The sequence below is a fragment of the Paenibacillus sp. FSL P4-0338 genome, from assembly GCF_038002365.1.
Taxonomy (GTDB): Bacteria; Bacillota; Bacilli; order Paenibacillales; family Paenibacillaceae; genus Paenibacillus_AQ.
In genome coordinates this window covers 2,883,574-3,114,259 of the sequence record NZ_JBBOCG010000001.1, presented here as the reverse complement: position 1 = coordinate 3,114,259, position 230,686 = coordinate 2,883,574, and the positions used below count along the sequence as shown (strand labels likewise).

Annotated in this window: 171 protein-coding genes, 1 pseudogene and 1 riboswitch (2 of these 173 running past the window's edge); of the genes and pseudogenes, 113 read left to right on the top strand and 59 right to left on the bottom strand. The window is 52.9% G+C overall.

Annotation, left to right across the window (positions count from 1 at the left end; genetic code table 11):
- Positions 1 to 275, top strand: partial view of a leucine-rich repeat domain-containing protein gene (locus tag MKZ07_RS13730; RefSeq protein ID WP_036699649.1) — the 3' end only. Its footprint begins 766 nt before the window's first position; only the last 275 of its 1,041 coding nucleotides appear in the window; the start codon falls outside the window, past its left edge; the stop codon is at positions 273 to 275.
- A gap of 72 nt (positions 276 to 347) precedes the next feature.
- On the opposite strand, the gene MKZ07_RS13725 is transcribed toward MKZ07_RS13730, so the two are convergent.
- Positions 348 to 1,199, bottom strand: coding sequence for an aldo/keto reductase (locus MKZ07_RS13725; RefSeq protein WP_036699646.1), 852 nt, complete (start codon positions 1,197 to 1,199; stop codon positions 348 to 350).
- A 185-nt stretch (positions 1,200 to 1,384) separates the two neighbouring features.
- Between MKZ07_RS13725 and MKZ07_RS13720 the strand changes: the two genes are divergently transcribed.
- From MKZ07_RS13720 to MKZ07_RS13690, 7 genes are all read left to right on the top strand, one after another.
- Complete coding sequence (locus MKZ07_RS13720; protein WP_076154314.1) at positions 1,385 to 1,840, top strand: MerR family transcriptional regulator; 456 nt, start codon at positions 1,385 to 1,387, stop codon at positions 1,838 to 1,840.
- Between the two features lie 101 nt (positions 1,841 to 1,941).
- Positions 1,942 to 2,358 carry an HIT family protein gene (locus MKZ07_RS13715; RefSeq protein ID WP_051493969.1) on the top strand — a complete coding sequence of 139 codons (417 nt, stop codon included), beginning with the start codon at positions 1,942 to 1,944 and terminating at the stop codon, positions 2,356 to 2,358.
- 181 nt (positions 2,359 to 2,539) lie between these two features.
- Positions 2,540 to 3,388: a transporter substrate-binding domain-containing protein gene (locus tag MKZ07_RS13710; RefSeq protein ID WP_341026150.1), complete on the top strand. Its 849-nt coding sequence runs from the start codon at positions 2,540 to 2,542 to the stop codon at positions 3,386 to 3,388.
- A gap of 18 nt (positions 3,389 to 3,406) precedes the next feature.
- Positions 3,407 to 4,738, top strand: coding sequence for a CapA family protein (locus MKZ07_RS13705; RefSeq protein ID WP_076154316.1), 1,332 nt, complete (start codon positions 3,407 to 3,409; stop codon positions 4,736 to 4,738).
- Positions 4,739 to 4,780: 42 nt separating this feature from the next.
- Complete coding sequence (locus MKZ07_RS13700; protein ID WP_036699639.1) at positions 4,781 to 5,536, top strand: amino acid ABC transporter permease; 756 nt, start codon at positions 4,781 to 4,783, stop codon at positions 5,534 to 5,536.
- Complete coding sequence (locus MKZ07_RS13695) at positions 5,536 to 6,285, top strand: amino acid ABC transporter ATP-binding protein (RefSeq protein WP_341026148.1); 750 nt, start codon at positions 5,536 to 5,538, stop codon at positions 6,283 to 6,285. Before MKZ07_RS13700 ends, MKZ07_RS13695 begins: the two co-directional genes overlap by 1 nt.
- Before the next feature lie 186 nt (positions 6,286 to 6,471).
- A complete protein-coding gene (locus MKZ07_RS13690; RefSeq protein ID WP_143804199.1) occupies positions 6,472 to 7,320 on the top strand; it encodes a hypothetical protein in 849 nt (282 codons plus the stop codon).
- Between the two features lie 194 nt (positions 7,321 to 7,514).
- Here the strand turns inward: MKZ07_RS13690 and MKZ07_RS13685 are convergent, their stop codons facing one another.
- Complete coding sequence (locus MKZ07_RS13685) at positions 7,515 to 8,549, bottom strand: transcriptional regulator (protein WP_341026147.1); 1,035 nt, start codon at positions 8,547 to 8,549, stop codon at positions 7,515 to 7,517.
- A 16-nt stretch (positions 8,550 to 8,565) separates the two neighbouring features.
- A complete protein-coding gene (locus tag MKZ07_RS13680) occupies positions 8,566 to 8,871 on the bottom strand; it encodes a helix-turn-helix domain-containing protein (protein ID WP_235218546.1) in 306 nt (101 codons plus the stop codon).
- Between the two features lie 245 nt (positions 8,872 to 9,116).
- On the opposite strand from MKZ07_RS13680, the gene hflK reads away from it, so the two are divergent.
- Positions 9,117 to 10,160, top strand: a complete 1,044-nt coding sequence (hflK, locus tag MKZ07_RS13675) for an FtsH protease activity modulator HflK (RefSeq protein WP_076154368.1) — start codon at positions 9,117 to 9,119, stop codon at positions 10,158 to 10,160.
- The gene (hflC, locus tag MKZ07_RS13670) at positions 10,157 to 11,026 is read left to right on the top strand and encodes a protease modulator HflC (protein WP_036699631.1); all 870 of its coding nucleotides are present in this window, start codon (positions 10,157 to 10,159) and stop codon (positions 11,024 to 11,026) included. The genes hflK and hflC overlap by 4 nt, the downstream gene beginning before the upstream one ends.
- A gap of 72 nt (positions 11,027 to 11,098) precedes the next feature.
- Here the strand turns inward: hflC and MKZ07_RS13665 are convergent, their stop codons facing one another.
- The 6 genes from MKZ07_RS13665 to MKZ07_RS13640 form a co-directional block, all read right to left on the bottom strand.
- Positions 11,099 to 11,911, bottom strand: a complete 813-nt coding sequence (locus MKZ07_RS13665) for an undecaprenyl-diphosphate phosphatase (RefSeq protein WP_036699629.1) — start codon at positions 11,909 to 11,911, stop codon at positions 11,099 to 11,101.
- Between the two features lie 36 nt (positions 11,912 to 11,947).
- A complete protein-coding gene (locus tag MKZ07_RS13660; protein ID WP_036699627.1) occupies positions 11,948 to 12,541 on the bottom strand; it encodes a DedA family protein in 594 nt (197 codons plus the stop codon).
- A gap of 275 nt (positions 12,542 to 12,816) precedes the next feature.
- Positions 12,817 to 14,856 (bottom strand): serine hydrolase domain-containing protein, encoded by a 2,040-nt coding sequence (locus MKZ07_RS13655; protein ID WP_036699625.1) that lies wholly within the window; start codon positions 14,854 to 14,856, stop codon positions 12,817 to 12,819.
- Between the two features lie 117 nt (positions 14,857 to 14,973).
- Positions 14,974 to 16,275, bottom strand: a complete 1,302-nt coding sequence (locus tag MKZ07_RS13650) for an ATP-binding protein (RefSeq protein ID WP_036699621.1) — start codon at positions 16,273 to 16,275, stop codon at positions 14,974 to 14,976.
- Positions 16,262 to 17,017, bottom strand: a complete 756-nt coding sequence (locus MKZ07_RS13645; RefSeq protein ID WP_036699618.1) for a LytR/AlgR family response regulator transcription factor — start codon at positions 17,015 to 17,017, stop codon at positions 16,262 to 16,264. The genes MKZ07_RS13650 and MKZ07_RS13645 overlap by 14 nt, the downstream gene beginning before the upstream one ends.
- A gap of 227 nt (positions 17,018 to 17,244) precedes the next feature.
- Entirely contained in the window at positions 17,245 to 17,772 is a 528-nt protein-coding gene (locus MKZ07_RS13640; RefSeq protein ID WP_341026144.1) for a cupin domain-containing protein, read from the bottom strand.
- 185 nt (positions 17,773 to 17,957) lie between these two features.
- Here MKZ07_RS13640 and MKZ07_RS13635 point away from each other — a divergent pair, with 185 nt between their 5' ends.
- The 3 genes from MKZ07_RS13635 (at position 17,958) to MKZ07_RS13625 (ending at position 21,759) form a co-directional block, all read left to right on the top strand.
- A complete protein-coding gene (locus MKZ07_RS13635; RefSeq protein WP_341026142.1) occupies positions 17,958 to 19,139 on the top strand; it encodes a hypothetical protein in 1,182 nt (393 codons plus the stop codon).
- A 603-nt stretch (positions 19,140 to 19,742) separates the two neighbouring features.
- A complete protein-coding gene (locus MKZ07_RS13630) occupies positions 19,743 to 20,141 on the top strand; it encodes a MerR family transcriptional regulator (protein ID WP_036699613.1) in 399 nt (132 codons plus the stop codon).
- A 292-nt stretch (positions 20,142 to 20,433) separates the two neighbouring features.
- Complete coding sequence (locus tag MKZ07_RS13625; RefSeq protein ID WP_036699611.1) at positions 20,434 to 21,759, top strand: amino acid permease; 1,326 nt, start codon at positions 20,434 to 20,436, stop codon at positions 21,757 to 21,759.
- On the opposite strand, the gene MKZ07_RS13620 is transcribed toward MKZ07_RS13625, so the two are convergent.
- Complete coding sequence (locus MKZ07_RS13620; RefSeq protein WP_235218545.1) at positions 21,756 to 22,367, bottom strand: LysE family transporter; 612 nt, start codon at positions 22,365 to 22,367, stop codon at positions 21,756 to 21,758. The two genes, MKZ07_RS13625 and MKZ07_RS13620, sit on opposite strands and share 4 nt — an antisense overlap.
- Positions 22,368 to 22,505: 138 nt before the next feature.
- Positions 22,506 to 23,027, bottom strand: a complete 522-nt coding sequence (locus MKZ07_RS13615; RefSeq protein WP_036699608.1) for a DUF3231 family protein — start codon at positions 23,025 to 23,027, stop codon at positions 22,506 to 22,508.
- Positions 23,028 to 23,317: 290 nt separating this feature from the next.
- On the opposite strand from MKZ07_RS13615, the gene MKZ07_RS13610 reads away from it, so the two are divergent.
- Complete coding sequence (locus tag MKZ07_RS13610) at positions 23,318 to 24,625, top strand: MFS transporter (protein ID WP_051493966.1); 1,308 nt, start codon at positions 23,318 to 23,320, stop codon at positions 24,623 to 24,625.
- Positions 24,626 to 24,961: 336 nt separating this feature from the next.
- On the opposite strand, the gene MKZ07_RS13605 is transcribed toward MKZ07_RS13610, so the two are convergent.
- Positions 24,962 to 26,623: a ribonuclease J gene (locus tag MKZ07_RS13605; protein ID WP_036699606.1), complete on the bottom strand. Its 1,662-nt coding sequence runs from the start codon at positions 26,621 to 26,623 to the stop codon at positions 24,962 to 24,964.
- A gap of 154 nt (positions 26,624 to 26,777) precedes the next feature.
- Between MKZ07_RS13605 and MKZ07_RS13600 the strand changes: the two genes are divergently transcribed.
- From MKZ07_RS13600 to MKZ07_RS13570, 7 genes are all read left to right on the top strand, one after another.
- Positions 26,778 to 27,926 carry a GntR family transcriptional regulator gene (locus MKZ07_RS13600; protein ID WP_341026139.1) on the top strand — a complete coding sequence of 383 codons (1,149 nt, stop codon included), beginning with the start codon at positions 26,778 to 26,780 and terminating at the stop codon, positions 27,924 to 27,926.
- A 240-nt stretch (positions 27,927 to 28,166) separates the two neighbouring features.
- Positions 28,167 to 29,459, top strand: a complete 1,293-nt coding sequence (locus tag MKZ07_RS13595) for a glycoside hydrolase family 125 protein (protein WP_036699604.1) — start codon at positions 28,167 to 28,169, stop codon at positions 29,457 to 29,459.
- A gap of 192 nt (positions 29,460 to 29,651) precedes the next feature.
- A complete protein-coding gene (locus MKZ07_RS13590) occupies positions 29,652 to 31,034 on the top strand; it encodes an extracellular solute-binding protein (RefSeq protein ID WP_036699602.1) in 1,383 nt (460 codons plus the stop codon).
- Positions 31,035 to 31,102: 68 nt separating this feature from the next.
- Positions 31,103 to 31,969: a carbohydrate ABC transporter permease gene (locus MKZ07_RS13585; RefSeq protein WP_036699600.1), complete on the top strand. Its 867-nt coding sequence runs from the start codon at positions 31,103 to 31,105 to the stop codon at positions 31,967 to 31,969.
- Between the two features lie 21 nt (positions 31,970 to 31,990).
- Positions 31,991 to 32,812, top strand: a complete 822-nt coding sequence (locus MKZ07_RS13580; protein WP_036699598.1) for a carbohydrate ABC transporter permease — start codon at positions 31,991 to 31,993, stop codon at positions 32,810 to 32,812.
- A 15-nt stretch (positions 32,813 to 32,827) separates the two neighbouring features.
- A complete protein-coding gene (locus tag MKZ07_RS13575) occupies positions 32,828 to 35,611 on the top strand; it encodes an alpha-mannosidase (protein ID WP_036699596.1) in 2,784 nt (927 codons plus the stop codon).
- 274 nt (positions 35,612 to 35,885) lie between these two features.
- Entirely contained in the window at positions 35,886 to 36,233 is a 348-nt protein-coding gene (locus MKZ07_RS13570) for a class I SAM-dependent methyltransferase (RefSeq protein ID WP_268748819.1), read from the top strand.
- Positions 36,234 to 36,239: 6 nt separating this feature from the next.
- Here MKZ07_RS13570 and MKZ07_RS13565 read toward each other — a convergent pair whose 3' ends face one another.
- Positions 36,240 to 37,262: an alpha/beta fold hydrolase gene (locus MKZ07_RS13565; protein WP_156949720.1), complete on the bottom strand. Its 1,023-nt coding sequence runs from the start codon at positions 37,260 to 37,262 to the stop codon at positions 36,240 to 36,242.
- A gap of 201 nt (positions 37,263 to 37,463) precedes the next feature.
- On the opposite strand from MKZ07_RS13565, the gene MKZ07_RS13560 reads away from it, so the two are divergent.
- The 10 genes from MKZ07_RS13560 (at position 37,464) to MKZ07_RS13515 (ending at position 50,114) form a co-directional block, all read left to right on the top strand.
- On the top strand, positions 37,464 to 37,610 hold the full coding sequence (locus MKZ07_RS13560; RefSeq protein ID WP_143804202.1) for a lmo0937 family membrane protein: 147 nt from the start codon (positions 37,464 to 37,466) through the stop codon (positions 37,608 to 37,610).
- A gap of 155 nt (positions 37,611 to 37,765) precedes the next feature.
- Complete coding sequence (locus MKZ07_RS13555; protein ID WP_036699594.1) at positions 37,766 to 38,323, top strand: 5' nucleotidase, NT5C type; 558 nt, start codon at positions 37,766 to 37,768, stop codon at positions 38,321 to 38,323.
- A 178-nt stretch (positions 38,324 to 38,501) separates the two neighbouring features.
- Positions 38,502 to 40,094, top strand: coding sequence for a sensor domain-containing diguanylate cyclase (locus MKZ07_RS13550; protein ID WP_256705880.1), 1,593 nt, complete (start codon positions 38,502 to 38,504; stop codon positions 40,092 to 40,094).
- 82 nt (positions 40,095 to 40,176) lie between these two features.
- Entirely contained in the window at positions 40,177 to 41,787 is a 1,611-nt protein-coding gene (gene dcuS / locus MKZ07_RS13545) for a DcuS/MalK family sensor histidine kinase (protein ID WP_076154336.1), read from the top strand.
- A gap of 77 nt (positions 41,788 to 41,864) precedes the next feature.
- Positions 41,865 to 42,572, top strand: coding sequence for a response regulator (locus MKZ07_RS13540; protein WP_341026134.1), 708 nt, complete (start codon positions 41,865 to 41,867; stop codon positions 42,570 to 42,572).
- A gap of 914 nt (positions 42,573 to 43,486) precedes the next feature.
- Entirely contained in the window at positions 43,487 to 44,845 is a 1,359-nt protein-coding gene (locus MKZ07_RS13535) for a 2-hydroxycarboxylate transporter family protein (protein WP_036699586.1), read from the top strand.
- A 267-nt stretch (positions 44,846 to 45,112) separates the two neighbouring features.
- A complete protein-coding gene (locus MKZ07_RS13530) occupies positions 45,113 to 46,297 on the top strand; it encodes an NAD(P)-dependent malic enzyme (RefSeq protein WP_036699585.1) in 1,185 nt (394 codons plus the stop codon).
- Positions 46,298 to 46,582: 285 nt separating this feature from the next.
- Positions 46,583 to 47,647, top strand: a complete 1,065-nt coding sequence (locus MKZ07_RS13525) for a suppressor of fused domain protein (RefSeq protein WP_036699582.1) — start codon at positions 46,583 to 46,585, stop codon at positions 47,645 to 47,647.
- Between the two features lie 204 nt (positions 47,648 to 47,851).
- A complete protein-coding gene (locus MKZ07_RS13520) occupies positions 47,852 to 49,000 on the top strand; it encodes an AI-2E family transporter (protein ID WP_084649060.1) in 1,149 nt (382 codons plus the stop codon).
- Positions 49,001 to 49,307: 307 nt separating this feature from the next.
- A complete protein-coding gene (locus MKZ07_RS13515; protein WP_036699580.1) occupies positions 49,308 to 50,114 on the top strand; it encodes a class I SAM-dependent methyltransferase in 807 nt (268 codons plus the stop codon).
- 145 nt (positions 50,115 to 50,259) lie between these two features.
- Here MKZ07_RS13515 and MKZ07_RS13510 read toward each other — a convergent pair whose 3' ends face one another.
- From MKZ07_RS13510 to MKZ07_RS13495, 4 genes are all read right to left on the bottom strand, one after another.
- Positions 50,260 to 51,003, bottom strand: a complete 744-nt coding sequence (locus MKZ07_RS13510) for an amino acid ABC transporter ATP-binding protein (RefSeq protein ID WP_036699577.1) — start codon at positions 51,001 to 51,003, stop codon at positions 50,260 to 50,262.
- Positions 51,004 to 51,018: 15 nt separating this feature from the next.
- Positions 51,019 to 51,678, bottom strand: coding sequence for an amino acid ABC transporter permease (locus MKZ07_RS13505; RefSeq protein WP_036699575.1), 660 nt, complete (start codon positions 51,676 to 51,678; stop codon positions 51,019 to 51,021).
- 14 nt (positions 51,679 to 51,692) lie between these two features.
- Positions 51,693 to 52,463, bottom strand: a complete 771-nt coding sequence (locus tag MKZ07_RS13500; RefSeq protein WP_036699573.1) for an amino acid ABC transporter substrate-binding protein — start codon at positions 52,461 to 52,463, stop codon at positions 51,693 to 51,695.
- Positions 52,464 to 52,767: 304 nt separating this feature from the next.
- Positions 52,768 to 53,451: a pectate lyase gene (locus tag MKZ07_RS13495; RefSeq protein ID WP_036699681.1), complete on the bottom strand. Its 684-nt coding sequence runs from the start codon at positions 53,449 to 53,451 to the stop codon at positions 52,768 to 52,770.
- A 238-nt stretch (positions 53,452 to 53,689) separates the two neighbouring features.
- On the opposite strand from MKZ07_RS13495, the gene MKZ07_RS13490 reads away from it, so the two are divergent.
- Positions 53,690 to 54,370: a GDSL-type esterase/lipase family protein gene (locus MKZ07_RS13490; protein ID WP_036699570.1), complete on the top strand. Its 681-nt coding sequence runs from the start codon at positions 53,690 to 53,692 to the stop codon at positions 54,368 to 54,370.
- 482 nt (positions 54,371 to 54,852) lie between these two features.
- Here the strand turns inward: MKZ07_RS13490 and MKZ07_RS13485 are convergent, their stop codons facing one another.
- The 3 genes from MKZ07_RS13485 to MKZ07_RS13475 form a co-directional block, all read right to left on the bottom strand.
- Complete coding sequence (locus MKZ07_RS13485; RefSeq protein ID WP_051493971.1) at positions 54,853 to 56,052, bottom strand: MFS transporter; 1,200 nt, start codon at positions 56,050 to 56,052, stop codon at positions 54,853 to 54,855.
- Between the two features lie 101 nt (positions 56,053 to 56,153).
- Positions 56,154 to 57,185 (bottom strand): ROK family protein, encoded by a 1,032-nt coding sequence (locus MKZ07_RS13480; RefSeq protein ID WP_341026130.1) that lies wholly within the window; start codon positions 57,183 to 57,185, stop codon positions 56,154 to 56,156.
- Positions 57,186 to 57,529: 344 nt separating this feature from the next.
- Entirely contained in the window at positions 57,530 to 58,357 is an 828-nt protein-coding gene (locus MKZ07_RS13475; protein ID WP_341026128.1) for a helix-turn-helix transcriptional regulator, read from the bottom strand.
- 224 nt (positions 58,358 to 58,581) lie between these two features.
- Between MKZ07_RS13475 and MKZ07_RS13470 the strand changes: the two genes are divergently transcribed.
- The 23 genes from MKZ07_RS13470 to MKZ07_RS13360 all read left to right on the top strand — a co-directional run bounded on the left by MKZ07_RS13470 (position 58,582) and on the right by MKZ07_RS13360 (position 99,401).
- Positions 58,582 to 59,241, top strand: a complete 660-nt coding sequence (locus MKZ07_RS13470; RefSeq protein ID WP_036699564.1) for a ThuA domain-containing protein — start codon at positions 58,582 to 58,584, stop codon at positions 59,239 to 59,241.
- Positions 59,242 to 59,265: 24 nt separating this feature from the next.
- Positions 59,266 to 60,369 (top strand): Gfo/Idh/MocA family protein, encoded by a 1,104-nt coding sequence (locus MKZ07_RS13465; RefSeq protein WP_076154343.1) that lies wholly within the window; start codon positions 59,266 to 59,268, stop codon positions 60,367 to 60,369.
- Between the two features lie 136 nt (positions 60,370 to 60,505).
- Positions 60,506 to 62,224: an alpha,alpha-phosphotrehalase gene (gene treC / locus MKZ07_RS13460; protein ID WP_341026127.1), complete on the top strand. Its 1,719-nt coding sequence runs from the start codon at positions 60,506 to 60,508 to the stop codon at positions 62,222 to 62,224.
- A 79-nt stretch (positions 62,225 to 62,303) separates the two neighbouring features.
- The gene (gene treP / locus MKZ07_RS13455; RefSeq protein ID WP_036699561.1) at positions 62,304 to 64,289 is read left to right on the top strand and encodes a PTS system trehalose-specific EIIBC component; all 1,986 of its coding nucleotides are present in this window, start codon (positions 62,304 to 62,306) and stop codon (positions 64,287 to 64,289) included.
- Between the two features lie 87 nt (positions 64,290 to 64,376).
- On the top strand, positions 64,377 to 65,096 hold the full coding sequence (gene treR / locus MKZ07_RS13450) for a trehalose operon repressor (protein WP_341026126.1): 720 nt from the start codon (positions 64,377 to 64,379) through the stop codon (positions 65,094 to 65,096).
- 218 nt (positions 65,097 to 65,314) lie between these two features.
- Complete coding sequence (locus tag MKZ07_RS13445; RefSeq protein WP_341026125.1) at positions 65,315 to 71,575, top strand: S-layer homology domain-containing protein; 6,261 nt, start codon at positions 65,315 to 65,317, stop codon at positions 71,573 to 71,575.
- Between the two features lie 300 nt (positions 71,576 to 71,875).
- Positions 71,876 to 73,399 carry a glycoside hydrolase family 43 protein gene (locus MKZ07_RS13440; protein WP_076161622.1) on the top strand — a complete coding sequence of 508 codons (1,524 nt, stop codon included), beginning with the start codon at positions 71,876 to 71,878 and terminating at the stop codon, positions 73,397 to 73,399.
- A complete protein-coding gene (locus MKZ07_RS13435) occupies positions 73,396 to 74,391 on the top strand; it encodes a glycoside hydrolase family 43 protein (protein ID WP_341026123.1) in 996 nt (331 codons plus the stop codon). Before MKZ07_RS13440 ends, MKZ07_RS13435 begins: the two co-directional genes overlap by 4 nt.
- A gap of 543 nt (positions 74,392 to 74,934) precedes the next feature.
- Positions 74,935 to 77,742: an endo-beta-N-acetylglucosaminidase gene (locus MKZ07_RS13430; RefSeq protein WP_341026121.1), complete on the top strand. Its 2,808-nt coding sequence runs from the start codon at positions 74,935 to 74,937 to the stop codon at positions 77,740 to 77,742.
- Between the two features lie 142 nt (positions 77,743 to 77,884).
- Positions 77,885 to 79,711 carry a cache domain-containing sensor histidine kinase gene (locus MKZ07_RS13425; RefSeq protein ID WP_341026120.1) on the top strand — a complete coding sequence of 609 codons (1,827 nt, stop codon included), beginning with the start codon at positions 77,885 to 77,887 and terminating at the stop codon, positions 79,709 to 79,711.
- Positions 79,704 to 81,221 (top strand): response regulator transcription factor, encoded by a 1,518-nt coding sequence (locus tag MKZ07_RS13420; RefSeq protein ID WP_341026119.1) that lies wholly within the window; start codon positions 79,704 to 79,706, stop codon positions 81,219 to 81,221. Before MKZ07_RS13425 ends, MKZ07_RS13420 begins: the two co-directional genes overlap by 8 nt.
- Before the next feature lie 277 nt (positions 81,222 to 81,498).
- Positions 81,499 to 83,004: an ABC transporter substrate-binding protein gene (locus MKZ07_RS13415; protein ID WP_341026118.1), complete on the top strand. Its 1,506-nt coding sequence runs from the start codon at positions 81,499 to 81,501 to the stop codon at positions 83,002 to 83,004.
- 90 nt (positions 83,005 to 83,094) lie between these two features.
- The gene (locus MKZ07_RS13410) at positions 83,095 to 84,021 is read left to right on the top strand and encodes an ABC transporter permease (RefSeq protein ID WP_036699546.1); all 927 of its coding nucleotides are present in this window, start codon (positions 83,095 to 83,097) and stop codon (positions 84,019 to 84,021) included.
- Between the two features lie 29 nt (positions 84,022 to 84,050).
- Positions 84,051 to 84,968 (top strand): carbohydrate ABC transporter permease, encoded by a 918-nt coding sequence (locus MKZ07_RS13405; protein WP_036699544.1) that lies wholly within the window; start codon positions 84,051 to 84,053, stop codon positions 84,966 to 84,968.
- Positions 84,969 to 85,009: 41 nt separating this feature from the next.
- On the top strand, positions 85,010 to 87,304 hold the full coding sequence (locus MKZ07_RS13400) for a glycoside hydrolase family 3 N-terminal domain-containing protein (RefSeq protein ID WP_341026115.1): 2,295 nt from the start codon (positions 85,010 to 85,012) through the stop codon (positions 87,302 to 87,304).
- 17 nt (positions 87,305 to 87,321) lie between these two features.
- Positions 87,322 to 90,468 (top strand): alpha-mannosidase, encoded by a 3,147-nt coding sequence (locus tag MKZ07_RS13395; RefSeq protein WP_341027985.1) that lies wholly within the window; start codon positions 87,322 to 87,324, stop codon positions 90,466 to 90,468.
- Positions 90,469 to 90,488: 20 nt separating this feature from the next.
- The gene (locus tag MKZ07_RS13390; protein WP_341026113.1) at positions 90,489 to 91,808 is read left to right on the top strand and encodes a glycoside hydrolase family 125 protein; all 1,320 of its coding nucleotides are present in this window, start codon (positions 90,489 to 90,491) and stop codon (positions 91,806 to 91,808) included.
- Positions 91,809 to 91,846: 38 nt separating this feature from the next.
- Positions 91,847 to 92,845, top strand: a complete 999-nt coding sequence (locus MKZ07_RS13385) for a glycoside hydrolase family 130 protein (RefSeq protein WP_036699537.1) — start codon at positions 91,847 to 91,849, stop codon at positions 92,843 to 92,845.
- Between the two features lie 6 nt (positions 92,846 to 92,851).
- Complete coding sequence (locus MKZ07_RS13380; protein ID WP_341026111.1) at positions 92,852 to 95,641, top strand: alpha-mannosidase; 2,790 nt, start codon at positions 92,852 to 92,854, stop codon at positions 95,639 to 95,641.
- A 35-nt stretch (positions 95,642 to 95,676) separates the two neighbouring features.
- A complete protein-coding gene (locus MKZ07_RS13375; RefSeq protein ID WP_051493963.1) occupies positions 95,677 to 97,173 on the top strand; it encodes a beta-N-acetylhexosaminidase in 1,497 nt (498 codons plus the stop codon).
- Positions 97,174 to 97,388: 215 nt separating this feature from the next.
- Positions 97,389 to 97,619, top strand: a complete 231-nt coding sequence (locus MKZ07_RS13370; protein ID WP_051493962.1) for a hypothetical protein — start codon at positions 97,389 to 97,391, stop codon at positions 97,617 to 97,619.
- The gene (locus MKZ07_RS13365; protein ID WP_341026107.1) at positions 97,616 to 98,452 is read left to right on the top strand and encodes an alpha/beta fold hydrolase; all 837 of its coding nucleotides are present in this window, start codon (positions 97,616 to 97,618) and stop codon (positions 98,450 to 98,452) included. Before MKZ07_RS13370 ends, MKZ07_RS13365 begins: the two co-directional genes overlap by 4 nt.
- A gap of 67 nt (positions 98,453 to 98,519) precedes the next feature.
- Positions 98,520 to 99,401 (top strand): PhzF family phenazine biosynthesis protein, encoded by an 882-nt coding sequence (locus MKZ07_RS13360; RefSeq protein WP_341026105.1) that lies wholly within the window; start codon positions 98,520 to 98,522, stop codon positions 99,399 to 99,401.
- Between the two features lie 6 nt (positions 99,402 to 99,407).
- Here MKZ07_RS13360 and MKZ07_RS13355 read toward each other — a convergent pair whose 3' ends face one another.
- Entirely contained in the window at positions 99,408 to 100,010 is a 603-nt protein-coding gene (locus MKZ07_RS13355; RefSeq protein ID WP_341026103.1) for an NAD(P)H oxidoreductase, read from the bottom strand.
- A gap of 169 nt (positions 100,011 to 100,179) precedes the next feature.
- On the opposite strand from MKZ07_RS13355, the gene MKZ07_RS13350 reads away from it, so the two are divergent.
- Genes MKZ07_RS13350 through MKZ07_RS13340 form a run of 3 tightly spaced genes read left to right on the top strand, consistent with a single transcriptional unit; the run spans position 100,180 to position 102,524 of the window.
- Positions 100,180 to 100,551 carry a winged helix-turn-helix transcriptional regulator gene (locus MKZ07_RS13350; protein WP_036699530.1) on the top strand — a complete coding sequence of 124 codons (372 nt, stop codon included), beginning with the start codon at positions 100,180 to 100,182 and terminating at the stop codon, positions 100,549 to 100,551.
- 36 nt (positions 100,552 to 100,587) lie between these two features.
- Positions 100,588 to 102,030, top strand: coding sequence for a cardiolipin synthase (gene cls, locus MKZ07_RS13345; RefSeq protein ID WP_036699529.1), 1,443 nt, complete (start codon positions 100,588 to 100,590; stop codon positions 102,028 to 102,030).
- Positions 102,031 to 102,074: 44 nt separating this feature from the next.
- Positions 102,075 to 102,524, top strand: a complete 450-nt coding sequence (locus MKZ07_RS13340) for a DUF1877 family protein (protein ID WP_051493960.1) — start codon at positions 102,075 to 102,077, stop codon at positions 102,522 to 102,524.
- A 205-nt stretch (positions 102,525 to 102,729) separates the two neighbouring features.
- Here the strand turns inward: MKZ07_RS13340 and MKZ07_RS13335 are convergent, their stop codons facing one another.
- The 3 genes from MKZ07_RS13335 to MKZ07_RS13325 form a co-directional block, all read right to left on the bottom strand.
- The gene (locus tag MKZ07_RS13335) at positions 102,730 to 103,026 is read right to left on the bottom strand and encodes a GNAT family N-acetyltransferase (RefSeq protein ID WP_051493959.1); all 297 of its coding nucleotides are present in this window, start codon (positions 103,024 to 103,026) and stop codon (positions 102,730 to 102,732) included.
- A 295-nt stretch (positions 103,027 to 103,321) separates the two neighbouring features.
- Complete coding sequence (locus MKZ07_RS13330) at positions 103,322 to 105,778, bottom strand: MMPL family transporter (RefSeq protein WP_036699528.1); 2,457 nt, start codon at positions 105,776 to 105,778, stop codon at positions 103,322 to 103,324.
- A 29-nt stretch (positions 105,779 to 105,807) separates the two neighbouring features.
- Positions 105,808 to 106,428 (bottom strand): TetR/AcrR family transcriptional regulator, encoded by a 621-nt coding sequence (locus tag MKZ07_RS13325; protein WP_036699527.1) that lies wholly within the window; start codon positions 106,426 to 106,428, stop codon positions 105,808 to 105,810.
- A gap of 532 nt (positions 106,429 to 106,960) precedes the next feature.
- Positions 106,961 to 107,143: riboswitch (cyclic di-AMP (ydaO/yuaA leader) on the top strand.
- 723 nt (positions 107,144 to 107,866) lie between these two features.
- Here MKZ07_RS13325 and MKZ07_RS13320 point away from each other — a divergent pair.
- The gene (locus MKZ07_RS13320; protein WP_036699525.1) at positions 107,867 to 108,364 is read left to right on the top strand and encodes a hypothetical protein; all 498 of its coding nucleotides are present in this window, start codon (positions 107,867 to 107,869) and stop codon (positions 108,362 to 108,364) included.
- Between the two features lie 17 nt (positions 108,365 to 108,381).
- On the top strand, positions 108,382 to 109,812 hold the full coding sequence (locus MKZ07_RS13315) for a flotillin family protein (protein WP_036699523.1): 1,431 nt from the start codon (positions 108,382 to 108,384) through the stop codon (positions 109,810 to 109,812).
- A 174-nt stretch (positions 109,813 to 109,986) separates the two neighbouring features.
- Here MKZ07_RS13315 and MKZ07_RS13310 read toward each other — a convergent pair whose 3' ends face one another.
- From MKZ07_RS13310 to MKZ07_RS13290, 5 genes are all read right to left on the bottom strand, one after another.
- Positions 109,987 to 112,281: an alpha-galactosidase gene (locus MKZ07_RS13310; protein ID WP_341026097.1), complete on the bottom strand. Its 2,295-nt coding sequence runs from the start codon at positions 112,279 to 112,281 to the stop codon at positions 109,987 to 109,989.
- Between the two features lie 115 nt (positions 112,282 to 112,396).
- Positions 112,397 to 113,392: a LacI family DNA-binding transcriptional regulator gene (locus tag MKZ07_RS13305; protein WP_036699521.1), complete on the bottom strand. Its 996-nt coding sequence runs from the start codon at positions 113,390 to 113,392 to the stop codon at positions 112,397 to 112,399.
- A gap of 515 nt (positions 113,393 to 113,907) precedes the next feature.
- Positions 113,908 to 114,435, bottom strand: a complete 528-nt coding sequence (locus MKZ07_RS13300; protein ID WP_036699520.1) for a phosphotransferase-like protein — start codon at positions 114,433 to 114,435, stop codon at positions 113,908 to 113,910.
- 27 nt (positions 114,436 to 114,462) lie between these two features.
- On the bottom strand, positions 114,463 to 116,085 hold the full coding sequence (locus tag MKZ07_RS13295) for a response regulator transcription factor (protein ID WP_341026095.1): 1,623 nt from the start codon (positions 116,083 to 116,085) through the stop codon (positions 114,463 to 114,465).
- A 39-nt stretch (positions 116,086 to 116,124) separates the two neighbouring features.
- The gene (locus MKZ07_RS13290) at positions 116,125 to 117,942 is read right to left on the bottom strand and encodes a sensor histidine kinase (RefSeq protein WP_235218541.1); all 1,818 of its coding nucleotides are present in this window, start codon (positions 117,940 to 117,942) and stop codon (positions 116,125 to 116,127) included.
- Between the two features lie 243 nt (positions 117,943 to 118,185).
- Between MKZ07_RS13290 and MKZ07_RS13285 the strand changes: the two genes are divergently transcribed.
- The 4 genes from MKZ07_RS13285 (at position 118,186) to MKZ07_RS13270 (ending at position 128,213) form a co-directional block, all read left to right on the top strand.
- Positions 118,186 to 119,529: an ABC transporter substrate-binding protein gene (locus MKZ07_RS13285; protein WP_036699515.1), complete on the top strand. Its 1,344-nt coding sequence runs from the start codon at positions 118,186 to 118,188 to the stop codon at positions 119,527 to 119,529.
- A gap of 148 nt (positions 119,530 to 119,677) precedes the next feature.
- The gene (locus MKZ07_RS13280) at positions 119,678 to 120,616 is read left to right on the top strand and encodes a carbohydrate ABC transporter permease (RefSeq protein WP_036699514.1); all 939 of its coding nucleotides are present in this window, start codon (positions 119,678 to 119,680) and stop codon (positions 120,614 to 120,616) included.
- Positions 120,617 to 120,631: 15 nt separating this feature from the next.
- Positions 120,632 to 121,471 carry a carbohydrate ABC transporter permease gene (locus tag MKZ07_RS13275; protein WP_051493958.1) on the top strand — a complete coding sequence of 280 codons (840 nt, stop codon included), beginning with the start codon at positions 120,632 to 120,634 and terminating at the stop codon, positions 121,469 to 121,471.
- A gap of 85 nt (positions 121,472 to 121,556) precedes the next feature.
- Positions 121,557 to 128,213 (top strand): S-layer homology domain-containing protein, encoded by a 6,657-nt coding sequence (locus MKZ07_RS13270; RefSeq protein WP_341026092.1) that lies wholly within the window; start codon positions 121,557 to 121,559, stop codon positions 128,211 to 128,213.
- 81 nt (positions 128,214 to 128,294) lie between these two features.
- On the opposite strand, the pseudogene MKZ07_RS13265 reads toward MKZ07_RS13270, so the two are convergent.
- Positions 128,295 to 128,777, bottom strand: a pseudogene (locus MKZ07_RS13265) (carbohydrate ABC transporter permease); the annotation flags it as partial.
- Between the two features lie 758 nt (positions 128,778 to 129,535).
- Here MKZ07_RS13265 and papB point away from each other — a divergent pair.
- From papB to MKZ07_RS13245, 4 genes are all read left to right on the top strand, one after another.
- Positions 129,536 to 130,948, top strand: a complete 1,413-nt coding sequence (papB, locus tag MKZ07_RS13260) for a PapB family radical SAM/SPASM ranthipeptide maturase (protein ID WP_036698710.1) — start codon at positions 129,536 to 129,538, stop codon at positions 130,946 to 130,948.
- On the top strand, positions 130,938 to 131,819 hold the full coding sequence (locus tag MKZ07_RS13255; RefSeq protein ID WP_036698708.1) for an ATP-binding cassette domain-containing protein: 882 nt from the start codon (positions 130,938 to 130,940) through the stop codon (positions 131,817 to 131,819). The genes papB and MKZ07_RS13255 overlap by 11 nt, the downstream gene beginning before the upstream one ends.
- A gap of 687 nt (positions 131,820 to 132,506) precedes the next feature.
- Positions 132,507 to 133,664 (top strand): hypothetical protein, encoded by a 1,158-nt coding sequence (locus MKZ07_RS13250; protein ID WP_341026089.1) that lies wholly within the window; start codon positions 132,507 to 132,509, stop codon positions 133,662 to 133,664.
- Between the two features lie 44 nt (positions 133,665 to 133,708).
- Positions 133,709 to 135,538, top strand: a complete 1,830-nt coding sequence (locus tag MKZ07_RS13245; RefSeq protein ID WP_083678292.1) for an ABC transporter ATP-binding protein — start codon at positions 133,709 to 133,711, stop codon at positions 135,536 to 135,538.
- Between the two features lie 98 nt (positions 135,539 to 135,636).
- On the opposite strand, the gene MKZ07_RS13240 is transcribed toward MKZ07_RS13245, so the two are convergent.
- The 3 genes from MKZ07_RS13240 to MKZ07_RS13230 all read right to left on the bottom strand — a co-directional run bounded on the left by MKZ07_RS13240 (position 135,637) and on the right by MKZ07_RS13230 (position 138,767).
- The gene (locus MKZ07_RS13240; RefSeq protein ID WP_036698703.1) at positions 135,637 to 136,467 is read right to left on the bottom strand and encodes a carbohydrate ABC transporter permease; all 831 of its coding nucleotides are present in this window, start codon (positions 136,465 to 136,467) and stop codon (positions 135,637 to 135,639) included.
- On the bottom strand, positions 136,467 to 137,339 hold the full coding sequence (locus MKZ07_RS13235; RefSeq protein WP_341026088.1) for a carbohydrate ABC transporter permease: 873 nt from the start codon (positions 137,337 to 137,339) through the stop codon (positions 136,467 to 136,469). The genes MKZ07_RS13240 and MKZ07_RS13235 overlap by 1 nt, the downstream gene beginning before the upstream one ends.
- 84 nt (positions 137,340 to 137,423) lie before the next feature.
- Complete coding sequence (locus tag MKZ07_RS13230; RefSeq protein ID WP_036698699.1) at positions 137,424 to 138,767, bottom strand: ABC transporter substrate-binding protein; 1,344 nt, start codon at positions 138,765 to 138,767, stop codon at positions 137,424 to 137,426.
- 191 nt (positions 138,768 to 138,958) lie between these two features.
- On the opposite strand from MKZ07_RS13230, the gene MKZ07_RS13225 reads away from it, so the two are divergent.
- Together MKZ07_RS13225 and MKZ07_RS13220 are read left to right on the top strand one after the other, a co-directional pair.
- Positions 138,959 to 140,755 carry a sensor histidine kinase gene (locus MKZ07_RS13225; protein ID WP_235218512.1) on the top strand — a complete coding sequence of 599 codons (1,797 nt, stop codon included), beginning with the start codon at positions 138,959 to 138,961 and terminating at the stop codon, positions 140,753 to 140,755.
- Positions 140,756 to 140,773: 18 nt separating this feature from the next.
- Complete coding sequence (locus MKZ07_RS13220; RefSeq protein ID WP_036698695.1) at positions 140,774 to 141,538, top strand: response regulator transcription factor; 765 nt, start codon at positions 140,774 to 140,776, stop codon at positions 141,536 to 141,538.
- Positions 141,539 to 141,562: 24 nt separating this feature from the next.
- Here MKZ07_RS13220 and MKZ07_RS13215 read toward each other — a convergent pair whose 3' ends face one another.
- Positions 141,563 to 142,393: a helix-turn-helix domain-containing protein gene (locus tag MKZ07_RS13215; RefSeq protein ID WP_051493888.1), complete on the bottom strand. Its 831-nt coding sequence runs from the start codon at positions 142,391 to 142,393 to the stop codon at positions 141,563 to 141,565.
- Between the two features lie 121 nt (positions 142,394 to 142,514).
- Here MKZ07_RS13215 and MKZ07_RS13210 point away from each other — a divergent pair, with 121 nt between their 5' ends.
- From MKZ07_RS13210 to MKZ07_RS13190, 5 genes are all read left to right on the top strand, one after another.
- Positions 142,515 to 143,657: a DUF2264 domain-containing protein gene (locus tag MKZ07_RS13210; RefSeq protein WP_076154496.1), complete on the top strand. Its 1,143-nt coding sequence runs from the start codon at positions 142,515 to 142,517 to the stop codon at positions 143,655 to 143,657.
- 38 nt (positions 143,658 to 143,695) lie between these two features.
- A complete protein-coding gene (locus MKZ07_RS13205; protein ID WP_341026083.1) occupies positions 143,696 to 145,507 on the top strand; it encodes a hypothetical protein in 1,812 nt (603 codons plus the stop codon).
- Between the two features lie 44 nt (positions 145,508 to 145,551).
- Positions 145,552 to 146,688, top strand: a complete 1,137-nt coding sequence (locus MKZ07_RS13200; protein WP_341026081.1) for a glycosyl hydrolase — start codon at positions 145,552 to 145,554, stop codon at positions 146,686 to 146,688.
- Between the two features lie 13 nt (positions 146,689 to 146,701).
- Positions 146,702 to 148,627 (top strand): DUF2264 domain-containing protein, encoded by a 1,926-nt coding sequence (locus MKZ07_RS13195; protein ID WP_341026079.1) that lies wholly within the window; start codon positions 146,702 to 146,704, stop codon positions 148,625 to 148,627.
- Positions 148,628 to 149,158: 531 nt separating this feature from the next.
- Positions 149,159 to 152,026 (top strand): glycosyl hydrolase 115 family protein, encoded by a 2,868-nt coding sequence (locus MKZ07_RS13190; protein WP_341026077.1) that lies wholly within the window; start codon positions 149,159 to 149,161, stop codon positions 152,024 to 152,026.
- Here MKZ07_RS13190 and MKZ07_RS13185 read toward each other — a convergent pair.
- Together MKZ07_RS13185 and MKZ07_RS13180 are read right to left on the bottom strand one after the other, a co-directional pair.
- The gene (locus MKZ07_RS13185; RefSeq protein ID WP_341027983.1) at positions 152,002 to 153,591 is read right to left on the bottom strand and encodes a response regulator; all 1,590 of its coding nucleotides are present in this window, start codon (positions 153,589 to 153,591) and stop codon (positions 152,002 to 152,004) included. The two genes, MKZ07_RS13190 and MKZ07_RS13185, sit on opposite strands and share 25 nt — an antisense overlap.
- Before the next feature lie 59 nt (positions 153,592 to 153,650).
- A complete protein-coding gene (locus tag MKZ07_RS13180; RefSeq protein ID WP_341026076.1) occupies positions 153,651 to 155,459 on the bottom strand; it encodes a sensor histidine kinase in 1,809 nt (602 codons plus the stop codon).
- A gap of 191 nt (positions 155,460 to 155,650) precedes the next feature.
- On the opposite strand from MKZ07_RS13180, the gene MKZ07_RS13175 reads away from it, so the two are divergent.
- The 4 genes from MKZ07_RS13175 to MKZ07_RS13160 all read left to right on the top strand — a co-directional run bounded on the left by MKZ07_RS13175 (position 155,651) and on the right by MKZ07_RS13160 (position 160,960).
- A complete protein-coding gene (locus MKZ07_RS13175) occupies positions 155,651 to 157,003 on the top strand; it encodes an ABC transporter substrate-binding protein (RefSeq protein WP_051493887.1) in 1,353 nt (450 codons plus the stop codon).
- 106 nt (positions 157,004 to 157,109) lie between these two features.
- Complete coding sequence (locus tag MKZ07_RS13170) at positions 157,110 to 158,000, top strand: carbohydrate ABC transporter permease (RefSeq protein WP_341026075.1); 891 nt, start codon at positions 157,110 to 157,112, stop codon at positions 157,998 to 158,000.
- Positions 158,001 to 158,012: 12 nt separating this feature from the next.
- Positions 158,013 to 158,837, top strand: a complete 825-nt coding sequence (locus MKZ07_RS13165) for a carbohydrate ABC transporter permease (RefSeq protein ID WP_036698676.1) — start codon at positions 158,013 to 158,015, stop codon at positions 158,835 to 158,837.
- A 119-nt stretch (positions 158,838 to 158,956) separates the two neighbouring features.
- On the top strand, positions 158,957 to 160,960 hold the full coding sequence (locus tag MKZ07_RS13160; RefSeq protein WP_341026074.1) for a beta-galactosidase: 2,004 nt from the start codon (positions 158,957 to 158,959) through the stop codon (positions 160,958 to 160,960).
- A 41-nt stretch (positions 160,961 to 161,001) separates the two neighbouring features.
- Here the strand turns inward: MKZ07_RS13160 and MKZ07_RS13155 are convergent, their stop codons facing one another.
- Positions 161,002 to 161,784: a helix-turn-helix transcriptional regulator gene (locus tag MKZ07_RS13155; RefSeq protein WP_084649030.1), complete on the bottom strand. Its 783-nt coding sequence runs from the start codon at positions 161,782 to 161,784 to the stop codon at positions 161,002 to 161,004.
- A 355-nt stretch (positions 161,785 to 162,139) separates the two neighbouring features.
- Here MKZ07_RS13155 and MKZ07_RS13150 point away from each other — a divergent pair, with 355 nt between their 5' ends.
- Positions 162,140 to 162,787, top strand: a complete 648-nt coding sequence (locus MKZ07_RS13150; RefSeq protein WP_036698669.1) for a FusB/FusC family EF-G-binding protein — start codon at positions 162,140 to 162,142, stop codon at positions 162,785 to 162,787.
- Between the two features lie 85 nt (positions 162,788 to 162,872).
- Here MKZ07_RS13150 and MKZ07_RS13145 read toward each other — a convergent pair whose 3' ends face one another.
- Positions 162,873 to 163,859: a hypothetical protein gene (locus MKZ07_RS13145; protein ID WP_341026072.1), complete on the bottom strand. Its 987-nt coding sequence runs from the start codon at positions 163,857 to 163,859 to the stop codon at positions 162,873 to 162,875.
- A complete protein-coding gene (locus MKZ07_RS13140) occupies positions 163,837 to 164,757 on the bottom strand; it encodes an AraC family transcriptional regulator (RefSeq protein WP_036698664.1) in 921 nt (306 codons plus the stop codon). The genes MKZ07_RS13145 and MKZ07_RS13140 overlap by 23 nt, the downstream gene beginning before the upstream one ends.
- 155 nt (positions 164,758 to 164,912) lie before the next feature.
- On the opposite strand from MKZ07_RS13140, the gene MKZ07_RS13135 reads away from it, so the two are divergent.
- Genes MKZ07_RS13135 through MKZ07_RS13115 form a run of 5 tightly spaced genes read left to right on the top strand, consistent with a single transcriptional unit; the run spans position 164,913 to position 169,827 of the window.
- Positions 164,913 to 165,155 (top strand): acyl carrier protein, encoded by a 243-nt coding sequence (locus MKZ07_RS13135; RefSeq protein ID WP_036698660.1) that lies wholly within the window; start codon positions 164,913 to 164,915, stop codon positions 165,153 to 165,155.
- On the top strand, positions 165,152 to 166,492 hold the full coding sequence (locus tag MKZ07_RS13130) for a hypothetical protein (protein ID WP_036698657.1): 1,341 nt from the start codon (positions 165,152 to 165,154) through the stop codon (positions 166,490 to 166,492). The genes MKZ07_RS13135 and MKZ07_RS13130 overlap by 4 nt, the downstream gene beginning before the upstream one ends.
- A 16-nt stretch (positions 166,493 to 166,508) precedes the next feature.
- The gene (locus MKZ07_RS13125) at positions 166,509 to 167,630 is read left to right on the top strand and encodes a hypothetical protein (RefSeq protein ID WP_036698654.1); all 1,122 of its coding nucleotides are present in this window, start codon (positions 166,509 to 166,511) and stop codon (positions 167,628 to 167,630) included.
- Positions 167,630 to 168,823, top strand: coding sequence for a radical SAM/SPASM domain-containing protein (locus tag MKZ07_RS13120; RefSeq protein ID WP_036698653.1), 1,194 nt, complete (start codon positions 167,630 to 167,632; stop codon positions 168,821 to 168,823). The genes MKZ07_RS13125 and MKZ07_RS13120 overlap by 1 nt, the downstream gene beginning before the upstream one ends.
- Positions 168,820 to 169,827, top strand: a complete 1,008-nt coding sequence (locus MKZ07_RS13115) for a Gfo/Idh/MocA family protein (RefSeq protein ID WP_051493885.1) — start codon at positions 168,820 to 168,822, stop codon at positions 169,825 to 169,827. The genes MKZ07_RS13120 and MKZ07_RS13115 overlap by 4 nt, the downstream gene beginning before the upstream one ends.
- 80 nt (positions 169,828 to 169,907) lie before the next feature.
- Here the strand turns inward: MKZ07_RS13115 and MKZ07_RS13110 are convergent, their stop codons facing one another.
- Both MKZ07_RS13110 and MKZ07_RS13105 read right to left on the bottom strand, forming a co-directional pair.
- Positions 169,908 to 170,621, bottom strand: a complete 714-nt coding sequence (locus MKZ07_RS13110) for a DsbA family oxidoreductase (protein ID WP_083677737.1) — start codon at positions 170,619 to 170,621, stop codon at positions 169,908 to 169,910.
- A gap of 7 nt (positions 170,622 to 170,628) precedes the next feature.
- A complete protein-coding gene (locus MKZ07_RS13105) occupies positions 170,629 to 171,600 on the bottom strand; it encodes an NADP-dependent oxidoreductase (RefSeq protein ID WP_341027980.1) in 972 nt (323 codons plus the stop codon).
- A 167-nt stretch (positions 171,601 to 171,767) separates the two neighbouring features.
- On the opposite strand from MKZ07_RS13105, the gene MKZ07_RS13100 reads away from it, so the two are divergent.
- A complete protein-coding gene (locus MKZ07_RS13100; protein WP_143804214.1) occupies positions 171,768 to 172,055 on the top strand; it encodes a hypothetical protein in 288 nt (95 codons plus the stop codon).
- Positions 172,056 to 172,162: 107 nt separating this feature from the next.
- On the opposite strand, the gene MKZ07_RS13095 is transcribed toward MKZ07_RS13100, so the two are convergent.
- Positions 172,163 to 172,951, bottom strand: coding sequence for a nucleotidyltransferase domain-containing protein (locus tag MKZ07_RS13095; RefSeq protein ID WP_036698647.1), 789 nt, complete (start codon positions 172,949 to 172,951; stop codon positions 172,163 to 172,165).
- Positions 172,952 to 173,034: 83 nt separating this feature from the next.
- Complete coding sequence (locus tag MKZ07_RS13090; protein WP_341026067.1) at positions 173,035 to 174,381, bottom strand: MFS transporter; 1,347 nt, start codon at positions 174,379 to 174,381, stop codon at positions 173,035 to 173,037.
- A gap of 173 nt (positions 174,382 to 174,554) precedes the next feature.
- Between MKZ07_RS13090 and MKZ07_RS13085 the strand changes: the two genes are divergently transcribed.
- Complete coding sequence (locus tag MKZ07_RS13085; protein WP_036698645.1) at positions 174,555 to 175,772, top strand: helix-turn-helix domain-containing protein; 1,218 nt, start codon at positions 174,555 to 174,557, stop codon at positions 175,770 to 175,772.
- 271 nt (positions 175,773 to 176,043) lie between these two features.
- Here the strand turns inward: MKZ07_RS13085 and MKZ07_RS13080 are convergent, their stop codons facing one another.
- The 5 genes from MKZ07_RS13080 to MKZ07_RS13060 all read right to left on the bottom strand — a co-directional run bounded on the left by MKZ07_RS13080 (position 176,044) and on the right by MKZ07_RS13060 (position 183,208).
- A complete protein-coding gene (locus tag MKZ07_RS13080; RefSeq protein WP_036698643.1) occupies positions 176,044 to 177,798 on the bottom strand; it encodes an ABC transporter substrate-binding protein in 1,755 nt (584 codons plus the stop codon).
- A gap of 78 nt (positions 177,799 to 177,876) precedes the next feature.
- A complete protein-coding gene (locus MKZ07_RS13075) occupies positions 177,877 to 178,776 on the bottom strand; it encodes a carbohydrate ABC transporter permease (RefSeq protein ID WP_051478569.1) in 900 nt (299 codons plus the stop codon).
- Between the two features lie 12 nt (positions 178,777 to 178,788).
- Positions 178,789 to 179,745, bottom strand: a complete 957-nt coding sequence (locus MKZ07_RS13070) for an ABC transporter permease (RefSeq protein ID WP_036698640.1) — start codon at positions 179,743 to 179,745, stop codon at positions 178,789 to 178,791.
- A gap of 87 nt (positions 179,746 to 179,832) precedes the next feature.
- Positions 179,833 to 181,425: a response regulator transcription factor gene (locus MKZ07_RS13065; RefSeq protein WP_036698638.1), complete on the bottom strand. Its 1,593-nt coding sequence runs from the start codon at positions 181,423 to 181,425 to the stop codon at positions 179,833 to 179,835.
- Complete coding sequence (locus MKZ07_RS13060; protein ID WP_084649029.1) at positions 181,418 to 183,208, bottom strand: sensor histidine kinase; 1,791 nt, start codon at positions 183,206 to 183,208, stop codon at positions 181,418 to 181,420. Before MKZ07_RS13060 ends, MKZ07_RS13065 begins: the two co-directional genes overlap by 8 nt.
- Positions 183,209 to 183,452: 244 nt before the next feature.
- Here MKZ07_RS13060 and MKZ07_RS13055 point away from each other — a divergent pair, with 244 nt between their 5' ends.
- The 4 genes from MKZ07_RS13055 to MKZ07_RS13040 all read left to right on the top strand — a co-directional run bounded on the left by MKZ07_RS13055 (position 183,453) and on the right by MKZ07_RS13040 (position 188,776).
- On the top strand, positions 183,453 to 185,345 hold the full coding sequence (locus MKZ07_RS13055; RefSeq protein ID WP_036698636.1) for a cache domain-containing sensor histidine kinase: 1,893 nt from the start codon (positions 183,453 to 183,455) through the stop codon (positions 185,343 to 185,345).
- Positions 185,342 to 186,178 (top strand): response regulator transcription factor, encoded by an 837-nt coding sequence (locus tag MKZ07_RS13050; protein WP_036698635.1) that lies wholly within the window; start codon positions 185,342 to 185,344, stop codon positions 186,176 to 186,178. The genes MKZ07_RS13055 and MKZ07_RS13050 overlap by 4 nt, the downstream gene beginning before the upstream one ends.
- A gap of 126 nt (positions 186,179 to 186,304) precedes the next feature.
- Positions 186,305 to 187,606 (top strand): GntP family permease, encoded by a 1,302-nt coding sequence (locus MKZ07_RS13045; RefSeq protein WP_036698633.1) that lies wholly within the window; start codon positions 186,305 to 186,307, stop codon positions 187,604 to 187,606.
- A 27-nt stretch (positions 187,607 to 187,633) separates the two neighbouring features.
- On the top strand, positions 187,634 to 188,776 hold the full coding sequence (locus MKZ07_RS13040) for a glycerate kinase (RefSeq protein ID WP_036698631.1): 1,143 nt from the start codon (positions 187,634 to 187,636) through the stop codon (positions 188,774 to 188,776).
- Positions 188,777 to 188,862: 86 nt separating this feature from the next.
- On the opposite strand, the gene MKZ07_RS13035 is transcribed toward MKZ07_RS13040, so the two are convergent.
- Together MKZ07_RS13035 and MKZ07_RS13030 are read right to left on the bottom strand one after the other, a co-directional pair.
- On the bottom strand, positions 188,863 to 189,891 hold the full coding sequence (locus MKZ07_RS13035) for a CdaR family transcriptional regulator (protein ID WP_036698629.1): 1,029 nt from the start codon (positions 189,889 to 189,891) through the stop codon (positions 188,863 to 188,865).
- Positions 189,892 to 190,170: 279 nt separating this feature from the next.
- Entirely contained in the window at positions 190,171 to 191,085 is a 915-nt protein-coding gene (locus MKZ07_RS13030; protein ID WP_036698626.1) for a dihydrodipicolinate synthase family protein, read from the bottom strand.
- A gap of 96 nt (positions 191,086 to 191,181) precedes the next feature.
- Between MKZ07_RS13030 and MKZ07_RS13025 the strand changes: the two genes are divergently transcribed.
- From MKZ07_RS13025 to MKZ07_RS13010, 4 genes are all read left to right on the top strand, one after another.
- The gene (locus tag MKZ07_RS13025; RefSeq protein ID WP_341026060.1) at positions 191,182 to 191,940 is read left to right on the top strand and encodes an IclR family transcriptional regulator; all 759 of its coding nucleotides are present in this window, start codon (positions 191,182 to 191,184) and stop codon (positions 191,938 to 191,940) included.
- A 41-nt stretch (positions 191,941 to 191,981) separates the two neighbouring features.
- Complete coding sequence (locus tag MKZ07_RS13020) at positions 191,982 to 193,961, top strand: YjhG/YagF family D-xylonate dehydratase (RefSeq protein ID WP_445670280.1); 1,980 nt, start codon at positions 191,982 to 191,984, stop codon at positions 193,959 to 193,961.
- Positions 193,958 to 195,541, top strand: coding sequence for a glycoside hydrolase family 43 protein (locus MKZ07_RS13015; protein ID WP_341026058.1), 1,584 nt, complete (start codon positions 193,958 to 193,960; stop codon positions 195,539 to 195,541). The genes MKZ07_RS13020 and MKZ07_RS13015 overlap by 4 nt, the downstream gene beginning before the upstream one ends.
- Before the next feature lie 79 nt (positions 195,542 to 195,620).
- Entirely contained in the window at positions 195,621 to 195,827 is a 207-nt protein-coding gene (locus MKZ07_RS13010) for a hypothetical protein (RefSeq protein WP_036698618.1), read from the top strand.
- Positions 195,828 to 196,212: 385 nt separating this feature from the next.
- Here MKZ07_RS13010 and MKZ07_RS13005 read toward each other — a convergent pair whose 3' ends face one another.
- Both MKZ07_RS13005 and uxuA read right to left on the bottom strand, forming a co-directional pair.
- Positions 196,213 to 197,829, bottom strand: coding sequence for a mannitol dehydrogenase family protein (locus MKZ07_RS13005; protein ID WP_341026057.1), 1,617 nt, complete (start codon positions 197,827 to 197,829; stop codon positions 196,213 to 196,215).
- The gene (gene uxuA, locus MKZ07_RS13000; RefSeq protein ID WP_036698613.1) at positions 197,830 to 198,906 is read right to left on the bottom strand and encodes a mannonate dehydratase; all 1,077 of its coding nucleotides are present in this window, start codon (positions 198,904 to 198,906) and stop codon (positions 197,830 to 197,832) included.
- A 223-nt stretch (positions 198,907 to 199,129) separates the two neighbouring features.
- On the opposite strand from uxuA, the gene MKZ07_RS12995 reads away from it, so the two are divergent.
- Positions 199,130 to 199,783, top strand: coding sequence for a GntR family transcriptional regulator (locus tag MKZ07_RS12995; RefSeq protein ID WP_036698612.1), 654 nt, complete (start codon positions 199,130 to 199,132; stop codon positions 199,781 to 199,783).
- A 108-nt stretch (positions 199,784 to 199,891) separates the two neighbouring features.
- Here the strand turns inward: MKZ07_RS12995 and MKZ07_RS12990 are convergent, their stop codons facing one another.
- Positions 199,892 to 200,797 (bottom strand): AraC family transcriptional regulator, encoded by a 906-nt coding sequence (locus MKZ07_RS12990; RefSeq protein ID WP_036698610.1) that lies wholly within the window; start codon positions 200,795 to 200,797, stop codon positions 199,892 to 199,894.
- 194 nt (positions 200,798 to 200,991) lie between these two features.
- On the opposite strand from MKZ07_RS12990, the gene MKZ07_RS12985 reads away from it, so the two are divergent.
- The 7 genes from MKZ07_RS12985 (at position 200,992) to MKZ07_RS12955 (ending at position 213,667) form a co-directional block, all read left to right on the top strand.
- Positions 200,992 to 203,076 carry an alpha-glucuronidase family glycosyl hydrolase gene (locus tag MKZ07_RS12985; RefSeq protein WP_036698607.1) on the top strand — a complete coding sequence of 695 codons (2,085 nt, stop codon included), beginning with the start codon at positions 200,992 to 200,994 and terminating at the stop codon, positions 203,074 to 203,076.
- A 91-nt stretch (positions 203,077 to 203,167) separates the two neighbouring features.
- Positions 203,168 to 203,962 carry a Nif3-like dinuclear metal center hexameric protein gene (locus tag MKZ07_RS12980; protein WP_076154476.1) on the top strand — a complete coding sequence of 265 codons (795 nt, stop codon included), beginning with the start codon at positions 203,168 to 203,170 and terminating at the stop codon, positions 203,960 to 203,962.
- A 207-nt stretch (positions 203,963 to 204,169) separates the two neighbouring features.
- Positions 204,170 to 206,452 (top strand): AraC family transcriptional regulator, encoded by a 2,283-nt coding sequence (locus MKZ07_RS12975; protein ID WP_341026053.1) that lies wholly within the window; start codon positions 204,170 to 204,172, stop codon positions 206,450 to 206,452.
- 189 nt (positions 206,453 to 206,641) lie between these two features.
- A complete protein-coding gene (locus MKZ07_RS12970; protein ID WP_036698838.1) occupies positions 206,642 to 208,237 on the top strand; it encodes an extracellular solute-binding protein in 1,596 nt (531 codons plus the stop codon).
- A gap of 87 nt (positions 208,238 to 208,324) precedes the next feature.
- On the top strand, positions 208,325 to 209,233 hold the full coding sequence (locus MKZ07_RS12965; RefSeq protein WP_036698599.1) for an ABC transporter permease: 909 nt from the start codon (positions 208,325 to 208,327) through the stop codon (positions 209,231 to 209,233).
- 13 nt (positions 209,234 to 209,246) lie between these two features.
- Complete coding sequence (locus tag MKZ07_RS12960; protein WP_036698597.1) at positions 209,247 to 210,125, top strand: carbohydrate ABC transporter permease; 879 nt, start codon at positions 209,247 to 209,249, stop codon at positions 210,123 to 210,125.
- A 56-nt stretch (positions 210,126 to 210,181) separates the two neighbouring features.
- Complete coding sequence (locus MKZ07_RS12955; RefSeq protein ID WP_341026050.1) at positions 210,182 to 213,667, top strand: glycoside hydrolase family 2 TIM barrel-domain containing protein; 3,486 nt, start codon at positions 210,182 to 210,184, stop codon at positions 213,665 to 213,667.
- A 3-nt stretch (positions 213,668 to 213,670) separates the two neighbouring features.
- Here the strand turns inward: MKZ07_RS12955 and MKZ07_RS12950 are convergent, their stop codons facing one another.
- Positions 213,671 to 214,717 (bottom strand): sugar phosphate nucleotidyltransferase, encoded by a 1,047-nt coding sequence (locus MKZ07_RS12950; protein ID WP_341026048.1) that lies wholly within the window; start codon positions 214,715 to 214,717, stop codon positions 213,671 to 213,673.
- Between the two features lie 15 nt (positions 214,718 to 214,732).
- Positions 214,733 to 215,548, bottom strand: a complete 816-nt coding sequence (locus tag MKZ07_RS12945; RefSeq protein ID WP_036698594.1) for a DUF6492 family protein — start codon at positions 215,546 to 215,548, stop codon at positions 214,733 to 214,735.
- Positions 215,549 to 215,766: 218 nt separating this feature from the next.
- Between MKZ07_RS12945 and MKZ07_RS12940 the strand changes: the two genes are divergently transcribed.
- The 6 genes from MKZ07_RS12940 to MKZ07_RS12915 all read left to right on the top strand — a co-directional run bounded on the left by MKZ07_RS12940 (position 215,767) and on the right by MKZ07_RS12915 (position 223,028).
- Entirely contained in the window at positions 215,767 to 216,522 is a 756-nt protein-coding gene (locus tag MKZ07_RS12940; RefSeq protein ID WP_036698591.1) for a YheC/YheD family protein, read from the top strand.
- A gap of 392 nt (positions 216,523 to 216,914) precedes the next feature.
- Positions 216,915 to 217,934, top strand: a complete 1,020-nt coding sequence (locus MKZ07_RS12935) for a LacI family DNA-binding transcriptional regulator (RefSeq protein WP_036698589.1) — start codon at positions 216,915 to 216,917, stop codon at positions 217,932 to 217,934.
- A gap of 125 nt (positions 217,935 to 218,059) precedes the next feature.
- Complete coding sequence (locus tag MKZ07_RS12930; protein ID WP_051493881.1) at positions 218,060 to 219,055, top strand: ABC transporter permease; 996 nt, start codon at positions 218,060 to 218,062, stop codon at positions 219,053 to 219,055.
- A gap of 73 nt (positions 219,056 to 219,128) precedes the next feature.
- Entirely contained in the window at positions 219,129 to 219,956 is an 828-nt protein-coding gene (locus tag MKZ07_RS12925; protein WP_143804221.1) for a carbohydrate ABC transporter permease, read from the top strand.
- A gap of 33 nt (positions 219,957 to 219,989) precedes the next feature.
- Positions 219,990 to 221,630, top strand: coding sequence for a sugar ABC transporter substrate-binding protein (locus MKZ07_RS12920; protein ID WP_341026044.1), 1,641 nt, complete (start codon positions 219,990 to 219,992; stop codon positions 221,628 to 221,630).
- Positions 221,631 to 221,681: 51 nt separating this feature from the next.
- Positions 221,682 to 223,028, top strand: a complete 1,347-nt coding sequence (locus MKZ07_RS12915) for a glycoside hydrolase family 30 protein (protein WP_341026042.1) — start codon at positions 221,682 to 221,684, stop codon at positions 223,026 to 223,028.
- Between the two features lie 673 nt (positions 223,029 to 223,701).
- Here the strand turns inward: MKZ07_RS12915 and MKZ07_RS12910 are convergent.
- Both MKZ07_RS12910 and MKZ07_RS12905 read right to left on the bottom strand, forming a co-directional pair.
- Positions 223,702 to 223,908 carry a helix-turn-helix transcriptional regulator gene (locus tag MKZ07_RS12910; RefSeq protein ID WP_036698582.1) on the bottom strand — a complete coding sequence of 69 codons (207 nt, stop codon included), beginning with the start codon at positions 223,906 to 223,908 and terminating at the stop codon, positions 223,702 to 223,704.
- A gap of 206 nt (positions 223,909 to 224,114) precedes the next feature.
- Complete coding sequence (locus MKZ07_RS12905) at positions 224,115 to 225,131, bottom strand: ABC transporter substrate-binding protein (protein ID WP_341026041.1); 1,017 nt, start codon at positions 225,129 to 225,131, stop codon at positions 224,115 to 224,117.
- Positions 225,132 to 225,345: 214 nt separating this feature from the next.
- Here MKZ07_RS12905 and MKZ07_RS12900 point away from each other — a divergent pair, with 214 nt between their 5' ends.
- Positions 225,346 to 225,861 carry a hypothetical protein gene (locus tag MKZ07_RS12900; protein WP_036698579.1) on the top strand — a complete coding sequence of 172 codons (516 nt, stop codon included), beginning with the start codon at positions 225,346 to 225,348 and terminating at the stop codon, positions 225,859 to 225,861.
- Positions 225,862 to 225,931: 70 nt separating this feature from the next.
- On the opposite strand, the gene MKZ07_RS12895 is transcribed toward MKZ07_RS12900, so the two are convergent.
- Both MKZ07_RS12895 and MKZ07_RS12890 read right to left on the bottom strand, forming a co-directional pair.
- Positions 225,932 to 227,206, bottom strand: coding sequence for an MFS transporter (locus MKZ07_RS12895; protein WP_051493880.1), 1,275 nt, complete (start codon positions 227,204 to 227,206; stop codon positions 225,932 to 225,934).
- Between the two features lie 10 nt (positions 227,207 to 227,216).
- Positions 227,217 to 227,852, bottom strand: coding sequence for a TetR family transcriptional regulator (locus MKZ07_RS12890; RefSeq protein ID WP_341026039.1), 636 nt, complete (start codon positions 227,850 to 227,852; stop codon positions 227,217 to 227,219).
- Between the two features lie 163 nt (positions 227,853 to 228,015).
- Between MKZ07_RS12890 and MKZ07_RS12885 the strand changes: the two genes are divergently transcribed.
- The 3 genes from MKZ07_RS12885 to MKZ07_RS12875 all read left to right on the top strand — a co-directional run.
- Positions 228,016 to 229,056 (top strand): LacI family DNA-binding transcriptional regulator, encoded by a 1,041-nt coding sequence (locus MKZ07_RS12885; protein WP_341026038.1) that lies wholly within the window; start codon positions 228,016 to 228,018, stop codon positions 229,054 to 229,056.
- 96 nt (positions 229,057 to 229,152) lie between these two features.
- Positions 229,153 to 229,371 (top strand): hypothetical protein, encoded by a 219-nt coding sequence (locus MKZ07_RS12880; protein WP_143804213.1) that lies wholly within the window; start codon positions 229,153 to 229,155, stop codon positions 229,369 to 229,371.
- 457 nt (positions 229,372 to 229,828) lie between these two features.
- Positions 229,829 to 230,686: the beginning of an alpha-mannosidase gene (locus tag MKZ07_RS12875; protein ID WP_341026036.1), read on the top strand. 2,466 nt of this gene lie beyond the right edge of the window; 858 of the gene's 3,324 nt are visible here — the first part of the coding sequence; it begins with the start codon at positions 229,829 to 229,831; the stop codon falls past the right edge of the window.

The window sequence follows — 230,686 nt, the reverse complement described above, 5'->3', positions numbered from 1 at the left end:
AGACCAAGACTGAAGCGGAGCATTTAACCTCTCGGATTCAAAAGGTATGGGGTGAATTGGACAAGCTGCTTGACCTTGTATTGCAACAGATTGCCGAGGCCCATCCGGATGAAGATGTGAATGAGCTAGAGCTGGCCGAGTTAATATTCACTGAAGATTATTCCTTCCGCATCGGCTATGATGCCGGGGATGCACCTGCTGGCAGGCTCTGCATCTATGCAGCATTTGACCCTGAGGGAGAGCTTGATCCTGAGCTTATCTATGAAATGTATTAGGCAGGTATGCCATAGACAAGAGGCCCATGCGACTATGCATGGGCCTTGTGCTGCTGAGATATGACGGAGCTTTTACAGCTCAACCCTCCAGTTGCCCAGCCGCTTGGCGATTTCCGGGTCCTGGTGGGAGAAGAACAGGCTCTCGCCTGTGTCGAGCGTAGCAATCTGAGCCATATCCTCTGCACTTAGCGCAAAATCAAAAATATCAAAGTTCTCGGCAATCCGCTCTGTACGCACAGACTTCGGAATCGCCACGATATCACGCTGGATAAGCCAGCGCAGAACAACCTGCGCGACGGATTTATTGTGCGCAGCGGCTATCCCGGTCAGCATTTCGTTGCTGAACAGGTTGTTACGCCCTTCAGCGAACGGTCCCCAGGACTGAATCTGCACACCCTGTTCCTTCATAAAAGGAGCGTTATTCGTCTGCTGAAGGAACGGATGTGTCTCCACCTGATTGACGGCAGGCACAATCTCGTTGTGGACGATGAGGTCCATCAGGCGGTCTGGCATGAAGTTGCTGACCCCGATTGCCCGGATTTTGCCTTCACGGTACAGTTCTTCCATCGCACGCCATGCTCCGTAATAATCGCCGAACGGCTGGTGAATGAGGTACAGATCCAAGTAATCCAGCTGCAGCTTCTTCAGGGACTTGGCGAACGCGAGCTTGGCACTCTCATATCCGGCATCTTGAATCCATAGCTTAGTGGTGATGAACAGCTCTTCACGAGGTACACCGCTGCGCTTGATGGCGCGGCCGACCGCCTCTTCATTCAGGTAACCGGCAGCAGTATCGATCAGGCGATAGCGTGCCTTAAGTGCCTCATACACTGCATTCTCACATTCTTCAGCATCTGGAATCTGATAGACACCGAAGCCGAGGATCGGCATAGTCACTCCATTATTTAAGGTTACAGTCTGCATGGTCTTGTCCTCCTAAGGTATATTTAGTGTAATGGCAACCGGCCAGATTTCCCGGATAACAGGTCCGGACAGCAGGCACCTCTGCGGGGATTCCGCTGGCTGCCGATTTGCTATACAATAAGCCTATCGCCTTCGTGTAACACGAAGTCAAGCAGGGCTTATTATTATTTTCAGGGAGGCATATTATGTATACTGTCAAAGAAGCTGCCGCTATGACTGGACTTACTGAGCATGCTGTACGCTTTTATACGGATAAAGGTCTGGTACCAAGCATTCAGCGTGATAAGAATAACATCCGGCTGTTCGATGACGAATCGATCAACTGGTTGTACGGGATTAGGTGCCTCAAGCAGACCGGCCTCCCCATTGAAAGCATCAAAACCTATGTCGATCTCTGCCTCGAAGGGGATTCGACGATTGCACAGCGTTTTGCCATGATGATGGAATACAGGGAAGCGGCACTCCTTCAGCTGGAAGAGGCCAAGCAGCGCGTTGCCCATCTGGAAGAGAAGGCCCTTCAATATCAGGCCATTCTGGAGCAGCGCATTCCCGACCTGACCAATCCCGGCAACTGGGGAAAGCTGCTGGACCAGGACGTTAAGGTTCCGGCGCGCCGGAAGAGAATGGTGCGGTCTTCTTAGGAGCCAGAGAGTTAGGAGTAAATGGGGTAAGCGCATTAGTGCACCGCATTTAATGAACGTGAGCAGTTAACTAGCTATCCTAGCAGAAAGAGGCGATCTGCATGACTATTTGTTTCATTTGTGAGAAGCAGCTGGGGAATACTCCCCAGCCGCCTGGGGGATATATATATGAAGATGAGCACTGGAAGGTATGTCATTTTCCTGCGGAGCAGTCCGTGCCAGGGCAACTGGTGCTGGAGTCGAAACGGCATCTGCTCGATTTCGCTGAGATGACTGAGGATGAAGCGGGTTCTTACGGGATTGTGGTGAAAAAATTAATATCGGCGCTTAAGCAGGTGGCGGGGGCTGAACGAGTCTATACCGTCATCATGGTGGATGGGGTTCCCCATTTCCATGCCCACTTCATTCCGCGATTGAGCCACAGCGCCAAAGGGGTTGCACTGATTTCCCAGCAGAACTCGTGTACCGAGGCAGAGGCGGAGGAGTTGGCCGGAAGAGTACGGCTTTTAATGAATTAGATCCATGCCCACCCCAGCCTCCCAATCGACTTCGTTCGTCAGGATTCGCCAAATCCTTTGCCCGTTCACCTTGACACCGTGTATACCCCATGACATAATAATTCCAGACTAAATGACTATGATAAGTTGGACATCATAGGACAACAAGAGAGAGCTTTTACTAGACGAGGGGGAAGTTATAATGAAGAAGAAATTTGTGCCAGGCGTTCTGATTGTACTACTCGGATTGGTTATTGCAGGCTGCGGTAATGCAACAAAGAATAACGCAGGCTCCGCTGAGACAAACGGCGCGGGAACAGGTACGAAGACTATCGTTGCTGCAACGAGTGGGGTAAGCAACCCTTTTAGCTACGAGAAGGACGGGCAGTTGACAGGTTACGATGTGGAAGTAATGAAGGCGATTTTCAAAGACCTTCCGGAATATAAGCTAGAGGTGCAGGCTATTGAATTCGAAGGGATTCTGACCGGCCTGGATAATGGACGCTTCCAGCTGGGGGCGAACAATTTCAGCTCCAACCCCGAGAGACGCGGCAAGTACAATTTCTCTCTCCCGATTATTGAGAATGCGAATGTATTCGTAGTCCGCAAGGACGATAATACCCTTAAGGCGGTAGAAGACCTGAAGGACTATAAAGCCGTAACAGAAGTAGGCAACTCCGGTGCCACCCTGCTGGAGAATTATAATGAAGCGAACCCGGATGCCAAAGCAGAGATTATCTATACCGACGAGAATTTCGTGAAGCAGTTCGAAGGTATTGAAGCCGGCAAGTACGATGTGCGCATCATTTCCCGTGTCTCTGCCGAGAAGGCTATTAAGGAACATGGTTTCACCAACCTGAAGGTGGTTGCGTTCTCTACAGAGAATAGTGATCCAGGATCTTATATTCTGCTCTCCAAGTCTGCGGACAGCACCCTGCTGGATACCGTGAACAAGAGAATCAAGGAAATGTATGCAGACGGCACCCTGCTGAAGATTAGCCAAGAGCAGCTTGGCGGCGACTATTTGCCTAAAAAAGAGCTAATGGAGTAACCGGAGGAAGGTGATCGCATGAAATTTCTAGTCTCGGGAGATGCATTATTCTCCAGCAGTAATTTATATAAGACGATGGACCCGGAGCTGCTGGCTCTTTTGCAAGGGGCCGATGAAGCTTTTACCAATGCAGAGTTCGTGACTCCGCGTCTGAATACCGCTCCGGCGGCAGGGCGCGGCTACCAGACCAGTGTGCGCCCCAAGGCGCTGGACGAATTCGGGAAGCTTAATATCCGTTATGTGAGCTTTGCGAATAATCATACGGGGGACTACGGGACCCAAGGTCTTGTGGACACGATCGAAGAGGCGGAAGCCCGTGGTCTGACCCCGCTTGGCGTGGGCATGAGCCTGCATGAAGCGCGCAAGCCGGTGTTCGTGGATACGCCAGACGGGCGAATTGCGATCATCACCATCGATGTGACGAGAAGCGAAGTGTTCGCAGCCTCGAACCCGGGAAATGGCGTTCCGGCACGTCCGGGCGTCAACCCGCTCCGCTGGTCGCGCACGTATGTCGTGAATGATCAGGACTTCAGCACCTTGAAGGAGATCAGTGAACGCATCGGCATCGCCTCCAGTATGGAGGAAGGCAAGCGGATTGAGACATATAAAAGCAAGTCGGAGAACCACTATGAATTCGGCTCGCTGTTTGAAGGCTATTTAACCTTCGAGAAGGGGGAACAGTCCCGCGTCAAGACGGCAGCGCATGAGCAGGATCAGCAGGAAATCTACCGCAGCATCCAGGATGCGGCGGAGCGCAGTGATTATGTTTTTGTCAGCCTGCATACGCATGAAGGGGAGAATGAGAACTGGTACTCCGATTATCCGGCAGAGTTCATTGAGACCTTCGCGCGGGGTGCGGTGGATGCCGGGGCGAGCTGTGTCTTCGGACATGGTGCCCACTTCACCAGAGGGGTGGAGCTGTACAAGGGGCAACCCATTTTTTATAACATAGGCAGTCTGTTCATGGAGTTCGAAGCAGGAGAGTCGATTGTATCTCCGGAGATGTTTACCGCCTACGGGTATGCCGAGAATGAAGCTCCATCTACCCTGCACAAGAACAGAACCAAGGACAGCGAAGGGAACTGGCAGGGCTTCTACAGCGACCGCAAGTTCTCGGAGAACTTCCTGGTCATGTTCGATCTGAGTGTAGAGGACAAGCGGTTCAGTTATGAGCTGATTCCGATTGATCTCAGACTGACCCATGAGACAGTGACGAAGCGCGGGCTTCCGGTACTGGCTTCGGATGAAGCGGCGGCTTCCCTGGTGGAGCGGCTGAATGCGGTAAGCAACGAACGGTATCATACTGAAATTATCTATGAGGGCAGACGGTTGACCGTCAGACCGTGTTAGAGCGTCGCCCTGTAAATTGAACGTGGAAGGAAGTCAATCGGTATGGGAGAGATTTTTGATATCAACGCGGTGTTCTCAGCGATTCCTCGCCTGTTAGAGGTCCTTCCTGTGAGTCTGCAGATTACGGTCATCTCGATGATCGTCGGCCTTGTGTTTGCCCTGCTGTTCGCCATTATCCGTATGCGCCGAATTCCCGTGCTAAGCCAGCTAGTCACACTGTTCATCTCGTTCATTCGTGGAACGCCGATCATTGTGCAGCTGTATCTGACTTATAACGGAATTCCGTTGTTACTCAAATTCATTAATCAGCAGTACGGGACGGATTATAATATCAATGCCATTCCGGCGATGATCTTCGTGCTGGTCACCTTCGCATTTAATGAAGCGGCGTACAACTCGGAGACGATCCGTGCGGCGCTGCAGTCGGTGAATAAGGGCCAGATCGAGGCCGCTGAATCCCTGGGGATGACGTATCTTCAGGTGCTGAGAAGAGTCATCGTTCCGCAGGCGCTGGTGGTGGCAATTCCGCCGCTGGGCAATGCCCTGATCGGACTGCTCAAGGGGACCTCCCTGGCCTTCGTTGCGGGAGTGATTGAAATGACGGCCAAGGGGAAAATTATCTCGGGCAGCAATTTCCGCTTCTTCGAGGTGTATCTCGCGCTGGCTATCATCTACTGGGTCATGACGATTCTGATTGAGCAGCTTCTCCGGTTTCTGGAGAAAAGGTTCTCCATTCCAGATTCCGCTGCCGGTGCTATGAACCGCGGCTGGTTCTCTTGGGGAAGGAGAGAGATCTGATGATTAAGGTAAGCCATTTATCCAAGTCTTTTCACGGTAATCTGATTCTGGACGATCTCTCCGTTGAGATTAACAAAGGGGATGTTGTGGCCATCATCGGTTCGTCCGGTGCGGGCAAGTCTACCTTCCTGCGTTCGCTCAATTGTCTGGAGCAGGCGGACCAAGGCACGCTGGATCTAGAAGGCTTCAAGGTCGATTTCAGCACGATTACGAACAAGCAGCGGCTGGAGCTGCGGAAGCAGACAGCGATGGTGTTCCAGCAATTCAATCTGTTCCAGCATCGGACGGCGCTGGATAATGTGAAGGAAGGCCTGAGGATTGTGAAGCGGATGAACGACCGCGAGGCCGCGCAGATTGCACAGGAGCAGTTGGAGCAGGTAGGTCTTGCTGACCGTGCTAATTATTATCCGAAGCATCTGTCCGGCGGTCAGCAGCAGCGGGTGGGCATTGCCCGCGCGCTCGCGATGAATCCGAAGCTGTTGCTGCTGGACGAGCCGACCTCAGCGCTTGACCCCGAGCTGGTGGGCGAGGTGCTGCAGACAATCAAGAAGACCGCCGCCACAGGTCAGACGATGATTCTCGTCTCGCATGAGATGAGCTTTGTATATGAAGTAGCGAATAAGGTGCTTTTCTTGGACAAGGGCAAGATTGTCGAGGAGGGAACGCCGGACGAGGTGTTCAATCATCCGAAATCCGAGCGGGCTAAGGAGTTCCTGCAGAACTACTTCCGCAATAAGTCGAGTATTTAAGAGCATATAGTAAAACCCCCGGAAAGGGCGCAGGTTTGCGCTTTTCCGGGGGTTTTTGGCTATGCTGTTCGATTCGATTTGAAAGAGTCAAGTTAAACACTATTTTTATATATGGTGATATTTTTCATGTGCAACAGTCTCCTTTTTTAGATATAATTTCCTTGAAACAAGGAGGGATTGTTATTTATGAGAAAAATTATCAAGATTGCAGTTGCATGTACATTTTTATTAAACCTAGCTTTTGCATCTACTATATTAGCAGCTCCAATCGACAAAAGTAATTTGAAAGAAGTCCAAACGTTGGATGGAGGTAAGTCATGGGTAGGAGAATGGAATGGGGATGATACAATTATTGTTGACTCTCAGGGTAATGTTATGACCGTTAGAGATGTGAGAGAAACATCAAGCTCTAGACCCACTGTGAACCCGAATATTATTAGAGATAGATTGCTTGCACCAGAATCAATTCAACCCGAATTTGAAGTCCCAAACGAATCTTTTGCCGCCTTGGTATCCGCCTATGGTCATGCATGGTCATACCAAGCCGAAAATAGTAGTGGAGTGAACTGCTATGCCTATGCAACAAAATATCCGTATTGGATTAACCCTGGAGACGGTGACGGCGTATCCAATCAAGGTGATGCGCAATACTATACAAATGTCAATTATACCGCAAATCAAGTTATACAGGATGGAAATACTAATCCTCTTTATTTCAAATCAGGTTGGAGAATACTCTCAAGTAGAACTGCAGCTGTTAATAGTGATGAACATAGAATTGCTTTACGCATTGGCTGGGTTGATACAAATGGTAACGGCAAAGTTGATCTTCCTGATTACCTGGGTATGGGTGGCGACCTTGTTGACTATCATTTTATGTTACAGAATAGTAATGGTTTGTGGTCAGAAAAACATGGTGAACAACCTTCGCAAAACACTGCAATATCAGATCCAAGCAGTATAGTGTGGAATAATGGCCCTTACTATAATTTCTATACGAGTGCAACAGTTTATATTGCAGCAAAAGTTCATTGAAAAGTTTACTAATCAACTTTCGCAGCATGAAATCGGCAAGAAGAACTTGATGTAGTTGGGTAGCGGCCCCGAGAGTTCTTGCAGAATTATTTCCGTAATAAGACGAGGAATTAACCCGGATAGGTAAAACCCCCGAGAAAACGCTAAATGGCGCTTCTCCGGGGGTTTTTGGTGTGCAGAAGAAGTTAATAGCCTTACAAGTATGGTCCTATTTGAAGGTTGTATTGTACTTGTGCTTTCTCATCTGCTTGATCCCGATGTTTTCCAAACAGATCAGCACATTTGATCGCTGTACTTTCGTTATTAATTCTAGCAGATGATTCTAGGCTTTGTATGATAAATTGGATGCCTTCTTTGCGCTTGTTGTGTAGATGATAAGCTGCTAATTCTGCAAGGAATTTGGTATGCTGATCTGACATAATCTGCTGGTTATAACCGCCAAACTCTGTAGCATATGTCTGATATGGGATAAAGTTAGCAAATCGTTCCAGAATATAATCAACATTCCATCCGTAGCGGTTAGCCGATGTTAAGATATTAGATAAAGCAACGAATATCTCATCACTTTGAGGTGAGATATGATCGACATACTCTGAAAGAACTTCCTGTTGACCTGACATGACCTGATAGAGCAAAGTATTTGCTGTACCCCACTCCTGAAACTGAGCTACAGTCCTTCTTGCATCTTCATCATCTTTGGATACCCAGCTTGCATCTGTGTAGAGCGTGACGAACTTTAGTGCTGATGTATAATCATGATGTTCCTCACATATACTTGCGCGCATTAGATGAGAGTAATAAATATAGAAACATAGTGGTTTTTCAGGTTTTTTCTCGTCAGTCATCCTGCGATTTGATTTACGTTGAAGATTATAACGAAGCATAGCCAGATGGAGCATATCCTGAGCTAATTTATCTGCTTTTGCCCATTTATGTAGTGAATAATACACATTTACTAAGTTTTTAATCCCATCCAACTGATCCGCCTCATCCAGCCTGTTCAAATAACATTCAAAGATATGCGCCGCCTGCAGATTCCGGGTCTGATCGTCGCCAAGGGCGATCCGGAAGAGGCGGTACTGGCACACCGCCAGCCGCTCGGAGTTCTGGTATTTCTCACAGTCGCTCACATTCTTGTAGAGCAGAGCCGCAGCTTGCCATTGCCCCTCCTGAAATAGCCCCTCAGCTACTTCAAACAACATGGGAGCGTAGGTCAGCTTCTCCAGCAATTGCTGAACCACCTGTTCAATGCAATCCAGACGCCCAAGCTCGGCTGAACGCAAAAGAAACGGCCTCAAACGCCGCCAGGTGGGGGGGGGAGTGAAGAGAACATTCGTCTACATATAAGCTGTAGAAGTGGTCCTCTGGCAGCTCCATCCCTTGGGTAATCCGTACCAGATGGTCCATAGCAATAGGCTGCTGACCCTTAAGCAACCGGCTAAGTGTTCCTGAATTAATACCCGTGTGAATGGAGAATTGATGAATGGACATCCCCTGCTGAGACAGATACATTGCCAATGCATCTCGAATTGTGGCAATCGTTGCGACCATGAATACACCACCTGACTGGATTCCAAAAAATATTTATAGTTGTAATAATATTCTATAATATTCCAATGGTCAATATTTCAAATGAGTACAAACAGTGAAATAGTGGCAATTGACAGAGAGAAACGCAGCAAAATGAAGAAAGCTTGAACAAAACTGAATTAGTTGCGACTTTTTTGTTTTATTACCGTATATATACCTTTATTACGACTAAAATACGCCAAAAGGAGCGATGCATCTTGAATTTCATGAACCAGAATGGCGATAATATCCCAGGGTTCAAGCTGCCGAAGTTGAAGCCGGGCATGTACAAAAGGATAGGGGTGGGGGTAGCGGCTGCGGCTGTACTTTTGTATATCGGCGCCACCTCATTTTATACGGTGCAGGAGCAGGAACGTGCGGCTATTCTGACCTTCGGCAAGTATACGAGTGAGAGCTCAGCCGGGCTTCATTTCAAGTGGCCCTATCCCATCCAGGATGTAATTACCGTGCCTGCGGAACTGACCCAGCGGATTCATATCGGATACCGCCAGGAGTCGGATGGAGCGGTGCCGGTGGATGATGAAGCCATGATGATTACGGGCGATGAGAATATTGTCTCTGCCGATGCGGTAGTCCAGTGGAAGATCAGTAATATCCGTGATTACCTGTATAACATTGATGACCCGGACAAATTCCTGCGTAACTCGGCCAGCTCCTCGATCCGTGCCGTGATTGGTTCTGAGAAGCTGGACTATGCGATTACCGACGGGAAGACGGTCATTCAGGATAAGGTCCGCGTGCTGCTGGTGGATCTGCAGAAGAAATACAACACCGGCATTCAGATCATCGATATCAAGTTCCAGGATATTGAGCCGCCAAGCGGCCAGGTGGAGGAAGCCTTCCGCGAGGTGACGAATGCCCGTGAAGAGAAGAATACGAAGATCAACAACGCCAAGAAGTATGAGAACGATATCATTCCGAAGGCGCGCGGTGAAGCGCAGGCCCTGCTGGAGCGGGCCGAAGGCGAGAAGAAGTCGCGTATCCTGAATGCGCAGGGGGATGTGGCGCGGTTTAATGCGATTTTTGCAGAATATGCCAATAATCAGAGTGTCACCGAGAGCCGGCTAGTTCTGGAGACCCTGGAGACGATTCTGCCTAACGCCAAGATCTTCATTACGAACTCGAACAGTGACACTGTGAACTATCTGCCGCTAAATGAGCTGATGCGCAGCACCAAGGATAGCACCTCTGCTCCTGCCGCTGTGAATCCGGCGCCTTCAGCCGCACCGCAAGGAGGAGATGCCAAGTGAAAAGAAACCCGATCATCCTATTGATATCATCTATCGTTCTAATTATTCTGCTGGCTGGCTCTATGTACATCGTGAAGGAAGGGGAATATAAGGTTGTTCTCCGTTTCGGTGAAGCGATGCGTGCGGTGGAGGAGCCGGGGCTGAAGTTCAAGCTTCCTTTTGTCGAGAATGTCTCGGAGCTTCCCAAGTATCAGATGACGTACGAGAGCTCGCCGACCAGCATTCTGACCAAGGACCAGAAGCCGATTGTGGTCGATAATTATACCGTCTGGAGAATCACCAACGCCTCGCAGTTCCTGAGAACCGTGCAATCGGTCAGCGGCGGGGTCCAGCGTATCGATGAAGCGGTCTACAACTCGGTGCGCCGTAAGCTGTCGGAGGTCAACTATGAGAATATCATCAGTGAGGATACCGGACGGGGCAATATTAACGATGAGATTACTAAGGACGTAGTAGCCGCTTTGACACGGGATAACTACGGTATAGAAGTCATTGATGTACGGATCAAGCGTACCGACCTGCCGGAAGAGAACAAGCAGAGCGTGTACAACCGGATGATCTCGGACCGTCAATCCATTGCTGCACGTTATCTGTCCGAAGGGGACGAGGAATCCCGGAAGATCACCTCCAAGGCGGACCGTGCCTCCCGGGAGCTGATGGCCCAGGCTGAAGCCGACTCGAAGAAGATTATCGCCGAAGGCGAAGGGGAAGCCGCCAAGATCTATAACCTGGCCTATGGCAAATCTCCTCAATTCTATAGCTTCTACCGTACGTTGCAGAGTTATGTGACCACGCTGAAGAATGAGCCGGTCATCATGATCCCGATCGATTCGCCTTATGCGAAGATACTGATGGGACAACAATAGTGTAATAAATACAAGAGCAGCACTCCTCCTATATGGAAGAAGTGCTGCTCTTTGGTTTGAGAGTATGTGCTTTTACATGAAAATCAGCAGCAACGTACCCGCTACGAAGCAGTAGTATGAAAAGTAAATCAGATTGCCCTTCGCCATAATGCCGATGAACCAGCGCATGGCATAGTAGGTGGCGACGAGGGTGGTGAGGAAGGCGATCAGGTAGGGCATCGCCAGCGCCGCACGGTTCGGATCATTCGCGATATCGGATGCGCCGAGGATCAGGCCCCCGATACTGATCGGAATGTACAGCATGAAGGAGAACTTCAGGGCGGTCTCCTGCTTCATCCCTACGGCAATCGAGGCAATCACGGTTGAACCGGAACGGCTGATCCCTGGAATCAGCGCTACGGCCTGGGCCAGCCCGACGATGATGGCATCCTTCACTTTGAGATTGCCGTCTCTTTTCTGGCCGCGCAGATTGCGGATCAGCCAGAGGGCAACCCCTGTAACAAGTAAGCTGATGGATACGGTATGTACAGAGGTGAAGACGCGTTCGATCGTATCCTTGAAGAATACGGCAGCAACCGCTGCAGGGATTGTGCCGATAACGATGTAGATACAGAACATGAATTCGGACCGGTACTTCGTATCGCGCGTCTTCAGATAACGGAAGAACCCTGTGATTAAGTCCATGATATCTTTGCGGAAAATAAAACAGATGGCGATCAATGAAGCCGTATTCGTTAAGATTTCAAAAGAGAGTCCATTCTGCTTCATCCCAAGCAGCCGCTGGGCAATGATTAAGTGCCCGCTGGAGGAGACGGGAATCGGTTCCGTCACCCCCTGTACGAGGCCTAACAGTAAGTAATTTAGCCAATTGTACCAGTTTTCCATGATTTCCTCCTGAATTTGAACTGCAAATAATGTGGATTAAGCCTGCCGTCTCCGGTACCGCTTGGAAAAGACGTACAGCCCGAAGCCGAGCAGGAACAGGGTTGCCGCTGGAAGAATGTATGGCTTGACGATCTCATCCACATGCTCCCATTGTGAGCCCAGCTTGTAGCCCAGATAGACATAGATCGAAGTGATCGGCAGCATGGCCAGGAAGGTATACAGACTGAATTTGAACACATTCATTTTGGCAATCCCGCAAGGGATGGAGATCAGCGTTCTCACACCTGGAATGAAGCGCCCGTAGAAGGCCACACCGCTGCCGTATTTCTCAAAAAAACGGTCGGAAGCGTCCAGGTGATGCGGGCGGATGAACAGATACTTGCCGTATTTATTCACCATAGGTCTGCCCCCGAACCGGCCAAGGGCATACAATGTCAGCGGACCGAGGGTGCCGCCGACCGTACCGGCCAGAATGGTCAGCAGAAGCTTCATATCCCCCAGATACACCCAATATCCGGCAAGCGGAAGCACGATTTCAGCAGGCACAAATTCAAAGGATAAGGCGATCATGATTCCGGCATACGACAAATCTTTGAAAAAAAGTATAAACTCCGTAATCCATTCTGTCATGCATTTCTCTCCCTTCTCAAACAAAAAGCCCCCTATTTAAAGGGGGCAGTCTCATCAACTGTCAGCACCCTCTCATCTTTGCAAGGCATCCGGGATGCCTCTAGTGCTGTGACTTATATGCTTATAGCATGCCGGTCACAGCGGTATCATCGGGCGAAGCCCTCCACCGAACTCTGGATAAGAGTATTATTCAATTTGATAACATTAAAACACAACTGTAACCCATTAAGCAAGTTTGGGAGAAGGGAGAAATTTTGGATGAAAAGTTGAAAGCGTTATCTCAGCTCGATCTTAAACACATCGCCCGCCTGCCCGCCGAAGACTGCCATTCCGCCTTGCGGCAATTGGACTGAAGGTTTTTTGCTAACTTTGGAGTGGCTTACAATCATCCCGTCCGCATCATAGACAACGTATCCGCCGCTTGGGGGAGCTGTAACGGTCATGGTTTTGCCGGCCGCCTTCTTATCGATCTTGAACCAGACGCTCTGGCCGCCCGCAGGAACGGTGCTGGTAGAGGCCGGCCCTCCGTAGATCGGCTTCACGGCATCCCCGCTGATATAAGCATTGCCGTCGATGGTTAAATATTCGGCACCGTTCTGCTTGGAAAAGGTCAGATCGAAGGCATCCCTACCGTTCATGACCGGGATTTCAGCCGCATTGACGGCGGTGTTCTCGTCCACAATCCGCGTCCCGGTGGCGTAGCCCTGTTCAATCTTCACAGTCTTCGTCAAGATGGAAGGGGAGAGGTAGAAGAAAGAATTGATTTTCTCATCCACAGCGTAGTAATGCTTCCCGTCTCTCTGTGCCCAAGCCTGCTTCGTAGAAGCTTTCAGCGGATTAGCATCCAGCTTCTGATACTCGTACGTGACCATCAGCATTTGACCGATACCGGGGATAGTTAAGTGGGTGTTCAGCTTCAGATAGGTTTTGCCGTTCTTCTGCTTATCGAAGCTCACAGCGGCACTGCCGTCCGGGCTCGTGAACTGTCCCTTGCCGGTATAGATATACTTCTGTGCAGGAATCAGACCGCCCTCCAGCTCAGGCAGGTTGAGTGCTCCATTCTTAATGGCTATGGCAGTGGTTGCGCCGACAGTACCGTATAATCCCGAATAGGCTTCCAGCTCGGCAGGCATAGCCGCTTTGACGGGAGGAGTGAAGGTGGCGTCCGGCAGAATCTGCTTAATCTTCTCGGTATCCTTCAGGTAGGCCAGCAACACATTGGTGGCGAAAATGGTGTTATAGATTGAGCTTCCTCCTGAAGAGAGCACCGCGATGGAGATATCGGATTCCGGCAGGGTAATCAGGTCAGCGTGATACATGATGGTATCTCCGCCTTTGGATAAGGCCTTGATTCCGTAATCACCGAATGGTGCCAGATCTACGGCATCCCAGCCCAGACCGTAATTGAAGCTGTTTCTCTCCTCAGGCACCCAGAGCCCGTTCTTGTATTCAGGCTGCTGCATCGCTGTAGCGGAGGCTTTTGACAGAACATCCGGGTGCTTGCCGTTCAGCATCTCGGCGAATGTAGTCAGATCCTCGGCTGTGGAATAGAGGCCGCCTGCTCCGAGGATATTGGCATTCTCGCTAGGCAATGCCTGCGTTAGACCAGGGAAGTAGGTCTTGGCGAGCTGCTGCCGGTTAAAGGTGTCCAGCGGCGTCTTGGTGGAGCTTAGCTTCAGCGGAGTGCTCATGTGCTGATCCAGGAACTCTGTATAGCTGCTGCCGGTCACCTGCTCAATCATCAGCTCCAGCAGTTGAAAGCCGTCATTGCAATATACGGAATATGCGCCGGGATCAGATTTGAGCCGCTCAGACTGAAGCCTTGTCAGCAGGTCATCATGATTCTGTGTATCGCTATCATCCATCAGAATGCTGTTCCCGTAGTGGCTGCCGTACAGGCCCGAGGAATGGTTCATTAACATGCGGGGTGTAATCTTCTTGTAGCGCTCATCGGCCATCTTGAACTGCGGCAGATACGTAGTCAGCGGCTGGTCGATGTCAATGATCTGATCTTCGGCAAGCATCATCGTGGCTGCGGAGACATGCATTTTGCTGACGGAGCCGATGCCGAACATGGTATCCTTCGTGATGGGAGTTCCGGCTGCCTTATCGGATACACCGAAGCCGCCCGACATTGTAACCTTGCCCTGGTCCCGGACGGCATACTGGAGTCCGCTTACTCCGTAATCGGATAAGATCTTCTTACCCAGCTCCTGCGCTTTGGCCTGCGCTGCCGTCTCCTTCTCCTGCGCCGACACCTGGGCTGCGGGCATCACCAGCATGGCCGCCAATACGACTGAAGTTAACTTGTTCATCATGAATTCCTCCTCTTGTGTCTCTTAGGTAATCTTCCTGAAGTTATCATACAGGCAGAAGAGAGGAGCATGGCCTGAATAACCCTGAAACGCGGATTACGATCCCTTAAGCGCATTTTATATAGAAGCTTCGCGCGAGAAGGGGAGGACCACCATATTGTTGAATTCCCGATGCCCGGCCTCAATCGTCATATTGCCGCCGTACTTCTCGCAGATTCTGGATATATTGGTCAGACCGATGCCATGGTATTCCGGGTCCGGCTTCCGGCTCTGCAAAGAGGTAGTCTCCGGGGCGGTATGATTCAGGATGCGTATGAACAACGCGGATTCACTGGAGTGCATCTGGATCAGAATGTAGCGGTCCTCGGCCAGCCGTACTTTTTTGGAGGCTTCAATGGCATTATCCAGCATATTGCCCAGCACAACGCACAGGTCATAACGGTCGATGTGAAGCTCCCCAGGCAACAGCTTAAGCCGGGTATCGATGCGGATGCCGTTCGCTTGTCCGATATTCAACGTGTTCGTGACCAGCGCATCCACCGCCAGATGGCCGGTGTTGACCCGCTGGTAGGCATCCTCTACTTTATTCAGCGTAAGCTTGATATGCGCAAGAGCCGCCGCCGGATCATCCCGCCGGATACACTCTTCAATGTAGAGGAACTGCTGATGGGTATCGTGGATGATTCTTTTGATCGACTTGAAGCTGTGCACCGTCTTCTCATAGTTGGCGTCCTGATAGTTCATCTGGTGCTGGAGCTGGGCGTTCTCATGCATGAACTGGAATTTGTCCGTTATCGTATCGAAGATATAGACAATCATCACATTCAGGAACAGGAAGCCGAGAATCGCAAAGAAATAATAGAAATCCTTCGTGCTGTTAACCGTAAGAATGTTGATCTGATAGGTGCTGATGAGCGGGACGAGCAGGAACATCACATAATACCGGTAGGGCAGGGATACGCTTCGGCGCTTGGAGATCAGCCGGATGATCTGAATCACCGGGAACATAATAATGCAGCTCAGGATCAGCCCCTTGATGAAGGCCGGCCGGTCAATCCCCGTACCCCCGTCCATGCTGGTGTAGTCTACCGAATCTATCATTGAGAAAATATACAGCGAGATAAAGCTGACCACCGTCATCAGCACAGCGTACAGCATGGAGAAGATCACCTGCGTCTTCATCTCCACCTTATAGGCTTGCGCCATACTGAAGATCATCAGCAGGGCTACGCCGGAGGAGAATAGAGGGGACAGCGGGCTGACCAGGTAGAGGAAGCAGAGCACCCCGTAGATGAGGAAATAAATGATCCGGTTAGGCTTCCTGGCGGACTTATCAAATACAGAGGCAAAGAAGAATTGGGTCTGAAAGCACATCACCAGCACCACACAGACGACAAGGGTCAGATTATAGTGTGTCATAGGAGCTGCCCTTCATGATCATGAATTTGGTGTAGAAGTCCTTAACCTCTTTGATTTTGGACCGGCCGATCGGGAACTCCTGCCCGCCCGACATCAGCACGGAGCCGCCCGCGAACTTGTGGACATGCAGCAGATTGATAATAATCGAACGGTGGATATGCAGGAAATGGCTGTCCCGCAGTGCTGAAGCGTACTCTGCAATAATTCCTCTGGTCTCATAGATTCCCGTGGTGGTAATTACATTCAGCTTGCTCTTGACCGTCAGGCTCTTAGCCGCCTCAATCCCGATAATATCATCATGCCGCAAGACGACCTCCTCATACCCGGACTTAATGACCATGAACTTCTTATCCTGGGCCTGGAAGTAATCACACAGCTTAAGAATTTTCTCCTCCAGGAGCTGCGGGGCGACGGGCTTGATCAGATACTGGAAGGTAATCACGTCGAAGCTCTCCACCATATATTCAGGGTAGCTGGTCAGGAAGATAATCTGTTCGTCAAAATGCTTCCGGCTTCTCAAACGGCGCGCCGCCTGAATCCCGTTCATACCTCCCATCTCCACATCCAGTATCAGGATATGGAAGGGGGCTCCGCCCCGTTCATAGTGGGAGATTAACTTCTCTCCCGAGGGAAACAGCTCGATTTCAAATTCGGTATCCGTCTTGACGGACAAGCCGACCAGAATCTTCTTCACCAGCTCCCGCTGCTGTTCTTCATCCTCACATACCGCTACCCGATACATCCAAGAGTCCCCCTTCACTTCCGGCTCCATGCCTAAGCAGATATTTGTACACAACATTATATAGTATTGTCCAGGGGAATGAGCGGATCAGGGGCCAAACGCATAAGTTAATCCCTGGACTGCAAAAGCGGAGCGGTGAACATCCGGAGATCAAGGCGAACGCTACGCTTGGTACGCGGGTCGTTCCGCCCGCTCCGCTGTTTAAGCGTATGGCTCAGGCACTGCTGCTACTTCCACAGCCGCAGCAGCGGCCCTGTTTCGCCATAGACGGGATCACGCTCCGGCAGCGGGACTTCGCGGATCTCGAGGAGCGCCGCAGCGAAGTCGTCTGCATTGGCCTGGCGGGTGTTATAGTCCATGCCGCCGGGATATGCGCCTGCAATACGGAAGTCCGGCGTGGCCGAGAGCTTCTTGTGTGCCGTCCCGGCAGGCAGCGCCACAACATCACCGGCCTCAACTTCGGCGGTGTATCCGGCATCTCCGCCAAGCTGAAGGCTGGCGCTGCCGGAGATCACGCCCAGCACCTCATGCGCATTGCTGTGATAGTGGTGATAGGGGAAGACGCCATTCACCCAGCTATTCAGCCAACCATTGTTATTGAAGATCTGTTCTGTGTCTTCCGGGTGGTCCCGGAGAACACCTTTGTACAGCACGGCGGCAAGCTGAGGATTGTTCGGGAGCAGGCCATCAGCGTGGAAGCTGAGCTTGATTATAGATTCATCTTGCTCACGGCTTGTTGAATGATGTTCTGGCATAACGGATCATCTCCTTTGTATATAGAATTACCCTGATGCTTGTAATGCACACCATGGCTTTATGGGAGGGATATTTTTTCTTTGAATGGCGCTATTTCCTGCGCTTGACCTGCTTGTAAAAGGGTAATTGATGGCATGCAGTGTAACATAGCTGTTATAGAGGGTTGTAAAAGGGAGGGATTATAGTGAGAATTATCCGTAAAATCAGTACCCTGCTGGCGGCCGCGCTGCTGCTGCCTGCCATTCTGGTGCCGCCGGGGGCAGAGGCTGCTCCGGTACAGGCGAAGGCTGCGCCGGCCGGGACGGTGGCCGCTGCCGCTTCAGCGGCCCAGAGTCCGGTAACGAACGGCCTGGTGCCCCTGACGGGGGCCATCAATGGAAATCTGCCGATCCATATGTCCATTAAGGTGGAGAGCGGGGGCAAGCTGACCGGCAGTTATTATTATGATAAATACAAAAAGACGATCAGACTCACCGGCAATGTCAACGGTAAAATCGCCCATATGTATGAGTATGATGCCAAGGGCAAGGAGACCGGTCATTTCCAGGGCTGGTGGATTCCCGGCACCGGATTCGCCGGGGTATGGAGCAATCCGGACGGTACCCGCCAGCTTCCGGTAGAGGCATTGACGTCTGCCGCCGCAGCGAGCTCCAAGGTGCCATCCGCTGCGGATTGGCAGGGGGAATGGTATATGCAGAGTCAATCGCCTTTCTATGGATCTTATGTTGAATTCAGCAACGTCAAGAGCGATAAGCTGGTCTTCTCTATCGATGCCTACGATGGAGCCCATTCCGGCCAGTTGCATGAAGAATCGGCAGTGGTCCGCAAACGGATGGCCGTCTACAAGGAAGAGGACGGTTCAGTGGTCTTCTTTTATCTGCTGAACGGCAGCCTGCATGTAACCAGCCCTTCGCCGGTGTATTCTGCCGGTGCTAATGTAACCTACACCGGCCAGTATACAAGAGACCCGCAAGAGAACGTCTACACTCTGAGGGACACTGGTGTCTTCAAGACAGCGGCAGATGACAAAGCCTTCCGTAAACTGGTAGGGGAAGATTATGACTTGTTCCTGTACAGTATGCAGCTGCTGGATGAGCCGAAGGATCTGGACGGCAAGGGTGCGCGGGTGGTGCGGGGTGGCGTGAGAGGGCTGTTCACCCTTACGGAAGCCATCATCATGTATGATAAGCAGGGCCATTTCTGGGCGGCTGCGCTTGATTCGGATGAAGCCTCTGATTCAGACGAGGTTCCTGAGACCTTCGTGCGGTTCTATACGAATGTGTCCGGCACCAGCAAGCTGCCGAAGACCATGGTGAAATGGATGGAGGCTTTTCCTGATTACGCAGTAGTCTATATGAATTTCTGAACACGCCAGAGCGTTTTAAGTTCCCTGTAATGGGTACTAGAAAAGAGTGAGGGTCCGTCTGGCATGGGTAGCTACTGCACGAGAACCAGTGTACACCGGTTATGTCAGCGGATTCACATGTCCTGCAGCCTTTCACTGAAAGGAAGGGACAGCGCAGATGCGCAGGTCCTGCCGCTATAATGAAAGCTGCGGGTGCAACAAGAAACGGTATGCCTAACCCCTGACCGGGGGGCGGCATACCGTTTTTGTATAGACTCTGTAATCGCCGGAGGTCCGGCACGAAATCAAGTATATAGACGCTTCCAGTTCGTATACCAGCGTTCGACCTTGGCGGAGGGCTTCAGCTTCAGGTCCCGCCAGAGCAAGCTGCGGAGCTTCTCGTACTGCTCCTTTGGATGTCAGTCAGCGGAAATCCCGGATAGAGACGCCTCCCCGTTCTAACTGGTTGGTATTGAAGCAGCGGAATAGTAGCGAGTAAGGCTTATCCGAGTCTATTTATTTTGGGGGACGATGAGTATAGAAACAGGTGTTTTTACACATTTATTGCGAGGCACATGAATACCATTAAAGTAAATAAGTCCAACTAAAAAGAGGAGCGATGTTATGGTACGCCATTACACCCAGCTGGAAATCATTAATTTATCAAAATTGCCACCGACCACAGTGAAGAGATGGCTGGAATATTTCTCTTACTTCGTACCGAGAACCCGGCAAGGAGATCAGGTGCTCTATCCCTATGAAACTTTGAAACTATTAAAACGGATCAGTGAACTGCGCATGGAACGCTATCATCTAAGCACCATTGTCCGCCTGCTGATAGAGGAGGGATTCCCGATGTACACCAAGAGTGAACAAGAGCTTCCCGTACCAGAGCGAACGCAAAGCCGTATAGCCGAAGTCCCGGAGTCGGACAGACAGCAGCAGCTTGTGGCCTCGCTCTCCTCCCTTGCTAATGAGCTGATCCGGATTGCGGATCATTTGAATCACTTGAAGATGCAGTAGTAACAAGCCGGGAGAATGGGACGGGCGGCACCTGATATGACCAGGGCTTGTCCAATTTATTGTGTGCTAGTGTGTCTGTTGCATCTTACATGCCAGACTGAGGGTTTCAGCTTCCGGAATAAGCAGCGAACAGGAAATTGCCCTATCATAGCATCAAGTTCCTTCCGGCTGCTGTATAACCCTTCCTATAACTCCATTACCGGCTCCAAAAATAACTTATTCATGAATCTCCGCCCGTAGGGAATTATAGAATCAGAGAGATTTCTCTAATTCGACGATAAGGACGGAAATCATGAAGCAGACTTCTGAATCAACAGAGGAAGAGAAGAAACTGAAGTGGTGGCAGCTTAGCCTGCTCGGCATTGCGGGGACGATCGGCACCGGGTATTTCCTCGGCTCGGGTCTGGCGATCTCGATTGGCGGCCCGGCGGTGCTGCTGGTCTACCTGCTGGCGGCGGCGGGGACGTACGCCGTATTCGATGCGCTTGCGCGGATGACAGCGGCGCAGCCGGAGCAAGGCTCCTTCCGCTCCTATGCCAAGCAAGCATTCGGCAATTGGGCCGGGTTCGGCAGCGGCTGGTTATACTGGTTCTCGGAGCTGCTCATTATGGGCAGCCAGCTCACCGCACTGGCCATATTCTCGCGGTTCTGGTTCCCGGCCGTTCCGATGTGGGTCTTCGCTGCCGGGTATGCGGTGGTCAGTCTGGGGATTGTATTCTTCGGCAACAAGGGCTTTGACCGGGTGGAAAACGTGCTGGCCGTCATTAAGGTGGCGGCTATTCTTATGTTCCTGGTAATTGCAGCCGCGCTGCTGGCGGGCTGGATTGGGGGCGGCAAGTTCACCCCAAAGGTGCCGATGAGCTATAAGGAGCTGTTCCCGTCCGGTGGGATCGGGTTGTGGTCCGCATTCATCTTCGCCTTCTATGCTTACGGCGGGATTGAGGTGCTGGGGATTATGTCTTACCGGCTCCAGAAGCCGGAGGAAGCGCCGAAGGCGGGGAAGGTGATGCTACTGGGTCTGGGAACGGTATACATTTTGTCCATTGGACTTGCGGTCATTATGGTACCGCTTAGCGCTTTTAACCCCAAGGAGAGTCCCTTCGTCCTGGCCCTGCGCAGTGACCATCTCGCCTTCGTGCCGTATCTGTTCAACGGGGTGCTGATTATTGCGGGCTTCTCGACGATGACTGCGTCGCTGTATGCCATTACTTCGATGATGCTTACGCTGTCCCAGGAGGGGGATGCGCCCAAGGTATTCGCGAAGAAGTGGAAGGACAAGTATCCGCTGCTTGCACTGTGCCTGATCGCGGTCGGTCTGACGGGTACGGTGGTTATGGCCTTGCTGCTGCCGGGAAAAGTCTATGAATACGTCACCACCGCCGCCGGCCTGATGATTCTGTATAACTGGGCGTTCATCCTGCTCTCCTCGGCCAAGCTGCTCAAGTCAAGTCTGCTCAGCGGTATGAAGCGCTGGAGCGGGCTGGTGCTCATTCTGACTGCGGTCAGCGGAACGCTGTTTCATAAGCTTAGCCGCCCGGGCTTCTATATCAGCCTTTTGATTGTAGCGTTGATTGCGCTGAGTGACTGGATGGTCCAGCATTACCGTCACAAAGTCTAATGAAAGAACAGCAGCCGGACGGCCTGAATCCCGAAATAGAGGCCGAACCCGACCAGCGACAAGCCGGACAAGACAGAAATCGCCTTCAGCACTCGCGAAGTCAGGAAGGAGCGGAACATGCTGGAGGCGGCCGCCATGGTTACATCCCAGAGCAGAATACCGAGAACAATGGCGCCGCTGTAAATCAGAAGCTGCTGCATCGGGTATTCGTTAACTGCTTTGGCTAGAATCGAGCCGTAAATACCCAACCAGAACAGGATGGACAGGGGATTGAACAGCGACATCAGGAATCCTGAAATGAAGGATTTGGACAGGGAAGCTCCGCTGCCTCTCGTCTCTGCTGCCGTAATCTCGCCCGAGTGCATGATGCTCTCGATACCGGTATAGACCAGCACGAAGAAGCCGAACAGCCACAGGAAGGCCTTGACGAACGGGGCATCCAGCAGATGGATCATCCCCAGATAGACAAGCAGCATGTAGATGATATCAGCGCTGATCGCACCTAGACCCACCGCCCAGGCCGGCATGAAGCCTCCGCGCAGCCCCTTGTCCAATTGGGCGGCATTAATGGGGCCGATGGGTGCTGACAGGGATAAACCGAGAACCATATAACCTATGAAAATGTTAATGTTGTCCTCCTCCTTTCTATATAGATAGCTTATTCGGCAGGAGGACATATTAGGACCCGAAGAAGGCCCGCGAAGAATCGCGGGCCTCTTGCTGTACAGATGCCGGAACCTGCCGCGTTACGCGTGGACCGTCTCCGGTCTCTTGACGAGCAGCGGCGGAGGAATCAGCCAGCCTTTTTTCTTCAGCAGATGAAGATTCTTCATGCCGATGGCCGCCTTGGTCAGATGATATTTGGCGAATAATGCGCCGATATCCTCACGGATGGACTGCCCCATCGCCTGGCTGCATGCCACCATCCCGACCGCCAGATTGGCTGCAATCATGGCCGCAATCTCAGGGTCTGTGAACCTTGCGCCCACCGGAATATCCTCCAGTCTCGCTTCAGGACGGTTCGGGAGCGCCGGAGCAGCTGCAATACCCTGCTCGGACAGCAGTTCGTCGCACTCACTGATCTCCAGCTCTGCCTGATCAATCATCCCGGCCAGAATTTTTTTCAGATCGCTGTCCCCGGTGTGATACATGTAAGCTCTGTAGCTTGATAAAGCGCCCTTCGCTGCCATTGAGGTCTGCCAGAGGGTGAAGATCTCACCATAATGTAACGGTTCATCCTTGGGGTTGCCGCCTAGAATTCCTGTCATAGAGGTAAGCTCCTTTACGGGTTGGATTTTGAACATGGAATAGCATGCCCGCAGGTAACGGAGATATTACAGAGCGCCATTCTGAAGTTGTTGACACGGATAAGAGGCTGCCCGTTATGCCATAATAGGCAGATGTGAGGTCAGGGTGGTGTTCCCGGTGATCTCCTGTACTGGCCTGTTCGTTGTGCTACGGCTGGTATCTGATTATAAAAGGCAGGTCCAAGGGGTATAAATACAGCAGTTAGACCGACAATAAGCAGGATGCGAATATAAAAGAAGGTGGTTCGTCCATGAACGGGTCAAAAGAGTCCCAAGGGGAAAATGGTTCAAAAGGGGCATTAATCGCGCTCGCCTCCATCCCGCTGATTATGACACTGGGCAACTCCATGCTATTGCCGATTCTGCCGCAGATTTCCAAGGAGCTGGGAATAGGAGCGTTCAAGGTCAGTATGATCATCACGGTCTATGGCCTTATTGCCATTCTGATGATTCCGATTGCCGGATATCTATCCGACCGCTTCGGACGGAAAAAGGTCATTCTGCCCAGTCTGATCCTTGCCGCCCTGGGCGGAGCAGGATGTGTTGCCGCTGCCTGGTTCTTCAATGGAATCACGGCGTACTGGATCATTCTTGCCGGACGGTTCGTGCAGGGGATTGGAGCAGCAGGCGCCTTTCCGATTGTCATTCCCTTTGTGGGCGATCTGTTCAAGGATGAGAAGGAGGTCAGCAAGGGGCTCGGAATCATCGAGACCTCCAACACCTTCGGTAAAGTGCTGAGCCCGATTCTGGGGGCTTATCTGGGCACCTTGCTGTGGTATGCCCCTTTTATCGCCATTCCCGCCCTTTGCCTGATTTCCTTTGGGCTGATGATCTTTCTGGTCAAGAAGCCCAAGACAGAGGAAGAACCCGAGAAGACCAGCCTCAAGCAATTCCTGACCGGCATCAAAGAGGTGCTGCATGAAAAAGGCCGCTGGCTGTACGCCATCTTTGCCATTGGCGGGATTTGTATGTTTGCCACTTTCGGGGTTCTGTTCTACTTATCTGAGACCCTGGAGTCCAAATATAATCTGCATGGCGCTTACAAAGGCTTCGTGCTGGCTATTCCGCTGGCCGTGCTGTGCCTCGCTTCCTACAGAAGCGGCAAAATCATCGGCAAAAACAAGCTGCTGATGAAATGGCTCGGCTTCGGCGGCATGGCTGTACTGACGGCTGCCATGCTGATTACAGGCTTTAACGCGAATATCTATTTCATGGTAGGCTTCTTAAGCTTAAGCGGGATCGGGATCGGCGTAGTGCTGCCTTGTATGGATGCGCTGATTACGGAGGGGATTGAGAAGGAGAGCCGGGGCACGATCACTTCCTTGTACAGCAGCATGCGCTTTATCGGGGTGGCGCTGGGGCCGCCCGTCGTCTCTCTGCTGATGAACCGGGGGCACTGGACCTTGTTCGGCACCATGGCAGGAGTCGGTGCGGTTGGCGGCTTACTATCGTTCTTCGCGGTAACGCCAAGCAAGGAGGACTCTGAAGGCGGAGAGCGGCCGGAGCGTAGCACGTTCAAGGCGAAGAAGGGGAACCCGCTGCGCCAGCGTGCGCGGTAGGTGGTTAGTAAGTGTAAGTGTGTTTGTACGTTTTTATGGTTGAAGGGGCGCCCCATATGAGGCGCCCCTTATTTGCTCTTCTCCACTATAAGAAACACTAAAGAATAAACGACAAGCGAAAAGGAACGGAGGGGAAATTTGGAACTGTAGGAGCGTTAGCGACCGCCTGAAAGCTTTCCCCAGGAAAGCTCGCATCGTAAGCCTTAGCTGTCTCCGGATTTCTACCGCAAACAGCGGTCTAATCAGGAAATCTGGAGACAACAGCGGCCGGAAGTCCAAATGTTCACCGCAGTGACGATTACGCTTCGTTATAAAAATACAGTGTTTCTTATCCCCCTACACCTCAATGATAATCGGCAGAATCATCGGACGGCGCTTCGTCCGCTCATACAGGAACTTGCTGAGCGTGTCCTTCAGCGTCTGCTTGATCAGGTTCCACTGGCCGAGATCCGCCGGACTCATTTTCTGGAGAGTAGCCTTCACGAGCTGGTTAATCTCATCCATCAGACTGTCTGAATTGCGGACATAGATGAACCCGCGTGAGATGGTATCCGGTTCACTAAGCAGCCGTCCGTCAGCTTGACTTAGGGTAATTACCGTAATTAGCACCCCGTCAGCGGACAACTGTCGGCGGTCCCGCAGCACTACATTGCCGATATCGCCAATTCCCAGACCGTCCACGAAGATCTGCCCCGCTGTGACCCGTCCCGACTGGCGGACCACTCCGGCTGCCGACTCTACAACCTCTCCGTTCTTGAGCAGGAAAATATGGTCTCCCCGCACCCCGACCCCTTCAGCCAGCAGCCGGTGATGATGCAGCATCCGGTATTCGCCGTGGATCGGGATGAAGTACTCCGGCTTCATCAGGGTCAGCATCAGCTTCAATTCCTCCTGGCTGCCGTGGCCGGAGACATGCAGCTCGCTGCGTGAGCCGTAGATGACCTTGGCCCCGAGGATATAGAGATTATCCACGATCCGCGATACATTGCGTTCATTGCCCGGTATCGGATTCGCCGCGAGCAGCACGGTATCTCCGGCCTGAATCTCCATCTGCCGGTTGCTCGCATTCGCCAGGCGGGATAACGCGGCCATCGGCTCACCTTGGCTGCCTGTGCACAGAACAGCCACTTCCTGCGGCGGAAGCTTCGCGGCCTCTACAGGCTCGACCAGCATTCCGTCAGGGATGTTAAGATATCCCAGTTCCCTGGACACACTTACAACATTCACCATGCTCCGCCCCAGTAAGGCCAGCTTGCGTCCGGTAAGACCGGCAGCATCGACAATCTGCTGGAGGCGGTGAACATTGGAGGCGAAGGTAGAGACGAAGATTCGCCGCTCAGCCTGCTTGAAGGCCTCCTCCATATGTGCTCCGACCAACTGCTCGGAGGGAGTGAAGCCGGGACGTTCTGCGTTCGTGCTCTCGGAGAGCAGGAAGCGGACGCCTCTCATGCCGATCGCAGCCATTTTGTGAATATCCGGGTATTGCTTGTTGACCGGAGTCATATCGAATTTGAAATCTCCCGTGTGGACGACTGTCCCTTCGGGGGTATCGAACACCACGCCCAGACAGTCCGGTATACTGTGATTGGTCCGGAAGAAGGTGGTGGTCACCGCACCGAAAGTGAGCTCGGAATCGGCATCAATGCGGTGAAGCTGGGCATCCCGGAGCAGCCCGTGCTCCTTCAGCTTCGTCTCGATCAGGCCGAGGGTCAGGCGGGAGGCATAGAGCGGGAGGTTCATCTGCTTAAGCAGGTAGGGAATGCCGCCGATATGGTCTTCATGCCCGTGGGTAACAATCAGGGCCCGCACCTTGTCGCGGTTGTCGAGCAAATAAGCGATGTCGGGAATGATCAGGTCAATCCCCAGCAGGCTCTCATCGGGGAATTTGGACCCGCAATCGATGGCGATAATATCTTCACCATATTGCAGGATATACATATTTTTTCCGATCTCGTGGACTCCACCTAAAGCGGCAATCCGCAGGCGTTCTTTTGACATTGTTACAACTCCTCCTTTTATCCGTATGCTTATTATGTTAGGAGGGAAGGCTTACTATCCGGTATCCCGGAAATAACATTCTTCACATTACTAATATAACATGGTATATTAGGTTGTGTCTTTCCAAGAGAAAGCGGTAATGGAGGTGCTTGATATGGCCAATGACTCAGGCTCGAAGCCGATGTACGAAATGATCTTTCATACGCTGCGTGAGCGAATTACGAATCATGAATATAAAGCGGGGGAGCGGGTTCCCTCAGAAAAAGAACTGTGCAGTGAATTTGGGGTGAGCCGGATTACCTCCAAGAAAGCACTGAAAATGCTGGCTGATGAACATCTAATCGTCCGTCAGCCAGGCAGAGGCTCCTTCGTAGCCGATGCGAATTCGCTGATCATGAAGCCGTTTGACAGCCAGCAGACGGTCCGGCCGGCAGGCAAGAAACGGATCATCGGACTGGTGATTACACACTTCAGTGATATGTACGGCACAGAGCTGATATACGGGATGGAAGAGGCTTCGCGGGAGAATGACGCATTTCTGATTGTGCGGCGGTCGTTCGGGATTCCCGAGCTGGAGGAGCAGGCGATTCAACAGCTCTTGGGGCTTGGGGTGGACGGGCTGATTATCTTCCCGGCGCAAGGCGAATATTTCAGTGCCGAGATTCTGAAGCTGGTCATCCAGAAATTCCCGTTCGTCATGATTGACCGCTATCTGAAGGGGATTCCCGCCTCGTCTGTGAGTACCGATAATATCCAGGCGGCCAAGGAGGCCACGCACTATCTCTTCGGGCTGGGGCACCGGCATATCGGATTTCTCGCGCCGCCGCCTGCGAATACAACCGCAATAGAGGAACGGATCGACGGTATTCTTGAAGCTCACATGGAGCATAATCTGCTGGCGAACCGTGAATTATGGATGGAGACGATCACGTCTACCATGCCGAATGTATTTGACCCGGAGGCCCGGATCAGCGATGTGGACAAGCTGGCCGAGCATCTGCGGAAATATCCTCAGATCACAGCGCTGTTCGCAGCCGAATATAGTATCGCCTTGCTGGTCGAAGAGGCGGCGGGCAAGCTGGGACTGCGGATTCCCGAAGACTTGTCCCTGATTTGCTTCGACAGCCCGGAGTCCAATGAAGACTGTAGAGTGACGCATATGCGCCAGAATCAGTTCAGCATCGGCAAACAGGCGTATGAGAATGTGTTCACCATGCAAGGGAACGAGCAGCCCATTTCCCGGATTCTTTTACCGGCCGTATTGATTAAGGGCAAGTCAACAGCACCGGTCCGCAAGGACTGACCTGGCTGAGCAGCGTACCTGGAATTCTTGAAAGCCCAACCGTGGGAGTAAGATCAAAGCCTCCGTTGCGGGGGCTTTTTTTGTTATTCAGCTTCCGATCTGAATATACTATATATACCAATAGGTCATACAACTCTATAAATATACCATTATTATATTGACATATTAATATTATTTGTTTACTATGATGAAAGCGTTTGAAATACTGATATATACCATTTGGAGGTGCGACATACACCCGTGAAGCTACAGAATGAAATTCCGAAGTCTGTTTATGATTTGATCGGCAAGGTACAAGGGGAGTTGCCAGACTCTTCCAAGCTGGCCAAGATGTTCGAGGACTGCATTATCAATACTATTGGTACCACTATTTCGCAGAAAGCGGATGGCACCACCTTCGTTATAACAGGTGATATACCAGCTATGTGGCTGCGTGATTCCGCCGCCCAGGTTCGCCCGTATCTGCTGCTTGCCGCAGAAGATCCTAACATGGAAGCGATGATTGCGGGTCTTGTGAAGCGGCAGATGAATTATGTTCTGCTCGATCCGTATGCCAATGCCTTCAATGAAGAGGCGAACGGCCACGGGCATCAATCGGATCTTACCGACATGAGCCCATGGATCTGGGAACGCAAGTATGAGATTGATTCGCTGGCGTATCCGATCCAGCTCAGTTATCTGCTCTGGAAGAATAGCGGCTGCGTCACGCAGTTCGATGAGACCTTCCGCAAGGCAGCGCTCGAAATTATGAAGCTGTGGAGAGTGGAGCAGCATCATGAGACGGAGTCGGGCTACCGGTTCCAGCGGCTGGATGCACCGCTTACAGATACCTTGACCCGGGAGGGCAAAGGCAGCGAAACCGCTTATACCGGGATGACCTGGTCAGGCTTCCGGCCTAGTGATGATTGCTGTGAATATGGTTATCTCGTGCCGTCCAATATGTTCGCTGTGGTGGTCCTGCGCTATCTGGAAGAGATCGCTCAAGAGATCTACGGGGATCAGGAGCTTGCGGCAGCGGCACAGAAGCTGGGCCAGGAGATTAATCAGGGGATTCAGGAGTATGGAATCTATAATCATCCGGTCTATGGGAGAATCTATGCTTATGAGACGGACGGGCTAGGTCATTACAATCTTATGGATGATGCCAATGTTCCAAGCCTGCTGTCCTTGCCTTACCTTGGCTACACCGACGAGAATGACGAGGTGTACCGCAATACCCGGAGATTTATCCTTAGCGAAGATAATCCTTATTACTATAAAGGACAGGTTGCGGAAGGCATCGGCAGTCCGCATACCCCGGAGGGTTACATCTGGCACATCGCCTTGTCCATGCAAGGACTTACGACACCGGAACGCAGCGAGAAAGAACGCTTACTGCAACTGATCCAGGATACGGATGGCGGCACAGGCTTGACCCATGAAGGCTTCTCGGTCAACGATGCCGCAGCATTCACCCGTCCATGGTTCTCCTGGTCGAATATGCTGTTCAGCGAACTGATTATGGATTATTGCGGATTACGGGTAGTGAAGTAGACCGGATAGTGAAGTAGAAAAGACGGCTTGTCCGTTCTTTTTGAAGCTTTAATGAAAGCGTTAAAATATAAGAATTTATATGTTGCACACGATAACTTATCCTTCTATTTCTCGCTGAAACGGGTGCCGTCCTTAAAAAGGACGGCAAAGACGTTTCCACTTGTCAAACTACAACCAAAGGGGCAAAGACAAATGAAAATGAATAAATTTAAAGTTTCGATGACTGCGGCAATGGCTTCTCTTCTTCTGTTGACTACAGCTTGTTCAAGCGGCAATTCGAACTCCGGTTCGGGAGCAGCCGAAGGGAAGAAGGAGGTCACCATTACCTTCCGTTCGTCGGGCTCCGAAGATACATTGACCAAGTATTTTGAATCGGGACTGATAAAGAAATTCGAAACGGACAACCCGGATATCAAGATCAAGATTGCTCCGGTGCTGGCCAGTGAAGGAGATTACACCTCCAAGATCGTTCTGCAGATGAAGTCGCCCGATACAGCGCCGGACATCGTAGCCGAAGATACCTCGATCATCAAGTCGGATGCCGCAGCCGGATATCTGGAGCCGCTGGATACGCAGGTTGCGGGCTGGAGTGACTGGAAGGATAAATTCATTGAGAACCTCAAAGCCGGTGTGACTGGTGAAGACGGCAAAATCTACGGCATTCCTGCCACCTCCGATACACGCGGTATCTGGTATAACAAAGAGCTGCTGGCACAAGCAGGATTACCGGTACCGTTCAAGCCTGCTACCTGGGATGAGGTGCTGGAAGCCGCACGTACCATCAAGGATAAGCTGCCGGGCGTAACTCCGCTGAATATGATCGTGGGCAAGTCGAGCGGAGAAGGCGTAACCATGCAGACGCTGGAGATGCTTCTGTACGGCACGAACGACACACTGTATAACGATGAAACCAAGAAATGGGTTGTAAGCAGCCCCGGACTATTAGACTCCTTCAAATTCATTAATCAATTGTTCAATGTAGATAAGACAGGCCCTTCGATGCAGGTAGCGCTTAACGGACAAGCCGGCAGCATTGCCTTCCAGCAGCTGTTCCCGCAAGGCAAGCTGGCGATGGCCGTGGACGGAAGCTGGGCAGGATCAACCTGGTTCGAGAACGGCGCGGCTCCGATTGAGAATGTAGCTGACAAGATGGGCTTCGCTCCATTCCCGACACAGAAGGGTCAAGAGCCTGGAGCCATCACCATGTCCGGCGGATGGGCCTGGTCGATTCCGGCACAATCGCAGAACAAGGAAGCGGCGTGGAAGTTCCTGGAGTTCCTGATGAATCAGGAGAATGCAACAGGACGCGTAGTGGCAGAGGGCAACCTGAGCCCGCGTAATGATTCGGTGGACGTAGCAGGCTATACAGACCGTACGTATACAGCGGAGGCGCAAGCTTTACTGGAAGTGGCGAAATTCCGCCCGGCCAATGATCAGTATGCGACTGTATCTGCGCAGCTTCAGAGTATTGTAGAGAGCATTGCTTCAGGCAAGCTGTCGCCGGAAGATGCTGTGAAGCAGCTGAAGGATAATGTTACCCGCTCGCTTGGCGAAGATAAAGTAGAAGTCAAATAGAGGATTTGAGAATTCGAGCGCAGAGGAGAAGCCATTCTCCTCTTTCGGATTTGGAGGGGGAGTGACCTATGAAAAGGAAGTCGCGGGGCGCATTTTTATTTCTGACGCCTTCAGTCTTGCTGCTGCTGATATTCTTTATCGTACCGATTATATTGACCATTTGCTTTGCCTTTACCAATATGGCTCTGACGGGAAGTGCTGCCCGTAACCTGCAATTCATCGGCTTCCAGAACTTCACGAACATGTTCCAGGACCCGGATTTCCGGATCAGCGTCTGGAGAACCCTGGTGTTCCTGATTTTCTCAGCGGTCATCGGGCAGGTCGTGCTCGGCTTCATTCTGGCCCTGCTAATGAAAGAGAAGAATGTTACCTTCCGCCGGATCATCGGCATTATCGTCATTGCGGGTTGGGTTACACCGGAGATCGTTGTCGCCTTCTGTATGGTAGCGTTCTTCAGTGATAACGGGTCCCTCAATCAGATCATCGGCTGGTTTGGCATTAGCCCGGTCTCCTGGCTGTTCAGCTTCCCGATGGTGAGTGTCATCATTGCCAACATCTGGCACGGCACAGCGTTCTCGATGATGGTCTATCAATCTGCACTGGATGAGATTCCCAAGGATATTGAGGAGGCCGCCACGATTGATGGAGCGAGCAACTTCAAGATTCTTAGTTACATCACCATTCCTATGGTAAAAGGCTCGATCGTCACCAACATGATGCTTGTCACGCTCCAGACCCTGGGCGTATTCACACTGATCTATACCATGACCGGAGGGGGCCCGGGAACGGCCACTCAGACCTTGCCGGTATTTATGTACAATCAGGCCTTCGTCAATTATCAATTCGGATACGGCACCGCGATCTCACTCGTACTGCTGGTGATCGGGATTGTTGCAAGTTTGTTCTACATGAAATCTATGAAAGTCAAGGTCTAACCCTGAAGGAGGTGCATCACTGTGGTCAAGCATAGGCTTCAACGTAATATCCAATACGGGATACTGGTCGTTCTGGGACTCTGCTTCCTGCTGCCATTATTCTGGATTCTGCTCGCTTCGTTTGATACAAATGCCCAGCAGGGTATTAGATTCCCTAATTTCACGCTCGATAACTTCTCGGCAGTGCTCGGAGACAGCGGCAATCTGCGCTCATTCGGCGTAGGGATCATTCTCTCCGGAGGTCAGGCAACCCTTGTTGTGCTTGCATCCGTACTGGCTGCGTACCCGTTATCCCGTTATGAGATGCGATTCAAAAAAAGCTTCCTGCTCAGCATCCTCTTCATGACGGCTCTGCCGATTACGGCGGTGATGGTTCCGGTATTTCAAATGTTCCTGTTCTTCAAATTGCAGAACTCGATCTTCGCAACCATGCTCTTCCTCACTTCCTCCTCCCTGCCCTACGGGATCTGGATGATGAAGAGCTTCATGGACTCTGTACCGATTGACCTGGAGGAAGCGGCCTGGATTGACGGGGCTTCCGTCTGGGGCGGACTCCGGAGAATCGTTGCCCCGCTCATGCTTCCGGGTATCGCCACGATTGCGATCTTTACCTTCTCGGGCAGCTGGGGGAATTTCTTTGTACCGTATATTCTGCTCCAGACGCCGGAGAAGCTTCCGGCATCCGTTACCATCTATCAATTCTTCGGCAGCCACGGCATGGTCGAATACGGCAGACTGGCTGCTTTCTCACTGCTCTACACGATGCCTTCCGTAGTGCTGTATATGTTCTCCCAGCGGTATATGTCCAAAGGGTTCAGCATGGGCGGAGCAACCAAAGGATAATGGAGGGTTACCTACATGGCTAAGCACAAAACCGCACATATCATCTCGCACACCCACTGGGACCGTGAATGGTATATGCCTTATGAACATCATCATCTGTTATTGATTGAACTGATGGATAAGCTGCTCGACACGCTGGACCAAGATCCGGATTACCGCTATTTCCATCTGGACGGACAGACCATTATCCGCGAGGATTATCTCCAGGTCCGCCCGGAGCAGAGAGAGCGGCTGGACCGCTATATTCGTGAAGGACGTATTCATTTCGGGCCTTGGTACGTGCTCCAGGACGAGTTCCTGACCAGCGGGGAAGCGAATCTGCGCAACCTGTTGATCGGGCATATGGATGCGAGGCCGTTCGGAATCATCTCCAAAACTGGCTATTTCCCCGATTCCTTCGGCAACATGGGCCAGGCGCCGCAGATTCTTCAGCAGGCCGGAATTACGAATGCCATCTTCGGGCGCGGCGTGAAGCCGACAGGCTTCAATAATGAAGTCAGCGAGACGGATACCTATGAGTCTCCTTATTCCGAGATGGTCTGGCGTTCCCCGGACGGTTCGGAGGTGCTGGGTGTGCTGTTCGCCAACTGGTACTGCAACGGGATGGAGGTTCCGGCTGATCCGGTGGCCGCCAAAGCTTATTGGGACAAGAATCTCGCAGACGCCGAGAAGTTCGCTTCTACTCCGCATCTGCTGTTCATGAACGGCTGCGATCACCAGCCGATTCAGACCGATCTGTCAGAGGCGATCCGCACAGCTTCCAGCTTGTATCCCGATGTGGAGTTCGTACACTCCAATTTCGACGAGTACCTGAAGGCACTGGAAGCTGATCTTCCCGGCGATCTGGTGACGGTGGAAGGGGAGCTGCGCAGCCAGCATACGGATGGATGGGGCACATTGGTTAACACGGCATCTTCACGGGTGTATCTGAAGCAATTGAACCAATCCGGCCAGACTTTGCTGGAAAAGGTGGCTGAGCCATTGGCGGCGTTTGCCGCGCTGGCTGGAGTACAAGCCTATCCGCATGCTCTGCTGACCTATGCGTGGAAGACGCTCATGCAGAATCATCCGCATGACAGCATCTGCGGGTGCAGTGTGGATGAGGTGCACCGCGAGATGGTGACCCGGTTCGCCAAGAGCAGCCAGATGGCTGAGGCGATTGCCGCCCAGAGCGCGGCTGCACTAACTGAAGCCATTGATGTGGCCGGAGTAGCGGCCTGGGGACCGGATGCGGTTCCGTTCACCGTATTTAATACAAGCGGCTGGTCCAGAACTGGAACGGTTACGGTGGAGCTGATTACCGTCAAGAAATATTTCCCTGAGGGACTGAGTCCGCAGACTCTGGCCAGAGAGCTTGCGCAGGAGCCGCTCGGTGAATGGCGGGTTATGGACGAAGCGGGCAAGGTGTACCCGGCTGGCCTTGCGGATCTCGGGGTTCACTTCGGCTACGAGCTGCCCAAGGACCGCTTCCGCCAGCCTTATATGGCGCGTAAGGTCCGGGTGAGCTTCCCGGCAGCGGATGTGGCTGCGCTTGGGTACCGCACGTATGCATTGGTTCCGGCTGCTGCCGCTGCTGGAGCGGAAGCAGCGGTGCTGGATAGTGTACGTGTACAAGGCAACACGATGGAGAATGCCAAGCTGATCGTTGCGGTTGCAGACAACGGTACCGTGACTGTTACAGACAAGCAGTCAGGTGCGGTCTATGCCGGACTGAACGCATACGAGAATACCGGGGACATCGGCAATGAGTATGTGTACCGTCAGCCGGAAGGCAGCGAGGTGCTGACCACCGAAGGCTTGACGGCTGAGATCACATGCCTTGAGCAGTCCCCGGCACGTGTGGTGATGCAGACGGTGCTGCGCTGGGAGGTTCCGGCCAGTGCAGACGAGACCTTCCTCACCGAGAAGCAGCAGATGGTACCGTTCACCGAGCGTACCGCGCAGCGTTCGGCCCAGATGGTGCCGCTTATGCTGACCACCCACTATACACTGGAAGCTGGAAGCGGAATGCTGCAACTAAGCACCAGCTTCAACAATCAGGCCAAGGATCAGCGGCTCAGAGCCTTGTTCCCTACAGGTCTTGAATCGGACCACCACTATGCGGACTCCGTGTTCGAGGTGGCCAGACGCAATAACCGGCCTGCGGCAGAGTGGATCAATCCGAGTAATGCCCAGCATCAGCAGGTCTTCGTTAGTGTAGCAGATGGAGTCCATGGACTTGCCGTTGCGAACAAGGGCCTGAATGAATACGAGGTGCTGCTGGACGGCAAAAACACCATTGCAGTAACTCTGCTGCGCTCGTCCTCTGAACTCGGTGACTGGGGTGTGTTCGAGACACCGGAGGCACAGTGCCTGGGCCAGCAAACCGTAGAATATGCGATCATCCCTTATACGGGTGACGGTGCGGTATCCGGTGCTTATGCACAAGCCTACCAATACCAGATTCCGTGGACGGTTCTTCAGACCCAAGGCCCGGCAACACGCGTCCCGGCCGTGAATGGACGTCCGCATTCAGGCGGAGTGACCCTGCCGGTATCCGGGCAATGGTTAAGCTGGAACTCCAGTGCTTCGCCGCTGGCCTTCTCGACCCTCAAGATGGCTGAGGAGACGGGTGATCTCGTGGTCCGCTGGTATAATCTGGGCGGCGAACCGGCAGCGCTCAAGGTTCAGCCTGCCTTCGGGGCAGAGGCTGTCTATGAGAGTGATGTGCTGGAGCGCCGTGTCTCGAAGCTTGCGGCAGCGGAGCAGCCTGTGGATAGCTACAAGATTGTCACGCAGGTATACCAGTTGGAGAAATAGGTTATACAATAGGCTATTCAGCATGTTCTTCAAGTAAATGGTAAGGAATTGTAAACGGTACAAACTGCAGTCTCATTGTAAGGTGAGCTGCGGTTTGTGCCGTTTTTTGGTGTACTTGCTGGCCGGATGGTCCAGAGCATCCGGAGGATTGGATCAGGGGCTGGATACGGAATGTTATGCTGTCGATACCTAAATTGGCGATAAGCATTCCGGGTTCTACAAAGGTTCGATTTATGAATCGGTACTCACACTGGGAGAATAATTCTTTCCCGGCATCGCCAGCTTACTCCGAATGACTTTTGACGAGGCTGTAGGTACGTTTGAAGACAACAGCATTGACCTTCTGCATATTGACGGACTTCACACTTATGAAGCAATTAAGCATGATTATGAATGTTGGCTGCCCAAACTGGCCGATAATAGTGTCGTACTGTTCCATGATATTACGGTGCGAATGGATGACTTCGGCGTATACCAGCTCTGGGAGGAACTGCAGGAAATACACCCGGCGGCACAATTTGAACATTCCCATGGACTCGGCATTCTCATGCCCAAAGGCTGCACGACAATCATCTCGCACATGCTCTCGAAATGGGATGAAATCAAGCCCCTCTATGTTTAAAGCCTGTTAATCTCTAAGCATACCCTGAATCGTCTGCACCACCACCTCCGGCTGGTCATGAATAACCATATGGCCGCTCTTCCCGGCGACGATCAGTTCACTATTGGAAGAAAGCTTAAGCATACTGCGCTGGCCCTCCTGCCAGATCGCTTCCAGCTGCTGGCCTGTACCTTCGGAGACTCCGAAGGATGCATAGTCCTGAGGCAAGCCACGGGCGATCACTTTGACCGGGAGGGAGCCGAAGTTCTGTCCGCGGATCGCATCCTCGGTGGAGCTAGTTAATGTTGCTTCCTGCTCCTTGGCGGCAAAATAACTTGGCGTGGAAATAACGTTAATGAACGCCCCGCGGTCTTGTGGCGCAACGAGCCCCGCGAGTAGCTGATCCTGGAATAGCCGAAGCACACCGGAGCGCTTGAGCAGGCTCAGCAGGGAAGCGCTGGGGTTACCGGCAACATTCTCGGCGGCCAGAATCGGCTTCGTCTCGCGGTCGTCATTCTCGGGTCTGGCATCAATCAGCACCAGTCCGGTTACTTCGTCCAGGTAGGTCTGAGTGAAGAGCCGGGCGTACATGCCGCCAAGAGAGTGGCCGACCATCAAATAGGGGCCGGGAATCTCTGCATTCTTCAGTGCCGTATGCAGCTCACGCACGATATTGGCGCCTGAGCGTTCCGTATCCGCCTGTCCGCTCCAGGCATACCCGGCCCTATCATAAGTGACAACGGTAGCCTGTTCAGCTAACTGTTCAGGAATATCTCTCCACGACAGGCTGGTTTCGCCGCTGCCCGCTTCCAGAATGATAGTCGGGGCTCCCGCACCTAGCTGGCGAATGTGCAGGTTATAGCCTCCGGCATCGACCAGTTGACCCGGTGCAGGATAGCTTTTACGGGCGGAATGGGAGGCAATGGCTTCACATAAGAAACCTGATCCTATGAGAAATAGGATGGCAGATACAAGGATCAGCAGCAGCTTAAGCAGCCTGCTTCGCAGTTTCGGTGCAACAGGTTTCGGGTGACTTGAAGAGTGGGTCATGGTGGTGGGCTCGTCTCCTTTTTTACAATACAATTGTATTATTTAAAAGACAGTATAACAGCATGTCCCGCAATTAAGCAATGTCCTGAGGCCTCGAAATAGCGGTCTCCACAGCCGGATCTGACGGACCATCCGTTTGAATTCTCCTCCACAAGGGTAAAATACAAACAAATCAAACCGGAAGAGAAAGGCGGTAAGCTTATGCTGTGGGGATTAATCGGACTTGTAGTGGTGGTATGGCTGTTAGGCCTCATCTTTAATTTCATGGGCAACATGATTCATCTTCTGCTGTTTGTCGCAGCGGTCCTGTTCGTGATTAACCTGGTCAAGGGACGGTCGCGCAGATAAAGGGAAATGAGTGGATAGGATTAGGCCGATAAGCATGTGCCCCTGTGAAGGAGGCATGTGCTTTTTTATGTGGAGTCTGGCGGATGTCTGGACACTTATTACCTCGTTGCCTATAATTAATGAAAATGAATGAAAATGTACATGGAGGAGATTCAATGCGCAAACCGATCATCGCCGTCGATATGGATGATACCATCTGCCATCTCGTGAAGCGTGCGATATACCACAATAACATTGAGTTTCCTACACATCCGCTTCGCTACGAAGATATGATGGATTGGAACACAGACCATCTGCGCCATCCGGACAGCACCATGGACCTGTTCTTCGGCCGACCCGGCCTCTACGAGGAGCTGGAGCTGTTCGACGAATATGTGGTGGAAGAGATGGAGAAGCTGCACAACGCTTATGACGTTATTATTGTGACGGCCGCTGTCCCGAAGACGGTGCTGGAGAAATGGAACTGGCTGCAAAAGCATATGCCGTACATCCCGGCCGACAATTTCTTCACCTGCAAGCGGAAGCATCTGATCGGCTACGATCTGCTGATTGATGACGGCCCGCATAACCTGCTGCCCGCCGTTCAGGCAGGGAAGAAGGTGCTCTGTATTCCGCATCCGTGGAACCTCAGGGTACGGGAGCAATACTCTTTTCCGCTGATGACCTCCTGGGAGGGTGCCAAGGAACGGGTGGATGAGATTTTGCAGGCGTAGGGTGAACGTGAACTTGAATAACGCTTGAAGATGAGCCTCGCTGCTGCGGGCTTATTCTGCTATGTCCGGGAGACTGAGCCGCCGCCTGTCCTGCCATAAATCCGCTGTCGAACATTATCAGTATTTGCGGTATGATGAATATATCATTGCGTTTTTTGCTCCAAGGAGGATTGCGGGTTTGTATATAAGGTTGAAGCGTAAGTTTCGTCAAATTCACAAGCTGAGTCTCACCACGCTGCTCACAGGTCTGGTGACATTGGTGGTTGTGCTAACCTCGAGCATTCTTCTGCTCGGTTCTTATGAGTCCAAGAAGCGGTCCTTAATGGAGACCACGCTTCATCTGAATTATCTCAATGCTGACCGGATGTCTAAGACGATGGATTCCTTATTTCAGTCTATGCACGGGACTCTGGAATACAACGCCGCCAGGCTGTCTGACATAGACGCTATGCCGCCGCAGGAAGTGAATGATTCCTTGGATCTGATGCGCAGCAGCAGCAATTTCTTCAATTCCATCACCGTGGTTGACGCCAGCGGACTCGTCCGCAATGTCTCACCTGCCAGCATAGGGACCACAGGCAAGCACGTCAGCTCAACGAGTAGCAAGGAAGCCTTAGCACTCCGCAAGCCGTATATTTCTTCCCCTTATTTGACGGCCAATACCAAGCGATTAATCGTATTTTTGAGCCAGCCCATTTTCGATGCTGCGGGTACCTATGCCGGAATTCTTAGCGGCACTATTTATCTTCAGGAGAATAACGTGCTGTCTGAGATTTTTGACAATGGGCAGGAGGATGATTCGGGGGCCTATTATTATATTGTGGATTCTGAAGGGCATCTGGTCTATCATCCGGATAAAGCGCGGATCGGCACGGATGTCAGCAGTAATGAGGTGGTGCAGCAACTGATGAATAAGAAAAGCGGAGAACAGCCTGTTACGAGTACCCGGGGCATCGAGATGCTGGCGGGTTACTCCAGTGTGCCTGCCAATGGCTGGGGCATTGTGGTTGTCTCCCCGATTAGCCAGATTCATCAGGAGCTGATCGGGCATTTTCGTACCCTGATCGGGTATTCCGCCTTGCCATTCATCGTCCTGCTGCTGGGCGTAATTCTGCTGGCTCGCAAGTTTGCGCGTCCCTTCGTCTATCTGGCAGATGTCGTGAGCAGAATGGGCAAGGAACAGATAGAGTTGCAGGAAGCGAAGCGGTATTGGAGCCGGGAGGCGTATTTACTGACAGACGGCGTATCGCTTGCCCTGGCAAATATCCAGCAGCAGACCGAGCAGCTGACCCATGAAGCCGAGACGGATGTGCTGACCGGTCTGATGAACCGCAGGTCCCTGGAGCAGACGATCAGCCAGCGGATGAGTTCTGGTGTTCCCTTTTCACTGGTGCTGCTGGATATAGATAAGTTCAAGCAGGTTAATGACACGTACGGCCATAATCTGGGCGATGAAGTTCTGAAGCATGTCGTCCAGGTCATTGTAACCTCGCTTCGTCCGGATGATGTCTGTTACCGCTACGGCGGGGAGGAATTCGTTATTCTGCTGGCCCGGACTACGCCTGCGGAAGCCTTCAGCGCTGCTGAGCGAATCCGTCTTGCTGTCGAACGGAGCCAGGCGCCGATTGCGGCGCAGCTCACGATTTCACAGGGAATTGCCCACTATCCTTCGCATGCCGCCGACCTTACGGGACTGCTTGTGAAGGCGGATCAGGCCTTGTATCTGGCGAAGAGCAGAGGGCGGAACCAGTCGGTGATTACGGAGACATAGCGGATTTACTTTGAATTGTGATTATCGCGCTTTGAGTGCTTTTGCGTTATAATCGAGAAAAATTTCCTGAAGGTGGAGCATTGTGAGAATTGGTACAAAAAGATTACGCCTTCAGACCACCATCACTCTGATGATCTGCCTGATCGTCGTGCTGGTGCTGCTGATTGTGTATATGATGTTCGGCATGAGATTCTCCGAAGAAGCCCGGGCTTCTCTGGAGAACAAGGCCATCACCATTGCCCGCACGGTCTCCCGTACGCCGGAGGTAGTGAACGAACTGCTTACAGAGGCATATTCCGGCAATATACAGCGTTATGCAACCGATATCAGCGTTATCAATGACGTGCAATTCGTGGTGGTGATGGATATGGGAGGCATTCGCCGTTCCCACCCTGATCCCGCCCTGATCGGCAAGCACTTCATGGGCGGGGACGAGACAGATGCGCTGCACGGCAAGGAGACCATATCCGTGGCTGAAGGCTCGCTCGGCTATTCTGTGAGAGCGTTCTCACCGGTCTTCGCCGCTGACGGCAAGCAGGTTGGAGCAGTTGCTGTAGGCATATCGCTGGGCAGCGTCCGTTCCGCCGTTCAGCAGAACCGCTGGATTATCTACTCGGGCATCCTGGTCGGCGGGCTGATGGGGATATTCGGTGCCATCCTGCTGGCCCGCAAAATCAAGCGGATGATGTTCGGCATGGAGCCGGGAGAAATCGCCAAATTGCTGGAGGAGCGCAGCGCTATGCTGCAATCGACCAAGGAGGGAATTCTGGCTGTCGATAAGGAATCGCGGATTACCCTGGTGAATGCCGAGGCCCGGAGGCTGATGGGCAGCGTCGGCTTGAACCAGGAACCGGTAGGCAGAGAGGCTGGACAGTTCTGGCCGCTGCTGCGGATGGAGAAGGTGCTGGAGACCGGGGAAGCCTTGCAGGATAAGGAAGTGGAGCAGAGCGGCATCACGCTGCTGGTGAATGTGGTTCCGGTCCGGGTGAACGGAATCATCGAAGGGGCGATTGCCACGTTCCGGGACAAGACCGAGATCAGTATTCTGATGGAGCGGCTCTCCGGTATCTCCTTGTACGCCGAGGCGCTGCGTGCCCAGACCCATGAGTTCATGAACAAGCTCCATGTCATCATGGGGCTGAATACGATGCGCAGATACGATCGGCTGGAAGAATATCTCACGGATATTGTGCAGAATATCCAGACAGAGGCGGACTCGGTGGTCCGGCAGGTCAAAGACCCGGTGATGGTCGGCTTCCTGCTCGGCAAGCTCAGCAGAATCAGGGAGGCCGATGTGCGGCTGGTGATCCGGGATGAGGGTATACTGCCTGAAGCAGCGGATCACCAGGTGGCGCGGGAGCTGGTGACGATTGCGGGCAACCTGCTGGACAATGCGCTGGAGGCGCTCCAAGGCGCGGACACTAAGCAGATCGAGATTGGATTCCGGCATAAGGACAACCAGCTTACCCTCAAGGTTAGCGATAACGGAACAGGCATATCTGCGGAGAATGGAGCCCACCTGTTTGAACAGGGCTATTCGACCAAAGGCGGCGACCGGGGCGTGGGACTGTATCTGGTGCGGCGAAGTGTAGATAAGCTGGGCGGGACGATTACGTATGGCAGCCGGAAAGGGGAAGGTACCGACTTCACGGTGCAGATTCCTTATAGCGCAAAGAATGATACCAACGCATGAAGCATATGAGAATGATGAAGAGTAAAGATATTTAATGAAAAGGGTGGAAAGCCCATGAAAAGTGGTGATAAGCCATTATGATCAAAGTACTAATCGTTGAAGATGATCCCATGGTGTCGGAGATGAACAAGTTCTATGTGCAGCAGGTGGAGGGCTTCCGAGCCGATGGCTGGGCCAGCTCGGCGGAAGAAGTGCTGGGTATGCTGGAGAAGCAGGCCTATGACCTGATCCTGCTGGATATCTACATGAAGGAGAGCAACGGGCTGGAGCTGCTGTCCGAGATCCGGCGCAGAGGTGTGAAGATCGATGTCATCGTCATCTCGGCGGCAAGCGACAAGGAGAGCATCCAGGAAGCGCTGCAGAACGGGGCGGTGGACTACTTAATCAAGCCGTTTGAGTTCTCCAGGCTCCGGGCCGCGCTGAACGGATACCGGGAGCAGAACAAGCTGTTCCGCAGCCAGGAGCGGCTGAACCAGTCGGAGCTAGACAGACTGTCCCGGTTCAAGCAGGAACGGACGACCTCGCAGGAGCTGGCGAAGGGCTTCACCCGTCAGACGCTCCAGACCATCTGGCGTGCCGTGGAGGCCTGCGGCAGCGAGCTGTTCTCCGCTGAGGATATCTCAGCGGTATCCGGCATCTCCCGCGTCTCCGCCGGCAAATACCTGATCGGGCTGACCGAGATGGGCGTGCTGGAGATGGACCTCGTCTACGGCAGCATCGGCCGTCCGGTGCAGAAATACCGGCTCGCTCCGAACGGTAAGGGATTGATTACTAAGTATATTTGAGTGTAACTAGCTAATTCTGGAGCTCCTGCCGCGCGACCTGCGGCGGAGCTTTTTGAGTTGCGCTGACAGCTGGATGCAGAAAGGAAAGAGATAAATCCCTTTGGATTGGCCCAAAGTGGGCTGGGAGCCGAAAGGGGAAGGGATAAATCCCTTTGAAACCCGGCGAAAGTCGGCGGTAAACGCAAATGAAGAGCACAAGTGCACCTGAATTAGCCAAAAGTCGGCGATAGGCGAAAATGAGGAGCACAAATGCACCTGAATTACTCAAAAGTCGGCGGTAAGCGTAAATGAGGAGCACAAATGCACCTGAATTACTCAAAAGTCGGCGGTAGGCGCAAATGAGGAGCACAAGTGCTCCTGAATTAGTCAAAAGTCGGCGGTAAGCGTAAATGAGGAGCACAAATGCACCTGAATTACTCAAAAGTCGGCGGTAAACGCAAATGAAGAGCACAAGTGCACCTGAATTACTCAAAAGTCGGCGGTAGGCGCAAATGAGGAGCACAAGTGCTCCTGAATTAGTCAAAAGTCGGCGGTAAGCGTAAATGAGGAGCACAAGTGCACCTGAATTAGCCAAAAGTCGGCAGTCAGCGAAAATGAGGAGCACTAGTGCACCTGAAGTAACCTGACTCCGTCTCAACCTCTCTACTACTAATTAATGTTACCTGCCTCCCCATGAAACTACCTGTATCTATCTGACCCTACCCGACTCCACCATACGCCCTCCCCAATACCTATAATCAAATTCGACCAAGTGGAGCACTCTCCCAATCCCCGCCAATCCCCGCGTCCCCGCTTCTCTCTGATAGCGCTTACTTTAATAATTTACAAAACCCCTTTATTACTTTCATAAAAACAAAAGCGCTTTCAAAGCAGCTATGATGAATTTGTAAAAGAGTTAAGGAGGTAAGGTTAACATGCAAAAAGCAATTCAACCCCCACTTTCGGTACCGGAACAGCAGCCTGTTGTACTGAAGCAAGGAGAACAGGGCTTCGTCCAGAAGGTTCTGCATTTAAAGGTAGGCGTTATTCCGCTCCCGCTCTACGTGGTATTTGCACTCATTATTTTTGCGGCTTCTGTGCTTGGTGAACTGCCAAACGACATGATCGGCGGCTTTGCAGTAATTATTGTCCTGGGGGTGCTGCTCAGTGATCTGGGCTTCAAGCTTCCGATTCTAAAAAATATCGGCGGTCCCGCGATCCTCTCGCTAATGATCCCATCGTTCCTGGTGTTCTGGAATGTGCTCGACCCTTCGGTGCTCGAATCAGTCAACACGCTGATGAAGACATCGAACTTCCTCTACCTGTACATCTCGATTCTAGTAGCCGGAAGTATTACAGGGATGAACCGGACCACGCTGATTAACGGCTTCATCCGTATTTTCATTCCGATGATGGCCGGAACGATCGCTGCAGTCGCTGCGGGGATGGGCGTAGGGATGCTGCTCGGCTATAGCGCACACCGGACGTTGTTCTACATCGTTGTGCCTATTATCGGCGGCGGCGTTGGGGAAGGCATTCTCCCGCTGTCCATCGCGTTCTCGCAGATCCTCGGCGGGGAATCCGGCTCCTATGTGGCCCAGATGATTCCGGCGGCGGTGATCGGCAACGTGTTTGCGATTATCGGAGCGGGACTGCTCAAGCGGATGGCTGACAAAAATCCGTCCATCACCGGTAACGGTGTACTCGTGAAGGCGAAGGACGGCCAGAAGCTGGCCGGCAGCACGTATGACAGCCTGAAGCCTGACTTCCTGCTGATGGGTGCCGGACTGCTGTTCGCCTGCGGATTGTTCATCACCGGACACCTGCTGTCGCCGTTCGTCGGCATTCCGGGTCCGATCCTGATGATCTTCGCAGCTGCACTGCTGAAGATTTCCAAGCTGCTGCCTGCCAAAATTGAGCAGGGTGCTTATCAGCTCTATAAGCTGGTGTCCGGCACGTTAACCTGGCCGCTGATGGTCGGCCTCGGGATGCTGTACATTCCGCTGAAGGATGTCGCCGCTCTGATCTCGCTTCCTTATATTATTGTCTGCGCTACCGTTATCGTGGCGATGACGATCACCGGCTATTTTACCGGCAAATGGGTCAATATGTATCCGGTTGAAGCGGCCATTGTTACCGGCTGCCGCGGCGGCCTTGGCGGAACCGGCGATGTAGCGATTCTGTCAGCCTCCGGACGCATGGAACTGATGCCGTTCGCACAGATCTCCACCCGGATCGGTGGTGCGATTACAGTAGTTGTGGCCACGCTGCTCATCGCGGTATGGGGCGGCTGAGCAGCGTGCTCAATCGGCAAAAGAGACGCCTGAATCACATGAAATCGCATCCAAACGTGTCTAAATCATGGACAATTTGCAGATGTCAGCTTTTGTATTGCCAATCCATTCATTATCGCGGAGAATGACTACAGGAGCATATGAAACGCATAGTTGACGGGGCTGCACCCGGGCCTGGAAAGGTTCGGATGCAGGAAGTTCCGCTATATATAGAAAGATCCGAGAGGGATGTAACAAACGGTTAACCAGTTGAATGGAGGAGTTAATATGGAACTATTAGAAGAAATTATGTTGCTGCATAAAGGCGGTAAGCTTGAAACTACCCTGAAGCATCCGATTCTGTGCAAAGACGACCTGTCCAAAGTCTATACGCCGGGTGTGGCGAAGGTCTGTCAGGCGATTGCCGACGATCAGTCCCAGGCTTATGAGCTAACCACGAAGAAGAATACCGTAGCTGTCGTATCCGATGGGACGGCTGTACTGGGGCTTGGCGATATCGGGCCGAAGGCGGCCATGCCGGTTATGGAAGGTAAGGCAGCGCTGTTCAAGCAGTTCGCAGACGTAGACGCCGTGCCGATATGCCTGGACACCAAGGATACCGAAGAGATTATTGCGATTGTAAAAGCGCTTGCCCCGACGTTCGGCGGCATTAACCTGGAGGACATTTCCTCTCCGCGCTGCTTCGAGATTGAAGCCAGACTAAGAGCCGAGCTGGACATTCCGGTCTTCCATGATGACCAGCATGGTACGGCAATTGTCGTAACTGCCGGATTGCTGAACGCACTCAAGGTATGCGGCAAGGATATTAAGGATGTCAAAATCGTAGTCAACGGCATAGGTGCAGCAGGCATCTCCGTCTCCAAAATGCTGCTGCATGCCGGAGCGGTGAACCTGATCGGCGTGGACCGGGAGGGTGCGATTAACCGGCTGGCGGAATATGAGCGCAGTCATTGGAGCGATTTTGCCCAGATTACGAACCCTTATCTAGAAATCGGAAGTCTGTCCGATGTGATCAAAGGCGCGGATGTCTTCATCGGAGTCTCTGCACCGGATGTGCTGAAGCTGGAAGATGTGCTGAACATGGCCACCGACCCGATTGTCTTCGCTATGGCGAACCCGATGCCGGAGATTGATCCCGCCATTGCTGCGCCGCATGTAAGAGTCATGGCGACCGGCCGTTCTGACTATCCGAACCAGATTAACAATGTACTGTGCTTCCCTGGGATATTTAGAGGGGCGCTGGATTGTGAAGCTACGGATATCAATGAAGACATGAAGCTGGCGGCTGCAGAGGCGATCTCCTCCGTGATTGACCCGTCTGAGCTGCATGAGAAATATATCATCCCAGACGCCTTCGATCCGCGGGTAGTAGAGAGAATCCGCATGGCTGTAGCCGAAGCGGCAGTTAAGAGCGGCGTAGCCCGCAAGAACCTGCTGGTCGGCATTAACTGATACCTATAATAATGAAGATACACCAAACGGCAAGCTCGTCAGATGAGCTTGCTGTTTTTATATGTTTTGGGGTACCTGCAAAGTATCTGAGTCATCATCGAAGCTATAGCCCCACTTGGTGGTTTTTTTTGCAAGCTGGAGGTGTTATTCAGGCAGTGTACGGCTATAGGGGAAAGAGCCGCCTGGCGCTGGTTATGATTGCGGAATTTGGGGTAATGAACGGGAGATTCTGGGCCGGATACGGGAATTCCGGCTGTACATAAATATGATACCGGAGGGAACGAGATGAGTGAGCACGAAGTGGAAGCCATCGGCTGGGATGCCATAGAGGAACAGATGACAGGGCTATACGGACAACAGGAACCGAAGCATTATGCTGCAATGCTGCCGTATAGCCTGGGGGGCAATGACCCGCTGAACGGAATTAGCGCCTATGCAGCCGAGCAGCCATATCCGCATTGGCATTTCGTAACCTTCGGGTTCTCCGAGCTGTATGAGAAGGAGTCTGAAGACCTTGAATACAGCGGCTACGGCTTCGAGCTGACCTTCCGTCTGGCGCGTAGTAGCGGCGAGCAGGAGCCTCCAGCCTGGGCGATTAATCTGCTGCAGAACATGGCCCGATATGTATTCTCCAGCGGCAATATCTTTGCTTCGGGGCATCATCTGGATGCCAATGGCCCGATATGCCTGGGGGCTGCTACCCGGCTGACGGCGCTGGCGTTCACCGATGACCCGGAGCTTCCGGCTGTGGATACGCCGAACGGCCGTGTGGAATTCCTGCAGATGGTAGGGATCACAGCGGACGAGCTGGAAGCGATGATGTCCTGGAATACCAATGCCTTCCTGGAGGCCAGTCAGGAGGTGCTGCCTCTCTATATCACCGATCTAGCCCGGGATTCGCTGCTCCGGCTTCCGGTCATCCAGGAAGCGGTACGTCAGGGCATTGAACGTGACGGATCACAGACGGGCATTCTGTATGTAGATGAACTGAATTATGAGCCGGGCAAAAGCCGCCTGCTCGGCACAGCACTTGCTGTCCTGACCATAGGAGCAAGGCAGGCACCGACTATAGCCAAGCTGCTGCGCGGCCGTCTGCTGAAGGGGAAGCCGCTGACACTGAACAGTAAGCAGCGGCAGGTGATGCTGGAGTTGAAACCCGTTAACGGGACTGTGGTCAACGAGGATTTTGTCAGCATCGGTTTGACGGAAGAGGTGGTCCTGGAGCTGGAGGAGAAGCTCCAGCCTAAGGAAGGGGAGCTCCGGCTGTCTGCCGCCAAGGAATTGAAGGTGCAGATCCGCAAGACCTACATCAAAGACCAGGAAGGTAATGTGGTCGAAACTATCGGCTAACCGCGCGGACGGCAGCTTTTTTTCGGCAAATAGATACCCGTCTATCCCAGAGCCGTTTCATGAGGAAATTAAACATAGCTGTATTCAGCCTGAAGACCAAATCTTTAGCTTATCTTTAGACTTGGTTTAGTTTGAATTAAGAATACCCGGCTATATTTAAGTGAACAAGAAACGCTGCTCAAAATAACGGAACGGGAGTCCACTATGGCCAAATTGAATTTGTTTATCCGCGTGTGTATTGCCGTGCTGCTGGTGCTGGGAATAATCTACGTCAGCTCATTAGTAGACTTTATTTTTACCCCTATCATCTCGTTGTTCAAGGTTGTGATGGTGCCGTTAATGCTGGCAGTCTTCTTCTATTATCTGCTTCGGCCCTTGATTGACTTCCTGTCCTCCCGCAAAATGAAGCGGACGCTGGCAATCCTGCTGGTCTATCTGGTGATTGCTATTCTGCTGCTGGGCTTCATCGTGGGGGTCTGGCCTTCGCTGCAAAATCAGCTGCTGAACCTGGTCAACAATATGCCGGGTGTGCTGAGAGCCGTGGGAGAGCAGCTTAGCAAGCTGGAGAACACGGAGTTGCTATCGAATCTGATTCCCGAGAATATGAACCTGTCCAGCCAATTGATAGGTTATTTGAATACAGGCTTCTCACTGGCAACGGGCTATGTGACCGGGCTGTTCTCATTTGTCTCTAATTTTGCGATTGTGCTGTTCACCTTTCCGATCCTGCTGTTCTACATGCTGAAGGAGGGCGGGAAGTTCGGCGATAAGGTTGTAAGCTTCTTCCCCAAACGGTATCACGAGGAAGGCGCGGGGGTGGTTGCCGAGATTGATAACGTGATGGGGAGCTTCATCGTCGGCAGAGTGCTGGTCAATCTGGCGCTCGGCGTGCTCATGTACATAGGGTTCCTGATCATCGGGCTGCCGTATGCGCTGCTGCTGACACTGGTGGCGGTGCTGATGAACTTTATCCCGTTTATCGGAGCGATTCTGTCTACTGTGCCGATCTTCATCATCGGTCTGATCGAGTCTCCGTCTACGGCGGTCTGGTCGATTGTGGTCGTGCTCGTTGCGCAGCAGATTCAGGATAACCTGGTTGCCCCTTATATCTTCGGTAAAAGCATGGATATCCACCCGCTGACTACCATCATTCTCGTCCTGGCCGGCGGCGATTTCGGCGGCATCATCGGCATCCTGGTCATTATTCCGGTCTACATGATGCTCAAAATCATCATCGTCAAGCTCTACCAGCTCTTCCTCAGCAAGCGCTGGGATGAGGAGCCGGCAGCGCCAATGGGACCCGTGGAGCCGGTGCCCGGGGGCACGGTGTCTTCTGCGGCTACGGGGGAGTAAGTGGAAAAAGTACATCTAATCTGCCCAATTCTAAGGATTCGCCTAAAGTCGGCCCCAGTAAGTGTTGTTTATCCAACTAATGTGGAGAAGAGTATCTATAGCGCTAAATTAGATGGACTAAATCCATTTGCTTCTGTCAAAAGAAACTGACAATGTTTCTTTGAGCTAACGGGCAGGTTAGTTATAAAAGAACTATACATTGATAATACAATTTGTTCCAGCTACAATCATAGAGAATATAGCTCGCATAATCTCTTGGAGGGCGACTATACTTTAACCCTCCCAAAAAATGGAGGATTAGTTTACTATGTCATTTAACTGGATAAACGCAGAAGAGTATTCTTTTAACAGCTTCTTGTTAATGGACAGATGGATGGTACGCATGATATGTAACAATTATGCCGGATGGGGCGAGTATTGTGATAACTTGAGCATAGCTTTAGCATATAACCCATCAGTAGCATGGTATTTTGCACATAAAAGCCCTGAAAGCAAGCCTTCGATTGAAAAAATGATTGCAGTGGCGCCCAAAAATCTTACACCTCATGATATTCGAAAAGCAGAGGTATTTGTAATTCATGCAATGGAAACTTCGGTCGTTTATGTTTATCCCGATATTATGAACCAAAACTGTGATTATATTTACGACTGGGATAAACAGTTACTATTTGAACTTGCAGATTTTACGGATAAGGTAGTTCTCGACGTAGGAAGCGGTACAGGAAGGCTTGCATTTACCGCAGCAGAAAAGGCGAAAAGTGTGTATGCAAGCGAACCTACCGATATGCTAAGGGAGTACATGCGCGATAAAATCAAACGTGAGAATATTAATAATGTTGTAGTCGTAGACGGTACGATCGAGAAAATCCCTTATGAGGATAATTCCTTCGATATTGTGATGTCGGGGCATGTAGTCGGCGACAATTATGACGTTGAGATTGCTGAACTGGCTAGGATTGTTAAAGACGGTGGTTACATTATTGATTGTATCGGGGAAGATAATAGGAAAAGGGAACCTGATGAAGAATTAATAAAAAGAGGTTTTGAGTCGTTTTATCATGTTAGTAAATCTGGTGGCGATATATACAGGTATCGTAAGCTAGTTCGTAAATAAATGCGTGTCATTGATAACGTGTTAGCAGGCTCTGTATTTACTGACAGAGCCTTTTTACTTTTCAATCATTCCGAAAATTATAGAGCTTTCCTTGCATGAAAAAAAGGACTCGCGTTAAGCCAAGTCCTTATGACCTTCCAATCTGCTACTCCCGCATCAAAAACGTCCGCGTCCGCTCCAGCTTTGGACTGCCGAAGATCTCCTCCGGGGTGCCGGATTCGGCAATGTCCCCGTTGTCCATGAAGAAGACGCGGTCCGCGACATCGCGGGCGAAGCTCATTTCATGGGTGACGATCATCATCGTCATGTTCTCCTCAGCCAGCTGGCGGATGACGCGCAGCACCTCGCCGGTCAATTCAGGATCGAGCGCCGAGGTAGGCTCATCGAACAGAAGAATATCCGGGCTGAGCATCATCGCTCTGGCGATGGCGACCCGCTGCTTTTGCCCGCCTGACAGCGTGGAGGGGTAGACGTCTGCTTTGTCAGCCAGACCTACCTTGGCGAGCAGCTCCCGGCTCTTGGCCGTGATCTGCTGGACACTTTCCCGCTTCAGTGTGCGCGGGGCAAGCTCCAGGTTGTCCCGCACACTGAGATGCGGAAACAGATTGAAATGCTGGAACACCATCCCCATGCTTGAGGTGATGTCTCTAATCGCCGCCGTACTGGCGTAGCGTCCGTTCTCAACGAGCGCTTTCCCGCAGATCGAGATGCTGCCGCCGGTGACTTCCTCCAGATGTACGAGGCTGCGCAGCATGGTGCTTTTGCCGGAGCCCGAGGGTCCGATCACCGCAACAACCTCGCCGGGCTTCACATCAAAGCTTATCTGATTCAGCACACTGAGACTGCCGAAGTCCTTCTTCAATTGCCGTACTTCAATCATGTTACTCATAGCGATACAGCCCTTCTACTCAAATTTGAAACGTTTCTCCAGCAGCTTGAAGAACAAGGTCAGCACCAGGGTCATCAGCAGATAAATAACGCCCGCTACGACAAAAGGCGTGACGGTGAAATCACGATTCACCGCCGTCTTGGCGAAATTCAGCAGCTCCGGCACCGCCACGGCATACAGCAGAGCGGTATCCTTGACCAGTGTAATGGACTCATTGGCAACCGCAGGCAGCGCCACGCGGAACATCTGAGCGAGAATAACCTTGCGCAGCGTCTGCCACCGGCTTAAGCCCAGAACCTTGGCCGCCTCATGCTGGCCTTTATCGATCGAGAGCAGCCCGCCCCGGAAAATCTCGGCGAAATAAGCGCCGTAATTCAGGATAAAGCCCAGGCTGGCCGCTACAAAACGGTCCATGACCAGATATTGCCCGATCACGGGAATCTGCGGCAGCCCGAAACAGAAGAAGAACAATTGCAGTAAGAGCGGCGTTCCGCGCATGACGTAGATATAAGTGTGTGCGATCCAAGCCAGCGGCTTGAGTGTGCTTTTGGCCATCAGCGTGACCACCATCCCGAGCGGAATGGACAGCACGATCACGATCAGGAACAGCAGCACCGTAGTCCGGGCGCCTTCCAGCATCGGTCCGGAAATTCTAATAATATAATCAATATCCATGGCTTAACCGGCTCCTAGTTCAATACTTTATTCTCTCCGAACCACTTGGTTGAGATCTCGGCGGCTGTTCCGTCACTGCTCAGTTCATCCAGCGCCTTCTGCAGCTCATCGAGCAGTGCTTCATTGCCTTTCTTAATTCCGATGCCATATTGCTCAGGGGCCAGCGATTCTTCCATCAGCTTGTACGTATCCGGTTCCTTAGCTATGTAATATCTGGCAACAACCTCATCGATGACTACCCCGTCCAGACGGCCCGACTTCAGGTCGGTCAGTGCCAGTACATTATCGGTGAATTCAGACACGCCGCCAAGCTCGGCCTTGATCGGATTCGCATCCAGGGCATCGGCGGCAGAGGAGAGGCTCTGCAGTCCGACCTCTTTGCCTGCCAGATCCTGAAGCTTCGTAAGCGCTGAGCCCGCCAGCACGACAACCACCTGGCTGTTCTCCAGATAAGGCTTCGTGAATAACACCTTGTCCTTGCGCTCGTCCGTGATCGTGTATCCGTTCCAGATCATATCGATCCGTCCGCTGTTCAGCTCAGACTCCTTGGCGGACCAGTCAATCGGCTGGAAGGTAACCTCCCGGCCCATCTTCGCGGCAGCCGCCTTCGCATAATCAATATCGAAGCCGACAATGTCATTGTTATCATCCCGGAAGCCCATCGGAGCGAACTTGTCGTCGATACCGATCACCAGCTTCCCGTCCTTACCGCCTGAACTGGAGCAGCCAGTGACCACTGCAAGTGCCATAATTACGAGTAGAACCCATATTCCCTGTCTCTTCATCTCTCTAATCCCCCTAGTAGATTGCCTGCCGCATCCGTTGCTTTAGTTCGTTAATACGTTATCAGTGTATCATAATAACATATCATGTGAGTTCATGTCGATAGAGTTGAGAGAGGCAGATGTGTCCAAAATAAATCTAACTTCTCCTTCCCGGAACTGATCGTGTTCATGTGTGCTTGGCTATCCGTTTGAACGGCCAACCGCCTCCATCCCGGCAGTGCCGGAATGAAGGCGGTTTCAGATAACAGCTATATGCGGTAAGGCTCAGACTGCCGTATTTACACCAGCTTCTCTACCTGTTGCTTCAGTATTGCGTGTTGCCTGATTGGCTGGTCTTGCCTGAGGCAAAGCCTTTGAACAGGGTGGGGACACTGCGGTAGCGGGTGTTGGTAATTTTGGCAGAGCTGCTGCTGCTGTCTGTGCGGAAGATGGAATCCTTGACGTTCGAGATGTCAGAGTTATCCAGAGTGAAGTTCACCGTGTACGAGGTTCCGCCATTCTGGCGGGCCAGCTTGCCGATGTCATTCGCTTTGAAATTCTTGATGTTGATCGTGCCCGCAGCGTTCGCCTGGAACACTTTATCGTAGGCTTTGTACGCACCCCCGCCTGTAATATTGACGGTGCCGGAGGCCTTCAGGGTCAGGGCATCCTCGCCGACATCCTGCCAGGTCACATTGGAGATGGTAGCATTCCCGTAACAGTGAACCCCGTCTGCGCCGGGAGCGCCGATAATTACATTTTTGAGTGTAGCATTCTTTTCCAGCCGGAAGATGGGCTTCTGGTTCTCTGCCTGACTGCCGTCTCCTAGCGTGCTCGGATTGGCGACAAACGTCTGGCCGCTGCCGTCATACGTCTGCCCGGCCGGTACGACAATCGTCGAATTCACCACAATCGGCGTTGCGGCAGATACCTCGGGGGGACTGGCAACATAGAACGAAGACAACAGTGCAACCGACAGGAGCAAGCCAACTACCTTTTTCAAAAACATTCCGCCCTTCAGCTGTAGAATTAGGTCCGGCGCACCGGTTCCTTGTGGCATACCAGCCAGATGTGCACCTCTGACGGCACCCGATATCTAGCCTATTCAGAACACGTGTGCATAGAACAAAATCCTTTTAATGAGAATGATTTACATATTTCAGACACAATTAGGCAAGGGTTGCAAGCTGAGAGATAAAGGATAACAATAGTAGAATAATAGAGCCGTAGAAACGGGGGAATTGAGAATGACTGAGGAAGAGCTTGACGCAATGTGGGAGAAGCAGATGCAAGAGGAGAAAGAAGAGAAGGTGAAGAAGTACAGCATTCTGAACACCTTGGCGCTACAAGGGCAGACTGTACTGGCGGGCTCCTCGCTGATGGAGTTTTTTCCGGTGAATGAATTGCAGCAGACGCTGGAGAAGCGGACCATCATCTATAACCGCGGGATTGCGGGCTATGTGACCAGGGAATTGCTCGATTCGCTGGAGGTATGTGTGCTGGCGCTTGCGCCTTCGCGGCTGTTCATTAATATCGGCACGAACGATATCAGTTCAGCGGACGGGGAGTATGAGCTAGGGAAGCTGCTTGCGAATTACAATGAAATTCTGGCCCGGATCGGGGCCAGGCTGCCGGAGTGCAAGGTATACGTCATGGCCTACTACCCGGTCAACGCCAAGGCCGACTTTCCCGGCATGGATGAGGAGCTGCGGGCGAGCTACTTCCGGACGAGAACCAATGCGGCACTGCTGGAAGCGAACCGGGCTGTGGAGGAACTGGCGGTCAGGCACGGCTATGAGTTCATCAATGTGAATGAGGGACTGATGGACACCGAAGGAAATCTGAAGGAAGAGTACACGATGGATGGCGTTCATATGTATGCTAACGGGTATGCGGTGGTGCTGAATAATCTTAAGGGGTATTTGTAAAAGGCAGGCACAGAGACGTAAAAATAGCGCTGTCAGGTTGAAGTGCCATGCCTGTTTTGTCTACTTCTTTTTTTATGTCTTCATCGGTCATTGTTATTTTTAATATTTGCCTTTATTAAGGTTTTCTTTGTCTGTTGGGGATCGATAATAATCGATTTTTTATCTAAAGAAGTTTCATTCAGATCAACCCCTACATCAATAACCTTAATATCTCTCTGATCAACTACTTTGCCGGAACCATAGGAAGTTTGATAATGAGTAGTTTTTACAAATGAAAAATAGAGTCCCTTGTATAGTTACTGATGCTCCAATTTCAGAGCCATCGCTGCCATCAGGTGTTCCGCATTGGCAGGTATTACTCCAATTGTTAATGCCAATAGTGCAGTGGAGAGTAAAGCAGCTATTCTTTTCATTGTATAGAATAGTACCTTGGCCAATGCATAGTCTATACCTTACATTAAATCCCTTAATAGCCCCGTCCCTCAAATCAACTCCCGCCGCCGCTTCAAATACACATACAGCACGATGCCCGACAGGGAGCAGACGGCGGCGCATAAGCCGATGAATCCGTACCCTGCCTGGAGTCCGCGGAGCAGGCCAAGCTCGGTAGTGGAGCCGTAGAATGCTTTGACGGCTTCAATCACCCAGCCGATAATGTAGTTGCCGATGACGCTGCCGAGACCCATCAGAGTCACGACGAAGGTAATTGCGGTGTCGCTCCCGTTCGGGTACCTGCGGGCAATGAAGGCCATAACGGTAGGATAGATAATAGCAATTCCGGCCCCGGAGAGGGCGAACAGAAAGGCGAGACGCTCCCCGCCGGCCAGGGCGGCGAAGGTGCAGACCGCTGAGAAGCAGGAGAAGATAATCAGCGAGAGCACGAAGCCGATCCGGTCTGTCAAAGCGCCGAGCAAGAGCCGGCCTAGAGAGAACACCAGGAAGAAAGCAGAGAGCAGGCCGGAAGCCCGGACGGTGTCCCAGGCATAGGCTTTTTCCAGAAAGTTAACCAGCCAGCCGCCCACTGCCAGCTCCGAGACCACGCCGAAGGACAGGATCATCACCATCATCCAGAGCGCGGGATCACGCGTCAGCGTGCGGAAGGAGGTGCGGTCCTCCTGCGGCAGATCATCCCCGGGATACGTGCTGCGCAGCGCCGAGAGTATCGGCAGCAGACAGAGCGACAGCATGACCAGATACATCCCCCGCCAGTCCAGCAGATGTCCGAACACGCTCAGCGACATCACTCCGGTTGCGAGCAGCGGCGCCACAGTTGAGCTTAATCCATAGAAGAAGTGGGATAGGTTCATCATCATCCCCGTGTTTTTGACGAAAATACGTGCCCCCAGAATCGCCAGTCCGATCTCCAGCATCCCGTTCCCGATATACATCAGGAAGTAGGAGGAAGCAAACAGCGGATAGCTGTGCGACAGGTAGATCAGCACCCCCGAGAGGACCATGGAAGCGAATGAAATGATAGTGACGGCCTTGATGCCCCATTTGCGGACAAGCACAGCGGTGAAGGAGCAGGCGATCAGATATCCCAGCGCATTCAGTGAGAGCAGGGTGCCGAGCTGGCCTTCGTCCAGATTGAACGACAGCTGAATCCGCGGAATGGCGGGCCCTTTAATATTCTCCGAGATGCCAAAGACGACAAAGCCCAGAAAGATTGTTACGAGCTGCATGATATAGACGGTGTTACGTTTACTGCGTGGTGCGCTGGCGGAATTGCCGGATTGAGCTTTCACAGTAAATAGCCTCCTGGATGATTCAAAATAGTTGTGCCTTACTTACGTTCAACCAGGCGGAAGCGGTAATTCAGGCTTTCCGTGGTTGTGGTAATTAGTCCGCTCATGTATTCCTGCCGGGTGTCCCGCTGAATCATAAGCTCAGGCATATGCTCAGGCGGAATAATGTCCAGGCATCCGCTGCGCAGATCCTCCAGCATCTCCGGCGAGATATTATCACCCGTGATAACGATGGTGGCCGGGTTGATGATGCTGATGATCGATACCAGTGCGTGTACAGCCAGCTTGCGGGGATCCCCCATTCCTTGGAGCAGCCGGAGCTGTTCTTCTCTGGGTATGCCGTAAGGCAGATAAGACACCTCACCGCTAAAAAAGCTGTTGCCGTTCAGCAAACGTCCGTTCACCATGAAGCCGGCCCCCGGATAATGATTCTTGGGGAAGGTCAGCACGGCAAAATGACTCTCTTCATCCAGCAGCAGCTTCTGGTACAAACCATACACCGTCAGATTCATATCATTCTCAATAATGATCTCAACCTCTTCATATCGTTCCTTCAGGAAAAGTCCGAGCGGCTGCTCTGCAAGCGCAGGGACATCGCAGATGCCTATGCGGTCATGCTGCACTACCCCAGGAATGCCTATGCCGATCGCCTGCACATTCGGATGGTCTGCAATCATCTCATCCAGCCAGTCTCTAAGGGTATCTGGAGTAATCTCTTCACATTCCTTGACAGCTTCCTCTTTGATTTCACCGTTCAGATTGGCAAGCGCACAGGTAATGGATTGACGGCCGCCCTCCGAACGCACAATCATACAGATAATAGAAGAGTAATCTGCGTTGTACTGATATTTTCTCGCCGGTCTGCCGCCACTGGATTCTTCCCAGCCCAGCTCCAGAATTTCACCGGTCTGAACCAGTTCATTCAGAATGGTGCCGCAGGTAGCCACGCTCAGCCGCGTCTGCCCAGCGACAGAGGCTTTGGTGCCGGTACCGGAGGTGCGCAGCGCATTTTTCACCAGCTCTACGTTTATTTTCTTGACCAGTTGTGTATTATGAGACGGCTGTGTCATAGCGGATTTCCCCTCCCGGATGATTCTGCCGATGTTATTAAAAGAGTTATAATAAGTGTATTGTAGTCAGTTTCCGGTGAAAGGGCAAGATATAATTGGTGGAGCAGATTGCTGCATTGTTTCATAACAAAAAAGCCTACTCCGCATGGAGTAAGGCTTCTTACCGAGTATTACCAATAATATAACCTGAAGCCCCTATGCCACTGTACCAGGAGGGCCGCTGATTCCAGTCCTCCTTGAAGTGGGGTTCTTCTATCATATTCCTGGAAAATCCGCGCTGAGACGGTAACAACCTAGGCGTATCCAATATTTCGCCAATCCTCTGTACAAGAGGCAGCACAGTGCTAACGCAGCTCACTCGGTGTCCGCAGCTTGACCTGCTTGAACACCCGGTTGAAGGTGCGGATATTGGTGAAGCCGCATTCCAGGGCGATATCCAGAATGCTTTTATCGGTGCCCAGCAGCAGTCGTTCAGCCTGGTTGATACGGATGCTGTTCAGGTAGGCGATGTAGCTCATACCTGAGATGCTTTTGAAGAAGCGGGAGAAGTAGAACAGACTCATATTGGCATGCCGGGCGGCATCGGCCAGGGTGATAGGGTGCATGTAATGGACATCCAAGTACTCCAGCACCTCCTGCATAATCTTCATATTCGTAATGCGCCGCTTATCCTTATGCGGATTCACGACATCCAGCGGCATCTGCCGCAGAATCAGCGCACACAGCTCGTGCAGCAGGCCGGTCACCAGCTGTTCATGATGCGGGGGCTTCTCCAGATGCTCCTCCAGCAGCTCCTGCATAATTGCAGGCAGGCGGGGGTGAATCTGTTCTGAAGCAGACTGGCTCTGGTCCAGAAAAGGAGACATCAGCCGCTTATTCAGGGGCCAGCCTGCCGGATATCCGATCAGTGAAGGATTGAAAATAATCATCAGCAGCTTGGACTCGCTGTTCCTGCTGTCATAATAATGGATATCTCCGCTGCTGCATACGGCCAGATCCCCGGCGGTCAACACCCGTGTCTCGGAGTTGATCCCCATCCTTATCGACCCCTCCAGACAATAGACAATCTCCAGATCATTGTGCCAGTGGGCCAGAAAATTAATATTCCGGCTCACAAAGGCCGTGAAGGGAAACGCGTAGCCGTACGTCCGGTTCTCATGAAACGCTCTCATGGTTACTCCTGTTCTCGTCCTCCCGGCAGTTCGTCAGGAAGCGGTTTCAGTGATTAGATGCTTATCGCATCCTGCAGTCTTAAATTTAGCAAAAATTGACCATTCTCACAAGCAAAATGACGAGCAGAAACGCCAGCAATGGATTACAATTTCTTCAGGAAGACCTGATATTAATCGATCTATAACCCGAACTTGGATAAATAGGACAAAAAGGAGAGCTTGATATGGCAAAGAAGGCATTGATTGTAAAAGGTGGATGGGACGGGCATGAACCGAATGAGGTAGCGGCGATTTTTGCAGATATCCTTACGAATGAAGGCTTCAAGGTTGAAGTCTCGGATACGCTGGACAGCTTTAATGACGCGGAGGCGCTGAAGGCGCTGAACCTGATTGTACCGGTCTGGACCATGGGTGAAATCAAGGGTGAGCAGTGCTCGGCGGTTCTGGCGGCTGTGGCTTCCGGCGTAGGGATCGCGGGCTGTCACGGCGGGATGTGCGACTCCTTCCGTAACAATACGGAATGGCAATTTTTGACCGGATCGCAATGGGTGGCGCATCCCTTCAATGACGGGGTGGATTATGAAGTGAACATCGTGAAATCCGGCTCCAGCCCGATTGTGGAAGGCATGCAGGACTTCATGGTGAAGTCAGAGCAGTATTATCTGCATGTCGATCCCGCGGTGAATGTACTGGCTACCACCACTTTTGTCATGAGTGAAGGGGAGCATTCGGCTAATGGCGTCATCACGATGCCGGTGGTCTATACGAAGAAATGGGGCCAAGGCAAGGTATTCTATAATGCGCTTGGACATCATGCGGATGTGTTCGATATCCCGGAGGCCAAGGAACTGATGCGCCGGGGCTTCTTGTGGGCAGCCAAATAAACGAAGGACAAGGTGGGAAACAGCGTGCGTAAAGTAAAAATCGGGATTGTCGGCTGCGGGAATATCAGCGGCATTTATTTTGAGAATTTGACGGGAACCTTCAAGAATACTGAGGTCTACGCTTGCTCGGATCTGAATCTGGAGCGGGCGCAGCAGGCTGCAGAGCAGTACGGGGTTCCGAATGTATGGACGACAGCGGAGCTGCTGGCTTCGGAGGAGATTGAGATTGTCGTGAATCTGACGACGCCGAATTACCACTTCGAGGTGTGTAAGCAGGCGCTGCTGTCAGGCAAGCATGTATATGTAGAGAAGCCGCTGTCGCTGTCGCTTGAGCATGGGACTGAGCTGGTGGAGCTGGCTAAGGAAAAAGGATTGTTCATCGGCTGTGCGCCGGACACCTTCCTCGGAGCGGGCCTGCAGACCTGCGCGAAGCTGATCGCGGACGGGTATATCGGAGAGCCGGTAGCGGCGACAGCCTTCATGCTCTGCCACGGGCATGAGAGCTGGCACCCGGACCCTGAGTTCTATTACCAGGCCGGCGGCGGCCCGATGTTCGATATGGGACCGTATTATCTGACGGCTCTGGTATCCTTGCTGGGCCCGGCGGCTACGGTATGCGGCATGACCAAGACCTCGTTCCCTACCCGGACCATCACCAGTGAGAAGAAGTTCGGCAAAGTGGTGGAGGTCGAGGTGCCTACACATGTGGCCGGAACGATCCAGTTCGCCAGCGGTGCTGTTGCAACGATGATTACCAGCTTCGATGTCTGGCACAGCACACTGCCGCGCATTGAGATCTACGGCTCGCTGGGCACCCTGATTGTGCCCGATCCGAACACCTTCGGCGGCCCGATCCTCCTGCGTCCTGCGCACAGCGCAGAATTCAAGGAGATTCCAGTGGTGCACAGCTATGAGGGCAACAGCCGGGGAATTGGCGTGGCAGACATGGCCCGCTGCACCCAGACCGGAGAGACCCCGCGCGCTAACGGCGAGCTGGCCAATCATGTACTGGAGATCATGCACGCCTTCCACACCAGCTCCGATTCGAAGCGTTATGCCGAGCTGACCACCACCTGCGAGCAGCCGAAGCCGCTGGCTCCGGGACTGATTAAGGGATACTTGGAGTAGCGGAAACATTTCAACAGGCAGCGTTCTGTCCCCGGTTGCGGGGAGGGGCGCTGTTTTTTTGTGAGGTTCCACTTTGTTTGAACTTGTATATACAAGTGTAATGTATGTCAACAAGTTCTTCATGGAGGTGCTTCAATTGAATCAAGAGAGTAAGGCCCGGCCAGCGGAATGGTGGCGGCGGTCCACCGTGTATCAGGTATATCCGAAGAGCTTCAAGGATACGACGGGGAATGGAACCGGCGATATCAGAGGTCTGACGGAGAAGCTGGATTATTTGCAGGAGCTGGGGATTGATATTGTCTGGCTCCAGCCGGTCTATGTCTCGCCCGGACATGATAACGGTTACGACGTGGCGGATTATGAGCGGATCAACCCGGAATTCGGTACGATGGAGGATTTCGACGAGCTGGTAGCGGAGCTGCACGGGCGCGGAATGAAGCTGATGACAGATATCGTAGTCAACCATACCTCGACAGAGCATGAGTGGTTCAAGCAGGCGATCTCCAGCCGGGACAATCCGTACCGTGATTATTATATCTGGAAGGACCCGGCGCCAGGCGGGGGAGTACCGAACAATTGGCAGTCGAAGTTCGGAGGTCCGGCCTGGCAGTTCGATGAGGCGTCAGGCCAATATTATCTTACTCTGTTTGACAAGACACAGGCGGATCTGAATTGGGAGAATGAACAGGTCCGCGGCGCGGTGAACGAGATGATGCTGTTCTGGGCCCGCAAGGGTGTAGATGGATTTCGGATGGACGTCATTAACCTGATCTCCAAGGACCAGCGCTTCCCGGATGATGACGGGAGTGTGCCGCCGGGAGACGGGCGGAAGTATTATACAGACGGTCCACGGGTCCACGAATACATCCGGGCGATGTACGATGAGGTGTTCGGCCCGCATGAGCTGATTACGGTCGGTGAGATGTCCTCTACGACACTTGAGCAATGCATCCGTTATTCTAGTCCCGAGCGGCGGGAATTCTCAATGACCTTCAACTTCCATCATCTGAAGGTGGATTATCCGAACGGCCGGAAGTGGGAGCTCATGCCTTACGATTTCGAAGCGCTTAAGCGGCTGTTCAGCGAGTGGCAGACCGGGATGCAGGAGGGCGGGGGCTGGAACGCTTTATTTTTCAATAATCACGATCAGCCTCGCGCGCTCTCCCGGTTCACAGACGACACGGCGTACCGCGAGGAGAGCGCCAAGCTGCTGGCGACTACACTGCACGGATTACAGGGCACACCCTATGTCTATCAGGGAGAAGAGATCGGGATGCCGAATCCCAAATGGCGGGGGATTGAAGAATTCCGCGATATCGAGTCGCTCAATATGTACCGGATTCTGTGTGAGCAGGGAGCAAGCTCCGGGGAGGCGCTCGCGATCCTGCAGGAACGTTCAAGGGACAACTCCCGCACGCCGATGCAGTGGGATGACAGCGCGAATGCAGGCTTCACCACCGGAACGCCTTGGCTAAAAGTGGATGAGCGGTACCCGGACATCAATGTGCGTCAGGCGCTGGAACAGCCGGATTCGATCTTCCATCACTACCGCAAGCTGATCGCTCTGCGCAAATCGCACGCTATTTTCGTGGACGGATTATACCGCAGGCTGGACGAAGGACATCCCGAGGTGTTCGCTTATGCACGGACGGGGGATAATGAGGCGCTTGTCGTGGTCTCGAACTTCAGCAGCAAAGAGATTATGTTCCGGCTTCCGGATGATCACTGGGCGAACTTAAGCGCTAAGGGGAAGGGTAAGCTCCTGCTTGGCAATACCGGAGAGCATCCTGCACTTACGGAGGAGCTTCAGCTCCGTCCGTATGCTTCATATCTGTGGCTAGTCAGCCGGGACTAGAAGAGACCGAAATTGCGTGAATGTACGTTGAAATCGGAAAGGCTACTAGGCATTCATCAACTATGCGAGGAGTGACAATATGGCTATAGACCGCAAAAATGTTGAAGACATCGTCCGGGCGGTGGGAGGCAAGGAGAATATTGAGGTGGCTACGCATTGTGTAACGCGCCTGAGATTCTCGCTCTATGACGAGAGTAAGGTGGACGCGGCGGCGCTGGACCGCAATGACCTGGTGAAGGGTCAATTCTCTTCCCAGGGGCAGTTCCAGATTGTCATCGGACCGGGAACGGTAGATAAAGTCTATGATGAGATGATTCAGCTGACCGGCGGTGCCCGTTCCTCCAAGGATCAGGTGAAATCAGCCGCAGCCCGGAACCTGAATCCGCTTCAGCGGATCATCAAGACACTGGCGGATATCTTCATTCCCATTCTTCCGGCCATCGTTACTGCGGGTCTGCTTCTGGGGATCAATAACCTGCTGACCGGCCCGGGGATCTTCTTCAGCGATTCGCTGGTGGATGTCTATCCGCAGTGGAAGGACATTGCTGCTATCATTAATACGATTGCCAGTACGGCATTTACATTCTTGCCCGCACTGATCGGCTGGGCAGCCGTGACCCGCTTCGGGGGCAGCCCGCTGCTCGGGATTGTGCTGGGTCTGATTCTGGTGCATCCAGACTTATTAAGTGCTTACAGCTATGCTAACGCTTCTACGGAAGGTACAGTTCCAACCTGGAATCTGTTCGGCTGGCATCTGGAGCGGATCGGTTATCAGGGACAGGTGCTGCCGGTCCTGGTATCGGCCTATATCCTTGCCAGAATTGAGAAGTTCCTGGACAAGCGCGTCCATGATTCCGTCAAGCTGCTGGTGGTGGCACCGGTGACGCTGCTGATTACAGGCTTCCTGGCCTTCACAATTATCGGACCGGTTACGTTTGGCATTGCCAATGGCATCACCTCCGGCCTGGTGTATATCTTCGATCATTTTGCCATACTCGGCGGATTAATCTACGGCGGATTCTACTCGCTCCTGGTCATTACAGGCATGCATCACACCTTCCTGGCCGTTGACGTTCAACTGATCGGCAGCGAGAAAAGCACCTTCCTCTGGCCAATGCTGGCACTCTCCAATATTGCCCAGGGTGCGGCAGCACTGGCGATGATGTTCGTGGTCAGAGAGCAGAAGACCAAGGGTCTGGCTGCGACCTCCTCCGTCTCGGCCTTCCTCGGAGTTACCGAGCCGGCCATCTTCGGGGTGAATATCCGCTACCGCTATCCGTTCATCTTCGGGATGATCGGCTCCGCGATAGGCGGTGTGCTGCTCACTATGAATCAGATCCGGGCTACATCCATTGGGGTAGGGGGAATTCCCGGCTTCCTGTCGATCTTCCCTAACCAGTGGGGTGTGTTCTTCATCGGGATGGCGATCGTCCTGATTGTGCCTTTTGCCTCCACTGTACTGTATGGCCGGGCGATTGCGCAGCGTGCACTGAACAAATCGGAAGCAACAGCAGGCATAACAGCAGCCGATTCTTCCGTTACAGCCCCTGAGCTAAGCAGCCGCAGCTCCGTTCAAGGCTCGCAGGAGCAGGAACCGGTGAATATCCTGGAACTGGCGTCACCGCTTAACGGAACGGCGGTACCGCTTGCGCAGGTCCCTGATCCCGCTTTTGCTGAGCGGCAGATGGGGGATGGGATTGCCATTGAACCTTCCGAAGGCAAGGTATATGCTCCCTTCGATGCTACGGTAGCTCACGTGATTAAGAGCAAGCACGCGCTGATTCTGGAGCATGCCAGCGGAGTCCAGGTGCTGATCCATGTCGGAATTAACACTGTGTCGCTCAAAGGCGAAGGGTTCACGACAACTAAGCAGATCGGCGATAAGGTGCGTGCTGGCGAGCTTCTGCTGGAATTCGATATGGAGGCCATCCGTGCCGCCGGGTATCCATTAATTACACCTATTATCATCCCTGCCGGGCAGGAGATGGTGGAGCGGATCGAGGAGCAGAGCGGACCGTCCACGGCGAAGCAGACCCGTATTCTAACCGTTCATCTTAAGGGTTGACCCGTGCGGATCAGACATGCAATATAAGGAATGGAGGACAGCCCTGCGGGGCTGTTTTTCTACAATTTAGGGCGGCGGTGATGATCGATGAGAGAGAATATATTTTTGCAGATCTATACGGAATACAGCAGCCGTATCCAGGCTGGCCAGCTCGCGCCTGGAACCAAGCTGCCCTCTGAGAGTGAGCTGGCGGATGCTTATAAGACATCGCGGGAGACGGTGCGCAAGGCGCTGAATCTTTTGTTCCGCGACGGCTATATCAACAAAATCAAAGGCAGGGGCTCGTTCGTGCTGGACCTGACGCGGATGGATTTTCCCGTAACCGGACTAATCTCATTCCAGGAGCTGACCGGGACACTTGGGGTTCCCTCGCGGACACTGGTAGAAGAGACGGTCCTGGAGCCGGCAGGCTCCCTGCTGGCCCGGCAACTGCACATCACTGAAGAGATGCCGGTATGGAAGGTCATCCGCGCCAGAGAGATTGAAGCCGAGCGGATTATTCTGGATAAGGACTATTTCCGGTCAGATATCGTTCCCTTCCTCAGCAAGGAGATCGCAGCAGGCTCTATTTATGAATATCTGGAGGCTGAGCTGGGTCTGAAGATCAGTTATGCCAAAAAGCTGATCTCCGTTGAGCCCGCGACTGAGGAGGATCAGCGCCTGCTGGACCTGAAGCAATATCAGCACATTGTCGTGGTGCGGAACTATGTGTATCTGGAGAATACTGTGCTGTTCCAATACACCGAATCCCGGCACCGGCTGGACAAGTTTCAGTTTGTGGATTTTGCCAGAAGGGTTAGGCAGTGAACAGTCAGGATCGGGCTGCCAGAAGAGCATTCCTGACCTAGCTGAATATGAAGCACCATAAAGCAGGGCGTTCACGTATAATCGTGCGCTCTGCTTCTTTTTTTGACTTTTTGCCTGTGTTATCGACATTTTTCGATCATTTGTGAGAATTTTGTGAGAATGATTTGCTTTTATTAGGGATAGGCTTGCATTTCTATGATGAAGAATGGAGTGAGACAATGAAGCGTAACAAGCTGCTTGCACTGCTAATGGTGCCCACAATGCTCCTGTCTATGTTTCCTGCACCCCTTGCTGTACATGCAGATTCAGCAGATTGGGGAGCACGGGCTGCCTATGGCGGAGAAGGTGGGACAGAGCTTTTCCTGGGAGGCAAATTCATTGAACTCGGGATAAGCAACTGGGGAAATTTCGGTACGAAGGGCGATAAGCCCGCTAACTTCCGTGGTACGAATTCAAGAACGAATCTGGGAATGAGTGCCGATCATGACGGTTATGGCACAGGCAAGGACGTGCCGGTCGATTATTATTTGCCGGGCAGACCGGAAGAACGTTTCGCGGTAGGCTACCAGATCGGCGGAAATACATATGCCAAGTCTAATTCGGCGTTGATGAATGTCATGGATATGCCGACCACCGTTGTAAATACCTCGCAGACCGATAAAGGCATTCTAAGTGCGGCTACGGTATCTACTTGGGCGGGCACGATGGAGATTAAGCAGGTCATCAGCTTTGGGGAGAACCAGAAATTCTACCGCAATGATGTGACTATTACCAATCTTACCGATAAGAATTGGGACGGGGCGCGGTATATGAGATCGATGGACCCGGACAATACGGTGGATCAAGGAGGAGAATATGTCACTTCTAATATCGTGACCCACACCTTCGAAGAAGACCGCGTTGCAGTCGTGAAGGCAAGTACTTTTAGTGATAATGATCCGCTGTACAAGGCCTTTGGTTCTAGAGCCCCAATCTTCTTCTATTCCAGCGATCCACGGGCTAAGGCTTCCGTCTTCGGGTTCAGCAACAATAACCCCTATGCTCTGGAGGCTTACAACAGTCCGAAAGCGAAGAACGTGGAAGTCAAGGATGATACGGGGATTACCATGACCTGGGATTCCGGTAAGCTGACTCCGCATGCAAGCAAGACATTCACCTATTACACGAGTCTCGATGAGCGGGATTTCAGTGAAGTCATCTCAGACATTGAGCTGGATGAAGGCGCCAGCACCGAGCTGGTGGAAGCCAAGGCGAATAATGGGACAGTTGCCGGCAACCAGAAGGTGAATATAGTCGGTGCGACTCTTGCTAAGCCAATTGATCCAAGCCATATCCGCATCAATAATCTGCCGGAAGGACTTGGGTTCGCCGTAACCCGGCTGAGTGATACGGAGCTTAACTTCACGCTGACTGGTGCAGCCGTTGATCATGCTAAGGATGCGACCACGAAGAACCTGTCCGTTACCGTCGATAAAGAGAATCTGCTGGGGATCTCCTCCGGTCTGACGACCAAGACCTTCAGTGTAACGTTCAGAGACCCTGCCACGCTTAGTGTGAACAAAGGGATTGTATCCGAAGCCGTCTACGGCACAGGTGAGATCACCGAGACGCTTGGTGTAACGCTGACTGGCGGCAAGTTCGCCGAAACGGTTGGTGCAGAGGATGTGTTGATTCATGGTCTTCCAGCCGGTCTTGGCACGGAAGTGACCCGAGTTTCCGATACGGAGCTGGAGCTCAAATTCACCGGTGTAGCTACCGTGACCAGCGATGTCTATGGAGCTTATGTGAGCGTGGCTTCCGGGAAGCTTGAGGGAAGTCCGGCAGACTTAAGCACGAACACCTTCAAGTTCGACTTCATGGACAAAGAACCTTATCTCGTAGTCCGGACACCAGTGCTCTACGAATCTGAGGGGAACGACGGCACGATCGGGGATTCCCTTATCCTTGAGCTGAAAAACGGTTCCTTCGATGAATCGGTTATGGATGCCATTGATGCGGCGAATTGGCCGCCGGGCCTTATGCCGGGTAAGATTACCGTGGACAGCCCCACCCAGATTACTGTAGCGATTGCCGGACAGGCAGCCAGCCATAAATCTGCGGACAGCGTGGACCGGGCAGCGGTTACGGTAGCAGGCATTCCTTCAGGAACCTTCGCTATTCTGTTCCGCTCTCCGCCTACAGCGATTACGGCGTCTCCTGATGTGATTCACGATGCAGGTGACGGCTCGGCGGCAGAGACGCTGACGGTAACCCTGCGCAACGGCGCATTCACAGAAGAGGTTGAAGGCGGCGTAAGCGTTAATAATATGCCTGAAGGCTTAAGCTTCAACGTGGTGCGGGTTAGCGGCACGGTACTGGAGATTCATTTTACCGGTCAGGCGGCTGGAAAATACGAGGCTTCTGCTTTTGCTTCAGTCACAGTTGATCCTTCTATTATTGTTGACGGGGTTAAGCCGATGACCTCCAATAACGTTGATCTGCAGTTACCGGGTGCTGGCGCACTGGTGAAACGCGATATGGAAGCATTAACCTGGGATTTGATCCGTAAGGACAATATCGTGCAGAGCTCTGTGCTCAGCGGATTAGATTTACCGCGAACCGGAGCGAGCGGCAGCACGATCACCTGGACATCGACCAATGGAACGGCTGTTGCTACTGACGGCACGGTGACAAGACCGCCGTTCAAAACAGGCGATCAGCCGGTTACATTGACAGCGGTGCTGAAGAATGGGGCATCCGAGCTAACGAAGACCTTCGAGCTGATTGTCAAAAAACAGAACGGAACCAATGAACAGTCGGTAGCAGAAGATACAGAACTGCTTATCTGGAATACGATCCGTGAGGAGAATATAAAGCAGGAATCCGTAACCTCTGCTGTGTATTTGCCAAATAATGGCACAAATGGCAGTATAATTACCTGGACTTCCTCCGATGAAGGGGTTATCGGCACAGACGGTACCGTAACGGCACCATCCTATTCAAAGGGAGATCAGACGGTAACCCTGACAGCGGTCATCCGCAAGGGGGATAAGGTACAGACGAAAACCTTCGTGCTCACAGTTATCAAGCGTCCGATAACAGACGAAGAGGCTGTAAATGAGACCTTGGCTAAACTTAACTGGAACATGATTCGGAAAGATAACGAGAAGCAGGAGCAGGTCCTGACGAATCTGGACTTGATTACCGAGGACACGAGCGGCAGCACGATCACCTGGAGCTCCTCGAAGGAATCAGTTATTACTCCAGCCGGAGTTGTGAAGCGCCCTGCTTATACTGCTGGAGACCAGACGGTAACCCTGACAGCGGTCATCCGCAAGGGGGATAAGGTACAGAACAAAACCTTCGTGCTCACAGTTATCAAGCGTCCGATAACAGACGAAGAGGCTGTAAATGAGACCTTGGCTAAACTTAACTGGAACATGATTCGGAAAGATAACGAGAAGCAGGAGCAGGTCCTGACGAATCTGGACTTGATTACCGAAGACACCAGCGGCAGCACGATCACCTGGAGCTCCTCGAAGGAATCAGTTATTACTCCGGATGGTAGCGTGAAGCGTCCCGCTCATGGTGATGGAGACCAGAAGGTTACTCTAACCGCTACAGTGACCAAAGGCGGTGTGTCCTATCAGAAAGAGTTCGTAGTGACCGTTAAAGCCCAGCAGGAGAGTATCAATGATCAGCTTGATGAAGCTATGAAACTGCTGAGAATCGGCTACAAAGGACAGGATACAGCCAAGAGCGTAACGCAGGACGTTGAGTTGATCTCGAAGGGCTACTATGACTCCGAGGTCGTATGGACAAGCCATCGCAGCGATATTGTCAGCAGCACCGGCGAGGTTCAGCGTCCGCTGAAGGATACGGTGGTAAGATTGACGGCTCGTGTTGCCAAGGAAGGCTTCTTCCGGGAGCAGGACTTCTACATTACGGTCAAAGGAACGGCCACAGTTGACCTTCCTCAGGATGAAGTCAATGTCAAGATCGGTTATGCTCCTGGAGATTCAGAGGAGTCAGTGACCCGCAATCTCTTCTTGCCGAAGACTGGTGACACCGGCTCAGTCCTGACCTGGACTTCGAGTAAACCGGAGGTTCTCACGAACACTGGCCGGATTAAGAGACCGGGACCCGATGAAGAGGATGTGACGGTAGAGCTTACCGTGCAGCTGGCAGACCCGGACCATCCGGGCGAGATTTTAATCAAGAAGTTTACTGTAGTGATCAAAAAACTCAGTGACCAGGAAGCAGCAGAGGAAGCTGCAAGAACTACGGGAATCCATCCCGCTGCAACCTTCGCTGAGGGAGATACCTGGGAGAGTGTCACTGAAGCCTTCGTATTGCTTCAGACCGGCAAATACGACACGAAGATTACCTGGACCTCAAGCCTGCCTTCGGTGATTGCCGTCCAGCAGGATGCAGACCAGGCCAAGGGCAATGTAACGCCTCCGGCCCAGGATACGAATGTCATTCTGACCGCAACCTTTACACGGAATGGCAAGAGTGCTGTGAAGCAATATCTGCTGATTGTGAAGGCGAAGGGTGTAGTTAAGGAAGGCGCCGTCCGTGAGGCAACGTCCAGACAAGCCGGACTGTCTACCCCTAATGATGGTAATCCGCTAGAGCAGGGCGTGATCATTCTTAGAACGAACCTGTCGAACGGAACGAAGATTGACACTATTGTGATTGATGAGAACGAAGTGTACAACCTTGTGGAAGGCGTGAATCCGGACGACCCCGATGCAGCCAACCGGAGTGTAACGATCACCCACGTGGACGATCCTGCTGCACATGCGGATGAGATTGCAGTTGAAATTCCATCCACCGCCGTTTCAATTCTGGCCGGGCGCAAAGCTTCACTGGACATTGTAACTGCGCTGGGCTCGATCCATCTGGATGCAGCCAGCCTGGCACAGCTCGATGCCACCACTACCGACCTGTATTTCCGGATTGTACCCGTGAAGAACGCGCAGGCGAAAGCGAATGTCCAGAGCAATGCCATTCTGAACGGTACGTCCAAGCTGTCACTGGCCAGTGACAAGACGCTTCAGAATCTGGGGGCGCCACGCGAGATTGAGACGAACTATAGCAAGATCAATACCATGGTTCAGCTGCCGTTATCCGAGTTCGCGGATCAGATTCCGCTGCAAAGCTCCGGGGTGCGTGATGCTTTCCTGAACAGCTTAAGAGTATATGTTGAGCATAGCGATGGAGAGATTGCAATCTACACTCCAGAAATTGTGTATCATTCCAGCGGTGAACCTGTAGCGCTGGCGATCCAGATTAACAAATTCAGTACGTTCCAGATTGTGCGGATTACGGACAAGGCTCCTGAGCCGGTAAAACCAGCCGAACCCGCATCAACAACAGCACCAGCACCAACCTCTGCCCCTTCCGTCAAAGGTGAGGCGGTGCCATCAAGCACTGTTGAACTGACTGCGGAGCAAGTGAAGGACTTACAGAATAAGGGTGGAGAGATCGTAGTGGAGTCTGGCCTGGGAACAGTTAGACTAGATGCCGCTGCTATCGATCTGACAGAGGTCAGTAAGCAGTTTGGCCTTGCGGATGTGAAGACAGAAAACATTATCTTCTATGCTGAGCTGAGAGCTTCTGCTCCGGGCAACCTGGAGGCCTTCAAGCTTGCAGCCGCGAAGCAGAAGGTGCAGCCTGGTAATACTCTGGTGAACTTCTCCATTAAAGCGAAGTATCAGGGACAGACAGTACAGGTAACCAGCCACGGCTGGGCGAAGTACGAGCTTCAAGTACCGGCAGAGATGAAGATTACCACTGGGGTACTATACCGGGATGGTAGAATCTATCATCAGCCAACCTATGTAACCATCCAAGACGGACGTTATTACGCTACGATTAACAGTCTGGAGAACGGCGATTTCGGTCTGATCTGGAATCCGCTCGAATTCCCGGATGTGGCGAAGCACTGGAGCAAGCCGGATGTGAATGACATGGGCTCAAGACTGGTGTCGAGCGGCACGAAGGAAGCGGTATTTGAACCGCAGCGGGCGATCACACGGGCTGAATTCACAGCTATGCTGGCGAGAGCGCTCGGTATTGTTACCCATGGGGAGCAGCCAGTCACGTTCAGTGATGTCTCTACAGGCGGATGGTACGGGCTGGAGCTTCAGGTTGCGACCCAGAACGGCCTGATCTCCGGCTATCCGGACGGAACCTTCAGACCGGACAATAACATCTCCAGACAGGAAGCTATGGCGATTGTCAGCAGAGCCTTAAGTATCACTGAGCTGAAGTCTTCACGCAGCGAAGAGCAGACTCAGCAGCTGCTGAAGTCCTTCGCCGATTCTGCATCCGTAGCCAAATGGGCAATTGCTAATGTGAAGGAGAATCTCTCAGCGGGCATTATTCTGGGCAGAGACGAGCAGCGTCTTGCGCCGAACGAGAATATTACGCGGGCCGAGGCATCGGCAGCGATCCGCAGACTGCTGATCCAATCGGATCTGATTAATCCGTAAGTACAAGCATCGCATAAGTACCATATAAGCAAGATCAGGGTCGTCCCTCAAGCCAGATTATGGCTGGGGGGCGGCTTTTTGCTGTGCGGAGAAGGACTGATATAAAAATCCGCAAAAAATGACCATTAACTCAAGCAAAATGACGAGCAAACGGTGTATTTTTCCAGTACAATCGGATGTAGGCGGGAATAATACATTTTTTCGGGGGAAATTCTTTAGTCTGCGCATAGGAAAGTTCAATTAGGGCTTGTACAATAACACTAGCGATTGTAAACGCTTGCTTTCATTCCAGAGGAGGGTATGATGCATTCTATGAATGTGCGGAATCCCGTAATTGCCGGGTATTATCCGGACCCCAGTGTGGTCCGTGTGAATGAAGATTTCTATCTGATTAACAGTACCTTTGAATATTTTCCGGGTGTGCCTATCTTCCATAGCAGGGACCTGATCGACTGGACCCCGATAGGGCATGTCCTTACCCGCCAGTCCCAGCTGGATCTGCGGACTACGAAGAGCTCGTCCGGCATCTACGCCGCCACGATCCGGTATCACGCCGGGCGTTTCTACATGATTACTACTGATGTGCGGGGCATCGGCAATTTCTACGTGACTGCGGATAAGCCCGAGGGTCCCTGGTCTGATCCGATTCTGCTGCCGCACGGGGGCATTGATCCTTCCCTGTTCTTCGATGATGACGGGCGTGCCTATGTCACGGTGCAGAACGGTGCAGGCTATGAATCGCATATTATCCAGTATGAGATTGATCCATTGTCCGGCGAAGTGCTGTCGGAGCCGGTTAATATCTGGAGCGGCGATGACGGCCCTTGGGTCGAAGGCCCGCATCTGTACAAGATCAAGGGCGTCTACTACCTGATGACCGCCTCCGGCGGCACGGCGGGCGACCACCGGGAGATTATTGCCCGCAGCAGCAGCCCTTACGGCCCGTTCGAGGACAAGCCTGAGCCGATCCTGACCCACCGGGGACTGAAGGAGCATCCGGTACAATGCCTTGGACATGCCGATCTGGTGGAGGATACGTCTGGCCAGTGGTGGGCGGTCTTCCTGGGTATGCGTCCCGTGGAAGGCCGGTATTCCCCGCTGGGCCGGGAGACCTTCCTGGCTCCTGTCACCTGGACGGAGGACGGCTGGCCGATGATTGACAATAATGAAGGCACCGTTATTGCTGAGGGCGAGTCCAGCCTGGATGACCAGGTGCTGCACTTTACGCCGGAAGACGGCTTCGGGCCGGAGTGGGCCTTCCTCCGCGCCTATGAAGCGGAGCGTTATTCCTGGACTGAGCGCGCAGGAAGCCTCACCGTGCGCGGGAACAGCTACACGCTGGACGATGAGGCGCCCGCCGTGTTCGCATGCCTCCGCCAGCAGCATCACCGGATGGAGCTGGGCGTCAGCCTTGACTTCACGCCAGTGACCGAAGGCGAGCATGCCGGACTGGCTGCGCGGCTGAACAACCGTGGATATCTTTGCTGGGGACTTACTTGCCGCAGCGGCCGCCGGGTGATGGAGCTTGTAGTGAAGAACGGTGAGGAGCGGCAGGTTCACCAGTATGAGGTAAGCGGTCAAGGTCCCGTTCAGCTTCGCCTCCGTTGCGACGGCCATTCCTACCTCTGCTCCTATTCGGCAGATGGCGTGTCTTGGAATGAAGTCCCGGAGACGGTTCATGTGTCGGTCCTGTCCCCGGAGGTCAACGGCGGCTTCACCGGTGTCTGCCTCGGCGTACATGCCTCGGGCAACGGTACAGAGGATACCAGCCCTGCTTACTATGAAGGATTCTATTATTCCAATATCAAAGGAGATGCCTTATGAATCAGCAACAACCCCCTAAGCCTAACCAACCGATCGTAACTCACATCTATACAGCGGACCCGTCCGCCCATGTCTATGAAGGCAAAATCTATATCTATCCTTCCCACGATCTAGATCATGATGAGCCTAGCAATGACAACGGCGACCAGTATAAAATGGAAGATTACCATGTTCTCTCGATGGACAGCATCGATTCCCCGGTGGTCGATCACGGCGAAGCGCTGCATGTGAGAGATATTCCATGGGCTTCCAAGCAGCTCTGGGCTCCAGATGCAGCTTATAAGAATAACACCTACTATCTGTTCTTCCCGGCCCGCGATCATGACGGAATCTTCCGCCTGGGTGTGGCAACGTCGGAGTCTCCGGCAGGCCCGTTCACCCCGCAGCCGAATTATATGGAAGGCAGCTTCAGTATTGACCCGGCCGTACTAGTGGATGAAGACAACCAGGCGTATATCTATTTCGGCGGACTTTGGGGCGGCCAGCTGGAGAAATGGCAGACTGGCAGCTTCGTAGCGGATGCAGAAGGACCGGCACTTGATCAGCCTGCACTTGGACCGCAAGTTGCGCTGCTTAGCGACGACATGCTGTCCTTCCAGGGTAAGCCAGCCGAGATCTCCATTGTGGATGAAGAGGGGAATCCGATCCTCGCTGGAGATGAAGAACGCAGATATTTTGAAGGCCCGTGGATGCATAAATATAACGGAAATTACTACCTGTCCTACTCTACAGGAACCACGCATAAGCTCGTGTATGCGGTCGGCAAGAACCCGATGGGACCGTTCACGTTCAAGGGCGAGATCCTCTCACCCGTTATCGGCTGGACAACTCATCACTCCATTGTGCAAGTGGAAGACAAATGGTATCTGTTCTATCACGACAGCTCTTTGTCGGAAGGCGTCAACCACAAGCGCTGCGTGAAGTACACCGAACTGAAGTACAACGAAGACGGCACGATCCAGAGTATTAATCCTTATCCGGACGCGGAGTAAGCTGGCGGATAGATTGGCAAAGTAAATAGTGTTACAAGAATAGGCGTGAATAAGGAACATAGGTTGAAACATGAGGCAGCTCTTAACGGGGCTGCTTTTTGGCGTGGCAAGGGTGCGTGGACCGGATGTAATTGGAAACCGATCACAATTGGACTGGGGGCGCCGTGTAGGCCAAATATAATCGAAAAACCGATCACAATTGGACTGGGAACGCTGCGTCGGCCAGTTGGAAAGTAGCAGATTGAGCAGACAGCAGGGGAGGAGGCACAGAATGTCCGCCATCTGAGTAACTATCCAGCATAGCCTGCCGCCACCAGAATGAGCATCCCATCGAATAAGCACGCAGAAACAAATCCGCATCACCGTCCCGGGTCTATCTCACAGCACTTTTCTTTAATTTGACCAGCGAATCTTTAATTTCGCTTCTATCAGTCCCCGCAGGTGCTGCTATATAGTAACCTTGATCACTATCATCCAGTAGGAAGATTCATCCAGTTATTATGAATGCGTTCTCATCAATCTGAAGAATGAGGAGAGTGAACAATGGTAGCTACATCCCGGACACACAGAATTCGTAAGCTGACTTCAGCGGTATTAGGTACAGCGCTGCTGGTGACCCTGCTGCCGCAGACAGCCATGGCTGGAGATACCTGGCCGTTCAAAGGGGAAAGCGCACACGGTGCGAATCAGCCCAGCGTACATGGCTATACCAGCCAGCACATTGCGGACTGGAGTCCGCAGAGAGATCAGGACGCGGTACTGCTGCGCTCCCGGGTTCCCTTGCAGCAGCGGATTGCACCTTTCCAGCAGACTCAGGCCAATCCGGCGCTGAATCCGGCGGTGCAGATGATGAATGTTGCGGGCGATTACGGCAATGCTTTTATTGAGAATGCCCCGTACACTAACAAGTTCGCCCAATACCACTTCAACTTCTGGCAGTACATTGACTATTACTCCTACTGGCATGGAACGGCGACAGCTTATACACCGCCGGAATATTACGACGATCTGGCCCAGTCTGACTGGCAGCAGAAATGGTTCGAGTTCGGCATGCTGAATATTCCCAATCCGACCTATACCGATGCCGCCCACAAGAATGGGGTTATGTCACTGGCCGGGGTGTTCTTCTCGAACAATGACCGGGGACAGCAGACGTATAAGCAGATGATTGTGAAGGACGCGAACGGCAAGTTCCCGGTGGCTGAGAAAATGATTGAAATGGCCGAATACTTCGGGTATGACGGGTATTTCCTGAATCAGGAGGAGCAGAATCCGAATGTGGCGACGGCGGATCTTCCTGACTATATTGCTTTTATGAAAGCGCTACAGGATGGCGGGCTGTATGTGCAGTGGTATGATTCTCTGAATACCGCCACCGGAGCCAATGTCTTCGCCAGAACCTTCAATAACAACAATATCTCCATGCTCTACGATAAAACAGCTCACAAGCAGGTATCGAATTCGTTTTTCTTCGATTATGGCATGGGTAGCTCGCAGATTACCTCAGCAGCGAATTACTTGAATAGCCTCAACGCAGTCCAGGGGACGAGCTACAATCTCTTTGAGACTGGCTTCGCAGGACTGGAAGCAGGGCGCGACCGCTTCAAGAGCGTGCAGGGCTCAGCGCTGAGCAGCAAGCTGTCCGGGGGAATTCCCCGGACCAGCCTGGCGACACTGGGAGCGGACTTTGTACATGCCGGCCTGGATGAGGACATGAATAAGTCCTGGCCGGTCTCGAACCGTACGGATAACCAATACCAATGGATGACGAACCTGCGCGAGCAGTTATGGTGGTCAGGACCGCAGGTCAATCCGAAGAACACAGCGGTATCCTCAGTCAATACGGCAGCCGATGTATACGCCGATACCCGCTACTGGCCGGGGATCGCTTCGGTCATTGCTGAGCGCTCGGTGGTGAAGGATTCTAACTTCTATACCAGCTTCAATACTGGCCACGGCCTCTCCTATTACAAGGATGGAGCGGTATCCAGCGCAGCGGAGTGGTCGAACATGAGTCTTCAGGATGTTCCGGTCACCTGGCAATGGTGGCAGGATACTACCGGTAACCGCCTGAAAGTGGACTTCGATTATGGTCCGGGTTATGACCAGACCGCCAATTCGCGCATGAACTATCAGCAGCTCGGCGGTTACAACGGCGGCAGCTCGCTGGCAGTGAGCGGGAATCTGAACAGCGAGAACTTCCTGCGTCTCTACAAGAGCGATCTTGCCGTTAAGGCTGGTTCCAAGCTGTCCATCGTGTACAACAAACCATCGGCAGACGATACCTCTGTGCTTAGCGCAGGACTCATCTTCCGCGACAACCCGAATCAAGTGGTGAAGGTGCCGGTTGCGAATAGCGGGAAGCATACCACGGGCTGGACTACGGCAGAGCTTAATCTTGGCGCGTATGCCGGACGGGAGATCGCGGCCTTCGGCCTGGTGTTCGCCCCTGGAGCCACTACAGCAGCCAATTACCAGATGAACATCGGCCAGCTGCGGATTCATGACGGCTCGGCGGTAAGACCATCGGCTCCTGCCGGTCTCTCCATTGTCCAGGCGCTGCCGGGCACGGATGAGATGATCGTGAAGTGGAGCATGGACACCGATTACTCCAAGGTAAAGCAATATAATGTCTACGTGAACGATATCTATATGGGCGGAAAATATGATGAGACCTTCTATATTAAGAAGCTTCCGGCCAAATCCGGCGTGCTGAAGGTGGCGGCAGTAGGTGCAGACGGGCTGGAGGGCGATGCGGCAACGCTGTCCTTCGACCTGAATGCGGCGGTATCCAAGGTGACTGCCGAATCCGCTGCGAATGGAGACTTCCTGGTGAAGTGGACGAATCCCGCCGCCGCTCAGGGCAGCATCAAGGTTACGGTCAAGTCGGTGAACTGGACGACCACGCCGCAGCCGGTATCCAGGGAAATGACCGTGCCGCAGGGGGCGGCCTCAGCGCTGTTCCAGAATATGCCCGTTAACGGAGATGAGTATACGGTTACCGTTCAAGCCGGAAATACCGATAAAATAACCTATAACGGAACGTTCACCGACAAGGTGTCCGAGCCTTATGCAGAGAACTGGTCCTGGAACAGCAATACGCTGAACCTGCCGATGCCAAGCTCCCGGGACTGGCGGTATATGTACATTAATGAAGACGGCCAGAACCGGTCGTTCCCGGTCACCTATCTGTCCGGTGCTGCGGGCATGAAGCCGATGATTATCCGCGGCCGCACGACCAAAGCCGCACTGAGCTTCACCTCTACCGCAGCAGTAGTTACCGTGGTCATGGAGGATTACAGCGGCAACAAGTCGCAGCCTGTATACCTTAAAGGCCAACCAACGCCGTAAGGCGCGGGTAGGGAATAAGTACCGCCCATTCTGCACAACATACACAAAGCGCTCACCCTCTGGCAAAATTAGCAGGGGGGAGCGCTTCTTGTGTATCCCGGCTAGCCGTGCCTGCAAGGCTAGCAACTATGTTAGGAGGTGAATGATGCGAAGCCTTTCGCTGTACCGCAAGTATTTTAAAGACAATATGTTCCTGCGCTTCACGCTGATCGTGTCCTGTATCTTCATAGCCACCATTATCGCCTTCTCCATTCTGGTGCTGATGCTAATCTCGGATTCGGCAGTGCAGCGCCAGATGGATATCCAGCGCAAGAGCATGGAGAGCGTCAGCAATTATGTGGAGAACAAATATCAATCTGTTCAGGACATGCTCCGTGATGTGTACAGGGACGCGAGTCTGGCCAGTAATACGACCTTCCTGCTGGAGAATCCCTTAAGGGATTATATCGAGCACCGGCTGGACCGCTTTCTGCTGGGGGAACAGTCCACCTCGAACGCCATCCAGTATTTCCAGAACAAGATTGACGATGATCCCGATATCCGCGGCCTGATCCTGTACAGCGCCAACCAGCAGGTGATGTATTATTACGACAACCGCCGGCAGTTCGAGCGGATCTCGACCAATGCGGCGCATTCTTTTGTGCCCGATTCGATGGTGCTGGGTGAGGAGAGTGTCGTCTCTGTTCCGAATATCTGGGTGCTGAAAAGTATAGGGATGCCGGCAGCCCCGCTGTTCTCGGTAAAGCTGCCGATCAATAATAAGTCCTCGCTGCTCAATATCGGTCAGCTGCTGGTCTACTTCGATTCTGAGGCCATCTGGCAGGCCATGAATAATTATAAGGAGGATTTCAAAGGCGACCTTCTCGTGCTCTCGGCCCAAAATGAAGTGATCTTCGATTCCTCGGGTCAGGGATACGGCCGGAAGCTGCCGAAGCTGCAAGGGATTAACGCCGGTGAGGAGTTTACGATGGAGGGCATGGTCGTCACAAGCCAGACCCAGAGTCAGGCGGGTTATACGGTGGTCAGCCTGATCTCGAAGCAGGAGCTGGCCGAGACTTACAGCAGTGCGCGGAGCACCATTGTGTCCATCGCACTCGTCTGTATTCTATTTGCCGTGCTGCTGCCGGCGATGTTCATTTCTAATTTTGCCAAACGGACCCACCGCATTATCCGCTTCACCCGCAAAGTCAAGAACGGGGATCTGAACACCCGGATTGTGGACGGCAAGGAAGATGAGTTAGGCCAGATTGCCAAGAGCTTCAACAGCATGCTGGATGAACTGAACCAATATATCGACCAGGTTTATAAGGCGGAAATCAAACAGAAGCATACGGAGATCGCTACGCTGGAGGCCAGGGTGAATCCGCATTTTCTGTATAATACATTAGAGGTTATCCGGATGCGGGCGATTTCGAGCGGGGCGAAGGATGTGGGGGAAATGATCTACAGCCTGTCCATGCTGTTCAAGTCGTACGTCCGTCCCAAGCTGAAATATACGTTCAAGGATGAGCTGGAGGCCTGCCGCCTGTATCTGGAATTATTCCGTATCCGGTACAAGGACAGGTTCGCGTATACCATCGAATGCAGCCCGGAGCTGGAAGAGCTCCCTGTACTCAAAATGTCGCTGCAGCCGGTCATCGAGAACTATGTTCTGCACGGCATGCGGACAGGGCAGACTGATAATGTGATCCGTATTGTGATCACAGCGGAGCTGGAGAATATCCGGGTCAAGGTTACGGATAACGGCAAGGGGATTGCGGAAGAGCGGCTGGCCCGGCTCCGCGAGGTGCTGGAGGATCACGGCGAATTGTCCGGGTCCGAGTCGTTCGGGCTGCGCAGTATTCATGAGCGGCTGAGACTGATGTACGGGAAGCCCTACGGCGTAGAGCTGGAGAGTGAGGAGGGGACTGGAACAGTGGTTACGATTACTTTTCCATACCCGCTGAAGGAGGAGAGCGCAGATGTATAAGGTGTTTATTGTGGATGATGAGCCGTTCATTCTGAGCGGTCTGCAGGATATACTCAATTGGGAGGAGCTGGGCCTCACAATTGTGGGGCAGGCGGAGAACGGGCAGGAAGCGCTGGAGCAGCTGCGGGAGATTCCCGCCGATATTCTGATTACCGATATCTCCATGCCGGTGATGACCGGTCTTGAGCTGATCCGTGCCGTCCGGGAATTCCGCCCGGATCTGAAGGTGGTGGTGCTGAGCGGCTTCGATGAATTCATGTATGTGAAGGAAGGCCTGTCGCTCGGGATCGAGAACTATCTGCTGAAGCCGATTAATCTGGAGGAGTTCCAGCAGACGCTGGAGACGATTGTGGAGAAGCTGAACGTCTCCAGGCTGGATATGCAGTGGTGGGAATATACGAATTCTGTGCTGAAGGATAATGTGCTGCTGCGCTGGCTGCGGGGGCAGATTGATCCGCAGGAGCGCTCCGAACGGCTGAATCTGATCGGCCTGCCGCTCACCAGCCGTTATGTGCAGGTTGCCCTGCTGCAGGTAGAGCCGGCAACGGATGCCTTCAGGAAGAGGGTGTCCGATCTGGCCGGGGCAGAGGCTTCGTTCTTCATGTTCTGGGATTCGGATAATGATCTGGTGCTGATACATAACTATGAAGAAGCCTCTGCCGGTGCGGCGGAGATGGCGTTCATGCTGGAGGAGATTAACGGCTTATGCACCAGCAGTGAGAAGCTGCGCTCGGCAGTGGGCTCGCCTGTGTACGGGGTGGACGCCGCTCCCGCAAGCTACGAACAGGCGAAGCAGGCACAGGAGTTCCTGGAGATTCACCCGGAGCGCAGCAGTATCTATTATGAGCAGCTGAGGGACCGGAAGGAGGATCTGCAATCGGTCCTGCCCGAAGACTGGAGCGATTACGCCAAGCTCATTATGTCTAAGAATGTGGCGGGGCTGTCGGAGCAACTGGATCTATATTTTGCAGCCCCAAGTATGGACGGGTTAACGCCAGCGATGCTGGAGGAGATCTCGCTGGAATGGATTCTTTTCTTCCGGGTGCTGATCAAGGATATCCGCAGTGAAACGGAGCGGGAATGTATTGCCGAGGCCTTGACGGCGATCCGCCGGGCGAACTCGCTGCCTGCACTGTCCGCTGCACTCCGGCAGACCTCAGAGAGTATCATCGAACTGCTGGACCGGGAGCTGAAGAGTCCGGTGGTGAACCAGGTGCTGAATTATATCGCGAAATCGTACAGTGAGGATCTGTCGCTGAAGAAGCTGGGCTTCATGTTCAACATTCATCCGGTGTATCTGGGACAGCTGTTCCATAAGATGACTGGCGAATCGTTTGCGGAGTATATGAACCGCTACCGGATCGATAAGGCCAAGGAGCAGCTCCGTTCGACGAACCTGAAGGTTCAGGAGATCGCCAGGAATGTGGGCTATTGGGAAATGGGCTATTTCTACAAGCAATTCAAGAAATATGTCGGCATCTCGCCGACGGAATTCAAGGGGCTGCTGTGAGGCAGCCCTCTTGTGCGTTACAGGAAAGAAGAGTATTCACGTTGATAACGTATTCATTGATTTCTCGCCAGAACATTACAGCCCTTGTAAAAGATCAATAACCTGCCTTTGCAGGTAAGCTTATTTTCTTTATTTCATACCTGAAAAACTATAGTTTCTCTTCTATTTGAAACTGCTTTCATCTTATAAAGTTAAGGTATAGCTCAAGGAAAGCAGCAGCCGGAAAGATCCGGTAAGCCTGAAAGACCAGACAGCTAATTAAAAGGGGGTACGGCAAATGAGTAAGAAAAAGAAACACTTCTCCTTGTTGTTGACAACGCTTTTAACCGTTTCACTGGCGCTAACGGCGTGCGGGGGAAACAGTAAGAACAATGCAGGCGGAGAAGCAGCTTCAGGCGGCAACAAAGCCTCGGAGGCTACAGAGAAACCTGTGGAACTGATCTGGTACACGATCGGGCCACCGCAGAAAGATATGGACAAGGTGCTCACAGAAGTCAATAAATACACACTTGAGAAAATCAACGCAACACTGGATATCAAAATGCTCGACTTCGGCGACTATACGCAAAAAATGCAGGTTATGGCAGCTTCCGGTGAGCCGATGGATATCCTGTTCACCTCCTCCTGGGCCTTCGATTATGTGCAGAATGCACGTAAGGGTGCCTTCCTGCAGCTCGATGATCTGCTGAAGAATCAGGGCAAGGGCATTGTGGATACGATTGACCCGGCCTTCCTGGAAGGCTCCAAGGTAGACGGCCACAATTATGCGATTCCTGCGAACAAAGAGCTTCCGGCTCAAGAGGTCTTCCGCTTCAATAAAGAGCTGCTCGACAAATACAAGCTGGATCTGACCAGCGTGAAGACGATGGCGGATCTGGAGCCGCTGCTCAAAACGATCAAGGAAAACGAGCCTGGAATCACTCCTTACGCGATGGTCAAGGACTTCATGCCGATTATGCCGTTTGACTATGTGATCGAGAAGATGCCGATGGCTGTCTATATGGACACCAAGGATTACAAAGTGGTCAACATCCTGGAAACTCCTGAGATCAAGGAAGCGCTTAAGACGGTCCGCAAATTCTATCAGGCGGGTTATATCTCCCCTGAAGTAGCGACTACCTCGTCGGTAGATGACTTGTACAAAGCAGGCAAATGGTTCACTGACCGTGCATCCACCCAGCCGATGGCCGACAATCTGTGGTCCGTAAGCTACGGATATCCGGTGGTGTCCACACCAGCCAGCCAGCCTTATATCTATAACTGGTCCGTAATGGGCTCCATGCAAGCCATCTCCGCCAACTCCGCGTATCCTGAGAAAGCGATGGAATTCCTGAACCTGCTCAACACAGATCCTAAGCTGCGCAACATGATTGACTCCGGGCTCGAAGGCGTACATTACGAGAAGATCAGCGACAACATGATCAAGAACCTCCCGGATGCTAAGAACTATGATATGCCTACCTTCTCCCTGGGTAACATCATGATCAACTATCTGAACGAAGGCGACCCTGAGAACAAATGGGAAGAATTCAAGAAGTTCAATGATGCCGGTATCAACGCACCGCTGCTTGGCTTCAACTTCGATACGTCCAAGGTGACAAATGAAATCGCCGCCGTTCAGAACGTGAAGGAAGAATTCTGGGCACCGCTGATGACCGGATCTGTAGATTCGGAAGAGTACCTGACCAAGGCTAACGAGAAATTGAAGGCTGCCGGTCTGGATAAAATTATTGCCGAAGCTCAAACACAGATTGACGCCTGGAAAGCAGCGAATAATAAGTAGCATTCTATTAGAGGATCGGGCGGGTGATTAGACTTGGCCCGATCTTTTTTGTAAATATAAGAATTTTCCGGCATAGGAGGAACTAGAAGTATGGGGAAAATAGGAAAGTCCGCCAAAGATGTATTGAGAAACAAAGTGCTGCTGTTTATGGTTCTGCCGGGCACGCTGTGGTTTTTATTCTTCTCTTACCTGCCGATGGTGGGTACGGTTATTGCGTTTAAGGAGTACCGCTTCAGCCGGGATGGCTTCTGGGCCAGCATCATCAACAGCAAGTGGGTCGGCTGGGATAACTTCAAGTTTCTGTTCAGCACCAATGATGCCTATCTGATCACACGCAATACTCTTTTATATAACATAGCCTTCATCGGTCTGGGCCTGATCCTGTCGGTGCTGATGGCGGTGGTGCTGTCCGAGATTGCCAATAAGAAGCTGGCCAAGTTCTATCAGACAGGCATGTTCCTGCCGTATTTTCTGTCCTGGGTCGTTGTGGGATACTTCGCGTTCGCCTTCCTGAGCTCGGAGCGGGGCCTGCTTAACTCCATGTTCGGCAGCAATATCTCCTGGTACTCAGAATCGAAATACTGGCCGTTCATTATTATATTCGTATTCCTCTGGAAGGCCGTCGGCTATAACAGCGTGGTCTATCTCGCCGCCATTATGGGTATAGACAAATCCCTGTACGAAGCCGCGATGATCGACGGAGCCAGTAAGCTCCAGCAGATCCGCAGTATCACGCTGCCGATGCTGAAGCCGATCATTATCATTATGACGCTGCTTGCGATCGGGAAGATTTTCTATGCCGACTTCGGGCTGTTCTATCAGGTGCCGAGAGATTCGGGGACGCTCTACAGCGTGACTAACGTCATCGATACGTATGTGTACCGTGGACTTAAGACTACCGGCGAGATCGGAATGAGTACGGCTGCGGGCTTATATCAATCAGTGGTCGGGTTCGTGCTGGTTCTTACCTCTAATTACATCGTGCGCAAATTCGATAAGGACAGTGCATTATTCTAGGGAAAATGAAGGAAAGTGAGGTCATCCAAATGTCTGCTAACGTTGCGAAATCGCGCGATTTCCATCGGCTGTCGCCGGTGCTGAGTACCATCTTCAACTGTATCGCCGGAGGCTTTGCCATCCTGTGTATCTTCCCGTTCCTGTTCGTTGTCCTCATCTCGTTCACGGACGAAGGGGCGCTTGCGCGGGACGGCTACCGGTTAATTCCGGCCAAATGGAGTCTGGAAGCCTACAAATATGTATTTAGCTCAGGGGACACGCTGCTCCGTTCGTACGGAGTGACCATTGCGGTAACCGTCATTGGTACGATTGTCAGCCTGCTTATTATTTCACTTTATGCCTATGCCATTTCACGTAAAAGCTTCAAATACCGCAATTTCTTCGCGTTTTTTTCCTTTTTCACCATGCTGTTTAACGGCGGTCTGGTTCCGACCTATATTGTGGTAACACAGATGCTGGGCCTGAAGGACAGCATTTGGGCGCTGGTGCTGCCGCTGGCGGTGAATGCTTTTTACATTATGATTCTGCGTACCTTCTATATTACCAGTGTGCCGGATGCGCTGATCGAGTCGGCCAAAATCGACGGCGCCGGAGAGTTCCGAACCTTCCTCGGAATTGTGCTGCCGCTGTCCTTACCGGGTCTCGCTACAATTGGCCTGTTCAGCACCCTGGGGTACTGGAATGACTGGTTCAACGCGCTGCTCTATATTGACAATCCGAACCTGGTGCCGCTGCAGTCGATGCTGATGCGGATCGAGACCAGTATGCAGTTCATTCTGCAGAACTCGCAGAACAGCTCGCTAAGTCTGGAGGCCCTCCGCTCCATGCCGCAGGATACCTCGCGTATGGCGATGGTGGTGCTGGCAACCGGACCGATTATCTTCGCATATCCGTTCTTCCAGCGTTACTTCATTCAGGGTCTTACTGTTGGGGCGGTTAAGGAGTAAGAGATATATAGATTAAGATCAAAGGAGAGGGTGGAGCCAGGATGTTATATAGAGACCGTACACAGCCCGTCAAGGAGCGGACAGAGCATCTGCTTGGGCTGATGACGCCGGAAGAGAAGGTCGGCCAGCTGGTGCAGCTGTTCGGATGGCAGACCTATAATCATACAGATGGAACGATAGAATTGACGGAAGACTTCAAACGCCAGATCCGCGAAGGCGGCGTCGGCGCCTTATACGGAACCCTGCGGGCCGATCCCTGGACAGGTGTTACGCTGGAGAGCGGGCTGGATGCACGGGCCGGAGCAGAGGCTGTGAATTCGATTCAGCGTTATGCGCTGGAGCATTCGAGACTGGGTATTCCTCTCCTGATCGGTGAGGAATGCTCGCATGGACACATGGCCATCGGGGCCACGGTATTCCCGGTTCCGCTGCTGATCGGCAGCACCTGGAATGTGGACCTCTACCGGGAGATGTCCCGGGCAGTAGCACGGGAGACCCGGGCGCAGGGCGGAGCCGTGACCTATTCCCCTGTGCTGGATGTGGTACGTGATCCGCGCTGGGGCCGGACCGAAGAATGCTTCGGGGAGGACCCGTACTTAATCGGTGAATATGCCGTAGCATCGGTGGAAGGATTACAGGGCGAACGGCTTGACAGCGCGTCCAGTGTGGGAGCAACTCTCAAACATTTCGTAGCCTATGGCAGCTCGGAGGGCGGCCGCAATGCCGGCCCGGCGCATATCGGCAAGCGGGAGCTGCTGGAGGTCGATATGTACCCGTTCCGCAAAGCAGTGGAAGCCGGTGCGGTCTCCATCATGCCAGCCTATAACGAGATTGACGGCGTGCCTTGTACCACGAACCGGGAGCTGCTTGAAGAGATTCTGCGCGGCGAATGGGGCTTCAAGGGCATGGTTATTACCGATTGCGGTGCCATCGATATGCTGGCCTCGGGTCATGATACAGCGGACAGCGGAGAGGATGCTGCGGTGCAGGCGCTTACTGCCGGAATTGATATGGAGATGTCCGGCGTCATGTTCGGCGGATATCTGCTGGAGGCGCTGCGCTCCGGGCGGCTGGACGAGCAGCTCGTGGATCAGGCGGCGGCGCGTGTGCTGGAGCTGAAGTTCCGGCTGGGCCTGTTTGAACAGCCGTATGCCGATCCCGATGTGGCAGAGCAGGTGATTGGCAGCGCAGAGCATGCAGAGCTGGCGCGCAGTGTGGCGGCAGAGGGAATTGTACTGCTGAAGAATAACGGAGTGCTTCCGTTGTCTAAGGACAAGGGGACAGTTGCGGTTATCGGGCCAAATGCGGATATTGGCTACAATCAGCTTGGCGATTACACCTCTCCGCAGCCGCGTGACCGTGTGGTTACAGTGTTGGCCGGAATACGGGCCAAGCTTGCCGCGCAGCCGGAGCAGGTAGGTTATGCGCCGGGCTGCCGGATCAAGGACAGCTCCACAGAGGGCTTTGAGCTTGCACGTAAGGTAGCTGCCGAAGCAGATATCGTTGTACTGGCTCTGGGCGGGTCAAGCGCCCGTGATTTCGGCGAAGGCAGCATCGATCTGCGGACCGGAGCCTCGAAGGTGACGGAGAATGCGCTTAGCGATATGGACTGCGGCGAAGGCATCGACCGCATGTCGCTTCATCTGTCCGGTGTTCAGCTGGAGCTGATGAAGGAGCTGAAGGCACTCGGTAAGCCGGTAGTCGTCGTGTATATCAACGGGCGTCCCATTGCTGAACCTTGGATCGATGAGCAGGCAGATGCCATTCTCGAAGCCTGGTATCCAGGGCAGGAAGGCGGCCACGCCATTGCGGATATTCTGTTCGGCGATGTCAATCCGTCCGGCAGGCTGACTCTCTCTCTCCCTGAGGATGTAGGACAATTGCCAGTGTATTACTTAGGCAAACGTTCCCGGGGAGTCCGCTATCTGGAAGGGAATTCGCAGCCGCGTTATCCGTTCGGCTTTGGACTCAGCTACACCGAATTCAGCTATAGCGGACTACAGGTCGAGCCTGCGGTGATCGGGACTGACGGAACGGCTGAGGTTACAGTGGAAGTAGAGAATACAGGCTCCCGCAGCGGTGCGGAGGTCGTGCAGCTATATATTTCCGATCTGGTCAGCAAGGTGACTAGACCGGCCAAGGAACTCAAGGGCTTCCGCAAAATCGTACTGGAGCCGGGAGAGAAGCAGAAGGTGAGCTTCACACTGAATGCAGAGCATCTGAGCTATATCGGGACAGACTACAAGCTGGTGGTCGAGCCGGGAAGCTTCCGCATCGGTGTCGGCAGGAATGTGAATGACACGCTGAATATAGATCTTACGGTTACGGAGGACTAAAGATGGAGCAGATAAACATCGAACGGATTAACCGGTTCATTCGTGAATGCTCGCAGCAGCAGTGGCTGGAATACCGGGTGCTTGATGACTGGAAGGTCTTCTCCACCATCTACCGGCAGCCGGGACACTATGACGAAGCACAGCCTTATTCGGGCAGCGAGTCGTTCGGATTATTTCCGAGCGTGCAAGGCACCACCTATTACTTCCGCACCACCCTGGATATCCCGGCGGACTGGACCGATAAGGATACCGGGCTGATCTTCCACTCCGGCGGCGAAGGGCTGCTGCGTGTGAACGGAGCCTCCCAGCAGGGGATTGACCGCAATCATACCTATGCTTCCCTGAATCCGGAGACGGGCGGCAGACACCCGGAGATTGAGATTGAGCTCTATGATCCGATCCCTGAGCCGGATGACCCATTGAATAAACAAGCGGTCATTCAGCCGCCGGTCCGGTCGATTACCGCAGCGCTGGTCAGAGTGAACCTGCCTGTACAATCGCTGATGTACACAGTTACCGTCGTCCGGGATTCGATGCTGCTATTGCCGGAGCAGGACTTCCGGCGCGTTCGCATGCTGGAGGCCCTGCATCAGGCGATGGATGCTTATGTGAATTTGGGGACTGACGTTTCGCAGGCTGGCAAGGGGATAGAGGCAATCGAGCAGGAACTGGTGGCAAAAGTGAAGACCATCGGCGGCAACAGCGAGGGCTTCATTCATATGATCGGGCAGTCGCATATCGACATCGCCTGGTTATGGCCTGCCCGGGAGACGGTGCGCAAGACCAGCCGGACCTTCTCGAGCGTACATGCGCTGATGGAGGAGTACCCGGAATACCGCTATGCCCAGAGCCAGCCGCAGCTGTTCGCTTATCTGAAGGACAATGATCCTGAGCTGTACGCGAAGGTGAAGGCACGGATTCAGGAAGGCCGCTGGGAGCTGGTCGGGGGCATGTGGGTCGAGCCGGATCTGAATATCCCGAGCGGGGAATCGCTGATGCGGCAGATGCTGTACGGACAGCGCTTCTACCAGGAGGAGTTCGGCCAGCAGTCCGAGATTGAATGGCTGCCGGACACCTTCGGTTATTGCGCCTCCCTGCCGCAGATTCTGAAGCACGGCAAGGTCCGTTACTTCATGACCACGAAGCTTGGATGGAATGACACGAACCTGTTCCCGTATGATCTGTTCCACTGGGTCGGAATCGACGGGACAGCGCTATTATCCTATATGAACCATGGCGTGAATGAGAATACGCTGCCGAAGGATATCCATGAGCACTGGCAGTCCTACCGCCAAAAAGCCGTTCACAGCGAGCAAATGCTGCTCTACGGGCACGGCGACGGCGGTGGCGGCGTGACGCGGGAGATGCTGGAATACCTGTCGCGTTCAGAGCTGATGGTAGGTCAACCTGCCTCTAGCTACAGCACGGCGGCAGATTTCTTCGCAGGCATCGAGCAGGCTGCACCTGAGCTGCCGGTCTGGCAGGGCGATCTATACCTTGAGCTGCACCGGGGGACCTATACGACCCATGCACGGAACAAGCGCAATAACCGCAAGGCCGAGATTCTGTACCGGGAAGCTGAGCTATGGCAGACGCTGGCTGGACACGGGCTGACACCGCAGCGGAGGGAAGAGGTAGGGGAAGCCCTGCATGAAGGCTGGAAGATGATTTTGCTGAACCAGTTCCATGATATTATCCCCGGCTCGTCGATTCCTGAGGTCTATGAGACTTCGGACAAGGAATACAAGAATATCTTCATCCTTGGGGAGAGCTGCCTGAAGTCCGTCATGGAGGCTGCCGTATCGGCTATTGATACCCGTGGAGAGGGACAGCCTTATGTCATCCTGAACGGTCTGGGCTGGACCCGGGATATGGTAACCGAGCTTGCGGTTGGCTCTGAAGTGGTGCCTGCTACTGTCGCCGTCTATGACGGGAACGGAACACGGCTTCCGGCAGAGCTGACTACAGAAGGCAAGCAAACGGTGCTGCGTGTGCGGGTGCCGGAGGTTCCGGCATTCGGGTATGCAACCGTGTGGCTGCGGGAAGAGGCGCAGGGGGCAGACGCATCGGATGCAGGCAATAACTCAATCTCTGCGGCGAACTCCGATACGTTCGAAGATCGTTGGGAGACCGGTTACTACCAGCTCCAGTTCAACGAGCTGGGCGAAATTATCAGCCTGTATGACAAGGAAGCCGGGCGTGAGATTGTGAAGTCCGGGGAAGCGCTGAACCGGCTGCATTTCTTCCATGACCGTCCGATTCTCTGGGATGCCTGGGATATCGACAGCCGTTATGAGGAGCAACCTGCCGGAGCAGCGGTACTGCTGGAGAAGCGGCTGCTGTCCACAGGTCCTGTCTGCGATGTATTGTTCTTCCGCTGGAGTCTAGGCCAATCGGAAATCCAGCAGGAGCTGATCCTGTACCACACCGACAAGCGGATTGACTTCAAGACGAAGGTCGAGTGGCACGAAGCCCACAAGCTGCTGAAGGTTGGCTTCCCGATTGATGTAGTGACCAGCAAGGCTACGTATGAGATTCCGTTCGGCGCACTGGAGCGGACTACGCACCGTAACACCAGCTGGGAGCAGGCGCAGTATGAGGTCTGCGGGCACCGCTATGCCGATGTGTCGGAGCATGATTACGGTGTCAGCCTGCTGAACGACTGCAAATACGGCTATGACACGCAGGGTAGCACCATCCGTTTGTCCCTGCTGCGCGCACCGCGCTGGCCGGATCATTCGGCCGATCAGGGAGAGCATGAATTCACCTATTCGCTCTACCCGCATACCGGAGACTGGCGTTCGGCGCATACCCAGCGCAAGGCCGCTGAGTTGAATCATGCTTCCTACGCGGTAGCCTGCGAGGCGAGTGCGGGACAGCATCCGTCCACCGGCTCCTTCCTTCCCTATGAAGGGAAGCAGGTGGTGCTGGATACCGTCAAGCTGGCGGAAGATGGTAAGGGCAGTATCCTGCGGCTGTATGAATCAGCCGGGGGACGCGAGACCGTTCGGATCAGCTGGCCGCTGCCGCACTCCGCTATCTATCTGTCCAATGCACTGGAGGAAGAGACAGAGTTGCTGCCGGATGAAGACGGCGTGCTGACGCTAGACTTCCATCCATTCGAGATTAAGACGATTAAGATTATTCATCCTACTATAGATTAAGCGAGAAGGAGACTACTACCTTGGAACAATTCAGACTTCCCCGCATTGAGATGCCGGAGCTTACGCTGCCGTCATCCATTCAGGCCGTGCTGGCCGATGCCGAAGCGAAGCTGGCCCACCGGCCTAAGCTGCAGCGCCTGTTCCGCAACTGCTTCCCGAATACACTGGAGACCACTACCAAGCTGCTTGATGACGGAACCACCTTTGTCATTACGGGGGACATCCCCGCCTGCTGGCTGCGCGATTCGGTGGAGCAGGTCATTCATTATGTGCCTTTTGCCGCGGAAGATGCTGACCTGCAGCGGATTATCGGCGGGCTGATCAAGCGCCATACCGAGTATGTGCTGATTGATCCTTACGCCAACGCGTTCAATGAGTCGGCCAATGACTGGCACTGGAATGCCGCCGATGTGACGGAGATGTCGCCCTGGGTGTGGGAGCGCAAATTCGAGATCGACTCGCTGTGCTTCGTAATCCGCCTGGCCCATGCTTATTGGGAAGAGACGAAGCAGACTGATTTCTTCACCGCCGATTTCAAAAAAATGCTGCGCGTCATCACCGACCTGTTCAAGCGCGAGCAGCATCATACCGAAGAGTCCCCGTACCGTTTCACGCGGAATAACGGGATTATAGAGGATTCCATCCGTAACGGCGGCCTTGGGATGCCTGTGAATTACACCGGCATGATCTGGTCCGGCTTCCGCTCCAGCGATGACGCCTGCGATTTCCACTACAACATTCCGGGGAACATGTTCGCTGTGGTGGCGCTGCGGCAGATGCAGGATTTTGCCGAGTGGGTCTTCCGGGATCTGAATTTCCTGGCTGAGCTGAAGGAATTGGAGCAGGAGGTCGATCACGGCATCAAGCTGTACGGCACCTACCGCCATCCGGAATTCGGACCGATCTACGCGTACGAGACAGACGGTTATGGCAATTACAGCCTGATGGATGATGCCGGAACACCGGGCCTAATGTCCATTCCGTACCTGGGTTATTTGAACAATGACGATCCGGTCTACCAGAATACGAGACGCTTCGCGCTGAGCAAGGAGAATCCGTTCTACTTCGAGGGCAAGGCCGCCAAGGGAATCGGCAGTCCTCATACCCCTGCGGGCTACATCTGGCATATGGCACTGTCGATGCAGGGCATTACTGCAAACAGCAAGGAAGAGCGGCTAGCGGTTATCGCCATGCTGGAAGCAACCGATGCCGATACCGGCTATATGCATGAGGGCTTCCACGCTGACGATCCGTCCGTGTTCACCCGCAAGTGGTTCGCCTGGTCGAACAGCTTGTTCTCGCAGTTGATCCTGCGGGCGCTGAAGGAAGGCATTCTCTAACACAAACATACTTTTACACAGATAAAGGAGACCAGATCATGAGTACAATTATTGGAGAAGCACTACCGAACATCCCTTGGCAGGAGAAGCCTGAGGGCACGAATTCCCCAGTATGGAGATATTCCGCCAACCCGATCATTCCGCGCAACGCCATTCCGAACTCGAACAGTGTGTTCAACTCGGCAGTCATTCCGTTTGAAGGCGGCTTCGCAGGGGTGTTCCGCTGTGACTCGCGGTCGGTCAGCATGGATATCTTCGCGGGCTTCAGTGAAGACGGCGTGAATTGGAAAATCAACCATGAGCCAATCGTATTCGAGGGTGATGAAGAGATCACCAAGCGCGAGTACCGCTATGATCCACGCGTCTGCAAGATTGACGACCGTTATTATGTGTCCTGGTGCAACGGGTATCACGGGCCGACGATTGGCCTGGCGTATACATTCGATTTCAAAACCTTCCACCAGCTGGAGAATGCCTTCCTGCCGTACAACCGCAACGGGGTGCTGCTTCCGCGCAAGATCGGCGGCAACTATGCGATGCTTAGCCGTCCTAGTGATACGGGGCATACGCCGTTTGGCGATATTTTTTACAGTGAGAGTCCTGACCTGACCTTCTGGGGTAAGCACCGCTATGTGATGGGTACGGTTGACGGTGATGCTTCCGCGTGGCAGTCCAAGAAGATTGGTCCTGGACCGATTCCGATTGAAACGGACAAGGGCTGGCTGCTGATCTATCACGGCGTTATCAACACCTGCAACGGGTTCGTCTACCGCATGGGGGTAGCGCTGCTGGATCTGGAACAGCCTTGGAAGGTAAAAGCGCGTTCGCGCAACTACATCCTCGGCCCGGAAGAGCTATATGAATGTGTGGGCGATGTGCCGAACGTGACGTTCCCTTGCGCGGCACTGACCGATGCGGCTACCGGACGGATTGCCATCTACTACGGCTGTGCGGATACGGTGACGGGTCTGGCGTTCACAACCGTGGATGAGCTGATCAGCTATATGGATGAATATCCGCTGGAGATTGAGGGGTAACCGGTTATGACCAAACAACAGACGGCACATATTATCTCGCATACGCACTGGGACCGGGAATGGTATCTGCCTTATGAGCGCCATCACATCCGGCTGATTCAGCTCGTGGATACGCTGCTGGACACGCTGGAGCAGAACCCGGACTTCCGCAGCTTTTTCTTCGACGGGCAGACGATTATCATCGAGGATTATCTGCAGGTCCGCCCGGAGAACCGGGAGCGGCTGATACGGCATATCCGGGAGGGCCGGATATTTATCGGACCTTGGTACATTCTTCAGGATGCGTTCCTGACCAGCCCGGAAGCCAATGTGCGTAACTTACAGCTGGGACATCAGGATGCGGCAGTCTATGGTGAAGTGTCCAAAATTGGTTATTTCCCGGACACCTTCGGCCTGACCGGACAGATTCCGCAGCTTATGCAGCAGGCCGGCATTACCAACGCGTTCTTCGGACGCGGCGTGAAGCCGACGGGCTTCAACAATATGGTCTCGGATGACGGCTATGAATCCTCGTTCTCGGAGCTGGTCTGGGAAGGGCCGGACGGCTCGCAGGTGCTGGGCATCCTGTTCGCCAACTGGTATTCCAACGGGAATGAGGTTCCGGTGGAGCTTGAGGAGGCCCGCCGCTTCTGGGAGCGTAAGCTGGGCGATGCCCGGCAGTATGCAGCGACCGATCAGCTGCTGTTCATGAACGGCTGCGATCACCAGCCGCTGCAGACTGACCTGCCGGAGGCGATCCGCACAGCAGAGAAGCTGCACCCGGAGGTCGCCTTCGTTCACTCGAACTTCCCGGACTATATCAAGGCAGTGGAAGCTTCATTGGCTGGCCGCAGCCTGTCTACAGTGAAGGGAGAACTTCGGAGCCAGCGCACGGACGGCTGGGGAACGCTGGTTAATACCGCTTCTGCCCGCGTGTACCTGAAGCAGCTCAACCAGCGCGGTCAGGCCATGCTGGAAAAAGTAGCCGAGCCGTTGGCTGTTATCGCGGGGCTGCACGGCGGAGAGTATCCGCAGCATCTGCTGGATTATGCGTGGAAGACGCTGCTGCAGAACCATCCGCATGATTCCATCTGCGGCTGCAGCGTGGATGAGGTGCACCGCGAGATGGTCACCCGCTTCGACAAGAGCTATCACACGGCCGAAGGCATCGTAGCGGATAGTATGCAGGCGATCACCGCAGCGGTCGACACCACCGGCTTCGCCGCTTACGGCGAAGAGGCGCTTCCGCTCGTGGTGACGAATACCAGCGGCTGGAGCCGCACCGGTACGGTTACCGTTGAGCTGGACGCAGCCCGCCAATATCTGCGCGATGGGCTGCCTCTTGAAGAGAATGCCCGGTTGATGAAAACCGTGGACCTGGCCGGACGGGTTCTGGTCGATGAACAAGGCCAGCCGGTTCCTTGTACAGTAGAGGATCTCGGCCTGTCCTTCGGCTACGACCTGCCGGATGACCGCTTCCGCCAGCCGTATAGCTGCCGCAAGGTGCGGCTGACCTTCGAGGCGGCGGATGTGCCTGCCCTGGGGCTGCGCACCTATGCCTGGGTCCGTCCTGTTGGGGCGGCTGCCGCGGAAGCCGATGCTGCCAGAAGCGCTTCGGAGGGGAACCTGCAAGCTGTGGCTTCAGTCACGGCTTCGCTGATTCAAGGCGCGCGCGTATTGGAGAACGACACGCTGCGGGTCGAGGTTATGGCTGACGGTTCCTTCACGCTGGAGCATAAGCCTAGCGGCAAAGTCTACCGAGACCTCGGTGTCTACGAGAATACTGGTGACATCGGAAATGAGTATATGTACAGACAGCCTGCGGGCGAAGTACCGCTGACGACTCTGGGGCTTGACGCACAGATCGCTGTCATTGAAGATACGCCATACCGCGCTTCCATCGAAATCACCCATGCCTGGGCGATCCCGGCTTCGGCCGATGCCTTGCTGGAAGAAGAGCAGCGGGCATTGGTCTATTACCCGGAACGGCAGGCTAAACGTAGTGCCGCTACAGTAACCCTTAAGCTGCGGACGGTCTTGAGACTGGAGCGTAGCGGCAAAGGCCTGGAAGTGAAGAGCTTCATCGATAATAAGGCTAAGGACCACCGCCTGCGGATGCTTTTCCCGGCGGATCTGGTTACAGCCTCGCACACTGTTGATTCGATGTTCGAGCTGGCGGAACGTCCGAATGAGCCGGCACCGGAATGGCAGAACCCGAGCAATGCCCAGCATCAGCAGTGCTTCGTGGATGTTGCCGGGGACAATGCAGGCCTGACAGTCGCTAATCTCGGATTACACGAATACGAGATTCTGCGGGATGGCCGTGGTACAATCGCCGTGACGCTGCTCCGAAGTGTCGGCGAGATGGGCGACTGGGGCTGGTTCCCTACACCGGAAGCCCAGTGTCTGGGAGAGCAAACAGCAGATCTGCTGCTCCTGCCACATAGCGGGGATGCCGTAACTTCCGGTACCACTGCGGCTGCATACCAATTCCAGATTCCTTGGACCTTTGCGCAGGCAGAGGTTCATGCGGGGACAATTCCCGCTGTGTATTCGGCTGTTCGCTGGAGTAGCAAGACCGCTGCCTTCTCCTCTATGAAGCTGAACAAGGAACGCGGCGATGTGTTGCTCCGCTGGTTCAACCTGACGGCTGAGCCTTGCGAGCTGGAGCTGGAATCCGCGCTGCCGGTTGCTGCCTTCTATACTTCGAATGTGCTGGAAGCAGAAGGTGAAGAGCTTCAGACTGAAGGAGATGCTTCGCTCAAGCTGCCGCTTGGCGGACATCAGATTACAACGGTCGGCCTCCGGCTGCGCTGATCCACGCGAAGAAGGGAGAGGTGGGAGGTATGGATATGGATAAGAATGAACCATTAGAGCGGCGCACCTCCAATAACGGCCCGCTCACCAGTGTACAGCAGCAGATTGCGGCAGCATCCGGGGGACAATGGCGGCTGTCTGCCGGGTCCAAAACCCGGATTGTGGACAATGCCAGATCGGATAATAACAGTGTTCTGAACGAAACGGTCTTCATTGTTCTGGGGGAATACGCGGGTATTCTGACACCTGCTGACAGGATCATGACGGTTGCTTACGGGGATACGGAGGCATCCGCTTCGGGCGATATCGTCATTGAACTGACGGAACATGAAGCTACTGGAAAGCCGGACAGCCAGGAAGCTTACGTCATTGACATCGGGGCCTGTGCGAAGATCACCGCCTCAAGTGAACGTGCGTTGATGTATGGTCTGCGGACGCTGTTGCAGAGACTGGCGAATGACGGCTTCGTTCCTTATGGTAGAGTCACCGATTATCCCGTAATGCCTGAGCGGGCGCTGCATATCGACATCGGCCGCAAATTCTATAGCGAAGACTGGCTCCTGGAGCGGATCAGAGAGATGTCCCGGCTGCGGCTGAATACGCTGCAGCTGCATTTCTCCGAGAACGAGGGCTTCCGGCTGATGAGCGAGAGCCATCCTGAGGTGGTATCGGAGCAGGCTTTGACCAAGCAGGAGATAAAGGCGATTATTCTTGAGGCACAGCGTTATCATGTGGATATCATCCCTTCATTGGATTCACCGGGGCATCTGGGACAGGCCCTCCGGATGCATCCGGAGTGGCTGCTCAAGGATGCAGCGGGCAACGCGGCCCCGGGTGCGCTGGATATTACGAATCCGGCAGCCCGCCGGTTCGTGCTGGAACTGATCGACGAATATGCCGAGTTATTTGCCGGCAGCCGCTTTTTTCATATCGGCGGGGATGAATTCATCAACTTCGCGGAGTTCGATAAGTATCCGCAGCTCGCGGAGTATGCCCGGAATGTGTTGAACATCAGCGGCGGCACGGGTGTGGACACGTATATTGATTACCTTAATGAAGTCGCTGAACATTTGGAGTCGATGGGCTGGACGGTCCGCGCCTGGAATGATGGCCTGTACCGTGCGGATCAGACCCAGCGGGTCGCGCCCAAGCCGTCTATTCAGATCACATATTGGACGAAGTGGCACCCGATGATGGCCCCGGTGGAGGACATCCTCGCCAAGGGGCATCAGGTGATCAACTACAACGACGGCTACTTGTATTACGTGCTGGGCGAACATGCAGGCTACACTTATCCGACAGCTGAGAAAATCCGCGCCTCCTGGCATCCCGGACTGTTCCCGAACCGCACCGGTGAAGCCAAACAGGAATACACGGGAGCCTACCCGCGCGAACTGGTTGGCACCACCTTCTCCATCTGGAGCGACAAGCCGGAAGCACAGACCGAAGGGGAAGTGGCCGCAGGCATTCGCGGCCCGCTGCGGGCGATGGCGGAGTTGGCTTGGCTGGGGAAGCAAGATGCGGCTGAGTAGACAACAGAATAGACAAATCGTATAGCTTTTTATGATTGCAGCAACGGATATCGTCCGCTTTAGGGCGAGGTTCGTTGCTGTTTTTTTTGTATGTCATCGAAAAACCGACCACATTGGGCACGCATAGCATCCATGCACCGGGTGTATGCGTTTTGATTAAGGTAGCATAAATTGAACATGCCATCACGATGTGTAATGATAATGGCGGGTGATAAATGATGGAGGATAACCAAGTGTCAACCGGCGTGAATAAGGTAAGCAAACAGGGCGGGGCACGCAGAGGTGCCGGCCGCAAACCAATCGGTGTTACGCGCAAAATCTCGCTGACGTTGCCGCAGGAAGTTTGGAATGAAATTGACCGTAGCTGCGGCAGAGGTGACTATTCCGTCTCTGAGGTGCTGCGGTCGATCATTGAAGACAGTCTGCACAAGGCAGATCTGCTATGAAGGGACGGGGCGAAGGGTGGTTGTTGAGTCCGGGATACATAGAGGTAGAAGGCGGAGCTCTGTTTCATGAGAGAAAAGGTAGCGGCGAGCCTGTTGTTTTCATCCATGGCAATTATAATGACCACCGGATATGGGAGGAGCAGATGGAGAGGTTCTCCACCAGCCACGATGTTATCGGCTATGATCTGCGGGGCTACGGACATTCGGACACTCCCCGCGCTTCGTTCTCTCATGTAGAGGACCTGAAGCTGCTGCTGGACACCCTTGGCCTCACAAAAGTAACTCTAGTTGGTTCATCCCTGGGCGGCAGCGTAGCCACCGATTTCACGCTGGTCTATCCAGGCTATGTGGACCGCCTCATTCTGGCAGCCCCTTCGGTCAGCGGCCGCAGCTATCCCGCCAGGATGCTATGGCAGGGGATCAAACAGCATATTCAGGTCAGGCTGAAGGGTGCTGAACAAGCTATTGACCATTTTATCGCTAATTCTTATTGGGACTATTACTTCCCTGCGGCAACAAAAGAAAAGGCCAGACAGAAAACGATAGACAATGTGCGGAATCCCGGCAACTTCTGTCGGTTCCCTCCAAGCCTATCGCGCGTCCCCAAGCCTTATGCCATTCATAGATTAGCGGAGATTGCTCAACCAGTTCTTATCCTCATTGGCGCATTGGACCACCCATACAATAGAGAGACCGCAGAAATTCTGCACAAAGGCATCAGACGTTCCACGAAAATAATATTCCCGGACGGCCGCCACCTGCCTTTTATAGAAGAACCTGAGAAGTTCTCTGCGCTGACTGTAGAATTTCTGCGGGATAATCATAATGCCTAAATATCTTAAATTCACATTCTATTAATTTATGCTAACATAATACTCAAAAAAGACAGGCGGTGCAGGTGTGCAGAACATCAAAGTCTATCATTACGATGCATTCAGCAGTATTCCGAACAAAGGGAACCCGGCAGGGGTTGTCCTGGACAGCGAGGGTCTTACAGAGCAGCAAATGCAGGAGATTACAGCGAAGGTGGGTTTCAATGAGACGGCGTTTCCGTTAAAATCCAACCAGGCGGATCTCAGAATCCGTTATTTCACGCCGGGGCATGAGATTAATCTCTGCGGTCACGGGACCATGGCGTTGTTGTATGCCCTGAAGACCAAGGGGATGCTGGGGGACAAAAAAGAGTTAACCATCGAGACCAAGGCAGGAGTTATGCCTATCCGCATCACAGAAGATAGCGGCGAACTCTATATGACGATGAGGCAGGCCAGTCCGCAGTTTGAAGCTTTTAAAGGATCACTTGAGGACTTGGCCCGCTCGATCGGCCTTGAGCCCGGTGATATTGATCAGACCCTGCCGACCATGTACGGCAGCACTGGAACGTGGACCTTACTGGTCCCGATTACAAGCCTTGATGCCTTCACCCGGATGCAGCCTGACAACAAGCGGTTTCCAGAGGTGCTGAAGGAGATGCCCCGCTCGTCCATTCACCCGTTCTGCCTGGAGACGAATGATCCTGAGGCGCATATGCATGCCCGCCATTTCTCCTCCCCCTTCTCAGGGACTATTGAGGACCCGGTTACAGGCACAGCCTCTGGGGTGATGGGGGCTTATTATTCCAGGTACATCGGCGGACAAGCCCCCTCCTTCGAGCTGCTGATCGAGCAGGGCCAAGAGATCGGCAGGGACGGCAGAGTCAGAGTGTCCGTGTCGGACAACGGCAATACTATAGAAGTGACGGGCAACGCCGTTTATGTGAATGAATTTGATGTGACTCTGTGATCTCCCTTATTCCTGCGATTTGTCAGTTTTCCCCTTGCCATAATGTAATCCCGCCTGATAGGCCTGTTCGAGCAATGCCTCACGATGTCCGGGTGCGGAACTAGCAGTATCGTAGAGGAATTCTACTCTGGAGTCCGTGATTCCGCAATAATCGGCAATTCCCACGTTAAGCAGACGGGCGGTTGCTTCATCATAGCTGCGCTTTTTCATCTGCGCCTCTGTTACGCCTGCCAGAGCCAGCCATACGGCACGATAACCATGTAAGTTATTTGTGCCGTAGGCAACCCTGTTGTTCACCACCCGGTCGATATACCCCTTCAGCATGGCCGGCAGATGCCACCACCACAGTGGAAACACAAATGCCAGACCGTCATGCTGCCGCACCCGCTCCATTTCCCGCTCTAGTTCAGGTGAATAGGGTTGTTCCTGTTCACCTGCGGTCATATGGAGTTCTTCCCTTCCCTGCAGGACAGGGTCAAACCCTATCCCATGCAAATCCAATATTTCATAGCCGTGTCCGGCTGCGGTAAGCCCCTCTGCGAAACGGCGGGCGACCTGGAAGGTCAGGGAATCCTGTCTCGGGTGTGATACGACGATTAATATGCTCATGCTGGTATCTTCACTACCTTTCTTAACAGCAGGTTTGTAGCCATGTTCCTTGGCTGATGCTATTATATACAGGAATAAAATAATGCGGAAGTACGCACTTTGCTGTTCTATAGGAAGGTGTATGTTCCATAGGAACATTGAGGTACCCTACATAACGGAGGCAGAAGCAATGACTGAACAGAGTGGCGATAGCGTTCCCAAAAAGTATAGAGTCGGCGTGGAGGCAGCGCTCGAAGTGATGGGCGGCAAGTGGAAGCCGCTAATTATCTACCATCTGATGACCGGACAGAAGCGCACCTCCGAGCTGCTGCGGCTCATTCCCGGCTTAACCCAGAAGGTGCTGACCGCCCAGTTAAGGGGTCTGGAGAGCGATGAGATTATCTCGCGGACCATTTACCAGGAGATTCCGCCCAGAGTGGAGTATGAGCTGACTTCCTACGGCTGGGGGCTGAAGCCCGCGCTGGATCTGTTATGCTACTGGGGAGAGGAGCACCTGGACAGGATTCATGGCGACAGGTCCAAGGTGCTGGAGGACTTTTAGGCAGCAGAGAGAGACAGAGAGGAAAGGGGAAAGAGCATGGAGTTTGCAAGTCTAACCACAGTCGTCACCCTCATTAACATCATTCTGGCCCTGGGCTTTCTGTTCATTGAGCGCAGGGAGGCCGGGTATACCTGGGCCTGGCTGATGGTGCTGTTTTTCATCCCGATACTGGGATTTGTCTTGTATATCTTTTTCGGGCGTAATCTCAAAAAGAAGAATTTCTACAAGCTCTTCATCGAAGAGCAGGAATATGTCCAGGCTGAAGCGGACAAGCAGCTGGCAGCTTTTGCGGAAGGGGCGGATGACAGGTCGCAGCTGCTGCAGAACTATGCCCAGCTCATCAACATGAATATCCGCTCGTCGCACGGCTTGTTATCTAACGATAATGATATTGTCATTTACAGTGACGGCCACCAGAAGTTCGCCGCATTGTTCGCGGATATCCGCTCAGCCCGCGCAGAAATCAATATTCAGTACTACATCATTCAGCCGGACGCTCTGGGCAAGCAGCTGAGGGATGAATTAACCCGAAAGGCGCGGGAAGGCGTGAAGGTGCGGCTGCTATATGACGAGGTCGGCTCGAAGCGGATTTCGCGGCATTTTTTCAGAGAGTTGCGTGCAGCAGGGGGCGAGGTTGAAGTGTTCTTCCCGTCCCTGATCAAGCCGCTGAACTTCCGGATCAACAACAGGAATCACCGCAAGCTGTGCATTATTGACGGAAGCATTGCCTATATAGGCGGGTTCAATGTGGGAGATGAGTATCTGGGGCAGGTTAAGAAGTTCGGCTATTGGCGGGACACGCATCTTCGAATCACCGGAAATGCGGTCAGCCATATCCAGGGCAGATTCATCCTCGACTGGCATCAGGCCGGGAAGCATGAGCGAGGGGATTACGGGGAATTCGTCTTCAACATGGAGCAGCATACAGGGACAAGCCCGGTCCAGATCATTACCAGCGGCCCCAATTCGTCGACGGAGCATCTTAAGAACATGTATATTAAGCTGATTTTGTCAGCCAAGGAGAGCGTGTATATCCAGACCCCATACTTCATACCGGACACAAGCTTCATGGATGCCTGCAAAATCGCCCTGCTCTCCGGGGTGGATCTGCAGATCATGATCCCTAACAAGCCTGACCATCCGTTCGTATATTGGGCCACCTGGGCCTATGCCGGGGATCTGCTGAATTACGGGGCCAAAATCCTGCTCTACGAGAACGGCTTCCTGCACGCCAAAACGATTGTCGCAGACGGGGAGGTTGCCTCTGTCGGGACGATGAATATCGATTCACGCAGCTTCCGGCTGAACTTCGAGGTCAATGCCATTGTGTATGACCGGGCGATTGCCGAACAGCTCCAGGACATTTTCCTAAATGATGTCAGGCTGTGCTCTGAGCTTACCGTGGAGCGTTATGCGCAGCGCTCGCTGGTAATTAAGCTGAAAGAGGGGATTTCCCGGCTGCTGTCACCTATTCTGTAAGAAGACTGGTGATGCAGCCGTACCTATAAAAGGAGGAAGGACAAATGGGGATGCTGGGTCAATATGTCATGGTGGATGAGGATACGCTGGAGCGCATGATGGAGATGGACGGGGCGGAGCTGATGGATACGCTGGAGAAGCTGATTGAAGGCGGGAGTGAACACTACGATATCGACAAGCTGTGGGAGGAACTGCATCTCGCGCTAACCGGAGTCTCAGCCAGTGAGCCTATCGAATGCGATCCGTTAAGTGAAGCGGTTGTCGGCGTCCATGTGTTTGAGGTGGAAGAGGAGGACGGGTTCTTCGCGTGCACGGAGCAGGATGAACTGGAAGATATTATTGCAGCGATGCAGCAGGTGGATTTAGATACACTGGAGACAGGTGACATTGAAGAGGCGCTAAGGCAGCAGGTGACAAGTGACTTTACCGGACTTCTGGACTTTTACCGGAGGGCAGCGGCTGCCGGGAAGCATGTTATTTTCAGTGTGGCTTGAATTATCCTCCTTATATAGCTCACAGAAACGGTACTGTCCTTGTTACAAGGAGGTACCGTTTCTACATAGGAGTGGGGGGTTACGGCTGCAATTTTTTCTGAAGATAATATTTCGTCTGGCCTTCATTGGGGCAATCTTTAATTTCACCGAAGATCTCATACCCCTGCTTCTGATAAAAATGCGGTGCCTGCCAGCTCATCGTGGTCTATTCGCTAACCTTACAGCCGCGCCCCGCTGCTCTGGCTTCCAGCTCCTTCAGCAGAGTTCCGCCGAGTCCATGCCCCCTGTATCCGGGGTCCACGGCCAGCAAGTGCACATTCAGAATATTCCAGACCATATCCCCGGTAACGCCGCCGATGAAGACGCCGTTCTCGTAAGCGGCGAGGGAGATTACCTCACGCTGATAAGGCGGAATGCTGCTGTCCATGCGGCGGCTGTGTTCCTCCAGGAGCCTGGAGATTTCCTGCTGATTCTGAGCAAGGTCCAGTTCTATAATGTTCATGGGTATGCCTCCTTAGTAGCTGAATTCAATTATAGCCATTATATCAAAATAGAGCCTGCGGACGATGCCGCAGGCTCTATTTGTACCGGGAGAACGGCTGGAGTGCCGTTCGTTATTCCGGGGAGATGTAAAGGTCTTGGGTCCCGCAAAGTACCTGAGTTAGCATCGAAGCCAGGTCTCCACTTTGTGTGGCGAGTTTAGTGCAAATAGAAGAATTTATATGTTTTACACGATAATTTTTCCTTCTATTTCTCGCTGAAACGGTACCGTCCTTATTAGGACGGCAAAGCCGTTTCTACTTGTTTTGTCCGCTCTCGGCATTCAGCTTGGCGATCAGCTTATCGCCTTCGACATCGAGATTCGGCAGCAGGCGGTCCAGCCATTTCGGCAGCCACCAGGCTTTGTCGCCGAAGACGGCCATGACGGCCGGAACAAGCGTCATCCGGATGATGAAGGCATCGATCAGGATGCCAAAGGCCAGGGCGAAGCCGATCTGCTTAATCATCGCATCCGGGGCGAAGATGAAGCCTGCGAAGACAGATACCATGATCACACCTGCGGCCAGTACGACCCGGCTGGCCAGATCATAGCCGTGAATGACACTGTCCTTGCCATGGCGGCCATGGACATAAGCTTCACGCATGGAGCTGACCAGGAAGACCTGATAATCCATGGCGAGCCCGTATAGAATACCTGTGACCAGGATCGGCATGAAGCTGAGCAGCGGGCCGCCGGTATCAAAGCCGAATAGGGAATGTAGCCAGCCCCATTGATAGACGGCAGTGGTCACGCCGAAGGTGGCAATAATACTTAACACGAAGCCGACGGTTGCTTTGATAGGTACGATAATCGACCGGAACACCAGTAGCAGTATGATCAGCGACAGGATCACGATGATCCCGATGTATACCGGGAAGGCATCGGACAGCTTCGAGGACATATCAATATTGATGGCGGTGAAGCCGGTCACGCCAAGATTAATATTGTTCCCGGAGGTCAGAGCGGAATTCGGATCGCGCAGCTCCTGCACCAGATCTCTGGTTGCGGGATCTGTCGGGCCTGTGGCCGGAATCAGGCTGATAATGGCGAGCTTACCGGTGGGATTCAAGCCCATCGGGGACACCAGTGTAACATTATCATGCATTTGCAGCTCCTGCACCAGCTTGCCTACGACCTGCATTGAGAGGGTATCGGATGGATTCTTCGGCTCTGCTACGAGCAGGAGCGGGCCGTTGAAGCCTTCGCCGAACCCTTTGGAGATGACATCATAGCTCTGGCGGGCCGGAGTATCCAGGTTCGCCGAGGCGCCGGATGGAATACCCAGCTCCATCTTGGTTACCGGAATTGCGGCTGTGCCAAGCACCAGCACTACGAGTACGATGATGGCCCAGCGGTATTTTACTGTAGCATTCGCCCAGCGATGGGAGAAGCTGTGCTGTGATTTTTTGGCTGCGGTGCTGTGCTTGGTCCGGGCTTTGGCGGTTACGATCCGTTCACCGACCAGTCCGAGCAGCGCAGGCAGCAGGGATAAGGCCAGCAGGACGTTGATCAGAACACTGGCCGCAGCCACAAGTGCCATTGTCGATAAGAAGCCGATGCCAATGACGAGCATGCCGCACAGGGCGATAATAACGGTCAGACCCGCGAAGAATACAGCACTGCCTGCGGTGCCCAGAGCACGGCTGGCTGCTTCGGCTGCGCTTAATTTCTCATCCAGGATCAGACGGCGCTGGCGGTTCACAATGAACAGCGAGTAGTCGATCCCCACGGCGAGACCGATCATCACGGCAAGAACCGGTGTAATATCGTTCATCTGGATCAGGCTGCCGAGGGCAAAGGCACCTCCGACGCTAATGCCGACTCCGAGAAGCGCGGTCAGCAGCGGCAGGCCTGCGGCTACGACTGAGCCCAGCGTCAGGAACAATACGACGGCAGCAACGGCCACGCCGATCGCTTCCGTGGAGCCGATGGCCGGCATGCTTTTGAGCGAGTCGCTTGGAATCGCTGTAATTCCTGAACCGGACTGTTCCACTTCGGTTACAGTATTGATGATGTTATCCGGTACATCCGATGGCAGCGATGTCTGCTGCACAGTGAACTGGAACTGGAACAGGGCAATGCTGCCGTTAGCCGACAGCATCACGCCGGGAACCGGAATGCCGTCAACGATCAGCGGACCGAACGGTGCTGCCTGAGCGGCGGCGGAAGGATCAGCGGCAGCTTGGCCCGCAGCGGCGGAAGGATCAGCGGCAGCTTGGCCCGCAGCGGCGGAAGGATCGGCAGCGGCTTGGCCCGCAGCAGCGGAAGGATCAGCGGCAGCTTGGCCCTCAGTGGCGGAAGGATCAGCGGCAGCTTGGCCCGCAGCAGCGGAAGGATCAGCGGCAGCTTGGCCGGCCGCGGCTGCCGCTGCTTGTGCTGCCAGTTCGGCAGGGTTAATGACATATTCCATGTTGTATACATCATTAATAGCCTTCAGCAGCAGCGCTGTACGCTCAGGCGTATCAAGGCGCTCCCCGTCCGGTACAGTGAAGGCGATACTAGCCTGGCCGCCGGCTGCAGCGGGCAGCTCTTTTGTCAGTTTATCCAGCACTTTTTGCGACTCTGTGCCTTCAATTTTCATCTCGGAGCTGGATTGAATGCCGTTGACTCCAATCAGGGTGCCTACAACTCCGAGTACAATGATCCAGACTGCAATGAAGGCCCAAGGCTTGGCATAAGCCGATTTTCCTAAGCGGTATAGAAAGGTAGACATGTAATGGTTTCTCCTCTTTATCTGTGAATTTAGAAGCCGTTGCGTAAATAAGCAAACATGGAATTCAGGTATTGTTCAAACGGCATGGCATCGGAGCCTTCACTCAGCTGTTCGCCCGGCAGCATGACATTCAGCCGTCCGTCCAAGATAGGCACGAAGGCCCCATAGACGGCACCTACCAGCAGGTGGGTATATCCATCGGCATACCGTCCACGGGTGAACTGCTGCAGCGTCTCCTGGGCGGTGATCTGCAAATGCCGGAAGACATTGAGAATGTAAGGCTCCAGGGACGGATACTGATTCGCCAGGGAGACGAACTGCCGCAGCTTATGCAGGAACTCCGAGGTGAATTGCAGCTTCAGCAGATTGTACAGGGCATCGAGCGGTGTAGCATCCGGCGGCAGAGCAGCCAGCGGGTTATTCTCTTTCTCTTGGACAGCAATAATGCCAATGAAGTAGGCAGCGACTGCCTCTTCTTTACAGGAGAAGTAATTCGCAAAAGTCCGCCGGGAATACCCGGCCTTCTGAACAACATCGTCGACAATGAAGCCGTCCATGCCATGCTCAAGCGCAAGCTCGAAAGCCGCTACGGCTAAGGCGTAGGAGGTGGCTTCCTTTTTTTTGTCCCGCAGATTCAGTTTCGAATTCAAATTTCAACGTTCCTCCTTTCCCTCAGATCTATAAGCTCTATGGAATCTATAGGTTCTATTATTGCTCAAAGGGAAAGATTGCACAATGAGCATTGAGTGGCGGAAATGTGAATATTTTAAATTTGTAATAATGAGCTGGAGAAAAAAGGTGGGGGATGAGGGATGAGTTAGGTGGAAGTCATTGTGAGGATAATGAGAAATGGGGGAGTAGGCGATTAGGCGAGTAGGTGAGTAGGTGAGTAGGCGAGTAGGTGAGTAGGTGAGTAGGCGAGTAAGTGAGTAAGTGAGTAAGTGAGTAAGTGAGTAAGTGAGTAAGTGAGTAAGTGAGTAAGTGAGTAAGTGAGAGGATGAGTAATGTTGGTGTAAACAGACGATAGCGCGAGCAAATTCCCGGGCGGATAAGAGCAGAGCTTAAGAATGCGCCTTCATTCGCGAAGGGACAGCAATTTTGGCTTCTTTTGTCATCTGTGAGGTTTTACATTAAATGGCTGCAGGCGTAAGATTCAATCAACAACCGAATGAAATGACACTGTTCTTGAAATGGCTGAATTCCGTAACGGGAACGGGGGAACCAACTGGTGCAGGCGGCTTAAGGATGGGCTGCTGAGTACCCGGGGTGAATCCTTGCCAGCGTGCTACTATGGCTCTGGTGAGGTAGGGCAATCTCGCTGCCCGAATCCGTCAGCTAACCCCGTAAGCCTCGAAGAGAGAGGATGAGCGCCATGATCGATTAACCGACCACGGAGAGCCCTGCTGCTGTGGTCTTTTTGTTGTGCAGGAGAGGGATAAATCCCTCTGATTGTGCTGAAAATGGGCTGGAGGTGGAAATGAGAGGGATAAATCCCTCAGATGCAGCCGAAAGTGGGAGGATGAAAAGCACAAGTGCACCTGAATTCCGGCAATGTTGGCTAAACGAGCAAATGAGGAGCACAAGTGCACCTGAATCCCGGCAATGTTGGCTAAACGAGCAAATGAAGAGCACAAGTGCACCTGAATCCCGGAAATGTTGGCTAAACGAGCAAATGAAGAGCACAAGTGCACCTGAATTCCGGAAATGTTGGCTAAACGAGCAAATGAAGAGCACAAGTGCACCTGAATCCCGGCAATGTTGGCTAAACGAGCAAATGAAGAGCACAAGTGCACCTGAATCCCGGCAATGCCAAGTTGCGTCTCAGCCCCTACTAACCAAGCAGCCTAAAGTGAAAATTAAAGGAAATAGTGGCGGAGAGGAGCACATTTAAATCATATAACAACATTAATTAGTCAATTTAAATACGAATTAGTCTTGTATGTACCACATTAGTCTGTTTCCGCATCGCCACAATAGTCCATTACCGCATCACCCAAATAGTCAGCTAATGCATCATCACATCACATTACATCGAAAGGAGGGGTTACCATCGCTACTGTATTTATCGTCTGCTTCTGGGTGGGTCTCGTGCTTATCCTCAGTGGCAGCATTCATGGGCACGGTCTGGCAGGCCACCTGCATGTCGGGGGAGGTGATAGCGGAGGGCCGGGCTTTCTGCCGATTCTTCCGTTGATGGTGTTTGTTACCGTCTGGGGCGGCACGGGGTATATGCTTGTCAAATACAGCGGGATGCAGCTGCTTGCCGTAGTGCTGGTCTGTACCTTGATAGCCCTGCTGCCGGGCATTCTGCTCTACACCGTGCTGGCCCGGGTGATGACCCGGTATGACAGCAGTATGAGTGAACTGGATTATGATCCGGCCGGCCAGCTCGGCTATATCAGCATCGCCGCAGCGGATGGGGCAGTGGGAGAGATGAAGTATGTGCTGCACGGGACCATGCGCTCCATCGGCGTACGGGCCTACTCCGGTCAGTCGCTGCTGCGGGGCGATCGGGTGATTATTGTGAAGACAGATAAGGGGATCGCAGCGGTCACTCTGTTCGAACGGGCAATGGAACAAAACTAATGGGGAGTGTCGGAGGAATGTTAATTTTATATGTAACCGGAGCTATTGTTGTTGTGATTCTGCTGGCGTTAACCAGTATTGTGACCGCGTATAAAAAGGTTCCGCCCAATCAGGCTATGATCGTATACGGCCTCGGCGGCAAAAGAGTCGTCCAGGGCGGTGGGACGTTCGTCATCCCCGGCTTCCAGAACAATAAAACCATCTCTATGATGCTGATGAGCTTCGATGTTATCCCGGCACAGGCAATGTTTTCCCGCCAGGGCATCAAGCTCAACTTGGAGGCAGTCGCCCAGATTAAGATTAAAAGCGATCCAACCGCTATTCTCACAGCCAGTGAACAGTTCATTGACCGGCCGGAGGAGGACCGTGAGACGATTATTTTGCATTCGGTGGAGGGTCATCTGCGCGGTCTGATCGGCCAGCTCACCGTAGAATCTATCCTGAAGACCCCTGATGAGATCAACAGCAAGATGCGGGAGACCTGCTCGGAGGACCTCGACAAAATGGGGCTGGAGGTGGTCAGCTTCACCATCAAGAAGATTACCGACGACAAAGGGTACATCGATAATATGGGGGTGCCCGAGATTGAGCGTATCCGCCGAGACGCCAGTATTGCCAAGGCCGAAGCCGAACGCGACATACAGATCAAGCAGGCCGAAGCGGAGAAGGAGTCCTCCATTGCCAAAGCCAATGCCCATCAGGCGACCATAGAAGCGGGAACCGCCGCCCGTGCGAAGGAATCCCTGTTCGAGAAGGAGCTGAATATTAAGCAGGCGGACTTCAAGCTGGAGACAGAAGTGAAGAAGGCGCAGGCGGATCTGGCGTACGAATTGCAGCAGAATAAGATCAAGCAGTCACTGGTTACGGAACAGGTGAAAATCACTCAGATGGAGGCCGAAGCCAACCGCACAGTCCGGGAGATCGAGGTCGAGCTTAGACAGCGGGAGCTGGAGGCAACGGTAATCAAGCCTGCCCAGGCGGAGAATCAAGCGACGATTATGAGAGCGGAAGCCGCCAAGCAGCGGCAGATTCTGGAGGCGGAAGCCGAAGCTGCTACGACGACTAAGCGCGGGCTGGCAACAGCAGAAGCTGATCTGGCAAAAGGGAAGGCGAATGCGGAGATCGTCCAGCTCGCCGGAGCGGCGGAAGCGGGAGCGCTGCAGAAGAAGGCTGAAGCCTACAAACAGTTCACTCAAGCGGCCTTGACTGTGGAATTCCTGAAAATCCTGCCCGAGCTGGCTGAGAAAATCGCCTCCCCGCTGGCCAAGGTAGACAAGATTACCGTCATCTCTCAGGATGGGGCTTCCGCAGGCGTGAATAAAATTACCGGCGATATCGCTAAAATCATGGCCCAGGTGCCTGAGCTGACCAAGACACTTACCGGCATGAATGTAACAGAGGCGCTCAGCGGGTTACTTGGCCGGGAGCATGAACAAGAACAGGAGTAGGAGAGGAGAGCAGTAGAGTTAGGCAGTAAGTAGGCAGTGAGTAGGCAGTGAGTAGGCAGTGAGTAGTTAATAAACCGGCAGCAAAGCCGCCTGCCTGACTGCATCTCTCCACAAAAAAACAGGCGTCAATCTCCAAAAGGAGGCTGACGCCTGTGGTATGTCTTAAGCTGTAGATCAGCGCTGCACCGCTCTCAGGCGGTAAGTGCAGCTTGCGTAATCTCCGCGCAGGTCAGAGACTATCAGGCCCATGCGCATCAGGCGGTCGCCGCCGAGCGGTGTGCCGTCAAAGGCTGTCTGGAACGGACCGGAGCTGTCGCCTCCAGCGGCCGCAGAAGCTTCTGCACCGCCATGGACATGCTCGTTGCTGCCGGCAGCCCCGGTCTCGATGACGTAATCCAGCTCCGGGTTCAGTCCCTTGAGCGTAAGGCGCGAGATTGGCGGATTAGGTCTCGCGAGTACACGGAAGTAAGCGACGAAGGCTTCAGTCTTGTCCCCGCTGACGAACATCCAGGCGGTCTCACCGCTGCCCTCGAACGGACTCAGCAGACGGTACATATCTCCTTGCTGTACCAGTGTGCGGATCTCCTTGTACTGGGCAATCTGCCGGGCGGCCAGGTCCTTCTCGGCTTCGGTGAACTTGGTGAGGTCCAGCTCGTAGCCGAAGTTACCGCTCATCGCCACATCGCCGCGCGTAGCGAAGGAGGTAATGCGGTCTACCTGATGGTTCGGAACGTCAGATACATGCGCGCCCATGCTGCTGGCCGGATAGACGATGCTTGTGCCGTACTGAATCGCCAGGCGTTCCACCGCATCGGTGTTGTCGCTGGTCCAGGTCTGCGGCATGTAGAACAGCATGCCCGGATCGAACCGGCCGCCGCCGCCGGAGCAGCTCTCGAACAGAATGTCAGGGAAGCGCGAGGTCAGGCGTTCCAGCAGATGATACAGGCCGAGCATATAGCGGTGGGCGGTTTCTTTTTGCCGCTCCGGGGCAGCCTTCACCGATGCAATCTCAGTCATATTGCGGTTCATGTCCCACTTGATATAGCGGATCGGTGCACTGGAAAAGACAGCGCTTAGCGTCTCATACAGATAGTCACAGACCTCTGGACGGGAGAGATCCAGGATCAGCTGGTTGCGGCCTTCCGTGCGGCGGCGTCCTTCGGCATGCAGGCACCAGTCCGGGTGCTTGCGGTATAGCTCACTGTCCGGCGAGACCATCTCCGGCTCTACCCATAGACCGAACTGTACGCCTTCCTTATTGACCCGGCCTGCCAGATCCGCCAGACCTTCAGGCAGCTTGCGGCGGTCCTCGAACCAGTCGCCGAGCGAGCTGTTATCCTTGTCGCGTCTGCCGAACCAGCCGTCGTCAAGGACGAATAGCTCAATGCCGAGCGGGCCTGCTGCTTTGGCGATGGTCGCGATTTTGTCCGCATTGAAGTCGAAGTAAGTCGCCTCCCAGTTGTTGACCAGAATCGGGCGGGCCTGATCACGGTGAACACCGCGGCAGAGCCGGGTACGGTACAGCCGGTGATAGGTGCGCGACATGCCGCCGATGCCTTCGCTGGAATAGACAAGCACGGCCTCCGGGGTCTGGAAGGATTGGCCCGGCTCCAGCAGCCAGGAGAAGTCGAACGGATTAATCCCGATGCTTACACGGGTCTGGCCGAACTGCTCCACCTCAGCAGTTGCACTGAAGCTGCCGCTGTAGACGAGGCTGAAGCCATAGACGTCACCCTGATCTTCATCTGCACCCGGGCGCAGCAGCGCGAGGAACGGGTTGACCTGATGGCTGCTTGATCCGCGGCGGCTCTCCAGGGACAGCGAGGCTCCGGGGTTAAGCGGGTGGCGCTGAACATGGCGTTCTCTCGCCCATGCGCCACTCAGGTGTAGTGTGTCATAGGCGGAATCGGCAAAATCCACCGAGGCGCTAAGCGCCTGCTCCAGCCGGAGCGGGGCTTCGCCGTTATGCTCAAAGCGGACAGAGCGGGTAATCGCCTGATGGTCAGCGAACACCGTATAGAGCAGTCTGACCGTCAGACCGGCGTAGTCATCCTTCAAGGTGAGTTCAAGCGTGAGCGCTTCTGCTTCGTTCTCTGTATAGACCGCAGGCAGTCCATCCAGTGCCGGTTTGCCCGGTGTAATTACATAGCCTGCATATTGCAGCTCTGAGATTCGCGTGCCGTCCGCAAGCTGAACCTGATAAGCCGGCCGGCGAAAATCACTCGTACCATACTGCGGATACTCCTGCGGGAGGGCATCCAGCGAGAGGGCGGGCTTCTGCGGGAGCGGGGTTGGTGAGAAGGAGGCGCGTTCACGCAGCTCCAGTGCTCCGGCCAGACTGTCATCATGACGGAGCCGTGCACCCCAGTAGACATGGGCAGGGTAACCCTCTACCAGTTGGATGATGTAGCTGGTGTCCTTGGACTGAAGGTGAAACAGCCCTTGCGATTCGTCTGCAAAAATGTTCATGATCATAACACTCCTTGTGTATTGGAATAAGGTCCGGATATCTGGACCAACTTGAGCCTTACTTCTACGGATACCTTGGAAAAACAATCTACGATTGCCGTGCAGCCGGACTGCGTTAATCCGTTGTCCCGCCGCTGGTCTCGCGGACAATCAGCTTCGTGCCGATCATCGTATGCGAAGGGGCTTCGCGTCCTTCGAACCGCTCGGCGAGCAGCTGAACTGCTGCTTTGCCCATCTGCTCGGGATAGGCGCGGACCGTTGTCAGCGGAGGCTGGACATAGGCCGCCATCTCGATATCATCGAAGCCGACGACTGCCATCCCCGCAGGCACCTGTATCCCGTGATCATGCAGGGCGCGCAGGGCGCCGACTGCCAGCGGATCACTGGCAGCGAAGCAGGCCGTAGGCCTCTTTACACCTGACAGCAGCTCGCTCATCATCCGGTAGCCGTCAGCACTGGTCCAGCTTCCCGTGCGGATCAGCGCCGGATCATAACAGCCCTGACTCTGCATGATCCGGGTGTAATGATGCCTGCGGCGCTCTTCCCCGCTGCCGCCTCCAATGAAGGCGATCTCGCGGTGGCCCAGCTCCAGCAGATGGCCCAGCGCCTGATCGACAGCCTGCCGGAAATGCGTGCGCACGGAGTCATATTCCGTGCGCTCGGAGTAATGGTCGACTAGCACGGTGGTGCATGGGTCCTGGTGCAGCTTCGCAAGCTCTCCCGGCTGGAAGCTTCCGCCGACTACAATAAGTCCGTCACCGGCGGAGCGCAGCGGGGCTGGCGAGCTATGTCCGCGCAGCGTCTGGCCCAGCCGGATGCCCAGCTCCTCACAGCGCATCTCCACGCCGCGCCGGATGGAGCCGTAATAAGGGTCGTCCCGTTCCTCTTCGGCTGTACACCAGAGCAGGAGCGAGATCGTCTTACTGCCCAACTCATTCTCCCGCTTCAGCTGCCGTACCCGTGAGGGCTTGTAGCCCAGTTGCCCGGCCACGGTGAATACGCGGCTGCGTGTCTCCTCGCTGACAGCCAGGGACAGGTCATTATTTAGCACTCTGGATACGGTTGCGGCCGATACGCCGGCCTCCCGGGCGATATCTTTAATCGTTGCCAAGCAGATCACGCCTTTTTAGTTAATAAATTTACTAAATTTTCACCTTAATCCTATCATCCCTTAAGGGTTCTTTCAAGCAGATTTTGAAGAGCGCTTACATGGGAAGGGAATTAACTCAGAATCACCGCCGTATCGCCCGCCCCAACATTCTCGCGGACTGGAAAGACCTTATCAGCGGCAGATTACACCATTAAGCAGGCTAGGCGGACTCAGAAGCAGTTAACCAACCCATTACTCCTCATTTATAGCTGCAAATGGAAATATAAGCGCTTCTGAGTCCGCAAACACAAGAAAAGTTGGTTTTTTCGCATAATAGCGTCATCTGAGTCCGCCAGATGCCAAATAAGCCTAAGAGGAGTTTGGAACAAGCTCCAGGTAAGTCTTGCTTTATTGTTCGGCTCTTTCTCTTCGTAAACGAAAGCCACAGCCCGTTATTCCGTTTGTACGCAAACAAAAAGGCTGCCTATAACGGCAGCCTCTCCACTTTTCCACATTATTACTCTATCTCATCCCTATCATTCTGCGGTACGCTCACTGAATAAATGCCCCACAATCAGATCCGCACACTCCTCAGAAGTGTTCACATGCGTGTTCACCTTGAAGCTATACCCGATGTCCCGGGCCATTAGCTTGTGCTGCTCCTCCGACTGGTCTTCACTCCGGTGCTCCCGGGCCAGGTTGCGCTGGCGGCAGATGTCCAGAGGACAGAATACTTCAACAATGGATAACGGGTATCCGCTGAAAATCTCCTTTACCTTCTCATAATGAGGCGCAAGTCCGGGCCGTTCCACGATAATGCCGTCAATCAGCACATGCTTGCCATGATCCGAGAATACTTTCGCAGTGTGGTACATCATGATAATCGCTTCGCTAAGGTACTTCCAGTAATCTTCACGCAGGTAGCGTTCCCCGATCGTTTCTTCAAACAGATCATTCGCTACCACATAAAAGAATTCCGGTGATCTCGCTTGTATGGCTTCGACTATTGAGGTTTTGCCGGAGCTGGTAACTCCGTTTAGAAATACGATTTGTCCTTTGTTCATTTGACTTTTCTTCCTTTCGTCCTTCGTTTAGTTGCTTTCTGTATTCCCTTCAATCTGCTGCATATAATCCCGGGGAGAGAGCCCGGTGACCTTCTTGAACACCTTGCTGAAATAGAAGGCGCTCTCATAGCCGAGCTTCTGGGAGATCTCGTAGATCCGGCCTTCGCCGCGGACCATCATCTCCTTGGCGGCGGTGATTTTGGTCTCTGTGATATACTCAACATAGTTTACTTTGGCGACCTTGGAGAACAGGTGGCTCAGATAGTTGGGGCTGAAGTTGAACACATCCGCCACCTGGTTGAGCGAGAGCTTGGTACCGAGATTTCTTTTGATATACTCCTGGACATTCTTGACCACCTGCTCCTTATAGCTCTGTCTGCGGGTGGCGAGCATCCGGACGCAGCCATCCCGGAACTGGACGAGCCAGCCGATAATCTCCTCAATCGTATGCATCTGGTAGATCGCCCGGTAGCCCTCCGGCTCCTGCTCGAAGATCTGCTCCACCATGTTCTCGCCGTCCGCTAGCAGGGAGGTCGCCATGTACAGAATGTTGCAGGCAGCATCGGTGGCGGGAACGAGCAGGTCGTCCCGTCCGTCGAAGCTCTCGATCATCCGGGAGATAATACTGTGCAGGGCGCGGGTATCCATTTCTTCAAAAGCTCTGCGGATCTCCAGCCGAGACTCTGAGAAATCAAACAGAAGCTGCTCCTGCAGCGGGGCTTCGCCTTCCGTGAAGAAGACGAAGGAGCGCTCCTTCACGGCGGCGGGCAGCGCCTTCCGGGCAGCGAGATAGCTCCCCTGCAGCAAAAACGGATCTTCCGCCGCGAAGCCGATCGCCCCGATAATGGTCACATTGAAATAATTATGCAGCACGGAAGCCATATCCGCCAGCAAATTCTGGATGTCAGGCATCCAGAGCTGCGGATCGGGTCCAGCAACCGGCAGAATCAGCGCGAAGTTACGCAGATCCAGACTGGTTACATAGCAGGCGCTAAGCGAAGAGAGCGTATCCTTCGCCATCTGTACCGTGCTTGAGCATAAGGCTACCAGCTTATCCCCGCGCGGCGGGACGGTGTCCGGCCCGAGAATACGGCAGGTACAGACCAGATAGGCCGGCGCGGAGAGGTCCACCTCCAGATCCTCCTTTTGCAGCAGATACTGGTTCTTGTTCTCGAACAGACCGCTTAACAGCCGGATGAAGAATTTATCCCGCTGGGCCTGGAGATTGCCGCGGTGGACCAGCTTCGGATAGCTCTCCATGGTCTGGTACTCCTCCAGCATACTAATGGCCCGGCGGATCGATTCGGCCAGCGCCTCCGGGGTCAGCTCCAGCTTCACCAGGTAATCGGTGGCCTGGACCTCAATCGCTCCGCGCGCATACTGGAATTCCTCATAGCTGGTCAGCATGATGAACAGCGGAAGCCGCCCGTACTTGCGGCGGACCGAGCCGGCGACCTCGAGGCCGCTTTTGATCGGCATTTTGATATCGCTGATTACAATGTCCGGGCGGAGGGTGTCGATCATCTCTTCCTCCTGCGCACCGTTGTGGGCGATGCCGACGATTTCAATGTTATATTGCTCCCATTTCAGCATGGACTGGAGTCCGATGCAGACCAGGGCTTCATCATCTGCGATTAATAATTTGATCAAGCTCATCACATCCTTGCTCAGTTTGCAGGGCGCCGGGGGCTATTCTCTCTGCCGCAAGGGCAGCAGCAGCTTCATCCTGGTGTAACGGCCGACCTCGCTCTCAATCGACAAGCCGTACTCCCTGCCAAAAGCAAGCTGCAGCCGCTCGTTCACACTGCGCAGCCCGATATTCTCCAGCATTCCCTTAGCCTCGTCCCCGGGAACGGTTAGGATGGTGGAGATCTGCTCCTCCTTCATCCCGACCCCATTGTCCTCGATCGTGATGAGCAGATCCGCGAAGCCGCTCTTCGTGACCCGGACCACAATATCGCCCCGGCCTTTGGGCTCGATGCCGTGGAAGATCGCATTCTCGACCAGCGGCTGGAGGGTGAAGCGCGGAATAAGCCCGGCGAGCAGCGCTTCCTCTTCAATCTCTGTGACCATGGTAACCGTGCTGCCGTACCGGTATTTCTGAATCAGGAAATAATCATCCAGCAGGCTCAGCTCATCCTTCAGCGGCATCAGCCGCCGGTTATCCTTGGCGATGCTGCGGAGCAGCCGGGACAGGGAGGTCGTCATCTCTGCAATGCCGGTGGCGTTCTGGATCGTAGCCATCCATTTGATCGAATTCAGGGTATTGTACAGGAAATGCGGATTAATCTGGTTCTGGAGCATCCGGTACTCCAGCTCCTGCTTCTGCTTCTCGTCTGCGAGCCGGCTGTCCATGAGGGCCACGATATCCTGGGACAGCCGGTTAATGCCCCGGCCGACATCGCCCAGCTCGCTGTTCCATTCAATACCCGAGTCCAGCAGGAAGTTGCCTTGGGCAATCTTGTCCATGCGTTTCTTCAACTTCTCCACCGGAAGGCTGATTGTGCGGGTCAAATACAGCGTAATGATCGCGCTTAAGACAAGCACGAGCAGACAGACACCGAGCAGGACGAGAATCCATATATTGCTCCGGGGCGCGAACTGGTCGCTGGACAAGGTCTGCGAGAGCATGACACCGCTGCGTACCGGATACGATACCACGATATGGCTTTCCCCATCATTCTGCATTTTCACCATGGACAGCTCGGTACCCGGGCCGACAGGCTTGTCACTGGTATAGGCTACCGGCTCATACGGCTCTTCAATGGCTTTGACCTGATCGCCGGTAAGCTGATAATGATGCTCGCCGAGCGTGAGGAGCAGCCGGGAATGCTCCGGCAGGGCATAGCCCTTCAGCTTGTCCGTAATGACGGAGGTATTCGCGAGCAGGTAGACGGTGCCCATCCGGGTGGCCCCCCGGCCGTAGATCGGGAACACAAAGGGAATTCCGTAGGAATTGGAGAGCGGGTCCTTAATGACCCGGTCCCATTGCTCTTCGGCCTCATTCGTCAGACCGGTGACTTGACCGATATTATGGATCGTTAGCGGAACGGAGGTGCCGAAATTCTCCACCTGCAGGAACTTTCCGCTGTTATCCGTGGCAATCAGGCGGCGTACATAGCTGTAGGAGCGGTTGATCCGCACATCGTCCTGCATCGCGTTGAACACATTCAGCGCCTGCTTGGGGCTGGCCTCCGCCGACCCGAAATATTCGGTAAGCAGGGTGTTCGTAGACGAGTTAGTGCTGCTGGTCATCGCCAGCGTAGTCAGATCAATCAGATCCTGTTCAATAATATGGGAGACGAGCTGGAGGTTGAATTCCGTCGCCTGGATCGTCGTTTTGCGCTGGTAATACGTAATCAGTTCGTAGCTGAACCAGGACAGCAGCGTGGCAATCAGCAGTGCAAAGGCGGTCATGAGCAGAATAATGCGGCTTTTAATAGTAGATTTACGTACCGTGGTGAACACTCCTTCATCTATAACTGGACCTATATAAAGCGTTTTCAACTACCATAGCATATTCCTGCGTTTCATTATAGAGTCAGGGGGAGAAGCTGAGAATTTTACAGGTTTCGGATAAGAAATTACAGGTTCGGGGCAGGCCGTGCGGAGAAAAGCACAGAATAGTGAATGAACTGTGTTTGATTTTGCATCCCCATCGGGTCTGAAAAGGCTTACACTTTGAACTAAGGCCGGATAAGCAAACGTGCCGGCTATGATAGACCATAAGAAGATAAAGGGGATACTTACATGAACTTGAAAAGATTCTACGGCATGACCCTTGCCACTGCGCTCTCCGTGAGCATGCTGGCCGGATGCTCCGGCAATAACAATACGAAAGACGCTGCTGCAACGGCCGCACCTGCTTCGGGCAACGCTGCAACCGCTTCCTCCGAACCAAGCCAGGAGCCGGTAACACTGAAATGGGCGCTGTGGGACTGGGAAGCGACTGCATACTACAAACCGCTGATCGATGCTTACAAGACTGCACATCCGAACGTAACTATTGAGTATGTGGATCTTGGCTCCACCGACTATATGACCATGCTCAGCACACAGCTCTCGGGCGGGGCAGATCTGGATGTCCTGACAATCAAAGACATTCCGGGCTACTCGAACCTTGTGAAGCAGAATCATCTGGAGCCGCTGAAGACCTACATGGGTGACAAATCCATCGATCCTTCGGTATACGGCGGTACGGTCGAGCAAATTGAAGTGAACGGCGAGGTGTATGCGCTTCCGTTCCGCAGTGACTTCTGGCTGATCTACTACAACAAAGCCTTGTTCGACAAAGCAGGTGTAGATTATCCGACCAACGATATGACCTTCGACCAATATGATGAGCTGGCCCGCAAGATGACCTCCGGCAGCGGTTCGGAAAAAGTATACGGTGCCCACTATCACACCTGGCGCAGCGCGGTTCAGCTGTTCGGTATCCTGGACGGCAAGAACACCGTGGTCGGCGGCAACTATGACTTCCTGAAGCCTACCTATGAGCGGATTCTGAAGGAGCAGGAAGATGGCATCGTTATGGATTACGCTACCCTTAAGACCTCCAGCACGCATTACTCCGGCGTATTCTACAACAACTCTGTTGCGATGATGAACATGGGCAGCTGGTTCATTGCCACCCAGATTGAGAAGGTGAAGAGCGGGGAATCCCAGTCGAAGGAATGGGGTATCGTGAAGTATCCTCATCCGGACGGCGTTGAAGCTGGGACGACTCTGGGAACGATTACTTCCCTGGCCGTTAACCAGAAGTCGAAGCATAAGGAAGCAGCTCTTGATTTCATGAACTTCGTAACGGGTGCGGAAGGCGCTAAGGTGATCGCTTCTACCGGTACGATTCCGGCGATTAAGAATGACGAAGTTATCAATTCCATCACCTCCATCGACGGCTTCCCGGCAGATGATAACAGTAAGGCTGCACTGAATACCGTTCAGACTTATCTGGAAATGCCGATTCATGAGAAGAGTGCGGACATTGAGGTTATTCTGAATGAAGCGCATGACAACATCATGACCAAGAACGCTACGATTGACGAAGGCTTGAAGGATATGAATGACCGTGTAGGCCAGCTTTTGAACAATTAAGGTGAACGTGTAACGTTAGTGTCCTGAAGGAAGGGCGGGCGGAGGCCCGCCTTCCATATAAATAGCGGACCTCACAGCACTCACATTAACAGGCATCGATGTAAATCCCACTTTACGGGGATGTTAGATAAGGTTTGGAGGAGAACGAATGCAGAACGAAACCATATTGCGTACAAATAAGAGCCCAAAAAGCCGGTTGTCGCGCGGACTCCGGGATAACCTGGTCGCGTATAGCTTTATTGCGCCGAACTTTATCGGATTTGCCCTGTTCACCCTGGTACCGATGATTTTTGCCTTTATTCTGGCGTTTGTGAAATGGGACGGGGCCAATCCGATGAAGTTCATCGGGCTGGACAACTTCTCCCGGCTGATCTCGGATACCACCTTCCACAAAGCCTTGTGGAATACGATTGTCTACACCATTGGTGTCGTGCCGCTGACCATGATCGTAGCGCTGGCGCTGGCGATTCTGCTCAATCAGAAGATCATGGGCCGTAATTTCATGAGAACGGTCTTCTTCTTCCCTTACGTGGCTTCGCTGGTAGCGGTTGCGGCGGTATGGAACTTCATCTTCAGCCCGACCATGGGTCCGGTGAACAACATCCTGCACCTGATTACCGGCATTCCGCTGGAGGACCTGCCCCGCTGGGCGGCGGATAAGCAGTGGGCGATGTTTACGGTAGTGCTTTTCACCGTGTGGAAAAATATGGGCTACTACATGGTCATCTATCTGGCCGGTCTCCAGGGGATTAACCCGGAGCTGTATGAGGCTGCTGAGCTGGACGGCGCAGGCCCGTGGAGAAGATTCCGCAACGTGACTGTGCCGCAGCTGGCACCAACCACCTTCTTTGTCCTGATGATTCTGGTCATCAACTCGTTCAAGGTCTACGATATCTTCATCAACCTGTTCGCCGGCGCGGATAACCAGCTCAACAATGCTACACGGGTCATGGTCTATCAGATCTACAACACGGCGTTCCGCTCGCTTGATTACGGATATGCCAGTGCCATGGCGATTGTACTCTTTCTGCTGGTACTCGGCATCACCATCGTCCAGTTCCGCGGCGAGAAGAAATACGGACAATAGGGGGATCTATAAGATATGGTTGGTAAAAGTAAAGGACTTAAAATCAGCTTAATGGTGCTTGTATATGCCCTGTTAATTCTGACCGTGCTGGCGATGCTGGTGCCGTATATCTGGATGCTGTCGTCTTCACTCAAGCTGAATAAGGATGTCTTCTCCTTCCCGATGCAGTGGATTCCGGCGAATCCGCGCTGGGAGAATTTCCAGGATATCTGGACCCGGATTCCACTCGGACGCTTCATCTACAATACAGCGAAATTATCCATTATTGTTACGATCCTGCAGCTGCTGACTTCCAGCTTCGCGGCGTATGCTTTCTCCAAGCTGCATTTTAGGGGCAAGAATGTGATCTTCCTGGGATACATCGCGACGATTGCGATTCCTTGGCAGGCTTACATGGTGCCGCAGTTCATTCTGATGCGCTATATGGGCTTGAACAATACCCACCTGGCAATCATTCTGCTGCAAGCCTTCTCGGCCTTCGGGGTGTTCATGATGCGCCAGTTCTATCAAGGGGTGCCGGATGAATTATGTGAAGCCGCCCGGATTGACGGACTGAGCGAATATGGAATTTGGGCGAGAATTATGCTTCCGCTATCCAAACCTGCGCTGTCCACGCTGACTATCTTCACCTTTGTCGCCACCTGGAATGACTTCCTCGGGCCAATGATCTATCTGACCGATACGAAGCTCAAGACCATCCAGATCGGTCTGCGGATGTTCATCTCACAGTACTCCGCGGAATACGGATTAATTATGGCGGCGAGTGTGGTGTCAATCATTCCGGTAGTGATTGTGTTCCTGGCGCTTCAGAAGTACTTTGTGCAGGGCGTTGCTGCTTCGGGAATTAAGGGATAGTGGATTGAGGTTAGTTGAGTAACAGCCTGGCAGTTGCAGCTTTTTGCAGTTTGCCAGGTATTTTTATACCCGAGGAGATGAGATAGTGAATAGAAAGAACCGCGTTAAGAAAAGGCTATTTTCCGTGCTGTTATCGACTGCACTTGTAGCCGGAATGTTCCCTGCACTTGGTATGCCTGTAGCCTCTGCGGCTGCCGCTGATCCGGTCTATGCTGCGGCTTATATGGGCGCGAAGTCGGCAGCAGGGACCACACTGCCAGCCAGTGTCCGTATTGGAGGACAGGAGGCGCCGGTGAGCTGGAATATCGGAGAAGATACCTTCGATGTGCCGTATGATACGGTGGCAGTTACCGGAACTGCAAATGGCGGCCCGGTTACCGCAAGTGTGGAAGTCATTCCGCCAGCGGACAGTCCGCTCGTCTACTTCGTGGACAGCGGCAGAGGAGGCGATTCTTTTGGCTATGGACCGGCTCCCTCACCACTGTATGAAGCGGTCAGAACACTGACTGGCAGTGAACTGCTTAACTCGTCGCCGGACCAGAAATATGTCGCTGGAACCACTGACTGGGGATTCGATGATTCCATCCATAAAGTAAAAAATTCTAAGAATGGCAACCTCACCGATCCCGCCACTGATCCAAGCCTATGGGTGGTAGGACTGCGCGCAGACCCTGCCAGCAACGATATTATCTATAAATTGAAAGCGCTTCAATCCGGAGTATATACCCTTAGCAGCGGTTTCTATGACTGGTACGGCACCCGTGACCGGGCCATTCAGCCACGGCTGGAATATGTGAATACGGCAGGAGTCGCCCAGACGATTTCTTTTACACCGTTCAACACGAACAAGACGAAGTTCATCTCCGGTGAATTTACCGTTCCGGGAGATATTGACACCAGCAGTTCGATGACACTAACCTATGCCAATGTCGGCGGGGAGAAGCCGATCCTTAGCTGGTTCGCTGTTGCCAAGGGCGCGATCAAGCAGAAGTTAGACAATGCCCGCGAGACGGCTGCTTCTACGGTCCGAATTCAGCTGGACGGCAAGGACATCAAGGACGGGAATGTTAACGGGCTGACCTTCAAGGGCTTCGGCGTACTTAGCGGCAACAGTACTAGCGCCCTGCTGATGGACTATAAGTCCGAGCAGCCGGAGGCCTATGCGCAGCTGCTGCAGATTCTGTTCGGGGGCGACCGCCCCTTGATCGACCATGTCAAGATTGAGATGGGCAATGACCGCAATAACTCTACTGGTCCCGACCCTTCAACGATGCGCACGGAAGATGAAGAGGCCAATGTAGCCCGGCACCCCGGCTTCCAGCTTGCGGCCGATGCCAAGGCTGTCAATCCGGCGGTCAAGGTAAGCTTCCTGCGCTGGAATGCTCCGGCTTGGGCTAACAATAACGACAAGATTTATACCTGGTACAAGAAGACCATACTGGCTGCTTACCGCCAGTACGGCTATATGGTGGATTATGTGAATCCCCATATCAATGAGCACGCGCCGGATCTGGCCTGGACGAAGGAGTATGGCGAGAGGGTCAAAGCGGATGCGTCAGACTTCAAGGATGAGCAGGAAAAGGAACTGTATCACAGCATCAAGCTGGTTATTTCCGATGAAGTAGGCATCGGCTCCTTCGGCGATGCGCTGGTGAATGACCTGTCACTGCGGGAAGCTGTGGCCGCTGCCGGGTATCATTACAACACCGATGACGACAGCCAAGGCAATTTCAAGCGGCTGGCGGATGAGTTCGACAAGGAGATCTGGAATAGTGAAGCACAGGCCACCTTCAGTAATTCGGCCTTCCGTCCTCACAATAATATGAAGGACCCTTCTGTGCCCGGGACGGGGATCGGCGGCACCGGCGGACCGCTGGAGATGGGCAATACCATTATTAAGGGCTTTGTGAATTCGCGCCGGACGCATTTCATCTATCAGCCGGCGATCGGCTCCTTCTATGAAGGCGGGCAGTACTCGTTCAAGGAGCTGCTCAGCGCACGCGACCCGTGGTCGGGCTTCATTCATTATGACGCGGGACTGCTGGTCCTGAAGCATTTTGGCGGGTTCGCCAAGACCGGCTGGGAGAACGAAGACAATACGGCAGGAATCTGGCGGGCCGTTCCCCAGGCGAGCTACACCGGAGCAACCGGCACGAACCCCGTAAGCGGGCGCAACGGAACTCCGAGCTATATGACCCTGGCTTCACCTGACAAGCAGGATTTCTCGACGGTGATTATCAATGACAGCGAGGTTGAGAAGATCTACAAGCTTAAGGCTGTCAACATGGCCTATACCGGCAATCCTTCCTTGGAGATATGGGAGACCCGTGCGGCGGAGTCAGGTCATGCTTTTAACAGCAACTATATGAAAGATATTGGAGATGTTCAGGCAGACGGCAGCGGTGTGTATACCATCCGTGTGAAGCCGTTCTCTATTCTCACTGTCACCACGCTGGATAACCGCAATAAGGAAGGGTTCAGCACACCGCTTCCGGTGGAAGGTGAACGCACAGTGCTGGATACCGATGTCACCGGGTCGGTTCAGAATACAGAGGATCAGACGCTATATGCGGATGACTTCAATTATGGCGGCCGGAGTGTTCCTGTGATCGGAGAGGGCGGACAGATCACTGGTGTGCAGAGCTATGTCAGCTCTCGCGGCGGGCCTTACAGCGTCATGCCGCGTTATACGCAGGATCTTAACGGAGCGTTCGAGGGGTATCTGGTCGATGGCACGGATAACTATGTGCTGCGGCAGCAGCTGGACCAGACGACCACCGGAGTAGGAGGGGCCTGGAATGGTGGTGACCCGGTTACTGCTATCGGGGATTACCGCTGGACCAATTATAAGGCGAGTGCCGATGTGTCTTTTGAACAGAATAGCACGTATGGAGGGAACAATTACGCAGCGGTTGGAGCCAGATACCAGGGCGGACCGCAGACGATTAACGGCACCCCCTATGCGCTCAAGTTCTGGTTCGATGGCGGTTGGCAGCTACTGTCCAGCGGGACCGTTGTGGCCAGCGGCAATGCAGCAACCGGCACCGGCGGTGTGAAGATTCCTGATTTCAATACGGCATATGACGTGTGGCATAACATTGCCATTCAGGTAGCTGGTGACACGGTCACTGCATATCTGGATCAGGTGGAGCTTGCCTCCTATACCGATTCGAATGCGAAGCTATCCGGGCGCGTGCAGCTCGCCAGCGGCTTCTATCATGTCCGCTTCGATAATCTGAAGGTAGAGAAAGTAGATGGTCACACCCCTTATTACTCCGAGCAACTGGATAATCTGGAGATGACTGATCTGGCAGAAGTCCCTCGTGCGAAGCTGGTCTATGAAGGCAATTGGGCCCATGAGAATGGAAAAGGCATGTATGTCTATCAGCGTTCTCTCTCTACCAGCCAAGGCGCTGGTGCGGTGCTGAAGTATACTTTTACCGGCACGGGCCTTGATATTCTGGGGCCGAACGACGGATCAGCGAAGCTGGAAGCCGTGGTGGACGGTGAGACGCTGGTAGTCTCGGGCGCTGCGGGCGCAGCGAAGGAGCTGTACCAGACTTTCACGCTCCGTGGACTGAATTACGGTGAGCATACGGTTCAGATCAAGGTGCTGAGCGGAACCCTCGCTGTGGATTCCGTAGCGGTCATTGGCGGGGAAGGCGCAGGCAACCCGGATACAGCGGAGCTTAAGCAGGCGGTGAGTGCTGCTGTTGCGGTCAGCAGGGAAGACGACTACCCGGAGCAAGACTGGAGGATGTTCAAGAATGCCCTGGATACCGCCCAGGCAGCACTGAATGATCCGGTTCTCTACCGGCTGGACCAGGAAGGGGCAACGCAGCTGGCGGAACGTCTGTCTTCTGCCCTTAATCTTCTGCTGTTGGGAGATGTGAGAGAGCTTGCGTCCATTCCAGATAGGGCTACCTACGCAGGTCAAGTGCCGGAGCTTCCGGCCAAGGTAGAGGCCACACTTGCAGACGGTACGACCACACAGGTGGCGGTGAAGTGGAATCTCGATGCGGTCAGCTTTGATACTCCATATGAACGGGTAGCGGTCACCGGCACCTATGGAAGCCTGAAGACCATTGCCTATGTTGAAGTGGTTCCAGCGGGGCTGGTGTACTTCCTGGACATGGGTCTTGCCGGAGATAGCGACACCCCGCCGTATACAGCCATCCGGGATCTCGCAGGCGACAGCCTGCTGAATCACAAGGCGGATCAACTGTCCACAGGGGATACTGTATGGGGACATACGAATACAGGCACAAACTATAGTGTCAAAGGGCTGGGCGGGGATGTAGTCACCACCAATAAAGCCCAGACCGGAGTGTACAGCTCGAATACGAAGAATACGCCGCTGGTCTATAATCTGCCTCTGAGTGCTGGCAAATACACGGTTACTTCCTATCATCTGGACTGGTGGAATAACCTGAACCGGACGATGGATATTACACTCAGCTATCCTGACGCTGAGGGAGAGATTGTGACCGAGACGGTGAAGACAGGCATTGTTGCCGGTGCGGGCGGGGCGGGTGTTCAATACAATTTCACACTGCCGGTCAACGGTACGGTGAAATACTCGGTGAACAATACGTTCAGCCAAGCCTCGCTAATCAGCTATCTGGCTGTAGCAAGAGATAAGACCAGTGTGGACAATGAGCAAGCTGTTGCTGAAGCGAAGAGCATAATTGAAGGAGCGTCTTACAGCGTCAAGAAGGCGCAAGCGAATAGTGAAGAAGCTGTACGGAGCTGGCTGGCGCAGACCATTAGCGGGATGCCGGGCTTCAAGGGCACCGGGGTTACCCTGGGGGACATTACCTTGTCTGCCTTCCAGGCAGCCACTGAGGATACAGAGGGCAGCTTCACTTTCTCGGTAACCCTAAGCAAGGGAGAAGCAGCGGCAGAAGCCACTGCCAGCGGAACAATCACACTGCCGGTAACGGATACGGTTCCGCCGGTTATTACCCTCATCGGCGAGGCGACAGTCAATCTGCCAATCGGTGCAGAATACACCGATGCCGGAGCTACGGCCTATGATGATCAGGACGGAGATATCACTGGCCGTATTACGACAACGGTGACTAGTGAAGTTTATGGCTTGACGGAGCTGGATACGTCCAAGGAAGATATCTATACCTTCCATTATAATGTCACTGATAAGGCAGGCAACACAGCTGCTGAGGTAACCAGACGGGTCGTAGTTGCGCTGGACCCGGATGTAACGAAGCCGGTAATTACTCTGCTGGGTGAAGCAACTGTTCAATTGGAAAAGGGTGCAAGCTATGCAGATGCCGGAGCTACAGCGGCGGATGATCGAGACGGTGATATTACAGAGCGTATCGTCGCAACGATTACGCAGGGTGGGGAGACAGTGCCGGCGCTGGACACTTCGGCCTCAGGCAGCTATGTCTATCACTATAATGTGACTGATACAGCAGGCAATGCGGCTGCTGAAGTGACAAGAACGGTCACAGTAAGAGAAGAGGAGCTGCCGCCGGAAGTGAATCCAACCAAGGCGCCAACTCCGGTACCGACAGCAACACCGGCTCCTGCAGAAGTGCCAGTATGGATATCAGCACCGGCTGCAACGCCTTCGCCAACAGTAGCACCATCCCCTTCGCCGCAGAAGGAGAAGGTTCTTACAGCGGCTGATTTCCCGGCACTGGCTGGTGGGGCTATAACCGTTCAGCTTACAGATGCTACAGAATCGGTACTGCTTCCAGCCGGTTTAGCCGGAATTATAGGAGAGAACACCCTGCATCTTGCCTGGCACACATTTACTGTTGATCTGAGTCCGGAAGTGCTGAAGAGCATCCGGGAAAAGACAGCCGGTGCTGGAGGACAGCCAGAGGGAATGGCAATCCGGCTCTCCGCAGTGAAGACAGCGAGAACAGCTGCGGAGCAGCTGATCAATAACCCTGCGCTGAGCGGGTCCGTCCGGTTATCGGCGGCAAGTGATGTGATCCGCTTTGGCCTGGAAACTGTTGCTGCGGATGGAACTGCCGTACCGGTCGCAACGTTCAAGGAGCCGTTGACGCTTACCTTCACGGTTGATCCTGGTGCTAACCGCAGCGTACTGGGTATCTACTATATTGCTGCCAATGGTGCCCTTGAATACATGGGCGGCAGGCTGACAGACAGTAAGCTTAGCGCCGGAATAAGTCATTTCAGCCAGTATGCGGTACTCGAATATGACAAGACATTCTCGGATGTCAGCAGCAACAGCTGGGCCAGCGGCGTTATTAAATCTATGGCTGCGAAACATATTATTGAAGGCATCTCCAGCTCCGAGTTCCAGCCGCTAGGGGAAGTCACAAGGGCACAATTCGCCGCGATGATTGCACGTGCGCTTGGGCTGAAGACGGGAAGCCCATCCATATTTGCTGATGTGGACTCGGGGCTGCGGTATGCCGAATCCGTAGCGGCAGTGAATGAGGCGGGCATCGTGCTTGGACGCAGCAAGGACGCCTTCGCTCCGAATGAACTCATTACCCGTGAGGAGATGGCAGTAATGATAGTCCGGGCATATGAACATTTGAAGGGAAGCAAGAGCAGCAGTGAATCAGCTTCCAGTTCGTTCAGTGATCATACCCTGATTCGTGACTGGGCTAAGAATGCTGTAAGCACCGCTGATCAGGCAGGGCTGATCAAGGGACGCGGCAATCAGCAATTTGCGCCGCAGGCGACTATGACCCGCGCCGAGAGCGCACAGGTCATCTTCAATCTGCTGGAGCATATGTAATTTCAAACTAACTATAAAGTAAAAAAGAGCAGCGGTTCTCCGGCTATGGGAGGACCGCTGCTCTGTGTTTAGAGGAATTCATTATCCCTTCACCGCTCCAGCCGTAAGTCCGCTAACAATGTACTTTTGGCAGAAAATATACAGGATTAGCACGGGAAGGGAAGTTAACACCAGGTCTGCGAAGATCAGATTCCAGTCCCGGCTGTACTTGCCGTAGAAATTGTACACTGAGAGCGGCATCGTCCAGTCTGAGCTGTCGGTCAGGAAATAGAGCGGAATGGTAATGTCGTTCCAGACAGACATGAAGACCATAATCGCTACGGTGGCGTTCACTGGGACGATCAGCGGGGTAACGATCTTGAAGAACACATCGAACGTATTAGCCCCCTCCAGAAAAGCGACCTCATCCAATGCCTTCGGAATAGACCTGATGAATCCGCTGTACAGAAACACGCTGAACGCCGTATTCAGCGAGGCGTAGATCAGAATAACGCTGGTGATGCTGCCGTAGAAGCCCATCCACTGCACGACACGGATCGTGGACATCGGGGCAATCAGGCCCAGATGCACATTCGGTCCTTCTCGGCCGCGTTCACAATCAGCCAGTCGCCCATGAACATCATCGCCGTTTCCTTGATTCAGGAATTTGCCTACTGCCATATCGTAGCTGTCGCTGAGAATGTCGTGGTGTAGTCTTTCTTGTAGACCTCATACTGTTTGCTCCAGGAAGGTGGCGAACTCGGGAACATCGGACCACTTTTTGCGGCCGGCATTAATGTCCTCGAACAGGGACGGCCCAGGCTGCTGCTCAGATGGATTCCGTTAACAGATGCAGATGCTGCGAATGCCGGAGCCTTTTCTCCTTCCCGCAATGCGGGGGAGTTGGAGACCAACCGCTACGTCCATGCATTCCGTTTGATAATAACCAAGCCGAACATGATCTCTGTTAGTTAAAAAAATACATTAATTTAAAGGTATTTACAAAATATTCAAAAAAGATTCTTTTTATATATAGATAAAAGAGAACGAACGAGCTAAACTAACTTAGTATTACATAATTCCAAAATATAGGAGGTAGTCGAATGTTTAAACCTGTTAATGTCGTTGCAAGTGGCAGTGTCTCACCTATGTTTTGCATAACATGCGATGCAAGAGACAAATGCGTAGATTGTGATGCTTTTGACTTTATTTGTGGAAACAACGAGAGTGGTTGGTGTATTCGTAATGATGGGGATTGATTGAATTTTCATCTATAAACAAAAGAAAGTCTAAGAAGCAATTCTTAGGCTTTCTAATATTTTGAGAAGGAAGTGAAGTTATTAATGTTTAATAGTCCAATAAAAATTAAAGCTGTAAAATTTTTTGAAGAGCAAGATAATTTATATCTATATAATGTTGAGAATAGCGGGATATTTCAAGTCGATGACACAATAGTAGATATTTGCAACAGTGACGGGAAAACTATTGAAGAACTTTACCAACTTCTAAAAAATAATTATACCATGGAAGAGTTAAGTGAATTACTTACTACGCTAGAGAAAGCAGGAGTTTTACTTGTGCAAGATTTAGTGGATGACATTAATACAGATTCCTGTGCTTGTACAAAAGAGACAAACGGGGTCTCTTCTCTGATTCTTATGCTGGTTCAAGAATGTAATCTGAGATGTTCTTATTGTTATGGTGTTAATGGAGAATACAATGACCGTGGCAGGATGGACATGGATACAGCTACCCAAGCTATAGATTTTTTATTTAATCAAGCTTTGGAGGAAGAACTAAGCATTTGTTTTTTCGGTGGAGAGCCATTACTTAATTATAAACTCATTCAGGATATCATTCCTTATGTCCAAAGCAAAGAAAAACTAACAGGGAAAAGAGTAAGGTATAGTATGACCACCAATGGAACCTTGCTTACCAAAGACGTTGTTGACTATTTAATGGAGCATCAGGTAGCAATACAAGTGAGTCTGGATGGAGATCAGAAAACTCATGATTTTAACCGCTATTTTCAGAATAAAGAAGGCAGCTATGATCTTATTCTTAATAGGACTGAGAAATTAAGAAAGAATGGAATGATCTCAGCGAGAGCTACTGTCTCACCGGTTCAACTGGATATTACCTATACATTAAAACATTTAAATGAAATTGGATTCCGAAATGTTGCTATGTATCCTGCAGTTCAGATGCTTGATGTTAAGGATTATGAGGATTACTCACTTGAATTCACCAAACTGGTAAATTATTTTGAGACTTTAATACATAGTAAGGAGTATAAGAAGGCTCGGGAAATCTCAAATATATATAAATATCTAAGAAGGGTTCATTCATCTTCCAAACGGCATTATTATTGTGGGGCTGCTTCCCATATGCTAGCTGTTGATGTTCATGGAGATTTGTATCCATGTCAAAGATTTGTTAGTGAAAAAAATTATTCTCTAGGAAATGTGAATGAAGGAGTTTCCCGCCTTAGGGAGAAGGAAATATTAAATGAATTTAGTCTAGAAGAAAGAACAAAGTGTAGGGAATGTTGGGCAATTAACCTATGTGGTGGAGATTGCCCACATGAAAATTTAAAGAACACTGGAGCTATAGAAGATCCGCTAGAAATTTCCTGTGAGTTTACTAGAAGTGCAATAAATGATTGCATCAGATTATACTTGAGGTTGGACGAGGAGGATAAAGATAAATTGTTTAATAACAAGATGATAAAGGAGGAAGAAATGATTGTCAGTTGAAGTGGAAGCATTGAGTAAAAAATACGGCAGTAATCAAGTCATTAATCAGTTAAGTTTTCAAATTAATAAGGGGATTTTTGGTTTGCTTGGTGATAATGGTGCTGGTAAAACTACCTTAATGAAAATTCTAGCAACACTGCTAGGGTTTAACGAGGGCGATGTAAGTATGTTTGGATATTCGCTAAGAAAAGAGCCTGATGCAATTCGTGCCATGTTAGGATATCTTCCACAAAGTTTTGACTTTTTCCCTGATGCAACAATCATTGAATCCATGAATTATTTTGCTGCTTTAAAGGGGTTAATAGGTCAACGAAGAATACAGGAAGAAATTTCACAAAGACTAATTGAAGTGGGTCTTGAAGAACATGCTCATAAAAAAATCAAGCAACTTTCAGGCGGTATGAAACAACGATTTGGTATCGCTCAAGCTATGTTAAACCTTCCCCAGTTGTTAATTATTGATGAACCTACGGTGGGGCTTGATCCAAAGGAGCGAATTGCTTTTAGAAACTTGCTTCACAGTTTTTCGGAAGATCGCATTGTATTGTTATCTACGCATATTGTACCGGATATCTCAAGCACCTGTGACAATGTACTTATTTTAAAGAAAGGAAGCTGTCTTTATAATGGGAGTGTTGATGAGGCTATCCATAAAGTGGAAGGGAAAATATGGTTAGTTGAAGTGGATAAAAGGCAGTTGCAACAATTAAGTAATGAAAGCCGTATCATATCTGTTGTTAGGAAAAGGGGGTTAATGCAAGTTCGTTTGCTAGATAATAGTCCTCCAGAAAAATATGGGGAATATACACTAGAGACTCCAAACCTGGAAGATGCTTATCTGTATATATCCGATAATGAGAGGGGGCCTTAATAGAGTGAGGGAGGTGAAAGTTTTAGTTCGATTTGAAATACTGTTGTTAAAGAAAAATTTATTATATAACATTTTGGTTTTCCTGATCACTTTTTTGATACCTATGTTTCTGTATTTATCTACCGGTACAAAGGATAAAGAAATGTGGGTATTCTTGTTGCACGGACAATTATTTTTCTGTATTTTAGCAATGCCAATTCTATATTCTTTTCTTTATGACGATGATAAGCAAGCGATGATCTATTCAACCATTATTCCTAAATTGCATTCAAACTACCTATATCTTGTATGTAAAGTTTGTGTTTTGTGGGGGATTATCTTTCTGTCACAATCCAGTTGCTTAATCCTTATTCTCGGAGGTCATGTGTTATTTTATGGAGTCAACTTTTTTGATTTAATACTTCCGTTAATTTACACCTCGTTTACGACAATTGGTATATCCGTTCAAATTGCTGCTCTTTTGAGCTTATTATTAAAAAAACAAGTATACGTAAATATATTTAATATTATTTTTCTTGTTATAGGGATGTCAGTGAATTCTCCGGCCTTTTCGATATGGTTTAACCCGGATTGGATTACCAGTCATTTTTTTGACTCGTCTTTTTTTGTAGGAAGAACTTTTATATTGTGTATTGCATTAATTCTAATGTATTTTAGCAATCGTCTGTGGAAAGCAAGGGGGAGATTATGAACTTAAATCTAATACGATTTTGGTTGCTTCTTTTCTTTGGCAAGGCCAATACAGGAATATACCTGTTTTCTTTAATGGTAATAGTATATTTTAATTTTCAAATGAATGAAGATTTAATTTTGAAAATTAGCCTGGATTTATTATTTATTGCTTTGTTTGCACTGCAAGCGGCTAATTTAAGCAAAAGATATCAAGCAGAGCAATTTGTATTTTTGTCAATTATCTCTACCAATCGTAAAGTTTTTAATCAAGGAATTGTAGCAGTAATCATAACTTCACCTGTGATAATAATAATATGGGTCACATTACGTATCTGGTTTGGGGATGTTCCAGACTTTAATATTGGGCTTATTGCCCTTTTTTCCGGCCTTTTTGCTGTTGTATCAGGTCTTTTGGTAGGAGAAGTAATCCGCAAGCATGGTTTAGGAATACTGGTTCTGATTACTTTATATTTAACAATTGGATTAATTCCATGGACGCTACACGAAAAATTCAGATATGTATCTCCAGTGCTTAATATTTACAATCCCTACCTAATAAACTTTAGAAATATTATATCGATTTTTGCTGCGGTTCTATTGTTTTATGGAATGGCAACTATATTTTCGTATCGTCGAGGAGGTGGGAAGAAAAGTCTGATTACGTGGTTAACCGTTGGAATTGCGTTGTGTCTATTTAGTGGCATACGTATCTATGAATATACGCATGATAAGCGGCTCGAAAGTAATGAATTTAATATTATAAAAATTGGAACAACACAGGTCCATTACAAAGGAATGAGTAGGGATAGGGCTGAGAAGTTCGGTGTTGTTATAGATTATTTATACAATTTAGCTGATGGGCTTCATATAGCTCCAAAGCGCTACTCTTTAGAAATTACTCAACGTTATGCTGTATCCTCTATTGAACCAAAAGTCATGATGAAGAATCGTGACCAATTGATCATTAACATATATTCTAACAAACTGCTAGATTTTAATTATGGATTTGACTGGGTAAGCAAATGGATAGATTACATATTAACTAATGATACGGATACTTCAAAGGATAATATTAATCTCTTGAAACATCAAATGATCAAAAAAACACTTGAAGAAAACCCAATGAATATCTATACGGAAAGTCGTCGTCAAAAACTTACCATTAACGATTGATTTAGTGCGAAATAATGGGAGAAGGTTAAGCTTTGGAGGGTAATATGGATGGGATCAATATCAAAACTATATTTGCATCATTTCGGTACTGGCCGGAACTTGGGAAATTATTATGGAGGGCAAAAAGAAGTTATTTTTCATTAATTATTTTTTGTTATATAATCAAAGGTTTCTTACCAATAATAAATCTTTTTTCCATTCAATTTTTAGTGATGAAAATCGAAGAGCGATCATTCAACGTGATGATATACCCAATTCTGCCTTTAATTTTTGTTCTGATTTGTAGTCTCTTTGTTACGTCTATTCTTGAACACTTTGAAAAGTTATATCAGCTATTATTAATAAACCACTTGCAAGTTTCAATAGTAACAAAAACCTCTGATTTTATGCTTCGTGATTATGAAGATCCTGAAATTCATAATCAACTAAGAAGAGTTATGCAAGATTCGATAGACCGGCCCATCCAAGTATATAAGGTATTAATTAATCTTATAAGCTCAATTATTACTTTGATTTCTAGTATTGTTATTATACTGAATTTCAAGTGGTGGTTAGTGATTATTCTTCTTGTGTCACCTTTATTTTCATTCTATTCGTTATTGAAGTTCGCACAAATTCAATATATTTCAAAAAGAAAAAGATCTCCATTGCAAAGGAAAGCAAGTTATATTAATTTTTTGTTAACGAATGATAAGGCATTCAAAGAAATTAAACTATATCACTTAAATGACTATTTAAGTATTAGGTACAAAGATATTTTTAATAGATTTTATAAGGAGGATAAAGACCTATCAAAAAGACGAACAGTTTTATATCTATTCTTTCAAATAATTAGTACTCTTTTTATCTCGATAGTTCTTTATATTATTGTATATGTGTCATTTCAAGAGAGTCTACTCTTAGGTAGTATATATGGTTTGGTACAAGCAGTATTGCTTACAAACCAGAATATTAATGCTATCTCTCAAGGATTAATTTCCTTGTGCGAGAATAATTTATACTTGGATGAATTATTCTCATTTCTAAATAAAAGTAAAAAAAGTTATGAAAATATACTGTTAAAGCAGAGTTTCGTTAAAATGGATAAAATAGAAAGCATAGAGTTTATAAATGTCTCCTTTATTTATCCTGGTCAAACAGTTTACGCGCTAAAAGACCTCAATTTCAAAATACAAACAAATGACTCTGTTGCATTTGTTGGAAGAAACGGATCGGGGAAATCAACGATAATTAAATTAATGACAGGCTTATATGATGATTTTACAGGTGAAATATTAATTAATTCAATATCAATACATAATTATAGTAAAGATACATTATACAAAAAAATTGGTGTTATATTTCAAGATTTTATCCAATTTGATTTTACTGTTAGAGAAAATATTGGGTTTGGTGACCTCGAAAAGATGGATAATACCTCTAAAATATGGAATTCGGCCCAACTTACTGGTGCAGATGAACTAATTAAAAGTTTCCCCAATCAAATAGATCAACAGCTAGGTAGAAATTTTGAAGGTGGGGTTCAAATTTCTGGTGGGCAATGGCAAAAAATAGCCATATCAAGAGCTTTCTTTAAAGATGCTGATCTATATATTATGGATGAACCAAGCTCTTTTCTTGATCCGGAATCGGAAAAACAAGTATTTCTGCAATTCCAAAATTATATAGAAGGGAAGATAGGTGTATACATATCGCATAGGTATACATCTGTCTTATATGCTAATAGGATTATTGTGTTAAATGAAGGTCAGGTAGTAGAATGCGGAACACACCAACAATTAATTGTTAAACGAGGGATTTATTATAAACTATTTTCTGATGAAGCAGAAGCCTTTCAAAGAGAGCGAGCAATTCAGGGGGAAATGCTCACGTGAATTTCACTAAAAAGGAGCCATCCCAGCAACTATTTCATGGCTGTTGGGATGGCTCCTTTTGCATCACAGGTTGACAAAACCTATTCTCCACACTCTTACTACCCCTTCACCGCACCCGCAGTGAGTCCGCTAACAATGTACTTTTGGCAGAAGATATACAGGATTAGCACGGGAAGGGAAGTTAACACCAGGTCTGCGAAGATCAGATTCCAGTCCCGGCTGTACTTGCCGTAGAAATTGTACACTGAGAGCGGCATCGTCCAGTCCGAGCTGTCCGTCAGGAAATAGAGCGGAATGGTAATGTCGTTCCAGACGGACATGAACACCATAATCGCTACGGTGGCGTTCACTGGGACGATCAGCGGGGTAACGATCTTGAAGAACACATCGAATGTATTCGCCCCCTCCAGAAAAGCTACCTCATCCAGCGCCTTCGGAATAGACCGGATGAATCCGCTGTACAGAAACACGCTGAACGCCGTATTCAGCGAGGCGTAGATCAGGATGACGCTGGTGATGCTGCCGTAGAAGCCCATCCACTGCACGACACGGATCGTGGTGATCGTGGACATCGGCGCGATCAAGCCCATGAAGAAGAACATGTACAGGAAATTCGACCACTTGGTCTCCCGGCGCACCAGAATGAAGGAGGCCGCTGACGAGGTGAAGATATTCAGAATAGAGGAGACGCCGGTAATCAGCATCCCGTTCAGGAACGCGCGTCCCAGTCCCCCTTCACGGAAGACCGTTGTATAGTTGGAGAAGTTCCACTTCTCCGGGAGCCGCAGGGAGAACTTCAGCACCTCGGCGCTGGTCATGAAGCTTCCGAACAGCATAATCAGCAGCGGCAGGATAATCAGCAGGGAGGCCAGGATCAGCAGCCCTTCGACTACATAGTTGCGCCAGGCCATTTTACGTGAAAAGCTCATTATTCCGATACCTCCTTACGCCGCATGAAGATCAGCAGGGGAATGGAAATGATTGTTACGGCAGCGAACAGCAGGGTGTTGACGGCTGTGCCCAGCCCCCAGCTTCCCTCTCCGAACGAGCGCAGGATGATCGTACCTACCACCTGGGAGGCGTTGCCGGGTCCCCCGCCGGTGAGGACGAATACCTCGGAGAACACCTTGAGGCCGCCGATCAGGGTGAGCATCAGATTGATGTTGATCGCAGGGAGCAGCAGCGGAATCGTGATGCTGCGGAAGCTGCGCCAGGAACCGGCACCGTCAATGGTGGCGGCTTCATAATATTCTTTGGAGATCGACTGGAGTCCGGCCAGGTAGATCGCCATTTGGAAGCCGGTATGCTGCCAGATGGACACAAAGGCTACGGTCCAGATGACAATCGCCGGATTGGTCAGCCAGGCCTGGCTCAGCGAAGGCAGGCCCACAGCTTCGAAGATGCGGTTAATCGTTCCGTCGGAGCGCAGCATGGGCGTGAACACAATGCTAATAACCAAAACGCTTAGGATCGACGGAGAATAAAAAATAGCCCGCAGCAGATTTTTGGATTTTAGCTTCATGTTCAAGCCGACCGCAAGCGCGATGCCGAGCAGATTTTTGCCGAGCACGGTAACGATGGCGAAGATCGCTGTATTTTTCATAGCAAGTAGTAGTGTTCTATCTGTGAAAATCCGTTCAAAATTGTCCCAGCCGATGAACTTGACTGCTTCCCGGTCCAGCCGCCAGTCGGTGAAGGAATAGAAGAGTCCGGTTAGCGCAGGCAGCACGAAAAACACAGAATAGATCAACAGCGCAGGCCAGATCAGGTAATACGAGTATAGTCTCTTGGATACTTTCATCTCTTCACACTCCTCTATAGCCAGGAACAGAATAAAGCCCCGGACGGACTTTATTCTGCCTGTTGTAATGGTTATCCGCTCTAATTAAAAGCCCTCTACGCCTTTGTCCTTCATTAGCTGGCTGAATTTCTCATCCCAGGCCTTGAGTACGCCCGCAGCGTCCAGACCGCCGGCGAACTCATCCTGAAGCAGACGGTACAGCTCGCTGCGGTCCACGATCATGTAGGCATCGGTGGTCAGCGTAGTCTTTTTAGGCGTGATATATTGATCGACAATCTCTTGCTTGTAGTCCGGGAGCTTCGGTGTCGTCACATCGCTGAAGTTGGATACGGAGCCTTGGCTGTCGACCATTTTCTGGGCAACCTCTTTGCTGGCGAGGAACTCAAGGAATTTCTTCGCTTCTTCCATATGCTTGGCTTTCTTAGGGATGAACAGCTGGCCGCCCAGCGGGCTTGCGCCCAGATTTGCATCCTCAGAGGAAGGGATGGCGAACAGGCCCAGATGCACATTCGGATCTTTCTCCGCCACGTTCACAATCAGCCAGTCGCCCATGAACATCATCGCGGTTTCCTTGTTCAGGAATTTGCCCACCGCCATATCGTAGCTGTCGCTGAGAATATCGGTGTTGGTATAGCCTTTCTTGTAGACCTCATACTGCTGGTCCAGGAAGGTGGCGAACTCGGGAACATCGGACCACTTTTTGCGGCCGGCATTAATGTCCTCGAACAGGGAAGGCTCGTTTTTGGAAGCCCAATCGGCAAAAGCAGCTGCAGGCCAGATATTCGCCGCCCAGTTATCCTTGAACGGCATGAAGACCGGCGTGATGCCACTGGCCTTGATTTTCTCGCAGACAGCCAGGAATTCCTCATAATTCTTCGGTATGGCAAGACCCAGGTCTGCGAATATATCCTTGTTATAGACGACTCCCTGCATCCCTGTATCCTGGCTGTAATGGAAGCTGTAGACATGATCGTAAGCCGAGAGCACATCCTTATTCAGCAGCCGGCTCACCCAAGGCTCGTTATCCAGAATCTCGAAATTGCGCTCCAGGTTAAGGTCTGTTGTCGCACTCGCTAGATTGTATTGAATCAGGTCAGGCACCTCGTCAACGGCCAGCTTGGTCTGAAGTACGGTGGCGGTCTGCTCTGCCGGAAGCAGCTGCAGATTCACTTTGATATTGGTTTTCTGTTCGAACTCATCCAGCACATCCTGGGCGACGAACGCCGAATCCTGCGAGCTTTTGGAGATGGCCAGCTCGATGGTTACCTTTTTGCCGCTGCTGCTGCCACTGCCGCTGTTTCCGTTTCCGCCGCTGTTGGTAGCCGCAGCATTGCCGGAGCCTGAATTGTCAGACCCGCATGCCGCCAGCGATAAGGTCATTACACCGGCCAGTACGCCTGTTGCAATTTTTTTCAGTTTGCTATTCATGTGATCGCCCCCGTAGTGAATTTTCTGTGAACTGAATCCGTTTACATTGCCCATTATAGAATGAGTACCGCGCAAGGTACATGTGTGTACTTGACACTTTCTGTGTAATATTCTGAACTCGTAGGGGTGCTTGTCGATTTGCCGGTTTGGTTGTAAAGTAGAGCATCATAAGGTTCAAGGAGGGCTCGGGTTTGGCGACTATTGTTCAGAAATTGCGCGGAGGCAGGGTTCAGGCCAGTCTGCAAACGAAGTTCTTCTTCACCTTCATGGTGCTCCTGCTGATTGTGCTGGGCTGCTTTCTGGTCTATGTGAATTATATGGTGATCCAGCCGCTCAAGGACAAGACAGAGAACGAAATGAAGCTGGCGGCTGTCCAGGTCAGCGATCAGCTGAACCTCTATATCAATAACCAGAACCAGCTCTCCCAGCGGATTCTGTCGAACAAAGAGGTGTTCACGCTGCTGTCCGCAGGTGATTACTCACAGCTTACCCTTGAAGGGCTGACCCGAAGCCGCAGGCTTAAAGACATCATGTTCCAGGCACTGGGGCCGAGTCTGAACATTGAGGATATGATGATCTATGATCTGACAGGGGAGCGGGTGGCCTCTTATATCGGATACGCTGATAGCCCGGCTTCGCTCAGGCCGTTCCTGGAAGAGAGCAGCGAGCTGCCGACCTGGAATGCAAGCGGTTACGCGCTGTACCGGCAGGGGGCGGATGCCATCTCTTTTGTGCGGGCGATCAGGAACCAGAATGGTCAGGTATTCGGCTATCTGGCGGTGCAGCTCGACCAGCGGTACTTGAACAGATCTGCTGCGGGACTGGCGGGCGGCAAGGTCTATATTATGGATCAGGACCAGCGGCTGGTCGCAAGCTTCCCGGCACTACGGGAAGGGGAGAAGGCCCCAGAATTCGCAGCGTCTCCCTCTGAATCTGCAGCAGCTAACGGAATCTATCTGAGCAGCGGCCAGAACTATGTGGCTTACCACCGCTCTGCCGAGACGGGCTGGACCACCTATGTGGTGAATCCGAGGAATGTGGTGCTGGGCCCGGTCAATTCGGTGAAATACATCTCTATTCTGCTGATTACCGCGCTGATTCTATTCTCGTTCATCTTCATCTACTTCTCAACCCGGAACCTGCTGCTTCCGATCCGCAAGCTGCGCAGCCAGATTCTGCGGATGAACTACAGCAACCTGAATATGAAGGCGGGCCCGCGTACACACAACAATGAGCTGATTCAACTGAATAGCGCTTTTCAGGAGCTGCTGGAACGGTTACAGGAATCTATCGAACGGGAAAAGCTTGCGCTGCACGAAGAAGTGAAGTCGCGGAATTCCGCCCTGCAGGCCCAGATCGCGCCCCATTTTATCCACAATGTCCTGTATCTGATCAGTATTGCCGCCCAGGAAGGGAAGAATAGCGTGGTGACCGAAATGTGCAAGCATCTCTCGGACAGCCTGCGTTATATTGTGTCCTCCCCTTATCAGCATGTGGCGTTGACGGAGGAGCTGAAGCATACCCGGCATTATTTGTCCCTGATTCAGCATAATTTCGAGGACGATCTGGAGTGGGAGATTGACGGGGACGGGGGGCTTGAGCAGATTGAGCTGCCCCGGCTGGTGATCCAGCCGTTCGTGGAGAATTGTATTGAACATGCATTTAAAAATACGGACCCTCCTTGGAGGATTGAGGTGCGGGTGAAGGTATATAACGGCCTGTGGGCCATCGAAATCCGGGATAACGGAGAAGGCTTCGCGCCGGGCAGGATCAGGGACATTCTGGATAACATTGAGAGCTCCGATTCCGGGGTTAACGAGCTTAGGCATGATACCTCAGGGATTGGCAATATGGGGATTGTGAATACGGTGAACCGGCTGAAGCTGATGTACAGGAACCGGCTGTTCTTCAACATCTACAACCACTTAGGCGGGGAAAAGGGTGCTACGGTCCAGATTATCGCATCTATGAGTAAAGACTTCTACTAGAACCGGGGAGGGACCGCTATGTATACCGCTATCATTGCCGAGGACAGCAAGCCGATTCTGCGGAATATCGAGGCTCTTATGCAGTCCATGGAGCTGCCTGTCCGCATCGCCGCCACCGCACCGAACGGACTGGATGCATTGGAATACATCAAGGCTAACCCAGTGGACATTCTGCTGACCGATATCCGTATGCCTAAGCTGGACGGGCTTGCGCTGATCGCGGAGTGCAGGCTGGTGAATCCGGCGCTCAAGGCGGTGCTGATCAGCGGGTACAGCGATTTCGAGTATACGCGCAAGGCGCTGAATCTGCAGGTGTTCGATTATCTGCTGAAGCCCGTGGAGCGGCAGCAGCTTGCTGAAGTGATGCAGCGGCTGGTAGCCCATCTGCAGGAGCAGGAGGGCAGCAGAACAGGATTGCCGGAGGGATTGCCCTCACCTGGGCAGCAGCGGCCGAAGAGCAGCGAGGAGTTGTTCCGGCAGCTGGAGCAATATTTGCAGGAGCAGCTCTACGCTCCGCTCTCTATTACGGAAGTCGCGCTTAAGTTCCACGTAAGCCCTTCCTATGTCAGCCGGATCTTCAAGCGGTACTCACACCAGACCTTCGTGCATTACAGCATGCGGCTGAAGATAGCCGAAGCCTGCCGGCTGATTACGCTGAGGCCGGAGCTGAAGGTGAAGGAGCTATCTGAGCTGCTATCCTTCGGCGACCAGCACTATTTCTCCAAGGTGTTCAAGGATTATACGGGCGTAAGTCCTACGGAGTATAGGGGAGGGGAACGGTAGCGCTGCGGATAGGCGTTGCCGTTTTTATTTGCCGTATTTTCCCGGAGGAATGCCCGTGATGTTCTTGAAGGTGCGGATGAAGTTGGCATAATCATTGAAGCCGGACAGGTAGCAGGTATCAGACACGGAGTTGCCGGCGGACAGGAGCTGCTTGGATAACGCGATCTTTTTGAGCAGGACATAACGGTAGATGGTGCCTCCGGTCTGCTGCTTGAACAGATGGCTGAGATAATATTTATCCAGATTCAGCTCCCCGGCGATGTGCGCCAGCGACAGATTCAGGTGCAGGTGGTTGTCGATATAGCTCATAGCAGATTGAATATGGGAGGAGATAATGCTGGGCACTGCGGAACGGGTGCGGCTGTACAGCTCGTTGATCAGCACCAGAATCTGAATGAGATACGTCAGGGCCAGCACCTCGCTGCCGTACTGCTTGCGCTCCAGGGCTGTGATCAGCTGAGAGGAGAGGGCGGTATACTCCGAGAGCAGCGGCTCCTCCATCCGGGCCAGGTTATTCTCCCCGGGCTGGCGGTTCTGGAAGCAGGCCAGCAGATTCGTGGTCGCCGTACAGAACGGGTAGACCAGCGGTGCTTTGAAATGAATGGTCAGCCGCTCATAAGGCTCGGGGGAGCGGTTGATGATTTTATGAATCTCATGATTGTTGAATAACAGGACGTCGCCGCGCTCCAGCGGATAGCTGTACTGGTCCACGAAGCCGTTCACGCTGCCGCCCAGGAACAGGAAGATTTCATAGTGGTCATGGATATGGAAATCCCTCGTCGGAGAGATCGGAGAATTGCCGATACCGGCCAGAATATCTCCGTCGAACGTTTCATAATACCGGGCATGCTTCATCGTCACAGCCCCTTTCATGTTGATCACAACATATGCAATAAATCATCATTATTCGCAAAGACATTGCAATAATACCACAATACACTAGAGAAGAAGAATACCTGAGAGGGTGGAACTAGGGATGAGTGGGATAGAACAGCGTAAATACTGGCTGGATACGATGCTGCGGATTGGAACACCGGTCCTGGAGGCGCTCGCCGCACGGAAACTCAAAGAACGGTTACCTGCGGAGTTTCATAGCGGGCGCAGCCAGTTTGCTCACCTGGAGGCTTTTGCGAGGCTGGCCTGCGGGATGGCTCCCTGGCTGGAGCTTGAGGGATTAGATGGTGAAGAAGAGCGCTTAAGAGCCCGTTATGCAGGGCTGCTGCTGGAAGCGATTGATGCGGCGGTCGATCCGCAGTCGCCTGACTATATGGAATTCAAGACCGAAGGCCAGCCACTGGTCGATGCGGCATTTCTGGCCCATGCACTGGTGCGTGCACCGAGAGCGGTTACAGCCCGGCTGGACGCACGGGTCACAGGCAATCTAATTGCAGCGCTCAAGCAGACGCGGCGGACTGCTCCGAGCGGCAGCAACTGGCTGCTGTTCAGTGCGATGGTGGAAGCAGCCTTATATCTGCTGGGCGACCCGGATTATGACCGGATGCGGGTGGGCTATGCGGTCCACATGTTCATGGACTGGTACAAGGGTGACGGAGCCTACGGGGACGGGAAGGATTTTCACTGGGATTATTACAACAGCTTTGTCATTCAGCCGATGCTGGTGGATGTGGTTACCCTTTTCGAACAGGAGAATGAGGAGTATGCCCGGCTTAGACCCTTGGTCCTGCAGCGGGCGCAGAGATATTCATCCGTGCTGGAGCGCAGCATCGCCCCGGACGGGACGTATCCGTTCCTCGGGCGTTCGATTGTCTACCGGTTCGGAGCGTTTCAGCTGCTGTCGCAGGCGGCGCTCCAGCATTTCCTGGAAGACTCGCTGCCTCCGGCCCAGGTGCGCTGCGCATTAACCGCTGTCATTAGCCGTATTATGCAATACCCAGGCACGCTGGATGAGAACGGCTGGCTGCAGCCGGGGATCTACGGCTATCAGCCGGAGCTGGCCGAGAGCTACATTAATACGGGCAGTCTGTATCTGTGCGCCGCTGTTTTTCTGCCGCTGGGCCTGCCTCCTGCTGACCCCTTCTGGTCGGGCGAGGACATGAAATGGACGGCAAGGAGAATCGCAGACGGCGAGAACGTGATGCGGGACCATGCTTTGGAATAAGGGATAGAGACAGACTGAACCAGAGAGGAAGCTCAGGCATGAACATACAGGAACTTAAGGCAATCGTAGAGAACATGAAGCCGGCAGATCTCAGCTTATATTATCCGCAAGGGGATTCGGCTGCTTTTTGGAGTGAGTCGGCATCTTCTGAAGTCTTGCAGGCCAGTATCAGTGAGATTCGTGCAGAGGCACATCGGCTGGAAGGGCAGCCTATACAGCTGCTGACGTATCGTTTGTTTACCCTTTTCCGGCAGACGGGGTCGAGACTAGAGTATGAGCGGCCTTATTTTGAACGGAGAAGAAGGCTGAATACGTATGTATTCCTTAGTCTGCTGGAGCCGGAGAACGCCGCAGCTCTGGAGCAGCTTACAGATATTCTATGGGCGATCTGCGATGAGTACACGTGGTGTGTTCCCGCTCATCTTCCTGAGAAGCATGATGCTGCTGAGATCAACCGGCATATCGATCTGTTCTCCTCCGAGACAGGCTTTACTTTAAGCGAATGTCTGCTGCTGCTCGGGGAGCGTCTCCCGCTGCTGCTCCGCTCCCGGATACGCAGTGAGGTAGAGCGCAGAATCTTCCAGCCGTTCCTTGCGCATGGCCCTTATTTCTGGGAGACCTCGACTCACAATTGGGCAGCGGTCTGTGCGGGTTCTGTGGGTGCGGCTGCACTGCTCCTTGTGAAGGACAAGGACATGCTGGCGGAGATTCTCCTTAAGACAGAGAGAAGCATGAATTATTATCTGCAGGGCTTCGGGGCAGACGGGGCCTGCCAGGAGGGGCTGGGCTACTGGAATTACGGGTTCGGCTATTTCACTTATTACAGCGATCTGCTCCGTGCAAGAAGCGGAGGCAGGCTGGACTGGTTCAAGCAGGAGAAGGTGGCACAGATCGCCCGCTTCCAGCAGCAATGCTTCATTGACGGCAGCTATGTCGCCAATTTCTCTGATTCCGTCCCCCGCGTACGGGTGCATATGGGACTCTCCCATTATCTGGCGGACGTCTATCCGGATGTCCTGCGCCCGCCGTCTGCGCTGCGCGCCCCGTTCACGGAAGATCACTGCAGCCGCTTCGCACCGGCGCTGCGCAATCTGATCTGGACAAGGGCCGGGAAGGAGAAGGAGTCCTGGGAGGCAGGCAGCAGCTATCTGCCCGATGCTGCTTGGCTCATCTCCCGGCATATCTCTGCTGCGGGCGCCTTCGGCTTCGCGGCCAAGGGCGGCCACAACGACGAGCCTCATAACCATAATGATCTGGGCCAATTCATTCTGAGCGGCCGGGGGGAGATCTTCGCGGCCGATCTGGGCAGCGGAGAGTATACGGCGGACTATTTCGGTGCCGGCCGTTACGGTTATGACTGCAACGGGTCGCAGGGCCATAGCGTGCCGATTATTGACGGCCAGTTCCAGGGAGCCGGACGGGAGTTCCAGGCTACGGTGCTGCATGCATCGGCAGCATCGGCGAAGGATGAGCTGACGCTGGAGCTGGCCCGGGCGTACCCGGTAGCCGGACTGCAATCCCTGGTCCGTTCGCTGGTCTGGCATAAGGAAGAGCTGCCCCGTCTGGAGCTGACAGACACCTATCAGTATGATGGGACCCCGGCAAGCTGGACGGAACGGTTCATAACGTGGTGCAGACCGGAGCTGTCGGGTTCAGGGCGAGTATTGCTCCCAGGGACTGAAGGACGCGGTGTCCAGGTAACCTACGATCCGCAGATCGTCCGGCCGGAGATTACTGCACATGTGTATCAGGACCATTATGGCCAGGATACGGTGTGGCATAGTCTGGACTTCCAGGTTCTCCAGCCCGGGGCAGAGGGCGTATTGGTGTTTACTTTTGAGTTTATGTAAGACGCACGGCATGGGTACTACATTCACATAAAGGTGGGATTCAAATGAACAGAACCATAGATCAGACATGGGTAGATGAGGCTTGGAGTAAGGCGCTGGAGAAAACTAGAACGAACAGCATCAGCATCGGGGCTGAGTTCCCGCATGCCAGTCAAGGCGGTAAGTATGTACTGGAAGTGCCGAGCTGGTGGACTGCCGGCTTCTGGCCGGGAATGCTCTGGCAGCTCTATGCCGGGAGCGGCGATGAGAGCCTGAAGGCAGTAGCCGAGCGCTGCGAGGAGCGGCTGGATGCTGTGCTGGACGGCTATGTGAAGCTGGACCATGACCTTGGCTTCATGTGGCTGCTGACCAGCGTTGCCAATTACAAGTTGATGGGCACAGAAGAATCACGGGTCCGCGGGCTGAAGGCCGCCAACTATCTGGCGGCCCGCTTCAACCTGAAGGGCAGTTACATCCGGGCCTGGAATCCCTGGAGAGAAGGCGAGGACAACAGCGGGGTTGCCATTATTGACTGCAGTATGAACACGAGCCTGCTGTTCTGGGCCTCCGAAGTCACCGGAGACCCGCGTTACCGGCATATTGCGGAGGCACATATGGATACGGTGCTGGAGCATTTTATCCGTCCGGACGGCTCCGTCTATCATATTGTCAACTTCAACCCGGAGACGGGCGAAGTGGCAGAGAAGCTGGGCGGACAGGGCTATGCGCCGGAATCGGCCTGGTCGCGCGGCGCGGCTTGGGCACTATACGGGCTGGCGCTGGCCTATCATCATACCGGCAAGCTGAGCTACCTGCATGCGTCCAAGCAAGTCGCGCATTTCTTCCTGACCCGTCTGCCTGAGGATCAGGTGCCGCAGTGGGATTTCCGCGCTCCCGGCGATGTTGGGGAGATCCGCGATACTTCTGCCGGTTCCTGCGCGGCGAGCGGTCTGCTAATGCTGGCCGGGCTGGTGGAAGATTCAGAGGCTCATGTCTACCGGAACGGGGCGCTAAGAATCACTGAATCTCTCTACCGTAATTACGGAACTTGGGACAATCCTGCCGAACAGGGGCTGCTGCTTCACGGTACCAGTAACTATCCTGAAGACCGGAACATCGATGTTCCGCTGATTTACGGGGATTTCTTCTATGTTGAGGCACTGGCCCGGATCAAGGGAGCAGGCCCGTTCTATTGGGAGTAGGAGGAGTATGACAATGACGAACAAGAAGAAGACTCCGGTAATTGGAAATCCAGGAACAGGCGGCCTGGCGACGGCCAATCTGGCAATTCAAAGCAATCCGCTGAAGACACGCGGCGACCTGCTGGCTGCCCTTGACCAGCTGACAGAGCCGCTTCGGCCGCTCTATAGCAGAGGAAGCGCCAGACTTGAGATAGGGATTACGGGAGCGAGCTATCCCGCAGCCACCGCCGGAATGGAGGGCTTCTCCCGGGTGCTATGGGGACTGATCCCGTTGCTTGCCGGAGGCGGGAACAATGAGCTATGGGCCACTGTGCTGGACGGCATCCGGCACGGCACCGATCCGGCCCATGAGGAGTATTGGGGTGATGTAAGGGACTATGACCAGCGTCTGGTCGAGATGGCTGCCTTCGGCTTCGCGCTGGCGGCTGTGCCGGAGCATATCTGGTCGCCGCTTGCTCCGCAGGAGCAAGAGCATCTATACAACTGGCTGAATCAGATCAATTCCCGTCCCTACTACGACTGCAACTGGCTGTTCTTCAATGTGCTGGTGAATGTCGGCTTCCGCACAGTAGGACGGCCTTATGATGCGTTACAGCTGGAGAGGAACCTGACACGGATGGATGCGTTCTATCTGGAGGATGGCTGGTACAGCGACGGCGTTAACGGCCACTGTGATTATTATGGGCCCTTCGCCATCCATTACTATTCGCTGCTGTATGCGAAGCTGATGGAACGGGAAGACCCGGAGCGTTCCCGGCTGTTCAAAGAACGCGCCCGGCTGTTCGCCGCTGAATTCATAGGCTGGTTCGCCCCGGACGGCGCTGCACTTCCTTACGGCCGCAGTCTGGCCTACCGGTTCGCCCAGTCTGCATTCTGGAGCGCCCTGGCTTATGCAGAGGTTGAGGGCTTCCCTGCCGGAGTGGTTAAAGGCATCATCCTGCGCAACCTGCGCTGGTGGTTCCGCCAGCCCATCTTCGATGCTGCAGGTGTGCTGACGATCGGTTACACGTATCCGAATCTGGTCATGGCGGAGAATTATAATGCTCCCGGTTCGCCTTACTGGGCGATGAAGACCTTTCTGCCGCTCGCCCTCGGCGCGGAGCATCCGTTCTGGAGCGAACCGGAGCTGCAGCTGCCGGGGCTTCCGGCGGTGAGTGTACAGCATCCGCCGCATCTTGTTCTAGTCCGCGAGCCGGCTTCCGGTCATGTGGCCGCCTTCAATAGCGGACATCTATCTACCAATGAGCATACGCATACCTCAGCCAAATACGAGAAATTCGTCTATTCCACGGGCTTCGGATTCAGCGTTCCCCGCTCAGAATGGGGATTGTCACAGGGTGCCTATGATTCTATGCTTGCGCTGAGCGAAAGGGGAGATAACCTCTACCGGGTACGGCGCCGGAACCTGGAATCTCAGATCACGGACAACGTCCTGCGGTCGGTCTGGAAGCCTTGGGCGGACGTTGAGGTGCGCACCTGGGTAATCGCAGGCTTGCCCTGGCATATTCGCATTCACCGGCTGGAGACAGGGCGCGCGCTGGATGCTGCCGAGGGCGGGTTCGCGCTGGGACAGGAAGCGGAGCCTTCGCAGCAGCTCAGCGGAATTGGCGCAGCGGCAGCTACAGCATGGGGAACGAGCGGCATCAAGGGGCTAACAGGCTACTCGAAGGCCGAGCTGATCTGGCCGAATGCGAATACGAACCTGCTTCGTCCCCGTACGGTACTGCCAACCTTAACAGCCACTATAGAACCTGGGGTTCATTGGCTGGCATCCGCCGTGTACGGTGATCCTTCGGCGGATTCTCCAGCGGATGAGATCCGCACTCCCGGTCCGATTCTGGACCAATCGCCTGAAGACCTGCTGAGGGTTAAGTTCAGCGGGGAGCGCATTTCAATTACCACTACTGGCGGGTCAGAGATTATAATTCCGTTACAATAAGAACATTAGCTGCATCTTCAATAGGACGTCGGCTTTGGATTTAATATAGTGGAAATAGCAAGTGGTTTCGTCTCTGAACCCATTCATTAGTCTAATCAAGCTCTATGTATAAGTGCCATCTGTACAACTAAATCGTCTGATGTATAGCCGAATAACCGTTTAGGTGTATTTCGTACAATTAAACTGCCCCAATAATCGGGTTTTCACATATTGGGGCAGTTTTAGCTGTACAGAATACAACTAGATGAGTAATTCCGTCCTTTTCACTGTTTTTAAATGTACAGAATACAACTATCACCGAATATTCGCTTCGAACGCCCCTATTTACCCGAACCTCCCCAACACCCCCAAGCTCCCCTATCTCTTTCATCCACCTGCACGTCCCAATCCGCCTAACTTCCCCCAGTCCACCCGCCCGCCCCTCCTTTACAAATTACAAACTCTTGCTAGTTAGACCATGGAGTCTGTAACCGCTCTCCCGATATAATGTGATAAGTATGCGAAGATGAAAGAAGCGGAGGATATAAGAGCATGACATCGAATGAGGAATTTATCATTGCCGCCCCGGAAGGGGCGGTTCAGCTATATCTGGACCCGAAGGGGACTGACTATAAGGGGCTGCGCCGGGTGGCGGAGTCTTTGTGCGCGGATATCAGACTGGTTAGCGGGATAGCACCTGCAATACTCACCCAAGCAGAGCAGCTCACGGGCACTGTTATTATCGCCGGGCCGGTCGGCGGGAATGGGCTGATCGGCAGGCTGATTGCAGAGCGCCGTCTCGATGTCGCTGCTATTGAAGGCAAGCGGGAATGTTACCGGCTGCAAATCATAGAGCAGCCTCTGCCGGGAGTCGAGCGGGCGCTGGTCGTTGCGGGTAGCGATAAACGCGGGACGATTTACGGTATGTACGCTATTTCTGAGCTGATCGGAGTGAGTCCGTGGGTGTATTTTGCCGATGTGGTTCCGCAGCAGGTGGAGCGTCTGGCCCTTCCCGCAAGCAGGCTGAACAGCAGCTCGAGAGAGCCGTCTGTGAAATACCGGGGAATCTTTTTGAATGATGACTGGCCTTCGCTCGGCTCCTGGGTAACCCATGCCTTCGGCGATTTCAATGAGCACTTCTATGACAAGGTGTTCGAGCTGATTCTGAGGCTGAAGGGGAATTTCATGTGGCCGGCGATGTGGAGCGCGGAATTCAGCCTGAACGGGGCAAGCAGCCCTATTGCGAACGCGGTGCATGCGGATGAATACGGCATTGTGATGGGGACCTCGCATCATGAGCCGCTGTTCCGGGCCGGCAGTGAATGGCAGAAGGTCTATGCGCAATACGGGACAAGTAACCTGTGGGATTTCCGCCGGAATTCCCGGGCGATTACTGCATTTTGGGAGGACGGACTCAAGCGCAATGGGACGTATGAAAGTCTGGTGACGCTCGGCATGCGGGGCGAGAGCGACTCGGCGCTGGAAGGAACGGACCAGGAGAACATTGAGCTGCTGAAGCAGATTATCCTGACCCAGAAGGCGCTGCTGAAGCAGTATAACCTGGAGCATCTGCCGCAGGTTCTGGCTGTCTACAAGGAGGTTGAGACCTACTGGTACGGTACATCCGAAGCGGAGGGGCTTAAGGACTGGGACGTTCTGCAGGATGTGATCATTCTGCTGTCGGACGACAACTTCGGCAATTTGCGCAAAATCCCGGAAAAGCATGAGCAAAAGCGCTCTCCCGGCTGGGGGATCTACTACCATTTCGATTATCACGGCGGTCCCCACTCCTATGAATGGGTGAATACCACTCCGCTGGAGAAGGTGTGGGAGCAGATGACGATGGCGTTCGATTACGGCATCCGTGAGCTCTGGGTGGTGAATGTAGGTGATCTGAAGCCGATGGAACTGCCGGTCTCTTATTTCCTGGACCTGGCTTATGATTACGAGGCTTGGGGAACAGATGCGGTTAACCGGACGGCGGAGTATACGGAGCACTGGACCCGGCAGCAGTTCGGGGCCGGAGCCCAGCCGGAGACGGTTGCCGGAATCGCCCAAGTGCTGGCGGATTACACCCGGATGAACGGGCGCCGCAAGCCGGAGATTATCAGGCCGGACACCTTCAGCCTGCTGCATCATCAGGAGGCGCAGAGAATGCTTGCAGAGGCGCTCCGTCTGGAGCGGGCAGCGGCAGCGTATGAGCTGGAGCTGCCTGAAGCGCTCAGGGATGCATATTACCAGCTGGTGTATTATCCGGCAGCCGCTTCTGCCAATGTGAACGCCATGCAGATCTATGCCGGACTGAGCAGGCTGCATGCAAGGCGCGGGAGTGTATTTGCGAACAGCTATGCCGTTCTTGCAGAGGAGGCCATTCAGCGCGACAAGCAGCTGGAGCAGCGCTATAACACAGGAATTTCGAATGGCAAATGGCAGGGCATGATGAGCTCTCCGCATGTCGGCTATGTCCGCTGGGACGCGGAAGGGTGGAGCTATCCCGAGGTCAGTAGGATCATTCCCGGCCCGAAGGCCGCAATGATTGTAGGGGTGGAGGGAGTAGAGCAGGGGTACACCGCAGGGACCGCCGCGCTCCCGCCGTTCACCAATCTGCTGCAAGAGCGATATCTGATTTCCGTCAGCACGGGCGGAGCAGGGTTCCAGTATCAGGCGGTGAGCAGCGCAGACTGGATCAGGCTGGAGCAGGAGCAGGGCTGGGTAGACAGCGGGGCGGAGATTGGCGTATCTGTAGATTGGACGAAGGTAACGGGAGCGGCAACAGGCGAGATTATCCTGACAGGTGCCGAAGTAAGCGTAACGGTTACTGTTGCTGTGGACTGGACAGATCTTGCCGGGTTCCTGCCGATGACTTTCATTGAGGCTCATGGAGTGGTGTCTATGGAAGCGGAGCATGCCATCAGCCGCGTATCCCGCAGCGGGGTGGAATGGAAGATTATCGAGAACTACGGACGGACACTGTCAGCTGTCAAAATGTTCCCCGCCGGCGTCTCCTTCGGCCAGCCGGAGAAGGCCCCGTACCTGGAGTACCGGCTGTTCATCCGGCACGAGGGTGAATACCTGCTTAGCGTCTATCTTGCGCCGACGAATCATTTGTCGCCGGTCAGCGGTCTGAAGTATGCTGCCGGGTTCGATGGGGAAGTGCCGGTCACCGCCGATGCGCTGCCGCCGGATTACGAAGGCGGCAATCACAGCAACGGGCCATGGTGCCGCGCAGTAATGGACAATGCCCATGTCTCCGTGACCCGTCACCCTCTGACTCCGGGCCAGCATACCTTGCGCTTTTACGGCCTGGATGCCGGGCTAGTCCTGCAGAAGCTGGTGCTGTCCCGCGGGCCGCTGCCGGCATCCTATCTGGGGCCTCAGGAGAGCTTCCTGACCCCTCACTCCGTATTGCTGCGGAACTGATTGGGCGTGAGCCCTTTATACTTTTTGAACACCTGATAGAAATATTTCGTATCATTATACCCGGACTGCAGAGCGATATCCTCGATCCGCATTCCGGGATCTTTGAATAGCTGGCAGGCATGCTCGATGCGGACCTTGTGCAGATAATCGATGAAGCTGATCTTAAGCTGCTGCTTGAACAGCAGGCTTAAATATCCGGGGGTAATATAGATCTCCCTGGCGACGATCTCGCGGTTGATATCCTTCATGAAGTGCTCCCCGATATAGCTCTTGGCCGCTTCGAGCAGCTTGTTGCTGTTCTTCTTGGACGTCAGATGCTCACTGACCCGCTGGGCTGTCTCCAGCAGCGACTGGAACAGGTTATCCAGACTGGAGCGGGACAGGACATGGATCAGCTCGGTCAGATTCTGCCCGAAGACTTTATTTACATTGACATTGTTCTCAATACATAATTTATACAGGGCGAAGAACAGGGCGAAGCTCGACTTGATCACCTGGTCCCTGGACACGGTCTCGGGCTGCAGGGCTACATTGAACAGTGTGAGCTTATCGGCAATGTCGCCGGGAGAACCGCCGCGTACCGCCTTCAGCACCTCCTGCTCCTCATGCAGAGGATAGGAGGATTGAGAGGACTCGGCATCGAATTCCCCGCTGTACTCCACGATTTTAGCAATGCCGGTGTAGTTGGTTGTATTCAAAGCCTGGCAGGCCTCCACGAAGGAGTGGCGCAGATGCTCAATATTCTTGTCAATACTTCCGATCCCGGCGGACACAGTGAACTTCAAGAAGCTGGCGATATTCTCCTGAATAATCCGGATATAACCGCTTAATTCCTCCTGATCCGGCAGCTCATCCGTATTCAGAATCAGCACAATATCGTCCTGATGCTCGAAGGCAACACATAGCACAGCCTCTGGCAGCGACTCCTCGCAAATATTCTTCAGCCCGTACTTCAGCAGTTCCGTATCCTCATGCATATACTTCTCATGCAGCAGCTGGAAATTGTCGATCCGCAGCAGAATGATGCCGTACAGCAGATAAGGGAAAACCAGCTGGTTCATCTTCAGATTAGCCAGCAGCCGGGAATACGAGGGACTCTCGGTGAGAATGAGCTGGCTTAACGTCTTCTCCTTCAGCAGGGGCAGACTCTCCCGGAAGCCTTGCCGCAGATGCTCAAGCGTACTAATCTCCAGCTTCTCCGATTGAATCTGCTCCGTGATGGCCAGAACAGTGCTTAGAATCTCCTGCCGGCGGCTCGGCTTCAGCAGATAATTGCTGACTCCCGACCTTATGGCTTGCTGGGCATAGGCGAAATCATCGAATCCGCTCATAATGACTGATTTGACGCTGGGGTATTTCTCAGAGACAACCTTGATTAACTCCAGACCGTCCATTTGCGGCATCCGGATATCCGTTAGCATGATATCGACGGCATAGGTATTCAGGAGTTCAAGGGCCTCAAGTCCGTCTCTGGCTTCTCCTGCAATATGGATGCCGTGCGAATGCCAGTCAATCAGGGTCGTTATGCCTACCCGCGCCCGCTCTTCATCGTCCACAATAATCATATTATACAAGGGACATCCCCTCCGATCTGTCTTCGTATTCTTTATCCGCCCGGCTTTGTCTATTCTTGCATGTCATTTATAATCACCGGAATCACAATTTCCACACGCGTGCCCTCTCCGGGAACACTGGTATAGTTCAGAGCATAGTCACCTTTATAAAAATGCTTCAGCCGTGCCTGTACATTCTGCACCGCATAGCCGCCGACATCCCGGGCAGTGTACACATCTGTCTCGTCAGGCATGGCAAGAATCTTCAGCAGTGTCTCGCTGCTCATCCCGCCCCCGTTATCCTCAATCACGAACCTCAGCTGGTCTCCGGTACGCTGTCCGCTGATGCTTACCCGTCCGCCGCCGCGCTTGCGTTCAATGCCGTGGATCAGCGCGTTCTCAATGAACGGCTGCAGGCTGAGCTTCAGGATGACATAGGAGTACAGCTCCTCAGGTATGTCGATCACATACTCGAGCGATTCCTGGAACCGCATCTTCTGGAGCGTCAGATACAGCTCAATCAGCTCTTTTTCCTTGGCTACACTGGTGAAGCTCTTGCCCTGGTTAAGACTTAACCGGAACAGCCGGGAGAGGTTGATGACCATCTCGCTGATCTTATCCTGTCCTGCCGCCTCCGCTTCCCAGAAGATCGTGTCGAGCATGTTGTAGAGAAAATGGGGGTTAATCTGGGATTGCAGCGCCTTCAGCTCCGCTTCCTGCTCCTTCAGCTTCAGCAGATAGGCATCGTCTACAAGCGTCTTGATGTTGCTGACCATATTATTGTAGCCCCGGCTCAATTGGCCGATCTCATCCCAATATTTGATGTCCACCTTCTCCTCGAACTGTCCGTTCTGGAAGCGCCGCATGGACAACAGCAGCGTCTTGATCGGCGCTGTCAGGAAGGAGGAGAAGAACATGAGCAGAGGAATACTAAGCACCAGGCTGGCTAATACCATCACGAGCACTGCCGATTTGATGGAATTCAGCTCCCCAGTCAGCGAAGAGAGCGGAACACTGTACAGGGTGATCCAGCCATCCTGGTTGATGTTGTAATTGAGCAGCGTATCCTTGCCCTCCAGGCTGACGATGGTGTTGCCGGAGCGAATGCCAGCCTTGGCTTGCTTCATTACGAACTGTGCGGCTTCTGGGCTATAAGTCTCTTTGCCTGCCGACAGAAGCTGTGTACCTTGTTCGCTCAGAATGAGGATGCCGTGATCCTTGTCATACAGATTCGTCAGATAGGTTCTGCGGATCGTCTCCAGATTAATGCCGACGAATACGAAGCCGATCCGGTTCCCGTTCACAATATCGCGGATAATCCGGGTCATGCCAAGCTTGTCATTGCGGTTGCTCTGAATGAATACATTGTTCTCTTCCGTCAGCGGGAACCAGTAGGAGGCACCGTTTAAGGCAACGGTCTGTTTATAAGTATCATTTGAGGTAATTTTGCTCAAACTATACGCACCGCTGCTGTCATCGGTGGCAACCTGAAACAGCGGCTCGGACAAGCTGCCGTACAGAGCCAGATAGTCGAAGCTTCCGGTCACCAGCATCTGGTTCATGATCGACGCAGTGGGTCCGTTATAGAGCTGGTTCTCGATCTTCGCCGAATCCGGGGTATTGCTCCTCAGGGTATCCTGAACGACTGGAGCGAGGCTGAATACCGTGACCCAGTCGGCTAAGGTCTTTTGCATACGGGCGAGATTACTGTCAATCTGCTTGAGCACACTCTGGTTGGAGTTGCTCACCTTATTGATGATCTGCTGCTTGGAGATGTTATAGGAATATGCGCCCAGCGTGCAGGCCACCCCGGTAATCAGCAGGAAGATCAGTATGGTTATCTTGTATCGCAGGTTCATATTCAAGTAGTAGCGCAGCACAGGATCACTAACCTTTTTGTTTTTTATCTTATGCGCAATGCCGAATATACACAAGGGAGCTGACATTCGAAGTCGACAATTTTCAACATTACTCTCTTTTTCTCTACTGACCCTGGCTCTGGTACTCTGGTACGATGTGTTCAGAAACAAAGAAAGCAACCCACGATCCATAACAAATAGGGGGAATTGACATGGTTATGAATTCAAAATCCACACGTAATATACTGCTGGTTACGGCCCTTGCGGCAGTCTCGGTGCTTAGCGCATGCGGAGGCGGTAATGACAAGAACAATAATGCAGGCAGCAGCACGAACGGCGGTACAGCCGGATCTGCGGACAAGGAAGTGACGCTGCGTCTGTTCTCGAACCTTCCCGACCGTAAATCCGGCCAGGGGCTGGCAGAGCAAATGGTAATCGACAACTATATCAAAGCGAATCCCAATGTCAAGATCGATATCGAAACCCTCGCCGAGGAGCCGTTCAAAAACAAGCTGAAGGCGTACATGGCTTCCAACGAATCGCTGGACGTCACGATGGTTCACGGCGGAGCAGAGCTGAATACGCTGGTACAAGCCGGCTATGTGAAAGAGCTGAACCCTGCGGAATACGAAGGAGACACTTACAAATTCCTGCCGGGCGTGTACAAATCCTTCACCTTCAATGACAAGCTCTATGGCTTGCCCCGCAACAGTGACTATGAAGTGATCTATTATAACAAAAAGCTGTTCGATGACAATGGCATCAAGATTCCTACCACCTACGCCGAATTGCTGGAAGCGGGCAAGCAGTTCCGTGCCAAAGGCATTGAGCCGATGTCGATGAACGGTAAGGACCTGTGGAGCTTCGCGGCCTTCTTCCAGGATCTTGTCGTACGCCTCACGGGCGATCAGAACCTGATGCTGGATGCGGTAGCGAAGAAGAAGAATTTCACCGGCGATGAGAACTTCCTGGCTGCGGCCAAGCTGCTGGCAGAAGCCAGAGACACCAAGCTGTTCCAGGAATCGTTCATGACAGCGGACTACGGCGCTTCCCAGAACCTGTTCACGCAAGGCCGTGCAGCCATGTGGTATATGGGCTCCTGGGAAGCGGGTATGGCTACCAATGACAAGCTGCCGGAAGACTTCCGCAACAATGTGAATGTACTGAAATTCCCGGTTGTTGATGGCGGTAAAGGCAAGAACACCGACCTTCTGGCCTGGAACGGCGGCGGATACTCGCTGGTCAGCAGCTCCAAGCATCCTGAAGAAGCCAAGAAGTTCTTCGACTATATGATGTCCGCCGATCAATGGGCCAAGATTGTATGGGATACCGGAGCGGCTGTACCGGCACAGAAATATGAGCTTAGCGGCAAAGAGAGCGAACTGCAGAAGCAACTGACTGAGGTTCTGACAGGGGCTACCAGCACAGCAGGTTCTATCGCCCTTGACTCCGGTACACCTAAGTTCAAGGATGATGCACAGAATGCCTTCGGCAAGTTCTTCGCCGGCGGATCAACACCTGAGCAGCTGCTGGCCGATCTTCAAAAGGCTGCGGAAACTCAATAACAGATCACAAATCACCGATAATAGATCACCACTATAGAGAGTGAAAGGAGACGGGGCGGGAAGCATTCTTGCCCCTCTCTAATCTTAAGGATGGAGTTGGAGTTCCATGCAAAAAGTATTTAACAACAAAATGGCAATCTTTCTGTTCGTCTTTCCGGGGATTCTCCTGTTCTCCCTGACCTTTCTCGTGCCGATTGTACTCAGCGCGTATTACTCTTTCAGAGACACCCTGTCTCCGGGAACGCCCTCGGCATTCATCGGATTCGCCAACTATACGGAGCTGTTGTTCCACGATTCACGGTTCTGGCTGGCACTTAGAAATGCCGTACTGCTCGGTTTGGGCTTTATCCTGATCCAACATCCGATTGCTATCTTTTTTGCCATTATGCTGGACCGCCTGGGCGGTAAGGCAGAGAAGTGGTTTAGAACGATTTTCTTCATCCCATGTGTCATTTCTGTAGTCGTTATTTCAAAAATGTGGCTGTCCCTGCTGGACCCTACCTTCGGCGCCTTCAACAAAATGCTTGATTCCCTGGGGCTTGGAATGCTAAAGCATGCCTGGCTGGGGGATAGCAGCACCGCGCTGATCTCCATGCTGTTCATCCTGATCTGGGCCGGCTTCGGCTGGGGATTGCTGTTCTATTATGCAGGACTCAAAGGCATTCCCGATGATTTGTATGAAGCCGCTTCACTGGACGGAGCCTCCGGCTTCCGATTGCACTGGCGGATTACAGTTCCGCTGCTGTCACCGGTTATTACGGTGCAGATTACTTTGGCTATGATTACCGCCTTGAAACAGATGGAAACCGTGTTCCTGACCACTAACGGCGGTCCCGGCGATTCCACCCAATTCCTGGCCGTGTATCTCTATAACAAGGCGTTCTCGGCCAGCCAATATGGTTATGCCAACGCCATCTCGATTCTGTTCATCTTTGTCTGCCTGCTTGCCACCTATCTCAGCAACAAACTGACCCGCAGTGATGCGACGGAATTCTAAGGAGGAATCACCATGACAAAAAGCACAAAAACCATACTATGGGTGTTCTTCCTGATCGTCGCCCTGGTCCAGCTGTTCCCGCTCATCTGGCTGATTGATTTCTCATTCTTAAGCAGCAATGAGTTCTACTCCTCCAGCGTCCTGAAATGGCCAAGTGACCCGCAGTGGCAGAACTATATCAATGCCTGGGTGGACGGTAAATTCCTGCGCTACTTCATTAACAGTGCCTTCGTTACCTCAGTAACCATTCTGTTAACGGTGATTCTGTCCCTTACGCTGGGCTATGCCTTTACCCGTATGCAGTGGAAGCTGCGCCCCATCTTCTTCACCATTATCCTGCTGGGGATTATGATTCCGATTCATGCGACTCTTCTGCCTAACTTTGCCATCTTCAAGGCGCTGGGCTTAACGAATTCCTATCTAGGGCTTATTCTGCCATATACCGCAGTGTCTGTACCGCTGGGAACCTTCATCCTGACCGGCTTCATGCGGAGTATTCCGAAGGCGATGGAGGAGTCCGCAGTAGTAGACGGCGCGAATATTTACCGGATTGTCTTCCAGATCATTGCACCGCTTACTGCGCCTGCACTGGTTACGGTCATCGTTACAACATTCCTGAACTGCTGGAATGAATTCATTATGGCATCGACCTTCCTCAGTAAAGATGCGCTGAAGACGCTGCCCTTCTCGGTCATGAACTTCGCCGGCCAGTATTCCTCAGACTACGGCTCACAATTTGCGGTCATGGTGCTGACATCGATCCCGGCCATTGTCATCTACGCTATTTTCAACGAACAGATCACCAAGGGCGTGACAGCTGGCGCGGTAAAAGGCTGATCTTAAAGCGGACCAAACTCTAGGCGTATGCTATCAAAACTCTAAGCGTATGCTTCCGCAGCCAGTTTTGCGCAGAGATTCAGGATGCATATGCTATCAAAACTCTTAGGAGGATTATAATGGATCACTTGTTATACGGCGTTGCTTATTATGATGAATACATGCCTTATGACCGTCTTACGGAGGACATCCAAATGATGAAGGATGCGGGCATTAATACCGTCCGGATTGCCGAATCGACCTGGAGCACACATGAGCCGCAGAACGGGGTATTCGACTTCTCTTCTGTACAGAGAGTGCTGGATGCGATGCATGAGGCCGGAATTCATGTCATTGTGGGAACACCTACGTATGCGGTACCGGCCTGGATGGTCAAGGAGCACCCGGAGGTGCTGGCCGTGACTGTGAAAGGGGAAGGGAAATATGGCGCCAGACAGATTATGGATATCACTAGTCCGGCGTATCTGTTCTACTCGGAGCGGATCATCCGCAAGCTGATGGCTGTGGTACATAAGCATCCGGCAGTCATCGGCTACCAGATCGATAATGAGACTAAGCATTATGAGACAGCCGGACCGAACGTCCAGCTAAGATTCGTCAAATACATGAGGGAGACCTACGGAACGCTCGAAGCCATCAACCACCAGTTCGGTCTGGATTACTGGAGTAACCGGATCGACCGCTGGGAGGACTTCCCGTCCGTGGTGGGGACGATCAACGGCAGCCTGGGGGCTGAATTCGCCCGGTTCCAGCGGGGGCTGGTGAATGAGTTCCTGGCGTGGCAGGTCGGAATTGTGAATGAGTATAAGCAGCCGGGACAGTTCACCACCCATAATTTCGATTTCGAGTGGCGGGGCTATTCGTTCGGCGTTCAGCCTTCGGTGGATCATTTTGCGGCGTCGCAGCCTTTTGACATTGCCGGTACAGATATTTATCACCCGTCCCAGGATCAGCTTACAGGTGCAGAGATTGCCTTCGGGGGAGATATGACCCGCTCGCTGAAGCAGGATAACTACTTCGTGCTGGAGACCCAGGCGCAAGCATTCCCCGAATGGACGCCATATCCCGGCCAGCTGCGGCAGCTGGCGTTCAGTCATCTGGGCTCAGGCGCTTCGATGGTCGCTTACTGGCATTGGCATTCGATTCATAATTCCTTCGAGACCTATTGGAAGGGCTTGCTCAGCCATGATTTCCTGCCGAATCCGGTATATAAGGAAGCCCAGACTATCGGCGCGGACTTCAAGCGGCTAAGCGATCAGCTTATTGGACTGAAGAAGACCAGCAAGGTAGCCGTTATGGTTAGCAATGAAGCGCTGTCGGCGATCGAATGGTTCAAGCTGCCCGGCGGATTGATCTATAACGATGTAGTCCGCTGGATGTACGACGAACTCTATAAGATGAACATTGCTTGCGATTTCATCCAGCCGGGAAGCCCCCGTCTGAAGGAGTATGAGCTGGTTGTAGTGCCGGCCCTGTATGCCGCCTCGGACGAAGCGCTCCAGCAGTTGAATGACTACGTCCGCGGCGGCGGCCATGTGGTCTATTCCTTCAAGAGCGGGTTCACCGATGAGCAGGTGAAGGTTCGTCATACGGCACAACCTGGGGTCATTCATGAGGCCTGCGGGATTGCTTACAGTCATTTTGCCACGCCGAATGCGGTTACGGGACTTACCGGCAAGCTGTTCCCTGAGGGAGCTGAAGCAGGCGTTCACACCGTCCGCACCTGGATGGAGATGATTGTTCCCGGTTCAGCGGAGGTGCTGGCCAGCTACGATCATCCCCAGTGGGGCGAATATGCTGCCGTCACCCGCAATACCTTCGGCGAAGGAACAGCCACCTACATCGGTTGTATGACCGGACCTGACGCACTTGCGGAAATCCTGCGCGATACGCTCCAGGTGGCCGGGTTATGGGGAGCGGACCAGCAGCTGTCGTTCCCGCTCATCGTGAAGTCCGGTATGAACCGGCAGGGCCATACCATCCGTTACTACTATAATTACTCAGCCCAGCCGGTCAGCTTCAAATATTCGTATGAAGCCGGCCAGGAGCTATTGTCCGGCAATGCGGTAGAGCAGGATCAGGAACTGACGCTTGATGCTTGGGGCGTTATGATTATTAAATAGACTGGGAACTTTTGCTATACAATAGCTCCACCATGCCGCCGTCATCCCTTCAGAGCCGATGACGGCGGATATCCCTTCAGGCTCTTGAACACATTGCTGAAATACGCCACATCGTGATACCCGCAATGCTCAGCCACCTCCGATACATTGAAGCCCCCCGCAGACAGAATCATTTCGGCGTTGTTCACCCGGATCTTGTTCAGGAACTCCTTGCAGGTGTACCCCGTATTCTGCTTGAATAGCTTGCCGAGATAGACCGGACTCAGTCCGATGCCTTCCGCCAGATCCCTGATCGTAACCTCCTCCGAATAGTGATCCATGATATAGGCCATTACCTTATGGATTCGCGGATCAAGCAGCGGGGCCTCCTGATGATAGGCAATGTTAAGCAGACGATAGATAATCAGCTGAAAAATCGCCCGGGCCTTCATCCGGAAGAGCGGCTGTGAGCCCATCCAGATATGCGAGAACTCCCTGATATCCTCCAGGATTTCTTTGGTCATCCAGCCCCTGGTTACGGCCGCAAACGGCAGATGTACCGGATTGTCCGCTCCTTCCCAAAAGAAGTTGAATGCATAGGAATGGATAGGTGCCTCTGCGAACGTATGGGCTTCCCGGATACTGCCGGAAGGGACGTAGAGAATATCACCGGCTTCCACCGGGAACTGCTCCCCGTTAATGGAATAGACCGCTTTGCCTTCCACAATGAACGTCAGATCATGGAAATCGATAGGGCTGCTGACAATCTCCCACTCTGCAAAAGATCTGCGGTCCACGAACAGCACGATGTTCGGCACAAGCGGTTCGTATGTATGAATGTCCATACCGGACCTTCCTCCTCACTGCTGTAACGCTGATGCACACCACATTATTTTACCACCGGGCTTATGCTCTGCACACCTGTCATATCATAGTACCTTGAGAATCATTCAGGGAAATGGAATTGTTCCGTCCGTATTTTCCTGCTATACTTTTGACAAGTTAGTTTGATAGGGGGTTACACGGATGGCTACGAATTGCTCATTAGCTAGGCAGTCCTCATGCAGAGCCTGATCCGGGGCGATACTTTGCGTGGGGTGCGGCAGGACAATCTTGATCGCCCAAACAGATATTATCGTTTCTAATCGCAGGCTCTGCACCTTATTGCTGTAATCAATCATAATAAGGGGCTGAAGAGCTGTGAAACCAACATTTATTAGAAACCATCAATATAATTATATTAAGAAACAAGCAGATTTTGTGCTGAAAACACTTCGTTCGGTAGCGGACCGCCGTGTCCTGGAGACTGTAAGATACAGCGCCGAGCTCAACGTGACGGGGGCCTTTGCTTCACTGACCGAGGGTCAGGAGCAGATGCTGCGGGCAATCTCCACCTTCGAGAAGGCCGAGGACTTCCAGCAGTATACCAGCGGGCTGGAGCCTTATCTGGAGCCGTTTCCGCCGATTACGCTGAAGCAGATTCAGAAGCTGTTTCCCAAGAATAAAAAGATGAAGCTGCCTGACCTGCAGTCATTTGATTTCCGCTATGTCACGTATCTGGCCTGGATGGACATCGCAGCGAACAAGCTGTTCATCGTCTATCCGCATGAAGGGCAGTTCATTGGTGTGGAAGGCCGGATGCTGCCGTTGCACAAGAAGGGCTACTGCCTGTTCTGCAACCGGCAGCAGGAGCTAGCCTTTCTGAACGTCAAGACCAAGCCGGAGCTTGCGGCGGCAGATAATCTTGCTTCCGTGGGCCAGTACGTATGTATGGATAGTCAGGGCTGCAATCAGAGCATTACGGATATAGGTGCGCTGGAGCGGTTCATCCTCTCGGTGCGCAAATAGCAGAATAAATAGTTAGTTTAACAAAAGCAGAGCAGCGGTTCCCGGTTGGGGACCGCTGCTCTGTTTGTTGTATATTGTAGAGAATCTATCTGCTAGGTTGCGTCATCCTCGTCAAATCTGCCAGCTCCTCCAAAAGCTGCTCCTCCAGGCGGATGATCTCACACATATTCCTGTGAAGCTTCACCCGCGCGGCGGGCTTGTTACCCGAGCACATCCCCTTAATCATGAACTGATTCACCAGATCCCACTTCTCGCCTGCCTTACGGTAGCCTTCAGCTGCCCGGGAGAGAGCAGGCGCCGGACCTTCGCGCTCAAGCAGCTGCAGGAACTGGCTGAACCGGATTCGGCTGATCGGCAGGGCGTTGGCATAGATTTTGAAGGCCGAACTGGCTGCAGCAGTGTTATCAGGCTGTATCCCGGTCTCCAGATAGGCCTGGGCATATGCCCTGAGCTGGACACCCACCTGATCTGGACGAATCTGAGGGGCTGGGCTGGCAAGCACCTCTTGAAGGATCGTCTGCCAATCTGAGCAGGAGCGGGAGGTTTCGCACCGCCCGAATAAAGCATAGAAATGACAGGCTCCTTCAAGGATGCTGAAATCCACTACCTCAAGTTCCCTTCCATAGTAAGCATCGGTCAGATAGATCAGGTTCTTCTCCCGGTCCAGACCTACGGCAAGACAAGCATGGCTCGTATGCAGACTGCAGTAGGCTACACACCAGGGACAGTCATAGGAATCGAAGCCGACCAGCACCGGCATGCCTGAGGACAGCTGATTCTCCAGTAAGTCAAGCATGTAGCTTCGATCCATCGCCGGTTCAGTCCGTTCGATATAACTGAAGGTAAGGCCATGGTACGCAGACAGGTAGCTGGTATTGATCCGGGGCAGACGTATCCGCTCAATCAGCGGCTGGTCCGGGGCTTGCGGCTCATCCAGGGACATCTGCCAGGCATCGCCGTACATGCCTTTGCTGTCCAGGCCCTGCCACTGCGCTACAGACTGGATGCAGTCATCAATACAGCTGCGCAGCTTAGGGTATGGGGTACTCTTAACAGGAGCAATGTTCAACACTGCTCATCATCTCCTTCGCCGAGCAGAAGTGGCTGTGCAGCCGGTCGCGATAAGAAGCGGGAGTCATGCCGCTGAATTCGCGGAAGAGCCGGTAGAAATATTTCATGTCGTAAATGCCTACCTCAAGGGCCACGGACTGCACGCCAAGCTTCGTGAACAGGAGCAGGATGCAGCTGTATTTCATCCGGATTTCCTGGTAGATCTGGATGTAAGATCTGCCGGTCTTATTCTTGAGCAGACGCTGGAACTGGCGGGAGCTCATCGCAAGCTGGCGGCTCATTTCATTCAGCGTGATCCGCTCACTATAGTTACTGATCATATATAGGAGGACATCATGCAGCGGGTCATACTGAAGGACCGGGCGTTCTTCGAAGGGAAGGTCTGCTGCGGTCATAATCAGCTTCGCCAGCTCCAGCAGCGGCGGGTATAGCCGCTGCTCATCTATGAGCAGGCCAGAGTTCAGCATCCCGTGCAGCCGGCCGAGCAGGAAGAGGATTTCCTTGTTCTTCTCCATGTATCCGAACCAATGCTGAACCTCCAGAAGCTTCAGCAGCGGCAAGAGGACCTCTTCGGACAAAGTCCCGGGCAGCTCTCTAAGCACCTTGTCAAGTCCGGGCCTGAGCATACAATTCAGGATCAGCAGCGGCTCGGTACCGCTCAGATCCTGCGGATGAAAGACATGGGACACCCCCGGCGGAATCACCAGCACATCCCCCTGCGTCACCTGCATTTTATCCTCACCAGCCAGATGAATGCCTGTCCCTTGAACCACGTAGGCCAGCTCTACGAAGTCGTGCTGATGACGTACGGAAGTGACCGTTTTTTGAGTCAGGAGCATTTGAACGGGTGAACAGGAGTCGAATACATAATCCCCCCTGAATACCGGAAAAGCTTCCATAAACAAACCTCCGTTTCCTGTTTCCTTATGTTGGCAACTGGAATCCATCCTAGTATATCTCAATATTTTGGCGTATTCAACCATATATTAACAACTTAAAATTTGGTATATTCATGCTATTCATTCCAATTATGCAACCTGAAAGGGGTAGACACATGCAGCATAAAGTCATTGAGATTATCGCCGAAATCAAGGAGGAACCAGGCCTGCTTCAGACGCTCAGCGGAGCTTCTGACCTGACCCTGGACGCCGCACTTGACTCCCTGCAGATCATTAATTTTATTCTGAGAGTCGAGGATGAATTCAATATAGAGGTAGATTTCGACACCTTTGATCTGGAGCACCTGAAATCAGTGGACCGGTTCTCCGCTTATGTCGCCGGGCTTGCCGTACAATGAGGAATGCTGTGCACTGCGGCAGCCTGGAGTCGGAGCGGTACTGGCGGGAGGAGGATCTGGCCTCCTTGCCGGCCATTCCCGATGCGAAGGCGCTGGCTATCGTGCAGGCGATGGATGAAATGCTGTTTGTCTTTTGCGGGAGCGGCGATGTTCTCTTAACCCGCCAGGGGATGAACCGGGCACAATATGACTATCTGCAATCGCTCGGTTATGCATTCAGCACCAATATGGATACGCTCAGTCTGGAGGCGAAGGAATCTGTTCCCGCACAGGCGGCGCTGAATGTATTTGAACTGCTGGGCCGGATGGACGCCGGGCAGGAACCGGACCGCTTAATACCGGAAGGAGCGCTGCTGGAGCCCTTCGCCGTGCTTCCCGGGACACAGGAGGCGGTTAGCCGGTACAAGCTTTTGCCTACGTTGCCTAATGAAGATATTGTACGGGCAGTGAATACCAAGAGCTATTCAACGGCGATGCGGGACCGGCTGGGGCTGCCGAATATTGCGTTAGTGGTCAACAGTATGGAGGAGCTGCTGCAATCGGGACAAGCGCTGCTGGAGAAGGGAGCTTTTCTGATCAAGGACGAGTATGGGGTATCCGGTAAAGGGAATCAGCTGGTGGATTCAGAGCGTATGCTGCGCCGGATGGCCGGGCATCTGGAGTCGAGCCGCAATCAGGGGAAAAGAATCCGGTTTGTCCTTGAGCCTCTGCTGGACCGGGAGACAGACTTCTCCTGCCAGTTTCAGATTGAACCGGAAGGCCGGATCAACCTGTTGTCTGTTCAGCAGCTGGTGAACCAGGGCTTCGCTTTTGGAGAATCTCACTCCCCGCAGCCGTCTCTGCTGGACAAGCTGGACAAGGAAGGCTACTGGGAGACCATGCGCAGCATAGGACGGGAGCTGTACTCTGACGGATATTACGGTGAGGTGTGTGTCGATTCGATGCTGCTGCGTGACGGAAGTCTGGCGCCTCTGGTAGAGATCAATGCCCGCAAGTCGATGAGTCTGATTAAGCATTATGTGGACCGCCGGTTCAAGCAGGAGGGTATGCACACCTGCCTGATACAGGTGCCGCTGGCAGCTATGGGCAAGGTTCATTATGAGGAGCTGCTGGAGAGGATGGAGGCAACCGGGATTTTATTCTCGCTGGAGACGGGGGAAGGTGTGATGCCCTTGACCTCTAGCGCGCTCCAGCCGCTGGACCCCGCCCGTACTGCCGGTTCCGTGAAGGGCAAGCTGTATGCGGCCCTGACTTACCGGAGTGAAGACAGCAAGCACATGCTTATCCGTACGCTGGACGAGTCTCTCGTGCGCACGGGCTATACTATCCTGCGATAAAGAAAGGAACCCTCCAATGAATAACACCGTGACGATTCTATGCTCAGGCTTTGGCCTGGGCTTCTATGTCCCTGGTCTGCTGCTGGAACGCAAGTTAACCGCGCTGGGCCTTCAGGCGGAGATTGAGGTGTTCGAGACCTTAATGCCTGAGCACAAAAAAGAACAGACAGACAACAGCCGCAGGGCATACCAGCATAGCTTCGCCGTTGCCCTGACTTCACAAAAAATACCGTCCGATATCAGAAGCAGCCTTGATCCCGCAGCCGTTGAGCATTTGCTGCAGCAATGGAAGCAGGAGGAACGGCAGCACTTCATCGTCTTGTCCGGGCACTGGGTGCATGTCATGGACCAGTACCGTGAGCTGGCGGGGGTAAGCGTGTATGCTGACCTGCTGTATATTGACGCTGACCTGTCGCCATCGTGGAAGAATCTGCGCAAGCTGAATCCGGCTTACGCGGAAGGCTACCGTGAAGTAAGCCTGTATGATCCCGGGAAGCAGGAGATTCTGTTCAGCATCGATGCCGGATCTGGGGAAGCACTGCCTGCTGCGGCGAGAAACGGGCGGCTGGTCGTTCATGGGGGCGGCTGGGGGATCGGAACCTTCCGCGAGAAATTTGACGCGCTGGAGTCGGCGGGGTTCGAGCTGGATATTGCCGCTTACAGCACTCAGGAGATCGGCGGGCCTGTCCGAGGCAGACGTTATTATATGAATGATCCGCAGTGGAGGACCTGGACGAAGGACGGCAGCGGGCAGTATACCTTCCCGCCATTTGCAGAGGTAACCGGTAACCGGACGGAGCGTTTCCCGCCCTGCAAGAGCTACGGGGAGGGGATGTACGGAGTCATCCGGCAGGCGTCCGCTGTCATCAGCAAGCCGGGCGGCGGCGCTTTGATAGATTCCCTGGCTTCGGGTACACCGCTTGTGCTGCTCGACCCCTTCGGCCCGCATGAGAAGATCAACAGTAATCTGTGGGTCGGGCTTGGTTACGGCATCACTTACGGGGAGTGGGCCGCGTCAGGATATGATGATGATAAACTGCGCAAGCTGGCGAATAATCTCAGAGCCGCTAGAGCTCAATACCCGGACTATGCGGCAAGCTATGCCGGACAATTATCCACAGCAGGAGGGAGAAGCTAATGCAACCTACCAGTAGAGTGAGCCTGGACGCTAAGTCCTTCGAGGCTTTGAAGCGTACGATTCGAAATGTCGTGGTACCGCATAGAGAGCGCAAGCTTGATCCGGGCTTCCGGACCGTAATGCCGGAGATTATGTCCCTCAAGCTGACCAACCGCTGTAATCTGCGGTGCAAGCATTGCTATCAATGGAATGAAGATGGCTACCATCATGATATGGATACCGCCGAGCAGAATCTGGATATGGATCTGGGAATGATCCAGAGGCTGCTGGAGGAGACGGACGAAGCGCAGTCCCGCCTGTATTTATGGGGAGGGGAGCCGCTGTTTCACCGGCAGGCCAAGGAGATTCTGGAGCTGCTGAAGGAGCATCCCCGGGACACGACCATCTGCACCAATGCCTATATGATCCCGAAGTTTGAAGAGGAGCTGTGCGCGATCTCCGACAACCTGGAGCTGCTGATTCCAATCGAGGGCTTCCAGGAGGAGCATGATTTCCTGCGCGGCAAAGGGTCCTTTCAGAAGGTGGTCCAATGTGTCGAACGGCTGCTGGAGCTGCGCGAGCAGGGCCGCTTCCGGGGCCGGATCTCTGTGCACAATGTCATTAATGATAATATGATCGGCCGATTGTATGAGCTGGTGGAGTTTTTTGAGCGCAAGGGTGTAGATCTGGTTCTGCTCTGCTTCCCCTGGTATATCTCGGAAGACACCAGTCTTGCGATGGACCGCTTCTACGATGAACACTTCCAGTGGCTGGCCGAGCTTCCGCCGGATCACCGGAGCAGCTGGCATGCGTTCAAATACCATATTAAGCCGGAGAATATCACCAGATTGACCGAAGACCTGAAGCGGATCAACAGCAACACTTGGCGCAATACCCGAATCCGCTATCAGCCGGGGCTGGACTTTGATGAGATTGAGGATTTCGTGGCCGGGAAGCCGATGCTGTCCCGCAGTACCTCCAAATGTCTGGCGCTCAGCACCCGGGTGGATATTGCCCCGAACGGGATGGTGAGTGCGTGTAAATTTTTTGGCGAGCTGGCCATTGGCAATGTGGAAGAGCAGACGCTGACAGACATATGGAATTCTGCGCGTTACGACCGGCTGCGGCGGATTCTGGATGAAGGCTTATCCCCCGCCTGTTCCAAATGTAATGTGCTGTACTTGAACACCTATGCTGCGCTGGCTCAGGTATGAGCAGTATGGTAGAGCAGGTAACCTATAAGCTAGGCATTCTGGGCGCCTCGAATATTGCGGTTCCAGCAATGCTGGAACCGGCACGGATAGTGGACAAGGTGAAGATTACGGCGATTGCCAACCGTACCTTGGCGAAAGCAGAGGCCATGGCCGAGGCGTACCAGATTCCCTATGTGGCTGGTAGTCTGGAGGAGCTGCTGGAGCTTGATGGGCTGGATGGAGTGTATATTGCGCTCAGCAATGAGTTACATGCTCAGTGGGCGATCCGGGCCTTGAATGCGGGCAAACATGTCTTGGTGGAAAAGCCGATCTGTCTCCATCCTGAAGAAGCGGAGCAGTTAAGGCTGGCGAAGAACAACCCTGCTGCTCCGAAGCTCGCCGAGGGGATGATGATTGCCTGTCACCCATGGCAGCAGACGCTGAAGGGCATCGTCGATTCGGGCGAGTTCGGCGCGCTGCGCAGGATCAGCACCCGGATCTCCATTCCTGCCAAGAACGGGCATGCCGGGAATTACCGGAGTGTCAAGGGGAAGGGCGGAGGTGTTTTTGCCGATCTGGGCTGCTATTGGCTGCAGTTCGTGCAGACCCTTGCCGGTCTTCAGCCGGAGGAGATCCTGGCGCAGTCGGCCTTTGACGGGCCGGATGGCTGCGACTGGACCTTTCAGGCAGCGCTGCAATACAAGAACGGGCTGAGGGCCGAGTGCCTCACTTCCTTCGAGCTGCCATACCGGGCCTCGCACACCCTGTATTTCGACCAAACGGTGCTGACGGTTCCGGATTTCTTCCGGCCGATCAAAGGGTTCTACAAGCTCAAAATCCGGCATGATCTGCCGGACAACCGCACCACCCTATGTGAATTCGAACCGCTGAACTATTATGTGGGCCAGCTGGAGGCTTTTGCGGCGATCATGAGCGGGCAACAAGCCGAGGGTCTGGGCGCTACCTGGGAACGGGTGCAGCTGCAAGCCCGGATCATGGCCGGGGCTCAGCGGTGCCGGGTTTAGCTGTGAAGCAGACCGACGATGACCGAAACAAACGCCACAGCAGCGCCCCCCTAACCGGAGAGTCGCTGCTAGTGGCATGATTACCTGATAGGACAGGAGCCATCCAGACATCCGGGGCTGGTGGCGGATTCGGTATTATCATCGGATACAGTCTCCACCTTGGACCATGCCTGATCCAGCACCTCTTTGAATACTGATTGATCCCGGGCACCCGATATGGAATATGTTTCATTAAACAGAAAATACGGCATTCCCCGTACGGAGGCAAGGCGGCTATCTTTTTCATCCTTATGCACTTCTGTTGTGTATTGGTTACTCTCCAGGACCGCCAGTGATTTCGTCCCATCCAGACCCGCTTCTGCTGCCAGTAAGGCAAGGGTACTAGGGTCGTTTATGTTGAGTCCTTCTGTAAAATAGGCTTTGAAGATACGTTCCGAGAGTGCATAAGCTTTCCCATGGGCGGCCGCATAATGTGTTAGGCGGTGTGCGTTAAAGGTGTTTGCCGGGATGGTCTGATCAAATCGATAATCGAGGCCTGTCATTCTTGCCATATCAGTAACCTGCATATAGGCATGCTTTGCCTGGGAGACACTCATCCCTGCATGTTTGGAAGCCGTTTCGTAAATCGATTCTCCTGCGTGCGGATAATAGCCAGTCACCATTTCAAAGCTGTGGAGCACGATTTCTACCTCATTTTTATAATCAAACTGTTCCAAGGCGGCTTCAAACTTTTTTTTCCCAATATAGCAAAACGGACAAGTATAATCGAACCATATTTCTACTCTTATCTTCATCTCACCCTCATTTCTTAATCACGATTTTCCCGCGTTTAGGCTGCATCTCACTTTTACGGTATGCCTGGTATAGGCCTTGGGCGGTAAATGGGTATATTTCATCTACATGAATGCGCAATTTCTCATCCTGTATATTACGGATTATAGTCTCCAGATCGGCACGGTTAGGTCTTGTTTGAAAAAAAACCGAGTCTATGTCCCGGACCTTTGGAGTTTGTCCAATCCCAAAGGCAACGATTGAAATATATTTTGCTCCATTCTTCAGAACAGCATAGCTTTCATTTCCAGTATCTCCTGGCAATCCTGTTTCAAATGTGGATGGGTCCGCGATGGTATCCAAAACGATATCTACAGGCTCGGAAATTTTGTTTACGAATTCATCTGTTGTATAATCAATTACTTCATCCGCACCTAATTCCATGACGAATGGACGATTGGAATCCCTCGCCGTCGTAATTACATACGCTCCGTGTTGCTTCGCTAATTGAATTGCGGCATGCCCTACGCCCCCTGCGCCTCCATGAATAAGAATACGCTGACCCTGCTGAAGTCTGCCATGCTCAACCAGGGCTTGCCAGGCCGTCAATGTAACCGTAGGTATGGCTCCAGCCTCTTCGAAGGAAAGACTCTCCGGGATAACAGCAAGGTGATCCTCTTCTACAGCTACATAATCCATGTAAGAACCAGTGGGGACCATCCCCATCACACGGTCACCTGGTTTGAGATGCTGCACCAATGTGCCAACTTCCTTTACAATACCCGCCACATCGAAACCAAGAATATACGGAAACTGGACTTGAAACATTGCCCCCATCGGACCCTGCTCAATTGCACCTGAGCGTAAATGAGCATCTCCAGGATTTATGGATGAGGCGTGCATCTCCACGAGTACCTGGGTGTCTTTAATTACAGGAACAGACACTTCCTGCTCCTCCAACGATTCAGGAATTCCGAAGCCGGTTAAAGCTATTGCTTTCATTGTTATATCCATTCCTTCCTTTTTAAATAAGTAGTCACAAGTTGTTTAGGCAACACTTGTTTGATATGATATTAGTACGATATTCCCATGAATACAACCAGCAGATATTCACGAAACGTATGTTAAGCAACAGATTATGAAATTTGATGCTTTAAAATAAATTTGCTTTGCTGGAAGAAATTACAGCTCTGGCCTTTGACAACATGATCCCTGAACAAATGGTTGCCGCACAAGTTGATAGTACAATGAAGCGGACTTTACATCGGAGCATTGAATCTCTTTTGAGAAGAAGCGGGGATTCGGTCCATGCAGCTATCAACGCGGCCATGATAAGTGCGGCCATTTACAATGCTGCTTACTACTGGTATGAGACAAACGAGGATGATAATATTGAGCAGCTCACTATTGCGGTTATCCATTTCATTAATCACGGCTTACAAATGAAGAGCTCCTGAATCTGGGCCGAGGCGCAGCAGCGCCGGGTCTATCTGTGAAGCAAACCCGCCAATAGTCTAAACACACAAGCAGCGACTTCCGGTACCGGAGAGCCGCTGCTTGTGTGTTATCGGTTCTGCAACGAAGGCGGCTGCTCTGTCCAGGAGCGTTCGTTGTTCAGCACATATATTCCCAGCGCCTGCTCGAAGGAAAGGCCGTGATTATAGAATGTCAGCATCTTCGCGGCGAAGCGTACACTCTTATCTGCGCTGGGCGACTGCAGCAGCTCTGTTGCCAGCGTACGGAAATTCTTCGGCTGGGCTTCCGCAGCACCGACGGCATCCAGCAGCCCCTTGTGGCTTGGAAAAAGCATGCGGTTATAAGCCAGGATCATTCTTCCGCTGAAGAAGACCAGATTGCTGGCAGTATGGGCGAGCAGGTAGGCGTCGTCCTTCCGGGTTGCCTCTTTGGCGAAATACAGCCCGAATAGATAGATCTGGGCGCAAAAGTCCTGCAAATTGCGCTCGCGGTTCTCCTCAGGATAGACGGGAATCCGGGCCACCAGCTCATCCAGCTCCGGGATTCTGGAGAAGAGCACCTCTGCACCAGTAAAAGCATACCTTGTCGGCTCATTGGCCTGCCGGGCTGCAAGCTCCAGAAACCGCCGGTTAATTACCTTGATATCGGCGTATCCGCCTTCATAGGTGCTGACTTCGCGGTCCACATAGGAGAGCCTGTCGTTCCGCTCATATTCCGCATAGGCTTCATCGGTGAAGACCAGATGGACATCCACATCCGAGGTCTCGCTGGCGGTTCCCTTGGCTACTGATCCACTGGTGATTGCCGCCAGACAAGAAGGGTCTTGCTCCAGCTTCTCCGCCAGCTTCTCCAGTGTCTGTCTGTGGTGCGCGTACATATTGCGTTCAGCCTCCTTGAATGAATTCTGCTGTGTTAAGCGTATCAATAGGAAAGCTTGCCAGCTATGGTCAATTCAGACATTCAGGCTCCCGCCTGCTCTGTCTTCCCCTGAGTCGCCTGCTGCTCTGCGGCACCGCTGCGGATGAGGCTTCTCCGTCCGGCGAGGGTGACCGCCAGAATAGCTGCACCGGAGACGAGCAGAATGAGTGAGCCGGGAAGCCGGTCGAGGAGGACTCCATAGAGCAGCATTCCGAGCGGAGCGATGGAACCGGCGGTGCCCTCTACCAGACCGAATACGCGTCCACGGTACTTTTCCTCGGTAGTCTGCTGCAGATAGACCTGAACCGGAATGTTAATGACCATAATCATGACGCCGATAAGGATCAGCAGCGGCAGGAAGAGAAGGAAGGTGGCATTCGGGGTGAAATCAAGCAGCAGCGGCACTGCCAGCGCGAGGAATAACACTCCCAGTGCGCTTAAGCCTCCGAGGATCGGCTTCACTGGACTCTTGCTCTGGGGAAGTACAGCAAGCAGCAGCGACATCAGAAGTACGCCTGCCGCCAGCATCGCTTCGAGAACTCCATATTGCTTCGAGGAGAGTCCGAGTGTCTGTACTGCAACGTAGGGCAGCACAACATTCAGGGCGACGACGAAGAAATTAATCCAGAACACAATCCCCATCAGGGAGCGGAGGACCGGACGGCGGATCACATAAGCGAAGCCTTCCTTCAGATTCGTGCGGACCCCGTTAACAGCAGTGCCCAGACGTTCGCGGAGCGGCTGGGGGCCTGCGGCTTTGGCAGGTTCACCGGCAGCTTGAAGCCGTGGAGTCGGCATGTATCTCAGCATGCAGCCCATCACGGTCGAAACGGTGAAACCTGCTGCGTTCAGCAGCATGAAATCCTGAAGGGGAAGGAAGGCATACAGAAGACCGGCGAGAATTGGAGCCAGCAGGTGGCCAGCCGATCCGGCAATCTGATTCAGTGATCCGGCCCGCTGGACGGAGCCGCTGTCTACAAGCATCATCATCGAGGAAGAGACTGAAATACTATAGAAGGTAGAGCAGATAGATAATAGAATGAGCGACAGATAGATAGTCCATAGGAACAATCCCTCCAGCGAGACGAACAGAAAGGCTAGGGACATAATTAGGGCACTGGCCAGGTCCGAGCCGATCAGCAGTCTGCGGCGGTTAACTTTGTCGGCGAGCACACCGGCGAAGGGGGACAGCAGGATTCCGGGCAGCAGCCCGCAGAGCAGTGTAACGGCGAAGCTGCTCCCTGAGCCAGTCTCGTTCAGAATGTACAGACCGGCTACGAAGGTATACATACTGGAGCCGAGAACAGAGATCAGCTTGCTGCCGAAGAAGAGGAATATGTTACGGTTAGTCGCTGCCTTATCATGGGTTGCGGATGTTATTTGAGACATAATAGCACTCCCCTAGTCAAAAGTTAAATTTAATTAAACTTATTGTATGAGTAAAAGTTCAGGAATGCAATAAAAAGTTTAATTCAATTTAACTTTACCGTATTTCCAGCTTTCTCTTAGGGTATAGGTAAGCTATACTGAAAAGAAAAGCATCCTGGAAAGTTGGCAAGCAGATGACCACCAAACAAACTATCGGAGAGAAAGTCAAGCAATTGCGCAAGTCTAAGGGACTTACGCAGACGGACCTTGCCGGAGACCATATGACCAAGAGCATGCTGAGCCAAATCGAGAATGGACGCGCCTTGCCCTCGATGAACAGCCTGCAAGTTCTGGCCGGCCGGCTGGGAGTTGACCCGGGCTACTTCCTCGAAGGCGAGGAGGAGGCTGAGCTGGCTCCGCTTGTCCGGGAGATGGAGGCCAAGTTCAAGGCGAAGAATTACAGGGAGGTCATCCAGCGGCTCCAGCCGCTCACGGAGCGTATGCTTCCGATGACGATTGACGCTGCGCGTCTGCTGGAGTTCTATGTAAGCTCCCTTTTCTATACAGGAGACGGAGGCGGAGAAGCGGAGCTGGAGCGGGCAGCGCTAATCTATGAACGCTTCGGCTTATTCGTGGAGCGGGCGAAGGTGCAGTATATTTCCTATGCCCTAAATTTCGCACAGAGCAGGTACGCTGAAGGGCTGGAGCTGATCCGCCGGGTCCGCAAGGAGTACGAGGCTAACAAGGTGGGGAATGATTTTATCTTTGAAATCGATCTTCATTATGCCGAGAGCGTTAGCTTGTCTGCCCTGGGGAATTATGCGGGAAGCCGTGAAGTTACATTGGCGGCGCTTCAGGTGTCGCGGGAAGAGGGGATCTACTATATGACGGATCATCTCTACCGGGTGCTCGGGATTCTGGCGCTGACCGAAGGAGAGACCTTGGCGGCAGAGGAGGCCTTGAAGAAGGCCAGAGCATTCGCAGAATTCACCGAATCTCAGGATTCACTGAAGCTGGTGTTGATCGGAGAGATCAGACTCGCGGTAGCTAAGGGAGAGTACAGTAAGGTTCTTGCGCTGGCAGAGCAGTATCCGCAGGAGGATGAACAGTACGCGCCAAGCGTTCAGCTCATGTCCGGCATCGCCTGGTATCATCTTGGGCAGGACGATGAAGCGCTGATCTGCCTGTCCAAGGCCGAGCCGGGTGATCAGGTCTACCACCCGCTTGACCGCGGCAACCTGTTGACAGCTTTTGCTTACCGGGCACAGATCTGTATGCGCCGGGGTATGAAGGAGGAAGCACTGCGGCTGTCCCAGTTCGCCTATGATCAGGTGAAGGAATACCCGCCTTCCATATACACCGAAATGATCAACAAAACTTACCGCGAGCTGCATAACAAACTATCCTTATAGCGCAGCAAAAAACACCCGTGCGATTTTCCCGCACGGGTGTCCTTCTGCAATGAAATATAGGTGGAACTATAAATCCTCAGATAAAGGAGGGAGCGACGGAGGAGATTTTGAAACTGTAGGAGCGCTAGCGCCCGCCTTTGTTTCCGGATTTCTACCGCTTAGAGCGGCATAAATCAAGAAATTTGGAAACAACAGCGGCCGGAAGTCCAAAATCTCCGCAGTGGCGACTGCTCCTTTATCTGTGCATTTAAGCTCAAGCTATCTGAATAGCTTATTTGCTGCTCCACAGCTCCACACGGTCCTGCACATACTTCGTATAGCCAGCTTCCATTTTCTTAACGCCGGCTTTTTCCAGATCGGCCATGTAATCATCCCAGATTTTATCGAATTCAGCCGGTTTGGCCAGAATCGCCTGCGGGATGCGCTTCCACGTAATATCCTTCATTTTATTGCCCAAGATGGAGACTTCATCCTCGCCAGGGATAGCAATGTTCCAGGCAGCGCCGTATGCTTTTTCCTTGAATTCTTCCTCTTTCGGGAACAGATCCTTCCAAGTCGTAGCTTTGTAGGCTGCCAGCGTCTCTTTCTCAACATCGCTATAGCCCAGCACCAGCTGCTCAGGGAAGTTCTTAGTGTAGTAGTTGCCCGTGGAATCCTTGGCACCGTCACCATAGTGAACCATCATGTTCCAGTAGAAGCCAATGCCTGTTTCCTTCGTGAAGGCGGTATTATCGTTGTTGATGCGGTCCTGGACTTCCTGCGGAACTACGCGTTTGCCGTTCTCCACTTTATAGTGCTTGCCTTCAATTCCCCAGTTGTTCAGGATCTGACCTTCATCGGAGGCCAGGAAATCCAGGAACTTGATCGTCCGGACCGGATCGGGGTTGGTTGTGGAGATGGAGATACCGTAGCCGCCCATGAAGCCGGTAGGCCAGAAGCTGGTTTCCTTGAATTCATCCGTCAGTGTGACCGGATAGTGTCCGTAAGTCTGATCGAATTTGCCGGCCGTTTTGAGGGCTTGCTGCGCGTCATTGTAGTCCCAGTCCTGGTCAATCAGGCCGAGCACGCGTCCAGTGGCTACTTTGGCTTTATACTGGTCGTATTTCTGCACGAAGCTTTCTTTGTCAAGCAGGCCGATATCATTCATGTGGTTCAGCCAGCGGAAATATTCCTTTTCTTCCGGACGGCGGAAGTGGTAGATCGCTTCGTGAGTCTCCTGATCGACGTAATATTCACCATCATCGGAGCCGCCGGTAGTGGCTACCGCAGGGTTAGTAACGGAAATGTACATATGCCAGTCGTCTGCGTTCAGGGAGACACCGATGTTCTTGTTGCCGTTCTCATCGGTAGGGTGCTTATCCAGATACGCCTTAATGACATTTTCATAATCCTTGACCGTCTTAATCTCAGGGTATCCGGCTTCCTTCAGTACGCGGTGCTGCAGCTCGAAGCCGCCGCCCGCTACGAATTTCTTCTCATCCACCGCTGCCCAGGTCGGGATTGCGTAGATCGATTGGTCTTCGTTCGTATACTTGGCCCGGGCGAGATTATCACCGAGCACGCGCTTGATGTTAGGGGCATGCTTATCGATCAGATCGGTCAGATCCAGGACCGCGCCGGCATCCACCAGCTTGCCGATATCACCTTTAGCCGAGATAATGTCGGGATATTCACCGCCTGCTGCAATCAGGGCAATCTTCTGCTGCGGATCACCGACAGCGAATTCGGCATCGAGGGTGACGCCGGTTTTTTGCGTAATGACAGTGCTGACCTCATCCTTCATATTGTTCCAGTTCGGATTGGGGTCTTCCGCGAAGAAGGATAGTGTCAGGGGACTTAAGTCCTCAGCCGCAGCCGTAGCCTCAGCCGTTGCCGTGGCATTGCCGCTGTTCGTCGCCTTGGCCCCGGTATTCTCAGCCGTATTCTTGTTGCCGTTATTATTGCCACCGCCGCAGCCTGCCAGCACACTGAGCAGCAAGGTCAGCACCATCAGCGCCACATACGGTTTCGCCGTCTTTCTTGTCATGAATAGATACCCTCCCTTTGTCTGGTGAAAATCATATTGTATTCACAGGCGTCAGCCTGAAGATACCGCTTTAGCAGATTAGCTTTTAACCGAACCCAGCGTCATGCCTTTGACGAAATAGCGCTGCAGGAACGGATAGACAATCAGAATGGGAACGGTAACGACAATAGTGATCGCCATTTTGACTGATTCCGGGGAGATCTGGGCCATGACCTCAGTCATATTGCGCCCGCGGAAATTATCCGCATTGGTCGTGGTGCTCTGAATGACCTTCATCAGCTCGAATTGCAGCGTGGTCAGCGAGTCCTTCGAGCCGTTATACAGATAGGTGTCAATCCACGCATTCCACTGGCCGACGGCCAGGAACAGGGCGATGGTTGCCAAGGCTGGCTTGGTCAGCGGCAGAATAACACGCCAGTAGATGGTGAAGTCATTGGCTCCGTCCAGCTTGGCGGATTCCTGCAGGGCGTACGGCAGACCGTCGATGAAGGAGCGGATCACGAACACATTGAAGGCGCTCACCAGACCGGGCAGGACATACACGCCGAAGGTGCCCATCATATGCAGATCCTTGATCAGAATGTAAAAGGGAATCAGACCTCCCGATACATACATCGTCAGTGCCAGGAAGGTGGAGACGAACTTACGGGCCTGGAAGTCTACCCGGCTTAAGGTGAAGGCCAGCATGGACGCACTGACCAGTCCGAGCAGAGTCCCGATAATCGTCCGCAGCACCGAAATTTTGAACCCGGTAATCAGGCCGGAGAAGGCGAAGATCGTCTCATAATTCTTGAAGGTGAACACCCGGGGGTAGATCGTAATCCCGCCCTTGATGCTGTCCGTCGAGTCATTGAAGGAGATCGCCAGCACGTTCAGAAAAGGGTACAGCGTAGCAACAGTTACTACCGTAATCGCCAGATAGACAACCAAATCGAAGATGCGGTCCGACCAGGAGGCCGCAGCCAGTTTTTTAATCATGAGCAGGGCCTCCTATATGATGCTTTCCTTGGTTATTTTTTTGAAGATGCCGTTGGCAGTAAAGAGCAGAATCACACTCACCACGGAGTTGAAAATATTAATTGCCGTCCCGAAGGAGAATCGTCCCATCCCCAGCCCGTAATTCAGGGCATACAGGTCGAGGGTCTGCGAGTAGTCACGCACCAGATTGTTGCCGAGCAGGAACTGCTTCTCGAACCCGATGCTGGTGAGATGGCCAATCGAGATAATGAGCAGGATCACGATGGTGGTCCGGATGCCCGGAAAAGTGATATGACGCACCTGCTGGAGCCGGCTGGCCCCGTCCACCCTGGCTGCCTCGTACAGCTCCGGCCCGATGCCCGAGATGGCGGCGAGATAGATAATGGTATTCCAGCCCGTCTCCTTCCACACATCCGATGCGGTGACAATGCCCCAGAACAGATTGCCTTTGGCCATGAACTGAATCGGTTCACTGATGATATGAAGGCCCATTAGCAGGTCATTGACTGCGCCGTTGTCTGTGGAGAGCATCTTGGTAATGATCCCGGCAGCAACCACCCAGGACACAAAGTGCGGCAGATACGACACCGTCTGAACGAAGCGCTTCAGCACCTGCAGCCGTACCTCATTCAGCAGAATAGCGAAGATAATCGGAATGATAAAGCCTGCCAGCAGTCCCATGATACTCATGGCCAGCGTATTGCGCAGGGCGTTGAAGAATTGCTCATCCTGGAACAGCTCCCGGAAGTACTGGAGGCCGACCCATTTTTGCTCGAAAAAGGATTTGCCCGGCTTATACTTCTGGAAGGCCATCATCCACCCCCATAACGGAAGATAGCTGAAGACAAAGGCCCAGAGGACAAAAGGAACAGCCATCATATAGAGGTATTTCTGCTGCCGGAATTTCCCCCAGAAGCTGGAGGAGGATTTCTTCGGCTCCGGCTTCATCGCGGTGGTAATCGCTTTCATTTATGTCCCTCCTTCGATATAGCTTTATCATAATCTGCCGCCTGGCCGGGAAACACCCGAAGATTTAAGTGTAAAAACAGGGGGAAATCAGTCCTTTTCGTAAGCGCTTTCTGAAAAAGCGTTCTCAGGCTCCTTTCTCCGGTAAGCGGAGGGGGAAATGCCTGTGATTTTTTTGAACTTCTCGCGGAAATAATCGACATCGCTGAAGCCGACACTGCTGGCTGCCTGATGGATTTTGCAGCCCTGGTCCAGCAGCTCCTTGGCCTTCTCAATGCGGATCGTATCCAGATAAGTATTGAAGGAGCAGCCCATGGTGTTCTTGAACAGCTTCCCAAGATACGCACTGCTATAGGTGAACACATCGGCCAGCGTCTCCAGCTTCAGATTCTCGTCATAGTGCCGGTGGATCAGATCGACCATCCGCTTCATCAGGACATCTATATCATCGCGGATAATCCCGGCAGCATATTCCTCCAGCAGACCTGAGATATAGCGCTGGAGCTGGGGGAGGGAGGTATGCCTGTAGATCTGCTGAATCTGCTCCTCCATCCGGCTCTGTGCAGCGCTAAGCTCCTTATAATGAACGGACAGCTTGCCTGACATGGAGGTGACGGCCCGGACATAGTAGGATTTCACCGCCATCTCGGATGAGCCGGCAGCAGCCATGAGGTCCCCTGCTTCCTGGATCAGGGCAGTGATTACACGGAGATTGCCGGTATCCAGGGCAAAATACAGTCGGTCCATTACGGGAGTGAGCCTGCTCTCCGTATCCTGGGGATTCGCAGGCATCCCCTGCTTTAGCTTGAGGGAATCCGGGCCGATCATCCCCGGCTCATCGTAGAAAAAGTGATCCTTCATCCGCGCCAGCGCGGACTGATGAGAGACCTGCAGCTCAGTCAGACTGTCCACCATATCCCCGGCGGTGATGATGCATTCCAGTCCCTCAGCGGCAGCGGCTTCGCGGATCTGCCCGGCCATCCGTTTGCTTACCAGCTCCTTCTGGTACGAGGGCTGCAGCAGCACCCCGAGATAAGAATCGAGCGCGAAAACGATGCCAGAGCGGTTGTCCTCGAAGCTTGAGGTCAGCCGGGACTTGACGCTGCTGGAAGGCCCGTTGTCCGCAGAATCCTGCAGCAGCAGCCGGATCAGCACGATCTGGTAGGAATCCCAGAGCAGCCCCGCTTCCAGCGCCGACTCCATCAGCGCGGGGGCGGGATGCAGACTGCTCTCCATCAGCAGGGATTGCACCAGCATCTCCCGGCTCCAGACCTTAACAGCCTCATGATTCTTGCGGTGCGCCTGCCGCGCATTCAGTACGGTGGACAGGCCGGTAAGATACAGCTGCAATTCCTCCTCATCAACCGGCTTAAGCAGATAGTTATCGATATTGTAAGACAACGCCCGCTTGGCATAACTGAAGTCGGCATAGCCGCTCAATATGAGAATATGCAGCTCCTCATGATCCTCCCGCAGCTCGCCGATCAGCTCCAGCCCATCCTTCCCGGGCATACGGATATCCACAATCATCAGATCCGGGGAATACAGCTTAGCCTTATGCCTGGCTTCAACCGCATTGGCTGCTGTATCTACCACCCGGTAGCCGAGGCTCTCCCAATCCAGCAGAGTGACTAGTCCTTCGCGGATCGACAATTCATCATCAACAATTAACACACTATACATAGGAATCACTCCTTAAAGGGATGGCGAAGCTGATCTGTGTGCCGTATCCGCTCTGGCTGGCCAGAACCAGGCCGCATTCCGGGCCATAGGTCAGCTTCAGCCGCAGATGGATGTTACGCATTCCGATACTGTGGGTCTCATAGTCATCGTTGTTGTCCAGCATCTGCCGCAGCTCTGCGAGCCGGTCAGGTGAGATTCCGGTACCGTTATCGGAGACCTGCACCTTAAGAAGGCCATCCTCCACCCGGATATCTACCCGGACCATTCCGCCGTCGATCCGGTCCTCCAGGCCGTGAATGACACAATTCTCCACCAGCGGCTGAATAATAAGCGGCGGAATCCTTAGGGTATTCGCTGCCGGATCTACGTATAGCTCGTAGGCCAGCCGGTCATTGTAGCGGAATTTCTGGATAACCAGGTAACAGTTCACGGTCTCCAGCTCACTTTGCAGGGTGATTCTGCCTCCGCCGACCTCTAAGTTTTTGCGCATCATCTTGCCCAGCAGCCGGACAACCTGCGCAATATCGGTCTGGCCGCGGGTGTGGGCCTTCATCCGGATAGACTCCAGGGCATTGAACAGGAAATGGGGATTGATCTGGCTGGCCATCATTTTGAATTTGATTTCATTCTGCTTCAGCAGGATGGCATTCTTCTGCTGGTTGGATTCCTGCACCTCGCTCATCAGGTCATTGACATTGCGGACCATGTGGTTGAACTGCCGGGCCAGCTGGCCGATCTCATCTTTGCCGTCGATCACGAGCCGGGCTTCCAGATTGCCGGAGGCAACCTTGGAGATATGCTTGCTGAGATGCAGCATGCGTCCGGTGAGCAGGCGGGAGAAGTAGTAGATTAGGATGATTGCAAGAAATAGGGAGGAGATAATGACGGAAGAAGCCAGGGAAATAATCCGGTTGGGCTCACTCACAATACTCTCTACCGAGAAAATAGAGATAATCCGCAGGCTGTTCAAGCTGCCCTCGGGCTGCCAGTCGTCGATCAGCATTTTGAAGGACTGCCCGTCAATCGTGATATCCGCAGGCCCGTGCCCCGCAAGGGTGGACAGCGGCTTAAGGTTGATTTCGCGCAGCGACTTGCCGAGAGTGCCCGCCCGGTTGGAGGCGACAACGTTGTCATTCTCATCAACGATAAAGGTCTCGAAGCTCTCCTGCTTCAGAATACTGCTGAGCTGATCCGAATTAACATTCACGACCAGTACACCGGTTGTGCGCTGCTTGAGGAAGTCGACCTTGCGGATCAGGCTGAGATAGTACTGGCCGTTCCGGCTGTCAGGAATATAACTCCAGAACGCCAGCCCCTTCTGGGCGAGGGCGAGCTGGTACCACGGCTCCCGGGTAACCGCTTCGTCAGCCTGGAGGAATTCCCAGTTGTTAAGCACCGTCGGGTTGTCGATATACAGCCGGATGCTGGAGACCTCTTTGTACAGGCGGACGAAATCCCGGAAGTCGGGATAATCCCAGTAGGCCTGCACCACATCATAGACCGATTCGTACCGGTGATTCGCGGCCTCCTCCAGCCGGCTGTCATTGGACAGGCGGTAGACGATATCCACCGGAACGTTCAGCATCTCGCTGGTCCGCTTTTTCACACGGTCGACATTCGCCGTAATCTGCTTCAGCGCATTATTCATCGCCATATTCCGCAATTCACTGGTCAGGAACACCCCCACAATAAGCACCGGAATCAGGACAACACTGCCGAAGGAGAGGAAGAGCTTGGTCCTGAGCTTCAGGTTGTTCATGAAGGTGATGATACGGGTATACACGAATGAAATCCCCTCCGTTAGCACATTTGTAATAACGCTTACAATAGAGTATAGCGCGAAACTGTGAGCCAATATATGTCATGAAAATAATTTTTTGATAAACATTATGGAAAGTCCCATCCCCTCCCAATACGCAATATACCTAAAATCCTGCAACCCTGGCTGAACTTTGAAGCCTTATGATGAGGTAACTAATGAAATATAATAATGATATTAGAACAGTTGGAGGAAAAGAGGGCAGGAGATGGCCAGCATCAGGAGCTCGGCAGGGAAGTGGAAAAGGTGGTTTGCTGATTTATCCATTCATATGAAGTTGATCGGGGCGTATATCGTCATTATTCTGGTCCCGGTCATTGTGATCTCCAACTATTTGTTTGCTGGTTTCTATCAGGATACCGTCAATGACATTATTAAGGAGAACCGCTATCAGCTCAAGAACGAGAGACAAGAGATCATGAGCAAGATTGAAGTAATGGAAAAGTCATTCTTTATGCTCATTTCAGACAGGAGTCTGGGGGAGTATGTGACCGCTGAAGAGGAGCCCGGAGTCAAAGAGCTCAAACAATTTCAGGACTACTCGCTGAATTACTTACAGAGCGTGTTGTTTAATAATCCCAATATTGCGAGTGTCCGTTTCTTCGTCAACAATCCGCGGGTCAGTGAGCTATGGCCGATTATTTATCAGGAAGAACGGATTAAGGACAGCCCCATGTACACGAAATTGATGAATCAGAAGGATAATGCCTTATGGGAGATCCAGCCAGAGGATTCTATATTCGAGAATAGCAGTACAATGGTGGACGAACGGTCAAGCTCCATGGTCGCCTTGGCGGTCAGACTTAACCTGCCCAACAAGCAGCACATTGGCATTGTCAAAGTTGAAATGCGGATTGAGGATCTTTTTGACAAGGCGTATAACAACAGCGGGGAACGCGATTCAAGGTTCTTCATTATAGATCAGCAAAGCAAATTGTACACCAACAGTATGGAGCCGCTCCCAGGTTTGAATCAAGCTCAAATCTTGAAGGCTGCCGTTAAGGTTAAGCAGGAAGGCCGGTCATCCTTGCAATTTTCAGCGGGGGGTGAAGATTTCCTGTATCTCCTTGAGCCCATCGACCGCTTACATGTGGATCTGGTTAACGTTATCTCTCTGCAGAGCACCTACTCCAAAATTGACAGCACCAGAAACAGGGTTATTCTGATCATCAGTCTTCTGCTGGTTCTGCTTGCGGTCATTACTTACTGGATTCAATCTATTGTTCTAAAAAAGCTGCATGTACTGAGGGAGTCGATGCAGAAGGTAGGCAAAGGTGACTTTCATGTGGAGATCGATGTGCAGGGCGGTGATGAGATCGGTGAGCTGGCGCGCCACTTCAGGGAGATGCTGGGCACCATCAATGGCTTGATTGCGGAAGCTGTACAGCGCAGCGCTGCCACTAAAGAAGCGGAGCTTCAAGCCTTACGCAATCAGATCGATGCCCATTTCCTGTACAACACCCTGGAGAATTTGAAAATGCTCGCTGAGGTTGAGGGCCAATACACCGTATCGGATGCACTTACTTCACTCGGCAGCATTATGCGTTACAATCTTAGATGGACTGGCGATACCGTGCAGCTGGCAGACGAGTTGAAGCATATTCAGCATTACATCTCGATTATGAACATCCGTTACGATGAGAAGCTTAAGGTTGAGATTCAAGCAGAAGACAGATTCCATGCTCATGAATTATTAAAAATGTCGCTGCAGCCCATCGTTGAGAATGCGTTGAAGCACGGGATGTATTCCGCTCTGATGAGGGGGGACGGGCTGATAATCAATGTGCAAGCGTATGCGGATGATCAATTCTTTTACATAGAGGTAACTGACAACGGGATCGGAATTCCAGCGGATGGGCTACAGCAGTTGAATCACAAGTTGATCATGAGTGACGAAGAATTCAATCAATTAACGCAGGAGACTGCCGGGTATAGCACAGGACATAACGGAATCGGCTTGCGTAATGTGAATCAGCGCATCCGGCTGCATTATGGAGAGGATTATGGAATTTGCATAGAGAGCAGACAGAGAAGTTATACCACAGTGAGGGTGAAGCTACCTTTGTTGACATCAGTTAGAGGAGGAATGCAGAGCCTATGAGACAGCTGCTGATTGTAGATGATGAGAAGAATATCCGGTGCGGGCTACGGGCCATGATTGAGCGGGAGGTTGCAGGGCGCTATGATATCCACTTGGCTTGTGATGCCTTTGAGGCCCTGGACATGATCGCATCAATGAAAATAGAAATTCTGATTACGGACATTCGTATGCCCGAGTTGGATGGAATTGGCTTGATTAAGAAGCTTCAGGAGTTCAGGCCCAGGCCCGCCATTGTAATTGTGAGCGGGTATGATGATTTCTCGTATGCCAGAGCCGCTATCCGCTATGAAGTGAATGAGTACCTGCTTAAGCCGGTCATTCGTGAGGAATTAGCTGAAGTGCTGGAGCGGATTGAAGAGGAGCTTAACGTTTCGGCAAGCAATCTTCACCTGGGCATGGAGCAGTTTCATACGGCCTGTGAGCAAGCGGAAGTTACAGTGGAAGATTCATTTCTGCAGCCTACTCCCGATACCATACCCATACAGAAGGAGAATAAGGGAATAGAGCATGCCCTGCAATACATCCACGACAATTATTCGCATAACATCAACATGATGATGGTTTCAAGCAAAGTGTCTTTTAACTACTCCTACTTCAGCCAGGCTTTCCGGGACTACACCGGAGAGAATTTTGTAAGCTATCTGAAGCGGCTGCGGATCAATAAGGCGAAGGAGCTGCTGCGGGATACGGAGGATAGAATCTATGAAATAGCCGGTAGGTCAGGCTTCGGGAACACCAAGAATTTTAACAGAGTATTCAGAGAAAGCGAAGGCGTAAGCCCGCTGGAGTACCGCAATCAGCAAAAGCTGTTAACCACACTGATGGAGCAATGATCCCATACAACCCCTAATCCGTTGGTCACTTGCACAATGCATTTCGTCCGTTCATCAATATTCTTTTCCTCCCCCGAGACCTTATAATGAGAGCGTGTTCAACAAGTTCTTAGGGGGATATTTGAAATGGAAGGATTAATCATTGGTTGGTATGGAGCGCTTGCAGGACTGGCAATTGCCATTATTCTGATCCTAAAGAAATTAAATCCGGTCTACGCTCTGTTCCTGGGTGCCATTGTAGGGGCGCTGATCGGCGGAGCCAATCTCGAACAGACCGTGAGCGTTCTTGTAAGCGGTACACAAAGTGTAATGGGCACGGTGCTGCGGGTGCTGGCCGCCGGTGTGCTGGCTGGTGTGATGATGGAGTCGGGTGCGGCTGAAGCCATAGCCCAGGCTATTGTCCGAAAGTTCGGCGGAAGTAAGGCCATTCTGGCCCTCGCGCTGGCCACGATGGTCATTACGGCAATGGGCGTATTCATCCCGGTAGCGGTGCTGATTGTGGCTCCGATCGCTTTATCCGTAGGTAACAAAATGGAGATCTCGAAGCTGGCGCTGCTGCTGGCCTTGTCGGGCGGGGGGAAGGCAGGTAATATTATCTCACCGAATCCGAATACGATTGCTGCTGCGCGCGGCTTTGATCTTGATCTGAGCCATGTCATGCTGGCAGGTGTAATCCCGGCAATCTGCGGATTAATTGTAACCGTTATCTTAGCAACCCTGCTGAAGAAAAAAGGTGTCATGGTTACCCCGGGCGAAGCTGCGAACGGGACAGATAACGCGAATACGGCCGCTTACCCGCCGCTCAGCAGAGCTATTGTGGCTCCGCTTGTGGCCATCGTCCTGCTCATGATTAACCCGATCGGCTCCATCTCCGGGATCGAAGCGTTGACCAAGCTTAAGGTGGATGCGCTCTATATTCTGCCGCTGGCGGGGATCATCGGGATGCTGGCGATGGGGCAAGGCAACAAGGTGCTGCAGTATACATCCTCCGGCCTTAGCAAAATGACCGCAACTGTACTGATCCTAATTGGGGCAGGCGGCATCGCCGGTCTGATCTCCGCTTCCGATCTGTCCGCCCAGGTCGTGCATCTGATTGAGCTGTCCGGGATTTCCGGGACGTTCCTGGCACCGATCTCCGGGATACTAATGGCTGCGGCTACCGCCTCAACATCCACGGGTGTTATTGTCGCCACCGGCTCCTTCGGGCAGGCCATCCTGAATATGGGCACCGCTCCGCTGGCTGCCGCTGTGATGGTTCATACCGGAGCTACGGTCATCGACTCGCTGCCGCAGGGCACTTACTTCCATGTCACGGCCGATAGTATGAAAATGTCGATCAAGCAGCGCATGGGGCTCATCCCGTATGAGGCCATCGTTGGCGGCACGATGACGATTGTGGCTACGCTGGTTTACGGATTTTTACTCTAAGATCAATCATATAGATGAGGTGTGGAAATGAGAGAGAGAACCTTTGTACTGGCGCCGGATTCCTTCAAGGAGAGCATGACCGCGAAAGAAGTATGTGCAGCGATGGAGACCGGGCTCCGCAAGATATACCCTGAAGCAACCTACATTCATGTTCCGATGGCTGACGGCGGGGAGGGAACCGTACAGTCCCTTGTCGACGCTTCCGGCGGAGAGATTCATTATTTAGAAGTCGCAGGACCGCTGGGACATCCGGTAACGGCACAATTCGGCATTCTCGGTGACGGCCAGGCGGCGGCCATCGAGATGGCTTCAGCCAGCGGCATTCAGCGGGTGGACAAGGCGGAGCGGAATCCGCTGATCACCACCACCTATGGTACGGGCGAGCTGATTCTGGAATGTCTGAACCGTGGTATCCGCAAAATCATCATCGGCATCGGCGGCAGCGCCACCAATGACGGCGGTGCCGGAATGGCCGAAGCGCTCGGCGCCCGATTCCTGGATGAAGCTGGGAACTTGCTCCCTCGCGGCGGCGGCAGCCTGGGGCGGCTGGCGAGTGTTGACGTTAGCGGGCTTGATGCGAGACTGCAGCAGGTTCAGCTCATCGTTGCCTGCGATGTGACCAATCCGCTCTGCGGGGAGCAGGGGGCTTCAGCCGTATTCGGTCCGCAAAAAGGGGCTACACCCGATATGGTGCAGCAGCTTGACACCAATCTGGCCCATTATGCAGCGGTTGTGAAGCAGCAGCTTCACAAGGATGTACGTGATCTTCCCGGAGCTGGTGCCGCCGGAGGACTGGGCGCGGGTCTGATGATCTTCACGCAGGCCACGCTGCAGAAGGGAATTGAGATCGTGATTGAATACACAGGGCTTCAGCAGAAGCTGGAGCAGGCGGACTTCGTCTTCACCGGAGAAGGCGGGATTGACTTCCAGACCAAATTCGGTAAAACTCCGTACGGCGTAGCCCGCACCGCCAAGGCCAGCGGCAAAAAAGTCATCGCCCTGGCCGGTTACATCGGCGAGGGAATCGAGACGCTCTACGCCGAAGGAATCGACGCCGTCTTCGGCATCGTTCCCGGCGCTTCGAGCCTGGAGAAGCTGCTGGCTGACGGTCCCGCCAACGTCGAGCGCACCTGCGAGAATATCGCCAGGCTGCTGAAGCTAGCCGAATAGAATGTGCAAACTAGGGCCCCGGGAATAAGATTTCCCCGGGGCCCTAGATTTGTGTTTTGTGGTTGAACGGATGAAGGCTATAGTATCTATTTATACAGCGCCAGCAGCTCATGCGTAAGCTCGAAGAGCTGCAGCAGGTTCCTCGGGTCCTTGCCGGTGATGCTCTCGATCCGCTTCAGGCGGTATTGCAGTGTATTGCGGTGGATATTCAGCTGCTCAGCCGTCTGCGAGACGCTGCAATTGTGATTGATGAAGCTGCGGAGCGTCTCCAGCAGATCGGCGGTATCCTCCAGCTTAATCGCCGTGCCGGGCTTGTCTGACAGCTTCGCCTGACTGAGCTTCACCATGAATTCCGCATCCTCGTAGCGGATCGATTGTTCAGCAGGGCGGAGTGCCAGAAGAACGCCGAGGGCAGCTTTGGCCTGGCGGTAGCCCTCCGCGATACTGGCCTCCAGCCGGCCCGAAGCCAGCAGGAGCTGCGGCTGATTATGCAGCAGCTCCGCAATTAGCCGGCTGCAGTCCGGCCGGTTCTGGACCAGGATTACCCATGTATCCCCGTCGAGCTGGAAGGACGGATGCAGGAACAAGAGCTTTGCCTCATCAAGCTCCGGCTGCACATGCTTGAGATACAGCACGGTGGTCTTCTGCAGAAGGTCGATCTGATAGGCCGCGGCTTCTTTTCGCAGCTTCTGGGAGTATGCTCCCTGATGGTCAAGGAGCATCTCCAGCAGAGCCTTCTTGCGGCTGGCTTCGCTGGCCAGATGCTCCAGCGTGTTTCTTTGTTCAATGAGCAGCGATACCGTGGTCCTCACGATATTGCAGAAGGGCCGGACCTCTTCCGGGCTGCCGGAGATTCCGATTACACCTACGCGGGTGTTGCCTATGACAATCGGTTCGTTGGTGCCTTTTTTCTCATATCGCCCGTCCTCCATGACTTCAACCCTGTGCCCGGTGGACAGCGCTTCAACAGCCCCCTGATGAACGGTGCCTACCCTTGCCTTATGCCCGCTGCCGATGATGATCCCCTGATCGTTCATGATGTTGATGTTATAGGGGATGTCCATCATCATCTTGTCTACAATTTCCTGCGCCTGCTTCTCCGATAGCTGAAACAACCGGAATTCCCTCCTCGTCTTGAGCGGGTAACCGCCAATATTGTCTCTCAATTGCTCATTGTGCATCTGAACAAAATTATAGACCAACCTTCACAGCGAAGAAAGGAGGAACCTCACTCATAGCCTTGCAAGGAACCTCACGAGGAATTTTACGAGGAAGCCTTATAAGAAGCGCTGCTAGGAATAGCACAAAGTATCGCCCAGCACCAAAAAAGCCAGCCCCAACTCGGGCTGACCTTGAAAAATAAGAATAGATGAGTCCCGCGCAATAAATATCGCTTACCCTTGGGCAATACCCGCCCGGCTGAAAATCAGCTTCAGCTTCTCCTCATGCTCCGCACTCCATACCCCAGGTGAAGCCAGGCTGAAGGTGGATACTGGAACACCCGACAAGCGGACAGCTTCCTTGATCGAAGCGATGAACGGGTCATCAATGGCATACAGGGCCGGAATTTCAACGATCTGCCGGTTGAACTGAAGGACGCCTGCCAGATCTCCCTTTTTGAAGCTGTCATACACGCCAAGCATCAGCTGAGGAGCGAAGTTCGCACTGGCAGCGATCGCCCCGTCTCCTCCGGCAGCCAGTGTAGGCAGCAAATATTCATCGAAGCCGCAGAAGACGGAGAAGTCCGGACTAACCGCCTTAACCTGCATGATCATCTGGCGGATGTGGCTAAGCTGGTCCACGGTATCCTTGATGCCGAGTACATTCGGATAATGTGCGGCAAGGCGGGCCACGAAGGCCGGGGTCAGATCCTGGCCCGTCATGGCCGGGAAGTTGTACAGCATGAGCGGCACATCGACGGCTTCCAGAACAGCAGCATAATGCGCGAACAGGGCGTCCCCGCTCAGCTTGTAGTAATACGGATTCATAATGACAATGCCGGTAGCTCCATGCTCAGCGGCATGACGGGAGAGGCGAAGGGTCTCAGCAACCGTGTTGCTGCCGGTGCCGATCCAGGCCGGAAGACGGCCATTCGTATACTCCAGGCATAGCTCTGCGATCTCTTCACGCTGCTCTGCGGTGAACAGGGTGAATTCTCCGGCCGTTCCAAGGAAGAACAGACCGTGAACCCCTTTGGCGATCAGGCTGTCGATCAGCAGCTTCATTCCGTCACGGTCGAATTTTCCGGCTGAATCCAGAATGGTTGGAACGGGAGGAATGACACCTGCATTCGGGTGGCTAAGTTTCATTTTATTTTTGCCTCCTGGTTTGGTATTATAAACATATGATTATTATAGTGAACTTGAAAGGCTTAATCAATGGATTTATGAGAGGGGAATGAAGGTGTGGACCAGAAGTATTGGGTTCCGGCATTGGAACGGGCAGATCTGATTCTTAAGGCCATCTCAAGACAGACCGGAGTGCTCAAAATGACAGATCTCTGCGAGGAGACCGGTATTAACAAAAGCTCGATGTTCTCGCTGCTGCGCACAATGGAGACTCTGGGGTGGGTGGAGAAGGATGCGGGCGAGCGGTATGTGCTTGGCGCCGGGATCTCCTACTATAATACCGTCTACAATGATTCGCTTAAGCAAAATATGAATCTGGTAGAGCGGTTCCTGGCAGAATCGGCGCAGAGTGTCGGGGCGGTGGGGGAGACCTTTCAGCTGTCGGTACTGGACCGCGATGAGATTATTTACTTGGCCAAGCAGGAGGGGCAGTCCCTGGTAAGGCTGGAGTCCAGCCCCGGGATGCGGTTCCCGGCACATGCGACGGCGATGGGTAAGATGATGCTGGCGCTGCTGCCGGAGGGAGAGCTGCAGCGGCGTTATTCCGGCAAAAGCTTATCCGCAGTCACCTCACACACGCTGACGGATTGGGCTGAATTCACAGCGGCTTTGGCCGATATTCGCAGGACTGGCTATGCCGTGGACCGTGAAGAGATCATCCAAGGCATCAGCTGCGTGGCTGCACCGGTTCTGGATGCCGCAGGCAAGGCGGTTGCCGCTGTCAGTACTTCGATGCTTCAGCATGCCTTCACCGCGAAGCAGGAGGCGGCGATCCGGGAGGTAACCCTACTTGCGGGGAAGCTCTCGTTGTCATAGACATCCGGGCACATTCATTCTGAGGGAGAGAAGGGATTCATATGAAATTGACCGTAGAAGAGATTATGAAGGAAGACATCATTGAAGCTGTTCCGGTACATACCGCTGCGGAAGGGCCGGCCGGCAGGCTGCCGATCACCGGGGAGGTGCTGAGAAATGCGCCGAGCGGAGAGATTTTTGGCATGACACAGAATGCCGGCATGGGCTGGAATCCGCTGCTGCTGAACCGGCCCCAGTACCTGATTCTCGGAACGATGGGCGGTATCCGGCGTGAGGACGGCACTCCGCTGGCGCTCGGATACCATACCGGTCACTGGGAGATCGGCGTGATGATGGAGGAGATTGCGGAGGAGCTTACCGCGAATGACGGAATTCCGTTCGCCGGTTATGTCAGCGATCCCTGTGACGGCCGTTCCCAGGGAACCACAGGCATGTTCGATTCCCTGCCTTACCGCAATGATGCGGCCATCGTGCTGCGGCGGCTGATTCGTTCACTCCCTACCCGTAAGGGTGTGCTTGGCGTAGCTACCTGCGACAAAGGCCTGCCGGCCATGCTGCTGGCTCTTGCCGGGATGCACAAGCTGCCGGGAATTATCGTCCCCGGCGGCGTGACCCTGCCGCCAGTGGAGGGGGAAGACGCGGGCAAGGTTCAGAGTATCGGGGCAAGGTACAGCAACGGAGAATTGTCTCTCGAAGAAGCGGCAGATCTCGGCTGCCGGGCCTGCGCGACGCCGGGTGGCGGCTGTCAGTTTCTCGGCACCGCCGCAACCGCCCAGGTGATTGCGGAGGCATTGGGTATGGCACTACCGCATTCGGCCCTGTCTCCTTCGGGGCAGCCGATCTGGAAGAATATCGGCCGCCAGTCGGCCCGGGCCCTTCAGCATCTGGATCAGAACGGAATCGTCATGAGTGACATTTTGACAGATCAGTCGATCCAGAATGCGATGGTGCTGCATGCTGCCTTCGGCGGCTCAACGAATCTGCTGCTGCATCTGCCGGCCATTGCCCATGCCGCCGGGCTGAAGGTCCCAACCGTCGAGGACTGGAACCGGGTGAACCGGATGGTACCGCGCCTCGTTAGCGTACTGCCGAACGGTCCGGTACCGCATCCGACAATTCGCGTGTTCCTGGCAGGGGGCGTTCCTGAGGTGATGCTGCATCTGCGGAAGCTGGGGCTGCTTGACGAATCTGTACTCACGGTTACAGGCCGGACACTGGGCGAGAATCTGGACTGGTGGGAGAGCTCACAGCGGCGGACTGATCTGCGGCAGCGGCTGCTGGAAGCAGACGGCGTAGATCCCGATTCCGTGATCATGAGCCCGGAAGAGGCCAAGCGCCAGGGCATGGCGTCTACTATGACGTTCCCTATCGGCAATCTCTGCCCCGAAGGTGCAGTCATCAAATCGGCAGCCATTGATCCTGCCGTTCTGGACAGTGAGGGCATCTATCGCCATACCGGACGAGTGAAGGTGTTCACCACCGAGAGAGCCGCCATCCGCAGCATCAAGCTGGGTATGGTCCAAGCGGGGGATATTCTGGCCGTTATCGGCAGGGGGCCGAGCGGAACGGGGATGGAGGAGACCTACCAGCTCACCTCGGCGCTTAAGCATCTGCCTTACGGCAAATATGTCACGCTGATCACAGATGCCCGCTTCTCCGGCGTATCCACCGGTGCCTGCATCGGCCATATGGGGCCGGAAGCGCTGGCAGGCGGCCCGCTCGGCAAGCTTCGCGACAATGACTGGGTGGAAGTTCGCATTGATACCGTGAACCTGGAAGGAAGCGTCAATCTGGTGGGTGAGGGAGATGAGCCGCTGAACAAGGAAGCGGGGACGCTGATCCTTGCTGCACGGACACCGCATCCGGGCCTGGCGGTAGACCCGGGCCTGCCGGAGGACACCCGGTTGTGGGCTGCACTTCAAGCGGCCAGCGGCGGAACCTGGAAGGGCTGCATTTACGATACTGACAAAATCATTGCCTTACTGGAAGCAGGACGGCAAGCATTGGAGGAGAAACTATGAGCCGAAATCTGATTCATAATCCGATTCTGCGCGGATTTCATCCCGACCCGTCGATCTGCCGGGCTGGAGATGACTATTACATTGCTACTTCAACCTTTGAGTGGTTCCCCGGCGTGCGGATTCATCATTCGCGCGATCTGGTGAACTGGCGGCCGCTGACCTATGCGCTGACCCGCAACTCGCAGCTCAATATGGAGGGGGACCCCGATTCCGGGGGTATCTGGGCACCTTGCCTCACGTACGACAATGGACTCTTTTATCTAATCTATACCGATGTCAAAAGCCGCCAGGGTGCCTTCAAGGATACGCCGAACTATCTGGTGACTGCGGAGAATATCGAAGGCCCCTGGTCTGAGCCTGTCTACCTGAATAGCAGCGGCTTCGACCCTTCACTGTTCCATGATGAAGACGGGCGCAAATGGCTGGTCAATATGTTGTGGGATCACCGCACTGGCCGCAACAGCTTTGCCGGGATTGTGCTCCAGGAATATTCGGCGGAAGAGCAGCGCCTGGTCGGACCGGTTACTAACATCTATAAGGGAACGGAGCTGGCGCTGACTGAAGGCCCGCACCTATATCGCAAGGACGGCTGGTATTACCTGATTACGGCTGAGGGCGGTACGCAGTATGATCATGCGGTAACCGTAGCCCGCGCGAAGCAGATTGAAGGTCCTTATGAGACCGCTCCGGTTAATCCGCTGCTGACCTCTGCAGGCCACCCCGAGCTTGTGCTGCAAAAAGCAGGCCATGCCAGCCTGGTCGAGACGCAGACCGGCGAATGGTACATGGTGCATCTATGCGGCCGTCCTGTGAAGGACAACTACTGCAACCTCGGCCGGGAGACAGCGATTCAGCGCGTCGAATTCACCGCTGACGGCTGGCTGGCCCTGTCTGGGGGAGGGAATGCTCCCGCGCTGACCGTGGAAGGCCCGGATCTTCCGGCGCATCCTTTTGCCGCAGCCGATCCGCGCGACCACTTCGAGGCTCCGCAGCTGGATGTCCGCTGGAGTACCTTGCGGGTGCCTGCGGATGAGTCCTGGCTCTCGCTTCAGGAGCGTCCGGGATACCTGCGCCTGCGTGGCAGGGAATCCATGAGCTCCATGCACCGTCAGAGCCTGGTCGCCTTGCGCCAGCAAGCCTTCCGGTGCAGCGCTGAGACGTCAGTGGACTTCGAACCGGAGCATTTCCAGCAGATGGCCGGCCTGATCGTCTATTACGATACGATGGATTACCTCTATCTGCGGATTACGCACGATGAAGTCCTCGGCCGAACTCTGGGACTCATCCGTTCCAAGGATGGAATCTATGAAGACACTCTGACGCCTGAAGTCCCGCTGCCAGCCGGAGCAAGTGTAGTACTCAAGGTCGTCATCGACGGCGAACTCGCCCAGTTCTATTACAAGGTTGGTGAATCCTCTTGGGAGAAGATCGGCCCGGCTCTGGAAATCTATCACCTGTCCGATGATTTCCCGGCCTACATCCGGTTTACGGGCACCTTCATCGGCATGTGCGCCCAGGACCTCAGCGGCACGCTGCATCCGGCGGATTTTGATTACTTTGAGTATCTGGAGCAGGAGTAGTATCGGCCTATACCTGGAGCATCGAAAAGGATGCTCCCATGAGGCTAAGGCAATAAAGGAAAACTAGGGGAATGAACAATTGAAAGGGATAAATCCCGCTGAATCCGCCAAAAGTGGGCGGAAGGAGGAAATGAAGGGGATAAATCCCTTTCAATTCGCCAAAAGTGGGCGGGAGGAGGAAATGAAAGGGATAAATCCCTTTGAATCCGCCGAAAGTGGGCGGAAGGAGAAAATGAAGGGGATAAATCCCACTGATTATCCAGATGCGCGCCAAGTGAGCAAATGAGGAGCACGAGTGCTCCTGAATTTCAGAAAAGTTGGCTAAACGAGCAAATGAAGAGCACGAGTGCTCCTGAATTTCAGAAAAGTTGGCTAAACGAGCAAATGAAGAGCACAAGTGCCCCTGAATCCCGGGAAAGTTGCCTAAACGAGCAAATGAGGAGCAGAGTATCTACGCTTCCGCCGCAAGCGCGGGCCAACTCCGCAGTCTAATGTGATTGGTGCCGCAGAAACGCAACACTCAGCTAAGCAGACCGGTTTATACTCTGTCTTCTCCGTCACCGGCCATCCTTACAACACTCACCACACAAAAAAAGGCTAGGCCCTCCTTATTCAAGGAGAGCCTAGCCTTTCTACTTATGTTCGTGTGTTCGCGCACACCCGCCCACAACTCAGGCGGTGTACTTCTCCAGCGTAGCTCTTACTGCGCCCGGACCAGCCAGCATCTCGGTGAACATGCCCTCGATCGTCCCGCCCAGTCCGGCGGTGTACAGGTCTACGCCGAAGATGGCCTGATCCTCCAGCACTGCGCGCACGCCAGCGGCCGTAGCAGCATCTGCGCCCAGAGCAACGCCTATAAGCCGCGCTTGCAGCGATTCCAGCAGCGGGTCGGGGCTCAGCGTGAAGGCAGCACCTTCATCGTTCACGCCGAGCAGATACCGGCACCATGCTGCAATCGCCAGCGGGATGGCCGTTAACTGCGCCGGGTCAAGCTCCTCACTGCGGATATACGACTTGATCGTCTCGCCGAAGCGGATGCCGACCTTCTGCGAGGTATCCGTAGCAATCCGCTGCGGAGTGTCAGGGATGAACGGGTTGGCGAACCGTTCCTGCAGCACCTCGTCCAGGAATTGCTTCGGACTCAGGATGCCCGGATCGACAACCACCGGCAGGCCTTCCTTGTAGCCGATAGTCTCGACCAGCTTCCGCAGCGTGGCATCCTGCATCTCGTCGGTGATGAGTGTGTAACCGAGTAGACAGCCGGTGACTGCCAGCGCTGTATGCAGCGGGTTGAGGCAGGTGGTTACCTTCATGGTCTCCACCTTGTTGACTGTATCGCGGTCTGTGAAGATCACACCGGCTGCTTCAAGCGCCGGGCGTCCGTTCGTGAACTTATCCTCAATGACCAGATACTCGCTGATCTCCGCGTTAACGAAGGGAGCGGTGTACGTGTTCTTGGAGGTGACGATCACATCCATGCCGCCGATCCCCTGCGCAAGCAATGCTGCCTGGACGGATTCAGACGGGCGCGGCGTGATTTTGTCAATCATGGACAGCGGGAAGGTGATCTTCTGCTCATCCTCAAGGTAGGCTACGAACCCTTCTTCTACAAGACCCTTGGCGGCCCATTCTTTGGCGATCGTAACCATGCCGTTCTTCAGCTTGTCACCGTTATGCGAGCAGTTGTCCATGCTGACGAAGGTCATCGGGAACTGGCCCTTCAGGTAACGCTTGTAGGCGAAGGAAGCCACGATGCTCATGGCATGCACCGGACGCTCCGGCCCGCCGGCGATGTCCTTCTCCACGATGCCCAGATACTGTCCGTCCGGTCCCGTGAGGGAGTAGCCCTTCTCCGTAATCGTAAAGCTCGCCATTTGCAGGCTGGGATTCTCAAAAATCTCAGTCAGGCGGCTGTAATCCGCTTCCCGCGTCTTATCTGCAGTGATGCCTTCGACGATGCTGCTGACGATCCGCTTCTGGAAGTCACCCGCCGCATTCATCAGCACCAATAGAGTCAGATTGTCATAAGGCTTGTAGACCTTGTCAATCATCTCGAAATCAAAGGTCTCGGCGGCGATAATGCCAGTATCGGCCTTGCCGCTGTCCAGCAGCTTCTGGTGCGCATTCGCCACGAAGCCTCTGAAAATATTCCCCGCCCCGAAGTGAACCCACTCTGGCTTCTCCAGCGTATTCGCCGCAACTGCCTCGTAATCAAACTGCGGCAGCTCTACCCCTGCGGCTTCCCAAGCTGCCCGATCAGCAATGCTGCTTCTGTTCAGACTCAGCATTTATTTTGCCCCCTTTACATTCTCCAGGCTGTCCCATACGCCGAGCAGGTACATGATGCCCATCGCTCTGTCGTAGAGGCCATACCCAGGACGGCAGTTCTTTTCTTCACCCCAGAGATGTCTGCCATGGTCCGGACGCACATAACCGGTGAAGCCGCTCTCATGATACGCCTTAACAACCTCCGCAACATCTACACTGCCATCGCGTCCGCGGTGGGATACTTCAATGAAGTCTCCATTATCGAACACCTTCACATTACGGATATGGGCAAAATAAATCCGGTCATGGAACTCGCGGATCATCGCCGGCAGATCATTCTCCGGGTTCGTGCCGAGCGAGCCGGTGCAGAAGGTCAGGCCATTATACGGGCTGTCCACCATGTCCAGGAAGCGGCGGATGGAGTCGCGGCTGCGGATAATGCGAGGCAGTCCGAAGATCGGCCAGGCCGGATCGTCCGGATGAATCGCCATTTTGATATCCACTTCTTCACACACCGGAATGATGCGCTCCAGGAAATACTTCAGGTTGTCGAACAGCTTATCCTCAGTAACGTCAGCATAGGACGCGAATAGCTCATCCAGCTTGGCCAGACGCTCCGGCTCCCAGCCGGGCATCGTGAATTGTCCGGCACCCTTCAGGATGCGGTCCACCATCTCGCGCGGATTATCGGTAATGGCAGCCTTTTCATAAAAGAGAGCGTTCGAACCGTCCGGCAGCTCTTTGTACAGCTCGGTACGGGTCCAGTCGAATACTGGCATGAAGTTATAGCAGATGACCTTGACGCCAACCTTGGCGAGCTTGCGGATCGTATCGATATAGATGTCAATATATTTGTCGCGGGACGGCAGTCCGATCTTAATATCATCATGAACGTTGACGCTTTCAACAACTGCTGTGCTGAAGCCCTTGGCTGTGATCTGATCGGCAACCTTCTGGATGTCTTCCATCTCCCAGACCTCACCGGCCACCTTGTGGTGCAGCGACCAGACGATGCCCATAACGCCCGGGATTTGACGGATGTGGTCAAGAGTGATGTTGTCGTTGCCCTCGCCGTACCATCTCCAAGTCATATTCATTGTCATTTCCTCCTTAGTAGATAAGCATAAATACAAATGTTAACCATCCGAAGCCTTGTGACAATTGACCTTACAGAAACATCGGTTCATATGCGATAATCTTGTATACAAGATTCGATTCGTAATGATCATAGAATATGCGTTCATCTTTGTCAATGAAATTCATATCCCTTTTCTATATAATGGGGGAAGAAGAATCCCGAACAGAAAGTTGGTCTATTCCATGACTTCCAAAAAAGAAATAATGGCCTACCTCAAGCAGGAGATTCTCTCCCTTGAGCTGAAGCCGGGGGCGATGATCAGTGAGACGGCTCTATCCGAGCGCTTCCAGCTGTCGAGAACGCCGATCCGTGATGTGCTGAAGCAATTGTCCCTGGAGCAATACGTCGATATCTATCCCAAAAAAGGCAACCTCGTATCGTACATAGATCTGGAGTCGGTGGAGCAGATCATCTATCTGCGCAATGTGCTGGAGAAGGAGATTATGAAGTCGCTGGCCGGGAATATCCCGCTAAAAGGGCTGCATGAGCTGAGGGATAACCTCGCACAGCAGCAGAAGTGTATCGAGCAGGCGGAGGGGGCGGAGGTGTTCCTGCAGCTCGATGACCAGTTCCACCGCACGATGTTCGGCCTGGCCGGGCGTGAGTTCCTGTGGGGTGTACTCCAGCAGTTCAATGTGCACTACATTCGCTACCGCAAGCTGCATATGCTGAAGGACGAGAAGCTGTCGGCAATTCAGCAGGAGCATCAGCAGCTTCTGGATTATATCGTGCAGGGTGACACCGCGGGGATCGACGAACTGCTGCATCATCATCTGCGGGCAGATATCGACTCCAAGAACCTCCAGGAGCATTTCGCCACGTATATCAAAAAATAGGGCAAGCCTTCATCAAGCCCCGCCCGTGATAGCGCAAAAAGCCCGCCCTCATCATTCATGAGGGCAGGCTTTTACTAAATATAAGGCTGTTCGGGCTTCGAGCTCTGCCTAGCTCCTGCCCTCGCGGTATTCCCGCGGCGACTTGCCGCTCCAGCGCTTGAACTGTCTGCTGAAATGGGCGATATCGCGGTAGCCGAGCAAGCCGGATATCTGGCTGACCGTAAGGCTGTGGTCATCCAGCAGCACCTTGGCTTCATGCAGCATCTGTTCAGACAGGTAGACGCGGGGGGAGAGGCCGAAGACCTGGCGGAAGACCCTGTAGCAGTGCGAGGGGCTGATCCCCAGCTCAGCGGCGATGTCGTCAACGCCATAATGGCTGTCATAAGGCACCTCCTGCTTGAACTGCTGATAGACCAGGCTCTGGAGGCGGCTGCGGATCTGGTGGGCCAGCTCGATTCGCTCATAAGTGCCCGGGGAGGAATTGTCAGCCTCCAGGGAGAAGACCTCCCAGAGCTGGGCGAACAGCTCGAAGACGGCGGACTGCAGCCTCATGCGCTGGGAGATCGTGATGCTGCCGGAGCCGGAGGTGGAAATCTCCACCAGTCTGCTGAGGAGCGGTCCTAATCTGTGGGCAACATTGCTCTCTGAGGTGAATAATACATGATTCAGCCGGCTGAGAAGTGAGATGAACAGCTTGTCATCGATATCGAAATGGATGCAGAAATAGGTGAAGGGCCCGCCGTTTCCGCTGCGGCTGGAATGGATATCGCCCGGCCTCAAGAGGACCAGATCCCCGGCGCGCTGGAGGTAGCTGTGGTTGTTGACCGTGAGCTGCTGCTCCCCTTCAAGCACATAATTGAATTCATATTGGGGATGGGCGTGCTGCGGATAATCCCATTCCCCGCTCACCTTACGCAGATGCATGCCGAACAGGTTGAGCGTGGTTTTCACATCCGGGATGATAGTTTCACTAAGGCTTTGCCCCGGGACCGGCGGTTCAAAAGCTGCAACCAATAGGATCGCCCCCTGATACTTTGCGTTCTCGTGATAGGTATGTATAGGCTGTACACATGTTCTTAGTATACAGGATTCTGCTTGATTTGGGTAAATATTAGCGTGATTTGACAATGTTCCGGGGCTGCGGCTGCGTGGTAGGATGAACCTGAATGAAATCTAGTATACAAGATGTATGCAGAGGAGATATGGACATGAGACAACAATCCGGGAATGAGTATGCTGCACAATATGACAGCGGATACAATGCGTGGTTAAGCTATCCTAAGCTTCAACAAGGCTCCCTATATAAGCAATATGCGAAATGGTGCGGAGCAGTATCCGTTACGGAAGGCGGGGAGACCATCCAGGCTGCACTTCAGGAATGGACAAGAGGCATTGCCTCGCTATTGGAGCTTGAGGCTGTCTCCAAGCCGCAGCCGGAAGAATTCGGTGTGGCCTTCGGCACCTTCGCGGGTGATCATCCGCTGATCCAGGGCTTGTTCGAGGACAAGACGGTCCAAGCTGTGGGAGCAGAAGGATTCGCCATTCGTACCAGCCAGTCCCGTAAATGCATTGCTGTAGGGGCTTCCACCCAGGCAGGTGTGTTATACGGCGTCTTCCATCTTCTACGCCTGATTGCCAGCGGCAAGGACATTGAGAATCTGGATGAAGTAGTGAATCCTGTGAATTCGCTGCGGATGATTAATCACTGGGATAATTTCGACGGAAGTGTGGAGCGCGGCTATTCCGGCAGATCCTTCCTGTATGAGAATAACCAGTTCACGAAGGATATGGACCGGATTACAGACTATGCGCGGCTGATGTCTACCGCCGGCATTAACGCAATAGCGATCAACAATGTTAACGTTCATGCACTTGAGACGCTGTTTATCTCTACCTATCTGCCGGATGTGGCGGGAATCGCCGATATCTTCCGTATCTATGGCATCCGCCTGTACCTGTGCGTGAACTTCGCCGGACCTATGCATGAAGGGGAAGTCGGCAGTGCAGACCCGCTGGATGAAGGTGTACGGGAATGGTGGAAGTCGAGAGCGGCCGACATCTATGCAGCTATCCCTGATTTCGGCGGCTTCGTGGTCAAGGCTGATTCGGAGAATCGTCCCGGCCCGTTCACTTACGGGCGGAACCATGCAGACGGGGCCAACATGCTGGCGGAAGCCCTGGAGCCTTATGGCGGCATCGTGATCTGGCGCTGCTTTGTATACAACTGCAAGCAGGACTGGCGTGACCGCAAGACGGACCGGGCCAGAGCGGCTTATGACCATTTCAAGCCGCTGGACGGCCAGTTCCATGATAACGTCATTCTGCAGATCAAGAACGGCCCGATGGATTTCCAGGTCAGAGAGCCGGTATCTCCGCTCTTCGGCGCACTGGAACGGACTAACCATGTGATCGAATTCCAGATCGCCCAGGAATATACCGGACAGCAGCGCCATGTCTGCTATCTCGTTCCGCAGTGGAAAGAGATTATGGAGTTCGACACACAGGCTAAGGGCGGAACAGCGCCGGTGAAGCGGATCGTTGACGGATCGCTGTGGGGCAACCGCCTTAGCGGCATTGCGGCGGTATCCAATGTGGGTAATGACCGGAACTGGACGGGCCATCTGCTATCCCAGGCGAATCTCTACGGCTTCGGCCGGCTGGCCTGGAATCCTGAGCTGAGCGCGGAGGAGATTGCGGCCGAGTGGATCGCTTTGACGTTCGGCACAGACACAGCGGTGGCCGGGGTAATCAGCCGGATCCTGCTGGATTCATGGGAGATCTATGAGTCTTATACATCGCCGCTTGGCGTAGGCTGGATGATCAATCCCGAGCATCACTACGGCCCGAATGTGGACGGCTATGAATATTCGATGTGGGGTACCTACCACTATGCCGATCATCAGGGCATCGGGGTAGACCGTACCGTGAATACCGGTACCGGCTACAGCGCGCAGTACATGGGCAGCAACGCCGTGCGTTATGATTCACTGGAGGAATGCCCGGATGAGCTACTGCTGTTCTTCCATCATGTACCGTACACTCATGTGCTGCATTCCGGCAAAACCGTGATCCAGCATATCTACGATACGCATTTCGAAGGTGCAGAGCGTGCCGAAGGGCTGCTGGACGCCTGGGGCGGACTGAAGGGGAGCATCGCAGACGGCCTGTACACTCAGGTGGAGGAACGCCTTAAGGGGCAGGCGGCTCATGCCAAGGAATGGCGTGACCAGATTAATACGTATTTCTACCGCAAGAGCGGAATTGCAGATGCATTAGGCCGGACCATCTACTAAGGGAGCATCTGCGTACCGGACGGCCCTGTCCTGTCTTTTGACAGGCTGTGCCGGGAACTCATTTGAGTAACACCGAGGAGGATAAGATCTCATGGCACTGACTTTCAGTGATTTGATGGAGCACTTGAATGCAGGGGTACAGCTGCCCGTGAATACGGTGGATAAGCTTGCGCCGGACGCTGCGGCAACAGAAGTGCAGGGAATCGTGACTGCCTTCGCCGCTTCGCAATATGTAGTGGAGCAGGCTGTCCGGCTTGGCGCCAACCTGGTGATCACGCATGAAGGTGTCTTTTATAGCCACCAAGGTCACGGGAGCGAGTGGGAGCAGGATTCCGTCTACAAGGAGAAGTCTGCATTGATTACAAGCAGCGGGGTAGGTATCTACCGCTTCCATGACACGATACACCGTTATACGCTGGACGGAATCGTCGAAGGGCTGCTGCATGAGCTGGAATGGGAAGCGTATGTGGAGCGGCATCTGCCTGAGGTATCGATCCTCACCATCCCTGAGATGACCGTTTCGGAAGTGGCCGCCTATGTGAAGCAGAAGCTGAACATCCCTTATGTCCGTGCTGCCGGGAACCTCTCTGCTACATGCTCCAGGGTGGGGGTGCTGGTGGGTTTCCGGGGGAACGGCAGTACGGTCATCCCGATGTATGAGCAGGAGTCGCTTGATCTGGTCATCGCCGGTGAAGGCTTCGAATGGGAGGTGCCTGAGTATATCCGGGATGCGGTCAGACAGGGCAAGGACAGGGCACTCATCATGCTCGGCCATGCCGAGAGCGAAGCGCCGGGAATGAAGCTGCTGGCAGAGCGGCTGAGCCGGCAGTTCCCCGAGGTGCCGGTGCGCTTTATTCCGGAGCAGCCAGTGTTTCAAATTGTATAGATAGCGCAGCCTCTTTGAAGGTTGAAGACCCGGGGATAATGGCTTTCCCCTAAGGTCTTCTGCCGGCAAAGAGGTTTTGTTTGTCCAGCCGGATGGCATAGTATAGCGGACTTGTTTACAAATTGACGATCTGGTTCATATTGCGGATTGCCCCCCGGGCACAACTATCATATAGTGGAATTCTATATGAGGTAAGGAGCGTAGAAGATGAAGCACAAGCACCTGAGGTTCAGCAGAAGTGTAGCCTTTAAATGGATCCTCTCCTATTCAGTAATCATGATTATCCCGCTTATTGTTAGCGCTATCATCTACTTGCAGACCAAACAGATTGTCGAATATGAGATTGAGCGTGCAGGCAACGCCATACTTAAGCAGATGCAGAATACTGTAGACAGCGAGATTAATCAAGCTGAGAAATTGGCGATGCAGTTATCGATTCATAGCGGTGTGAACAAATACTTATCCCTCACACCCGGCGCAGAGAGGGCCAGCTCCTTTCAGATCTATCAGATCCGGCAGGAGCTCAGCAAATACAAATCCGCCAATGATTTCATCGATGGGATCTATCTCTATTCAAGCAATCTGGACCGTGTGCTGACGGATGAGACGTATACGGACAGTGAAACCTTTTATGCAATGAACAATAAGATGATCGGATTGTCTTATCAGGAGTGGCTGTCACAGCTGAACGGTGAGACTGCAGGGCGGGAAGCCTCTCTTCCGTTTATTGAGTTTAAGCGCTGGGAGCAGAAGGTTGTGATGATGAAGCCCTTCGCCAGTGCCACTGCAAGCAATGGACAGAAGGGGATGTTGGTTCTTCCGCTGAACGGCAGTAAGATTCATAGCATGCTGAAGAACGTAGACTGGGTAAATAACGGTGATGTGTACATTACCGATGATCATAATCAGGTGTTATTTCGTAATAATGAGGCTTCTCCGCAGCAGCCAATGCCTGACGCTGAGGCTGGCGGTGAGACTGCGGGTACTTCTTTCCAGGATATTGCCGGCACGGAGAATATGGTCTCCTTCATTGATTCCGATAACACGAACTGGAAGTATATCAGCGTATTTCCTTCAAGCGTGTTCTGGGAAAAAGCGCGGCAAATCCGCAATTTGAACCTGCTTGGGCTGTTCATCAGCTTTTTGATCGGGGCGGTGGTTATTTCTTACTTTGCCCGCAAGAACTATAATCCTGTCCGTGAGCTGGTCCATATGTTCTCGCCCTCCGCCGATGAACAGACGCAGCGGGTGCTGGATGAATTCTCCTTCATTCGGGAGAGTGCGCTGGCTACCATCCGGGAGAGGGATGATGTGAACAGCCGACAGTTCAGGCAGCTCCGTGTGCTCCAGACCTATTACTTGTCGCAGCTGCTCAGAGGGCAGGCGGAGAACGGATTATCGCTGGAGGAAGTGGCCAGAGTGCATCATTTCCAGTGGGATTCCGGGTATTTTGCGGTGCTTCTATTCTATATTCAGTCCGGCGGGGAAGAGGGGCCTTCGCCAAGCCTGTCCAATTTCATCGTATCCAATATCATCATGGATTTCACCGGACCGAATCACGGCTTGAGCTTCACCGAGATGGATGGCATGCTGGCGGCAGTGATGAACATTAACACCGGGCGTTCCGGCAGATGGAAAGAGGATATTGAAGAAGCGCTCAGCCAAACCCTGGAGTTCATTCAGCGGAAATACGGCCTGCAGATCGCCATGGCCGGCAGTGAGCAGCTCTCGGGCATGGGAAGTTTGCATCAGGGGTATCTGCAGGCGCTGGAGGCTCAGGAATACCGGCTGGTGCTGGAAGAGGATACGACGGTCTGGTACGGGGATATTGAGCAGCAGCAGACGGATTATTACCTGACGATCAATGACGAGGTTGTTTTTATTAATCTGGTCAAAAGCGGTGACTTCGGGAAGGCATCAGCGATGGTGGAGGAGATTCTGGGCCGCTTCTTCGGCTCCCAGGTGTCTATTGAGCTTGTGAGATATGCCATGATTGATTTAAGCAGCTCTATTATGAAGGCAGTCCCCCAGGAGATGAAGCGCTCGAAGCTATGGGAAGAATGGCGTCCGATGAAAAGGCTTCTGGCCTGCTCAACGCGCGCAGATTTCCGTAACGAGCTGACCGAGCTGATCCAGCTGGCCTGCAGCCAAGCCTCGGAAAAGCTTGCTTCAAATTCTGGAATCGGAGACCAGGTATCTGCCTATGTGCAGGATCATTATGCGGATATCAACCTTAGCGTGTCTATGATTGGTGCCCATTTCGGGATCACGCCGCAGTATGTATCACGGTTGTTCAAAGAACAGAGCGGGCAGGGACTGCATGATTACATCAGTCAGGTTCGTACAGCCGAAGCCAAGAAACTGCTTCAGCAAGGCGTCACCATTGAGGAGATATCCTCCCGTGTAGGATTTTCCAGCAGCAGTGCGTTCATTCGGGTATTCAAAAAGTATGAAGGCATCACGCCGGGGCGGTTCAAAGCTCTGCAATAAACAAACAGAATATACAATTTCCTGACAGGAGGATAGAAGCAGGCCGGATCTATCCTTCTTTTGCGTTTTTGACAATGAATTACGCATTTTGAATATTGTTTGTATACAAGATTCAGCATACATTGTAGAGGCATTAAGTCGTCAACTACACAAATTACGGAGGTCATACTAGTGATCAAATTATCTGGAATGAAAAGGCTCCACAAACCGCTTGCCGTTTTGTTAGGTTTCACCATGCTGGCTGCCGGCTGCACTAGTTCCAAGAATGCAAATGATGAGAGTGTCCCTAACAACCCTGCGGGGAACGGCCCGGCTTCCAATGAAGCCGCAGCAGCTTTTGCTTATCCGATGAAAGGCGGAATAGAGCTGACCTATATGAATGAACAACTGGGAGGCACACCGGAGCGGCTGCCGGTCGATGACGAATATGAGAAACGTACAGGCATCGCCATCAAGCAGCTGGGCGGAACCCCCATGACCGATCAGAAATTCAGTCTGCTGCTGGCATCGGGCGATCTGCCGGATATCTTCCTCAATACCTGGCTGCAATACCCTGGCGGTCCCGATAAAGCCGTTGAGCAGGGGTATATTCTGAAGCTCAATGACCTCATGGATCAATACGCGCCGAACCTGAAGAGAACGCTTCAGGAAAATCCGGATATCGACAAAATGATTAAAACGGATGACGGCACTTATTACGCCTTCCCGTTCATCCGCTCGGAGGCCGGACGGGTCTACGGCGGGCCGATTATCCGCAAGGATTGGCTTGATGAACTGAAGCTCAGTGTCCCGGAGACGATTGACGAATGGCACACCGTACTGACTGCTTTTAAAGAGAAGAAAAAGGCGGCCTCCCCTGTAACCTTCCGCACGATGTTCCTGGGAGAACGGACCGGCGGATTCGCCGGAGCCTTCGGTGTGATGGGGAACTTCTACGTCAACGACGGCAAAGTAGTCTACGGCTATCTGGAGCCTGGCTATAAGGAATATCTGAAAACGATGAGCCAGTGGTACAAAGAAGGCCTGATCGATAAGGATTTCGCTTCGATTGATTCAGCTACAGTGGATAAGAAAATGACCTCTAATGTCAGCGGAGCAACAATCGGCTGGCAGTATTATATTGAGAAATATAATTCAGCCGTACAGGAAGTAGATCCGAAGGCAGACTTCGTAGCCGCTCCATACCCGGCTGCCGTAAAGGGCGGGCTTCCGGAGTTCGGACAGCTGGATAATGCCTATGCGGGGACAAGCTCGGCGGCGATCTCAGCGACAACCAAGAACGCCCGAGCTGCTATGCGCTGGCTGGATTACGCTTTTACCGAAGAAGGCAAAATGCTGAATACCTATGGGGTTGAAGGCATTACCTACATGCTCAAAGACGGAAAGCCCGTCTATACCGATCTTGTGGTGCAGAATCCGGATGGCCTCGGCAGCGACCAGGTAATGGGCAAATATTCCCATGGCACCAACTTCCCGATGATTCAGCAGGACAATAATCTGCCGGCGAAGTATCCGGCTACGGCCGAATCCATCGGCATCTGGAAACGAACCAATCATGAGAGCCACCTGCTTCCTCCGGTCACACCGACTGCCGAGGAAGCAGATGAAATGAGCAGTATTATGAACGACATTAACGCTTTTGTGAAAGAGGCTGAGCTCAAGATCATCCTGGGCACTGATTCCGTAGACAATTACGATAAATATGTGCAGCAGATGAAGGACCTTGGTATCGAACGCGCACTGGAAATTCAACAAGCGGCGTATGAACGTTACCTGAACCGTTAATTTGGGCGGGCAGGGGCTGCAACACATACAACAGGTACCGGCAGCCCCGGCCTAAGACCGTGCAGTTGCAGCAAAGGAGAGAGGAATATGCTTAAAACCAGACTGGGGAAAGACATCCTGCGTAATAAATGGCTGTATCTGATGGTGCTGCCAGTCATCCTATATTATGTATTGTTCCACTATGTTCCGCTCTACGGGACCATTATCGCCTTTAAGCAATTTGTCCCTTCCCAAGGGATCTGGGGCAGTGAATGGGTCGGATTCAAGCATTTTGAAGCTTTTTTCTCCAGTATCTACTTCATCCGTGTCATTAAGAACACAGTTCTGCTAAGCTTCTTCAATCTGCTGATCGGTTTCCCGGCACCCATTATTCTGGCTTTGCTGCTGAATGAATTGAAAAGCCCGCTTTTCCGCCGGATCACGCAAACGATTACGTACATGCCGCATTTTATAACACTCGTGGTGGTGGCAGGAATCGTACGTTATTTCACTTTATCGGATGGTTTGATCAACGATGTTATTGCCTTTTTTGGCGGGGCACGGATTTCGTTCCTGCAGCAGCCTGAATTTTTCCGACCCATTTATATCATCAGTGAGATCTGGCAGCAGATCGGCTGGGGCACAATCATCTATCTGGCGGCCATTACCGGCATTGACCAGCAGCAGTATGAGGCAGCCAAAATTGACGGAGCCACCAAGGTACAGCAGATCCGCCATGTTACCCTGCCCGGTATCCTGCCGACGATTATGATTATGCTGATTCTGGCGCTCGGAAATATTATGAATGTCGGATTCGAGAAAATCATTCTGTTATACAGCGCCAGTATTTATGAGACGGCTGATGTCATATCCACATTTGTATACCGGAAAGGAATTCTGGAATTCAGCTACAGCTACAGTGCAGCGGTAGGCCTGTTCAACTCCGTCATCAATTTCACCATTCTGCTGCTCGCCAACTCATTCAGTAAACGCGCAAGTAAGAACAGTCTCTGGTAAGGAGTGCACACCTATGATTAAAGCGTCGCTCGGCGAACGTGTCTTCGATATCTGCAATTCTATTATTATGGTTCTAATGATTATTCTTACACTCTATCCTATGCTATATATCTTGTTCTCCTCCTTAAGCAATGGGAACCGGCTGGTCTCCTTCAACGGTATCCTGCTGTGGCCGCAAGGCTTCTCGCTGGCAGCTTACAAGGCGGTGCTGAACAATCCCGTAATTCTGACCGGCTTCAAGAATACACTGTTCATCCTGGCGGTAGGACTTGTCATTAATATGACGCTTACTGCCCTGGGTGCCTATTTCCTGTCCAGAGAAGGGGTTATGCTGCAAAAGCCGATTATGTTCTTCATCGTATTCACTATGTTTTTCCAGGGAGGACTGGTGCCATTCTACCTGATCGTGAAGTCCTACGGCCTGCTCGACAGCTTGTGGGCATTGATTCTGCCAACGGCGGTGAGTACGTTCAACTTAATCATCATGCGCACTTATTTCATGGCGATACCGAAGGAACTGGAGGAGTCCGCCTTCCTGGACGGTGCAGGCCATTTCACCATTCTGTTCCGCATCTTCATTCCGCTGTCCATGCCGGTGGTTGCGGTGCTGATTCTGTATTACGGCGTAGGCCACTGGAACAGCTGGTTCAACGCCATGCTTTTCCTGCGTGACCAGAGCCTGTTCCCGATCCAGCTCGTGGTCCGAAACATCATTCTTGAGAATGATAATGCCAGTATGCTGGGGACTACAACACTGCTCCATAGCCGTGATGTGACCGAAACGCTGAAATATGCGGCAATTATCGTAAGCACAGCGCCGATCCTGCTGCTGTATCCGTTCCTGCAGAAGTATTTCGTCAAGGGCGTAATGGTTGGCGCATTGAAGGGATGAGGCATGAAGTCATTCAGGAAGCTTAGCTGTAGTGAGGATAAGGAGGACGTATAGCCATGAGTCTAAAAAGGAAACTCAGCAACGGCTGGCAATTCAGCAAGCAGCCGCTTCATTCGGAGCTTGCCAAGGTGGCCGCAGATGCGGACTGGATTGCTGTTACGCTGCCGCATGATTGGCTGATCTATGATACCCGCAACCTCTACGAGAATGGAGAGGGCTGGTACCGCACCCGCCTCCGGTTCGATGCAGTGCCGGTGAATGAGCTTGTGTTCCTGCGTTTCGAGGGAGTGTATATGAACTCGACACTATATGTGAACGGACAGGTGGCAGGGGAGTGGAAATATGGTTACTCCACCTTTGAATTCGAGATAACTCCGCACCTAGTCGCCGGAGAGAATGAAATCTATATGCGCGTGATCCACGAATCGCCCAATTCCCGCTGGTACTCCGGTGCCGGAATTTACCGGCCCGTCTGGCTAAAGACGGTGCCGAAGACGCATATCGCCGCTGACGGGCTGTATATTGCAGCCAGGACAACGGAAGGTCAGGCCTGGACTGTAGATGTGGATGCTGAGCTGCATACCGCTGAAGCTGCGGGCTCAGGGACGAAGATGAAGCTGCGGCATAGCATTCTGGATGCAGCAGGAACCTTAGTTGCCGGGCAAGTTACTGAGGTGACGGTGCAGGGTGAATTAACCGTACATACCCACAGCCGCCTGACTGTTGACCAGCCCTTGCTATGGGATATTTCAAGTCCCAATCTCTACTGGCTGCAGACCGAACTGCTGGTTGAGGATGAAGTGATCGAAGTGGAGAGGGAGAGGTTCGGCTTCCGGACCCTGGAGCTGGACAGTAACGTGGGCTTCTCCCTCAACGGGCGTCATGTCAAAATATATGGAGTCTGCCAGCATCATGACCTGGGCGCTCTGGGGGCTGCAGTGAACAGAGCGGCGCTGCGCCGCCAGCTCGTCCTGCTGCAGGAGATGGGAGTCAACGCCATCCGTACCGCGCATAATATGCCGGCGGTAGAGCTTATGGAGCTGGCCGACGAAATGGGCCTGCTGATTGTGACGGAAGCCTTCGATATGTGGGAGCGCAGCAAAACGCCTTATGACTATGCACGGTTCTATCCGCAGTGGTGGAAGCGCGATATCGCCAGCTGGGTGCGGCGGGACCGCAATCGTCCAAGTCTGCTGATGTGGAGTATCGGCAATGAGATATACGATACCCATGCAGACAGCCGCGGCCAGGAGCTCACCCGGGAGCTGCAGGAGGAAGTGCTGATTCATGATCCGCGGGGCAATGCCTTCGTTACCATCGGCTCGAACTATATGCCTTGGAAGAATGCGCAGAAATGCGCGGATATCGTCAAGGTGGCAGGCTACAACTATGCGGAGAAATATTATGAGCAGCATCACAAGGAGCATCCGGACTGGATCATCTACGGCAGTGAGACCTGCTCGACAGTGCAGAGCCGGGGAGTCTATCATTTCCCGCTGGCTCAATCTGTGCTTGCCGATGATGACCAGCAGTGCTCATCGTTAGGGAACAGCTCTACCAGCTGGGGCGCCAAAAGCACGGAGGCCTGTATCACCGCAGACCGGGATGCATCCTTCTCGCTGGGACAATTTCTGTGGACGGGCTTTGACTATATCGGGGAGCCTACCCCGTATCACACCAAGAACTCATATTTCGGACAGCTGGATACCGCCGGCTTCCCTAAGGATTCCTATTATATCTATCAGGCGGAATGGACAGATTACCGTACGCATCCGATGATTCATATCTTCCCGTACTGGGATTTCTCGCAGGGCCAGCTGATAGATGTGCGTGTATGTTCGAATGCTCCGCGCATCGAGCTGTTCTTGAATGAAGTCTCGCAGGGCAGCGTGGATATCGACCATGCTCATGGACACAAGCTGCTTGGCGAATGGCAGCTGCCTTATGCGGACGGTGTCCTGCGGGCGGTGGCTTATGATGGGAAGGGGGAGGTCGTTGCTGTAGAGCAAATTTCCTCGTTCGGAGATGCGGCTTCGCTTGTCCTTGCTCCCGACAAGCAAGTAATTACAGCAGACGGTACGGACCTTATCTTCGTAACGATCAGCACTCTGGATCAGGAGGGACGTCCGGTAGCGAATGCCAATAACCGCGTTCACCTCAGTGTGGAGGGTCCCGGACGATTGATCGGTCTGGATAACGGGGATAGCACGGACTATGATTCTTACCAGGACGTAAGCCGCCGCCTATTCAGCGGCAAGCTGCTGGCAGTGATTGCCGGAACACTGGAGGCCGGAACGATTACGCTGCGTGCGGCTTCGGCGGGTCTGGCTTCAACTGAGCTTACGCTGCAATCGGTGCTTCCGGCAGCGGGAACGACCGCTGAAGATGAGCTGTACCTGTATGCACATTATCCGCTGGAGGCGGATGCGTCCTCCGGTCATCCGGAGAGCGGCAGCGAAGAGGAGATCCCGGTCCGCAAGCTGGAGATCGTCTGCCCCGGGGGTAATATTCTGACGCCTGATCGCCCGTCGCTTCCAGTCCGTGTTAAGCTTCATCCTCAGGGGGCCACTTGGCAGGATGTCGAGTGGCGGATTACGAATGCCGCCGGAATTGATGCCAATATCGCCACTCTTGAGACGAACGGCCATGAAGCCGTAATCACGGCCTTAGGTGACGGAGAGGTATACATCCGCTGCGGGACAGCCAATGGCGCTGACGGGATTCGGCTCTATTCGCAGATGGAATTTAAGCTTACGGGCTTCGGGCAGGCTTATCTGAATCCCTATGAGTTTGTTTCATCAGGATTTAACAGCAGCCACAGCCGGAATCTGACCAACGGCAATGAGCGGGGGGTTGCCACCGCCCGCGAAGGGGAGAGCCTGATCTGCTTCGAACGGATCGACTTCGGCGGATATGGGGCCGATGAGATTATTCTGCCGATCTTCTCGCTGGATGATCAGGAATTTCCGGTAGAGATATGGGAAGGCATGCCCGGGCAGCCCGGTGCCGTGCGGCTCACAACCGTGACTTACCATAAGCCTTCCCTCTGGAATGTCTACCAGGAGGAACGGTATACGCTGCCCAGACGGCTGACGGGGATTACCTCGCTGTTCTTCGTTCTGCGCAAGAAGATTCATTTGAAGGGCTTCACGTTTGTCAGCAAGACCAAGGCGTTCGAGCGTCTGGATGCACTGGCCAACACTGCAGTCTACGGCGATACCTTCACCATAACGGAGGAGGCCGTCGAGGGCATCGGCAACAATGTGTCGCTTATATTTGCCGGAATGGACTTCGGCGCAACGGAATGCTCACGGATCCTCATCTGCGGACGCTCAGCGCTTGCGAACAATACAATGCAAATTCTGTTCAGCGGTCCTGCCGGTGAATCGAAGCAGCTGATTGAATTTGCCGGCAGCGCCAGCTATATGGAGCGTGAATTCACGCTGGAGCCGCCGGTAAGCGGCAGCCAGACCGTCACCTTCCTGTTCCTGCCGGGCAGCCGGTTTGACTTCAAGTGGTTCCGGTTCCTGCCCTCTGTCTAGCCATCAGGGATATCCCGAACAGCCATCATCCGGTGTTTGAGATTTCCCTTTTTGTTTATGGCGGTCAGACGCCAGAATATCCTTGATCATGTTAGCGTTCTTCTTATCTGCGATTAGAATGCCTTCGGGACCGGCTATGGCGACTATACCGGAGACCCCAATGACATGCAGCGGCACCTCCAGCTCATTAATAAGGTGACTGTCCCCGCATTCTCCCCATAGCCCGCCTACTCCAATGACCTGTGATGGCAGCTTGGCCGTCAGCGTATCCCAGCTTCCCAGGTCGGACCATTCCCCTTCATGCCTTACGACAACAGCTTTGGTGCTGCGTTCTGCCACTTCCTTGTCGAAGCTGCGGACCGGAAGTCCTGGATACTGCGCGGTCAATGCTGCGAATTCCACAGGCAGCCCCAGCCTCTCCAGATGCTCCAGCAGGAAGCTCAGCCGCGAAGCGAACACCCCGCAATTCCATAAGGCCTTCTCCCGCATCAGCTCCAGGGCTTTAACCTTATCCGGCTTCTCTGCAAAAGATAACACCTGAGCATACCCGCCAGAGTCTTCCTGTGCCGGGACGATATAGCCGTATTGCTCCGAGGGATAAGAAGGCCTCGTTCCAAGCAGGAGGAGTTCGGCCTCAGAATCGGCCAGAAGTGCCTCGAATTGATGGAACTGGCGGAAGAAATCATCATCTGCGTACATGTCGGCCGGAGCGATACAGATGATGTCCTCCGGCTGTGCCTTTCCGGCTGCAAGCAAGTGCAGCGCCCCAAACGCGGCAGCAGTGAAGGTCCCGCGCTTGCACGGCTCTCCGATTACCGGATAATTGCTTCCGGTATACCGCTGGGTAAGGGCCACCTGCTCCTGATGGGCCACGAGCAACAGGGATTCATCCAGTCCGGCCTGACCGAGCTGACGGCATACCCGCCCGATCATGGATTCTGTGCCCCCGTCCGGTGCAGGCAGCAGCGGCAGGAACATCTTGGAGCGGATGCTGCTGGACAGGGGCCACAGCCGCTGGCCGGAGCCGCCGCACAGAAGAATAGTATGCATCAATATCTTGCCTCCTTAAGGCTTGCCCGGAGTGGAGTATCCCTTGCGCTGATGGAAAGAGAGCGAACGGTAAGTCCCGGCGTACTTGCGGATTTGCGCCTCAGTCAGCGAGCCCGCCGGGGTCTTCAGCGCTTTATTATTGGCATTTTTGAGCAGCACAGAGGTGCGATTGGTGCTGTACACGTAGTTGGCATAGGTCTCGAATTCAGAGAAGCCGAACTGCCGCTTCTTGTTGATGGAGTGCAGAATAGCCGCATGCCAGGACATGCCGTGACGGGCTTCAATTTTTCTTTTGAGACTGGCCAGCTTCGCGGACTCAAACAGCATGTAGTGGGTCACGAACGACTTGGGCGAAGGCGCAGGTACACCGAGCAGCTTGCGGTAGGTGCGGAAATACTCCGGCTGGCTCCAGCTGCGGCAATAGAAGATGCTTTTCCCGCCGGAACGGAAGCGATGGGGACGGATAAGCACCGTATCTGCATCAATGACTAGGAAGTATTTCTCGCGGCATACCTGATCCCCATTCATCTTGAGCAGCTGCTGATACAGCCAGCCAGACCGGTTCCAGCGGGAGGAGGAATAACGGATTGCTTTTTTGGTGAATGGGAGGACGGTGGTTTCATTGACAAAGACGCAAGCTTTCCGGGAGCACAGCTGTCTGATTCTACTATTCTCCGGCGAGATAATATAGATATTACTGATAGGGTGCTGGACATAACGGCGAAGACTATCAATCACATAAGGGAGGGTGGCGAGGTCCTTTTCGATAGCAGGAATCAGGATGTCGATCGGTGGAGCGCTTGAGGTTACACTTACGGCAGGAAAGGACATGGATTCATCTCCATACACATATTGACATTTGAACGTCTTCACTAGGGTATGCCTGCGCAGCTGTGGTGGAGAGGGCAATTATCCTGCACTAAGTTAATCTTTTCATACGGGGCAAATGATATATTCCATGGCATCTCTACCGGCATAGGATGCAGTGAATATGTTTTTTTATGTAAAAATGGAGCGGAGTCTCCCAGCCCGGACAGGAGAGTGTATAAGTGACAGCCAAACAAGTTCATTCAGGACTGAGCAAATGGTATAAGACACAACTGCTGCTTAAGAACGAGACAATCAAGGGGTTCATCCCCGATACCCGGAGATTTAACAGGCGTAATCTGGAGCAGATGATGCACAGCTATGGAATGATCTATATCAAGCCGGAACGGGGAACGTATGGCATGGGCGTGATCCGCGCAGAGCGGAAGGACCGGCAGGGATATATCTATCAGTATGAGGAGACCGTGCGCCGGTTCGCTACGTTTGATGCTTTTCATCACAGTCTGGCGGCAAGAATCGGCAAGAGGAGCTATCTGCTGCAAAAAGGTATCCACCTGCTGAAGCATCACGGGCGCCGCTTCGATATCCGGGTGATGGTGCAGCTCAGTCCCAAGGGCGTATGGGAAGCTACCGGAATTATCGGGCGGCTCGGGCACCCGCGCAAAATTGTGACCAATTACCACAGCGGCGGTAAACCGACCGCAGTGGAGCATTTGCTCTCCACCCATCTGTCTGCGCAGCAGCTTGTGCAGCTTAAGGGGGACATGAACCGGCTGGGCACACGCATAGCGCAGCAGTTGAAGAAGACTTATCCGCACCACCGGCAGTTCGGTGTAGATGTCGGACTAGACCACTCACTGAAGCCGTGGATTATTGAAGTAAATATGAATCCTGATCCATACATTTTTAATCAGCTGAAGGATAAATCCATGTACCGCAGAGTAATGCGTTACCGGCGTTTGGGCTTGACCAAATAATACGATATGCCAAAGGAAGGCCTGCCAAGCTAAGGAAGGCCTTTCTTTGAAATATAAAAATGTATAGGGTTCACGCTATACATTATCTTTCTATTTCTCGCCGAAACGGTACCGTCCTTTGAAAGGACGGCAAAGCCGTTTCCACTTGGCATAAGTCTGCTGTGCACCCTCACTCCCGCATAGCTAAATCCCGCTGTCTTATAGTAAAATAAGATGAATTTAATGACATAGAAGTTATTGTATGCTAGACAGAGGTTAGGCCTCACGTCCGGCGGGCAATAATGAGCGGAAAAGGTGGATGGACAAGAAAATGAGAAAAAGTGTTGTGTTTAAAGCGGTTTCATGTTACTTTATAGTCAATAAAAACGTTTTTATCAAAAAGGAACATTGATATGGCTAAGATAACGATCAAGGATGTCGCACGGGAAGCCGGGGTCTCCATCTCGACGGTCTCCAACGCCCTGAATGATGTAGATGTGCTGAGCCCGGAGACCAAAGCCCATATTCTGAAGGTGGCCCAGCGCCTGAATTACGTTCCGAATCTGAACGGCAAGCTGCTGAAATCGGGGACCACGAAGATGCTGGGATTCTTCACGACAAGTGTGTCCGGTCCGTACTTCTACAAGCTGGTAGAATCCATGTCCCGTCAGTGCGACCGCATGGGCTATGGCCTGAATGTATTCGTCACCAAGGACAAACAAGTTATTATGAGCAATATCCTCGGACGGCGGGTGGATGGCGTCATTATCTATGAGGAGCTGGGCATTGACGAACAGGACATTGCCGCTATGAAGAAAGACAAGATTAAGGCGGTGTTTCTGGACCGGGTGCTGGAGGATGAAGGGATGGGCAGCATTATCTTTGATTCCTACGAATCAGGCTATGAGGCTACGAAGTATTTAATCAGCCTGGGGCATAAGCGGATTGCCTATATCTCCGGCGTGGATACGATGTTCGACAGCGTGCAGCGGAAGGAAGGCTATCTGGCCGCGCTGCGTGAATACCAGCTTCCGGTGGAGGAGGATTTTATCCTTCAGGGGTATTTTGAAGAGGATAGCACCTATAATGCCGTGAAGTCTTACCTCCGTCTGCATCCCGCGAGAGTCCCTGACGCCTTCCTGGCCGGCAATGATATCAGTGCAATGGGCTGTATTCAAGCGCTCAAGAGCTACGGTTATGAAGTGCCGCAGGATGTCAGCGTGATGGGCTTCGATGATATTGATATCGCCCCTTATTATTCGCCGCCGCTCACGACGGTAAGGAATCAGATTGCAAGACAGGGCATGCTGGCGATTGATCATCTGGTCCGCATGATTCAAGACAAGGAGCAGGGAGCAGCACAGAAGCTGCAGGGCGAGCTTGTCGTAAGAGGCTCAAGTCATGTGAAGCTGGAGCGGAAGGACCGCAGATAGAGGGCAGCTTGTGAAACTGATTTTACAGGAGGGGGATTTTTTGCGCCAAAATAAAAACGTTTTTATTGCCTTGAGCACCAATTTGAGCACCATCCGGATATCTCAATGGAGAGGGGGACAAGATCATGAATAAAACATCAGCGTCTGCTGCATCAGCTTCCATCCCGCCAGCGATCCCGCCGTCCGCCAAGAAGCCCATGGGGCAGCGGATCAAGGATTTTGTAACCGATTACAAAAGGCAGTGGGAGATTCAGTCGATGGTGCTGCCGGGCATTATTTTTATGATTATTTTTTGCTACATACCCATCTACGGGCTAACGATTGCTTTTAAGAATTACACGGTCATCGATACCTTATCCACTGCACCCTGGGTGGGGCTGGACAACTTCAGGATTATTCTGTCGGACGAATATTTCTGGGATGCGGTCGTCAATACGCTGGGCATCAGCTTCCTGAAGCTTGGGATCGGGTTCATCATTCCGATTATTCTCGCCATTATGATCTATGAGCTGAACATGGGCCGCTTCAAAAAATTCGTCCAGACGATCTCCTATCTGCCGCATTTCCTGTCGTGGATCGTCCTGGGCGGGATGCTGATCACCTGGTTCTCTACGTCCGGCTTGTTCAATGAGCTGCTGTTGAATCTCGGGCTGATCTCGAAGCCGTCCAACATCCTGCTGGATGCAGGCAAGTACTGGTGGATTGCCACACTGTCGGATATCTGGAAGGAAGCCGGATGGGGCACGATTCTGTATCTGGCCATTATGGCTAAAATTGACCCCACTTACTACGAAGCGGCCCGGATTGATGGAGCTGGCCGGCTGCGTCAGATATGGAATATCACCCTTCCGAACATGAAGGCGATCATCAGCCTGAATCTGATTTTGACGGTAAGCGGCTTACTCGGCTCGAATCTGGATCAGACGCTGGTCTTGATGAACTCGCAGAACCGGGCCAAGGCTGAAGTCATCAATTCCTATGTCTACCGGATGGGGATGACGCAGGGCGATTTCTCTTATGCTACGGCTGTCGGCCTCGGTGTCTCCATTGTGTCGGTAATCCTGCTGCTTATGGCCAACAAGGTCACCAGTAAATTGAACGATAATCAATCCGTGTTGTAGAGGGGGCGCTAGAGTGAATCGGAAGGTCATACGGGAAGGTCTCGACAGCCGGATCTTTGATGCGGTGAATAAGATGCTGTTGATCTGCTTCATGGTTATTATCCTCGTTCCCTTATGGAACGTAATTATTTCTTCCCTTAGTTCAGGCAGGGCGCTTGCCGAGGGCGGATTCATCTTCTGGTCCAAAGAATTCTCGCTGGAGAATTACCGGGCGGTCTTCAATGACAGCACGATCGGTCAATCCTTCGTTGTCTCGGTCGCCAAGACGTTCCTCGGGGTAATCACTCACGTGTTCTTTTGCGCAATGATCGGCTACGGTCTCAGCAAAAGATACATCCGCGGCCGCAAGCTGTATGTGGCGATGGGCGTGATCACAATGTTTTTCTCCGGTGGAATGATTCCGACGTATCTGCTTATCAAATCGCTCGGGCTGCTGAACAGCTTCTGGGTGTATATTATCCCAGCCTTATTCAGCTATTACGATGTGGTGATTCTGATGAACTTTTTCCGGAACGTGCCGGATTCGCTGGAAGAGTCGGCCAAGATTGACGGCGCAGGCGACTGGCATATTTTCCTCAAAATCTTCATTCCGCTGTCCATGCCCGCGATGGCAACCATCGCCCTGTTCAACGGGGTGGGACAATGGAACGACTTCATGACCACGAAGCTGTATATCACCGATCAGGCGCTCTACCCGCTGCAGATGAAGCTGTATGAGATTATAGTGCAGTCGCAGACCCAGTCCATGCAGAATATCGGCGGCTCCGTCGTCATTGAGACCACCACGAAAGGGGTTCAGCTGGCAACTATTGTCATTACCACACTGCCGATTGTTGCGATGTATCCCATTCTTCAGCGGTACTTCATCTCCGGCATGATGCTGGGAGCGGTCAAGGAGTAGAAGAGGTTCACTACATTATAGGAGGTCATGAATATGATCAAGATGACAAAAGTTCTCGGCACAAAAACGCTTAAACCCGCGCTGCTCCTGATGGCAGCTATGCTGGTAGCGGCAGGCTGCAGCTCAGGCGGCGGCAACACTAAGGCGGTAGAGGTGTCCCTGGACAACCGGTATACGGTAGACCCCGAGACTCCGGCCTGGCAGCTGGATAAGAAGAGCGAGACTACGGACTTAACCTGGTATGTGAACGCGGACTGGTGGAATACAGACTTCGGCAAGGATGTAGTCACCAAGAAGATCAAAGAGGATCTGAACATCAACATCAAGTTCATTACCGGGGACGATACGAAGCTGAATACGTTCTTCGCGGGCGGCGATATGCCGGATCTGTTGACGATCTTCGACTCCAATTCCCCGGTTGTGCAAAAGGCCGCGACCTGGGCGCTTCCGCTCAATGAGCTGGCGGAGAAGTATGATCCGTATTTCAACAAGGTGGCCGCTGCCGACACGCTGAACTGGTTCCAGCTGAAGGACGGCAAAACCTACGGTTATCCGAACTATTCCAATACACAAGCGGATTATGACAGCGGTAATATTCCGGCGAAGACGGCTTTTGTCATCCGCAAGGATGTGTATGAAGCGCTGGGCAGCCCTGACTTCGGGACCCCGGAGGCCTTCAGGAAGTCTATGAGCGAGATTAAGGCCAAGTTCCCGGACATGATCCCCTTCGGGTTCAATGCCATCGGGGAAGGGACCGGTTCACTCGGGGATGCGCTGCAGGATTTCATCGGCGTTCCGCTGGAGACAGAGGACGGCAAGTTCTACAACCGCAATCTGGATGAGGATTATCTGACCTGGCTGCGGACGCTGAATGCCGTGTACAGAGATGGGGCGATCAGTGATGATAGCTTCGCGGATGACGGAACCGGCTTTGAGGAAAAGGTAAAGTCCGGCAAATATGCGGCCATGCTGCTCGATGGTACGCCACAGCAGGGCGGCAATCTGCAGATTTTCATGAGCGCCAATCCCGGTAAGGAGTATATGGCTGTTGACGGGCCGCAGAGCACCGTAGGTCATCAGCCGACATTGAATCAATCCGGGATTACCGGCTGGATGATCAATTATATCACCAAGAACTGCAAGGACCCGGCCAAAGCGATTCAGATCTTCACCTATCTGTTGAGCGAAGAAGGGCAGAAGCTGATGAACTACGGGATTGAAGGCGTAACTTATAAATCCAACCCGGACGGTACGGTTGAGCTGCTGCCGGAAGTGAAGGACCTGCAGCTTAATAATGCGGATAAGTTCAAGAAGGACTACCGCATGGGCGAATTCATGTTCTTCGGACATGACCGCCACAAAGCGCTGAGCAAGGACGCGTTCCCAGAGTCGATTAAGCAGATGCAGGAATGGGGCAAAGGCAAGCTGAAGCCGCATTTCATCCTGGAGAATATTAACCCTGATCAGGGGACGCCGGAGGCCCGTGGCCAGACGGCCATTAATACGAACTGGAACACCACGCTGGTCAGCATGATCCGTGCCAAGGACGAGGCTACTTTTGACAGTACGCTGGCCGATCATGAAGCATTCCTCGACAAGAACAACTGGAGCAAGATTGTTGAGGTTCGCAGCGAGAAGATGAAGGCCAACAAGGAAAAGCTGGGCATTAAGTAAGCAAGGTGCAGGGGGAAGGCCCGCTTAAGTAACAGGATGGAGGGAAAGAATATGCGTGAAATTATCATATACCGGTCCAGCGGGGAGAACAGCCTGTTCGTGAAGCAGCCTGCTGCGGCGCTGCCGCAGGCTCCTGCTGGCAGAGTTACGGTTACTGTAGACATTGATGCAAGTAAGACCTATCAGGAGATGGATGGCTTCGGGGCTTCCTTCACTGATTCGTCCGCCTACCTGATTCATCAGGTGCTTGACGCCGGGCAGCGGACAGAGGTTATGCAGAAGCTGTTCGATCCGCAGGAGGGCATCGGCCTGTCCTTCCTGCGAAATCCCATGGGGGCCTCGGATTATGCAAGAACGGTCTATAGTTATAACGACCTGCCTGAAGGCGGGAGCGATCCGGAGTTAGCCCGATTCTCCATCGCCCACGATGAAGCGGACATCATTCCTCTGGTGCAGGAGGCATGGAGGCTGAATCCTGAGCTGAAGCTGATGGCCTCCCCCTGGAGTGCGCCGGGATGGATGAAGACTAGCGGCTCGATGATCGCCGGGCGGCTGAAGCCGGTGTATTTCGGAGTCTATGCGGATTATTTTGTCCGCTATATTCAGGCCTATGCCGCTCATGGCTTACCTATCTATGCTGTTACTGTGCAGAACGAGCCGCTCTATGAGCCGCAGCATTATCCCAGTATGCTGATGCTGCCGGAGGAGCAGCGGGAGTTCATCCGCGACTATCTGAAGCCTGCCTTCCGGCAGCACGGGCTGGCCGCCAAAATCTTCTGCTACGACCATAACTGGGACCGGCCGGATTATCCGCTGTCTGTGCTGGAGGAAGCCGCAGCAGATGTCGACGGCGTAGCCTGGCACTGGTATGGCGGTGCGGCGTCCGCGCAGTCGGAGGTGCTGTCGGCTTACCCGGATCATGAGGTCCATTTCACCGAAGGCTCCGGCGGGGAATGGATTCCTCCGTTCGAGGAGGCCTTCTCCAATGTGATGCGCACGGGAATTGAGATTCTGCGGAATCACAGCAAGTCATTCGTGCTATGGAATATGGCCTTGGATGAGCAGAACGGCCCTACGGTGCCCGGCTTCGGCGAGAGCACCTGCCGCGGGGTAGTGACGGTCAACCAGCAGACCCGGGAGCTGACTTATACCCTGGACTACTATGCACTGGCACATTTCAGTAAAGTAATCCGCCCGGGGGCAGTGCGCCTGGAATCTGTCGCCAGCCATGAACCGGTGCGCTCCGTAGCCTTCCGCAACCGCGACGGGTCCATCGCAGTCGTCCTGTTCAACGACGGGGAGACGCCGGAGACCGTGGCTGTGCGGCTGGAGGGGAAAAAATTACTGACCTTTGATATCGCTGCGAAGGGTGCGGTTTCAGTGAGGGCGGGCAGGTAAGAGGGAGTGGAAATATAGGCTGGACGAAGACTTAGGCTGCCGGGATTTTCCCGGGCAGCCTAAGTCTTTTTGACGAGGAGTAGTGCGATGGTACATGGGCGGAATGTATGCGGAAAAGCGAACACATTCGGCGCTGCATGGGTACGTGGGCCAATTGTAATCGGAAAACCGATTACAATGCGCTGTCGCGGGGCATGTGGACCGAATGTAATCGGAAAACCGATTACAATGAGCACACTGGGGTACGTGGGCCAAATGCATGTGAAAAACTGAACATAATAAATGTAGCGTATCCATGTTGCGCATGGTTAATGCCGAACGCTGTGGAGTTGCCCGGAAGGGGCCTGCCAACTCTATAATCTTTTATCAAAATATCTTAAGGCTGCTAGTTCGATAGCATCCCGCATAAAGAGTATAAGCAGTAAATAGGTTAGTAAATTGCTAATAGACATTGTAAATTGAATGTCGGTGAATAGGGTGACAATTAATCCGATACAAACTACCAGATTGAGTAAGTTATTGTAGTGCATTGCTGCATTATTGGCCTTACTCTGGACCAATTTCCACCGTTCATCATTTTTATATTTCGTTATTTTTACAGCCTTGAAGAGTTGTAGGGAAATAGTGCATACCACTACAAACACTATTACTATAATCATTACGATTTGGTAAATCATTCTTCTTCCTCCCCTGGTATAAATACTTGATCAATGGATACATTGAACGCCTTCGCTATATTGAAAGCCAGCTCCAGCGATGGGGTATATTTATATTTCTCAATGGATATTACGGCTTGCCGGGAAATTCCGACCTGCTCTGCCAGATCGGCTTGTGTCCAGTTTCGTTCAGCTCTCAACACCTTAATGCGATTTCGGATCAATGTAACGGACTCCTTTCTTAATGTAATCAACCAGTTACATTATTAGTGTAATCAACCCGTTACATTTTGTCAATAAAAGGATGGTGTTCCTCCTACTAAACCTGTCGACAAAGATAAAGGGATGTTTCGCTGTAGCCATTGAAATGGCTGCGGAACATCCCTTTTTTTGGTGCAGAGAATTAGTCGTACGAGTTTGTCTGATAAGCTTACTTAGCACCCTTGCTGCCAAAAATCTCAACGATCTCATCCAGCAGCCGGTTTAGGGTAATCGGGTCATCGAAGTTATATTTGCTGTCGAAGGTGTATACACGGCCTTCCTTAACGGCAGGAATCGCTTTCCATAAACCGGTGTCCATAAGTGCGTTCTGTCTCGCAACTGTTTTGCTGCTGGTGTCGGTAAGGAGGAACATATGCTTTCCGATATACTGTGGCAGCACCTCGTCGGATATGGTTACGAACCGTTCGTCGGCATCGACAAGCTTCTGTACGCCTTCTGCCGGCTTGAAGCCAAGTTGTCCGTACAACGTTTCGTTCAGACCTTTACTGCCCATAATGTACAGCTCCGAGCCAAGCACAAGCAGGGAGGTGGCTGTATCGCCTTCGGTCAGGTTGAGCTGCTTCTTCACGGAGGCAACCTTCGTCTTATAATCATTGAACCAGCGGTCCGCAGCTTCCGTGCGGCCGAACAAGTCAGCGAGTTGCCGGACACGCTCCTCCGTCGGGAAGGTGCCGTCAAGGCCCACCACCACGGTTGGCGCGATTTTACTTAACGCTTCAATCCCGGTCTCGTCCCAATCGTCGAAGATAATCAGGTCCGGGGATAAGGCCAGAATCTTCTCAGCAGAGAACGGATAACCGATGTCCTCAATCCCTTCGAGCAGATCGGGGTAAGCCACCTGAGTACCGATGACGCTTAGCGAAGCACCTGCAGGCTTAATGCCTAGTGCAAGCAAGTCACCCGGATTACTGCCTACATACACAATCTTCTGGGGCTGAGTTGGAATTTCAACCTCCCGTTTCTTGTAATCGGTATACATCCGTGTTGCAGCAGCGGCTTCCGTGACAGCCGCCTTGCTGGCCTCAGGCGCTGTGGTTGCCTGACTTGTGGCGGCGGCTGTAGGAACTGACGCAGTAGTTGTATTATCTGGCTTGCCGCAGGAAGCCAGGATCAAGGTGAAGAGAAGCAGTGTTAACGGGAGTACTAATTTTTTGAGGCTTGGCATGTGCAATGCTCCTTAAGAGAGTATGTATTATAATGATTATGATAATCATTATCACTTAATTATGATAGAGACGAATAGCTGCGTTGTCAATCCTTAAGCTGCTTTTAGCTCATTTGGAAAAATAACTGAAGGCTGTTTTCTGCTGATGAGAAGCACCCGACGCAATAAAATGATAGAATAAAAGTCATAGTCTTATACAGGGAGTGAATTTCTTATGAAAAAGATTGCTGCCGGAGTCATTGCCGGAGCGATACTGATGGTGGGTGCGCAGGCGCTGGGCGCTTCTGCAACACTGGTAGGAAAGGCCATTCAGGCGGAGTATACGATAAATGTGTATGGGAAGAAGCTGGCCGATCCGGCTATTGTTATTGACGGCAAGAGCTATGCGCCCGTGCGCGCCATCGGCGAACTGGCCGGATTCCAAGTGACAGTGAAGGGTAAAACGATCAGTCTGGACGATAAAGGGCGGGCGGCTCCTCCTTTGTCTGACGAGAGAAGCTCGCTGGTTGGTCCTGTGCCGGTTAGCCCCCCTGATCCTGCCATAACTGCGGCCAAGAGTAAAATTGATATTATTGACGACAAAATCGATACCGTGGTTACTAACATCCTGACCACCAGCAGCCTGTTGAAAACGAGTCCCGGCAATGCCGAGCTCAAGCAGAAGCTGGAACAGTACAAGGAAGAGTACGCCGATCTGCTGAAGCAAAAGGACCAGGAACTGCAGAAATGAATAAGTTGCCCCGTAGCCATGAGTGACGTTGATTATGGACTGCGGGGCTTTTTGCTCAGAAATACATGTTCTAGCTAGCACGCTCAGCCGCCGAATTGTCACCCTTATTTAAGGAAAGTCTGCGGACCAGCGGCGGCAGAGCGAAAGCGTAATATACACTAACCAGCAGCGTACATACCGCCAGAAGATAGTGCAGCCAAGTGATGGATACAATAGCCGGAAAAGCAAAGGCAACCAGCCCAAGCGCCAGCGAATGGCCGAGCATCATAATGGGCTCAATCAGAGCATTAACACGCCCCATATTCCTCGGGATGACCAGCTCCGGCAGCCAGCTGCCGATAGCGATATTCACAGGAGCAATGCAGAAGCCTTCTATGAGAACGAGCGGAAGATAGACCCAGACGCTATTCGCCGAGCCCAGCGCAACAATGAGCAGGCTGGACAGCAGCAGTCCGGTGATCAGCACCTGGCTCCGTGTGAACCGGCGGATCAGCGGGGAGGCTGCCAGGCTTCCGGCCAGATACCCGATGCCCAGGCACAGATTAATGAGAGAGGCATGAAGCATGTAGGAACCGGGACTGAGCTTGTATTTCATTGTAAAAATAGGGAGAACCGCAAACACCCCATTGACGATCCCGAAGAACAGGAAGCCGGAGATGAGCGTCAGGAGCAGCCTGTGACTGAGGATATAACGAAGACCTTCCAGGAAATCCCCGATGAGCCGGGGAAAACGGATATCCCTCAGAGCGTGGTGACCGCCGGGCATCCGTACATCCTCATGGAACCGGCAGCTTAGAATGAGCAGTCCGGAGAGGAGGAAGCTGATGCCGTCGATTAGAATGGCACCCTCAATTCCAAGGAAGCGGTAGGCGAATGCGCCAAGGCTCATGCCGAACAGCATGAACAGTCCCATAATCATCTGGTTCAGGCCAACAGCCTGCACATATTGCTCCTGGCCGATGCTACCCTGCAGCAATCCCATCTCGGCAGGACCGAAGAACTTCGCTACGGCACTGCGCAGGAAGAGCAACAGGAAGCATAAGGTCAACAGCTCGAAATGTAAGGCAACGAGGAGCAGCAGAGTTAATCCCGCCCTGATCCAATCGCTGTATACAGCGATACGGGCGCGGTCAAGCAGATCGGCGATAACCCCTACCAGCCAGAACACGGCCAGGGTAGGCAGAGAATACATCAGTTCAGCAGTTGCCGCCAGCGCCGGACGGGTACTGAAGTGATCGACCAGATAGTAGGCAAAGGCCATATTTCCGACCACTGTTCCGAGCTGGGAAGCAAAGTTGGCCAAGAACAGCCTGGTGAAGACAGGGTTGCGAAAAAGCGCAGACATAAGTTGCCTCCTATTCCAGAGCCGGACGGGGCCCGGGGTTCAGCAGCTGCTTCAGATAATCTAGCAGCGCTTCGATCTGCAATTCCGTATGGGCAAGCTCGGCTCCTACAGCCAGGGTATGCGTTGCTATCCCTTCCTGATAAGAAGCTGTAATTCTTGCAATCTGGTCGAGTGGCAGCACAGGGCTGAATTCCCCGCGTTCCACTCCTGTGCGAAGCAGTGCTTCTAAGCGTGAAAGACCTGTCTCGTAGCGTTTCAACAGGAGGATTCGCCGCTGCTTATCCCTTGAGCCGCCAAGAAAATACTCATAGAAGGCCGGCAGAAAGCTTCCGCCCGGCATCTGCATTAGGTCAGCCTGCTGATCGGCATACATCTGCCGGATAACATTCCAGATCATAGGTTGTCTAGCTGCCAGTTCTTCCAGGTAAGCCTCATGCTCTATGTCCTGCTGATCCAGCAGCGCCTCGAAGATTTCCGCCTTGGTTTGAAAATACAGATAGATCCAGCCGCGGCTCATCCCGGTTTCATCCAGGATATCCTTGAAGGTAGCGGCTTCATAGCCTTTGGCAGTGAACACCAGCTTCGCAGCATTCAGGATTTTGGAGCGCCTTTCTTCCTTCTGCTGATCGGAGATTCTCGGTGACATTCGGATTCCTCCTTGTTTATAATGACACGTGCGTCATTTTTATTATAATGACACGGTTGTCATTTTTCAAGCGGCAGTTTGACTCAGATATCAATAATTAGCCATAAGAAGCTATACAGGTTTTTATAACACGTGTTATACTTCCCTTGAGGTGCTGAAAAGTATGAGTAAAAAAAGAGTGACCAGCTTCGATGTAGCTAAACGGGCGGGCGTGTCCCGCAGCGTAGTCTCTGCGGTGCTTAATGATACGCCTGGCATTGGTGTTGGAGCCGATACGCGTGAGGCTGTGCTGGAAGCCATCCGTGAGCTGAATTATCATGTGGATGCTGGAGCACGCAGCATGAAGACGGGAAGAAGCATGACACTTGCCGCTTATGGGGATACGCGCCATCCGCTGTTCATCCGGCTGCTGGAAGGGATGCAGCGGGAGTGTGAGCTGGGCGGGTATCACATCCTGCTCTGTTCTCCGCGCCCCAAGGGGAATGCGGGCGGCAGGGCCGAGCTGCTGGAATTGTATCACCAGCGGAAGATTGACGGGATAGTCACCCTGGACCACACCAGCTACAAGGATGAGGAGTGGGCGTCCCTTGTCAGCGCTGCCGGAGTCCCCTACGTCTCCGTGGAAGGGTATGCGGAAGTGCCGGGTGTATGTTCTGTACTGGCTGATTATTCAGGCAGTGTGGAGACCGCAATGAATTATTTGATGCGGAAAGGCACGGCACAGCAGCCGGGGCCGGTCTACGCCGAGGTATATCATGCGCTTGACACGGATAACTGGGCGGAACGGAACCGCCGGGAGGCCTACACAAGCTGGTGTACATCGCGTGGGATGGAGCCGGTAATCATTCGTTTGGAGGAGCATGGCGGCGAGTGGGCTGATTGTCTCCAGAGGCTTGCGGCGGTCAGCGGTCAGCCGTCTGCGCCGCTCCTGGTTAACTGGTCGAGCGCGATCCCCGATCTGTATCGGGCTGCTCATAAGCTGGGCCTGCGGATCGGCGAAGACCTGCGTATTATGGCAGCAGACAACACGATTCAAGGCGACCGGCTCAGCCTGCCCTCCTTAAGCTGCGTAGAGATCCCCTATGTGAGTATGGGGGAAGAGGCCGTACGCTGCCTGCTCGCGCAGATGAGCGGAGGGAGTGCAGCAGGGCAGGCCGAGAAAATCTGGCTCCCGGCCGTGTTGAAGGCGGGGGAAAGCGCATAAATGGTGGTGCAAGTAAAACTAAAGTGTTAGCTGCTGGAGGTATTGGAGATAGTCCGGTTGGTGGCGTGGAGTGCGCCGGGTGGGCTGGAGGCAGGAATGAGAGGGATAAATCCCTCTGAGTCGGCTGAAAGTGGGCTGGAAGCGGGAGTGAGAGGGATAAATCCCTTTGAGTTCGCTGAAAGTAGGCTGGATGCGGGAATGAGAGGGATAAATCCCCTTGAATTGACTGGAAGTAGGCTAGACGCTGGAATAAGAGGGATAAATCCCTCTAAGTTGACTGGAAGTAAACTAGATGAGCTAGTGGAGATGGGCTAGGTGAGCAAATGAGGAGCACAAGTGCCCCTGAATTTGCTGAAAGTGAGCCAGATGAGCGAATGAGGAGCACAAGTGCCCCTGAATTTGCCGAAAGTTGGCTAGACGAGCGAATGAGGAGCACAAGTGCCCCTGAATTTGCTGAAAGTGAGCCAGATGAGCGAATGAGGAGCACAAATGCACCTGAATTTGCTGAAAGTGAGCCAGGTGAGCGAATGAGGAGCACAAGTGCACCTGAATTTGCTGAAAGTGGGCTAGGTGAGCGAATGAGGAGCACAAGTGCCCCTGAATTTGCCGAAAGTGAGCCAGATGAGCGAATGAGGAGCACAAGTGCACCTGACTTAGCCAAAAGTGGGCTGGATGAGCCAATGAGGTGCATAAGTGCCCCTGGTCTCAGCCCGCTCCTCCCCCACTTTTTGCCCCTTAATAACACGTGTTATAACTAAGGAGGAGAACGATTATGTTCTGGACAGAAGAGAAGCTTGGTGCGCGGTTGAGAGAGCTGGAGAGTTACAGGTACCGTGAGGGGATTACACTTGAGGAATGGCAGGTTACTGAGGATCTGGAGGGGGCCAACGGTGCTTATCCGCCCGTACTTGACGGAGACAGGAAGCTGCGGACCGGGGAGCATTGGACCGGCTATGATGCCTATCTGTGGCTGCACCGCAAGGTAACCGTACCTGCCGAATGGCAGGGAAAACGTGTTGTCGGGTTGTTCGATTTTGGGCGCACCGGCGGAGGCAATAACGGCGGGTTCGAATCGCTGCTGTACCTGGACGGGAAGCCTTATCAGGGGGTGGACTCCAACCATCAGGAGGTATTCCTGGAAGACGGCGCGGCCGGCCGGGAGCTGGAGCTCACGTTCCGCTTATGGTCGGGACTGAACGGTGACGGTCAGCTGATCCCTCAGGAGCACAAGATCATGCGGGCGGAGCTGGCCTATCTGGATGAGTCCACTGACAATCTCTATTATACCGGCCGGGCTGCGCTGGGTACGATCAAGCAGCTACAAGACAGCCAGATTCAGAAACATGAGCTGCTAACCGCCTTGAACAAGGCCTTCAACCTGCTGGACTGGTCCAGACCCGGAAGCGCCGCATTCTATGCTTCAGTCCAGGAGGCGGAAGCGCTGCTTCAAGAGGCGCTCGCCCGAATGGAGCAGGAGCATCCGGTAACGGTGACCGCCATCGGCCATACACATATCGATGTGGCCTGGTTATGGCGGCTTACCCACACCCGGGAGAAAGCAGCCCGTTCCTTCTCTACCGTACTGCGGCTGATGAAGCAGTTCCCGGAGTACATTTTTTTGCAGACGCAG

What these genes read in the sequence shown, in the direction of transcription:
- MKZ07_RS13440 (WP_076161622.1), top strand. Translation starts at nt 71,876, where the DNA reads ATGATGCATTCTATGAATGTGCGGAATCCCGTAATTGCCGGGTATTAT.
- MKZ07_RS13625 (WP_036699611.1), top strand. Translation starts at nt 20,434, where the DNA reads ATGAAGCAGACTTCTGAATCAACAGAGGAAGAGAAGAAACTGAAGTGG.
- MKZ07_RS13705 (WP_076154316.1), top strand. Translation starts at nt 3,407, where the DNA reads ATGAAATTTCTAGTCTCGGGAGATGCATTATTCTCCAGCAGTAATTTA.
- MKZ07_RS13160 (WP_341026074.1), top strand. Translation starts at nt 158,957, where the DNA reads ATGGATCACTTGTTATACGGCGTTGCTTATTATGATGAATACATGCCT.
- MKZ07_RS13445 (WP_341026125.1), top strand. Translation starts at nt 65,315, where the DNA reads ATGAAGCGTAACAAGCTGCTTGCACTGCTAATGGTGCCCACAATGCTC.
- MKZ07_RS12975 (WP_341026053.1), top strand. Translation starts at nt 204,170, where the DNA reads ATGAAGCACAAGCACCTGAGGTTCAGCAGAAGTGTAGCCTTTAAATGG.
- MKZ07_RS13495 (WP_036699681.1), bottom strand. Translation starts at nt 53,451, where the DNA reads ATGTTTTTGAAAAAGGTAGTTGGCTTGCTCCTGTCGGTTGCACTGTTG.
- MKZ07_RS12945 (WP_036698594.1), bottom strand. Translation starts at nt 215,548, where the DNA reads ATGTCCTTTCCTGCCGTAAGTGTAACCTCAAGCGCTCCACCGATCGAC.
- MKZ07_RS12955 (WP_341026050.1), top strand. Translation starts at nt 210,182, where the DNA reads ATGAGTCTAAAAAGGAAACTCAGCAACGGCTGGCAATTCAGCAAGCAG.
- MKZ07_RS13540 (WP_341026134.1), top strand. Translation starts at nt 41,865, where the DNA reads ATGATCAAAGTACTAATCGTTGAAGATGATCCCATGGTGTCGGAGATG.
- MKZ07_RS13725 (WP_036699646.1), bottom strand. Translation starts at nt 1,199, where the DNA reads ATGCAGACTGTAACCTTAAATAATGGAGTGACTATGCCGATCCTCGGC.
- MKZ07_RS13715 (WP_051493969.1), top strand. Translation starts at nt 1,942, where the DNA reads ATGACTATTTGTTTCATTTGTGAGAAGCAGCTGGGGAATACTCCCCAG.
- MKZ07_RS13640 (WP_341026144.1), bottom strand. Translation starts at nt 17,772, where the DNA reads ATGCCAGAACATCATTCAACAAGCCGTGAGCAAGATGAATCTATAATC.
- MKZ07_RS13650 (WP_036699621.1), bottom strand. Translation starts at nt 16,275, where the DNA reads ATGACACACTATAATCTGACCCTTGTCGTCTGTGTGGTGCTGGTGATG.
- MKZ07_RS13220 (WP_036698695.1), top strand. Translation starts at nt 140,774, where the DNA reads ATGTATACCGCTATCATTGCCGAGGACAGCAAGCCGATTCTGCGGAAT.
- MKZ07_RS13135 (WP_036698660.1), top strand. Translation starts at nt 164,913, where the DNA reads ATGCAGCATAAAGTCATTGAGATTATCGCCGAAATCAAGGAGGAACCA.
- MKZ07_RS13405 (WP_036699544.1), top strand. Translation starts at nt 84,051, where the DNA reads ATGTCTGCTAACGTTGCGAAATCGCGCGATTTCCATCGGCTGTCGCCG.
- MKZ07_RS13565 (WP_156949720.1), bottom strand. Translation starts at nt 37,262, where the DNA reads ATGACCCACTCTTCAAGTCACCCGAAACCTGTTGCACCGAAACTGCGA.
- MKZ07_RS13410 (WP_036699546.1), top strand. Translation starts at nt 83,095, where the DNA reads ATGGGGAAAATAGGAAAGTCCGCCAAAGATGTATTGAGAAACAAAGTG.
- MKZ07_RS13590 (WP_036699602.1), top strand. Translation starts at nt 29,652, where the DNA reads ATGAAAATGAATAAATTTAAAGTTTCGATGACTGCGGCAATGGCTTCT.
- MKZ07_RS13665 (WP_036699629.1), bottom strand. Translation starts at nt 11,911, where the DNA reads ATGGAAAACTGGTACAATTGGCTAAATTACTTACTGTTAGGCCTCGTA.
- MKZ07_RS13235 (WP_341026088.1), bottom strand. Translation starts at nt 137,339, where the DNA reads ATGAAAGTATCCAAGAGACTATACTCGTATTACCTGATCTGGCCTGCG.
- cls (WP_036699529.1), top strand. Translation starts at nt 100,588, where the DNA reads ATGGAGTTTGCAAGTCTAACCACAGTCGTCACCCTCATTAACATCATT.
- MKZ07_RS13210 (WP_076154496.1), top strand. Translation starts at nt 142,515, where the DNA reads ATGAGTGGGATAGAACAGCGTAAATACTGGCTGGATACGATGCTGCGG.
- MKZ07_RS13080 (WP_036698643.1), bottom strand. Translation starts at nt 177,798, where the DNA reads ATGACAAGAAAGACGGCGAAACCGTATGTGGCGCTGATGGTGCTGACC.
- MKZ07_RS13660 (WP_036699627.1), bottom strand. Translation starts at nt 12,541, where the DNA reads ATGACAGAATGGATTACGGAGTTTATACTTTTTTTCAAAGATTTGTCG.
- MKZ07_RS13515 (WP_036699580.1), top strand. Translation starts at nt 49,308, where the DNA reads ATGTCATTTAACTGGATAAACGCAGAAGAGTATTCTTTTAACAGCTTC.
- MKZ07_RS12965 (WP_036698599.1), top strand. Translation starts at nt 208,325, where the DNA reads ATGCTTAAAACCAGACTGGGGAAAGACATCCTGCGTAATAAATGGCTG.
- MKZ07_RS13020 (WP_445670280.1), top strand. Translation starts at nt 191,982, where the DNA reads ATGAAATTGACCGTAGAAGAGATTATGAAGGAAGACATCATTGAAGCT.
- MKZ07_RS13155 (WP_084649030.1), bottom strand. Translation starts at nt 161,784, where the DNA reads ATGGACATTCATACATACGAACCGCTTGTGCCGAACATCGTGCTGTTC.
- MKZ07_RS13645 (WP_036699618.1), bottom strand. Translation starts at nt 17,017, where the DNA reads ATGTATCGGGTAGCGGTATGTGAGGATGAAGAACAGCAGCGGGAGCTG.
- MKZ07_RS13620 (WP_235218545.1), bottom strand. Translation starts at nt 22,367, where the DNA reads ATGGTTCTCGGTTTATCCCTGTCAGCACCCATCGGCCCCATTAATGCC.
- MKZ07_RS13605 (WP_036699606.1), bottom strand. Translation starts at nt 26,623, where the DNA reads ATGTCAAAAGAACGCCTGCGGATTGCCGCTTTAGGTGGAGTCCACGAG.
- MKZ07_RS12970 (WP_036698838.1), top strand. Translation starts at nt 206,642, where the DNA reads ATGAAAAGGCTCCACAAACCGCTTGCCGTTTTGTTAGGTTTCACCATG.
- MKZ07_RS13105 (WP_341027980.1), bottom strand. Translation starts at nt 171,600, where the DNA reads ATGAAAGCAATAGCTTTAACCGGCTTCGGAATTCCTGAATCGTTGGAG.
- MKZ07_RS13690 (WP_143804199.1), top strand. Translation starts at nt 6,472, where the DNA reads ATGAGAAAAATTATCAAGATTGCAGTTGCATGTACATTTTTATTAAAC.
- MKZ07_RS12985 (WP_036698607.1), top strand. Translation starts at nt 200,992, where the DNA reads ATGAGACAACAATCCGGGAATGAGTATGCTGCACAATATGACAGCGGA.
- MKZ07_RS13240 (WP_036698703.1), bottom strand. Translation starts at nt 136,467, where the DNA reads ATGAGCTTTTCACGTAAAATGGCCTGGCGCAACTATGTAGTCGAAGGG.
- MKZ07_RS13380 (WP_341026111.1), top strand. Translation starts at nt 92,852, where the DNA reads ATGACCAAACAACAGACGGCACATATTATCTCGCATACGCACTGGGAC.
- MKZ07_RS13090 (WP_341026067.1), bottom strand. Translation starts at nt 174,381, where the DNA reads ATGTCTCAAATAACATCCGCAACCCATGATAAGGCAGCGACTAACCGT.
- MKZ07_RS13065 (WP_036698638.1), bottom strand. Translation starts at nt 181,425, where the DNA reads ATGTATAGTGTGTTAATTGTTGATGATGAATTGTCGATCCGCGAAGGA.
- MKZ07_RS13095 (WP_036698647.1), bottom strand. Translation starts at nt 172,951, where the DNA reads ATGTACGCGCACCACAGACAGACACTGGAGAAGCTGGCGGAGAAGCTG.
- MKZ07_RS13385 (WP_036699537.1), top strand. Translation starts at nt 91,847, where the DNA reads ATGAGTACAATTATTGGAGAAGCACTACCGAACATCCCTTGGCAGGAG.
- MKZ07_RS13510 (WP_036699577.1), bottom strand. Translation starts at nt 51,003, where the DNA reads ATGAGTAACATGATTGAAGTACGGCAATTGAAGAAGGACTTCGGCAGT.
- MKZ07_RS13490 (WP_036699570.1), top strand. Translation starts at nt 53,690, where the DNA reads ATGACTGAGGAAGAGCTTGACGCAATGTGGGAGAAGCAGATGCAAGAG.
- MKZ07_RS13600 (WP_341026139.1), top strand. Translation starts at nt 26,778, where the DNA reads ATGGCCAATGACTCAGGCTCGAAGCCGATGTACGAAATGATCTTTCAT.
- MKZ07_RS12895 (WP_051493880.1), bottom strand. Translation starts at nt 227,206, where the DNA reads ATGTCTGCGCTTTTTCGCAACCCTGTCTTCACCAGGCTGTTCTTGGCC.
- MKZ07_RS13420 (WP_341026119.1), top strand. Translation starts at nt 79,704, where the DNA reads ATGTATAAGGTGTTTATTGTGGATGATGAGCCGTTCATTCTGAGCGGT.
- MKZ07_RS12915 (WP_341026042.1), top strand. Translation starts at nt 221,682, where the DNA reads ATGCGTGAAATTATCATATACCGGTCCAGCGGGGAGAACAGCCTGTTC.
- MKZ07_RS13045 (WP_036698633.1), top strand. Translation starts at nt 186,305, where the DNA reads ATGGAAGGATTAATCATTGGTTGGTATGGAGCGCTTGCAGGACTGGCA.
- MKZ07_RS12885 (WP_341026038.1), top strand. Translation starts at nt 228,016, where the DNA reads ATGAGTAAAAAAAGAGTGACCAGCTTCGATGTAGCTAAACGGGCGGGC.
- MKZ07_RS13120 (WP_036698653.1), top strand. Translation starts at nt 167,630, where the DNA reads ATGCAACCTACCAGTAGAGTGAGCCTGGACGCTAAGTCCTTCGAGGCT.
- MKZ07_RS13185 (WP_341027983.1), bottom strand. Translation starts at nt 153,591, where the DNA reads ATGATTATTGTGGACGATGAAGAGCGGGCGCGGGTAGGCATAACGACC.
- MKZ07_RS13535 (WP_036699586.1), top strand. Translation starts at nt 43,487, where the DNA reads ATGCAAAAAGCAATTCAACCCCCACTTTCGGTACCGGAACAGCAGCCT.
- MKZ07_RS12950 (WP_341026048.1), bottom strand. Translation starts at nt 214,717, where the DNA reads ATGCATACTATTCTTCTGTGCGGCGGCTCCGGCCAGCGGCTGTGGCCC.
- MKZ07_RS13340 (WP_051493960.1), top strand. Translation starts at nt 102,075, where the DNA reads ATGGGGATGCTGGGTCAATATGTCATGGTGGATGAGGATACGCTGGAG.
- MKZ07_RS13055 (WP_036698636.1), top strand. Translation starts at nt 183,453, where the DNA reads ATGGCCAGCATCAGGAGCTCGGCAGGGAAGTGGAAAAGGTGGTTTGCT.
- MKZ07_RS13430 (WP_341026121.1), top strand. Translation starts at nt 74,935, where the DNA reads ATGGTAGCTACATCCCGGACACACAGAATTCGTAAGCTGACTTCAGCG.
- hflK (WP_076154368.1), top strand. Translation starts at nt 9,117, where the DNA reads ATGAACCAGAATGGCGATAATATCCCAGGGTTCAAGCTGCCGAAGTTG.
- MKZ07_RS13050 (WP_036698635.1), top strand. Translation starts at nt 185,342, where the DNA reads ATGAGACAGCTGCTGATTGTAGATGATGAGAAGAATATCCGGTGCGGG.
- MKZ07_RS13505 (WP_036699575.1), bottom strand. Translation starts at nt 51,678, where the DNA reads ATGGATATTGATTATATTATTAGAATTTCCGGACCGATGCTGGAAGGC.
- MKZ07_RS13115 (WP_051493885.1), top strand. Translation starts at nt 168,820, where the DNA reads ATGAGCAGTATGGTAGAGCAGGTAACCTATAAGCTAGGCATTCTGGGC.
- MKZ07_RS13370 (WP_051493962.1), top strand. Translation starts at nt 97,389, where the DNA reads ATGATGGAGGATAACCAAGTGTCAACCGGCGTGAATAAGGTAAGCAAA.
- MKZ07_RS13335 (WP_051493959.1), bottom strand. Translation starts at nt 103,026, where the DNA reads ATGAACATTATAGAACTGGACCTTGCTCAGAATCAGCAGGAAATCTCC.
- MKZ07_RS13480 (WP_341026130.1), bottom strand. Translation starts at nt 57,185, where the DNA reads ATGACACAGCCGTCTCATAATACACAACTGGTCAAGAAAATAAACGTA.
- MKZ07_RS12995 (WP_036698612.1), top strand. Translation starts at nt 199,130, where the DNA reads ATGACTTCCAAAAAAGAAATAATGGCCTACCTCAAGCAGGAGATTCTC.
- MKZ07_RS13400 (WP_341026115.1), top strand. Translation starts at nt 85,010, where the DNA reads ATGTTATATAGAGACCGTACACAGCCCGTCAAGGAGCGGACAGAGCAT.
- MKZ07_RS13435 (WP_341026123.1), top strand. Translation starts at nt 73,396, where the DNA reads ATGAATCAGCAACAACCCCCTAAGCCTAACCAACCGATCGTAACTCAC.
- MKZ07_RS13315 (WP_036699523.1), top strand. Translation starts at nt 108,382, where the DNA reads ATGTTAATTTTATATGTAACCGGAGCTATTGTTGTTGTGATTCTGCTG.
- MKZ07_RS12930 (WP_051493881.1), top strand. Translation starts at nt 218,060, where the DNA reads ATGAATAAAACATCAGCGTCTGCTGCATCAGCTTCCATCCCGCCAGCG.
- MKZ07_RS13575 (WP_036699596.1), top strand. Translation starts at nt 32,828, where the DNA reads ATGGCTAAGCACAAAACCGCACATATCATCTCGCACACCCACTGGGAC.
- MKZ07_RS13720 (WP_076154314.1), top strand. Translation starts at nt 1,385, where the DNA reads ATGTATACTGTCAAAGAAGCTGCCGCTATGACTGGACTTACTGAGCAT.
- MKZ07_RS13140 (WP_036698664.1), bottom strand. Translation starts at nt 164,757, where the DNA reads ATGGAAGCTTTTCCGGTATTCAGGGGGGATTATGTATTCGACTCCTGT.
- MKZ07_RS13375 (WP_051493963.1), top strand. Translation starts at nt 95,677, where the DNA reads ATGGATAAGAATGAACCATTAGAGCGGCGCACCTCCAATAACGGCCCG.
- MKZ07_RS13165 (WP_036698676.1), top strand. Translation starts at nt 158,013, where the DNA reads ATGACAAAAAGCACAAAAACCATACTATGGGTGTTCTTCCTGATCGTC.
- MKZ07_RS12935 (WP_036698589.1), top strand. Translation starts at nt 216,915, where the DNA reads ATGGCTAAGATAACGATCAAGGATGTCGCACGGGAAGCCGGGGTCTCC.
- MKZ07_RS13070 (WP_036698640.1), bottom strand. Translation starts at nt 179,745, where the DNA reads ATGAAAGCGATTACCACCGCGATGAAGCCGGAGCCGAAGAAATCCTCC.
- MKZ07_RS13700 (WP_036699639.1), top strand. Translation starts at nt 4,781, where the DNA reads ATGGGAGAGATTTTTGATATCAACGCGGTGTTCTCAGCGATTCCTCGC.
- MKZ07_RS13470 (WP_036699564.1), top strand. Translation starts at nt 58,582, where the DNA reads ATGGCAAAGAAGGCATTGATTGTAAAAGGTGGATGGGACGGGCATGAA.
- MKZ07_RS13350 (WP_036699530.1), top strand. Translation starts at nt 100,180, where the DNA reads ATGACTGAACAGAGTGGCGATAGCGTTCCCAAAAAGTATAGAGTCGGC.
- MKZ07_RS13520 (WP_084649060.1), top strand. Translation starts at nt 47,852, where the DNA reads ATGGCCAAATTGAATTTGTTTATCCGCGTGTGTATTGCCGTGCTGCTG.
- MKZ07_RS13125 (WP_036698654.1), top strand. Translation starts at nt 166,509, where the DNA reads ATGAATAACACCGTGACGATTCTATGCTCAGGCTTTGGCCTGGGCTTC.
- MKZ07_RS13195 (WP_341026079.1), top strand. Translation starts at nt 146,702, where the DNA reads ATGACGAACAAGAAGAAGACTCCGGTAATTGGAAATCCAGGAACAGGC.
- MKZ07_RS13415 (WP_341026118.1), top strand. Translation starts at nt 81,499, where the DNA reads ATGAGTAAGAAAAAGAAACACTTCTCCTTGTTGTTGACAACGCTTTTA.
- MKZ07_RS13355 (WP_341026103.1), bottom strand. Translation starts at nt 100,010, where the DNA reads ATGAGCATATTAATCGTCGTATCACACCCGAGACAGGATTCCCTGACC.
- MKZ07_RS13680 (WP_235218546.1), bottom strand. Translation starts at nt 8,871, where the DNA reads ATGGTCGCAACGATTGCCACAATTCGAGATGCATTGGCAATGTATCTG.
- MKZ07_RS13500 (WP_036699573.1), bottom strand. Translation starts at nt 52,463, where the DNA reads ATGAAGAGACAGGGAATATGGGTTCTACTCGTAATTATGGCACTTGCA.
- MKZ07_RS13215 (WP_051493888.1), bottom strand. Translation starts at nt 142,393, where the DNA reads ATGAAGCATGCCCGGTATTATGAAACGTTCGACGGAGATATTCTGGCC.
- MKZ07_RS13475 (WP_341026128.1), bottom strand. Translation starts at nt 58,357, where the DNA reads ATGAGAGCGTTTCATGAGAACCGGACGTACGGCTACGCGTTTCCCTTC.
- MKZ07_RS13710 (WP_341026150.1), top strand. Translation starts at nt 2,540, where the DNA reads ATGAAGAAGAAATTTGTGCCAGGCGTTCTGATTGTACTACTCGGATTG.
- MKZ07_RS13425 (WP_341026120.1), top strand. Translation starts at nt 77,885, where the DNA reads ATGATGCGAAGCCTTTCGCTGTACCGCAAGTATTTTAAAGACAATATG.
- MKZ07_RS13085 (WP_036698645.1), top strand. Translation starts at nt 174,555, where the DNA reads ATGACCACCAAACAAACTATCGGAGAGAAAGTCAAGCAATTGCGCAAG.
- MKZ07_RS13615 (WP_036699608.1), bottom strand. Translation starts at nt 23,027, where the DNA reads ATGACAGGAATTCTAGGCGGCAACCCCAAGGATGAACCGTTACATTAT.
- MKZ07_RS12960 (WP_036698597.1), top strand. Translation starts at nt 209,247, where the DNA reads ATGATTAAAGCGTCGCTCGGCGAACGTGTCTTCGATATCTGCAATTCT.
- MKZ07_RS13365 (WP_341026107.1), top strand. Translation starts at nt 97,616, where the DNA reads ATGAAGGGACGGGGCGAAGGGTGGTTGTTGAGTCCGGGATACATAGAG.
- uxuA (WP_036698613.1), bottom strand. Translation starts at nt 198,906, where the DNA reads ATGAATATGACTTGGAGATGGTACGGCGAGGGCAACGACAACATCACT.
- MKZ07_RS13285 (WP_036699515.1), top strand. Translation starts at nt 118,186, where the DNA reads ATGAACTTGAAAAGATTCTACGGCATGACCCTTGCCACTGCGCTCTCC.
- MKZ07_RS13005 (WP_341026057.1), bottom strand. Translation starts at nt 197,829, where the DNA reads ATGCTGAGTCTGAACAGAAGCAGCATTGCTGATCGGGCAGCTTGGGAA.
- MKZ07_RS13040 (WP_036698631.1), top strand. Translation starts at nt 187,634, where the DNA reads ATGAGAGAGAGAACCTTTGTACTGGCGCCGGATTCCTTCAAGGAGAGC.
- MKZ07_RS13560 (WP_143804202.1), top strand. Translation starts at nt 37,464, where the DNA reads ATGCTGTGGGGATTAATCGGACTTGTAGTGGTGGTATGGCTGTTAGGC.
- MKZ07_RS13190 (WP_341026077.1), top strand. Translation starts at nt 149,159, where the DNA reads ATGACATCGAATGAGGAATTTATCATTGCCGCCCCGGAAGGGGCGGTT.
- MKZ07_RS13245 (WP_083678292.1), top strand. Translation starts at nt 133,709, where the DNA reads ATGGATGGGATCAATATCAAAACTATATTTGCATCATTTCGGTACTGG.
- MKZ07_RS13175 (WP_051493887.1), top strand. Translation starts at nt 155,651, where the DNA reads ATGGTTATGAATTCAAAATCCACACGTAATATACTGCTGGTTACGGCC.
- MKZ07_RS13555 (WP_036699594.1), top strand. Translation starts at nt 37,766, where the DNA reads ATGCGCAAACCGATCATCGCCGTCGATATGGATGATACCATCTGCCAT.
- MKZ07_RS13610 (WP_051493966.1), top strand. Translation starts at nt 23,318, where the DNA reads ATGAACGGGTCAAAAGAGTCCCAAGGGGAAAATGGTTCAAAAGGGGCA.
- MKZ07_RS13310 (WP_341026097.1), bottom strand. Translation starts at nt 112,281, where the DNA reads ATGAACATTTTTGCAGACGAATCGCAAGGGCTGTTTCACCTTCAGTCC.
- MKZ07_RS13585 (WP_036699600.1), top strand. Translation starts at nt 31,103, where the DNA reads ATGAAAAGGAAGTCGCGGGGCGCATTTTTATTTCTGACGCCTTCAGTC.
- MKZ07_RS12920 (WP_341026044.1), top strand. Translation starts at nt 219,990, where the DNA reads ATGATCAAGATGACAAAAGTTCTCGGCACAAAAACGCTTAAACCCGCG.
- MKZ07_RS13630 (WP_036699613.1), top strand. Translation starts at nt 19,743, where the DNA reads ATGGTACGCCATTACACCCAGCTGGAAATCATTAATTTATCAAAATTG.
- MKZ07_RS13275 (WP_051493958.1), top strand. Translation starts at nt 120,632, where the DNA reads ATGGTTGGTAAAAGTAAAGGACTTAAAATCAGCTTAATGGTGCTTGTA.
- MKZ07_RS13170 (WP_341026075.1), top strand. Translation starts at nt 157,110, where the DNA reads ATGCAAAAAGTATTTAACAACAAAATGGCAATCTTTCTGTTCGTCTTT.
- MKZ07_RS12890 (WP_341026039.1), bottom strand. Translation starts at nt 227,852, where the DNA reads ATGTCACCGAGAATCTCCGATCAGCAGAAGGAAGAAAGGCGCTCCAAA.
- MKZ07_RS13015 (WP_341026058.1), top strand. Translation starts at nt 193,958, where the DNA reads ATGAGCCGAAATCTGATTCATAATCCGATTCTGCGCGGATTTCATCCC.
- MKZ07_RS12900 (WP_036698579.1), top strand. Translation starts at nt 225,346, where the DNA reads ATGAAAAAGATTGCTGCCGGAGTCATTGCCGGAGCGATACTGATGGTG.
- MKZ07_RS13030 (WP_036698626.1), bottom strand. Translation starts at nt 191,085, where the DNA reads ATGAAACTTAGCCACCCGAATGCAGGTGTCATTCCTCCCGTTCCAACC.
- MKZ07_RS13525 (WP_036699582.1), top strand. Translation starts at nt 46,583, where the DNA reads ATGAGTGAGCACGAAGTGGAAGCCATCGGCTGGGATGCCATAGAGGAA.
- MKZ07_RS13130 (WP_036698657.1), top strand. Translation starts at nt 165,152, where the DNA reads ATGAGGAATGCTGTGCACTGCGGCAGCCTGGAGTCGGAGCGGTACTGG.
- treP (WP_036699561.1), top strand. Translation starts at nt 62,304, where the DNA reads ATGGCTATAGACCGCAAAAATGTTGAAGACATCGTCCGGGCGGTGGGA.
- MKZ07_RS13330 (WP_036699528.1), bottom strand. Translation starts at nt 105,778, where the DNA reads ATGTCTACCTTTCTATACCGCTTAGGAAAATCGGCTTATGCCAAGCCT.
- MKZ07_RS13075 (WP_051478569.1), bottom strand. Translation starts at nt 178,776, where the DNA reads ATGATTAAAAAACTGGCTGCGGCCTCCTGGTCGGACCGCATCTTCGAT.
- MKZ07_RS12980 (WP_076154476.1), top strand. Translation starts at nt 203,168, where the DNA reads ATGGCACTGACTTTCAGTGATTTGATGGAGCACTTGAATGCAGGGGTA.
- treR (WP_341026126.1), top strand. Translation starts at nt 64,377, where the DNA reads ATGAGAGAGAATATATTTTTGCAGATCTATACGGAATACAGCAGCCGT.
- papB (WP_036698710.1), top strand. Translation starts at nt 129,536, where the DNA reads ATGTTTAATAGTCCAATAAAAATTAAAGCTGTAAAATTTTTTGAAGAG.
- MKZ07_RS13485 (WP_051493971.1), bottom strand. Translation starts at nt 56,052, where the DNA reads ATGCAGCTCGTAACAATCTTTCTGGGCTTTGTCGTCTTTGGCATCTCG.
- MKZ07_RS13280 (WP_036699514.1), top strand. Translation starts at nt 119,678, where the DNA reads ATGCAGAACGAAACCATATTGCGTACAAATAAGAGCCCAAAAAGCCGG.
- MKZ07_RS13230 (WP_036698699.1), bottom strand. Translation starts at nt 138,767, where the DNA reads ATGAATAGCAAACTGAAAAAAATTGCAACAGGCGTACTGGCCGGTGTA.
- MKZ07_RS13695 (WP_341026148.1), top strand. Translation starts at nt 5,536, where the DNA reads ATGATTAAGGTAAGCCATTTATCCAAGTCTTTTCACGGTAATCTGATT.
- MKZ07_RS13200 (WP_341026081.1), top strand. Translation starts at nt 145,552, where the DNA reads ATGAACAGAACCATAGATCAGACATGGGTAGATGAGGCTTGGAGTAAG.
- MKZ07_RS13300 (WP_036699520.1), bottom strand. Translation starts at nt 114,435, where the DNA reads ATGAACAAAGGACAAATCGTATTTCTAAACGGAGTTACCAGCTCCGGC.
- MKZ07_RS13530 (WP_036699585.1), top strand. Translation starts at nt 45,113, where the DNA reads ATGGAACTATTAGAAGAAATTATGTTGCTGCATAAAGGCGGTAAGCTT.
- MKZ07_RS13110 (WP_083677737.1), bottom strand. Translation starts at nt 170,621, where the DNA reads ATGAAGATAAGAGTAGAAATATGGTTCGATTATACTTGTCCGTTTTGC.
- MKZ07_RS13655 (WP_036699625.1), bottom strand. Translation starts at nt 14,856, where the DNA reads ATGAACAAGTTAACTTCAGTCGTATTGGCGGCCATGCTGGTGATGCCC.
- MKZ07_RS13205 (WP_341026083.1), top strand. Translation starts at nt 143,696, where the DNA reads ATGAACATACAGGAACTTAAGGCAATCGTAGAGAACATGAAGCCGGCA.
- MKZ07_RS12905 (WP_341026041.1), bottom strand. Translation starts at nt 225,131, where the DNA reads ATGCCAAGCCTCAAAAAATTAGTACTCCCGTTAACACTGCTTCTCTTC.
- MKZ07_RS13250 (WP_341026089.1), top strand. Translation starts at nt 132,507, where the DNA reads ATGAACTTAAATCTAATACGATTTTGGTTGCTTCTTTTCTTTGGCAAG.
- MKZ07_RS12880 (WP_143804213.1), top strand. Translation starts at nt 229,153, where the DNA reads ATGAGAGGGATAAATCCCTCTGAGTCGGCTGAAAGTGGGCTGGAAGCG.
- MKZ07_RS12925 (WP_143804221.1), top strand. Translation starts at nt 219,129, where the DNA reads ATGCTGTTGATCTGCTTCATGGTTATTATCCTCGTTCCCTTATGGAAC.